Source organism: Halorubrum lipolyticum DSM 21995 (assembly GCF_000337375.1).
In the GTDB taxonomy this organism is placed as follows: Archaea; Halobacteriota; Halobacteria; order Halobacteriales; family Haloferacaceae; genus Halorubrum; species Halorubrum lipolyticum.
Map to the genome: position 1 here is coordinate 57,672 of NZ_AOJG01000028.1, position 184,714 is coordinate 242,385.

At 64.7% G+C, this 184,714-nt stretch carries 151 protein-coding genes and 5 pseudogenes (1 of these 156 running past the window's edge); 91 read left to right on the forward strand and 65 right to left on the reverse strand.

Annotated features, from left to right (window positions below):
• Both C469_RS09655 and C469_RS09660 read left to right on the forward strand, forming a co-directional pair.
• Positions 1–72: the end of a hypothetical protein gene (locus C469_RS09655; RefSeq protein WP_008006115.1), read on the forward strand. The gene continues 1,665 nt to the left of window position 1, outside the view; 72 of the gene's 1,737 nt are visible here — the last part of the coding sequence; the start codon falls outside the window, past its left edge; it ends in the stop codon at positions 70–72.
• Between the two features lie 610 nt (positions 73–682).
• Positions 683–1,456 carry a hypothetical protein gene (locus C469_RS09660; protein ID WP_147587276.1) on the forward strand — a complete coding sequence of 258 codons (774 nt, stop codon included), beginning with the start codon at positions 683–685 and terminating at the stop codon, positions 1,454–1,456.
• A 127-nt stretch (positions 1,457–1,583) separates the two neighbouring features.
• Here C469_RS09660 and C469_RS17500 read toward each other — a convergent pair.
• Both C469_RS17500 and C469_RS09665 read right to left on the reverse strand, forming a co-directional pair.
• Positions 1,584–1,906 (reverse strand): annotated as a pseudogene (locus C469_RS17500) (hypothetical protein); the annotation flags it as partial.
• 129 nt (positions 1,907–2,035) lie between these two features.
• Complete coding sequence (locus C469_RS09665; protein ID WP_049911235.1) at positions 2,036–2,863, reverse strand: hypothetical protein; 828 nt, start codon at positions 2,861–2,863, stop codon at positions 2,036–2,038.
• A 108-nt stretch (positions 2,864–2,971) separates the two neighbouring features.
• Here C469_RS09665 and C469_RS09670 point away from each other — a divergent pair, with 108 nt between their 5' ends.
• From C469_RS09670 to C469_RS17745, 3 genes and pseudogenes are all read left to right on the forward strand, one after another.
• Positions 2,972–3,367 (forward strand): CopG family ribbon-helix-helix protein, encoded by a 396-nt coding sequence (locus C469_RS09670; RefSeq protein ID WP_008006121.1) that lies wholly within the window; start codon positions 2,972–2,974, stop codon positions 3,365–3,367.
• A 314-nt stretch (positions 3,368–3,681) separates the two neighbouring features.
• Positions 3,682–4,230, forward strand: a pseudogene (locus tag C469_RS09675) (DUF7342 family protein); the annotation flags it as partial.
• A 19-nt stretch (positions 4,231–4,249) separates the two neighbouring features.
• Positions 4,250–4,636: pseudogene (locus C469_RS17745) on the forward strand (hypothetical protein); the annotation flags it as partial.
• Between the two features lie 14 nt (positions 4,637–4,650).
• Here C469_RS17745 and C469_RS09680 read toward each other — a convergent pair.
• Complete coding sequence (locus C469_RS09680; RefSeq protein WP_049911238.1) at positions 4,651–6,828, reverse strand: heavy metal translocating P-type ATPase; 2,178 nt, start codon at positions 6,826–6,828, stop codon at positions 4,651–4,653.
• A 68-nt stretch (positions 6,829–6,896) separates the two neighbouring features.
• Here C469_RS09680 and C469_RS09685 point away from each other — a divergent pair, with 68 nt between their 5' ends.
• Positions 6,897–7,856: a hypothetical protein gene (locus C469_RS09685; RefSeq protein WP_147587277.1), complete on the forward strand. Its 960-nt coding sequence runs from the start codon at positions 6,897–6,899 to the stop codon at positions 7,854–7,856.
• A gap of 77 nt (positions 7,857–7,933) precedes the next feature.
• On the opposite strand, the gene C469_RS09690 is transcribed toward C469_RS09685, so the two are convergent.
• Positions 7,934–8,824, reverse strand: a complete 891-nt coding sequence (locus C469_RS09690) for a DMT family transporter (protein ID WP_008006128.1) — start codon at positions 8,822–8,824, stop codon at positions 7,934–7,936.
• Between the two features lie 204 nt (positions 8,825–9,028).
• On the opposite strand from C469_RS09690, the gene C469_RS09695 reads away from it, so the two are divergent.
• The 8 genes from C469_RS09695 (at position 9,029) to C469_RS09730 (ending at position 16,602) form a co-directional block, all read left to right on the forward strand.
• Positions 9,029–9,391 (forward strand): BlaI/MecI/CopY family transcriptional regulator, encoded by a 363-nt coding sequence (locus tag C469_RS09695; RefSeq protein ID WP_008006130.1) that lies wholly within the window; start codon positions 9,029–9,031, stop codon positions 9,389–9,391.
• Positions 9,388–11,301 carry a TAT-dependent nitrous-oxide reductase gene (gene nosZ, locus C469_RS09700; protein ID WP_008006132.1) on the forward strand — a complete coding sequence of 638 codons (1,914 nt, stop codon included), beginning with the start codon at positions 9,388–9,390 and terminating at the stop codon, positions 11,299–11,301. The genes C469_RS09695 and nosZ overlap by 4 nt, the downstream gene beginning before the upstream one ends.
• Positions 11,302–11,305: 4 nt before the next feature.
• On the forward strand, positions 11,306–12,112 hold the full coding sequence (locus C469_RS09705) for a hypothetical protein (RefSeq protein ID WP_008006134.1): 807 nt from the start codon (positions 11,306–11,308) through the stop codon (positions 12,110–12,112).
• Positions 12,093–13,616, forward strand: coding sequence for a nitrous oxide reductase family maturation protein NosD (gene nosD / locus C469_RS09710; protein ID WP_008006136.1), 1,524 nt, complete (start codon positions 12,093–12,095; stop codon positions 13,614–13,616). The genes C469_RS09705 and nosD overlap by 20 nt, the downstream gene beginning before the upstream one ends.
• Entirely contained in the window at positions 13,613–14,410 is a 798-nt protein-coding gene (locus C469_RS09715) for an ABC transporter ATP-binding protein (RefSeq protein ID WP_008006138.1), read from the forward strand. Before nosD ends, C469_RS09715 begins: the two co-directional genes overlap by 4 nt.
• Positions 14,407–15,369: an ABC transporter permease gene (locus C469_RS09720; RefSeq protein ID WP_008006139.1), complete on the forward strand. Its 963-nt coding sequence runs from the start codon at positions 14,407–14,409 to the stop codon at positions 15,367–15,369. Before C469_RS09715 ends, C469_RS09720 begins: the two co-directional genes overlap by 4 nt.
• Positions 15,370–15,657: 288 nt before the next feature.
• A complete protein-coding gene (locus C469_RS09725) occupies positions 15,658–15,930 on the forward strand; it encodes a DUF2249 domain-containing protein (RefSeq protein ID WP_008006141.1) in 273 nt (90 codons plus the stop codon).
• Positions 15,931–16,065: 135 nt separating this feature from the next.
• Positions 16,066–16,602 (forward strand): halocyanin domain-containing protein, encoded by a 537-nt coding sequence (locus C469_RS09730; RefSeq protein WP_008006143.1) that lies wholly within the window; start codon positions 16,066–16,068, stop codon positions 16,600–16,602.
• An 84-nt stretch (positions 16,603–16,686) separates the two neighbouring features.
• On the opposite strand, the gene C469_RS09735 is transcribed toward C469_RS09730, so the two are convergent.
• The 8 genes from C469_RS09735 to C469_RS09765 form a co-directional block, all read right to left on the reverse strand.
• Positions 16,687–17,025 carry a CGCGG family putative rSAM-modified RiPP protein gene (locus C469_RS09735; RefSeq protein ID WP_008006145.1) on the reverse strand — a complete coding sequence of 113 codons (339 nt, stop codon included), beginning with the start codon at positions 17,023–17,025 and terminating at the stop codon, positions 16,687–16,689.
• 149 nt (positions 17,026–17,174) lie between these two features.
• Positions 17,175–17,846, reverse strand: a complete 672-nt coding sequence (locus C469_RS09740) for a helix-turn-helix domain-containing protein (RefSeq protein ID WP_008006147.1) — start codon at positions 17,844–17,846, stop codon at positions 17,175–17,177.
• A 128-nt stretch (positions 17,847–17,974) separates the two neighbouring features.
• Positions 17,975–18,280: a cupin domain-containing protein gene (locus C469_RS09745; protein WP_008006150.1), complete on the reverse strand. Its 306-nt coding sequence runs from the start codon at positions 18,278–18,280 to the stop codon at positions 17,975–17,977.
• Positions 18,277–18,657, reverse strand: a complete 381-nt coding sequence (locus C469_RS09750) for a cupin domain-containing protein (RefSeq protein WP_008006151.1) — start codon at positions 18,655–18,657, stop codon at positions 18,277–18,279. The genes C469_RS09745 and C469_RS09750 overlap by 4 nt, the downstream gene beginning before the upstream one ends.
• Before the next feature lie 333 nt (positions 18,658–18,990).
• Positions 18,991–20,061, reverse strand: a complete 1,071-nt coding sequence (gene nirK / locus C469_RS09755; RefSeq protein WP_187127446.1) for a copper-containing nitrite reductase — start codon at positions 20,059–20,061, stop codon at positions 18,991–18,993.
• A 273-nt stretch (positions 20,062–20,334) separates the two neighbouring features.
• A complete protein-coding gene (locus C469_RS17220; RefSeq protein WP_169330834.1) occupies positions 20,335–20,475 on the reverse strand; it encodes a hypothetical protein in 141 nt (46 codons plus the stop codon).
• 202 nt (positions 20,476–20,677) lie between these two features.
• Positions 20,678–20,920, reverse strand: coding sequence for a DUF2249 domain-containing protein (locus C469_RS09760; RefSeq protein WP_008006155.1), 243 nt, complete (start codon positions 20,918–20,920; stop codon positions 20,678–20,680).
• 71 nt (positions 20,921–20,991) lie between these two features.
• Positions 20,992–21,474 (reverse strand): metal-dependent transcriptional regulator, encoded by a 483-nt coding sequence (locus tag C469_RS09765; RefSeq protein ID WP_008006157.1) that lies wholly within the window; start codon positions 21,472–21,474, stop codon positions 20,992–20,994.
• Between the two features lie 292 nt (positions 21,475–21,766).
• On the opposite strand from C469_RS09765, the gene C469_RS09770 reads away from it, so the two are divergent.
• Positions 21,767–23,125, forward strand: a complete 1,359-nt coding sequence (locus C469_RS09770) for a hypothetical protein (protein WP_008006158.1) — start codon at positions 21,767–21,769, stop codon at positions 23,123–23,125.
• A 129-nt stretch (positions 23,126–23,254) separates the two neighbouring features.
• Complete coding sequence (locus tag C469_RS09775) at positions 23,255–23,833, forward strand: hypothetical protein (protein WP_008006161.1); 579 nt, start codon at positions 23,255–23,257, stop codon at positions 23,831–23,833.
• Here C469_RS09775 and C469_RS17750 read toward each other — a convergent pair.
• From C469_RS17750 to C469_RS09785, 3 genes and pseudogenes are all read right to left on the reverse strand, one after another.
• A pseudogene (locus C469_RS17750) lies at positions 23,805–24,122 on the reverse strand (halo transducer protein); the annotation flags it as partial. The gene C469_RS09775 and the pseudogene C469_RS17750 sit on opposite strands and share 29 nt — an antisense overlap.
• 5 nt (positions 24,123–24,127) lie before the next feature.
• Positions 24,128–24,550, reverse strand: coding sequence for an arsenate reductase/protein-tyrosine-phosphatase family protein (locus tag C469_RS09780; protein WP_261797447.1), 423 nt, complete (start codon positions 24,548–24,550; stop codon positions 24,128–24,130).
• Positions 24,551–24,747: 197 nt separating this feature from the next.
• On the reverse strand, positions 24,748–25,806 hold the full coding sequence (locus tag C469_RS09785; RefSeq protein ID WP_049911243.1) for a PAS domain-containing sensor histidine kinase: 1,059 nt from the start codon (positions 25,804–25,806) through the stop codon (positions 24,748–24,750).
• Between the two features lie 358 nt (positions 25,807–26,164).
• Between C469_RS09785 and C469_RS09790 the strand changes: the two genes are divergently transcribed.
• The 4 genes from C469_RS09790 to ppk1 all read left to right on the forward strand — a co-directional run bounded on the left by C469_RS09790 (position 26,165) and on the right by ppk1 (position 31,294).
• Positions 26,165–26,383 (forward strand): DUF7511 domain-containing protein, encoded by a 219-nt coding sequence (locus C469_RS09790; RefSeq protein ID WP_008006167.1) that lies wholly within the window; start codon positions 26,165–26,167, stop codon positions 26,381–26,383.
• Between the two features lie 217 nt (positions 26,384–26,600).
• Positions 26,601–27,473 carry a hypothetical protein gene (locus tag C469_RS09795; RefSeq protein ID WP_008006169.1) on the forward strand — a complete coding sequence of 291 codons (873 nt, stop codon included), beginning with the start codon at positions 26,601–26,603 and terminating at the stop codon, positions 27,471–27,473.
• A 941-nt stretch (positions 27,474–28,414) separates the two neighbouring features.
• Positions 28,415–28,744, forward strand: coding sequence for a hypothetical protein (locus C469_RS09805; RefSeq protein WP_008006171.1), 330 nt, complete (start codon positions 28,415–28,417; stop codon positions 28,742–28,744).
• Positions 28,745–28,912: 168 nt separating this feature from the next.
• On the forward strand, positions 28,913–31,294 hold the full coding sequence (gene ppk1, locus C469_RS09810) for a polyphosphate kinase 1 (RefSeq protein WP_008006173.1): 2,382 nt from the start codon (positions 28,913–28,915) through the stop codon (positions 31,292–31,294).
• A gap of 89 nt (positions 31,295–31,383) precedes the next feature.
• Here ppk1 and C469_RS09815 read toward each other — a convergent pair whose 3' ends face one another.
• The 5 genes and pseudogenes from C469_RS09815 to C469_RS17355 all read right to left on the reverse strand — a co-directional run.
• Entirely contained in the window at positions 31,384–32,067 is a 684-nt protein-coding gene (locus tag C469_RS09815) for a metallophosphoesterase family protein (RefSeq protein WP_008006174.1), read from the reverse strand.
• A 586-nt stretch (positions 32,068–32,653) separates the two neighbouring features.
• A complete protein-coding gene (locus C469_RS17505; RefSeq protein WP_241429998.1) occupies positions 32,654–32,884 on the reverse strand; it encodes a hypothetical protein in 231 nt (76 codons plus the stop codon).
• 6 nt (positions 32,885–32,890) lie between these two features.
• The gene (locus tag C469_RS17510) at positions 32,891–33,121 is read right to left on the reverse strand and encodes a hypothetical protein (RefSeq protein WP_241429999.1); all 231 of its coding nucleotides are present in this window, start codon (positions 33,119–33,121) and stop codon (positions 32,891–32,893) included.
• Between the two features lie 654 nt (positions 33,122–33,775).
• A complete protein-coding gene (locus tag C469_RS16775; RefSeq protein WP_394296115.1) occupies positions 33,776–33,997 on the reverse strand; it encodes a DUF2249 domain-containing protein in 222 nt (73 codons plus the stop codon).
• A pseudogene (locus C469_RS17355) lies at positions 33,983–34,291 on the reverse strand (type B DNA-directed DNA polymerase); the annotation flags it as partial. The pseudogene C469_RS17355 and the gene C469_RS16775, both read right to left, overlap by 15 nt.
• Positions 34,292–34,671: 380 nt before the next feature.
• Here C469_RS17355 and C469_RS09830 point away from each other — a divergent pair.
• A complete protein-coding gene (locus tag C469_RS09830) occupies positions 34,672–35,220 on the forward strand; it encodes a DUF7342 family protein (protein ID WP_049911287.1) in 549 nt (182 codons plus the stop codon).
• Complete coding sequence (locus tag C469_RS16370) at positions 35,217–35,699, forward strand: hypothetical protein (RefSeq protein WP_082230130.1); 483 nt, start codon at positions 35,217–35,219, stop codon at positions 35,697–35,699. The genes C469_RS09830 and C469_RS16370 overlap by 4 nt, the downstream gene beginning before the upstream one ends.
• 450 nt (positions 35,700–36,149) lie before the next feature.
• Here C469_RS16370 and C469_RS09835 read toward each other — a convergent pair whose 3' ends face one another.
• Positions 36,150–39,065, reverse strand: coding sequence for a hypothetical protein (locus C469_RS09835; RefSeq protein WP_008006179.1), 2,916 nt, complete (start codon positions 39,063–39,065; stop codon positions 36,150–36,152).
• Positions 39,066–39,350: 285 nt separating this feature from the next.
• Between C469_RS09835 and C469_RS09840 the strand changes: the two genes are divergently transcribed.
• Both C469_RS09840 and C469_RS09845 read left to right on the forward strand, forming a co-directional pair.
• Entirely contained in the window at positions 39,351–39,986 is a 636-nt protein-coding gene (locus C469_RS09840) for an SDR family oxidoreductase (protein ID WP_008006180.1), read from the forward strand.
• A gap of 908 nt (positions 39,987–40,894) precedes the next feature.
• Positions 40,895–42,448: an orc1/cdc6 family replication initiation protein gene (locus C469_RS09845; RefSeq protein ID WP_187127447.1), complete on the forward strand. Its 1,554-nt coding sequence runs from the start codon at positions 40,895–40,897 to the stop codon at positions 42,446–42,448.
• A 420-nt stretch (positions 42,449–42,868) separates the two neighbouring features.
• Here the strand turns inward: C469_RS09845 and C469_RS09850 are convergent, their stop codons facing one another.
• Together C469_RS09850 and C469_RS09855 are read right to left on the reverse strand one after the other, a co-directional pair.
• The gene (locus tag C469_RS09850; protein WP_008006184.1) at positions 42,869–43,189 is read right to left on the reverse strand and encodes a hypothetical protein; all 321 of its coding nucleotides are present in this window, start codon (positions 43,187–43,189) and stop codon (positions 42,869–42,871) included.
• 470 nt (positions 43,190–43,659) lie between these two features.
• Positions 43,660–44,535: a fumarylacetoacetate hydrolase family protein gene (locus tag C469_RS09855; RefSeq protein WP_008006187.1), complete on the reverse strand. Its 876-nt coding sequence runs from the start codon at positions 44,533–44,535 to the stop codon at positions 43,660–43,662.
• A 231-nt stretch (positions 44,536–44,766) separates the two neighbouring features.
• Here C469_RS09855 and C469_RS09860 point away from each other — a divergent pair, with 231 nt between their 5' ends.
• From C469_RS09860 to gfo6, 14 genes are all read left to right on the forward strand, one after another.
• Positions 44,767–45,738, forward strand: a complete 972-nt coding sequence (locus tag C469_RS09860) for a sugar phosphate isomerase/epimerase family protein (protein ID WP_008006189.1) — start codon at positions 44,767–44,769, stop codon at positions 45,736–45,738.
• Between the two features lie 53 nt (positions 45,739–45,791).
• Positions 45,792–46,694, forward strand: a complete 903-nt coding sequence (locus tag C469_RS09865; RefSeq protein WP_008006192.1) for a GAF domain-containing protein — start codon at positions 45,792–45,794, stop codon at positions 46,692–46,694.
• A 124-nt stretch (positions 46,695–46,818) separates the two neighbouring features.
• Positions 46,819–47,577 carry an IclR family transcriptional regulator gene (locus C469_RS09870; protein ID WP_008006194.1) on the forward strand — a complete coding sequence of 253 codons (759 nt, stop codon included), beginning with the start codon at positions 46,819–46,821 and terminating at the stop codon, positions 47,575–47,577.
• 599 nt (positions 47,578–48,176) lie between these two features.
• The gene (locus C469_RS09875) at positions 48,177–48,584 is read left to right on the forward strand and encodes a cupin domain-containing protein (RefSeq protein WP_008006196.1); all 408 of its coding nucleotides are present in this window, start codon (positions 48,177–48,179) and stop codon (positions 48,582–48,584) included.
• Between the two features lie 105 nt (positions 48,585–48,689).
• Complete coding sequence (locus C469_RS09880) at positions 48,690–49,523, forward strand: phosphoenolpyruvate hydrolase family protein (protein WP_008006198.1); 834 nt, start codon at positions 48,690–48,692, stop codon at positions 49,521–49,523.
• Positions 49,523–50,761 (forward strand): Tm-1-like ATP-binding domain-containing protein, encoded by a 1,239-nt coding sequence (locus tag C469_RS09885; protein ID WP_008006199.1) that lies wholly within the window; start codon positions 49,523–49,525, stop codon positions 50,759–50,761. The genes C469_RS09880 and C469_RS09885 overlap by 1 nt, the downstream gene beginning before the upstream one ends.
• Before the next feature lie 163 nt (positions 50,762–50,924).
• Positions 50,925–52,289 (forward strand): ABC transporter substrate-binding protein, encoded by a 1,365-nt coding sequence (locus C469_RS09890; protein WP_008006202.1) that lies wholly within the window; start codon positions 50,925–50,927, stop codon positions 52,287–52,289.
• 300 nt (positions 52,290–52,589) lie between these two features.
• Positions 52,590–53,522: a branched-chain amino acid ABC transporter permease gene (locus C469_RS09895; RefSeq protein WP_008006203.1), complete on the forward strand. Its 933-nt coding sequence runs from the start codon at positions 52,590–52,592 to the stop codon at positions 53,520–53,522.
• Positions 53,519–54,610, forward strand: a complete 1,092-nt coding sequence (locus C469_RS09900; protein WP_008006205.1) for a branched-chain amino acid ABC transporter permease — start codon at positions 53,519–53,521, stop codon at positions 54,608–54,610. Before C469_RS09895 ends, C469_RS09900 begins: the two co-directional genes overlap by 4 nt.
• On the forward strand, positions 54,610–55,368 hold the full coding sequence (locus C469_RS09905) for an ABC transporter ATP-binding protein (RefSeq protein WP_008006208.1): 759 nt from the start codon (positions 54,610–54,612) through the stop codon (positions 55,366–55,368). Before C469_RS09900 ends, C469_RS09905 begins: the two co-directional genes overlap by 1 nt.
• Positions 55,365–56,108, forward strand: a complete 744-nt coding sequence (locus C469_RS09910) for an ABC transporter ATP-binding protein (RefSeq protein WP_008006210.1) — start codon at positions 55,365–55,367, stop codon at positions 56,106–56,108. Before C469_RS09905 ends, C469_RS09910 begins: the two co-directional genes overlap by 4 nt.
• 97 nt (positions 56,109–56,205) lie before the next feature.
• The gene (locus C469_RS09915; RefSeq protein ID WP_147587280.1) at positions 56,206–57,474 is read left to right on the forward strand and encodes an outer membrane protein assembly factor BamB family protein; all 1,269 of its coding nucleotides are present in this window, start codon (positions 56,206–56,208) and stop codon (positions 57,472–57,474) included.
• 724 nt (positions 57,475–58,198) lie between these two features.
• Positions 58,199–60,976 (forward strand): sugar-binding domain-containing protein, encoded by a 2,778-nt coding sequence (locus C469_RS09920; protein ID WP_008006213.1) that lies wholly within the window; start codon positions 58,199–58,201, stop codon positions 60,974–60,976.
• Positions 60,977–61,100: 124 nt separating this feature from the next.
• A complete protein-coding gene (gene gfo6, locus C469_RS09925; protein WP_008006216.1) occupies positions 61,101–62,174 on the forward strand; it encodes a D-xylose 1-dehydrogenase Gfo6 in 1,074 nt (357 codons plus the stop codon).
• A 77-nt stretch (positions 62,175–62,251) separates the two neighbouring features.
• Here the strand turns inward: gfo6 and C469_RS09930 are convergent, their stop codons facing one another.
• On the reverse strand, positions 62,252–63,427 hold the full coding sequence (locus tag C469_RS09930) for a mandelate racemase/muconate lactonizing enzyme family protein (RefSeq protein ID WP_049911250.1): 1,176 nt from the start codon (positions 63,425–63,427) through the stop codon (positions 62,252–62,254).
• Between the two features lie 301 nt (positions 63,428–63,728).
• On the opposite strand from C469_RS09930, the gene C469_RS09935 reads away from it, so the two are divergent.
• The 5 genes from C469_RS09935 to C469_RS09955 all read left to right on the forward strand — a co-directional run bounded on the left by C469_RS09935 (position 63,729) and on the right by C469_RS09955 (position 71,072).
• The gene (locus C469_RS09935; RefSeq protein ID WP_008006219.1) at positions 63,729–64,193 is read left to right on the forward strand and encodes a universal stress protein; all 465 of its coding nucleotides are present in this window, start codon (positions 63,729–63,731) and stop codon (positions 64,191–64,193) included.
• Between the two features lie 72 nt (positions 64,194–64,265).
• Positions 64,266–65,354, forward strand: a complete 1,089-nt coding sequence (locus C469_RS09940; RefSeq protein ID WP_008006220.1) for a Gfo/Idh/MocA family protein — start codon at positions 64,266–64,268, stop codon at positions 65,352–65,354.
• A 156-nt stretch (positions 65,355–65,510) separates the two neighbouring features.
• Positions 65,511–68,654 carry a glycoside hydrolase family 2 TIM barrel-domain containing protein gene (locus C469_RS09945; protein WP_008006221.1) on the forward strand — a complete coding sequence of 1,048 codons (3,144 nt, stop codon included), beginning with the start codon at positions 65,511–65,513 and terminating at the stop codon, positions 68,652–68,654.
• Between the two features lie 620 nt (positions 68,655–69,274).
• Positions 69,275–70,294, forward strand: a complete 1,020-nt coding sequence (locus C469_RS09950) for a GDSL-type esterase/lipase family protein (protein WP_049911253.1) — start codon at positions 69,275–69,277, stop codon at positions 70,292–70,294.
• A 427-nt stretch (positions 70,295–70,721) separates the two neighbouring features.
• On the forward strand, positions 70,722–71,072 hold the full coding sequence (locus C469_RS09955; RefSeq protein ID WP_008006223.1) for a hypothetical protein: 351 nt from the start codon (positions 70,722–70,724) through the stop codon (positions 71,070–71,072).
• Positions 71,073–71,149: 77 nt separating this feature from the next.
• Here the strand turns inward: C469_RS09955 and C469_RS09960 are convergent, their stop codons facing one another.
• Together C469_RS09960 and C469_RS09965 are read right to left on the reverse strand one after the other, a co-directional pair.
• Positions 71,150–71,371: a hypothetical protein gene (locus C469_RS09960; RefSeq protein ID WP_049911255.1), complete on the reverse strand. Its 222-nt coding sequence runs from the start codon at positions 71,369–71,371 to the stop codon at positions 71,150–71,152.
• 143 nt (positions 71,372–71,514) lie between these two features.
• Entirely contained in the window at positions 71,515–71,937 is a 423-nt protein-coding gene (locus C469_RS09965) for a hypothetical protein (RefSeq protein ID WP_049911257.1), read from the reverse strand.
• A 174-nt stretch (positions 71,938–72,111) separates the two neighbouring features.
• Between C469_RS09965 and C469_RS09970 the strand changes: the two genes are divergently transcribed.
• The 6 genes from C469_RS09970 to C469_RS09995 all read left to right on the forward strand — a co-directional run bounded on the left by C469_RS09970 (position 72,112) and on the right by C469_RS09995 (position 78,544).
• Positions 72,112–72,348, forward strand: a complete 237-nt coding sequence (locus C469_RS09970) for a hypothetical protein (RefSeq protein WP_008006226.1) — start codon at positions 72,112–72,114, stop codon at positions 72,346–72,348.
• A 347-nt stretch (positions 72,349–72,695) separates the two neighbouring features.
• Positions 72,696–74,315, forward strand: a complete 1,620-nt coding sequence (locus C469_RS09975) for an ABC transporter substrate-binding protein (RefSeq protein ID WP_008006227.1) — start codon at positions 72,696–72,698, stop codon at positions 74,313–74,315.
• A gap of 71 nt (positions 74,316–74,386) precedes the next feature.
• Positions 74,387–75,406, forward strand: coding sequence for an ABC transporter permease (locus C469_RS09980; protein WP_008006228.1), 1,020 nt, complete (start codon positions 74,387–74,389; stop codon positions 75,404–75,406).
• A complete protein-coding gene (locus tag C469_RS09985; protein WP_008006229.1) occupies positions 75,403–76,425 on the forward strand; it encodes an ABC transporter permease in 1,023 nt (340 codons plus the stop codon). Before C469_RS09980 ends, C469_RS09985 begins: the two co-directional genes overlap by 4 nt.
• The gene (locus C469_RS09990) at positions 76,422–77,483 is read left to right on the forward strand and encodes an ABC transporter ATP-binding protein (protein ID WP_008006231.1); all 1,062 of its coding nucleotides are present in this window, start codon (positions 76,422–76,424) and stop codon (positions 77,481–77,483) included. The genes C469_RS09985 and C469_RS09990 overlap by 4 nt, the downstream gene beginning before the upstream one ends.
• On the forward strand, positions 77,480–78,544 hold the full coding sequence (locus C469_RS09995) for an ABC transporter ATP-binding protein (protein WP_008006233.1): 1,065 nt from the start codon (positions 77,480–77,482) through the stop codon (positions 78,542–78,544). Before C469_RS09990 ends, C469_RS09995 begins: the two co-directional genes overlap by 4 nt.
• A 70-nt stretch (positions 78,545–78,614) precedes the next feature.
• Here the strand turns inward: C469_RS09995 and C469_RS10000 are convergent, their stop codons facing one another.
• Positions 78,615–79,367 carry a hydroxypyruvate isomerase family protein gene (locus C469_RS10000; protein WP_008006235.1) on the reverse strand — a complete coding sequence of 251 codons (753 nt, stop codon included), beginning with the start codon at positions 79,365–79,367 and terminating at the stop codon, positions 78,615–78,617.
• The gene (locus tag C469_RS10005; RefSeq protein WP_049911262.1) at positions 79,368–80,480 is read right to left on the reverse strand and encodes a Gfo/Idh/MocA family protein; all 1,113 of its coding nucleotides are present in this window, start codon (positions 80,478–80,480) and stop codon (positions 79,368–79,370) included.
• A 183-nt stretch (positions 80,481–80,663) separates the two neighbouring features.
• Between C469_RS10005 and C469_RS10010 the strand changes: the two genes are divergently transcribed.
• The 3 genes from C469_RS10010 (at position 80,664) to C469_RS10020 (ending at position 84,708) form a co-directional block, all read left to right on the forward strand.
• Positions 80,664–82,157, forward strand: coding sequence for an alpha-N-arabinofuranosidase (locus C469_RS10010; protein WP_008006239.1), 1,494 nt, complete (start codon positions 80,664–80,666; stop codon positions 82,155–82,157).
• A gap of 110 nt (positions 82,158–82,267) precedes the next feature.
• Complete coding sequence (locus C469_RS10015) at positions 82,268–83,404, forward strand: mandelate racemase/muconate lactonizing enzyme family protein (RefSeq protein ID WP_008006242.1); 1,137 nt, start codon at positions 82,268–82,270, stop codon at positions 83,402–83,404.
• A 92-nt stretch (positions 83,405–83,496) separates the two neighbouring features.
• On the forward strand, positions 83,497–84,708 hold the full coding sequence (locus tag C469_RS10020; RefSeq protein ID WP_008006244.1) for an oligogalacturonate lyase family protein: 1,212 nt from the start codon (positions 83,497–83,499) through the stop codon (positions 84,706–84,708).
• A gap of 36 nt (positions 84,709–84,744) precedes the next feature.
• Here C469_RS10020 and C469_RS10025 read toward each other — a convergent pair whose 3' ends face one another.
• Positions 84,745–85,527, reverse strand: a complete 783-nt coding sequence (locus C469_RS10025; RefSeq protein ID WP_008006246.1) for an SDR family NAD(P)-dependent oxidoreductase — start codon at positions 85,525–85,527, stop codon at positions 84,745–84,747.
• A gap of 195 nt (positions 85,528–85,722) precedes the next feature.
• Entirely contained in the window at positions 85,723–87,729 is a 2,007-nt protein-coding gene (locus C469_RS10030) for a beta-galactosidase (RefSeq protein ID WP_049911265.1), read from the reverse strand.
• Positions 87,730–87,858: 129 nt separating this feature from the next.
• Here C469_RS10030 and xacF point away from each other — a divergent pair, with 129 nt between their 5' ends.
• Positions 87,859–89,310, forward strand: a complete 1,452-nt coding sequence (gene xacF, locus C469_RS10035) for a 2,5-dioxovalerate dehydrogenase (protein ID WP_008006250.1) — start codon at positions 87,859–87,861, stop codon at positions 89,308–89,310.
• Between the two features lie 21 nt (positions 89,311–89,331).
• On the opposite strand, the gene C469_RS10040 is transcribed toward xacF, so the two are convergent.
• A complete protein-coding gene (locus tag C469_RS10040) occupies positions 89,332–90,105 on the reverse strand; it encodes an IclR family transcriptional regulator (RefSeq protein WP_008006252.1) in 774 nt (257 codons plus the stop codon).
• A gap of 202 nt (positions 90,106–90,307) precedes the next feature.
• Between C469_RS10040 and C469_RS10045 the strand changes: the two genes are divergently transcribed.
• Positions 90,308–91,375, forward strand: a complete 1,068-nt coding sequence (locus tag C469_RS10045; protein ID WP_008006254.1) for a glycoside hydrolase family 88/105 protein — start codon at positions 90,308–90,310, stop codon at positions 91,373–91,375.
• A 72-nt stretch (positions 91,376–91,447) separates the two neighbouring features.
• On the forward strand, positions 91,448–92,545 hold the full coding sequence (locus tag C469_RS10050; protein ID WP_008006255.1) for a Gfo/Idh/MocA family protein: 1,098 nt from the start codon (positions 91,448–91,450) through the stop codon (positions 92,543–92,545).
• 34 nt (positions 92,546–92,579) lie between these two features.
• Here the strand turns inward: C469_RS10050 and C469_RS10055 are convergent, their stop codons facing one another.
• Complete coding sequence (locus C469_RS10055; protein ID WP_008006257.1) at positions 92,580–92,882, reverse strand: L-rhamnose mutarotase; 303 nt, start codon at positions 92,880–92,882, stop codon at positions 92,580–92,582.
• A gap of 92 nt (positions 92,883–92,974) precedes the next feature.
• On the opposite strand from C469_RS10055, the gene C469_RS10060 reads away from it, so the two are divergent.
• The 8 genes from C469_RS10060 to C469_RS10095 all read left to right on the forward strand — a co-directional run bounded on the left by C469_RS10060 (position 92,975) and on the right by C469_RS10095 (position 100,991).
• Complete coding sequence (locus C469_RS10060) at positions 92,975–93,931, forward strand: DUF7260 family protein (protein WP_008006259.1); 957 nt, start codon at positions 92,975–92,977, stop codon at positions 93,929–93,931.
• Positions 93,932–94,158: 227 nt separating this feature from the next.
• On the forward strand, positions 94,159–95,151 hold the full coding sequence (locus C469_RS10065) for a zinc-dependent alcohol dehydrogenase (protein WP_049911267.1): 993 nt from the start codon (positions 94,159–94,161) through the stop codon (positions 95,149–95,151).
• Positions 95,152–95,215: 64 nt separating this feature from the next.
• A complete protein-coding gene (gene rhcD / locus C469_RS10070; RefSeq protein WP_008006262.1) occupies positions 95,216–96,421 on the forward strand; it encodes an L-rhamnonate dehydratase in 1,206 nt (401 codons plus the stop codon).
• 2 nt (positions 96,422–96,423) lie between these two features.
• Positions 96,424–97,458 carry an LLM class flavin-dependent oxidoreductase gene (locus C469_RS10075; protein ID WP_008006265.1) on the forward strand — a complete coding sequence of 345 codons (1,035 nt, stop codon included), beginning with the start codon at positions 96,424–96,426 and terminating at the stop codon, positions 97,456–97,458.
• Positions 97,459–97,608: 150 nt separating this feature from the next.
• On the forward strand, positions 97,609–98,367 hold the full coding sequence (locus tag C469_RS10080) for an IclR family transcriptional regulator (protein ID WP_008006267.1): 759 nt from the start codon (positions 97,609–97,611) through the stop codon (positions 98,365–98,367).
• A 63-nt stretch (positions 98,368–98,430) separates the two neighbouring features.
• A complete protein-coding gene (locus C469_RS10085) occupies positions 98,431–99,273 on the forward strand; it encodes a fumarylacetoacetate hydrolase family protein (RefSeq protein WP_008006270.1) in 843 nt (280 codons plus the stop codon).
• A gap of 4 nt (positions 99,274–99,277) precedes the next feature.
• Complete coding sequence (locus C469_RS10090) at positions 99,278–100,075, forward strand: SDR family NAD(P)-dependent oxidoreductase (protein WP_008006272.1); 798 nt, start codon at positions 99,278–99,280, stop codon at positions 100,073–100,075.
• Between the two features lie 46 nt (positions 100,076–100,121).
• Positions 100,122–100,991 (forward strand): amidohydrolase family protein, encoded by an 870-nt coding sequence (locus C469_RS10095; RefSeq protein ID WP_049911295.1) that lies wholly within the window; start codon positions 100,122–100,124, stop codon positions 100,989–100,991.
• Between the two features lie 720 nt (positions 100,992–101,711).
• Here C469_RS10095 and C469_RS10100 read toward each other — a convergent pair.
• Together C469_RS10100 and C469_RS10105 are read right to left on the reverse strand one after the other, a co-directional pair.
• Positions 101,712–103,541 carry a DUF2264 domain-containing protein gene (locus C469_RS10100; RefSeq protein WP_008006277.1) on the reverse strand — a complete coding sequence of 610 codons (1,830 nt, stop codon included), beginning with the start codon at positions 103,539–103,541 and terminating at the stop codon, positions 101,712–101,714.
• Between the two features lie 115 nt (positions 103,542–103,656).
• Entirely contained in the window at positions 103,657–104,865 is a 1,209-nt protein-coding gene (locus C469_RS10105) for a glycoside hydrolase family 88 protein (protein ID WP_008006278.1), read from the reverse strand.
• Positions 104,866–105,040: 175 nt separating this feature from the next.
• On the opposite strand from C469_RS10105, the gene C469_RS10110 reads away from it, so the two are divergent.
• Positions 105,041–106,336, forward strand: coding sequence for a BNR repeat-containing protein (locus C469_RS10110; protein ID WP_008006281.1), 1,296 nt, complete (start codon positions 105,041–105,043; stop codon positions 106,334–106,336).
• 1 nt (position 106,337) lies between these two features.
• Here C469_RS10110 and C469_RS10115 read toward each other — a convergent pair whose 3' ends face one another.
• Entirely contained in the window at positions 106,338–107,762 is a 1,425-nt protein-coding gene (locus C469_RS10115) for a family 4 glycosyl hydrolase (RefSeq protein ID WP_049911270.1), read from the reverse strand.
• A gap of 151 nt (positions 107,763–107,913) precedes the next feature.
• Positions 107,914–110,715 carry a rhamnogalacturonan lyase family protein gene (locus tag C469_RS10120; protein ID WP_049911297.1) on the reverse strand — a complete coding sequence of 934 codons (2,802 nt, stop codon included), beginning with the start codon at positions 110,713–110,715 and terminating at the stop codon, positions 107,914–107,916.
• A 441-nt stretch (positions 110,716–111,156) separates the two neighbouring features.
• Here C469_RS10120 and C469_RS10125 point away from each other — a divergent pair, with 441 nt between their 5' ends.
• Positions 111,157–111,426, forward strand: coding sequence for a hypothetical protein (locus C469_RS10125; protein WP_008006285.1), 270 nt, complete (start codon positions 111,157–111,159; stop codon positions 111,424–111,426).
• A gap of 123 nt (positions 111,427–111,549) precedes the next feature.
• Here C469_RS10125 and C469_RS17755 read toward each other — a convergent pair whose 3' ends face one another.
• From C469_RS17755 to C469_RS10145, 4 genes are all read right to left on the reverse strand, one after another.
• A complete protein-coding gene (locus C469_RS17755; protein ID WP_008006286.1) occupies positions 111,550–113,736 on the reverse strand; it encodes an ABC transporter ATP-binding protein in 2,187 nt (728 codons plus the stop codon).
• A gap of 115 nt (positions 113,737–113,851) precedes the next feature.
• On the reverse strand, positions 113,852–115,021 hold the full coding sequence (locus tag C469_RS10135; protein ID WP_008006287.1) for an ABC transporter permease: 1,170 nt from the start codon (positions 115,019–115,021) through the stop codon (positions 113,852–113,854).
• Positions 114,990–115,985 (reverse strand): ABC transporter permease, encoded by a 996-nt coding sequence (locus C469_RS10140; RefSeq protein ID WP_008006288.1) that lies wholly within the window; start codon positions 115,983–115,985, stop codon positions 114,990–114,992. Before C469_RS10140 ends, C469_RS10135 begins: the two co-directional genes overlap by 32 nt.
• A 70-nt stretch (positions 115,986–116,055) precedes the next feature.
• Positions 116,056–117,918, reverse strand: coding sequence for an ABC transporter substrate-binding protein (locus tag C469_RS10145; RefSeq protein ID WP_147587281.1), 1,863 nt, complete (start codon positions 117,916–117,918; stop codon positions 116,056–116,058).
• 136 nt (positions 117,919–118,054) lie between these two features.
• On the opposite strand from C469_RS10145, the gene C469_RS10150 reads away from it, so the two are divergent.
• Entirely contained in the window at positions 118,055–118,258 is a 204-nt protein-coding gene (locus C469_RS10150) for a hypothetical protein (RefSeq protein WP_008006290.1), read from the forward strand.
• Positions 118,259–119,242: 984 nt separating this feature from the next.
• Here C469_RS10150 and C469_RS10160 read toward each other — a convergent pair.
• On the reverse strand, positions 119,243–120,181 hold the full coding sequence (locus C469_RS10160) for a dihydrodipicolinate synthase family protein (protein ID WP_082230131.1): 939 nt from the start codon (positions 120,179–120,181) through the stop codon (positions 119,243–119,245).
• A gap of 324 nt (positions 120,182–120,505) precedes the next feature.
• Between C469_RS10160 and C469_RS10165 the strand changes: the two genes are divergently transcribed.
• Together C469_RS10165 and C469_RS10170 are read left to right on the forward strand one after the other, a co-directional pair.
• Positions 120,506–121,345: an NAD-dependent epimerase/dehydratase family protein gene (locus C469_RS10165; RefSeq protein ID WP_008006292.1), complete on the forward strand. Its 840-nt coding sequence runs from the start codon at positions 120,506–120,508 to the stop codon at positions 121,343–121,345.
• A 129-nt stretch (positions 121,346–121,474) separates the two neighbouring features.
• Entirely contained in the window at positions 121,475–123,127 is a 1,653-nt protein-coding gene (locus C469_RS10170; protein ID WP_008006293.1) for a right-handed parallel beta-helix repeat-containing protein, read from the forward strand.
• A gap of 118 nt (positions 123,128–123,245) precedes the next feature.
• On the opposite strand, the gene C469_RS10175 is transcribed toward C469_RS10170, so the two are convergent.
• Positions 123,246–123,707 carry a universal stress protein gene (locus C469_RS10175; RefSeq protein ID WP_008006296.1) on the reverse strand — a complete coding sequence of 154 codons (462 nt, stop codon included), beginning with the start codon at positions 123,705–123,707 and terminating at the stop codon, positions 123,246–123,248.
• 184 nt (positions 123,708–123,891) lie between these two features.
• On the opposite strand from C469_RS10175, the gene C469_RS10180 reads away from it, so the two are divergent.
• Positions 123,892–124,308 carry a GlcG/HbpS family heme-binding protein gene (locus tag C469_RS10180; RefSeq protein WP_008006299.1) on the forward strand — a complete coding sequence of 139 codons (417 nt, stop codon included), beginning with the start codon at positions 123,892–123,894 and terminating at the stop codon, positions 124,306–124,308.
• A 313-nt stretch (positions 124,309–124,621) separates the two neighbouring features.
• On the opposite strand, the gene C469_RS10185 is transcribed toward C469_RS10180, so the two are convergent.
• Complete coding sequence (locus C469_RS10185) at positions 124,622–125,845, reverse strand: mandelate racemase/muconate lactonizing enzyme family protein (protein ID WP_008006301.1); 1,224 nt, start codon at positions 125,843–125,845, stop codon at positions 124,622–124,624.
• Positions 125,846–125,851: 6 nt separating this feature from the next.
• On the reverse strand, positions 125,852–126,898 hold the full coding sequence (locus C469_RS10190; protein WP_008006303.1) for a mannonate dehydratase: 1,047 nt from the start codon (positions 126,896–126,898) through the stop codon (positions 125,852–125,854).
• Between the two features lie 143 nt (positions 126,899–127,041).
• Between C469_RS10190 and C469_RS10195 the strand changes: the two genes are divergently transcribed.
• Complete coding sequence (locus C469_RS10195; protein ID WP_008006305.1) at positions 127,042–129,891, forward strand: glycosyl hydrolase 115 family protein; 2,850 nt, start codon at positions 127,042–127,044, stop codon at positions 129,889–129,891.
• A 145-nt stretch (positions 129,892–130,036) separates the two neighbouring features.
• On the opposite strand, the gene C469_RS10200 is transcribed toward C469_RS10195, so the two are convergent.
• From C469_RS10200 to C469_RS10210, 3 genes are all read right to left on the reverse strand, one after another.
• On the reverse strand, positions 130,037–130,702 hold the full coding sequence (locus tag C469_RS10200; protein WP_008006307.1) for a ThuA domain-containing protein: 666 nt from the start codon (positions 130,700–130,702) through the stop codon (positions 130,037–130,039).
• Between the two features lie 78 nt (positions 130,703–130,780).
• The gene (locus tag C469_RS10205; RefSeq protein ID WP_008006309.1) at positions 130,781–131,911 is read right to left on the reverse strand and encodes an enolase C-terminal domain-like protein; all 1,131 of its coding nucleotides are present in this window, start codon (positions 131,909–131,911) and stop codon (positions 130,781–130,783) included.
• Positions 131,912–132,073: 162 nt separating this feature from the next.
• A complete protein-coding gene (locus C469_RS10210) occupies positions 132,074–133,501 on the reverse strand; it encodes a sulfatase family protein (RefSeq protein ID WP_187127448.1) in 1,428 nt (475 codons plus the stop codon).
• 56 nt (positions 133,502–133,557) lie between these two features.
• On the opposite strand from C469_RS10210, the gene C469_RS10215 reads away from it, so the two are divergent.
• A complete protein-coding gene (locus C469_RS10215) occupies positions 133,558–135,174 on the forward strand; it encodes a glycosyl hydrolase family 28 protein (RefSeq protein ID WP_008006313.1) in 1,617 nt (538 codons plus the stop codon).
• A 74-nt stretch (positions 135,175–135,248) separates the two neighbouring features.
• On the opposite strand, the gene C469_RS10220 is transcribed toward C469_RS10215, so the two are convergent.
• The 4 genes from C469_RS10220 to C469_RS10235 all read right to left on the reverse strand — a co-directional run bounded on the left by C469_RS10220 (position 135,249) and on the right by C469_RS10235 (position 139,212).
• A complete protein-coding gene (locus tag C469_RS10220; RefSeq protein WP_008006315.1) occupies positions 135,249–136,112 on the reverse strand; it encodes an SMP-30/gluconolactonase/LRE family protein in 864 nt (287 codons plus the stop codon).
• Positions 136,113–136,265: 153 nt separating this feature from the next.
• A complete protein-coding gene (locus C469_RS10225) occupies positions 136,266–136,694 on the reverse strand; it encodes a hypothetical protein (protein ID WP_008006316.1) in 429 nt (142 codons plus the stop codon).
• Positions 136,694–137,572: a ParA family protein gene (locus C469_RS10230; protein ID WP_008006318.1), complete on the reverse strand. Its 879-nt coding sequence runs from the start codon at positions 137,570–137,572 to the stop codon at positions 136,694–136,696. The genes C469_RS10225 and C469_RS10230 overlap by 1 nt, the downstream gene beginning before the upstream one ends.
• A 338-nt stretch (positions 137,573–137,910) precedes the next feature.
• Positions 137,911–139,212, reverse strand: coding sequence for a hypothetical protein (locus tag C469_RS10235; RefSeq protein WP_008006320.1), 1,302 nt, complete (start codon positions 139,210–139,212; stop codon positions 137,911–137,913).
• Between the two features lie 802 nt (positions 139,213–140,014).
• On the opposite strand from C469_RS10235, the gene C469_RS10240 reads away from it, so the two are divergent.
• Positions 140,015–141,130, forward strand: coding sequence for a TrmB family transcriptional regulator sugar-binding domain-containing protein (locus C469_RS10240; RefSeq protein WP_008006323.1), 1,116 nt, complete (start codon positions 140,015–140,017; stop codon positions 141,128–141,130).
• Here the strand turns inward: C469_RS10240 and C469_RS10245 are convergent.
• On the reverse strand, positions 141,127–143,355 hold the full coding sequence (locus C469_RS10245) for a glycoside hydrolase family 3 N-terminal domain-containing protein (protein WP_008006324.1): 2,229 nt from the start codon (positions 143,353–143,355) through the stop codon (positions 141,127–141,129). The two genes, C469_RS10240 and C469_RS10245, sit on opposite strands and share 4 nt — an antisense overlap.
• Before the next feature lie 212 nt (positions 143,356–143,567).
• Here C469_RS10245 and C469_RS10250 point away from each other — a divergent pair, with 212 nt between their 5' ends.
• The 7 genes from C469_RS10250 (at position 143,568) to C469_RS10280 (ending at position 151,208) form a co-directional block, all read left to right on the forward strand.
• Complete coding sequence (locus tag C469_RS10250; RefSeq protein WP_147587282.1) at positions 143,568–145,385, forward strand: ABC transporter substrate-binding protein; 1,818 nt, start codon at positions 143,568–143,570, stop codon at positions 145,383–145,385.
• Between the two features lie 48 nt (positions 145,386–145,433).
• Complete coding sequence (locus C469_RS10255) at positions 145,434–146,435, forward strand: ABC transporter permease (RefSeq protein ID WP_008006327.1); 1,002 nt, start codon at positions 145,434–145,436, stop codon at positions 146,433–146,435.
• 120 nt (positions 146,436–146,555) lie between these two features.
• Complete coding sequence (locus C469_RS17760; RefSeq protein ID WP_008006329.1) at positions 146,556–147,500, forward strand: ABC transporter permease; 945 nt, start codon at positions 146,556–146,558, stop codon at positions 147,498–147,500.
• Positions 147,501–148,583, forward strand: a complete 1,083-nt coding sequence (locus C469_RS10265) for an ABC transporter ATP-binding protein (protein WP_008006331.1) — start codon at positions 147,501–147,503, stop codon at positions 148,581–148,583.
• Positions 148,580–149,668, forward strand: coding sequence for an ABC transporter ATP-binding protein (locus tag C469_RS10270; protein WP_008006333.1), 1,089 nt, complete (start codon positions 148,580–148,582; stop codon positions 149,666–149,668). Before C469_RS10265 ends, C469_RS10270 begins: the two co-directional genes overlap by 4 nt.
• A 61-nt stretch (positions 149,669–149,729) precedes the next feature.
• Positions 149,730–149,960, forward strand: a complete 231-nt coding sequence (locus tag C469_RS10275; protein WP_008006335.1) for a hypothetical protein — start codon at positions 149,730–149,732, stop codon at positions 149,958–149,960.
• A gap of 273 nt (positions 149,961–150,233) precedes the next feature.
• A complete protein-coding gene (locus C469_RS10280) occupies positions 150,234–151,208 on the forward strand; it encodes an aldo/keto reductase (RefSeq protein WP_008006337.1) in 975 nt (324 codons plus the stop codon).
• Positions 151,209–151,667: 459 nt separating this feature from the next.
• On the opposite strand, the gene C469_RS10285 is transcribed toward C469_RS10280, so the two are convergent.
• From C469_RS10285 to C469_RS10295, 3 genes are all read right to left on the reverse strand, one after another.
• A complete protein-coding gene (locus tag C469_RS10285; RefSeq protein ID WP_008006339.1) occupies positions 151,668–152,687 on the reverse strand; it encodes an NAD-dependent epimerase/dehydratase family protein in 1,020 nt (339 codons plus the stop codon).
• Between the two features lie 87 nt (positions 152,688–152,774).
• On the reverse strand, positions 152,775–155,192 hold the full coding sequence (locus C469_RS10290; RefSeq protein ID WP_241430003.1) for a glycosyl hydrolase: 2,418 nt from the start codon (positions 155,190–155,192) through the stop codon (positions 152,775–152,777).
• 1,397 nt (positions 155,193–156,589) lie between these two features.
• Positions 156,590–156,994: a universal stress protein gene (locus C469_RS10295; RefSeq protein ID WP_008006345.1), complete on the reverse strand. Its 405-nt coding sequence runs from the start codon at positions 156,992–156,994 to the stop codon at positions 156,590–156,592.
• 224 nt (positions 156,995–157,218) lie between these two features.
• Here C469_RS10295 and C469_RS10300 point away from each other — a divergent pair, with 224 nt between their 5' ends.
• From C469_RS10300 to C469_RS10315, 4 genes are all read left to right on the forward strand, one after another.
• A complete protein-coding gene (locus tag C469_RS10300) occupies positions 157,219–158,385 on the forward strand; it encodes a thiolase domain-containing protein (RefSeq protein WP_008006348.1) in 1,167 nt (388 codons plus the stop codon).
• Positions 158,385–158,768: a Zn-ribbon domain-containing OB-fold protein gene (locus tag C469_RS10305; protein WP_008006349.1), complete on the forward strand. Its 384-nt coding sequence runs from the start codon at positions 158,385–158,387 to the stop codon at positions 158,766–158,768. Before C469_RS10300 ends, C469_RS10305 begins: the two co-directional genes overlap by 1 nt.
• Positions 158,769–158,851: 83 nt before the next feature.
• The gene (locus tag C469_RS10310) at positions 158,852–159,352 is read left to right on the forward strand and encodes a gamma carbonic anhydrase family protein (RefSeq protein ID WP_008006350.1); all 501 of its coding nucleotides are present in this window, start codon (positions 158,852–158,854) and stop codon (positions 159,350–159,352) included.
• Between the two features lie 165 nt (positions 159,353–159,517).
• On the forward strand, positions 159,518–161,557 hold the full coding sequence (locus C469_RS10315; RefSeq protein WP_008006351.1) for an AMP-binding protein: 2,040 nt from the start codon (positions 159,518–159,520) through the stop codon (positions 161,555–161,557).
• Positions 161,558–161,748: 191 nt separating this feature from the next.
• On the opposite strand, the gene C469_RS10320 is transcribed toward C469_RS10315, so the two are convergent.
• Together C469_RS10320 and C469_RS10325 are read right to left on the reverse strand one after the other, a co-directional pair.
• Positions 161,749–162,192, reverse strand: a complete 444-nt coding sequence (locus tag C469_RS10320) for an iron-sulfur cluster assembly protein (protein WP_008006352.1) — start codon at positions 162,190–162,192, stop codon at positions 161,749–161,751.
• 2 nt (positions 162,193–162,194) lie between these two features.
• Positions 162,195–163,289, reverse strand: a complete 1,095-nt coding sequence (locus C469_RS10325) for an amidohydrolase family protein (RefSeq protein ID WP_008006353.1) — start codon at positions 163,287–163,289, stop codon at positions 162,195–162,197.
• Between the two features lie 152 nt (positions 163,290–163,441).
• Here C469_RS10325 and C469_RS10330 point away from each other — a divergent pair, with 152 nt between their 5' ends.
• Positions 163,442–164,197 (forward strand): SDR family NAD(P)-dependent oxidoreductase, encoded by a 756-nt coding sequence (locus C469_RS10330; protein ID WP_008006354.1) that lies wholly within the window; start codon positions 163,442–163,444, stop codon positions 164,195–164,197.
• 53 nt (positions 164,198–164,250) lie between these two features.
• Positions 164,251–165,927, forward strand: coding sequence for an aldehyde ferredoxin oxidoreductase family protein (locus C469_RS10335; protein ID WP_008006355.1), 1,677 nt, complete (start codon positions 164,251–164,253; stop codon positions 165,925–165,927).
• A 210-nt stretch (positions 165,928–166,137) separates the two neighbouring features.
• On the opposite strand, the gene C469_RS10340 is transcribed toward C469_RS10335, so the two are convergent.
• The 4 genes from C469_RS10340 to C469_RS10355 all read right to left on the reverse strand — a co-directional run bounded on the left by C469_RS10340 (position 166,138) and on the right by C469_RS10355 (position 170,977).
• The gene (locus C469_RS10340; protein WP_008006357.1) at positions 166,138–167,040 is read right to left on the reverse strand and encodes an ABC transporter permease; all 903 of its coding nucleotides are present in this window, start codon (positions 167,038–167,040) and stop codon (positions 166,138–166,140) included.
• A 92-nt stretch (positions 167,041–167,132) separates the two neighbouring features.
• Positions 167,133–168,707 carry a sugar ABC transporter ATP-binding protein gene (locus tag C469_RS10345; RefSeq protein ID WP_082230132.1) on the reverse strand — a complete coding sequence of 525 codons (1,575 nt, stop codon included), beginning with the start codon at positions 168,705–168,707 and terminating at the stop codon, positions 167,133–167,135.
• 18 nt (positions 168,708–168,725) lie between these two features.
• Positions 168,726–170,075 (reverse strand): sugar ABC transporter substrate-binding protein, encoded by a 1,350-nt coding sequence (locus C469_RS10350; protein WP_049911279.1) that lies wholly within the window; start codon positions 170,073–170,075, stop codon positions 168,726–168,728.
• A 125-nt stretch (positions 170,076–170,200) separates the two neighbouring features.
• Positions 170,201–170,977: an SDR family NAD(P)-dependent oxidoreductase gene (locus C469_RS10355; protein WP_187127449.1), complete on the reverse strand. Its 777-nt coding sequence runs from the start codon at positions 170,975–170,977 to the stop codon at positions 170,201–170,203.
• Positions 170,978–171,149: 172 nt separating this feature from the next.
• On the opposite strand from C469_RS10355, the gene C469_RS10360 reads away from it, so the two are divergent.
• Positions 171,150–172,004, forward strand: coding sequence for a BKACE family enzyme (locus C469_RS10360; protein WP_008006364.1), 855 nt, complete (start codon positions 171,150–171,152; stop codon positions 172,002–172,004).
• A gap of 362 nt (positions 172,005–172,366) precedes the next feature.
• Positions 172,367–173,134, forward strand: a complete 768-nt coding sequence (locus tag C469_RS10365; RefSeq protein ID WP_008006366.1) for an IclR family transcriptional regulator — start codon at positions 172,367–172,369, stop codon at positions 173,132–173,134.
• Positions 173,135–173,888: 754 nt separating this feature from the next.
• On the opposite strand, the gene C469_RS10370 is transcribed toward C469_RS10365, so the two are convergent.
• Positions 173,889–176,147 carry a PAS domain-containing protein gene (locus C469_RS10370; RefSeq protein WP_008006368.1) on the reverse strand — a complete coding sequence of 753 codons (2,259 nt, stop codon included), beginning with the start codon at positions 176,145–176,147 and terminating at the stop codon, positions 173,889–173,891.
• 571 nt (positions 176,148–176,718) lie between these two features.
• Between C469_RS10370 and C469_RS10375 the strand changes: the two genes are divergently transcribed.
• Positions 176,719–178,503, forward strand: a complete 1,785-nt coding sequence (locus C469_RS10375) for a serine hydrolase domain-containing protein (protein WP_049911303.1) — start codon at positions 176,719–176,721, stop codon at positions 178,501–178,503.
• Between the two features lie 548 nt (positions 178,504–179,051).
• Here C469_RS10375 and C469_RS10380 read toward each other — a convergent pair.
• The 3 genes from C469_RS10380 to C469_RS10385 form a co-directional block, all read right to left on the reverse strand.
• Positions 179,052–180,101 carry an RNA-guided endonuclease InsQ/TnpB family protein gene (locus tag C469_RS10380; protein WP_008006372.1) on the reverse strand — a complete coding sequence of 350 codons (1,050 nt, stop codon included), beginning with the start codon at positions 180,099–180,101 and terminating at the stop codon, positions 179,052–179,054.
• Positions 180,102–180,154: 53 nt separating this feature from the next.
• Positions 180,155–180,622 carry a hypothetical protein gene (locus tag C469_RS16790; RefSeq protein ID WP_147587283.1) on the reverse strand — a complete coding sequence of 156 codons (468 nt, stop codon included), beginning with the start codon at positions 180,620–180,622 and terminating at the stop codon, positions 180,155–180,157.
• A gap of 190 nt (positions 180,623–180,812) precedes the next feature.
• Entirely contained in the window at positions 180,813–180,992 is a 180-nt protein-coding gene (locus C469_RS10385; RefSeq protein ID WP_008006374.1) for a zinc ribbon domain-containing protein, read from the reverse strand.
• A gap of 654 nt (positions 180,993–181,646) precedes the next feature.
• On the opposite strand from C469_RS10385, the gene C469_RS10390 reads away from it, so the two are divergent.
• The 3 genes from C469_RS10390 to C469_RS10400 all read left to right on the forward strand — a co-directional run bounded on the left by C469_RS10390 (position 181,647) and on the right by C469_RS10400 (position 184,713).
• Positions 181,647–182,831 (forward strand): sodium:calcium antiporter, encoded by a 1,185-nt coding sequence (locus C469_RS10390; protein WP_008006376.1) that lies wholly within the window; start codon positions 181,647–181,649, stop codon positions 182,829–182,831.
• 152 nt (positions 182,832–182,983) lie between these two features.
• A complete protein-coding gene (locus C469_RS10395) occupies positions 182,984–184,291 on the forward strand; it encodes an ABC transporter substrate-binding protein (RefSeq protein ID WP_008006378.1) in 1,308 nt (435 codons plus the stop codon).
• A complete protein-coding gene (locus C469_RS10400; RefSeq protein ID WP_008006380.1) occupies positions 184,288–184,713 on the forward strand; it encodes an ATP-binding cassette domain-containing protein in 426 nt (141 codons plus the stop codon). The genes C469_RS10395 and C469_RS10400 overlap by 4 nt, the downstream gene beginning before the upstream one ends.
• Position 184,714: the final 1 nt, after the last annotated feature.

Here is a 184,714-nt window from a genome sequence, read left to right on the forward strand (position 1 = left end):
CCCTGTCGAACCGACGTCACCGTCTTCGGGTGGCGGGTCACGGCTGACCTCTGCCTGCTCACAGTTGGCTGAACACACGGTCAACCAACACCACGCAGCAATGCTCGTCGAACTCTTCCCCCGTTTGCACGTATGCCACTCCAGACACGCTGGTACACGTTCCGGCCCCATCGGCCACCGGAGGTGGTCGGTGTGTACGAACTCGGGCGCGGTGCTCCGACCGAGTCGGGAACCGCGATCCTCTATATCGGACAAGGAAAGATACGCGACCGGCTGCTCGCGCACGCACGGGACGATGAAAAACCCGCGTGGCAGCGTTACCGTGCGGTCCGAGTCTGTGACCGCCGGCGAGCGCGGCAGATCGAGCGCCGGGAGCTCAGACGGTTCCGGGAGCGCCACAGTCGCCTCCCTCTGTATAACCACCAACTCGGGTGAGGTTGCTCCCGATCTCGCACCGTCGTGGAGTGGCGACGCGCGACTGATCTCTCAACTAAACTGTTTCCCCCGCATTGCCGCCGGCAATCGCGGCACCATATGAAAGGGCAAATTGGCAATTACAGGGGATATAAGGCTTGTTTCTGGGTTGTGCGCCACAAGACAGCGAGACGGCATATACAAGAGCGGGCCGTTACTGTGAGTGATGCCTGGCATTGAGATGCTGTTGGCAGGAGTCGGGGTTGGAATGACTGCACCCGTGGCCGGATACGCTGCGGGCGTGTGGCCGTTCAACCGCGGCACGGAACAGGAGCAGACAACCACTGAGGAGGCGACCGAGGACGAGACGGCGGAAGCGACGAGCGAGCGCGACGAGGAACTGAACGTCCGGATCCAGAGCCGGCAGGCCGCTCGGTCACTCGATCAGGCCGAGGCGCAGCTTCAGAGCTTCCGTGAGGCGTACAAGAAGCTCATGCAGCAGGGCGCCGCCACCACCTCCGAGAGCGCTCGGAAGGTGTTCGCCATCAAGGCTCGCGCGGTCAAGTTCAAGGCTCAGGTCCAGAACCTCCAGCGGATGAAGGCGCTCAAGGAACTGTGCGCGTGGACCGTCGCCGGTGCCCAAAGCGAGATCGAGGGCATGATCGAGGAGATGGACCTCGAGTCCAACGCACTGGAGATGATCGACTCCGACCCGCAGGAGATCCAGTCGGAGATCGACCGCCTCCAGGCCAGCATCGAGCGCGACATGGAGGAACTGGACGACGTGTTCGCCGCGGGCAACGGCGTGGACGTCGGGCAGAGCAGCATGCCCACCGTGGAGGAGCAGCAGCTGATGAACGAGATCGCGGACGGCGACATGGACATCGAGGATGTCGACCTGGATGTCGATGAGGACCACTCTGAGGTGTCCCAGGCGGCGCTGGCCGCCACCGAGGCCGCGACCGTCGAAACGCCGGAGCTGGACATCGACCTCGATATGGGGTCCGACGACTTTGCCGCCGGCGCCGTTCAGTCGGACTGACTTCCGACTCGTCCCGGCTGCGGCCCTCCAGCATCTGCGGCCTTTTGATGACTGTGACCTGCCGGTCCCCGCTGCTCATATGGAGGTACTGCTTGTGCAGTGTATTCAGACAATGTGACTATACAGTGTAAGCACGGTGGCGTTCGAGCGACCCAGTTCCCTTGATGCGGAAGAACGCGGCCGCCGTGTAGGGCTTGCTCTGTGTTTCGACCTGCGGCTCGACGGATGCGGGGAGCGCAATCTGGGCGTTTCCGTGTCGATACTCGCAGCGAACTCCTTTGCCTCCTCGACTGTCGCTCGCGCATGCGCTGGTGTCCCGCCGGTGAGTACGTTCACCGCGGTTTCGGTGGCGTCGGTGAACAGGGCGTTCTCGCACGTGTGCATCCCGAGAATCTTCTCGGGAGCCAACTCGCAATCGTGGAATGGATCGTCGTCTGGTTTCTCGGGCATCCAATCACGAGCCGACGGTGGGGCTCACCGATTGTGCCCCGGAAAAGCAGACTCGTCAGTAGTCGCTAGATGTAGACGTAGCAGATTGAATGCTCGTCCCAGAGATACTGATCTTCCTACCGGGCAGGCTCAGAACAATCCGGTGATGAATCCGAGGCCCATAATAATGAGCACGGCCGCAGAGAACGCCGGCAGATACGGGGAGTACCGTTCGACCTTCTCTTCGTAGTGCTGATAGCCGGCGATCAGCAGCATCGTCAGCCCGACGATGCCGATGACGACGGTGATAGCGTAGGCGCTCATCAGTTCGAGACAGTAGTTCGATCCGGCACACAGCGCGATGATCTCGAACTCTTCCTCGTGGGCGAACCCAAGTACGAACGCGAACCATGCGATGCCGAAGAGGCCACGTTCTGCAGCCGGATCAACGTCGTCGTGTGAATGGGAGTGACCGCCCACGAACGGAACCACGCTCTTCACCCGCGCGAGAGATCCATCTGCTCCGTGGTTGTGTGAACGATCGTGGTCGTGCCCGTGCGAGTGGTCGTGACCGTGGTCGTCGTCGTGGTTATGTCCGTGATCCTCATCGTGGGTGCCGTGTGAGTGGCCGTGGACGTATTCGCGGATTCCGAGCGCGATCAGCAACGCGCCAGCGACGAGGCTAACCGGCCCGCCGATGAAGATCGTCGTCGAGAACAGATCGACTGGGACCGGTTCGTTGACCTGTGTGAGATTGAAGTATCCCTTCGCGTAGAAGAACACCGCAACCATCGCGAGACTACTGATGAGATGACCCAGGCCGAGTATGAAACTCGCAGCAAACCCGTAGACCCATTTGTTCGTCTGATCGAGGGCGTACGATGCGGCCACGGGCCAGCCATGGCCCGGCTCGATCCCGTGGACCGCACCGAGGAGAACGGCCCCGACCAGGAGCCCGAGCGCTTCACCGTGTAACATCGTAGGAGAGACTCGGCTAACGAGGTGAATAACGGTTGTTAATACCGAACCGGGGGGTTCGTCATACGGGACGGGGGACTATTGTGGACTGGCAGCGAGGGAGAACATATGCGAACGAGTTTCAACATCCCGGACGAGGTCGTCGCAGAGTTCGATCGCGTCTGGCAGGACGAGGGTCTCGAGAATCGCTCCCGAGCCGTTCGGGAGGCGATGCTCGAATATATCGAAGCCCACTCTCGGCTTGAGGACACGTCCGGCGAGATCGTCGCACTCGTCGGATTCGATTATCGACACCACGACGTTATCCAGGAACTCCACGCCGTCCAACACGACTACCAGGACGTGATTCTCAACACGAGTCACACGCACCAAGGGGAGTGGTGCCTCGAGTCGCTCTTCTGTCGCGGGTCAGCTGAGCGGGTTCGTGACCTCACTTACCGACTCCGGGATTTCGACGGCGTTCGGCGTGTGAAGGTGATGGTCATTCGAGACGAAACGGCGTAGCAGTCGGCACACGCTTCTCACGACCGTATCGCTACGTCCGCTTGCCGAGCAGTACCGCCGACACGCCGCTCGGGATGCGCAACTCTTGGCGCTTCCCGACCCACTCGCCGAGCTTCCGTTTCGGGTACTGTCTCGCCGTCGACGGCGTGAAGACGCCCTCAGATTATCGGTCGTCCATCGGTTGGCTCACAGCTGCTGTGGGTATCGAATTTCAACGTCCGGACGCCTTCGCTCGCAACGTACTCTCGATTATGCGAGAGAGTACAAACAGATATGCGAGTAACGCGCCAACATTATCGCAAGAGGCGCCAAGCATGTCCGAATCGTCGCGAGATGGAGTCCAGTCGTGGACCGAGTCGATGAGTGCCCGCGACCGCATTCGGGCGGTCGCCGAGACGCTTCGCGAACCGCGGTCGGTAAACTGGATCAGCGAGCAGGCCGACGCCGCCTGGAGCACGACCAGCGAGGAACTCCAGGATCTCGTCGACCAGGGCCAGCTGCGTCGCGTCGAGACCGGCGAGACCACGCGCTATCAGCCGGACTACACGCGCTCGCTCTTCGAGGAAATCCGGACGCTCATCGAGGAGAACACCCGCGAGGAGCTTCGCAACGAATTGGCCGCGATCACCGAGGAGATCGAGGAATGGCAGGCGACCTACGACGTCGAGACGTGGGAGGAGCTCGAACAGTCGCTCGCCGACGGCGACCTCGCAAGTGACGAACTCCGCGAGCGCCGCGACGTCATCGCGTTCTGGCGTGAGAACGAGGCGGATCGCCGCCTCATCAAGCACGCACTGGAGCTCTACTCCGACGTCGAAGCCGCCCGCGAACAGCTGACCGACGTGGCCGACCGCGCCACGAGCGAATTTTCTTTCACACAGAATGATCTTTCTCGCCGGGCGCGACCGCTATACACAGCGGACCCTTCTCCAAGACGTTCACGACCGATTGACGAATCAAGCTGGCTGTGTGGATGTACGCTATCACCCGTCTCGACGCCGCCCACGGTACGTCATCGCGGATGTCGAACCGGCAATCTTCCTGAGTGACGCCTCCGACGCGGCGACCGCACGACTGGAGATTCGCTTCTGGTACCCAGCCGGCGTCGACCACGAATACTACCGCATCAACTGGGTCGAGCCGGACCGGAACCTGATGCTCGGCGTTCATCAGGACGCCGAGCATCCGGACCTTGGGCCCTGCCACGTCCAACTCAATCACGAAGAAACGCCGGTTGATCGGTACGAGGCGGCGTTTCTCGATGCGCACCGTTCAGCGAGTGGTTATTCTCGGAATCCGAGTAACCGAAGACCGTTCAGGGAAACGAGTACTGTCGATCCCTCGTGGCCGATCACAGCCAGCGGCAAGGGAATGCCTCGCAGCAGAATCGTTCCGACCATCAGCGCGATCGCGCCAAACGCGATCGCGAGGTTGACTTTCAGCGTCCGACGCGTCCGGCGACCGAGGCCAAGCACGTACGGTATCTTTCCGAGATCGTCGCCCATCAACACGACGTCAGCCGAATCCAGGGCAACGTCGGTCCCAGCACCACCCATCGCGATACCGAGCGTCGCGGTCGCCAGCGCCGGAGCGTCGTTGACGCCGTCGCCGACCATCGCCACGTTCTCGTGCTCGTCGACCAGGTCTTCGATGGTCGCCACTTTCTCCTCCGGCAGCAGTTCCGCCTGTACCTCGTCGATGCCGACTTCGTCGGCGATCCGTTGTGCAACTCGCTCGTTATCACCCGTCAGCATCACGATGTGCTCCACGCCGAGCGAGCGGAGGTCCGTAATCATCTCGGCAGCACCGGGTCGGAGCGTGTCGGTGAACGCGAGCCACCCCAGTACGGAGACACCGTCGCCGTCCTCACGAGCGACGACGACGCTCGTTTTCCCCTCCGCTTCCAGCGACTGGAGCTGATCGAGGCCCGGTTCGAGCCCCTCGATTGCCGCGTCTCCGAGGACCGTCTCGAAGTAGCTCCGGTTCCCGATGTGGATGGTCCCGTCTTCGACATCGGCGCGGACTCCCTTCCCGGCGACTGACTGAAACCGCCGTGCATCGGGAACGTTGAGTGACCGGTCTTCGGCTGCCGTCACCGTCGCACGAGCGAGATGGTGCTCCGATCGGGCCTGTACGGCGGCCACCAGCGCGAGCAGTCCGTCGTCGGTCAGCGATTCGTCTGCCGCCTCACTGACGAGGACATCGGTCAACTGCGTATCGCCCTGGGTGAGCGTGCCCGTCTTGTCGAACGCGACCGCGTCGATAGTCGCTGCCGCCTCGACGTGTTCGCCGCCCTTGAAGAGGACACCCTGCCTGCCGCCGGAGGCGATCGCCGACAGCACCGCCGCGGGCGTCGAGATGATGACCGCACACGGCGAGGCCGCGACCATGAGCGTCATCGCTCGGTAGAACGTACCGGTGAACGCGCTTCCGAGCGCGAGCGGAATCGCGATAGCTGCGATCGTGAGGCCGAACACGCCGAGGACGTACGGCTGTTCGAGGCGGTCGATGAGCCGCTGTGTCGGCGCCTTCTCGCTTTGCGCGTTTTCGACCATATCGATGAGACGGCTGATCGCCGATTCGTGGGCCTGCCGCGTGACCTCGATCTCGAGGCTCCCGCTCTCGTTGATCGTCCCGCCGAACACCTCGTCACCGGACTCTTTCGGCACCGGGACGGACTCGCCGGTGAGCGAGGCCTGATCGACCGTTCCCTCACCCGACGTGACGATGCCATCGAGCGGGACGCGGTCGCCGGGGCGGACGACGAACACGTCGCCGACGTCGACGTCGTCGATGGGAACGGTGATTTCCTCTCCGTTGCGGAGCACCTGCGCTTCGTCCGGCCGCATCTCGATGAGGGACTTGATCGCCCGGCGCGAGCGCCCGATCGCGTAGTGTTGGAGCGTGTTCGACAGCGAGAACAGGAAGAGAAGCATCGCGCCCTCGAACGGCGCACCGATCGAGAGCGCGCCGACCGCGGCGACGATCATCAGGAGATCGATATCGACCGCGCGGTGACGAAGCGTCTCGATCGCACCTTTGAGCCCGTACCAACCGCCGAAGACGTACGCGACGCCGTAGCCGGTCCACGCGAGGAGCGACGGGCCGTCGAGCCATCCCGTCACCAGACCGGTCGTCATCCCGAGCAGCGTCAGCCCGACGAACATCGCTTCCCGTCTGAGTTCCGAACGCGTGCTCACGCCGTCCGTGTCCGTCTCAGAGCGGTCTCGGATCGAGACGTTCCGGTCGCGGACTGCGTCTCGAATCGCTTCCTCGGACGTGACTGCTCCGTCGTAGGTGATCGTGGCACTCCCCGTTCGGAAGGAGACAGCGACGTCGCGGACGCCGGAGACGCCCCGGAGGTGTCGTTCGAGTGCCCGAGCTCCCGCTTCGCCACGGCCACCTCGTCGTTCGATGCGGACAGTACACGTCGAAAGCGGGGGAGGTTCAGTAACGGCCACGTGTTCTACACTAATGGTGTACCGGGATATGACGTTTGAGGTGCGCCAGTCAGTGACCGACGGCTGTGGTGCGGCCAGTCCGTTGGTTACCGCGACTCCGGCGGTCGAGTATCGAACTCGGAGACGACCCCGGAACGCAGGGGAGCAGGGGCCATCGCCTCGGGGTCGGGTCCCGGGGCGTTCGCGCGGGCTCCCGCTCCCCGTCAGCCCGACTGGAACTCGCTCAGGTCGACGACGGGAGCTTCCCCGAGACGCTCGAGGAACTCTCCCGGATCGAGCTCCGCCGGGTGGCCTCACAGCTCCGGTTCGCGGGCTCCCGAACGGTTCACTACTACCGCGTCGACGGCCTCCGACAGGTGTCTCCCGACGGCGCGACCGGGCGAGCCGGAACCGTCAGTTCCGCGGGCGCGTACGGCCCCGAGATCCGGACGGCCGTCAGGGACCACGACCGCGTCTACGTCGTCTGCGACGTGCCCGACACCGGGTCGCAGACGCAGCTGACGCTCTCCGACGGGGACCGCACGACGACCGTGGCGACCTTCGAGCCGCGAACGCCGGTCCTCGCGGTTCGCGCGCCCGACACCGAAACCGCGGACGCGACCGCGCGGGCCGCGGTGGACTTCCTCGGACTGGACGACGCGAGCCGGATCTCGTTTCTCGACGGCGGCTTCCGCGGGCGGTTCGAGGAGGCCTGCGTCGCCGGGTACTCGTCGCTCCGACTGCGGACCGCGGGGGATCGCGGCGCGTCGACGGAGATCGTGATCCGCCCGGCTGAGTCCGGATCCGGCCGGCACGCCGATGTCCGGACCGACGCGGTCGTGAGCGACTTGCTCCGACGGAACGACACGGAACTCGAGGAGGCGACGGGGGTCGCGGCGATCGCCGGCGACGTGCGGCCGCCCTCCTCGGGCGAGCGGTTCCGCCCGCGAGTCGCGATCGGATTCCCGGACGGTCGCGTGCGATTCGAGCAGTTCGTTCCCGAACAGGTGCTGCTCGAGCTCGACGACATCGTGCGCGACTCGCTCTGAACGACCGCGCCTCGGACCGGGCGTCCCACGCCTCGTTGACGGGCGCCGCGAGCCCCTCGATCCGTGACCGCGCGCCGCTATGGCCGACGCAGCGCTCGCCACTTCGCGGCGACGAACCCGGCGAGGATGAACGCGAACCCGGCGACGGTCGCGGTCGTCACGTCCTGCCCGAGCACGAGCCAGCCCGCCAGCGCCGCGAACACGGGAATGACGTACTCGATGAAGCTCATCTCGATGGGGCCGAGGTCCTCCAGCAACGTGAAGTACAGCAGGAAGCCGCCGGCGCCGGCGACCACGGAGAGGTACGCGATGGCCCCGAGCGCGGACGGCGTCCACGTGGCGGCCGCGAACGACTGACCGGGGAGCGCGAGCACGGCGGCGTGGAGGACGACGGCGCCGACGCCCATCATCCACGCCTGCGTGGAGAGGAACGGCATCGACGGCGATCGGCTGTGGGTGACGACCGCGGCGACGGCGAACGCGAGCGCGGACGCGAGCACGAGCGCGACCCCGAGGACGCTGTCCGCGAGGTTCGCGGGGTCGGGGTCGGCGATGACGACGACGCCAACGAACCCGAGCGCGACGCCGAGCGCGGTGGCGGCGGTGAACTCCTCGTCTGTGGAGACGAGCCGCGTGAGCGCGGGGGTCACCACCGGGACGAGTCCCAACAGAACGGCGGCGACGCCGCCCGTGACGTACCGCTGGCCGGCGAAGAGGAACGCGTGATGGGCGCCGATGATGAGGGCGCCGCCGACGAGCACGTAGACGTAGTCGTCCCGAGTCCGGGGGCGGATATCCGCGCCGGAGGCGAGAACGGCGGCGAACAGCAGCGCGGCGGCGACGTCGAAGCGAACGGCCGCGAACGGCACCGCGGGGAGGTCCGCGAGGCCGACGTCCGTCGCCATGAACGCCGTCCCCCAGATCGCACACAGCAGCAGGAAGCGGCCGGCCGTCCGGTAGCGACTCATTCACGAGGAGGTCGCCGCCAACGGCGAAATAGGCGTCGAACCGTCCCCGCTGTCCGCGCGTCCGGACCGTGACGACGGCGCTCTTCTCGGAGACGTTCGGAGGTAGTATTTAAACCCCCGAACAGTTCGCCGGCAGGTATCCGGGGAGTTCGACCGTAGTGATCAGTAGCGGGGTCGAACACGGCAGTTCGGCGCCGACCAACCATGACCCAGTGGACACAGCTCGGACCGCGGGAACGTGAGCTCCTCACCGTCCTCCGACGCGCGGACGGCTCGCTCACGACGCGCGATCTGCTCGATGCGATCCGCGACCGCGGCGACGATGTCGCCTACACGACGGTCAAGCGGACGGTCGACCGCCTCGTCGAGAAGGAACTCGTCGAGCAGGAGTGCGAACCCCACCGCGGCGGGACGCGTCACCGCTACCGGTTCGACGTCGAGGCCGCGCGGCGGCGGCTGATTCCGGAGTTCGTCGCCGAACTCCGGGTCGTTCTCGGCGATCAAGCGGTCGAGCGGCTCGCGGTCCGAACAGCGTGTGACACCGACGAAATCGACGAACGCCAATGACACGACACACTCAGCGGCCGGCGAATGACGGCGAGTCAGACGAACAGCAGAGCGGGGCCGAAGACGGGTTCGATTCGCTACTCCCCGGGCTCCGTCGGCGGGACTTCATGAAGGCCGGAGCCGCAGTCGGCGGCCTCAGCGGGCTCGCCGGCTGTACCAGCCTGCTCAGCGACGAGGGCGACGGAACCGTCTCGGCGGCCCCCAGCCACTCCGTCCCGCCGGGAGAGGTGGACGAGTACTACGCGTTCCTCGGCGGGGGACAGTCGGGTGACGTCCGCGTCGTGGGCCTCCCGTCCATGCGGGAGCTCATCCGTATTCCGGTGTTCCAGCGGGACAGCGGGCGCGGCTACGGGCACGACGACGAGAGCCGAGAGATGTTGGAGGAAGCCGGCGGCTACACGTGGGGGGACACACACCACCCGCGGATCAGCCAGACCGACGGCGACTACGACGGCCGGTTCGCCTACGTCAACGACAAGGCGAACGGCCGGATGGCCCGGATCGACCTGACGTACTTCGAGACCGACGCGATCGTCGACATCCCGAACCAGCAGGGGACGCACGGGTCCTGCGCGCAGCTACCCGACACGGACCTCATCTTCGGCGTCGGCGAGTTCCGCACGCCGATCCCCAACGACGGGACGGGCGACTTGCACGACCCCGACAAGTACGGCGCCGTCCTCGCCGCGATCGACCCCGAGTCGATGAACGTCGAGTGGGAGGTCCTCGTCGACGGCAACATGGACAACGGAGACGGGAGCAAGGAGGGGCGGTACTTCTTCACCACCGGCTACAACAGCGAGGGCGCCGTCACCGAGAAGGGGATGACCCGGTCGGACCGCGACAACGTCAAAGCGTTCGACATCCCGCGGATCGAGGCGGCCGTGGAGGCGGGCGACTACGAGCGGATAAACGAGGTACCGGTCGTGGACGGCCGGAAGGACAGCCCGCTCAACCAGGGCGACGACCCCGTCGTCCGCTACATCCCGACGCCGAAGAGTCCGCACGGGATCAGCGTCACGCCGGACAACGAGTACGCGATCGCCAGCGGGAAGCTCGACCCGACCGCATCGGTCATCCAGATCGACAAGATCGACGAGGTCGACGACCCGGCGGACGCCATCGTCGGCCAGCCGAAGCTCGGGCTCGGCCCGCTTCACACCGCCTACGACGGCCGCGGACACGCGTACACGTCGCTGTTCATCGACTCGCAGGTCGTCAAGTGGGACATCGAAGAGGCGGTCGAGGCCGACGCGGGGTCCGAGAGCCCGGTCATCGAGAAGATCGACGTCCACTACAACCCCGGTCACCTGATCGCCTCGGAGTCCTACACCGAAGACCCGGCCGGCGACTGGCTCATCTCGCTCAACAAGCTGTCGAAAGACCGGTTCCTGCCGGTCGGCCCGCAGCACCCGGAGAACGACCAGCTGATCTACATCGGCGACGACGAGGCCGGCATGGAACACGTGAAGGACTCGCCCGCGCACGCGGAGCCCCACGACGCGTCGATCTGCCACCGCTCGAAGCTCGATCCCGCGAAGACGTACGACCCCGACGACCTCGACCTCGACTACACCGACGAGGGCGAGGAGACGATGGAGCGGGTCGACGACGACCGCGTCGAGATCGAGATGTACTCGACGCGGAACAAGTACGGGTTCCAGGAGATGACCGTCACAGAGGGCGACACGATCGAGATGCAGGTGACGAACATCGAGACCACGAGCGACATGCTCCACTCGGTGGCGATCCCCGACCACGACGTCCACATGCGCGTCGCCCCGCAGGAGACCCGAAAGGTGACGTTCACCGCGGACGAGCCGGGCGTCTACTGGATCTACTGCGCGCACTTCTGTAGCGCGCTGCACCTGGAGATGCGCTCGCGGCTCATCGTCGAGCCGGAGGAGTAAGCCCATGCGATCGTCGCTCGCGTGGTTGACCGAGATCCGCCGCGCGCTCCCGCTGGCGGCCGCGGTGCTGCTCGTCGGCGCGCTGCTGGTCCCGATGTGGCGGATCACGCTCACGGCGCCGCAGTACCCCGGTCAGGAGCTGCTGATCGAGCTGTACGCGTACCCGCGGCTGGGCGGCGACTTCGCCGAGGTACAGGGGCTCAACAAGTACGCCGGGTTCTACTACCCCGACCCGGTGTACGTCGACCCGAACTACGAGATCAGCGAGGCGGCGATAGACGTCCCCGAGTGGCTGCTCGGCCCGGTGGTGTTCGCGGGACTCGCGCTCACCGGCGCGTTCGTCGCGTTCGCGCCGACGGTCCGCAAGCTCAAGACCGGGCTCACCGCCCAGTTCGTCGGGACGATCGCCGTCTTCGTGGGCATGTTCGCGTTCATCCAGTACCGGCTCCACCAGGCCGGCCACTCGCTGGACCCGGACGCGCCGCTCCGCGGCATCGACTCGTTCACGCCGCCCCTCCTCGGCCCCTACGAGGTGGCCAACATCAGCGGCTTCGCGTGGTTCGGGCCGGGCGGCTACATGACCCTCGTCGCGGTCGCGCTGCTCGCCGTCGCGTACCTCGCGCGGGACGTCGACGCGACCGTCGGCGAGCTCCCGGAGCTGGCGCGCGCGCTCCCCGGAGCGGTCCGCGAGCGCACCTCGAACGGCGGCCGCCGCTCGAACCGCGGCGACCAGGCCGCGACCGACGAGTCCGAGCGGGACCGAGACGCCGACCGGAACCCGGAGATCGGTGGTGGCGACCGTGTCGGGTGACCGGTTCGACCCGTCGGGCGGGCGCCTCGAAGTCGGCTTCCTCGCGGCCGCCTGCGTCGTCGCCGTGTTCGCGCTCGCGCTGCCGCTCGCCGCCGGTGCGGGCGGGGCGACCGACAGCCCGGCGACTGCCGCCGCCGGCCCTGCGAACGCGAGCGGAGCCGGACTCCCGACGAATGACTCCGGCGCGCCCGGCCTCGACGTCGAGACCGACGTCGCGGCGACCGGGGTGACCGCGCCCGAGCGCGAGGGGACCGCCGCCGTCGACGGCGAGTCGTTCGCGTCGGCGCAGGCGGCGGTCGACGCCGCCGACCCCGGTGACACGGTCGTGCTCGACGGCCGGTTCGAGGAGCGCGTGAACGCGAGCGTCGACGGCCTCGAGCTCGTCGCGAGCGACGACGGCGCCGTGCTCGACGGCGGCGGCGAGGGGCGCGTGCTCACCGTGACCGGCGAGAACGTCACCGTCTCCGGCGTCTGGGTCCGCGGCTCGGGCAGCGACCTCGACACCGAGGACGCCGGCGTGTTCGTCGCCGGCGCGGGCGCCCGGATCGAGACGGTCCGGATCACCGACACGGCCTACGGGATCTGGGTCGACGGCGTCGACGACGCCGTGATCGAGGACGTGCGCGTCGACGGTCGCGAGGACGTGTACCCGGTGACCGACCGCGGGAACGGGATCCACCTGTTCGAGACGACCGGGACCGTCGTCCGCGACAGCGAGGTCACGAACACCCGGGACGGGATCTACTTCTCGTGGGCGACCGACGTCCTCGCCGAGAACAACACGATCCGACACGCGCGGTACGGCGTCCACTACATGTACTCGGACGACAACCGCCTCGTCGACAACGTCGCCGCCGACAACGGCGTCGGCTACGCGCTCATGGTGAGCGAGGGGCTCACGGTCCGGAACAACACCGCCCTGCGGAGCGACGACACCAGCGGTCACGGCGTCCTCGCGAAGGACATCGAGAAGTCGACGATCGCCGGGAACCACCTCGTGGCGAACCGCGACGGGCTCTACCTCTACAATGCGCAGGACAACCGGGTCCTCGACAACCTGTTGTACCGCAACGCGGTCGGGATTCACAGCGCCGCTAGCAGCGAGAACGAGGTCGTCGCGGGCAACAGCCTCGTCCGCAACGACCGCGCGGTCCAGACGCCGCGGAACACGCTCGTCGAGTGGAACGGCACCGACCGCGGCAACTACTGGTCCGGCGCCCGGGTCGCCGACCGCGACGGCGACGGGGTGAGCGAGATCCGACACCGTCCCGTCGGACTCGTCGAGAACGTCGTCGCCGAGCGGCCGCAGGCGGCGGTGTTCGCGAACAGCCCGGCGTTCGAGGCGGTGCGGCTCGCCGAGAGCTCGTTCCCCGTCATCGAGGCGCCCGGCGTCGTCGACCGCCGTCCGCTCACCGAGCCGAACCACGACTGGCGCGCGTACGAACCGACAGAGGCGGCGGGGACCGATTCGGACCGCGAGACCGACACGGAGGCCACATCATGAGAATCGACGCGAGCGACGTTCGGAAGACGTACGGAGACGTGACCGCCCTCGACGGGCTTTCGCTCTCGATCCCGAGCGGGTCGACGTTCGGGATCCTGGGCACGAACGGGGCCGGGAAATCGACCCTGTTCCGCCTGCTCGTGGGCCACGACCGCCCGGACGCGGGGACGGTCGCCGTCGGCGGGTCCGACGTGACCGAGGACGGGCGGCGGATCCGCGAACGGGTCGGCTACCTCCCCGAACACGTCGGGTTTCCCGACGGGCTCAGCGGCCGGGAGGTGCTCGCCGTCCACTCGGCGATCCGCGGCCTCCCGAGGGACGGACGGACCGCTCGCGCGGTCGAGCGCGTGGGGCTGACCCCGGACGAGGCCGACCGCCGCGTCTCGGGCTACTCGAACGGGATGCAACGCCGGCTCGGCCTGGCGACGGTCCTGCTGCCGGACCCGGACGTCCTGATCCTGGACGAGCCGACCGCGGGGCTCGACCCGCGCGGCGTCGACGAGTTCCACGCCATCGTCGAGGAGATCACCGCCGAGACGGACGCGACGGTGGTCTTCTGCTCGCACGTCCTCCCCGAGGTCGAACGGCTCTGTGACCGTGCGGCGGTGCTCCACGACGGTCGGGTGCGTGCGTCCGGCTCCATCGAGGAGCTCGCGGCCGCCGCCCCGGAGCCGGGTGACGAGACGAGGGGGGATCGCCGCGGTCGGCGCGGGCTCCGAGCGGTCTTCCGAGCGGCGGTCGCCGACGAGCCGGCGGGAGACTCACGGGTCGACGGCGTGGAGGTGACGTCATGACGGAGACGGAGTCCGCCGAGACCCGTTCGGACGCTCTCCACCCGGACGCGGCGGTGTTCAGCGCCGGAGACGAGGACCGGGCCGACGGCGGTGAGACGCCTCCGGCGGCGGCCTCCGAGGCGACCGAAAGCGCGACTCCCGAGGGGTTTCGAGGCACGCTCCGTCACGTCTTCGTCGTCGCCGTGACCGAGTACCGGCTCGCGGTCCGGAGCCACTGGGCGCTCGCGCTCACCGGTCTGTTCGTCGTCTTCGGCGCGACGATGATGACGTTCAGCGGCTCCGCGGTCGGGCCGGAGGGCGCGGAACGCGTGGTGGCGTCGCTGACGAGCCTCGCCGCGTACCTCATTCCGCTCTCGGCGCTCGCGCTCGGGTACGACGCCATCGTCGGCCGCGAGGACGAGGGGTGGCTCGCGATCGTGTTCTCGCTGCCCGTCCGCCGCAGCGAGGTCGTCGCCGGGACGTACCTCGGTCGGTTGACGGTGCTCGCGGGGGCGACGGTACTCGGGTTCGGGTTCAGCGGGGCACTGCTCGTCCGCGAGTTCGGGATCGGCGAGTGGACGTCCTTCCTCGGGTTCCTCGTCGGCGCCGTCGGCGCCGGGGGCGCGTTCCTCGCGATCGCGGTACTGTTGTCGACCGTCGCTCGCGAAAAGACGCACGCGCTCGGGGCGGCGCTGCTCGTGTGGGTCTGGTTCGTCTTAGTCCACGACCTGATCGCGCTCGGCGTCGTCGCCGCGTTCGAACTTCCCGACGCCGTGCTCTCGGCGTTCGTGTTCTCGAATCCGGTGAGCGCGTTCCGCGTACTCGTGTTGAGCGGGCTCGGAACCACGGCCGGTGGGGGATTCACGGCCGTGCTCGCCGGCAGCGACCTCTCGACGGCGTCCCTCGCGGTCGCGCTGGCCGCGTGGTGTCTCGTCCCGATCGCCGTCGCGGCGCGACTCGTCCGCCGTCGCCGGCTCTGACCGGCCCCGCAGTTCGACCTCTCGTCGATCGCCTACCGCACTCTGTCGCAGCCGACCCGTACTCTACCACCCATGTGTACTCACAGCCATCACCGTCACGAAGCGACCGCCCGAACCGACACCGAGCGAGCCGTCGAGCCGGATACGGTGACGGTCGACCCGGTCTCGTCGCTGTAGCGCGCTCCGCGCCCCCGATCGGCAGGTGCCGCGACGGACGGGAGGCACGCGACGACGGAAACGAACACGTTCGGCACAACTGACGCGCCTGTCGGACGCAGATACCCGACTATGACACGGAAGACGTCGGTCCTCGAAGAGACGGCCGCGCCAACTGACCGTCCGGTCGAAACGCTCGACGTCGCCGATCTCGGCCCGCCGGAGCCGCTTCGCCAGACGCTCGAACTGCTCGCGGACCTGCCGGATGAGACCGTCCTCGTTCAATACAACGACCGAGCTCCGCAGTTCCTGTTCCCGAAGCTCGCGGACCGCGGCTACGTGCACGACACCGTCGAGACCGACGACGGCGTGGTTACGGCGATTTGGACAGACCCGGACGACTGATGCACTCCCCGGGCGACGAGCATCGCCGCTCCCGCTGTTCCCTTTTATATATCGCACCGAATAATTCGGATATCTCCCCCGTAGTTCGGGAATGCCCGTCGAAGGTATTCCCCCACCTCCCCTTCTTCAAACCGTATGACTCGACGCACTCTCGACCGGCGATCGTTCGTTCGAACGACTGCGGCGCTCGGCGTGACCACCGCGCTCGCCGGCTGTGGCGGCAGCAGCGGCGGCGACGGGAGCGACGGTTCCGACGGGAGCAGCGGGGGTGACGGCTCCGATGGGGGGGACGGCTCCGACGGCGACAGCGGCGGCCAGGAGTTCCTCTCCGAGGAGCCGGACTACGGTGGCTTCCTCGACGACGCCAACAACTACGAGCAGACCGCCGACATGACCGACTCCGACTCGGTGACCGTCGAGGTCGGCGCCGGCGATGGGCTGGCGTTCGGCCCCGCAGCGGTCGCGGTGTCGTCCGGAACGACCGTCACCTGGGAGTGGACGGGCGAGGGCGGCGACCACAACGTGTCGGGCTCCGACGGTAACTTCGAGAGCGAGACCGTCGGCGAGGAGGGCCACACCTTCGAGCACACGTTCGAGGAATCCGGCACCCATACGTACGCCTGTACGCCGCATGAGGCGGTCGGCATGAAGGGCGCCATTCACGTGGAGTGATACGCTCTCCGCCCTGAACGGACGGGACCGAGATGCGGGCCGCTCACGAGGGAATCGGAATCACCGGGGGGCCTTTTTATTAACTCACTGCTGGACGCGATACACGTAGCCGCCGCAACCGCACTGATCGACGACGCTGGCCTCTGCGTCCGGGTAGTGGTCGTGGATCGGCGCCTCGAGATACTCCTCGGGAGTGCCGTGGTTCGGATGCGTGACGAGGTTGACGTGGTAGTCGGCGTCCGTCCGACCGATGGCCGCAAGTGCGTGCTCGATCAGCGTCTCGCGATCGTCAGCGTACCGTTCCCGTTCGAGGTTCGCGGACCACGACGCATCGTGATCCCCGTCGAGAAACGAGGGTAACGACTCGTCGGTTTCGGAGGCAGCGGTACGTTCGGTATCAGATTGCTGGTCCCGTGTAGACATGAATATACGTATGAGACGTACACACCTCCGTATCAGTGCGAACATGTTCGCTATGTCTCGCATTCTGGAGAGCCGGAAAGTCAGGTCGGCGGTCACGGGTGCGGTCCCAACCGATCCTCGGTTTGTCACGAATCGGCGATGCCGACGCTCTACGTGTCGGTGTCCGCACCGGAGTCGGATTCGATCGGATTTCGAGGGAGATCGTCGACGAACTCCCGAACGATCGTTCGTTCGACGCGTTGGAGGGTCTCGCTGCACGTGGATTTCGCGATCCCGACGTGTTCGGCGACCTCGGTCAGCGTACAGGTGCGTGGCACGTCGTAGTAACCGCGTTCGACCGCCTCGAACAACACCTCTCGCTGCCGCTCGGTAAGCGACTCACCGGGGTTCAACCGCTGTTGAACGTACTCGACGTCGAACTCCGCACCGACGCCTCGGAGCGTCTTCCCGAAGTCGGCGACGCGCTCGTGGGCGCCGGTGATATCGATTCGAGCCACTCCGTTCTCTATCTCGACGGGCATCTCGATCGGGACGCCGGCCTGGCGTGCGGCCGTCATCAACAGGGGTGCGTGCGCCTCCACTTGGACGGTGGCGACCCCGTCACCCAGCGCCATGACCGAGACCTCCTCGATCGTGTCGTGGGCCTCTATCGCGTCCAGCATTCCGTCGATGTCGTCAGCGGTGATCTTCACGAGCGCGAACCCCGCGCCGTCCCCGGGGGTCGCACTGAGTACCTGGATCCGCGCCTCCGGGAACGCCCGAGAGACCTCGCCGACCCAGGGTCCGTCTGGAAGGTCAACGTTGAGTCGGGCCTGTGCCATACCGCCTCTTAGCGGTCACGCCGGAAATCGGTTCGTCTTCGTGTCCCGATCACAAACAAAATCTGCAGTAAGTGGACTCTCAGTGCTAATCGACGTGAGCTTCGCCCGTATCGCCCGCCGGCCTCCGGCTACTCGTCGGACCGAGACGCCAAGACGATCAGTGCAGTGGCGTCCTCGACGGCGCGGGGAGCGATCTCCCGATCACCGTCGAAGCGGGCCACGTCGCCCGCCGACAGCTCGTGTGTCTCGTCGACGAGCTCCAACTCGACCGTTCCCTCGATGAGATAAAACACGATCTCCCGGTCGGGATGCGAGTGGGGTGCGACTTCACCGCCCGCATCGAGGGTGAGTCTGATCGTCTTCGGTTCCGCGTCGGGGAAGACGTTGGCGTGGGGCCGTCCGTCCAGTTCGTTGAGATTGTGTATCGTCGTCATGCGTTGGTCGGATCGAACTCGTCAGTTCGGAGTCCCCGGCGGACCGGTTCGTGTTCGGCGTCGGTCGGCGGTGGTGCGGTAACGAGCAGCGCTTCGAGCCGCGAATCGTCGTCGGCTTTGACGCCGCGATCGGTCTCCGCCTCGACGGTCACGACGTCTCCCGGTTCGACGCGGCGTTCCTCATCGCCGTCGCGGACGAGCCCGGCGCCGGAACGGACGTCGATCACCACGTCACTGGACGGGGCGTGAACCGGGATGAACTGTCCCGGTTCGAAGTAGCCGCAGACGACTTTCACCCGTTCGCTTCGGAACACATCGACCGTCGAGAACGTCTCGTCGTCGTACGTCCGTTCTGCATCGAAATCGATTGCCGTCATACTGAATCACCCAGTCGACGGGTTCCGCAATCGTTCGGCCGGACGGCGAGTCGCACCGTGATAGGCGATAACTCGATCGTCCGGACTATTTTAGGCTGGCCAAAAATCATCCGTTTCAGTGTATACCAGAGAGACACAATAGCGTTGGGACGAACATGTTCTCGTCAGATCGACCCTGTCGGTCAACTACTCGCTCTCACCTTCGTCGTCGGGAGGTCGCGGTGGAGGTCCTGTTCGACCTCGGCCATCTCCGCCTCGTAGTGAGGCCGGCCGTGTTTCGTTCCGCACGGTTCGATGACGCCCGGACGAGGTACCCCGTCGACCCATCGGACGCTACTCGTCGGATCCGGGGTCGTACACGTCCGAGTTCGGCTCGCCCTCGACGTCGACGACCGCGAGCGCGCCGCGCCGTCCGGCCCGCGAGAGCGCGTGGTCGACGATCTTGATCGGTCCCGGAATCGGTAGCTCCATCTCGCCGACCGTCGCCGTGCCGGGTGCGACCGCCGTGGTCTCGACGTACCTGCCGGGCGGGGAGACGAGGTCGCCGTCGCGGTAGAGCCGCGACCAGACGTTCCCGATCGGGTGCCACGAACTGGACTGGTTCGGGCCGCCGTTCACGAAGAACACGCGGACGCTCTCGCCGACCGCGGCGCCGATTCCGCCGCGCCGGTCCTCCGTGAAGCCGTGGTGTTCGCCGTTGAACACGACGTACGTCGGGTCCTCGTCGAGCATCGCCCCGTGGTCGAAGGCGTGGTGGCCCTTCTCGCCGAGGTCGCCCTTGGTGTAGAGTTCGTGTTGTCCGAGGTAGAGTTCACGGTCCACCGCGGGCAGTCCCGCCTCGGGCTCGACGAGGATCGCGCCGAACATCCCGGAGCTGACGTGGTGGTCCATCGCCGGCACCGCGCAGTGGTAGGTGAACAGCCCGGGGAACTCGGCGCGGAAGCTCAGTTCCGCCGCCTCGTCGCCGGGCACGAGCGTCGTGTCGACGGCCCCGCCACCGGGCCCGTACACGGCGTGGAAGTCCACGTTGTGGATGTCGCTGTTGTCGTCGGCCGGCACCTCGAACCGGAGGTTCACGGTGTCGCCCCGCCGCACTCGGATCATCGGTCCGGGGACCTGCCCCTCGAAGGTCATGTATTTGAACGTCACGCCGGGCTCGATCTCCGCGACGAGCTCCTTCGTGCGAAGGGCGATGTCGTGATCGCGAGGCTCGTCCCAGTCCACCGGCGCCGGCACGTCGGTCGGATCGGCCGCAATCCGGTCAGCGTCGACCTCGCGTGCGGGGTCCAACTCAGGGGTTACGGCCGGAGTCGTTTCGGCGGCAGGCGTCGGCTCCGCGTTCACGGGCGCGCCGATACAACCGGCGACGGCACCGACCGCTCCGATCCCGAGTGCTGCAACCATCTTCCGCCTGCTGAGGTCTTGTGACATGATTCTTCCCTACTTCATCCGAGATGCCTTACTGATATATACAGTATATACTGTTCCCTAATAGCGAGACGAAAGCGCTGCTTCCCCCAGTATGGGGGATCTTAAATACCCTACAAAATATGATATGAACAGCGGCGCATCACGACTGCTCGCGGTCGCCGTCAGATCGACTCTCCGGAGAGAGGTCGAACGATCGGTCGAACGACGGTACGGACGGTCGATCCCCGCTCGGAGACCAACGATTTGCTAGAGCCACTGCCATCCGAGACCGTGTATCACGATAACCGCCAGTACTCCGAAAACCCCCAGAGCCCCCATATAGAGAACCATGATAAGTCCCATCTGTTTTGTTGTCATCTCACCTTCAAGGATACTTGCGATTCTCATGACATTATATAACATCCGACGCGCATAAATCCTTACAATCGTGTGTCACTCTATCGACTGATTAGAAAATTGAAACGAATTGTCCGGTGACGGACGCGGCTCCCACGAGACGGGCCGAGAGTATATCCGGTCGGTCGTCCGTCATTTCGTAGTCCCCGCTGATCGGCTCTTTCAGACCGGAATCTATGTAGATGATAGGAGTTCAGCAGAGCCGTTCGTGTCGAATCTCGATATACCACACGTCGGACCCGTCAGACGTCGTTTCGTACTGGAATCCGCGCTCTTCGAGGACCTGATACAACGGCTCCGGCTCGAAGCTGTTGATCAACAGTAGCGTCTCGTCGTCGGGGAGCGCCTCGAGCTCGGCCATGATGTCTCCGAACGGTTCGCCGTCGATCTCTCGGACGTCCAGGCGTCGATCGGTCTCGTTTCGCTCAGTGGCCATATCTGTTCAAGCGTCGACGAGGAGGTGCGTGTTCCCCCGAACGTATTCGGGAACGGTCCGGCCGGTGGTTTTCAACACTCCGTCCCCGCGAACGGACACCGCTCGACTCCGGTTGGTGCAGTCGCCGCACACGCGTTCGACGCTCCGTCGACGAGCGCTCGCAGGCGTTCGATCGCTTCGTCCGGGAGGACGTATCCGATTCGGTACCCCGCTTCGAGGGGCATGTCGAACCCCGTTCGACGGCGGAAGAACGTTCGGACGGCACACTGGCGCGCTTCGAGTTCCAGCGCGACTTCTCGCCCCCGATCGGTGAGCGCGACCCCGGCTCGCTTCTCGTATCGGAGAAGCCCAGTGTCGGCGAGCCGATCAAACAGCTCCGTCACGCTCGACGGCGTGACGTCGAGGCGATCGCTCACCTCGCCGGTCCGAACCCGACCGTCGCGGTCGGTGCCGATCCGTCTGATCGCGATCAGGTACAGCCCGCCGTTCCGATCGACGCAGGCGGTGGGCCGCGCGCAGCCGCAGACGTCCGTCTGTGAGTGGTCGGTAGCCATTATCGTACGGTCGACAGGCTCTGGATATGAGGGTACCTCCGAACATGTTCCCGTCTATCGTCGATTGCAAGATGGCCCTCTCTGACCGCAGTCAGCGGAGACCGACGCGGTCGTGCAACCGGCTCGAGAGCCGCTATCCGTGACGGGTTCGCTGAGGGGTCGGGTCCCGTCAGAAGCGACCCACGCTCGTCGACGTATTGCTCCGCTCCGTCCCGGCAGGAAGGTCCGCGACCGACGGAAGGGGAACATCTTCGGTGGTACCGTCAGGTGTACGGAGACCGTACCCGACCTCATGGGCGCGATTCCGGGAAACATCGAGACGGACCAACAGCCCCCGATGACGGTCCCGTTACGACACTTCGTCGTCGGGCTCGTCTTTCTCGTCGCGGGAGTCGGAGTCGGGGTCGGCTTACATCTGAACGTCGTTCCGGGACTGGGGCGGCTCGCTCACGTCCATCTCCTGTTAGCCGGGTGGATCTGTATCACGATCATGGGTGCGATGACGCAGTTCGTCCCCGTCTGGTCGGGGGCGACCCTCCACTCGAGGCGTCTCGCGAACGTGCAGTTGGGGCTGGTCGTCGCCGGTCTCTCCGGGTTCGTCGCCGCGTTTCTCCTGGTCGAGACGGCGTGGCTCATCCCGTTCGCGACGCTCATGCTCGTCGGCTTCTGGGTCTTCGCGTACAACATCGTCCGAACGCTCGGCACGGTCGAGGAGTACGACGTCACCGAACGCCACTTCCTCGGTGCGCTCGGCTTCGTACTCCTGTTGACCGCTCTCGGCGTCCTCCTCGCGGTCGATTTCACGGTTCCGACGTTCTCGCGGGTCGGCCTCAGCCGGTCCGGGGTGGTGGGAGCCCACGCGACCCTCGCGGTGTTCGGTGCCGTGCTCACGACGGTGTACGGCGCGCTGTACCAGCTCGGGACGATGTTCACACAGACGGAACTACACGGGATCGACCACCGGCTCCGATCCGTCGAGGAGATCGCGCATCCCACCGGCGTGGTCGTGCTCGCGGTCGGTCGGCTCGCGGCTCACGCTCCCGTCGCGCGGGTCGGCGGTCTGTTGATCCTGTTCGCCGCGTCGGCGTTCTGTCTCGTTCTGGCACGCAAACTGTACGAGATGCGGGTCGAACGGACCCCGATGCACACGCGGTACATCGTGGCGGTCGGCGCACTCGCACTGTGGATCGCCGTCTCAGTACCGGCTTGGATATCCGACCCGTTGACGCGTGAGCATCTGCTCGGCGCGGCGAACGCCGGCCACCTGCTGTTGTTGGGAGCGATCGGGTTCGTCGTCGTTGGGACGCTGTATCACATCGTTCCCTTCGTCATCTGGGTCAACCGGTACAGCGACCTGCTGGGGTTAGCGGACGTGCCGATGATCGACGACCTCTACGACGACCGAATTGCCGCGCTCGACGGGGCACTCCTCGGGGGCGGAAGCGCGCTGATCGTGGGCGCGAACCAACTGGGAGTCGCCGGAACGCCGGCGCTCCTCGGCGGGCTGCTGGCGGGCGCCGGCGTCGCGGCGTTCGTGTCCAACATGGTGCTCGTGTTGGTCCGTCACAGCCCTCACTCGATCGATCGCATCGTCTTGGGCTCGTTCTCGCCGCGTCCCGCCCGCGCTCCCGGCGAGGCGAACGAGGAGTGACGACTGGCCCGAACGCACGAGGTCGACGGCTCTGCCGTCCGAGAGGGCGGTCAGTTCCCGCGCGACGAGCCACCAAACACGAACATGTACGGGACTAGGGGTACCCCTCTCGATCTCGAACGAACGCGTATGCCCAGCTTTCCGTCGCCGTTCGGGTCCGATGAGAGCGATTTGTTCGACGGGTACGACGAGTTCGTTTCGGACCACGTCCCGAGACCGGGCGAGTTCCTCGAGCCGCACGACCTGCTCACCGGTGGCGACCACGTCGCGTTTCACCGCCTCACTCGCGACTGTTTCGAGGAGCGAAAGGTGTACGATATGACGTTCAACTACAACCTCGCCCGGCTGAACCTCGACACGCGTCACACGGGTGCCGGCTACCGCTACGCCGTCGAACGCGGCGACGTCGACGACGCCGTCGACTCGGAAGACGTCGACCGCGTGCTCCGCGCGGAGTTCACGCCGACGACGCCGTTCTGTCCACAGACGCACACGCTGACGATCGGGTCGTTCCGCGCGTGGAACGGGCTCGCGGATCGGCACGAGTACGATCTCGTCCGCGTCCGTGCGGCGCCAATGCATCACCAGAGCGAGACGATTAACGAGCGGCTCGCCGACCTCGAGGAGACGTACCTCGAGACGGGAGACGTGACCGCCGACCCCGAGAGCGGTACCGAGATCGGGTCGACACGAGGTCTAGGTCTGTGACCGGGGTGGCCGTCTCTCGTGCGCTGTCTAGCTTTCTGGCCGCGAGCTCTACTCGTGTCTCGGCGGTTGTCACCACCATCGAGGCGTTCGCGACTGCGTCGTCAACGGCCGCCCGGCGGATTGTTCTGTCCTGCGCAACGATCGCGAGCGTTTCGCACACCTCGTCGGAATCTCTCTCCGTATCGACGACGATATCCGCCGCTTTTTCGACGGACAGTCCGTCGAAATCCGGCGAGTCGCCGTCGGACTCCGGTTCAATCGGCCGATCGTCGGCTGATTCCTTGGACATCCGTGTCACTCCGTGGATCCCGTTTCCGACAGTAACTCGTCGAACAGCGCGACGACACGACGCTCGATTTCGTCGCGAATCTCGCGAACCTCCTTGAGCGGACGTTCGTGTGGATCGTCAAGCCCCCAATCCCGGTTCTCACCGTTCCACGTTGCCGGGCACACGTCTGCTGCCGAACAGCCCATTGTCACGACCAGATCTACCGCCTGTAACTCCTCGGGTGTCACCTCTCGCGGCGTTCGGTCGCTGAGATCGATGTCTCGTTCACGCATTGCCTCAACGACGACATCGTGAACGTGGTCTGCGGGTCGTGTCCCGCCGGTAATTATCTCGATCTGATCACTCGCTTCACGACGGTCGCGCTCGCGCTGGGCGAACGCCGTCGCCATCTGGCTCCGCCCTGCGTTTTGGACACAGACGAACGCGATTCGGTGGTCCGGTTGACCGCTGTGGTGGCTCACGACTCGGTATGTGGGAGGAATCACTAAAATCGTTACTTGGGACTAATAGTGAGTGCTATAGAGGGGTACGTTGAAGTAGTGACTGAATTGGGGATGTATTCGTCTGACTGAGCTTCGGAGGGTAACACCTGCCGAGACGTAGGCGCCGCCGCTTCTCGACGAACTCAGTCGGTCGTCGTCGAATCCGGGAGCTGCTTCGGCGGCAACAGTAAGCAGACGGCGTTTCCTCCGGAATCCCGCGATTCGAACAACACCTCTCCACCGAGTGATTCAACGCACCACTTCATCACAAAAAGGCCGATCCCGGAGCCGTGGGACGTGCTCGTGGTGACGGTCGGCGAAGACAGCGCGGCGATCTCCTCGGGCGGGATCGGCGAATTCGCGTCTTCGATGCGGATCTCCGCGCGACCGGTGTTGGGCGATGGACCGACCGTTATCTCGACGACCGGCGCCTCGTCGTCGCTGTGGACGATCGCGTTCTCGACGGCGTGTGCGAGCGCGTACTCGAACGCGTCGTTGACGTCGATCCACATCGGTTTCCGTTCGCTGACCCGGATGTCCGCGTCGGGGTGTTCGGCACCCATTCGATTTGCGACGTCCCGCACGGCGCTCGCGGTGGAAACCCGGACAACGTTCGTCTGTGAGTCGGTCACCGCGTGTTCGATCTGCTTCACAGACGTCGCGATGTTACCGAGCTTCTCGCCTCTGGACCGAATGGTCGAGATGATCTCCTCGGATGGTTCGCTCTCGGTCCCTTCCATTGCCTGCTCCGCGCATCCGATGATGATCGCGGCCTCGTTCCGGAGGTTGTGCCGGAGGACGCGCCAGAACAGCTCCGCCCGATGATGGGCGTCGTAGTGACGCGTGATGTCTCGTACCTCGACGTGGACACAGCGGTCCGCCGTCGGGCGCTGTCGCGAAATGAACATCTGGATCCAGATGAGTTCGCCGTCCGCTCGCTTGGCCCGCCACATGAACTGTTGCGGGCTTCCGTTTGCGGCCGTGGAAAGTCGATCGTGGAACTCGGACTCGGTGTGTGGGTACGTGTTCGCCGTGTATTCGGCCACGGAGAGCTCACGCAGTTGGTCCGAAGTGTAACCGAGGATTTCCTCCAGTCGCGTGTTCGCGTCGAGAACGGCCCCTGAGACTGCGTCGTAGATCGCCACACCGGTGTGGAGCGTATCGAGTATCGGTGACAGCGTCCCGCATTCCGGCGAGGACATACGGCCGGGGATTTCACCGAGACACGGTCTTCGTTGCTATGAGTGATATATATCGCTCCGTACGAGATCAGCGGCCGAACGGGCGTTCTCTAATCAGGAGAGAATGGAATTTGTGCCAAACAGATTATGTCACGCTCGCCCACTTCCGAAGTCTCGTCCGGGGCCGCGCCATAGCCAGATTATGTTAATCTAAAATCTGCGATTTAAATGTCGGAGAGGACTCGTCTTCGCCGGGCGAGAACGGGTACAACGGACCGGTCACGACGAGTATATATCCCATCGGTCGACTTCTGACGCGTCCGTTCACCTATTATAAGCGTTCAAGCGCAGGCCGCCGAATGGCCCGATCGAGTAACAGATGACAACGGACACCAACCGGAGGCCGAGGAGCGACGAGGCGACCGGACGGAAATCGACGACTCCCGCGTGCACCGGTCTGGTACATCAGGTCGACAGGCGGTCGTCGGGTCCCGACCGGGTCACGGTGTTCCCGGGCGACGCGACCGACGACGAGCGGCTGTCGGCGTGGGTAACGGTGGACGTCGACTCCGTCGTCAAGCCCGAATGCTTCCGATAACCGCCCGAATGCACCGCGATCGCGGCGGGCGAGACGGCCGAGGAGACGGGCGCTGCCGGCCCGGGTCGAATCCGATTCCCCGGCCGACCCCGACCCGGACGCTCCGGCCGACCCCGACCCGGACGCTCCGGCCGACCCCGACTCGGACGCTCCGGCCGACCCCGACTCGGGCGGCTCCGCCGGTAACTGACGAATCCGAGGTGGTCCGTCGGTGGGTATGAAACGACGGGAGCTCCTCGACACCGCGCTGGACCGAGTCGCGCTTGGGGCCGTCGTTTCCTCGGTCGTCGAACTGTCCGATCTGCGGTCTGCGGCGCTGTCTCTTTCTGCGGGCGAGCCGGCCCGGCCGACACCAATCGACGCCGAAAGTGCGGTCTCTCGCGAACGGACCGCGGGCGGCTACGCGATGACGTACGAGTGGACGGACCGGTCCGGGAGGGAGTGGCGTCTGGAGTTCCCGCTCGAGCGGTCCGCGTACAGAGAGGCGGCCGACGAGCCGCACGGATACCTGAGCGGCTTCGAAGCGGCGAAGGCGAGCGCTCACGTCGAGCGGCTCACGGAGGCGCTCGCCGACGCGAGCACGACGGGCGAGCGTGCCCGGCGATCGCTTCCCGAGTCGGTCCGTCTCGAAGGGGCGATCGGACTCGTCCACTCGCTCGAATACACGACGGACGTGGAATCGACGGGAGCGCCGGACTACATTCGAACCGTCGAGGAGACGCTCGTCGACGGCTGCGGTGACTGCGAGGACCTCACGTATCTGCTGGTCGGGATGCTTTCGCAGTCGACGTTCGGCTACCGGACCGCGATGGTGATTCTCCCCGGTCACATGCTCGCCGGCATTCACAGGGACGACCTCCCGGCGGCGTACGCCGACGCGCCGACGCTCCCGGGGGGGACGTACGTCGGGATCGAGTGCACCACGCCCCGGCCAGTCGGCGACTTCAAAGACGAGCCCGTGTTAGCAGTGTACGGGGACGGTCTCGAGTACATCGACCAGTCGGCGATCGCCGACACGGGCGAGGATCTCCTCCGAGACCCGGCGCAGTTTCAGACGATCGCCGCCGCGTCGGCGAGCCACCCGCACTGACCGGGGTAACTACGTTGAGCATGGCTAATTTGTGCTGTTCAGGGACCAGCTATTTCTGATGATGATACGTTTAAAGAACCGAATTTCGACAAAACCGGCTCTGTTGAAGTCCTTAGAACCTGATACAAATTTCGTGCGAGATACAGAGAGTATAGCGGTCATTAATCGGTAGTACTCAGTTATGTTCTCACGCACCTTCTGATGTAGTATGGTAGCGTGGCATCAGAACACGCTGAAGGGTTGGTGGCGAGATATGAGCGCAGGGTTCGTCCTAGCGGCTGCGGCACTCGCTGTCTCCCTCCTCTACCTGCTTGTGTTGCCGAACGTCCCGTTACCGCTTTCACCAGATGCGAAGTACTGGGCCGGGTACGCGCCGCAATTCGCATTTGTCGCCGGGCTCATAATTGGTACTCTCGTGTGGCGACCGGTGTTGTCTCGGGCGTCTACCCCAAAACAGGGGGCGGTCACGGGCAGCGCGATGGCGCTCGGGGTCGTGGTACTTGTACCGATACTGGCAGCAGCGTACGTGTTACTGTTTCCACTCTTCCTGAGCGTCGTTACTGGGCAGGGGTTGGATTACGCACTTCAACTCTACCCGGCACCGCTATGGGCTGCCGTCGGTGTCTTTCAAACAGTCGCTACAGTGTGGAGCCCGATCGTCGGTGTTCTGCTCATCCCTATTGGAGCGGTAGCGGGGTGGGCGCACCAGCGTCACCGTCGCCTCAGTAGCCAGTGAGCCGTCTTGACCACTCGTAAGCGGGCAAGTACCGGTAGTCACGTCTCCTCACCTGTCTCACGATACGCGGAATGTATTCCACACGGCGATCATATCGGGACGTTGAGCCTGAGATGCGACAGCTATATTGCCGTTCTAACATCTATATATTGAAATATATCACTAATAATTGGTCTTCTTGTAGTTAGCGTATCACCGGTTACTCATGGAATCGGCTGTGCTCCTCAGGTGCCCGATCTGTAACGCCGTTCACACGCTCGAAGGCGGACGGAACGAGTACTCGAAACGGGACCTGTACTCCAGTGCGAAGACCCATCTGCGTGGTCACGACCTCAACGAACCCAAAATGGCGATTCGGAAGTACGGGATCGTTTCCGACGCCACAGAGATCGTGGTTCCCTCGGGAAAGTATCGGCAACTCCCGATCGAAGAGTGGAGGGAACGCGACGACACGTGGCTCCCGGGCGGTTCCCTGTTCGGTGGCGAGGGCTCTCTGTCAGCACCCGAATCGTCAGTTGAACTCTCGTCTCTGTAACTCGATGTCGAGGAGTAACCGACCACCATCAGGAGAATCCGAAACATGAGTGATGCTCTCTCATCTGCAGGGAGTCTTTTCCACTGACCCAGAGATGATCGGACGCTTCCAATTTCGCGGATTCAGGGGTCGACCCACGAGACCGATTCGCTCCATGCGGGTGATTCCGTGACCGAGAGAGACCTCACCGACCCGGAGTACTACCTCAACAGGGAACTCTCCGAGTTGGCGTTTCAGGAGCGAGTTCTCCGAGAGGGAATGGACGACCGGAATCCGCCGCTCGAACGGCTTCGATTTCTCGCGTTCTTTACGAAGAACACCGACGAGTTCTTCATGAAGCGCGTCGGCGGGCTCAAACAGCAGATCGACGCCGGCGTGACGAATACGACGCCGGACGGGCGGACACCGAAGGAGCAGTGGGTCGAGGTACTCGACGCTGCACGCCCGCTCTTCGGGCAGCAGTCGGCGTACTGGCAGTCCGTTCTCAAGCCGACGCTTGCCGACGAAGGGATCGAGATACGTACTCCCGACGAGCTGTCCGAAGAGAACCAAGAACAGCTGCGGACGCACTTCGAGGAGTCGATACTGCCGACACTGACGCCGCTCGCCTTTGATCCCGCTCACCCGTTCCCGTTCATCTCCAACCTCTCGCTTTCGCTCGCCGTTCTCTCATCGAACGAGGGTGACGAGCCGACGTTCACCCGGATCAAGATTCCTCCGAACCAACCCCGCTTCATCAGCGTTTCCGGAGAGACAGACAGGTACGTTCTCATCGAAGACCTCATCGAACGTAATCTCGACCTGTTGCTCCCCGATCTCGACATCCGGGACGTATCGAAATTCAAGGTGACTCGGAACGCCGAGGTACGGCGCAACGAGGAAGTCGCCGAAGACCTCGTCGATATGGTTGAGGAGGTTATCGAACAGCGACGCTTCGCGACGGTGGTTCGGCTGGAGGTCGACGCCGATATGCCCGACGGGTCGCTGGCGATTCTCAAAGATCAACTCGGGGTAGACGACCGAGAGGTGTTCCACCGCGAGGGACCGATCGACTTCGAGGACTTCTTCGAACTTATCGATCTCGATCGGCCCGACCTCAAGCCTCCGGCGTGGTCACCCAAGCCCCATCCGCGACTGGGCCCACTGACGAGCGATACCAGGGACGAGACGAGGGGTATCTTCGACGAGATCAAAAACGGAGACATCCTCGCGCATCATCCGTATCACTCGTTCGAGGGGACGGTTCAGCGGTTCCTCAACGCGGCGGCAACCGATCCCGACGTACTCGCTGTGAAAGCGGCCATCTACCGAACGGCGAGCGACTCGAAGGTCATTCAGAGCCTCATCAACGCCGCCGACAACGGTAAGCAGGTCGCGGTGATGGTCGAACTCAAGGCTCGGTTCGACGAGAAGAACAACCTCGAATGGGTCCGACAGCTCGAAGAAGAGGGAATTCACGTCGCATACGGGACTGTGGGGCTGAAGACTCACACGAAGACGGCGCTCGTCGTGCGCCAAGAGGACGACGGCGTTCAGCTCTACTCGCACGTCGGCACCGGAAACTACCACTCCGGGACCGCGAAAGGGTATTCCGACTTAGGGTTGTTGACGGCCGATCGAGACATCGGGTTCGATCTCACGAAAGTATTCAACTTCTTTACCGGACCGACGCTCGACGATCGCTTTCGAAAGCTCTTGATCGCGCCCGTAACGATGCGTGAGCGGTTCACGGAGATGGTCAGACGAGAGGCCGATCACGCTCGCGCCGGTCGACGGGCACGGATCGTGGTCAAGATAAACGGGCTCGAAGACCCGTCGATGGTCGAGGAACTCTATCGCGCTTCGACGGCCGGCGTCGAAATCGATCTGATCGTTCGGGATATCTGCCGACTCCGTCCCGGTATCGAAGGACTGAGCGAGAATATCACCGTCAACTCGATCGTCGGACGATTCCTCGAACACGCTCGGATATTCTATTTCGAGAACGGAGGCAGTCCCGAGTGGTACATCGGGTCCGCCGATTGGATGACCCGGAATCTCGACTATCGAGTAGAAGCGGTCACGCCGGTCGAAAACACGCAACTGCGCGAACAGCTCCGGTTCATTTTGGAAGCGTCGCTCACGGATAACCGCCGTCGATGGGTGATGCAGAGCGACGGAACCTACGAGCCGGTCTCCTCCGGCGACGACCCGGTTCGAGACATCCAAGAGATACTGATGACGGCTACGGAAACAGCACTCGACCGCGGCTACGGCCCGGGAATGGTCATCGATACGGATCTGATCGAGGAAACGCTTCTCGTTGAGGATGCCCCGGGGACCGAGACGGGTGCTATATCCGAGTCGTCAGACGGAGCCGCTCCCGAAACCGACGATAAACGGCCCCACTCGGACGGTGGAGACGCGTCTGTGTTCGACGTGCACTCCGATCGTTGGTACCGTCCCGATAGCGAGACGTACGACTGGGCTGTCCGAACGACGGCGGGCGAACGACGATACTTCAAAACGCGTGACGGAGCACGGAATCGTCTTCAGACCGAGTACGAGTGATCCCGGCCAGAATACCGTGTTAGCACCCCATTGATTATTCACCGCTAACAGGCCGCCGAATATCGCGAAGAAATGATAAAGTGAGTCACTCAGGCCGGATCGACGATTTTCGAGTTGGCGCGTTCTTGGTGAGTCTTCGCTTCCACGGTGAGGAATTCGTCGTTCCGGTAGTCGTACGCGGTGAGCGTTCCGCCGTAGACGCAGCCGGTATCGAGACCGACGGCGTGTTCCCGCTCTACCGGATGTTCATGAACGGTGTGGCCGAAGAAGACGCGGTACGGCCCGTCGTAGTCGTCGTACCAAAACGGTCCGTCGTACCCGTCACCGTGCGGGGAGCGCATCGTCAACAGCTCTTCGACGGTGTGGTCTGTCAGCGCCCGTCGCGGATCGACACCGCCGTGGACGACGAGCACGTCGTCGAACGAAATCGCGACCGGAAGCGATTCGAAGTACTCGCGGTCGCCGTCGCGGAGCCAGCCGGGATCCTTATCCCCGCGCACGATCTTCTGCTCGTTGTTTCCGCGGACGCTGACGAGGCGTGAGTCCTCGCGGACAATATCGATAACGCCGGGACTGTCCGGTCCTTTTCGCACGAGGTCACCGACGAAAACGACAAGATCGTCGTCCGCTAATTCGAGCTCCGTAAGGAGCCGTTCGAGAATGTTTCGGCTTCCGTGGACGTCTCCGACAATATATACCTCCCCGTAGCTGTCGGTTTCGAACCGTTCGTGTCGCGTCTCGACGTCGTTACCGAACTGAGGTTTCGTGTTCATGTGGATAGGTCCAGAGCCGAAGCAGTTTGTCCGAGAGTCGGGTTCGAACGGAGGTAGTATGCTCCCGAATTAATCAGTTTGTAATAGTGGACTATACTGCTATGTAGTTCTCGGTGGCTGAGTGTGCCCCCCGTGCTGTTTAGTATCGATTTAGGGCCGGTATGCCTTGTGAAGCGATACGAGTTCACGATATTGATGAGTGGACGAACACCGTATTGACGCTCGAGGGACAGTCGAACGCGACTGTATATTCCATCGCGTCACAATCGTCTGGATCACGATCGTGTGGACACTCCCTAGTGGAAACGCAGGGCCTTGTGTATCCGTAACAGTCCCCCGAAGCGTCGATCGATGCGCGCGTCCGTTCGATGTCGACACAAGTGGTCGCCTGCCGAACTCGTCGTCACCATCGTGCCGCCGATTTGCTATCCAGTCGTCGATAAGCCAGCATACCTCGTTCGATAACGCGATCAGTCGCTCTCCATGGGTTCCGTTCTTGATCGTCGTGCCGGTCTCAGGCCGATGGACGACAGCGATGTACTGCCCGTCTGAATCGTAGCCGTCGACGTCGAGCGAGTGGACCACATCAGTCCCGTATCATCGTGTGCCACATCAGCGTGAGCACAACGTGGGGACGTAACGCGTATTCGTACTTTGAGAGATAGCCGAGAACCTCTTCAGCACGATTGGACTCAAGCATCACGTCGCGGACGTTCTGCCCGTCTCGTAACACGGGCGACCGCATCTTCGTGTGGAGGTCGTCGACGACGGCATCGATACTTTCGAGCCACTTGATGAAGACCCGAATCCTGTCCATCTGGGTCTACTCCGTGGCGGGTGCGAGCTCTCCCTCGCGACGCCGCCACAGACGGTACTCGTGTAGCGTCCGTCCGCACAGCTCGTTCAGATTCTCCAGTTTTTCCTCGTCACACCAGCGAACGAAGTGACCGAGACAGGAGCTGTGCGAGTACAGCGTTACCTTGGCCACCTCAGCTTCGCGGTCGGCGAGGTACAGTTCTACGGCTGTTTCCGGGTTGATTGGTTCGAGGTTCACCGCGTTTACTAGCGCGAATCACGATTTGACCCCGATCTGAGTGGCCCGAAATCAGGTCATTCAGGCCTGAAAGTTCGATTCGTTACGAGCGGGAGCGCGCACCCGTCGAGTTCGTTCTGGACAAATAACGACCGTCTCGGTACCAGTCTATAGCGCTCTATCGCCGTATACCGGGCTCATAGTTCGTTTTATGCTCGTACCGTGTGTGTCCTGAGCCGATGGGAGCGACTGACAGCGTTCGGCAGCGATGTAGAGTCGCGGCGGAACCGAACCGCGATAGGGCCGTGACGCTGTGCGGTTCCGACGGACGGACGTATCAAGTTATCGACGCGAGCGAAGCGGTCCGCGAGCGGTTAACACAACTGGGTCCTGGCGACACCGTCAGGGTCGTCCTCGAACCGGTCCGGTGTCGAGGCGAGGGCTGGCGGATCACCCGACTAGACGAAATGACTCCACGCGGGTCCCTACTTAATCGACCGGTCTCCGACTCGGAAGGCCAATTCGCCACGGAACCGACCCCTCGGTAGACGCTTCGATTCCCGCGGTGCACCGAAATTCGTGAATAACGTGGTCTTCTACAACTCCTCTGTTCAGCACGGAGTTGCTATCGGCCACGAAGGAGTCAACGGCGCGTCCGTCTTCGAAACCGGCTCGTCAGAAGGGTGCGTTCGGATCCTCCGACACAGTCGGGTCATCGTCGTCCGTTTCGGCCTTCCCGATCAGCACCCTGAACTCGCCGGGGTCACGCTTGCGGTACTCCCAGCGGAACTCGGGCCCGCCCTCGGCGTCGAACTGATGGTACAGCGGCTTCGGGTCGTGGTCGTTCACGAGGGTGAATCCCTCTCCGTCGTCGAGGTCCGCGTACGCCTCGAAGATCTTCTCGTGACGCTGCGCGGGCAGAAGGTCGCGGACGGCGACGTCGACAGCGAGAGCAGACTCGTCGTCACGACGAAATTCTGGCCGCCGAGATACGCTCTCGGTCGCGACGACGTCCGGATGTCGTTCATATCGTGCGCGAAGTGGTGTGAGATCGATGTCGGTGTCAGGGTCACGTGCTGTGAGATAAAACCGGGGCGTGCAGTCGTCGCGTTCGGTCGCGGTCGCGCCGTCGTTGGTCGCCTCCCATTCGAGGACGCGACCATCGTCAAGGAAGTCGATTGTGAACGGCATTTTTGTAAGTCATCCACTTACGTGTCTCTACACCGGGGTCTCGCATAATCGCCGGCGTGCCTGTTCCGGATTTCAGGCAATGGAGATCGTCTTGACAGAAACAGCGTACTCTCGCGAATTGTCTCTGTGAACCCAGCTTCCGGAATTGTTTCGGAGTTTGAGATCCGAACCCTCGAAAACGCGTTAACCAACAGAACGACCGTCTCACAGAGATCTGTTGGTTAAGACTGCTGTGGACAGTCCTCCATCTCTTGGATTTAGCGAACAATATACTACCCCACACATTATTATACTGTTCTCTCGTTGGTTGGCACATAATGTCCGAAGAGCCGTCCCCGCCCCACCGAATGAGCCAGGATGGCGGCACCGAACACCGTGACGTGAACGACGTCGTCGAAGAGGAATGGATCGAGGAGACGACGCCCTTTGAACGAGTGTACGAAGTCATCTCTCGTGTGTACGATCCGCTGTCTGCAGCACAGATCGCCGAGCGTGCCCGCGTCTCATCGACCACGGCGCGAAAGCACCTGCGAACGCTCGAGAGCGCCGGTGAGGTAACGACGTCACAGGACGGTCAGACGACGCACTACCGACGGTCGGAAACGGCGATCGTCACCGAACACGCCGAGTCGCTCCTCGCGGAACGGACGCCCGAAGAAATTGCGTCTGGCATCGCTGATATGAAGGCACAGATACAGGCGTGGCGCGAGGAATACGGGGTTGATTCACCCGAGGAATTCGCCCGGGAACTGGATATCGACGACGCCGACAGCGACCACGGCGCGCTCCTCACAGAGTGGCAAACGACGCGACGCAACCTCGCGCTCGCACAGGCAACACTCGCGATCGGTGAAGTAAGTCAGACCGGTCACCTTACTGGCACGGACACAGACGACGATGGTAACGGCGATACATCCATCGTCGTATGACCGACGACGGAGACCCCGCTCACCAGATCCAGCCGGACGAGCAGTCTGAGGTGTTTGGTCCTATCGACGCCGGGGCACTACGGGAAATTCGAGACCTGTTCATAGACCTCGAACCGCTGGTCCAGACCGCGTCATTAGACGTCCCGCTGAATCCACAGACACTTTCGGTTGAACTATCCGACGGCGTCGGAGCGGCGTCAACCGCCCGGATAGACGTCCGGTGGAGTCTCACCGGGAACTACGCCGCACACTACACAGATGCCCGAGACCGAAACTTTCGGTTCGACTGTCATCCGAAACCCGACGCGCCGCGACGACACTTCCATTCACCTCCCGATGCTCCGAGCCGTCCCGTCGACCCATCCTGTATTGCTGTGTCTGAGACGAGCCTTGTGACGCGAGCGATTCTCCAACGGTGGCGATACGCCTACACGAATGGAACATTTGAGGGAGTCAACGACGCAGAAAATCCGCCGTAACATCCTCCTCACTGTTTAGAGGAGGGGGCTCTGTTGAAATCCTCAGCCGCTGAAAGTTTGGAGAGGCTATGCTGACTACAGGCGTGAATGTTGTACGAACCGAGGCCAATCTTCGGGGGAAGCCGATCGCTCAGTACAAGTTATAAGAATATATTCGACTGGACAGTTGACCGGAAAATCATTTCTTGGAACGTACCCAGTTCTTGGAACGTACATAGGTGGATAATGATAGATTGGCTCGGGAGAGAACAGAACATCCCGCATTTTTATTCCACTGGTTGGTATTTGTATTCTTTTGATTGCTCCAAAAATAACCGATACTAACAGTGGTCGGAGGGTACAATTCGACGATAACGTGGCTGAGGCGACGAGAACCGTTCCGGGTATCGAGCGCATCCACTGACCGGTACTTGTTCCTGCGAAGAAGTAGTACCGAGTTACGACACTCCCCTACTCGTCCTGACCAAGCGGTTCGCGGTGGAGTACCTCACCCTCGTTGAAGACGACGGCGGCCATCCTCGGTTCCGTGTCGACCGTGACGCTCGTCTCGTCGCCGGCGGTCACCTCGTCGGCGTCGGAATCCCAGGGGAGCAACCCGTCGGTCGCGGGTTCCACGACCACGTCAACGCGGTCAGCGTCAAGTGCGTCACCGGCGGTGTGTGAGAACGTCACGACGCCGCCCTCGCCGTCGTCGGCTGGTTCGTATTCGACCTCGAACCTCGCCTGCGGGGGGATAACGTGCTCCGTTACGGTTCGGGTCTCATCGCCGGCGGTCCACTCGACGGCGACCGTGGTACCGGCGGACAGATCACCGAGCGACAGCGTTTCCCCACCGGTCAGTCGGTCCGTCTCATCGGCGGGTTGGTCTGGCGCGGGCTCGCCGTCGATCAGCACCAGGAAGGCGTCGGCGTTTCGGCGCACCTCGCCGACGTAGCGGAGCGTCGTCCCCGCCCCTTCGTTGTCGCCCCCGTTACCGTCATCAACGACGAATCCACGGCGGGGTGCCGCCGAGAAGTGGGCGACGGAGCTGGTCGCCGACCCGTTCTCGAACTCGGTGTGGACGCTGACGACCACGGTGCCGTCGAGCCCGACGTCGTCGACCGTGATCGTGTCCCCTTGCGTTAGTTCGTCATGCTCGGCCGCGAAGGCCGGCTCCTGGTCGCGTTCTCGTCCCCGCGATCTGTCAGCACTGTTCACCGACACGCGCAGCCGCTCGGGATCGGCGGGCTGTTCGCCGACGTACTCGATCGTCATGGCCTCGGCGTCGACATCGTAGGTCGCCGCGACTGCGTCGCGTGCCGTGGTCGTTCCGCCGAGATGGTGTTCGCGGTCGCCGCCGGTCCACACGAGTCGGACCCGCGAGAGCGGCGGAACTGGCGCTGTGAACGAGTCGTCGGGACCGAACTCGTCGAGTTCGTCCGCGGGCTGGACATCGGTCGGGGTTCGACCGGCCTGTAGCTCCAACTCGGAAGCGGGAAGCGCCCGACCGCCTCGGTGCTGGACCGTGATCTCGCCGGCGTCCGGATCGTACTCGATCGACGCGCGCGTGTTTGGCACGACCTCTTCTTCGGCGATGACGATCGGCTCGTCCGGCTCGCGCCACTCGACTGCGACCGTACTCCCCAGTGGAAGCTCACCAAGAACCAGCTCTTCGCCGTCCGAGAGAGTGTCGTGCTCGTCGGCGAACTGCACGTCGGTGGGCTCTCCGTCGACCAGCGTCACGAACGCGTCGGCTGGACGGGACTCCTCTCCACCGTACCTGACCGTGGTCCCTTCCTCGGCTCGCGAGCGGATCCAAACGCGCGGGGGGCGGGCGCGGTAATGCATGAGGGAGCCGCCGCCCATCGGTTGCTCAACGTCGAACTCCAGTCGCACGCTGTCGCCGATCGACACGTCCTCGACGGTGACCGCGTCGTCGGGTTCGAGCGTTCCGTCGGTGAATTCCTCGCCGACCGTTTGGACGCCCCCCTCACCGCGGTGGACCAGCCGAAGGTTACTCGCGTCGGCGGAGCGCTCGGCCTCGTAGGCGAGCTCCAACGTCTCGGCCGTCATGTCGTAGTCGAAGGCGAACGCCTCGCGGTCGACCCGTTCGCGGCCGTACGTGTCGTAGGCGTTCGCGTCCGAGTCGAACCACCGCAGCGTGACGGTCGCGATCAGTCCGGTCTCGACAGTGACCTCATCGCCCGCCGCGAACTCCTCGCCGTCAAGGACCGCGTCGCTCACCTCCTCGCCGTCGTGCCACACCTCCAGCTCGTCGGCCGGCACCGCCTCGCCTTCGACGTGCTCGAACGTCACCGTTCCGGCGGCGCGGTCGAACCGCGACCGGACCTGGGCGTCCGGCGACGCCTCGCGGTCGAGTTCCGGTGGGGCCTCGACGACGGCGTCGACGAGCACGAGTCCGTCGGTTCGGGTGGTTTCCATCTCGACCGGGACGGCGGGATCGACGGTACGCACGAGTCGCTCGACGGTCTCGTCGTCGAGTTCGTCGGCGTCAGCGGCCGGGCGGATCACGTATGCATTCTCCGCGGTTCCGTCGAGGTCTCTGAGGTCTTCAGGGTCGGTCTCGAAGCCGGCGGCGAACGCGGCCACGTCGTCGGGGACCTCGGGCGGAAACGGACCGCCGGCGGCGTCCGGAACCAAAATGACCGTTTCGAATCCGCCAAGCCGAGGGAGGGCAGCCGTACCCAGCGGGGATTCCGCGAAGCGGTCGACCTCGTCGGCTGCCGCACGGCCGGCGGCGCGAGCGGCTTCGATCCGCCGGTCGCTCACGTCGGCTTCCGACGAGTCGGACCGACCGCGAGGACTCGGCGAATACCCACTCCCGGTCGCGGCGGCCGCCACGCCGTCGCCGACGACGAACGCGGTCTCACCGTCATCGGTGAGTCGCCAGTCGGCAGGGAGTTCGTCCGTCGTGTCGGCCTCCGTGGGGGCGTCGTCGTTCGACTCGTCGCCAGTATCATCGGCTCCCTCCCCCACCGCGATCGTCTCGCCGCGGTCGAGTCGGTCGAAATCGCCGGCCGCCGTCACCAGCCGGATCCCACGGTCGGCCGGAGTGACCGCGACCGTGGCAGACAACTCGTCGGCGTCGACGTCGAGTTGCTCGGTTGCGGAACGAGCGCGGTAGCTTAGTTCCGCTTCCGTATCGGCGTCGATTCGCTCCGCGATAACCGTCGTGTACGTCGTCGACAGCACGTCACCCGCCGGAACTGGGAGGAATGCGTCGGCGAACGGGGTCGAAATATCGAGGTCGAGGTCTCTCAGCCGGGCGGAAACGTGCGCGTCGGTCTCAGGCTTGAGAACACCTGTCAGCGCTGCGAGCGTCAGGGCGCTGCCTCCGAGGAAGCGCCGACGGGAGGGTCGTACCATACGCAGAGATATCGAGGCCACATATAGAAAGTCCCGATAATACAAATCATCGTTGTAGTCTCCAGGTGTCGGCCGCTCCCGTTCAATCTCCGTGTACGCGAACCCCATCCCGGAGAAATGTGTGTCTCCCGGTACGCTTTATTTAACCCAAAGTGCAAACGCGCAGTAACCCTGTCGTAATCCGTTACCGATTGTTGTGAGCCGGTTGTCGTAATCCGTTACCGATTGTCATGATCCGGTACCGGTCGACACTACCTTCTTTACGATACCGGCCATTTCTAGTGTATGAACGTACTCGTTGCCGGTTCACACGGACAGGTCGGCCAACACGCGACTCGCATCCTCGCCGAGAGTGACTACGACGTTCGGGGCATGGTTCGTGCGGAGTCGCAAGCGTCGGATATCACGGATCTAGGCGCGAAGCCGATCGTCGCGGATCTGACCGCTGACCTCTCGCACGCTGTTACAGGAATCGACGCGATCATCTTCGCCGCCGGGTCGGGTGGCAACGACGTGTGGGACGTCGACCGTGACGGCGCGATCAACCTCATTGACGAGGCCGAGGCCGAGGGTGTCGATCGGTTCGTGATGCTCAGCTCGATCAACGCCGATCAACCCGAAAACAGCCCGGAGGCGCTCCGAGAGTACCTCCGGGCGAAGGCTGAGGCCGACGAATATCTCCGAGAGAGCAGCCTGACGTACACAATCGTTCGACCTGGGCCGCTAACGAACGAGAGTGGCACCGGACGAATCAAAACCGGCGCTGATCTCGACAGAGACGATGTCGAGATTCCGCGCGAGGATGTCGCCCGGACGCTGATCGCGGCGCTTAGCTCCGAGAGCACGTACAACAAAACGTTCGAACTCGCGGCCGGTAACGAGCCGATCGAAGAAGCACTACAGGAGCCGCTCGACAACTGAACGAATGGTGCAATCTTGTGCTAACAGTACTCACCCTCGCGGAGACGCGATCGCTTTCGCGGAGACGCGATCGCTCTCAGAGCCTGAGTCTGGCGGGGGCAACGCTCGCTCGCCGTCCGGGCGAAGGTCACCTCGAGAATGACGGAGTCGATACAAAACGGTCGTCCCCCCAGACACCCCTCTATCGATGTGTTCACCCTTTATCGATGTGTTCAGCAGTAGGTGCTACGTCGAATTGTGAACGCTCGTCAGTAGCCGGTGGCATACCCCACCGATGGCGCTCGTTCATGAGCGGAGACACACACCCCTCTATCGATGTGTTTCGCTTTTCCGCAGCGGGGGAGTATGGTTGCGGAATGGTCGTAGAGTAGTCGTGAAAAAGAGATGTAGTGTCATTGTTACAGAAAAACGGTAGAAGAAGACGTAACTCGTCTGTTTAGCGGAAATATACTTACGGTGGAATAACAGATACTCACGAGCTATATGTTGTCTTGAGAGCCACAAAATTCGGCGTGGCTCAACACATCGAACACATCGATAGAGGGGTGTGTGTGTGTTGTGTGTTAGTAGAAAGAAAGAAGAGAAGAGAAGAAGAGTTCCAAATTATCACCAGAGAACTGTGGAGAATAGATTTCGCGTGATTATAGCGGTTCACGTCTGCTACACTGTTATTGACAGACTCGAGATCCCCAATTGACCCCCCACCCTCAGAAACTACCGAACACATCGATAGAGGGGTGTGTGTGTTCGACCTCGTGGAAGCAAACACATCGTCAGCCGCTGAGGGATTCGTTCTCTCCATAGCCGGCGATATCGGCATAATCAAACGCTAAAGCCGTCTAAAACCGGTAATCACACTTCGATAGAGGTGGGGAAGCTTTTTATTATCAGCCGGTATCATTCGGGCTATGGGTACTGATGACTCCGATGATCCTACCGAGGACCCGGGATCACTGGAGGATGAAACGACGGCTCAAACCGATCTCTCGGATGCGGCACGACCGGAGATGTCGGACGATTCCTCGTCGTCTCAGGGAACCCCGTCGTCTCAGGGAACCCCGTCGTCTCAGGGAACTGAAACCGAGTACCATCAATCAGTTGATGGGAACGCGGAACGCTCTTCGCAATCGATCAGTGAAAGCTCTTCGCAGTCGATCACGGAAAGCTCTCCGCAGTCGATAGAGGAGATGCTGCTCGAGTTCGACGAGCAGCAGGGACTCATTCGCGACCGGTCGCTTCTCGATCCAAACTACGTGGTCGAAGAAGACCGCATCGTGGGTCGTGACGCGCAACTCCAGGAAGTTACGAAGATGCTCCGAGTTGCGCTCGGGGACAACCGGCCGCCGAATCTGTTCCTGTATGGACCGTCTGGAACGGGAAAGTCGCTCATCACGAAGGCGGTCTGTAACAACATCAGTCGGATCTGTGACTCCCGAGATATCCGATTCGGCACGATCGAAGTCAACTGCCAAGACCTCGACACGCTCGGCGTCGCGGTGTACGAACTCGCTCAACAGGCGGCCGACGCGGCCGGCGTCGCCGTCGAGGTCCCGAAACACGGGGTTGCGACGAAAGAGAAGTGGGACGAACTCTATCGCATCGTCAACGAACACTTCGATTCGGTCGCGTTCGTCCTCGACGAACTGGACATGCTCGTCGGGCGGCGAGATAAACAGGAACCCGCGTTTTCCCGACTCCTCTATCAGCTCTCGCGGGCCGGTGCGAACGACGAACTCAACGCGTACATCTCGGTCGTCGCCATCTCGAACGACACGAAGATGATGGAGGCGGTCGGCAGTCGCGCCGTCAGTTCGTTTACGCCGGAAGACGTCCATTTCGACGATTACGACGCGGATCAGCTCAAAGCGATCCTCCGGCGACGCCAGGATGCGTTCCACGACGACGTCGTCGACGACGACGTGATCCCACTTGCGGCGGCCTTCGCAGCACAGACGCACGGCGACGCGCGGAAGGCGATCGATCTTATGCGTGTCGCCGGCGAGCTTGCCGAACGCGAGGGCGACGCTCGCGTCCGCGAGGAACACGTCCGCGCCGCACAGGCGAAGGTCGAAAAGAACCGGGTGTTAGAGGTCGTTCGGGGGATTAGTACCCAAAAGAAGCTCTGTCTCTACGCGACAGCGGCAGTCGCGTCGCAGTCGACTCACGGAACCGCGCGGAGCACAACGGGGTACCGGGTGTACCAATACCTGACCGACGCGATCGATGCCGAGCAGTACCATCAAGAAACGTACGTCAACAAAATGAAAGAGCTCACGACGTACTCGCTCGTCGACTTCGAACGGCGGAGTCACGGCCCCAGTTCGGGGATGTTTCTCGAGTTCCAGTTCGGTGAACGGCCGGAAACGATCCTCGAAACCCTCCGCGAGGACTCGCGGATCGAAATGGTCTCGGAAGACGAGGTCCACTCCGTCGTGAAAGCACAGCTCCGGAACCAGACGTAGTTCGGTCTGACACCCGGACGGAATTTGGCTTCCGGGGGACACCCCTCTATCGATGTGTACAGTCCGTCTGTTATCAGTCCGCATTTGATGAATGTTTCACCTTTTTCACCTGATATACGCCAGCCGGATCACTCGTCTGGACACCCCTCTATCGATGTGATAATCGTTCTTTGAGCGCTTGAAACGCATGATTTTGACGCATCAACGTCGCTAGTAAGGGCTGTCTTCCTCGAGGTGCGGTTCCGACAGTGGTCGATCGGATCCCTCCCAGAGACCCCTCTATCGATGTGTTGAAGGACCACTGCTCGGACACACCCCTCTATCGATGTGTTTGGAATTGACCGACCCGGACACACCCCTCTATCGAAGTGTAGCAACAGTCGTTCTCCCGAACAGTCACTCGTGTCGACTGCTCGGTCACTACCCGTCGGAATCGACCGGACCCTTATATTTGGATCTGACCCTGTCGCCATCCCTCCACTGCCAGTAGTAGTAGCGGTTGTCGTTGATCTCCTTGATCGTGATCGCCGCTTTCGCGGGAACGTCGTTCGGGAGACCGTCCAGTCGTTCCTCGATCCCGTCGCTGTCTGTCTCCTCGAGACGCGCCTCGCGTTCCTGCCGGTCGGCTAACGCTTTGGCGTACCTGGCAACGTCACGGAGGCGCTCTGGAGAGGATTCGTTCAGGGCGTCGACCAGCTCCGTCGAGAGATTCGCCGGTGGGGTTGGTGGTTCGGAAGACATCGCGTGGTATCGTGTTAACCAACATAGAACGCAAATGCATAGATTTGTTGGTTAAGACGGTCGATATCCTCGTAACGGCCGAACCCAGGGACACTCTCTCGGAGCCCACGACGAGGCTTGATCACAGCCAGTGTTATCCTTACATATATGAATAATTTATAATACTGGCATCTGATAGTATTGGTAAAAATAACTATTTTTGACACTGATGAAAATAAGGGCCGCTTTGTAATTAACAAATGAATATCAAACATTTCTAGCTACTAGGTAGTTTCTTTATTTATATACGGGCCTATTAATTTCATACTTGGAAGTTTACTGTCGATCTCGAAATTTCTGAACGGTGAACAGAATGACGGCGACTGCTGGAAAACGTAGTTACAATTATCCCTAACTATCTGTCTTCTACCAGATTTTTTATTTTTCATGTCGAACGCGCCGGAACTCCATTCGCCTCTGGGAACGACACCTCACACGACGACCGTCTCGTTAACTAGCCGGCCGATTTCCTCGATATCGATGACGATGCGGTCCCCTTCGGTGAGCGTGAACGACTCCGGAGGAACGAGAGCGGTACCGGTCAGGAGGACGGTGGTTTCCGGGAGGGGGTTGTGTCTTCGGAGATAGGTGACGAGGGTCTCACAGCTGGTCGCCATCTCGGCCGTCGACGTCGAATCCGTGTACACGGTTTCGCCGTCGCGCTCGATGGTGAGCGTCATTTCGAGGTCGTGGGGGTCGTCGACGGCCTCCGGGGTCGCCACGCACGGGCCGATCGCACAACACTTGTCGTACACCTTCGCCTGCGGCAGGTACAGCGGATTCTCTCCCTCGATGGACCGACTCGATACGTCGTTTCCGGCGGTGTATCCGACCACCTCTCCGCGATGCAGAACGACGCCGAGCTCCGGTTCCGGGACGTTCCACTCGGAATCGCCGCGGATCCCGACGGCGTCGGTGTGACCGACCGTCCGCGATGGCGTCGCTTTCAGGAACAGCTCGGGGCGGTCGCTCTCGTACACGTCGATGTACACCTCCGGTTTGCCGCTCTCGGCCTCGCGGGCCTGCTCGCTGATCCGATACGTCACGCCCGCCGCCCACACCTCGTCGGGAGTCACCGGCAGGAGCACGTCGTCGGCGTCGAACTCCGCCGGCTCCGCGTCGGGGATCCGATTGCGAGCGATGGCGTCGACGGACTCTCCGGACGCGTTCGCGGCACGAGCGAGGTCGGTGAACGAGCCGAGGTCGTCCGACGCCGTCGACAGGTCGTAGGCCCCGTTCTCCGACACGACGACGAGGGAGTCGGAGCGACCCCCGCGTTTCGTACCGGTCAGCTGGTAATATCGCATACTCGAGGATGAGCGAAGGGGACTAAAAGTGTACCGCCGCCATCCGCTCGGCGTCCTCGAGCGTCGCCGCGAGCGGTGTCTCACAGAGAACGGGGACGCACGCCTCGAGCGCCTCCTCGTCGCGACCGGAAGGAACAGACCGCAGCCGAAACGGATCGACCGGTCGGCAGGGCGGAACGAGCCGATCATCAGGGATAATTATTAGCGTTACCCCCTCGAACTGTTCGACGTATGCAACTCGGCGTACTCACCGCGCAGCCGTTGGGACACATGGACAGATCGGACGCGTTCGCGTTCCTCGAATCGCTCGGCGTCGACGCCGTGGAGCTCGGCGCGGGCGGGCTGATCGGGGCCGACCACATCGATCGGCGCGAACTGCTCGACAGCGACGAGGCCCGGGCCGCGCTCGAGGCGGATCTCGCGGACCACGACCTCGACATCTGCGGCCTCGCGGTCCACGACAACCCGCTGCATCCGGACGACGAGCGACGGGCGCGCGTCGACACCGAGACGCGCGAGACGATTCGGTTGGCGGCCGAACTGGACGTGGACCGGATCATCACCTTCTCCGGGCTCCCCGCCGGGGGGCCGGAGGACAGCGTCCCCAACTGGGTCACGTTCCCGTGGCCGCAGGAGCACTCGGACGCGCTGGAGTACCAGTGGGAGATCGCGGTCGACTACTGGAGCGAACTCGGCGCCTACGCCGACGACCACGGCGTCGACATCGCCATCGAGATGCACCCGAACATGCTCGTCTACGATCCGGTCGCCATGGTGGAACTCCGGGAGGCGACCCACGAGCGCGTGGGAGCGAACCTGGACCCGTCGCACCTCTGGTGGCAGGGAATCGACATCCCGAAGGCGATCCGCTACCTGGGCGACCACGACGCGATCAAGTACGTCCACGCGAAGGACGTTCGCGTCTACGACGCCAACGCCGAGATCGAGGGCGTGCTCGACAACAAGGGCTTCGACCGCGAGGCGGAGCGCGCGTGGCTGTTCCGCTCGGTCGGCTACGGTCACGACGAGGACGCGTGGCGAGACATCGTCAGCACGCTCCGGCTCGTCGGATACGACGACGTGCTCAGCATCGAGTGGGAGGACGGCCTCGCCGAGCCGACGGAGGGGTTGGAAAAAGCCGTGACCATGCTTCAGGAGGGTCTCCTGCGCAAGGACGCGGACGTCGACTGGGTTCCGGAGTAGCGCCGAACACGTCGTAGATAGGTTATATATGGATCGAACGTGATGTACTGCGCATGACTGCCCCCGAGTCACGGACAGACGCTGAACACGGGACCCCGGCGGCGTCCCGCCCGGCGGAGCTACTGGAGAGCGTCCAGCGGCTCACGGGGGTCGGCGTGTGGCGGTACGACGGCGACTCCGACGAAACGTGGTGGAGCGATCAGGCGAGGGACATCCTCGGCATCGACGCCGACACCCCGCCGACGTTCGAGGCGGTTGCCGAGCAGTTCGTCGACGACGACCGACGGCGCTCCCGGGAGCTGTTCGAGCGAGCGCGCGAGCGGGGCGAGGCGTTCGCGGTGGAGGTCGGCTTCATGAACGGCGGAACGACCGAGCGATACCTCCGCATCCGCGGCGCGCCGCGACCGGGTGATCCCGGAGAAAACACGCTTCACGGAACGGTTCGGAACGTCACGGACGCGAAACGGCAGGAGCAGCGCATCGAGGTGCTCCGCAAGACGAGCCAGGAGCTCCGGGAGGCGAACTCGAGACAGGCCGTCGCCGAGATTATGGCCGACACGGCCAAGAACATCCTCGGGTTGGACAACACGACGATCCGCCTCGTCGACGAGACCGAGGGGACGTTACAGGTCGTGGTCGTCACCGAGGAGTGCGTTACGAAGGCCGGAACCCGACCGGATTACCCGGCCGATAAGGACACGCCCGCCGCTCGCACGTTCAGGACCGGAGAGCCCGAACTACACACCGACCACAGTTCGACGGAGGACGACCAAGAGCGCGGGGAGCTCCGGTCGGGGCTGTACGTCCCCATCGGCGATCACGGCGTGTTGAGCGCGGGCGACATCACCATCGAAGCGTTCGACGAACGGGACGTCGAAGCGGCGAGCCTCCTCGGCCAACTCGGCGCGAAGGCGATCACCCGGATCGGATGGACGAGGCGCTCCCGGGCCATCTGATCGGGACGCTACGCGGCGACACCGGAGCGGTCGTTCCGCCGGGTTCGTTCGCACTATGTTAATCTCACTTCTTTTAGGGCGTATTATATAAACTAATTTACTACTGCGACCGAATCACACGCGTATGCTCGAAACGACAAACGGCCGCACGCTGAAAACGACGAGGACGTCGTTGCGGATACTCGAGCTCATCTTGGAACACGACGGACTCACGCTCGCCGAGATCGATCGGATCGTGGACAAGCCGAAAAGCTCCCTTCACAGCCACCTCAACACGCTGTTGGACTGCCGCTACGTCGTGAAGAACGGGCGGACGTACTCGGCCAGCTTTCGCCTCGCGGTGCTCGGCGATCGGGCGCGGCGCGGCGACCTCGAAGTCGTCGCGACCGACACGGTCGAACGGCTCGCGGAGGAAACCGGCGAGGAGGCCAACTTCACGGTGTTCGAACACGGGCGGCTCCTGCTGCTCCACGGCTCCACGAACCAGGCGGAACACGAGGGAGAGGGGGGGTTCCGAACGGAGTACTACCTCCACAACACCGCCGCCGGGAAGGCCATCCTCGCCGAGCTGGGGCGGGACCACGTCGACCGGATTCTCGACGAGTGGGGTATGCCCCGCGAGATCGAGGCCACGGTGACCGACCGCGACCGACTGTACGACCAGTTGGAGGAGATCGCCGGCAAGGGGTACGCGATCATCGACGAGGAGTTCGCTCCGGGGCTCGTCGCGGTCGGCGCGCCCGTCCACGCCGACGGAGAGATCGTCGGCGGACTGAGCATCGGCGGACCGAAGTACCGGATCAACATGACGCGCCTCCACGAGGAGCTCGCGGAGCAACTGCTCGACGCCGTCGAAGGGATGGAAGACGCGCTTCGCGCGTAGTTCATTCGCATTTCGCGAATTCTCGGTCTCAGACGGTCGAGACATCTCGGCACCCCTCCGTGATGAGGAACACCGGGATGGCGCATATAATTACACTCGTAATATTGTAATGTCGGTCTCGTCTCGTCGGATACCCCTTCGAACCCGAGATACGCGGTAACACGGCTCTAACGGCCTTTTCAATCGGATACGCCTCGCAGACGGCATCGCCGTCGAGTCGCTACCGGTTCGGCGTCCGCTCGATGGAACGGCGACCGATCCGGTCATCGACGCCGCGAGCGGAGTCCCGTCCAGTTCGTCGGGAGGAGGGGCCCCGATCGCTTTTCGTCCCGATTATGTGAATGGTTTTTCATTATAATTTCTGCGTGAGACGCGCGACTCGGGGACGGCGGAGTTCGTGATGTCATTCCATGACACACTATTCTCATTATGTGAACGCGTCGTAAAGTCCCGCGTTATGCCGTCGACACGTCGAACGGTCGCCGCACAGCAGTCGCCGCGCAACGGGTGACGGCCGCGGGCCGATCGGTGCTGTTCGAGGGGCGATTGCCCGATTCCCCCAAACACTTATAGAGAGTTGTCGCATGCGTTCCGGTGTCATGCCGAACGATCAGCGGTTTATCGACCCGAGCGATATCGAGACGCTGGAGCTGGAGTGGGGGACGATCAAGTGGCTCAGCACGCCGGAGACGACCGGCGCCGAGGCGTTCAGCTCCGGCGTCGTCGTGTTGACGCCCGGTGAGGGCCACGAGCGTCACACCCATCCGGACAGCGAGGAAGTGCTGTACTTCCTGAACGGCGAAGGCGTCCAGACCATCGGCGACGAGGAGCGGGAGGTCACCCCCGGCGACATGGTGTATATCCCGGCCGGCGTCGAACACAGCACGGAAAACACCGGGTGGGAGCCGATGCGGTTCCTCGCGATGTACGGTCCGCCGGGGCCGGAAGCCGAGATCCGCGACGCGCCCGGGTGCGAGGTTCGCCCTCCCGAGGGGCGCGACATCTGAACGGTCTGGCCCTCCCGAGGGGCGCGACACCTGAACGGTCTTCCCGGGGCGGTACCCGGCTGACCAGAACATTAATTATCCGTCTGGGTAATGTGTTGGTCGTCCATGAAGTTCACACGGGACGAGTCCCTCGAGCGGTTAGAGTCGGTCGTACAGGGCGGAGAGCCGATCATCGGCGCCGGAGCGGGAACCGGAATCTCGGCGAAGTTCGCCGAGCGGGGCGGCGTCGACCTCCTCATCATCTACAACTCGGGGCGGTACCGGATGAACGGTCGCGGCTCCCTGGCGGGCATCCTCCCCTACGGCGACGCCAACGAGATCGTCGTCGAAATGGGTCACGAGGTGATCCCGGTCGTGGAGGACACGCCCGTGCTCGCGGGCGTCAACGGAACCGACCCCTTCCGAGAGATGGACGTGTTCATCGAGGACCTCCGCCGCCGCGGCTTCTCGGGAGTGCAGAACTTCCCGACGGTCGGCCTCATCGACGAGGACAGTTCCTTCCGACAGAACCTGGAGGAGACCGGGATGGGATACGACAAGGAGGTCGAGATGATCCGCGAGGCCAGCGACCAGGGCATGTTGACGTGCCCCTACGTCTTCAACGACGAGCAGGCCCGGGCAATGGCCGAAGCGGGGGCCGACGTCGTCGTCTCGCACATGGGGCTGACGACGTCCGGCGATATCGGCGCCGAGACGGCGCTCGGTCTCGAGGAGGCGGCCGAACGGGTCCAGTCGCACCACGACGCCGCGAAGGCGGTCAACGACGACGTCATGGTCATCTGTCACGGCGGGCCGATCGCGTGGCCGGACGACGCCACGTACGTCCTCAACAACACCGAGGGCGTCGTCGGCTTCTTCGGCGCGTCCAGTATCGAACGGCTTCCGACGGAGGAGGCCATCCAGAACCAGGCCCGCGAGTTCAAGGAGATCGAGTTCTGATGAGTTCGACGGACCGCTCCGAATCGGCGCGCGCGACCGTCGTCATCGTCGGGACGCTCGACACGAAGGGCGAGGAGATCGGCTTCGCGCGCGACGTGCTCGCGGCTCAGGGCGTCGACGTCACCCTCGTCGACGTGGGCGTCATGGGCGACCCCGAAATCGACCCCGACATTTCGGCCGCGGACGTGGCCGACGCGGGCGGCGCCACCCTCGAGGGGCTCAGAGACGCCGGCGACAGGGGCAAGGCGGTCGAGGCGATGGGGGACGGCGCCGCCGCGGTCGCGACGCGTCTCCACGAGAGCGGCGAGCTCGACGGGATCCTCGGCCTCGGCGGGTCGGGGAACACCTCGATCGCGACGGCGGCCATGCGAGCGCTTCCCGTCGGAGTCCCGAAGTTCATGGTGTCGACGGTCGCGTCCGGAGACACGGAACCGTACGTCGGCACGCGCGACATCGCGATGCTGTACTCGGTCGCGGACATCGAGGGGCTCAACCAGCTCTCGCGCACGGTGATCGCGAACGCCGCCCTCGCGATGACCGGGATGGTGACCAACGACCCGGCCGTCGAGACGCCCGACAAGCCCACGATCGGTCTCACCATGTTCGGCGTCACCACGCCCTGCGTCCAGACCGCGCGCGAGTGGCTCGAGGAACGGGGCTACGAGACGATCGTCTTCCACGCGACGGGCACCGGCGGTCGCGCGATGGAGAACCTGATCGCGGAGGGCGTCATCGACGGCGTCCTCGACGCCACGACCACCGAGTGGGCGGACGAACACGTCGGCGGCGTCCTCGCCGCGGGACCGGACCGGCTCGACGCGGCGGCCGAGGCGGGCATCCCGCAGATCGTCTCGACCGGCGCGCTCGACATGGTCAATTTCGGTCCCGAAGAGACGGTGCCCGACGAGTTCGAGGGGCGAACGTTCCACGTCCATAATCCGCAGGTGACGCTGATGCGGACCACGCCGGCGGAGAACACCGAAATCGGGCGGATCATCGCGGAGAAGCTCAACGCCGCGACCGGCCCGGTGTCGCTCGCGCTTCCGCTCGCCGGCGTCTCGATGCTCGACGACGAAGGCGAGCCGTTTCACGACCCCGAGGCGGACGAGGCCCTCTTCGAATCGCTCCGGACGCACATCGACGAGGACGTACAGCTGCTGGAACTGGACGCGAACATCAACGACGAGGCCTTCGCCGTCGCGATGGCCGAACGGCTCCACGAGTACATGCAACGGTGAGCCCCGCGAAGACCAGTTATGGCGGCCGATCCCGGTCGATTTCGGCCGAGCCCGACACGAAGCGGGATCGACAGCGACGGTAGACCCGTTCCGATCACGGGAATGACCACCAAAGATTTAAATACTGTATCGTTCCATTTCTTCACGAGTTGCCTAAACAACCATGACAAACAAGCGTGATCCAGGAGACGAGTCTCGGCGTCGATACCTCAAAGGGCTCGCGGCCGGCGGTCTCACCGCCGGATTCGCCGGGTGTACTGGAGGTAACGGCGGCGGGGACGGCGGAGACGGCAGCGACGAGTACGACCCGATCGGGAACTTCCCGCCGGAGGGAGACACGGTCGCTATCGGGTTCAACGGGCCGCTGTCAGGCGCGCTCGGCCCGGACGGACAGGACCAGGAGCTCGGCTTCGACCTCGCGGTCCAACACCTGAACAACGGGGGCGGGCTGGTCGACACCTGGGACGCCCTGAGCGGGGACGGTATTCTCGGGTATCAGATCGAACCGACGAAGGCCGACACCGGCGGGGATCCCGACACGGCGAACTCCAACATCAGCGGGATGATCCAGCAGGACAACATCCAGTTCTGGACCGGCGGCATGTCCAGTACGGTGACTCTCGCGATGCAAGACGTCGCCCAGCGGGAGAAGGTCCCGTTCATGGGCGGCAACTCCACGTCGTCCGGGATCAGCGGGGAAAACTGCTCGCGGTACTACTTCCACCCGACCTTCCACGCGGAGATCATCGGCATGGCCGCCGGGAACCTGCTTCCCGAGGTGCTCGGCGAGGACCGGGAGCTGTTCCACATCTACATGGACTACTCCTACGGCCAGTCGAACCGCGACGCCATGCGCACGCACCTCACCGAGAACGGTCCGTGGGAGGACGCCGGCGGCTCGGCGATCGCCGAGGGGGAGAGCGACCACCAGACGCAGATACGGGACCTGCAGAACTCGGACGCCGACGTGGTCCACTTCGCCAGCTTCGGCGAGTTCGCGGCCAGCGGGCTCTCCCAGATGGTCGACGCCGGAGTCACCGACGAGGTCGACGTGTTCATCCCGCACGTCAGCGCGTTCACCCTCGATCCCATGGGGTCCGACGCGGAAGGGGTGTACGGCATGGAGCCGTGGAACCCGAACTACGACAACGAGGGGTCGAACACCTTCGTCGAGGCGTACCAGGACGAGTACGACGAGATCCCCAACCAGAGCTCGATCCACACCTACGAGTCGATGCTGGTGTACGCCGCCGCCGTCGAGGAGGCGGGCACGTTCCACCCGCCGACGGTCGTGCGGACCCTCGAGGAGTTCGAGTGGGAGCAGGCGTGGGGGCCGTCCCAGTTCCGAGGGTGCGACCACCAGGTCGAGCGACCGTGGCACCTCGTGCAGGGCGTCGACGACGCCACGGCCGAGGAGATCGGCATCCGGACCGAGGTGATGGAGACGACCGACCCGCTCGTGTACGAGTGCGACGCCTACCCGGCCAACGAGTGCGCGATGGACGAGAACGAGTACGGTGACGAGTAGCGTGTCTCCCGACCGGTCGGCTTCGGAGCCACGCGCGACACCCGACACGTTTCGCGACGGTATCCCTCGCGATGACGGCTCCCGCGATGACACCTTTCGCGATGACGGCTCCCGCGATGACGTCCCGGCCGCCACGAACGGAGCCGCCGACCGACACGAGACGACGCGTCCCGGCGTGTCACGCCGAGGGACCGCCGTCTACCAGCCTCGGGTGCGGTGACCGACCGGTGCGACGCAGCTTCAAACGCGATCGAGATACAGTCAAGCCATGGTACCAGTAGACAAGAGGTGGCCGCTCGGATGAGTCTCGTCGAATCGTCCGTCCAGTTCCTGTTCGTCGCGCTGAGCGTGGCGTCGGTGTACCTCCTCGTGGCGTTGGGGTTGTCGATCGTCTTCGGCTCCCTGCAGTTCGTCAACATGGCGCATGGGGCGCTGTACCTGATCGGGGCGTACGTCGGACTGATCGTCGGGTTCGACGTCGGGTTCGGCGGGCTGATCGACCGGTACGGGCTCGCGCCGCTGGGGCTCGACCTCGGCTTCCTCGCCGCCCTCGTCGTGACGCCGATCGTCGTCTTCGTGGCCGGGATCGCGATGGAACGACTCCTCGCGAACCCGCTGTACGACCGCCCGCTGCTCGATCAGCTGTTGGTGACGTTCGGCGTTTTGCTGATCTTCCAAGAGGGATTCAACCTCGTCTTCGGCCGAACCGGATTCAACTACGCCCGGCCCGGCTGGGCGTCCGGGCCGGTGCTCATCCCCGGTATCGGGTCGGTGTCGCGGTGGCGGATCTACGTCGTGCTCCTCGCGCTCGTCTTCCTCGGGGTCCTCTTCGCCTTCTACAAGTACACGGATTACGGCCTCGCGGTCAGGGCCGGCACCGAGGACACCGAAATGACCGAGCTGCTCGGCATCCGCATCGGTCGCCCGTTCCTGTTGATCTTCGCCATCGGTGCGGCCTACGCCGGCCTCGCCGGCATGCTCGGCGGCTCGCTGTTCGGCGTGAACGCCGGCATGGGGTTCGGGAACATCATCCCCGCGCTGGTCATCGTGATCATGGGCGGAGTCGGCTCGATCAAGGGGACCACGATCGGGGCGTTGCTCGCCGGTTTCGTCTTCGCTGCGGTGACGCAGGTCTGGCCGAGCATGGCGACGGCGAGCATCTACGCGCTGGCGATCGTGGTGTTGACGATCCGACCGAGCGGCATCTACCCGACGGGGGAGATCGGCCAATGAGCGCCGAGCCATCGGCGGAGGGCGACGACGACGAACCGGCGTCGGGTGCGCTCGAGACGTGGGACCGGATCAAGCACACGGAGCGGTTCGTGCTGGTCAGCGCCCTCGTCTTCGTCGCCGTGTTCCCGTGGGCGTTCACGAGCCTGCCGCTGGTCCCGAACAACCTGCTCGCGTACGACCAGCTCGCTCGCCTGGTGCTCATCTGGGGGATCTTCGCGCTGGGGTTCAACCACCTGCTGGGCCAGACCGGGCTGCTGTCGTTCGGCCACGCGATGTTCTTCGGCGGCTCGGCGTACGCGACGGCCCTGTTCGCGAACCACGTCGTCGCCGACCCGCTCCTCTCGGTCGTCGTCGGCGTGTGCTTCGCGCTCCTGTTGGCGGTCGTGACGCCGTTCGTCCTGCTCCGGCTCCACACGGTCTACTTCGCGATCGTGACGCTCGCGATCGCACAGATGCTGTACTACATGGCCAGAGAGCCCTTCGAGGGGATCACCGGCGGTATCAACGGCCTCGGGGTCGATCGAAGCCCGCTCTTCGGCCTTCTCGAACTGGGGGCCGATATCCCGGGGATCTTCGGCGCGCTCTGGGGGACGTACATGTACCTCTTCATCGCCGCGTTCTTCGTCGGCGTCGTCGTGTTCATTACGCGCGTCCGGAAGTCTCCGTACGGGCTGATATTCAAGGCGGTCCGGGAAAACGAGACCCGGGCGTCGTTCGTCGGGCTCGACGTCTGGCGGTACAAGTTCGCGGCGTTCGTCATCTCGGGATTCGTCGCCGGGATCGCCGGGGGACTCCTGCCGATGGAGACATACTTCACCGGCGTCGAACGCCTCCACTGGACGCTCAGCGGCGACGTGGTCATGATGACCGTGCTGGGCGGGTTGGGGACGGTCGCGGGCCCGATACTCGGCGTGATCGTCTTCCTCTACTTCGAGGGCGTCGTCAACGGGCTCGACGTGATCGGCGGCTACTGGCTACTGTCGCTCGCGCTCGCGTTCACGGCCGTCGTCTGGAAGTACCCCGACGGACTCTGGGGAATGATCACGAGTGTCAGCTCGCGGCTTCGGTCTCGGAGAGGTGATCAGTGATGCCACTACTCGAAACGCGCAATCTCACGAAGACGTTCGGTGGTCTGAAAGCGCTCGACGACGTGACCGTCTCGGTCGACCAGGGCGAGCTCGTCTCGCTCATCGGACCGAACGGCGCCGGGAAATCGACGCTGATCAACACCATCACGGGGATGCTGGAGCCGACCTCCGGCGAGATCACCTACGCGGGGACCGATCTCATCGGGCTCGACCCGTTCGAGATCGCCCAGCTCGGCGTCGGCCGGTCGTTCCAGACCGCGTCGATCTTCCCCGAACTCACCGTCAGGGAGAACATCCAGGTGGCGGCGTTCGCGACCGAACACGGCTCGTTCACCGTCAACTTCCTCAGCCGGCGCGACAGCTACGACGCGGTCCGGGACCGCACGGACCACATCCTCGAAACCATCGAACTGGAGGACAACGCCGGGGCGGTCGCGGAATCGCTCCCCTACGGCGACAAGCGACGGCTGGAGGTCGCCATCGGGTTGGCCACGGATCCGGACCTGATGTTCATGGACGAGCCCACGGCGGGGATGTCGCCGGGCGAAACCGAGATGACGGTGTCGCTCATCCGCGAACTCCTCGCCGACTGGAACATGACGATCTTCCTCGTGGAGCACGATATGGACGTCATCTTCGACGTCTCCGACCGGATCTTCACGCTCAACGACGGCGCGATCATCGCGAAGGGGACGCCCGACGAGATCAAGAGCGACCCCGCGGTCCGCGAGGCGTACCTCGGAGGTGAGGCGGAATGACGCTGCTCGAACTCGACGACGTCCACGCCTACTACGGCGCGAGCCACATCCTGCGCGGCGTGTCGATGGCCGTCGACGAAGGAGAGGTCATCTCGCTGCTGGGTCGCAACGGCGCCGGCAAGACCACGACCGTCAGAAGCATCACCGGGACGGAGCCGCCCGAAGTCCGCTCCGGAACCGTTCGCTTCGACGGGGCCGACATCACCGACTGGCCGACCGACGACATCACGCGGGCCGGCATCGGCGTGGTCCCCGAGGGGCGGCGGCTGTTCACCGAGCTGACGGTCGAAGAGAACCTCAAGATGTCGGAGATCGCCAGCGCCTCGTGGAACACGGTCCGTCGGCGCGCGTCCGGAAGCGGACCGCCCACGATGGAGATCGACGAGCTGTACGAGCTGTTCCCGCGACTCGAAGAGCGCCGCTCACAGCGGTCCGGGACGCTCTCCGGCGGCGAACAGCAGATGCTCTCGATCGCCAGAACCCTGCGGCTCCCCGACCTCGACCTCCTGCTGCTCGACGAGCCCACGGAGGGGCTCGCCCCGCAGATCATCCGATCCGTCTCGGAGTCGATCCGCGAGATCTCGGACCAGGGCCTGACCGTCCTCCTGATCGAACAGAACGTCCGCGAGGCGCTGAAGCTCGCCGATCGCGGGTACGTCTTGGATCAGGGCGAGATGGTCTACGAGGGGACGGTCGAGGAGCTCGAAAACGAGGACTTAGACGAGTACCTCGTGGTGTGAGGCGCCCGTCTCCGCAGCCGGACCGGGCGTCTCCCCGCACGGTCGACCGGTCCGCGAAGCCCAAAGCGTTATTACGTGACGACAGGAGAGTCGAGACGTGATGAATAGTGACAGACGGAGCTTCCTCGCCGCCGCGTCGACGGCCTCGTTCGGTCTTCTCGGCGGCTGCGTCGGTCCGCGGGGCGACGACTCGGGGTCGCACCCCGTCTCGGAGCCGGTGACCGAGTGGCCGTCGTTCCGGGGCGACCGCTACAACACCGGCTTCGCGAGGGGCGTCTCACCGACGAGCGCGGACCCGTCGGTCGAGTGGACCTACGACGCCGACGGGCCGTTCTGGGGGAGCCCGGTCGTCGCCGACGGCGCCGTGTTCGTCGGCAACGCGGACGGGACGGTGTACGCGTTCGACGCGGCGACGGGCGAGGAGCGGTGGACGTTCGCGACGGATAACCGGATCGAGGGGTCGCCCGCGTACGCCGACGGGACGGTGTACGTCGGATCCTACGACACGCGCGTGTACGCGATCGACGCCGACAGCGGCGAAGCGACGTGGCGACGCGACCTCGGGGGGCTGATCCGCGGGAGCCCGACGGTGGTCGGTGAGACGGCGTACATCGGCGTGGGCTGTCACAACCTCGCGTGTGCGGTGTACGCGGAAGAGTCGGATGCGCCCAGCGCGACCGACGACGGCTGGGTCTACGCGCTGGACACGGTCACGGGGGAGACCGACTGGCGGTACGGGGTCGGCGACGAGGTCGTGAGCACGCCGGCAGTGGACGACGACACGGTGTACGTCGGGGCCTCGGACGACACGTTCTACGCGCTCGACGCCGGATCGGGGGAGGAAGTCTGGACCTACGACGTGGGGGACATGGTGTGGTCGAGCCCGACCCTCGCGTTCGACACCGTGTACTTCGGGGACTGGAACGGGATCGTCCACGCGGTCGACGCCGCCTCGGGCGAGGCCGAGTGGACTGCGGACCCGTTCGCCCGCTACATCTCCGGCTCCGTCGCCGTCGACGACTCGGGGGTCTACGTGGGGGATACGCCCTACAACACGCTGGACGACCCCAACACGCACTACGGCGAGATGCACAAGTTCGACCGCCGCTCCGGCGAGGAGCTGTGGAGCTTCGAGACGGACGCGCTGGAGGTGGGCAGCAGCCCCGTCGTCACCGACGACCGCCTCTACTTCGGGACGCACGGGCAGACGGATCGGGACGGGCTCGGCGTCTACGGACTCACGACCGACGGCGACGAGGCGTGGTTCATCGAGGTGGGCGGCCGCGGCGTCGGGTCGAGTCCAGCGCTCGTCGACGGGACCCTGTACGTCAGCGGAACCGACGGCCGGATGTACGCCATCGAGTGAGGGCGGCCGTCAGTACTTCCCGTCCCTTATTCTCACCCCGAAACCACTGAACGGATCCGCCCGACGACCGCGAACCCAGCGGGGACGCCCCGCGAGATTATGAAAACCGAACTCGACGCCGTTCCGCAGATATGTCACTTTTAAACACAGTTAAAATACCTGTAAAGTCGGCAGCAAGGCGGAGCCGAGTAGCCGTTCGCAATCGGGTACAGAAGATCGGCTTTCGGCCGGTTCGCGGTGAACGCGCGGATCGCGTCGCCGTCGATCGAAAGCCGTCGCGGTTGCCACTGAAAGCGGACAGAAACGCTATTAACGGGCCTATTAGCCGCATCTGTTCACATCGAACGGGTTTTTCCTCCGAGTTCGCCGAGAAGCGCGGTGTCGAGGGCGTCGCGATATCGTCGATGCCGCGGCCGATCTCACTGCCGATCTCCGACGAGAACGCCTCGACGACCGCGTTCGACGACGCGGGTTCGGGACCTTCGTCGAACATATAAGTTATAAAGAAGAAAAAATAATATTTTTGTTTTTAAATATTTTCGATCACGTCGACCTTTCGACCGCGGAACACACCGCACGGGAGACTCTCTCGGCGTGATACCGTATTTATAATACGTGAATAGAAGCGTCTCTTTGCTCGCCTCGCGAGTGCTATTTGAGAGAAGGGGTTTATATAATTGACAAAACGCCAGCGTCTATATATCACCCCTGAGAGGGTCCGGATATGCGAACGATTTCACTGTCGGGGCCCTGGCGACTCAGCCTCGATCCGGAGCGGGACGACGACGTCGACGAGTGGACCGAGGGCGCGACTGACGGAACGATCCACCTCCCGGGGACGACCGACGAGTACGGCTACGGCGAGACGACCGACGACCGGTCGCGGGAGCACCTCGCGCGGACCCACCGCTACGAGGGCCCGGCGTGGTATCGGCGAACCGTCTCGGTGCCCGACTCCTGGAACGGCAAACGCGTGCTGGCCGTCTTCGAGCGCGCGCGACCGACCGCGCTGTGGGTCGACGGGCAGCGTCTCGGCTCTCGGGAGTGTCTGAGCACGCCGCACGTCTACGACGTCACCGACGCGGTCACGCCCGGCGAGTGCGAACTCGTCCTTCGGGTCGACAACGACGACGAGTCGATGGACCGCCCCGGCGTGAACCGCTCGCACGCGAAGACCGAACACACCCAGACCAACTGGAACGGCGCCGTCGGGGACCTCCGCCTCGAGGCGACGGACCCGGTCTGGATCGAGGACGTCCGGACGGTCCCCGACCCCGCCGCGGGTGCGGTCGACCTCGAGATAACGCTCGGCAACGCGACGGGCGACGAGATCGAGGGGACGGTGAGGGCGGCCGCTCGGAGCGTGAACACCGACGAGGCGCACGTCGCCCCCGCGAGTGAACGGGCGGTCACCGTCGAACCGGACGACGGAACGACCGGCGAGCGAACGGTCGTCGAGTTCACGTACGACCTCGGTCCGGAGTCGCTCACCTGGGACGAGTTCTCGCCGGCGGTGTACGAGCTGACCGCCTCGCTCGAGACCGAAGCGCACGCCCACGAGTTCGAAACCGCCTTCGGGCTTCGGGAGTTCGCCGCCGACGGCACGCAGTTTTCGATCAACGGAACGACGGTCTTCCTCCGGGGACGAACCGACTGCGCCGTCTTCCCCGACACCGGCTACCCGCCGACGACCGCCGCCGAGTGGATCGAGCACATGGAGGCCGCGAAAGCCCACGGCATCAACCACTACCGCTTCCACAGCTGGTGTCCGCCCCGGGCCGCGTTCGAGGCGGCGGACCGGGTCGGGATCTACCTCCAACCGGAGCTCTCCCAGTGGGACGCCCGCGAATCGCTCGTCGCGGACGACGACTACGAGTACTACCTGTCTCTTATACACATCNACGAGAATCAGGGCGACGAGGAGCGCATGACCGCTCTCGTCGAACACTGTCGCGAACGGGACGACCGTCGCCTGTACGCTTACGGCGCGAACAACTTCCTCTCCTCGCCGCACCCCGGCGCGGCGGACGACTTCTTCGTCACCGCGAACGTCCCGAACGACCCCGCGGCCAGCCACTGGGACGTCGAGCGGACGCCCGTTCGCGGCACGGGACACATCAACGACCAGCCGCCGTCGACGACCACCGAGTACGGCGAGAAGCTCGCACCGTACGACCTCCCCGTGATCACCCACGAGATCGGGCAGTTCCAGGTCTACCCCGACTTCGACGAGGCGAGAAAGTACACCGGCGTCCTCGAAGCGCGTAACCTCGAGCGGTTCGAGCGGTCGCTCGCCGACCGGTACATGGAGGGACGAGACGACGCGTTTCAGGCGGCGTCCGGCGCGCTCGCGGTCTCCTGCTATCGCGAGGAGATCGAGGCGGCGTTCCGCACGCCGGAGCTCGGTGGGTTCCAGCTGCTGGGCTTGGACGACTTTCCGGGGCAGGGGACCGCTCTCGTCGGAGTCCTCGACGCGTTCATGGAATCGAAGGGGCTGATCGCGCCGCACGAGTGGCGGCGGTTCTGCGCGGCGCGGGTACCGCTCGTCCTCATGGACGGCTACACTTGGACGGCCGACGAGACGTTCGAGGCGGAGGTGCAACTCGCCAACTACGGCCCCGATACGCTCACCGACGCGACGCCCACCTGGTCGATCGTCGACCCCGACCGGGGGGCTGACGCGGAGCCGCTCGCGGCGGGAGCGCTCGCCACTCGGCACGTCCCCCAGGGCGAACTGGCGACGCTCGGAGCTATCGAGGCCCCCCTGGAAGCGGTGCGCTCCCCGGCGAAACTCGAGGTCGAGGTCGTCGTCGAGACCGACGAGGCGGACGACCTCCGAACGTCCTATCCGATCTGGGTGTATCCGGACCCGGACGAGGTGCGGGATCCGGACGCCGCCGCTCTCGACGGCGTCACCGTCCGCACGCGGTTCGACGAGGGGACGCGGGCGCTCCTCGATGACGGCGAGCGGGTCCTCCTGCTCCCTGAGTCGGGCGCCCTCCGGTACTCTCTCGAGGGATCGTTCCAGCCGGATTTCTGGAACTACGAGGTGTTCAAGCGAAACGGGAAACCCGGGACGCTCGGGATGCTGTGCGACCCCGACCATCCGCTGTTCGACGCGTTCCCGACCGACGGGCACAGCGACTGGCAGTGGTGGCCGCTGCTGCGCCGGTCGCGGCCGGTCGTCCTGGACGACGCACCGGCAGAGTTCGAACCGACCGTACAGGTCATCGACACGCTCTACCGCAACCACAAGCTGGGCGTCTACTTCGAGACCGCCGTCGGCGACGGGAGGCTGGCCGTCTGCACGCTCGACCTCTCGCGGACGAGCGCGCCGGTAGTCCGCCAGTTCCGCCGCAGTCTCGCCTCCTACCTCGCCTCCGAGGCCTTCGATCCGGAGCCCGACATCTCGACCGGCGTGCTCGAGAGCCTCCTCGCCGCCGGAGGCGACGAAAGCCGACGATACGGCGACGACGCCGGCGCCTGGGTCGAACACGAGTGACGCCGAGTGTGAACGCCCCACAACCGTTTCAGACAGCTCTCGCCGACCGTCGCCCCGTGTCCCGGCTGACAACGGTCCCGGGCACACCCGACGATTTTAATACTCGATAACCGACAGCAGACGTATGCGAGATTGGATACGAACGTACGAGGAGCGCGACTGGCAAACGGCGACGGACGGGACGCTCCGCTACGCCCTGCTCGGACTCGGGTGGTGGACGCTCGACGTGGCGCTGCCGGCCATCGCGGACTCCGACCTGGGCGAAGTGACGGTGTTGGTCAGCAGTTCCACGGAGAAGGCCGAACGCGCGGCGGCCGACAACGACGTGGACCGCGGCATCAGCTACGACGAGTTCCACGACTCCGTGGCGAGCGACGAGTACGACGCCCTCTACGTCGGGACGCCGAACGCGCTCCACCTCGACTACGTCGAGACGGCGGCGGACCTCGGAACGCCGGTTCTCTGCGAGAAGCCGATGGAGTCGACCGTCGAACGCGCCGAGCGAATGGTCGAGGCCTGCGAGGCCGCCGACGTACCGCTGATGATCGCCTACCGGATGCACACCGATCCGGCCGTGAGACGCGCGCGGGAACTGATCGCGGACGGGTTCCTCGGCGAACCGGTGTCGGTCTACGGGCACAACACGCAGCCGATCCTCGAGATGAACCCGGACCCCGACCAGTGGCGCCTCGATCCCGACCTCTCGGGGTACGGCACGTCGGTGATGGACCTGGGCATCTATTCGCTCAACACCGCGCGCTTCCTGCTCCGGAAAGAGCCGGTCGCGGTCTCCAGCGAGATGCACTCGGGCCACGAGGCGTTCGACGACGTGCCGGACGAGCGCTCCTCCTCGCTCCTGCGCCTCGAGGACGACGTCACCATGGTCACGACGGCGAGTCAGAACGCGCACGCCGACACGCACCTCAAGATCACCGGGACCGAGGGCCAAATCGAACTCCACCCGGCGTTCCACGGCGAGGTGGCGCTCCGTCTCAGGCGAGACGACCTCTCGGTCGAAGTCACACACGAGAGCTTCGACGCCCAGCGCGAGATGCGCGAGGAGTTCGACTACTTCGCCGACCGTGTGCTCACCGACGGCGACATCTATCCCGACGGCCGCCACGGGTTACGAGACATGCGGATCGTCCGGGCGATCCACGAGGCCGGCGAATCGGGCGAGCGCGTCGACATCCGGTAGGACGGTCGCCCCCTCGCTCCGACTCGTTCGGCCCGGGTGTGGAGGCTCCGTCGGCGTCGGCGCGCTCGGTACCGCTCTCAGCGCTTTTCCTGCGCGCGATCTTCCCAGCCGGACTCCCAGAGGTCGATGGTGTGCACCTTCTCCTCGGTGTACTCGTGCTCCTCGATGACGTCGTGCTCGAGCTCGATACCGTATCCGGGGCCGTCCGGGATCTGCATATAGCCGTCCTCGACGACGAGCGGCTCTTTCAGCAGGTCGTCGATCCAGTCCACGTCGTACGTCTGGAACATCTCTTGGATGCGGAAGTTCGGGACGGACGTACAGAAGTGACCGTAGATGGCTCCTGCGACGGGACCCTGCGGATTGTGCGGGGCGATGTCGACGTGGTCGGCCTCCGCGAGGCCGGCGATCTTCTTGCCCTCAGTGATGCCACCGGTGTTCATCAGGTCGGGCTGGAGGACGTCGACGTCGGTGCGCGTGACCAGCTCGTAGAAGTCGTGTTTGGTCATGTGCCGCTCGCCCGTCGCGACCGGGATCGGCGACTTCCGCGACACCTCCGCGAGGCTGTTGATGGAGTCCGGCGGGCACGGCTCTTCGAGCCAGGTCGGGTCGAACTCCGCGAGCTCGCGGGCGATCTCGACCGCCTGCCCCGCGGAGAAGCGGCCGTGACACTCGACGAGGAGGTCGACGTCGGGGCCGACGGCCTCGCGGACCGCACCGACGATGTCGACCGCCCTGTTCTGCTCTTTGCGCGACATGGACTGCCACGCGGTGCCGAACGGGTCGAACTTCATCGCGTCGTAGCCGTCGTCGACGACGCGTTCGGCGGCCTCGGCGAAGCCCTCGGGGCTGCCCCCGGTGTCTTGGTACCAGCCGTTCGCGTACGCACGCAGCTCGGTGCCGTGAACCGGGCCGCCGAGCAGGTCGTACACGGGTTTGTCGAGTATCTTGCCCTTGATGTCCCAACACGCCATATCGACGGCGGAGACGACGGTGGTGTTAATGACGTTCTTGGAGAACCACTCGTCGCGGTACATCTCTAACCACAACGATTCGGTGTCGAACGGGTCTCGTCCGACGAAGAAATTGGACATCTCCTCGATGGCCGTCGCGACCGTGCGGGGTTTGTCGTGCGTGGTCGCCTCGGCGATCCCGGTGACGCCCGCGTCCGTCTCGAGTTCGACGAACACCCAAGGCTTCCACGGATTCGCGACCAGATATGTGTCTACGCCGGTGATGCTAACGCCTGACATTACACTCGGGCAGTCTGGCACCGAACTATTATATTTATCCATCTATTTCCCGTCCCGTTCTCGGCACGACATCACGGGAGCGCGGCCGGTCACCCCTGCCGACCGGAGTGCGGTTTGAGACCGGAGTGCGGTTTGAGACCGGAGCGCAGTTTGAGGACCCGACGCACGAGACGCCCGCTCCCGACCGCTCGCAACCCCTCCGGGACCACGGCCTCGGAGGACGGCCGGCCGTCGGTCGCTCCGTACCGCTCTCTGTGCGACTGCAATACACTTATTTGCTTGAGGCAAACACCTAGTTACCATGGAGCACGCACTCGTCGTCATTAACGACACCGACGCGCACAGAGCACTGCTCGCGGAATCCGGCCAGCTGGCTCACGACAACGGCGCGAAACTAACCGTGCTCTCGTGGATAACGCCGAGTGAAATCGACGAGGCCGCGAAGAACCTCGAAGTGATCGAACACACCGAGGGAACGTCGTACAGCAGCCCCGATTCGTCCTCCGTCGCGGAGCGGTTCGCGAAGGAGTTCGCGACGGACGTGTTCGCTTCCCTCGACGATCGGATCGAGTTCACCCCCGATGGGATCGTCACCGAGGGGGACGAACGCGCCGAGAAGATCATCGAGACCGCGGAGCGACTCGGCTGTGACCACCTCTTCATCGTCGGCCGCCGACGCTCACCGACCGGAAAGGCGCTCTTCGGCGACTTCGCACAGCAAGTCCTGCTCAACTTCACGGGGACCGTGACGCTCAAAATGGACTGAACGGCGCGGGAGACGGAGTACCGCAACCGCTCGGCTGATACCGGCTCTCTCACATCCCCAAAAGCGATCTCGATGACGTACCACGGCATACAGGTCGGCACGGGCGGACAGGGCGCGAACTGGTGTGAGGAGTACCTCCCGCCTCACGTCGCCGAGGACCGGATCGAAATCGTCGCCGCAGTCGACATCGACGAGACGAACCACGGGAACGCGATCGAACACCTAGACGTGCCGCCCGAGCGGTGTTACACGGACGTCGAGACGGCGTTCCGGGAGGCGGACGCCGACTTCTGTACGATCGTCGTCCCGCCGTGGGTCCACGAGGAGGTGGTCGACGCCGCCGTCGAGCACGACCTCGACATCCTCTCCGAGAAGCCGATCGCGGACACGCTCGAGGCGTCGGTTCGCATCGCGGAGAAGGTCGAACGGGCGGGGCTCAAGATGGGTGTCACGATGAGCCACCGGTACGACCGGGACAAGACGACCATGCGGCGACGGCTTCGTTCCGGGGAACCGGGCCCGATCGACCACGTCGTCGGTCGCTTCGCCTGCAACGCTCGGTCGCACGGGGCGTGGGGCGCGTTCCGTCACGAGATGGCGGACGTGCTCCTGGTGGAAGGGGCGGTCCACCAGCTCGATTTCATCGACGACATGGTCGGGAGCCCCTGCGAGACGATCTACGCGGACACGTGGCTCCCGGACTGGGCCGAGTACGAAGGCGACGTGCAGGCGCTGGTCCAACTCCGCTTCGCGAACGGTGTCCGCGCCTCGTGGGAGGGGGCCAAAGCCAACGCGACCACGCTCAACGGGTGGGGGAGCGACTACCTCCGCGCCGAGTGCCGCGAGGAGACGCTCGTCCTCGACGACCGCGAGCTGACGCGATACCCGTACGACGCCGACCGCGAAGGGGTCGTCGGGAGCCTCGACGAGGACCTCGGCGAGCCGATTCGCCTCGACGAACGGGACCGGTGGATGAACGCCTGGCTCGTCGGGCAGTTCGTGGCGTGGCTCGACGGCGGCGAGCCGATGGCGACCAACGTCCGCGACAACCTCCAGTCGATGGCGTTGATCGAAGCCGCGATAGAGAGCAGCCGGACCGGAGCACCCGTCTCCGTCCAGACTCTACTCGAAGCGACCCGAGACGCCGTCTCGATCGACTGACCGCCCGGTCCGCCGTCTCCGCTCCGTCGCGTCTCTCCCCGTCGACGCGGCCTCGCATCGGTACTCCTCCCCGTGCGCTCTGCTGACAGCAAACTTTCGAGAGTTGGAGCGGTACCCGAAAGAATAATCACCGTTGGTTCAGTCGCACTGACGCGTATGGAAGACTGGTGCGACCCCGAAACGATCGGACGGAACCGACTCGATCCGCACGTCGACGTACTCCCGTATCCGGACGCCGCGACGGCGCTGGCCGGCGACAGAACGGGGTCGCCGTGGGTCCGATCGCTCAACGGCGAGTGGCGGTTCGACCTGGCAGAGACGCCGAGAGACGCACCGAGCGGGTTCGCGGATCCGGCGTTCGACGCGAGCGATTGGGACGGCATCGAGGTCCCGATCAACTGGCAGGCGGCGGGACACGGACGACCGCACTACACGAACGTCGTCTATCCGTTCCCCGCGGACCCGCCGAACGTTCCGCGAGAGAACCCGACGGCGTCGTACCGGCGGACGTTCCGCGTCGACGAGGACTGGGACGGGCGGCAGATCCGTCTCCACTTCGAGGGCGTCGACTCGGCGTTTCACCTGTGGGTGAACGGCGAGCGCGTCGGATACAGCGAGGGGGCCCGGCTCCCCGCCGAGTTCGACGTCAGCGAGCACGTCGAACCCGGGGCGAACACCGTGGCCGTCCGCGTGTACAAGTGGACGAACGGGAGCTACATCGAAGACCAGGACATGTGGTGGCTCAGCGGTATCTTCCGGGAGGTGTACGCCTACGCAGCCCCGGAGGTCCACGTCGCGGACGTCGACGTGCGAACGGAGCTCGACGACGACTACGAGGACGCCCGCCTGACGGCCGAGGTCGATGTCGCAAACGCCGGGGCGACCGAGGCGACGCGCCGGGTGGAAGCGACCCTCCGCGACGAGGACGGGGCAGCCGTCGCCGACGCCGGGGCGACCGAGGCGGTCGACGTCGGACCGGACCAGACCGCGACGGTCGCGCTGGAGACCGACGTTGCCGACCCCGACAAGTGGACCGCGGAGACGCCGACCCGGTACGCGCTCGAACTCGCGCTCGCGGACGCTGAGGCGACGGAAGGCGACGCGGTGACTGAAGTCATCGCGCAGACGGTCGGCTTCCGGGACGTCGAGATAACGGACGGGCTGTTCCTCGTCAACGGCGAAGCCGTGACGATCCGCGGCGTGAACCGCCACGACTTCCACCCGGACCGGGGGCGCAACGTCCCCGTCGAGACGATGCGCGAGGACGTCGAGCTGATGAAACGGCACAACATCAACGCCGTCCGGACGGCCCACTACCCCAACGACTCGCGGTTCTACGACCTCTGTGACGAGTACGGTCTCTACGTCGTCGACGAGACTGACATCGAGTGCCACGGCATGGAGTTCGCACCGGAGACGCCCCACATCAGCGACGCGACGGAGTGGGAGAGCGCCTACGTGGACCGGATGGTTCGGATGATCGAACGCGACAAGAACCACCCGAGCGTCGTCGTCTGGTCGCTCGGCAACGAGTCGGATCTCGGTTCGAACCACGTCGCGATGGCCGACGAAACCCGCCGGCGCGACCCGACGCGGCCGATCCACTACGAACCGGACGAGGAACAGACCGTCTCGGACATCGTCGGCCCGATGTACCCGCCGTGGGATCAGCTATCGGCCTGGGCCGCCGAAGACGAGTACGAGCATCCGGTCATCCTCTGCGAGTACGCCCACGCGATGGGAAACGGTCCCGGAAACCTCCAAGAGTACTGGGACGCGTTCTACGAACACGACCGCTTGCAGGGCGGCTTCGTCTGGGACTGGGTCGACCAGGGGCTTCGCCGCACAACCGCAGACGGCGAGGAGTGGTTCGCCTACGGGGGCGACTTCGGTGACGAACCCAACGACGCGAATTTCAACATCAACGGGCTCGTGTTCCCGGACCGGACGCCCTCTCCCGGTCTGACCGAGCTCAAGAAGGTCATCGAACCGGTGACGCTGGCAGACGCCGACCTCGAACGCGGTGAGATAACCGTCGAGAACCGATACGACTTCCGTGACGTCGACCACCTCGTGGCCACCTGGCGCGTCGAACGCGACGGCGAGTTGACGCAGAGCGGCACCGTCGACCTCCCCGACATCGACGCCGGCGAGGCCGAGACCGTGACCGTGCCCGTCGAGTCGGACGCCCTCGACGGCGAGGGCGAGCACCTGCTGACCGTCGAACTCTCGCTGGCCAGCGAGGCGGCGTGGGCGCCCGCCGGACACACCGTCTCGACCGGGCAGTTCACGCTCGCCGGCGGCGGGGGACAGCCAACTTCGACTGTCGGGTCCTCGCCGCTCTCCTGTGAAACGACCGCCGACGGGATCGTCGTCTCGAACGCGCAGTTCGAACTGGTGTTCGACGACGGCCGCGGCGTCGTCGACTCGCTGACCTACCACGGGAAGGAGCTCCTCTCGGCGGGCCCCCGCGTCGGCCTCTGGCGGGCCCCGACCGACAACGACCGGGGGCTGCCCCTCTCGCGGACGCTTCTCTCGCGACTGACGGAGAAGGCCGAACGGGGCGAGTCCCTCGATCGAGGCGACCTCTGGACGGTCGGATTCTCCCAGCTCTGGCGCGAGCACGGACTCGATCGCCTCCGGTTCCGGACGGACGACGTGACTCACCAAGTACACGGCGCGGAACGCGTCGACATCACCGTCACGGGGCGTCTCGCCCCGCCCATTTTCGACCACGGGTTCGCGACGGAACAGGTCTACACGATACGCGACGACTGCACCGTCGGCGTCGAGACGCGGCTCGAACCGGAGGGGGACCTCTCGGCGCTGCCCTCGCTCCCCCGCGTCGGTCTCGACCTGACGCTCCCCGGCGATCTCGAGCGTGTGAGTTGGTACGGGCGCGGCCCCGGCGAGTCGTACGCCGACAGCAAGCAGTCGTCGCTCGTGGGTCGGTACGAGCGACCGGTCGGAGAGCTACACACGCCCTACGTCAGGCCCCAGGCCAACGGCAATCGGACCGACGTCCGATGGGCGACGTTCACCGACGGGCGCGGCGTCGGCCTGTTCGTGTCTGGCGACTCCCCGCTCGACGTCACCGCCCACGACTACGAGCGATCCGACTTGGAGGCCGCGGACCACGGACACGAACTCCCGCGCCGTGACGAGATCTCGGTGTCGCTGGACCACGCCCACTGCGGGCTCGGTACGGGCAGTTGCGGCCCGACGACGCTCGAACGGTATCGCGTCGAGCCCGACGCGTTCGAGTTCGGCGTCGAACTCCGTCCGTTCGTCGCCGACTGAGCGCCGGGAAGCGACCGATTCGATCGCTCTCGACCGCTGACGAACGGCGTGCCGAGGAACCGTACGCGGAGCTGGTCGACGGCGTCGCCCGCGTTATCGGGTGACGCCTGTAACGCGTCGGCGTCGACACGGAACCGACGCGACTGAACCCGACCTCACCGCGCGATCAGACGATCGAACCGCTCCGATTCGACCCGATTCCGACGCCCGGGTCCGGCCAGGAGGTGAGCGAAACTCCGTCCAGTGCCAACGACTCCCGCAACATCGGTATCCGAAGATAGTTCCCCAGAAGGGAACAGAGGCGGTGGGAACGACCTTCGGCCACCGTCGCTGATCGACTTCCCGCTTTTCGCGCGCACGTCGTATTTCGAACCAGAGAAGGAGCGTGTACGGTATTTTCGGCGGAATATTCCGCTGTTCGGACTCTCAGATCGGGCTCTGAACGTGCGGCTCCGAGTGTCTCTCCGAGAATTGTATTACACTAGTATGCCTGTAACGTTCTTCTCTCGGGAACTCTGGTGTGAAACCCGCTGTGGCATCGGTGAACGGCCTCTCGAGATCGCGCGACCGTACCGGAAGACAGGTATAAGTGAGTCGAGCGAGAGCGTCGATCTGACTGTATGCAACGGGATAATATTGAGTTTCACAACGTCGAGGCGCTCCAACGGGTGGACTCACACGACGGAGTTCGCCTCCTCCGCGTTTCGGAGGCCGTCAGAAGCGAGTTGAACGACGGCGCACAGACGCGAATGCCGCATCCGGCGGGGAGCGAGATCCGCTTCGTTCCGGAGGGACCGGTCCGCGTCACGCTCTCCTCGGAAGAGCGGGAGAGCCTGGTCCGGCCGTTCTGGGGCGACTTCCAGGCGACCGGAGAGGAGTTCGTGCTCGGCCCGGAGCCGAAGACCGTCGAACTGTCCTTCCCGGACCGGCTTTCGAACCTCGATTCCGAAGCGACGGGCGACATGCGGTACGCCCCGGAAGTCTGCCGGCTCGTCCTCGCCGGCGACCACCGCGGCGGCCACATCTACTACCACGACGTCGAAGGCGAGCGCCGCCCGCCCGCGGCCGACGAGGTGCCGCAACTCCGATACCTCGCGTACGGCACGTCTATCACGGAGGGCGAGGCGCCGACCGCAGAGATGCAGACCTACGTCAATCAGGCCGCTCGTCGGCTCGGTGCGGACCCGATAAACCTCGGCTCGTGCGGGACCGCCTTCTGCGATTCCGCGATGGCCGAGCATATCGCCGACCGCGGGGACTGGGACGTGGCGACGCTGTCGCTGTCGGTGAACATGGTCAACCGGTTCACGCCCGACGAGTTCCGAGAGCGGGCGGCCGCGATGATCGAGACGGTCGCCGAGGCGAATCCGACGAAGCCCGTCGCCTGTATCACGCTCTTCCCGCACGTGCGCGAGTACAAGCGGGACCACGAGGAGGCGGCGCTCTCCGAGACGTTCCGCGAGAAACTCCGGGAGGCGGTCGCCGAGTGCGGCCACGAGAACGTCCACCTCGTCGAGGGGCCCGACCTCCTGCCGACGGCGAGCGGACTGACGACCGACCTCGTCCATCCCGGGGACGAAGCGATGATCCGGATCGGCGAGAACCTCGCCCGCGAGATCGAACCGCTCGTGAGCAACTGATCGGCGTTCGCGGGACTGCGCTGCTCGCGGTCGACTCTCCGAACGGAAACCGCTACGTGAGCGGAAAAATCGGAATGCCACGGTCGTCGGGGCGTTCCTTCGACGCGTGCGGCGACGTGTCTCACCGGTCTGCAGCGGCGCCAGGCTGTTCCCGACTGGGGAACGACGCTGTGCTCAGACGCGAGACGATCGGGTCGCTAGCCGACCGGGATTCCCTGTCGGGGAGCGCCGTCGTGAGCCGCGTTTTTGTATTCGATCGTGTACATATGATTCTCATATTCATGTCACGTGAGAGCCGTCTACCGGTTTGACGGCGTGTCGCGGCTCACCTCCGATCGGAGCAGGAGCGATCGCCTCCGGGGTCGACCGCTCTCGACGGGGCGGGGACCGCACCAACATTATTACTCGAGCGGCAGTATCGGTTCGTATGAGTCGGTACACACCGGACACCGTCGATGGGACGCTGTTTCTCGTCGGAGCGGACGACCGCGTCGAGATCGGGGCCGTCGACGACGTCGTCGCTGCGGTCGGCGGCGAGACGTATACGATCGAATACGATCAGCGACAGCGGAAGCAGCCGTGGTTGCGAACCGATGAGGGGGAACTCGAGATAGACGTTCGCGAGGCGGTGACGACGCTGTCTCACGGCGGCGAAACGGTCTCCGAGATCCGCGCGTCCGACTTGGAAACCGACCGGTACGGGCTTCCAACGCGAACGGTCGAGTTCGCGGACACCGTCGTCGAGATTCTCGAACGACAGGGCTCCCGAGACGCGTGACGACCGGACCGAGTCGTTCCCGGATCGATCCGCGGCGGCCGGTCCCTACACGACAGTTCCCGTCCGCCGTTCCCGAGCTAGTTGGCACCGGACGACCACAACCGCAACGCGCCGTAGCCGAGAACGGTCCCGAGCACGAGGGAGACTCCCCAGATTCCGAACATCCCCGCGAGGACGCCCTCAGACAAGATCACACCGCCGATTACAGACAGAACACCCATCGCGATGAGCATCCAGAACAGGCGGCTTTTCGGAACGAACGACGTCCCACCGGCCGAACTGGACTGTTGCGTGGCCATACAATGCGAGTGGTAATCACTCATATATAAACGTTTTCCCACTCCGGTTCGTCACGGGCCGCCGACACGGCCATCGGCGCGTGTCGTATCTCCCGGAGGGAGAACGCGTCGCCTGACACGCCATGACGAACGGGTGACACGTCTCAGAACTCGTCGGTGTATATTATGTTATTCATCTGCGTTCGGGCGGCTCCCGCCACGCAGAGCAGCCCGATAGCGAGCGCGCCGATCGGGACCTTCCCCCGCCAGCTGGACCAGTGGTACCGCTCTTCCAAGGTGACGATATAAACGGTGTCGTCACGCTCGTATAGCAACGGGAGATAGTCCGGCGCCGATTCGCGGGAGCGGTACCACTGCCCCTCCCCGTCACGGGCGGCATCGACGGTCGACTGCCGCTCGGGACCGAGTTCCTCGTACGCCGAGACGTCGTCGTCGCTCGTCGACTGGAGCGTCGATTCGGTGACGTGGTAATCGATGGCGTACACCGCGGAGACTGGAACCAAGACGAACAGAAACACCGATCCGACGATACCCACGATGAAGAGACGGGTGTCAGAAATTGGCATGTCCAGCGGTTTCACGCGGCGGATCAAAGGTATTGTGGTCCGTTCGTTGTCCGAGAGACCGGCGGAATCAACACGGATCGAGATGAGCCGATCGCTTGAACGTCGAGTGGCAGCAGTCGTCGAGTGGCAGTTGTCGTCGAACCTTTTTTGCTCTCCGACAGCGACACTCGACGCATGGCCTCGAAAACGTATATGGACCATCTCTGCGAGCGTGAGACGGGTATTCGGTACGTGTTCATCATCTCTCTGCTGTCGATCGTCCTGTTGATGGGGTCTTTGACGGTCGTCACACCCGGGACGGGGACGTACTACATCGCGGTTATACAGGTGGTCACGTTCGGATTCTTGGTCGTGTTCTCGTTCGGACTGATGACGCTTTGCCACCGTCGCGAAACGCAGCGGGAGCTGTGAGATCCGATGGAAAGGCGACCGGCTCGACGCCGCTGTTATATCATACTATTTTGAGAAATATTCCCATTCGAGAAACACTAACAGTTATATATGATGGCCAGTAACGCGTTATCGTAGCAAAAACCATGAAGGATAACAGCCCTTGGACTCGACGCAAATTTGTCGAAATCGGTGCGGTCGCCGGCACCGGTCTACTTGCTGGTTGTACGGGTGGAAGTGACTCGAGCGGCGACGGTGAGGACGGAAACGGTTCGAGCGGCGACGGTGAGGACGGAAACGGTTCGAGCGGCGACGGTGAGGACGGAACGAACCGGTTTAACGCCGTCATCGGACGCCCGCTTCCGGAGGTGCAGTTCAACCCCTTCAACATCCAGAACTACGGCCAGACCATCAGCATGTACCTCAACGTGTCGCTCGCTGACGGGCATGCCGACGGAACCGTTCAATCGCGGTTCTTAGAGGACATCTCGACGGACGGCAGAGAGATGACGATGTCGATCCCGGAGGGATGGACCTACTGGAACGGCGACGAGATCACGGCAGAGGATTTATATACTGGGTTCGAAATCCAGCGGTACCAGAACTACGACTCGACGAACTACGAGAGCCACGAAATCGTCGACGACTACACCGTGAAGCGGACGTTCAAGAGCCGCGTCACGCCGACACTGATGCAGGCCTCGCTCGTCGGCGATTCCTTCGTCCATCCCGAGCTGTTCTCGGAGTACCTCGAGCAGTACGAAGACGCGGGCTCCGCGGACGAGCGGGACAGCGTCACCGAAGAGCTCATCCAGTACACGATCAGCGCGGAAGACTACATCGACGGCGGATACGGAACGGGCGTGTATCGGCCCACCGAGTGGAACAACGCGCGACTCGATGCGGAACTGGTCGAGGACCACCCGATGGCGGAGTCGACGGACGTGCCCGGGGTCCGCATCTACGCCGTCGGCGGTGAGAGCGAGGCGATGGCGAGGAACAACACGCTCGACCGAGCGTACGCGCACCCCAACGACACGTGGATGGAAGGCACGGACCTGGAGATTGAGAGCACGATCAACTGGTTCCGCGCCCAGAAGTTCATCCTCAACTGGAACAACGAGCACCTCGCGAACCTGAACGTCCGCCGGGCGGTCATGGCCATCATGCCGCTCGATGCCATGAGCGCGGCCGCGAACGAGGCCGGGTACAACGCGGAACCGACCCAGTTGCAGACCGGTCTCCGAGAGTCGATTCACGAGGAGTACCTCGGGGAGGACTTCACTGACCAGCTCATCGAGTACCCGGTCGCGTCTGATTCGGAAGCCGCCGCGGAGTACATGCGTGCGGCCGACTACACCCAGGAGGGCGGAAGCTGGGTCAGTCCCGAGGGCGAGCAGGTCTCGTTCAACATCCTCTCGCGAAGTAACACCGGGCAGGCGCTCCCGACGACGGCCTTCTCGGACGCGCTCAACCGCTTCGGGATCGAGACGGAGGTGAACGCCATCGGCGAGGACTACTACACGACGCTGCAGAACTGGGAGTTCGACATGGGGTGGGTCTGGCACGTCGCGTCCGCGCTGTGGCACCCGACCTCCTACTTCTCGAACGACTTCTACGGCGTCCGTGTCGGCGACCCGGAGGAGACGGAAGGGACCGGTGAGACCGGCATTCCGCTTACCACGACCATCCCGAGCGAGGTCGGTTCCGAGGAGATCAGCGGGAGCGGCCAAGAGATCCGTCCGGCTCAGTTGAGCAACGATCTCCCGGCGTCCGAGTCGACCGAGGAGGTCCGAGAGACGACCCGAACGCTGGCGTGGTGGTTCAACTACAGCCTCCCGGCGATCGCCTACATCCAGGAGAATCAGACCCGCGCGATGGACACGACGAACTACGAGGTCGTCCCGGATACCCAACCGCCGCTGGACGTGAGCGAACCGATCATGAAAGGGCTGTTCAACGGTCACATCCGGGAAAATAGCTCGTGAGAACTCGGCGCTCACTCACCCGACAACAAATGGTAACAAAGAAACGGTAACGGAATAACGAAGACACACGCATGAATCTAAACTATCTCACACGGCGGCTCGGGCAGGCCGTCATCACGTTCTGGGCGACGGTGACGCTCACGTTTGCGCTCTATCACATGATGCCCGGTGGCCCGGTGGAGTCGATGCAGAACATCATCCTCCAGCAGGTCACGACGTCCGGCGGGTCAGTCGACCTCGAACAGATCGAACAGATGGTCGCGCTGTACGCGAACATCCAGCCCAACGATCCGGTGTACGTCCAGTATATCGACTACTGGCGCCAGCTGCTGTTCGAGTTCAGCATGGGACAGTCGTTCTCACACCAGGAGCCGGTCACGACGCTCATCGCCGAGCGCGTTCCGTGGTCGATGTTCGTCTCGGTGTACTCGCTCGTCATCGGGTACACGGCGAGCATTCTGCTCGGGTCCGCGATGGCGTTCAAAGAGAAGAGCCGCTTCGACTCGATCATGTCCAGCATCATGGTCGCGCTGCAGTCGACGCCGTACTACATCGTCGCGCTCCTGCTGATCTACTCGGTCGCGTTACGGCTCGGCTGGTTCCCGACCGGCGGTCGCGTCGGCACGGGAGTCGAGGCCGGGTTCAACCTGGAGTTCATGACGAGCGTCGTTCACCACGCGGCCCTGCCGATCCTCTCGACGAGCATTCTCGGGATCGCCGGCGCGATCTCGCTGCGAGGAAACGCGATCCGCGTCCTCGGCGAAGACTACCTCCGAGTGGCGGAGCTCCGCGGGCTTCGCCCGACTCGGATCGCGACCGAGTACGTCGGCCGGAACGCGATCTTGCCGATGTACACGCGGTTCATGATCGGGATCGCGGGGGTGCTCAGCAGCTCGGTCATCCTCGAGCAGATCTTCTCGTACCCGGGAATGGGACTGCTCATGTACAACGCGATCAACATCAGGGACTACCCGTTGCTGATGGGGACGCTGATCATCTTCACGTCGATCACCATCATCGGGATCCTGATCGCCGACTTGACCTACGGATACATCGATCCGCGGGCGAGCGGCGGAGGTGGTACTGAATGAGTGACTCAGAAGGCGATACACAGTCGGAACTGGAAGCACTGTTCGAGCCCCAGGGCACCGTCGAGTCGCTGACACGCTGGGAGCGGGTGAAACAGCAGTACGACCTGTACGTTCGGGCGCCGCTGAAGGTGGCGATCAACGACTGGCGGACGGTCGTCGGCCTTGGGCTGCTCATCCTGTTCGGCCTGGCGGGAACCGTCGGCGTCTGGTTCACGGCGGCCCCGTCGTCCGGTCAGGCGCCGTTCCTGCTCGGTCCGTTCGAGAACTGGGCGTATCCGCTCGGAACCGACGTGCTCGGGCGACCGATCCACACGCAGCTCATCCACGCGACGCCCGCCATGTTCCAGATGATCCTCGGCGGCGCCGGACTCGCGATCGGTCTCGCGACGGTCGTCGGCCTGCTTTCGGGGTTCCTTCGGGACACGGTGGTCGACAGGGTGCTCATGACGATCGCCGACGTCGTTATCACGATCCCGGGGCTCCCGTTGGTGATGGTGCTTGTCGCCGTCTTCCAGCCGCGGAACCCGTACGTCGTCGGGGTTCTCCTGGGTCTCGACGCGTGGCCCGCCTTGGCGCGACAGATCCGTTCGCAGGTGCTCAGCATCCGCGAGGAACACTACGTCGAGGCCTCGCGGATAATGGGACTGAGAATCTGGACGATCCTCCGGCGGGACCTGTTGGGACAGCTCACGCCGTACATCGCCATCAACGCCGCGTTGGCGGCCCGCGGGATCATCTTCGGGTCGGTCGGGCTGTACTTCATCGGCGTGCTCCCGTTCAACGCGTTGAACTGGGGAGTGATGATGAACATGGCGTACGCCTCGGGGGCGCTGAACGAGACCGCGAAGCTCCACTGGCTCCTCTGGCCGATGCTAACGATCTTCCTGCTGTCGGTCTCGTTCGTCCTGCTGTCGCAGGGCCTCGATAGCGTTTTCAACGTCCGGCTTCGAGCGCGACACGCGCAAACGGCCGGCGAAGGCGACACATCCGCTTCAAAAGGAGAACACGATAACGCATGAAATCCGAACCGATAGCCGAAGTCGAGAATCTCAACGTGGCCTTTCCCATGGATCGGGGCGAGTCGCGGGTCGTCCGCGACGCCGATATCGACATTTATCAGGACGAAATTCTCGGCGTCGTGGGCGAGAGCGGCAGCGGCAAATCGATGTTCGCCGCGTCGCTGCTCGACGGCGTCGTCGAACCGGGCGTGAGCCGCGGCGAGATCACGTTCAATCCGCCCGACGGCGGCGATCCGATCTCCGTCTTAGACCTCACCGAGGAGGAGCTTCGGCGGTTCCGCTGGGACCGGGTCGCCATGGTGTTCCAGGGGGCGATGAGCTCGTTCAACCCCGTCAAAACGATCGGGGCGCACTTCAAGGAGACGCTCCAGGACCACAACAAGAACGTCGAAGAGGGCCTGGAGCGCGGTCGACAGCTGCTCGAAGACCTGTACCTCGATCCCGACCGCGTCATGGACTCGTATCCGCACGAGCTGAGCGGGGGCATGAAACAGCGCGGGCTGATCGCGTTGAGCCTGCTTCTCGACCCGGACCTGTTGATCCTCGACGAGCCGACGGCGGCGCTGGACCTGCTGATGCAGCGGTCGATCATCTCGCTCCTTCGAGAGGTGCAGACCAACTACGACGCGACGTTCGTGATGATCACTCACGACCTGGCGCTGCTGTCGAAGCTGGCGGACCGAATGGTGATCATGTACGCCTTCCAGTTCATCGAGATGGGCGAAACCGACGAGATCATCTGGAACGCCTCGCACCCTTACACCAGGGCGCTGCTCGCGTCGACGCCGAGCCTGGCCTCGGACATCGACGAGATGAAGCCGATCCCCGGTGACAAGCCGGACCCGGTCGAGCAGTTCCACGGCTGCTCGTACAGCTCGCGCTGCCCGCTCGCGGACGAGCGGTGTCGCGAGGAGGAACCGCCGTTGAGGGCGGTAGAGGGGTCGACCACGCAACAGACGGCGTGCTTCCACTACGAGGACGCGGCCGAGGCGATCCACCTGCCGTCCTCGCCGCAGGAGGCCGCCGAGTCCGCCGCCGCCGACGGGGAGGGACAATGAGCGGAGCCGACCCGGTCGTCTCGATGCAGGACATCACCGTCGAGTTCGGTGAGAGCGGTTTCGGCCCGTTCGGCGACTCCGAGGTCGTGCGCGCCGTCGACGAGGTGGACCTCGACATCGGCGAAGGCGAGGTGATCGCCTTAGTCGGCGAGTCCGGCTGCGGGAAGACCACGCTCGGCAAGACCGCGATCGGCTTCCAGCGTCCGACCGGCGGCACGATCCGCTACCGCGGCCAGGACATCGGGGAAGCGCGCGACAGCCGCAACCCCGACATCCCGTTCAGCGAGATCCGGCGGTCGCTTCAGATCATCCACCAGGACCCCGGAAGCGCGCTCAACCCGAATCAGCGCGTGATCACCTCGCTGCTGTTACCGCTGAAGAAGAACACGGACCTGGGTCGCGGCGAGTGCAAGGAGCGCATCTACGCGCTCGCCGAGCGCGTCGGACTCACTCCCGTCGACGACTTCATGAACCGCTACCCGCATCAGCTCTCGGGCGGCGAGCAGCAGCGGACGGTCCTGATCCGGGCGATGATGATGAATCCGGACCTGATCTTGGCCGACGAGGCGATCAGCGCGCTCGACGTCTCGCTGCGGATCGAGATGATGGACCTGATGCTGGAGCTGCGAGAGCTGTTCAACACCTCGTTCCTCTTCGTGTCCCACGACCTCTCGAACGCGAGGTACCTGACGAAAAAATCCGGCGGACGCATCGCCGTGATGTACCTGGGTGAGATCGTCGAGATCGGGACCGTCGAGGAGATCATCGAGAACCCCCAGCATCCCTACACGCAGGCGTTGAAGTGGGCGACGCCGAACCTCTTCGTCGAGGACGAGGAGGACTCGCCGCTCCGCGGGCTCGACATCCCGGACCCCACGGAGAAGCCCGAAGGGTGTTCGTTCCACCCCCGCTGTCCGGAGGCCCGTACCGTCTGCGAGACGACGCGGCCGGGAGCGTACGAGAGCGACGACAGCGAGTACCGGTGTAAGTGCTTCCGCGCGACGGACGAACACGAGTACTGGAACAGCGAGGAGCTGGCGGGTTCCGAACTCGTCGAGTAGCGCCCGCCCGCAGACGTCTTTTGGTCGGAGCGCGTCGATAGCGCGGAAACGGTCGCCTGGTGCGGCCGGTCTACCGCCAGTCGAGGACTGTTTCGACCGCCTCGTCGGCGTCGCCCGTCGGCGAGAACTCGCACCCGACGTACCCGTCGTACTCGGTGTCGTCGATCGCCTCGAGGATGGCTTCGTAGTTGAGCTCTCCCGTTCCCGGCTCGTGGCGCCCGGGCACGTCGGCGACGTGGAAGTGGCCGATCCGGTCGACGTTGTCGGTGATCGTCTGAATGAGGTTCCCTTCGGTGACCTGCTGGTGGTAGATGTCGTACAGCAGCTTGACGCGTGACGATCCGACGGCGTCGACGATGTCGAACCCCTCCGCCGACGTCTCGAGGAAGTAGTCGGGGTGATCGACGGCGGTGTTCAGCGGTTCGACGACGAGGGTCACCCCCGCGTCTTCGGCGTCGGGCGCGACGGCGGAGAGCGTCTCGATGACGGCCTCGCGCTGCGTGGGTCGGTCCAGCCCGTCCTGGTCCGGGCCGGTCGTCACGATCAGGACGGGCACGCCGTGGTCGGCCGCGACTGCGATCGACTCGCGGATCGTCTTCGCCGCCTCCTCGGTTCCCTCGGGATCGGTCAGCGTGCCGCCGGCGACGAAGCCCGCGACCGGAATGTCGACATCGGCGGCGGTGTCGGCGATCGCCTGGAGGTCCCTCGCGCGCCAGTCCCAGAACTCGACGGCGTCGGCGCCCGCTTCGGCGGCCCGCGACACGCGGTCGACGAACGGGTCGTCGTCGTACACCATCTCCAGGCAGATGGAGATGTCTGGCATCTACTCGTCCCCCGCGTCGTCCGCCGGTTCCGGGTTCAGCGCACCGTCCTCGACCATCGCGTCGAGCGGGTTGTCGTCGACCGCGAGCGGGAAGTCGACCCGACCGCGTTTCCGAGCGGACTCCCACGCCCCGAAGATGAGTTCGGTCGCGTTCAGGGCGTTGTGCGCGCCCAGCTCCGGCGTCTCGTCCTCCTCGAGACAGCGGACGTTCTCGGCGATCGCGCGGTCGATGAACGCCCAGTCGTGGAGGCCGTCCTCGGTCTCGACGGTCGTCCACCCGTCGTCGCCGGGGCGACGGATACGCAGGGCGGGGAGCTCTTCGTCGTCGTCTCCGGACGGGCCGAGTTCGATCGTGCCGTCGCTGCCGATCAGGCGGTTGTGACACCGAACGGCGCCGGCCGGTCCGCCGTCGCCGGCGGCGTCGCTCGTGCCGAGGCCGTGGACGCCGTTCTCGTACTCCCACATGAGAACGGCCTGGTTCTCGTTGTGCGAGCCGAAGACGAGGTTCTCCTCGCGGTAGTCGACCTGTGCGAGGACCCAGTCGGCCGGCGTCTCGTCGTTGAAGTAGTTACACAGATCCAGCGAGTGGCTCCCGTAATCGAAGATGCCGACCGGCGCCGAGAACTCGACGCGCTCCAGCTCGCCGATCTCGCCGTCGTCGAGGAGTCGCTTCGCGGTGCGGACGGCGTCGCTGAACCGACGCTGATGGTTGAACGTGAGCTGAACGCCGTGTCGGGCGGCCTCTTGCGCCATCAGACGCGCGCCGCCGTACGTCTGCGCCATCGGCTTCTCGCAGTGGATCGCGTCGACGCCGGCCCGGCAGCAGTCGATCGCGATCGACGCGTGAACCGCCGGCGGCACGCAGAGCGAGACGATGTCGGGCCGGACCGCCTCGAGCATCGCCTCGTACTCCTCGAAGACGCGGTCCTCGGCGATGTCGTACTGGGCGGCGAACGCCGCCGCGTTCTCGGGGACGATGTCGGCGCAGGCGACGAGGTCGCACGCGTCGTGTTTCTCGTAGCCCTCGGCGTGGTGATACGCCATCGCGTACCCGTCTCGCCCGGGGTCGTCCGGTTCCGCACCAGTACCGATCACTGCCACTTGGTAGGACATGTCACCTCATCCGTAGCGAACTGTCTAATAAGTACCCGATGCCGTCCGCTCAGAACAACCGCACGAACCAGAGACGCGTGCCGTCATCTCCACCGCCCCCGCCGTCTGGAAACCCGCTCTCTGCTCCGGCGCTGGCGTGGGACATATCTTTTTGAACACCCGCCGCAAACCGGCGAGACGGACATGACTGACGCGAAGCTCACGGTGCATACGGACGCGGTCGTCGGACACGTCGACCCGGAGATTCACGGTCACTTCGCCGAGCACCTCGGTCGGTGTATCTACGACGGGATCTGGCGGAGCGACGGCGACAACGAGACCGGCCGCCGTGAGGGGGTCTTCGAACTGCTCGCGGACCTCGAGGTCCCGGTCCTCCGGTGGCCGGGCGGCTGTTTCGCCGACGACTACCACTGGGAGGACGGCGTCGGTCCCCGCGAGGAACGGCCGCGTCGCCGGAACCTCTTCTGGGCGCAGGGGCCCGAAGAGCGCCCCGAGGAATCGAACGCGTTCGGCACCGACGAGTTCCTCCGGTTCTGTGAAGCGATCGGGACGGAGCCGTACCTGGCGGCGAACGTGGGGTCGGGAGACCCGCGGGAGGCGGCCGACTGGGTCGAGTACTGTAACTACGGGGGCGACACGGCGCTCGCGGATCGGCGCCGCGAGAACGGCCGCGAGGACCCGTACGGCGTTCGGTACTGGGGGCTCGGGAACGAGAACTGGGGCTGTGGCGGCCGGATGAGTCCGGAGCAGTACGCCCGGGAGTACCGCCGGTTCGCGACCTACGTCGGCACGCAGTCGAACCAGATGCTCGATCACGACCTCGAGCTCATCGCCTGCGGCTACGAGCGGCACGAGTGGAACCGTCGGTTCCTCGAGGAGGTCGGGAACTCGCCGTGGGGGCCGGAGTTCCCGCTCGACCACCTCACGTTTCACCACTACTACGGTCGAACGATGAGCGTCTCCGAGGCCGACGAGGACGACTTCGACGCGTTCCTCGCCGACGCGCTCGTGATGAGCGAGCACCTCGAGACGATCGCGGGGGCGATCGACGCCGTCGCGACGACCCGCGATATCGGGGTCATCGTCGACGAGTGGGGCGCCTGGCACCCCGAGGCCGTCGCGGGCAACGGCCTCGAACAGCCGGGGACGGTCCTCGACGCGCTCTCCGCCGCGGCCGTCCTCGACATCTTCAACCGCCACAGCGACGTCGTCACGATGACGAACATCGCCCAGACGGTCAACGTGTTGCAGTGCCTGGTCGAGACCGACGGCGACGACGCGTGGGCGCGGCCGACGTATCGCGTGTACGACGCCTACGCGCCGCACAAAGACAACGAGGCGATCCGGACGACGATCGACACGCCGACCCGCGAACGCTCCGACGGCGACGACCTGCCGCTGGTCCGCGGCTCGGCGTCGACCGACGGCGAGGGCGCGTTCGTCTCGGTGACGAACCTCGACTGCCGCGACTCGCGCGCGGTCGAGGTGGCTGTCGAGGGGAAGCCGATCGAATCGGCCGAGGCGCGCGTCCTGTTCGCCGACCACGACCCGAAGGCGACGGTCACGGCCGACAACGCGGGGGAGTTCGCGTCCGAGTCGCTCGACGTCGAGGTCGACGGGAGCACGGTCAGCATGGAGCTGCCGCCCGCGACGGTCGCGACGGTGGACCTCTCGTAGACCGGGACGCTTCCGCGGTGAGCCGCCGGCGGATCGCCTGCTGCCGGCGGATCGCCTGCTGCGGGCGAGTCTACCCGAAGCTATATTGGACGGGCAGCCACGCCCTAGGTATGCAGATCTCCAGCGTCGAGGCGATTCCGCTCGAACACTCGCTTCCCGACGGGCACGGACTCGGCGACGCGCGCAACTTCGGTCACGCGAGACAGACGACGCTCCTGCGTCTCGAGACCGACACCGGTCTCGTCGGCTGGGGCGAGGCGTTCGCGCCCGGTCGGATCGTGGCGGCGACCGTCGAGGAGCTGCTCGTCGACGACGTGGTCGGGATGGACCCCTTCGCGGTCGAGTCGCTCGCGACCGACTCCTACACGAGCCAGTACCACTTCGGGGGCGACGTCTTCCTCCAGAGCGCGGTCAGCGGCATCGACATCGCGTGCTGGGACATCGTCGGGAAGGCCGTCGACCGGCCGATCTATCGGCTCCTCGGCGGCACCGACTGCGAGTCGCTCGACGCGTACGCGTCGACGATGTACTACACGGAGGCCGAGAGGCCGCCGGCGGCGCCGATACGGGACGCGGTCGACGCGGGATTCGACGCGGTGAAGATCAAGATCGGCGCGGGTACCGACGGCGACGTCGAGCGCGTTCGCACCGCGCGCGAGATCCTCGGAGACGGCGGCCGTCTCATGGTCGACATGAACGGGAACTATCGCCCCCACCAGGCGATCGAGACGGCGCGTGCGATCGCCGAGTACGGCGTCGACTGGATCGAAGAGCCCGTCCCGCCGGAGAACGCGAGCGGCTACCGGGACGTGACGGACGCGATCGACGTCCCCGTCGCGGCCGGCGAGGCTCACTACGGGCGGTTCGCGTTCAAGGACCTCGTCGACGAGCGCGCGGTCGACATCGTCCAGCCGAACCTCGGTCGCTGCGGCGGGCTCTCGGAGGCGCGGCTCATCGCCGGCATGGCGACGACGGAAAACGTCGCCGTCAGGCCCCACGTCTGGAACAGCGCCGTCGGCGTGGCGGCGGCGGTCCAGTTCGCCGCGAGCGTCCCCGACTACCCCCACAGCCGCAACGTGCCGGAGCCGATGCTGGTCGAGTTCGATCGCAGCGAGAACCCGCTCCGAGAGGACCTCCTCGAGACGCCGATCGACCCGACGGGAGGCGAGGTCGACGTTCCCCAGGGCCCCGGGCTCGGCGTCTCGATCGACGAGGACGCGCTCGATCGGTACCGGCTCGACGAGTGACCGGCCCGCCCCCCGGCGGTTCGATCGCGACCCCTTCTCTGCGAGACATAAGGGTTAATTACCTTCACTGCGTCGGGTTTTGACAGTCACTAATGACAGCACACGATGCGATCACGCAGGGACCGAGAGCGGGGAGCAACTGGCCCGCCGAGCGCGAGACGTACGACGACCCGCACACGGGCGCTCGGGTGACCCGCCTGACGAGCTATCCGAACGCGGACGATTACCACCTCTACTTTACCGAGGACGGCTGGTACGACGACGGCCGACGGCTGCTCTTCCGCAGCGACCGAACGGGAAGCCGACAGCTGTTCTCGATCGACCTCCAGTCGGGGCTCATCACGCAAGTTACCGACATGGACGACTTCCAGGGCCAGACCACGATCGACCACGAGTCGTCGGTCGCGTACTTCTGGGTCGACGAGAAGCTGGTCCGCTTCGACCTCGATCGCCTCCGCGCGACGGGCGTGATCTACGAGGTTCCCGAGGGGTACGACCCCGGTTCGATGGACGTCAACGCCGACGGGAGCGTCGTCTACGCGTCCATCGTCGAGGCGGACGTGGAGCTCCCCGGGGAGGAACCCATGATGGACGAGATGATGGCCGCGCGGCCGCACGTACAGCTGCTCTCCGTTCCGACCGACGGGGGGGACCCCGAACGGCTCTACGAGGAGGACCGCTGGATCAACAGCCACATCAACGCCTCTCCGACCGCGCCCGAGCGGTTCATGTTCTGTCAGGAGGGCCCGTGGGACGCCGTCGAGCACCGCATCTGGGTGTTCGACGCCTCGTCGGGTGACACGTGGAAGGTGCGCGAGGTGCCCGAGGCGGCCGGTATCGGTCACGAGTACTGGATGGCCGACGGCGAGCGGATCGGCTACCACGGCTCGATGCGCGATCCGCAGGGACGGGCCAAAGCGGAGACCCCGGAGCCGTTCGCCGGCAGCGCCCGGTACGACGACACCGACTACCGCGAGGCCGACCTCCCCGACTCGGTGTACGCGCTGACCCACACGCACGCGAACTCGCCCGAGCTGTTGGTCTGTGACGGCTCCTTCACTAACGTACCGTACAACATCGCCTACCGCTGGAACGACGCGTCCGAGGAGTACGAGGGACCGCGTTGCCTCGCGACGGTCGACTGGAACGAGGGCAGTCCGCACCCCCACTCTCGGTTCAGTCCGGACGGCTCGCAGGTCCTGTTCGACTCCGACCGGTACGACGGATCGAGCAACCTGTATCTGGTCGACGTGCCGGCGTTCGAGTCGCTCCCCGAATACGAGCCGTCTGAGTGGGACCGGTAGACGGAACGGGGCCGCGACGATGTCGCCCCGCGGCCGTCAGTAGATCGCGTGTCCGCCGTCGGCGTACAGCATGTGTCCCGTAATAAACGAGGCGTCGTCGCTCGCGAGAAAGAGGTACGCGCCGGCGATCTCTTCCGGCGACGCCCGTCGTCCCATCGGGTTCGGTTTCTTCAGGCCCGAGTCGTCGACGCCGCTCTGCGACTCGGTCTCCGCGTTGATCTGGGTCTCGATCGGGCCCGGGGCGACCGCGTTCACCCGGATGTCGTGCCGCGTGCACTCGAGGGCGGCGACGCGAGTGAGCATCATGATCGCCGCCTTCGAGGGGTCGTACGCCGCGTGGTTGACCTGCGCGTATTCCGAGCTGATCGACGCCGTGTTGATGACGGAGCCGGCGACGCCGCGGTCGACCATGTCCGCGGCGGCCGCCTGCGACCCCGCGAAGACGCCGCGGGCGTTCGTCTCGTACACCGTATCGAACGTCTCGGCGTCGATGTCGAGAAACGGGCCGCCCCGGAAGACGCCGGCGTTGTTCACCATGACGTCGACGCCGCCGAACTCGCGGGCCGCCTCGACGACGGCGTCGAGCGCGGCGGGGTCGGAGACGTCGGTCTCGACGAACGCCGCGCTCCCGCCGTCGCGCTCGATGCGTTCGTGCGTCGGCGGTCGATCGGCGTCGCCTTTCGGCGACTCGCGGATGTCGGCGACGAGAACCGTCGCGCCGGCGTCGCCGAAGCGCCGCGCGACGGCGCGGCCGATCCCGGAACTGCCGCCCGTGACGATCACCGTCTCGTTGGCGAAGTCGTAGCTGCTCGAACCCATACCGCACCGCACGTGGACGGTTCGTTTATGAGTATCGACGGCGCCCGCCCGCGACGTCTCGCGACGATTCGCACTGACAAGGCGGCCGCCTCGGCGACTCGGTCATAAGTGGGTACCAGCACCGCCGCTCTTCCGTTTATAAACGGACGCCGACACCGCTCTCTCACTTATAAATAACCGATCGCCCGAACCGAGTCACCGACTCCCGGTGTCGATCGACAGCGCCGTCCCGGGGGCGTCGACGACGGCGCAGTCGAACGCGCCGACGGTCTCGTCTCCGAGAAGTCGGTCCGCCGCTCCGGGGGCAGTCACCGACACCGGCTCGCTTCCGAAGTTCACCACCCACGCGGCGTCGCCGCGACTCGAGACGCGAACGGTCGACGGCAGCGGCTCGTCCAGGCGCGGCGTCTCGGCGCGGTCCAGCAGGTCCGCGACGAGCCGGCGCGCGAGGTCGTCGCTCGGCCAGACGCCGCAGTACGTCACCGCGCCCGCGCCGACCTCGTTCCTGACGATCGCCGGGTACCCCGCCGGCTCGCCCGCGTCGTACTCGCCGATTACCGTCGCTTCGGACGCGTCTAGGCGCTCGTTCCACGTGTGATACGCGTGCGTCTCGCCCTCGTACGTGACGGACTGCGCCTGTGACGGGTGTCGGCTCTCGTGTTCCTCGACCGTCGCGCCGACGAGCTCGGCGAACGGTCCGGGCGGGCGCGATTCGAGCAGCTTGTTGGCCCGGTCTTTGACGCCGGACCGGATCGAGACGCACAGCTGTCCCCCCGCCGCGACGTACGCCTCGAGCCGCTCGGCCAGCTCGTCGTCGACGAGGTAGAGGGTCGGCGCGACGACGGCGGAATACTCGGACAGATCCGTGCTCGGGTGGACCACGTCGACGTCGACGCCGTGGCTCCGGAGCGCTTCGTAGTACGTCCGCTGGTGGTCGAAGTAGTCGAAGTCGGGCGAGTTCGGCTGGATACCGGTCGCCCACAGGTTCTCGTAGTCGTGAAGCAGCGCCACGTCGGCGTCGACGGCCCCGTCGGTCGGGAGCGTCGAGAGCTCCGACGCGGCGGCCCCCGCCTCGTCGTGGCCGCGTCCCGGCGAGTCGTCGCGTTCGAGCAGGCCGGAGTGATACTGCTCCTGTCCCTCGAGACACCGCCGCCAGCGGAAGTACACGACGTTGTCCGCGCCGTGACCGACGGCGTGGTGCGCCCAGAGACGCACGCTTCCCTCGGCGGGCTGGGGGGAGTACGGCGGCCAGTTGATGTCGCCGGGCTGCTGTTCCATCACCCAGAAGGGACCGTCGCCGGCCGAGCGGTACAGGTCGTGGTTGAACCCGATCTGGTCGGGATTTCCGGCGACGAGCTCGTCAGAGGACGGGTCGTCGAGTTCCTGGGCGAATCCCGTCGGATACGAGTCCCACGAGGCGAACTCCAGCGACTCGCTCACGTCGTAGGCGTCGAGCGCCTCGTAGTGGCCCATGAAGTTGTGCGTGACGAACCACTCGTCGTTGGCGGCGCGGAGGCGGTCGGCCTGTAGCTCGTTGTACGAGACCGCGCTGTCGCTCGAGAAGCGGTAGTAGTCGAGGAGCTGTCCGGGGTGGTGGTCGGCGGCGGTGTGGCGCGGCGGCAACACCGCGTCGAACGAGTCGTAGCGCTGGCTCCAGAAGTCCGTTCCCCACGCCTCGTTGAGCTCGTCCGGGTCCTCGTACCGCTCGGCGAGCCAGTCGCTGAAGGCGTCGGCGCAGTCGTCGCAGTAGCAGCGGAGCGTCCCGTGGCACCCGAACTCGTTGTCCACCTGCCACCCGGCGACCGAGGGGTGGTCCGCGAACCGGTCGGCGAGCGCGTCGACGATCCGCCTCGTCTCGAGCCGGTACGCCTCCGAGTTGAAACAGTAGTGGCGTCGGCTGCCGAACTCCCGCGTCGTTCCGTCCGCCTCCTCCTGTAAGATGCTCGGGTGATCGTCGACGAGCCACCGGGGCGGCGTCGCCGTCGGCGTACAGAGGACGGCGTTCAGCCCGTGGTCGTCGATCAGGTCGAGCACGGTCTCGAGCCAGTCGAACCGGAACGCGCCGCGTTCGGGCTCGAGCTGCGCCCACGCGAACTCGCCCATCCTGACGTACTCGACCCCGACCTCCGCCATGCGTTCGATATCGCGCTCCCAACGGGTACGCGGCCAGTGCTCCGGGAAGTAGCAGACGCCGATTGCCATACGAGTACGTGCGACCGTCCCGATTTAGTTCAACCGATCACCGCGGTCGATCTCCCGGCAGCGACTCGGCGGCGATCGCCGTTCGGCATGAGAAGCTTACTTACTGATGGGCCCACAACGTCGAGTCGAATGTCGAGAACCCACGGTAACTTCATCGACGGCGAATGGACGGACTCTCAGTCGGGAGAGACCTTCGAAGTGACGAACCCGGCGGCGGCCGACGAGGTCGTCGGCGTCTATCAGGCGTCCACCGAGGCGGACGTCGAGGCGGCGCTCGACGCGGCCGTCGCCGCACAGGACGAGTGGGCGTCGACGCCCGGCCCGTCCCGCGGCGCGGTGCTCCGCGAGGCCGGAAACAACCTCGAAGCGCGGAAGGAGGAGGCGACCGAGGTCCTCGTCCGGGAGGAGGGCAAGACGCGCTCCGAGGCTGGCGGCGAGGTGCAGCGCGCCATCGACATCTTCCACTACTACGGCGCGAAGGCGCGGGACGTCGGCGGCAGCGTCAAGTCCGCGAGCGCCCCCGGGAAGGACCTCTACACGAAGCACGAACCCCTCGGGACGGTCGCGCTCGTCACGCCGTGGAACTACCCCATCGCCATCCCGGTCTGGAAGCTCGCCCCGGCGCTCGCCGCCGGCAACACCGCCGTCCTGAAGCCGGCGTCCGAGGCCCCGGGCGTCGTCACCGTCGTCCTCGAGTGCCTCGACGACGCGGGACTGCCGGACGGCGCGGCGAACGTCGTCACCGGCTCCGGCGGCGACGTCGGCACCCCGCTCATCGAGAGCGAGCGCGTCGACGGGGTCTCCTTCACCGGCAGCACCGCCGTGGGGACGATGGTCGCCGAGACCGCCGCGGTCGACCTCAAGCGCGTCCAGTGCGAGATGGGCGGTAAGAACCCGACCGTCGTGATGCCCAGCGCGGACATCGAGGAGGCCGCCGAGACCGTCGGCGTCGGCGCGTTCGGCACGACCGGCCAGTCGTGTACGGCCACCTCGCGCGCCATCGTCCACGAGGACGTGTACGACGAGTTCGTCGCGGCGATCTCCGACTACGCCGAGTCGCTCGTCGTCGGAGACGGACTCGACGATCCCGACGTGGGGCCGCACGTCTCCGAGGACGAGCTGTCCTCGACGCTCGAGTACGTCGACATCGGCTCCGAAGCGGGCGCGACGCTCGAGACCGGCGGGAGCAGACTCTCCGGCGGCGACTACGACGACGGCCACTTCGTCGAGCCGACCGTCTTCTCGGGCGTCGACAACGACTCCCGGATCGCCCAAGAGGAGATCTTCGGTCCCGTGCTCGCGGTCGTCGAGGCCGGCTCCTTCGAGGAGGCGCTCGACCTCGCGAACGACGTGGACTACGGCCTGTCGGCCAGCATCGTCACGCAGGACCTCAGCGAGGGCAAGCGCTTCGTCAACGAGGTCGAAGCGGGCGTCGCGAAGATCAACGAGAAGACGACCGGCCTCGAGCTGCACGTCCCCTTCGGCGGCTACAAGGACTCGTCGACCAACACGTACCGCGAGCAGGGCGACGCCGGCCTCGACTTCTTCTCCTCGGTGAAGACGATCTACGAGAACTACTGAGCGGCGCGCCGCTCCGCCCGCTCAGGAGAACTTCGTGTTGAGCTCGATGACGTTCGCGGCGGACTGGACGCGGTCCGCGAGCTCGCCGTGGAGGCGGTCCTTCGTGAACCGGCTGGACGGACCGGTGATGCTGATCGCGCCGAGGACGGTCTCGTCGTTTTTCACGGGCGCGGAGACGCATCGCAGGCCGTTGATGTTCTCTTCGTCGTCGATACCGTACCCCTGCTCGCGGATCGTTTCGAGCTCCTCGAACAGCTCTTCGGGGCCGGTGATGGTGTTCTCCGTCTTGGGTTCGTACTCCATTGCGGCCGCGATCTCCTCGATGCGTTCGGGGGGCAGATACGCGAGGATCGTCTTGCCGAGCGACGTGGAGTACATCGGCTGCTGTGTTCCCACGCGCGAGAGCGTCTCGACCGCGTTCTCGCCCTGCGTCTTGTGCAGGTACGAGACCTTCCCGTACTCCTCGACGCCGAACTGGACGATCTCCCCGGTCTCCTCGGCCAGCGAGTCGACTTCCTTCTGGACGATGTCGAAATTGCCTATCTGGTCGCGGACGTGCGAGGCGACGTCGAGAAAGCACAGGCCGAGCCGGTAGCCGTCGCCCTCGCGCACGATGATACGTCGCTCCTCGAGCGTTCGCAGGTGGCTGTGGACGGTGCTCTTCGAGTGACCGAGTTCGTCGGCGATCCTCGTCACGCCGATGCCTGCCTCCTCCTGGAGCAGGTCGACGATGTTGAAGGCGATCTGGACCGAGCGGATGGTCCGACCGGGGCGTTCGTTCGGTTGCGGGCTCATAGCGTATCAGTCGAACCAGAGTCATAAATAGTTGTTCCCTCCTGGGGAACGTTTCTGTCGGAACGAGCGAGCGCCTCCGAGGAGCCCGAACCGACGACCGGCCCGAACCGACGACCGGCGCGACCGGCCGCCGTCCCGCGACGGCGCGCCGGGATGGGATACATTTTTCATCCCCACGCGTTTTTAGATTCGTACTCTACTCATGCCAGCAGACCAGCCGACACCAGTCCAGCGCGCCGCGTCCCGTCTCCGGTCGCTGGACATCGACGGGCAGTCGTGGATCACCGGCGTCGCCATCAACGGCCTCCTCGCCGAGGGGGGAGACGAGTCGATCGAGCGCGCGAAACACCTCGTCGACACCGCGGTGGCGACCCAAGACGACGCCGGTCAGTTGAGCTACGGTCCCAGCTATCCGATCGAGGTCTTCAGCCACGGCCGCGAGTACGACGCGAGCTGGGAGCTGACCGTCAAGAAGTGTATGAACACGAACAACAGCACCGCCATCGGTCACGGCGTCCTCGACTTCTACGACCGCACCGGCGAGCCGCGCTACCTCGACGCGGCCGAACGCGCCTACGAGTCGCTTCTCTCCTTCGAGCGAACCGAGGACGGCGGTATTCCTCACCACGACCCCGAGCTCGCGGGCATCAAGTCGCTGTGGATCGACTCCGTCTACATGATGTGTCCGTTCTTCGCCCGCTACGCCGAGGCCTCGGGCGACGCCGACGCCTTCGACGAGGCGGTCGATCAGATCCTGGTCCACGCGAAGCACCTCCGCGACGGCCACACGGGCCTGTTCCGACACATCTGGGTCGAACAGCCCAACCACTACCCGCAGGGCGCGTTCTGGGCGCGCGGGAACGGCTGGGTCGCGGCCGCGTCGGCCGACGTGCTCGAACGGCTCCCCGAGGACCACCCGAAGCGCGACGAGCTCGTCGACCTGTTCCGCTCGCACTGCGAGGCGCTGCTCCCGTTACAGGACGGCAGCGGCTTCTGGCCCAACCTCGTCGACGACCCGGACACGCCGCTGGAGTCGTCGGGGACGCTCATGTTCGCCTACGCCTTCGCCCGCGGTATCGATCTCGGCATACTCGACGAGGCGACCTACCGGCAACCCGCGGAAGACGGGCTCGCGGCCGTCTCCCGCGTCGTCGGCGAGGACGGCGCGGTCAACCGCGTCGCCGGGCCGCCGGGCGGTCCCGAGGCGCCCCTGACGAACACGCCCTACGGAGGGGGCTGGTTCCTGATGGCCGCGGCCGCGCTCGACTGAGGCTTCGGACCGGCACCACAGTTATCAGCTCCGACGCACATCAGCGAACGGAGTCCGGCGACAGCAGACACCATGACCTACCACGCAGGCATCATCGGCACGGGCGGCATCGCGGGAATGGGCATTCTCGGCATGCACGACGAGGACGCCATCGGCAGCGAGAAGATCGACGCGAGCCACGCGGGCGGCTACGCGTCGACCGACGACATCGAGCTCGTCGCTATCGCCGACGTGGACGAGTCGAAGCTGGACACCTTCGGCGAGGCGTGGGACATCCCCGCCGACCGTCGATACGTCGGCCACGAGGCGATGCTCGAGGCCGAGGACCTCGACGCCGTGTCGGTCTGTACCCCGTCGTTCCTCCACCGCGACCACGTCGTCGACGCCGCGCGCTCCGCGGCCGACCCGTCCGTCATCTGGTGTGAGAAACCCATCGCGTCGGCCGTCAGCGACGCCGAAGAGATGGTCGACACCTGCGACGCGACCGACACGGAGCTCGTCGTCAACCACTCGTTCCGGTTCACGGACAAGCTTCGTCGGCTCCGCGACCTCGTCCGCGAGGAGGACCTCCTCGGCGACGTGAAGTCCGTGAGCGCGCAGTATCGCATGGAGCTCATGCGGAACTCGACGCACGTGCTCGACACGCTGGTCTACCTCCTCGACGCCCGAGCGTCGCGGGTGAGCGGGTACATCACCGGCGAAAACGAGGCGATCGACGCGCTGGACGCCACGGAGTCGGTCGTCGACGCCGGCGGCGGCGGCCACGTCGTCATGGACGACGGCACCTTCGTCACCGTGGACTGCACGATCCCGCGAGACGTCTCCTCGATGACGCTGAGTTTCATCGGGACCGAGGGGAAACTCTACATGAACAACGACGACGGCGAGTGGCGCTACTGGTCGCTCGAGGACGGCGAGCACGTGGAGCGACCCCTCCCCGGCATCGAGGGCGCGTGGACGTGGGAGTCCGACTACGAGGGGTCGTTCGCGAACGCGGCGGCCCACGTGCGGGACCTGCTCGACGGGACCGCGGAGAACCACTCGCCCGGCGTCGCGGCGGCTCGCTCGCTCGAGATCATCGTCGGCTTCTACCTCTCGCACTACACCGACTCGACGATCGACGTCCCGCTTCCGGGGCCGCTCCGCGAGGTCCCCGTCACGTCGTGGTGAGCCGCGGGCTGGCCGTCCGCTCTGCCCGAGGCCGTCAGACCATTCGGTAGACTTCGTCCATCCAACTGTCGTCGGTCTCGACGGTCACGCCGCTCATGACCTCCGCCCACTCGGCCTGCGCCTCGCTGCCGTCCATCACCTCGCGGATGGCCTCGGGGTCGTCGACCTCCATGAAGCCGAAGACGTGACCGTCCTTCTCGAAGACGCTGTAGGTCTGTAACCCGGCGTCGGAGTCCACGTACGCGGATTCGAGCGCCTCGGGGACGTTCTCGTGTTTCGCTCGGTACTCCTCTCGCTTCCCGTCTCTGATCTCTAGGTGGAACGCGATTCGCGCCATCGACTCCCGATTCGCCGGCGTCCCTTTTAGCTCTTCGGCGGAGGGGGCGGCGGGCGCAAGCACTTTGTACGTGGTCCGTGTTATTGAGGCTCATGAGCGTCCGGAGCGGAGCAACAGCGGTGTTCGGGGTGAGAGACGCGGAGTCAGCGACGGGTGACTGCGGGGGCCTCGCGTGTGAGTTCGCCGGGATCGCGACCGATCCGAGCGTGGTCACCGGTCTCGTCTTCGTCGGGATGGGGGTGCTGGTGGCGTGTGCGTACGTGCGAACCGCGAGCGAGGAGTGCCGGTGTGAGCGGCGCCGTCTGCTGAACGAACGCGACGCGTTCGACGCGTTCGCCGATCGCGTGGCGGCCCTGGACACCGTCTCTGCGGAGTCGTCGACCGCGGTGGCGGGCGGCGCGTCCACGAGACTCCACCAGTCGATCGGCGCGCGGAACGCGACGGACGTCACGCTGCGGCAGGTGGTGTCGATATATAAAGAGACGGTGATGTCGGTGTCGCACTACGAGGCGGAGTACGACGAGACGGTCACCGAAAACATGGCGGCCGAGTTGGGACAGGATACGACGGCGTCGCTGGCGACGAACGGGACGCTCTTCTCGCCCGCCCAGCGTGCGCTCGTGGACCGTGCCCACGAGGCGGCCGCCGCCCGCACCTCGCTGGCGGACGCGGTCGAGACGGAGCTGGACGCGCTGTCCGACGCCGAGACGAGGCTGACCGCGATCGACCGACGGCGTCGCCGGCTGGTCGAACACGTCGCGGAAGTGAACGGCGATAAGACGGACGCCGCGCTCGACGTGTGGAACCGGCTCGACGACCTCGAGACCGAGATCGAAGCGGTGACGACCGAGCGTCAGCAGAGCTTGCGCGAACTCCCGCTGCGGGTCGACCGGGCGAGGTTCGACGCCGGAGGAATGGGGTTCTATGACTATCTGTACGGCGCCACCGAGGGTCCTCGACACCCCGTGCTGTCGCAGGCCGCCGAGTTGGCCGCTACGGTTCGCGAGGATCGCGACGGAATCGCGAGTCGGATCGCCGACGGCGGATGACACGACGAGGAATCCGAGGGACCTCGATCGGCGTCGTTCGCTTCACACTGATGCCGTCCAACGTCGCACGGAATCACAGCCGTCGCCCAACGTCGCACGGAATCACAGCCGTCGCCCAACGTCGCACGGAACGGTCCACCCCGCACCACGGCGCGTTTTTGCACAACCATTATATATCGCTCAACGTAACCGTTCTTTATCAGGGTTAGCCTGAGCACTCATCACATATGAAGGCAATCGTGCAAACCGGTGCCAGAGAGGTCGAGGTACAGGAACGTGAACAGCCGACGCCGGGACCCGACGAGGTGCTCGTCGAGGTCCACTCCGCGGGGCTCTGCGGGAGCGACGCCGGAGCGTTCGATTACGAGGGCGGCTACGAGTGGATCCCCGTGCCGCGGATCATGGGCCACGAGTATTCGGGCCGGGTCGCCGAGGTCGGCGAGAACGTCGAGACGTTCGACGTCGGGCAGAAGGTGATCGAGGAGCCGATCCACGACTGCGGTCACTGCTTCCAGTGCAAGAACGGCCAGGAGAACGTCTGTCAGAACTTCTCGATCACGGGCATGCACAACGACGGCGCGTACGCCGACTACACCGTCGTCGGAGAGCGACACCTCCACGCGGTGCCGGAGGGGGTTCCGCTCCGAGAGGCCGCGATCACCGAGCCGACCAGCATCGCGACGCGGGCCGTCTTCGATCAGTCCCGGCTCACCCCCGGTGACGACGTGCTCGTCGAGGGGCCGGGACCGATCGGCGTGTTGACCGCCATCGTCGCCGACTCCGTCGGCGCGAACGTCGTGGTTTCGGGACTCGGGAAGGACGCCGAGTACCGGCTCCCGCTTCTCGACGACCAGGGTATCGAGACGGTGAACGTCCAGTCCACGACGATGGGCGACGTGATCGACGAGCGCACGGACGGTCGCGGCTTCGATCTGATCTTCGACACGACCGGTCACCGGTCGGGCGTCGAGGAAGCGGTCGAGCACGTCCGGAAGGGCGGTCAGATCGTCGTCGTCGGGATCCCNTTGCCAGCCCGCTCAGAGATGTGTATAAGAGACAGGTGGAAGAACTTCGAGCAGGCGCTGCGCCTGATGGAGAGCGGCGAGATCGACGTGGAAGCGATCCAGGACACCTCCTACGGCATCGACGACGCGGCCGGGGCGTTCGAGGCGTTCCTCAACTCGGAGACCTGCAAGCCCGTCTTCAGCTTCGCCGAATGACGCCGGCAGCACGCTCGCAAAGATTTAACCCGGTCTTACACGCATTGTCGGTCACACGGTAACTATGGAAATCACAGACGTCTCAGCCACGAAGGTCAGTAACGAATCGTGGGGCGAATTCATCGAGTTCCCCCTCGTCACGATCATGTCGAAGTACGACGAGTACCGCAACACCGACGGCGGGAACCCGCAGGCCCGACGGAAGTGGATGGGCCCGGTGGGCGACGTGGTCGTCGAAGTCGAGACGGACGCCGGCATCACCGGCGTCGGCGTCGGCAACTGGGGGACCGGCGCCATCGCCACCGTCGTCGAGGAGACGCTCTCGAAGATCGTGACCGGCGAGGACCCGGCACAGCGCGAGCGCCTCTGGGAGCAGATGTACCGAGCGACGCTTCCGTTCGGCCGGAAAGGGGTCGCCGTCATGGCGATCAGCGCGGTCGATCAGGCGCTGTGGGACATCGCGGGCAAGGACGCCGGTAAGCCGGTGTACGAGCTGCTCGGCGGGCCGACCACCGACGAGATCCCCGCCTACGCCTCGAACCTCCACCCGGTCGACATGGAGACGCTCGAGCGCGAGGCCATCGAGTACGCCGAGGCGGGGTTCGACGCGGTGAAGCTCCGCTTCCTCCACGGTCCCGAGGCCGGTCGCTCGGGGATGGAAAAGAACGAGGAGATCGTCAGAACGGTTCGCGATGCGGTCGGCGACGAGCTCGAGATCGCGGGCGACGCCTACATGGGCTGGTCGGTCACGTACGCCAAGAAGATGACCAAGCGCCTCTCGAAGTACGACATGGCGTGGGTCGAAGAGCCGGTCATCGCCGACGACATCTCCGGCTACGCCGAGGTCCGCGAGGCCGCGCCCATGCCGATCTCCGGCGGCGAGCACGAGTTCACCCGCTGGGGCCACGAGGACCTCCTCGAGGAGGGCGCCGTCGACATCCTTCAGCCCGACGTGGGGCGCGTCGGCGGCATCACGGAGCTCCGGAAGGTCGCGGACATGGCCGAAGTCCACGACGTGCCCGTGATCCCCCACGCCGGGACGAACCCGACGCTCCACTCGATCGCCGGCCACACCAACATGCCGATGGCGGAGTACTTCCCGACGCCCGAGTGGTTCCAGGAGCAACAGGAGGAACAGGAGTCGACCTACGCCGACGCCATCTTCGAGAACCCGCCCTCGCCCGAAGGCGGCTCGATCCCGCTGCCCGACGAGCCGGGGATCAGCACCCAGCTGAACCACGAGGCCCTCGAGCACTTCGCGGTCGAGTGAGCATGACCCGGGACATCAGCTTCGAGTACAACGTGCCCGTGTTCGCCGGCGCGCCCGACGCCGGCGCCGCCGAGCCCGAGCACCGCGACACGCCGGAGTACGAGGCGCTCGACTGGGAGAGTACGAAAGCGGGGATCCTGCTGGCCGAGGAGCTCGGCTTCGACGCCGCGTGGGCCCCGGACCACCTGATGCTCGGACGCGACCACGCCGAGTACGAGTGCTGGACGCTCCTTTCGGCGATGGCGGGGTTCACCGACGACATCAACCTCGGCTCGCTCGTCCTCTGTAACGACTACCGGAACCCGGCGCTGGTCGGCAAGATGGCCGCCACCCTCGACGTTATCTCCGAGGGCCGACTCGAACTCGGCTTAGGCGCCGGCTGGCACGAACCGGAGTACGACGCCTACGGTTGGGAGTACCGCGACGGCTTCGAGCGCCTGATGCGCCTCGACGAGTCGATCCGACTGATGAAGCGGATGTGGGAGGCCGGCGGCGACGGCGCGAGCTTCGACGGCGACCACTACCAGATCGACGGCGCCACGTGCGCTCCCCAGCCGGTACAGGACCCGCACCCGCCGATCCTCGTGGGCGGGCAGGGAGAGCAAGTGACGCTCAAGCTCGTCGCCAAGCACGCGGACGTGTGGAACACGGACGTGTTCAACGGCGACGTGGACACGCTCGAACACAAGATCGACGTCATCGAGGATCACTGCGACACCGTCGACCGCGATCCCGACGAGATCGAGTACTCGTGGGACGGCCACGTGATCTGTACGCGCGACGAGGAGAAGCTCGACCGCCTGCTCGATCTGATGCTCCCGATCCAGTTCGAGGAGGAGTACCAGGACCAGGCGCCGATCGAAACCGAGGAAGACGCCCGCGAGTACTTCGTCATGGGGACTCCGGAGGAGTGCGCCGAGGCGATCGAACGCCGGATAGACGCCGGCGTCACGAAGTTCCAAGGCTGGTTCATCGACTTCCCCGACACGGACGGGATGGAGCTGTTCGCGGACGAAGTGATGCCGCAGTTCTCCTGAGGCCCGTTCGGGCCGCTTCGCGGCCGCTCGTTTTCGCCGACATCGACGGCGACCACACGATTTTCGCCCGGGCACCGACCGGTGTCGTGCAGCCGTCTCTGTCGCGGTCTACCCCAAACGCCTAAGTTCCGACTCCCCTTTCATCCGGCTATGACGGATAGCGTTCCGGTGAAAGCGGCAAAGACCTCTTTCGAGATCATCCATGCGCTCCGGGAGCTGGAGGGGGCCGGCGTCTCGGAGCTTGCGGACGAGCTGGACAAGCCCACGAGCACGATCCACGACCACCTTCGAACGCTGGAAAGCGAAGAGTACCTGGTCAAATCTGACGGGAAGTACTACGTCGGAACGCGGTTTCTGGGTATCGGCGAACAGGCGCGAGCGCGCCAGAAAGTGTATCGGGTCGCCCGGCAGGAGGTCGACGAGCTCGCCGACGAGACTGGCGGACACACCAACCTGATGATCGAGGAACACGGCCGCGGCATCTTCCTCCACAAGTCCCGCGCTCCCGACGCCGTGCAGCTCGACACCCACGCCGGGATGCGCGTTCCGCTCCAGACGACCGCGATGGGCAAGGCGATCCTGGCGTTCCGCCCCAGAGAGGAGGTCGAGTCGATCATCGACCGCCACGGCCTCCCCCGGGTCACCGAGAAGACGATCACCGACCGCGGCGAGCTGTTCGACGAGCTCGCCGCGATCGCGGACCGAGGCCACGCCTACGACGACGAGGAACGCGTCAAGGGGATGCGCTGTGTCGCGGCGCCGATCACGAACGAAGACGGACGGGCCATCGCCGCGATCAGCGTCTCGAGCCCCAAGAGCCGGCTTCGCGGCGAGGAGTTCCGCGAGGAAGTCCCGGACCTGATCCTCAGCAAGGCCAACATCATCGAGGTCAACCTGACCTACTCGTAGCACCCCCCGGGGCCCGGATCCGAAGGGAAACAATTAGGGTGATCCCGTGAGCACACTGGTTTGATGCAATTTGTTCGATACGCGGCCGACAGTACCCCGCAGTGGGGCGTTCGCCGCGACGAGGAGATCGTTCCGCTGAACGGGCTCCGGGAAGACGTGACGTACCAGCAGCTGACCGACTCCGGCTTCCTGAACGTCGTCGAGGACGCCGTCGAGGCGGCCGCCGATCGGGCGGTTCCCGTCGACGAGACGCGCCTTCTCGCGCCCGTTCCGCGGCCCGGCAAGATCGTGTGCGTCGGGCTGAACTACCACGACCACGCCGAGGAGCAGGACGAGGAGGTCCCCGAGCGCCCGCTCCTGTTCGGGAAGGCCGGAACGAGCGTCACCAATCCCGACGACCCGATCGTCAACCCCTCCGACATCGACGAGTTGGATTACGAGGTCGAACTCGGCGTCGTTATCGGTCGGACCGCGAAGGACGTCGAGGCCGCCGACGCGCGTGACTACATCGCCGGGTACACCGCGATCAACGACGTGAGCGCCCGCGACGCCCAGTTCGAGGACGAGCAGTTCCTCCGGGGGAAAAGCTACGACACGTTCGCCCCGATGGGCCCGACGCTCGTCCCCGACGAGCACCTCGACCCGGGCAACCTCGACGTGGCCTGCCGCGTGAACGGCGAGACGCGCCAGGAGTCGAACACCGATCAGTTCATTTTCGGCGTCGAGGAAGTCGTCGAGTACATCAGCGACGTCATGACGCTGCGTCCGGGCGACGTGATCTCGACCGGAACGCCCGGCGGCGTCGGCATCTTCCGCGACCCGCCGGAACTGCTCGACGACGGCGACGTCGTCGACGTGGAAATCGAGGGGATCGGAACGCTGACCAACCACGTCGCCGACGAGTGAGTCCATGAGCTCACGAACGGACGACCGCTTGGACGGCGCCCACGTCGTGGTGACCGGCGGCGCCCGAGGTATCGGCCGCGGTATCGCGGTCCGCTGCGCCCGCTCCGGAGCGGACGTGTCCCTGTTCGACCTGCGACCGGACGTGGCTGCAGAGACGGCCGAACGGGTCCGCGAGATCGGCCGCGACGCCGCGGTGTTCGAGGTCGACGTGACCGACGAGGCCGCCGTGTCGGAGGCGGTCGACGACGCTCGCGAGGGGCTGGGCGCAATCGACGGGCTGGTGAACAACGCGGGGATCCAGCAGGCGATCCCGCTCTTGGAGACGAGCGAAGCGGAGTGGGACCGCCACTTCGACGTGAACGCGAAGGGGTCGTTCCTCGTCGCCAAACACGTCGCGAAGCGGATGATCGCGGACGAGGTCGCCGGGAGCATCGTCAACGTCTCGTCGGTCGGCGCGGAGCGCCCCTTCCCGGGACAGGGAGCGTACGGGGCCTCGAAGGCGGCCGTGCTCGCGTTTACGACGGTGCTCGCGAAGGAGCTGGCCGAACACGACATCACGGTCAACGCGGTCAAGCCCGGCACGGTCGACACGCCGATGGTACAGCAGTGGCTCACGGAACGCGCCGAACAGCACGACACCAGCGAGGACCGGCTCCTCGCGGAGGCGCTCGACGACCACATCCTCGATCGGATCGGGCAGCCGGAGGAGGTCGGCCACGCCGTCGTGTTGTTGCTCTCGGAGGAGGGCGACTGGATCACCGGCGAATCGATCGCGGTCGACGGCGGGTATTTAAAAGCCTGAGCGCTGGGGAACCTTTAGTAGTCGAGCCGTCGATGTCGCTTCCATGATCGTCGATTCGCACACACACGCGTGGGCGGCGCCGAGCGAAGATCACCCGTGGGTCAACGGACCGTTGCTGGACGTCGTCGACGAGTTCGACGTGCACACGGTGTACACCGCGGAGCGGCTGCTCGACGACATGGACCGGAACGGGGTCGACGAGGCGGTCATCGTGGGGTATCCGATCTGCGACTGGCGAGACAACCGGTACACCGTCGAAGCCGCCCGCGAACACGACCGGCTGTACGGGATCGTCATGGTCGACCAGTTCGCGGACGACGCGGCCGACCGGCTGCGCGAGTACATGGCCGTCGACGGGGTGCTCGGGTTCCGCCTCGGCGCGGCCTGTCCGTACGACGAGATGTGGAAGCGGTTCGACCCGAACGTCGACTGGCTCCGCCGCGCGATCGGCGAAGCGGAGTTCTGGGAGGCGGCCCGCGAGACGGACGCGACCGTGCAGATACTCTGTGACCACTCCCAGTTGGATCAGGCGCTGGAGCTCGTGGAGCGCTACCCCGACCTCACGTACCTGTTCGACCACTTCTCGCACGCCGGTCCGCAGACGCCGATCGAGGACGGTACGTTCGCGCGGTACGCCGAGCTGGCCGAGTACGACTCCGTCGCGGTCAAGGTCTCGGAGATCCCCCACATGTCGGAGGAGGCGTTCCCCTACGCGGACATGCACGACCACGTGCGGTGGTTCGTCGACACGTTCGGCCGCGAGCGCGTGGTCTGGGGGTCGGACTACCCCAACGTCAGCGACGCCGCGGGATACGGCGACGCCCGCCACTGGCTCGACCGCGTGGAAGGGATCTCCGAAACCGATCGAGAGTGGATCACCGGGCGCGCGTTCCGAGAACACGTCCTCAGCGGGTGACGGTCGAGCCGACGGCGGCGGTGCTGACGGCGATAATAAAAGCGTGACGCCGGCCCCATCCGCTGTCGGCGACGACGGTTCGGTACCGAACGAAGCGCTGCGGCGTACGGGGTGAAGCACGCCGGGGAACACACGGTGCCAGTGAGATCCGTCGAAAAATCAGTATGTCCGGTATTACCGGAAGAAACGACCGTGATGATTCAATTAACGATATCGGTGAACCGCGATCTCCCACATTACGCTAATTCGACCGGACCACCGTCCGAGACGCCTCGGATTCGTGAACAGCCACTCGAATCTCAACGTGTCTGGAAGCGCCTCGATAAGACTTATCCGGTATAGCCGGATAAATAGATACGCTCCGAGCGGCGCTTGTGAAACAGTCGAAGAGACCGTGAACCGACGTTCTCGCCACTATTTTCGGTATACACTGTTCCAATAGCGGAGATCACCGACACTCATGAGAGTGCATTGATCAGTTAGCGGGGGAGGAAATTACAACCATACGCGCGTAATTGCTCTCTGAAACCGTCGGTAGATGTCCGGCATTATCGGAAATTTGGCGAGTTGCGCGTCGTAGTCCGTTGCTACTATCACGAGGTCAGCAGTCGTGAACACGCGATTCGGAGTCCCGAAGCGCAGAACATAAGCCAGACGGGATGACACCGCGCCGATCGATGCAATAGAACGGCATCACGTAATCGACGCTGACCACGGTCGTCAGAGCGCGTCGGGCACGCACTCGAGCAGCGTCTCTCCGCCGGGCGTCTCGACCGTGAGGGCGTCGTCGTCGACCCCGCCCAGTTCCGGACGACCGTCCCACGTCGCCTCCGAGTCGGGGGCGGCCTTCACCGCCGAGACGAGCCACTGCTCGCCGGGGTCGTGGCTCGCCCGGAGCGTCGGGACCACGGTCCGTGGGTGGTTGAGGTTCGTGTTCGGCTCCTCGGCCAGGACGACCGGCGATCGTTCGCCGAGCGGGTCCGCGATTCCGCTCATACCGGACGGATACCTGGCGAGCGCAGTTCCGTCGCTCGCGTCGTGTGAAAACTGCGCGCGGTCGTCGTCGCCCGTTCGGTCGAGCGCGAATCCGCCTTCCTCGCTGTGTATCGGTCGACGCGTCTCGACGCGGTGAACGCGGACGTGCCACGGCAGCGCCGGTGCGAGCCACGTTTCGACGCTCACGCCGTCCCAGGGCTCCCAGCGGGAGCGGAGCGTCGTTCCCCTCACTTCGGTCGCCGTCGCCGACGCGGGGATCTTGTACTGGTCGCCGTCGAGACTGAGCGCGAGGGCGCTGTCGTGACCCGCCTTCCCGGGTCCGGGTCGTCGGCTCGCGACCGAGAAGGCGAACTCCGTCGAGTACGCGAACTTGGTGTACTTCTCGCGCCCGTGAACGCTGTCTTGCGGTAGCGACAGCGCGAACAGGTGGTCGTCGCCCCGACAGACGACCTTCCTCGCTTCGGGCTGTGCCCTCGTCGCGGGCAGGTCCGGGAGCGGCGCCTCGTCGGCCCGCCAGAACGGGTGGTCCGCGTCGAGTGCCAGCGGGAAGAACGCCTTCATCGCCCAGTACGGGGAGTTAGGCGAGTTGTAGCTCTCGGAGACCTTCAGCGACGGATAGCGGTAGCCGACCGACAGGAGCCCGCCGTCCGTGAATATCGGCTGGTCGAGCCACCACCTGACGTTTCGCGCCCAGACCCCGCGGATCTCCTCCCAGGGGAGGGGGTTCACGCCCGCGTACGCGAGGGCGCCCCAGAACGCCGCCTGCGCGAAGCGGTACGTCAGGCTCCGGCCGTGGGGAATGGCCCGTCCCTCGTCGTCGAACCAGTGCGCGTGGTGACTGGCGAACGCCGCGGCGCGGTCCCGAAATCGCTCCGCTCGCTCCGGGTCGTCGTCGACGACCGTCGCGTAGACGAGCCCGTAGAAGTGCATCGCCCACGGGAGGTAGTAGTCGGTCGGGCTCGCGTCCCCCGCCGGCCCGTCCGTGTACCACCCGTCGCCGCGGTAGAAGGACTCGAGGCGATCCAGCGAGGACTGGGTCCGTTCCCAGTCGTGGCGCGCCCCGACGGACCGCAGCCCCGCGTTCACCATGACCCTGAAGAACAGCCAGTTGCAGTCGTAGAGTTCGGCCTCGTTGATCTGGTTCAGCCACTCGACGAGGCGCTCGCGCTCGCCTTCGGAAAGCGGCTCCCAGACGTGCTCCGGGGTCAGGGCGAGACCGACGCCGATCGCGGCCATCTCGACGTGTTTCTGGGCGTAATCGCCCGCGCGCCCCCAGTACTCCTCGTGTGACGGGTCCGTGCCGTTGACGAGTCCCGTCCGGAGACGGGGCCAGCCGTCGAACTCATCGCCGACGGCCAACGGAACGATCCCCCACAGGGGCCTCGAAAACCCCTCCAGTTCGGCGGCGACGTCCGGGAAGTGCGCCCCGCCCGCCGTCGGACGGACCCTGGCGTTGCCCGGGCTGTAATGGCGCTGTAGCGGCTCGAAGAGCTGTTCGACCGCCCGTCCGAAATCCGCTCGCGTCTGGAGCGGGTTGTCTGCGACTGGGTTCACACTCGTACTCCGTCGATATCCGAGTTAAAAGTGTGCCCTCTCGACCTTGCGTGCGCCCGGAGCGGGACGCGGTCAACGGAGAGTGAAAAGCGACGGGAGTTCCGGACGGGTTCGGCTACCAGTACCGCGACCAGGGTCGGGTCGCCCGGACGAGACCCTCGACGTAGAAGTAGTCGCCCCAGATGCAGCACTCGTCGTAGTCGCCTTCGGACGGGTCGTACGCCCCCTCTGTCAGCAGGCCGTTCGACTCCGTGCCCTCGGTCGTGTAGCTCGTCGCCAAGCTCTCGAGAGTGGCGAGCGCGGCGTTTTGGTAGGCCCGAGCGCGCTCGTCCGCGAGGGGGAGTCGCCTCGCGAGCTCGTCGAGACCGCACACCGCGATCGCGGCGGCCGAGGAGTCGCGGATCTCCGGGTCGGCGGGCGCGTCGAAGTCCCAGCGGGGGACCATATCGTCTTCCACGTTCGAGAGGTAGTAGTTCGCCAGCTTGGCCGACAGCCCGGCGTAGGCGGCTTCGTCGGCGTACTCCGCCGCGAGGGCGTAGCCGTATATCGCCCACGTCTGACCCCGTGACCAGGTCGAGTCGTCGTCGTGCCCTTGGACCGTCTCGCCGCCGATCGGAGCCCCGTTCCGAACGTCGCAGGTGAACGTGTGGAAGGTCGAGCCGTCCTCCCTGACCACGTGCTGGCCGTTCGTGCGCGCGTGGGTCTCGGCGATCGAGGCGTAGGTCGGATCGCCCGTCGTCTCGGTCGCCCAGAACAACAGCGGGAGGTTCATCATGGTATCGACGATCATCCGCCCCCGATTCCCGGTTTCGTCGTCGCTCTCGAGGTCGCCCCAGGCCTGGATGAGCCCCGGCGCCTCCCAGAATCGGTCGACCAGCAGGTCGGCGGCGGCGAGCGCCGCGGAGCGGTATCGGTCGTTCCCGGTGAGTCGATGCCCGGCGACCGCGGACAGCGTGTAGAGGAACCCGAGGTCGTGCGTCTCGACGTTTCCCTCGTCGAGTCGGCGTTCGAAGGTCTCGAGTTGCGCTTCGGCGGCCGACCGGTACCGGTCTTCGCCCGTGACTTCGTAGGCGAGCCAGCAGAGCCCGGTCCAGAACGAGGCCGTCCATCCGTCCGTGTTGTCGGTCGGCGCGTACTGCAGGTCCTCGCTCGACGGGCCGGGGAACCTGTCGTAGAACTCCTCGATACCGGCGTCGATACGGCCGATAGCGACCGAGAGAGCCCGGTCGAGTTCGTCCCGATCGACGCCGGGCGATTCAACGTGTCGCGCCGGGAGCCCCCGGTCCGAGACGCTCCCGAGTAACGCCGCTGGTTCGCGTGGCATCTCGACTCAAGTTGGTCACCCGCACGTCATAAACCCACCGTCGGCCGTTCTCGGACGAACGCGACGCGGCACTCGAAACGGCGTCGACGGCGTCTTTCGCACCGGAGACGCGTCTCTGAGACGCTCCGCCCCCGAACGGGGAAGTATTAGTACGTCCCCCGCGCAGTGTCGGTCCGTGACGGATCGAACAACGAGCGGAGCGATCGACGTCGCCGCGGTCTGGTCGGGGACGCCGGCCGAGTTCGAGCTGTACACCTGTCGCGAGCGCGGCCGGCAGGTCGTCGCCTTCTACGACGCCGATCGATGGCCCACCGTCGGCGTTCGATCGCTCGGGGAATCGACGTGGACGACCGTCCGTCTCCCGGCTCTCGGTCGGATCGGCTGGGACGCCCACAACGACCTGGCGTTGACCGTCGACGACGACGGCCGGATTCACGTCGCGGGAAACGTTCACGGCGACCCGCTCGCGTACGTTCGGACGGCTGACCCGGGAGACGTGACCACCTTCGAACGGGTCCCGGAGATGGTCGGATCGAGGGAGCGGCGGGTGACCTATCCCCGGTTCTTCCGGGGCCCCGCGGACGAACTGGTCTTCGAGTACCGCGACGGGCGGAGCGGCGGCGGCGACTGGCTCTACAACGTCTACGACCACGACGCGAGGAGCTGGCGACGGCTGCTCGCGGACCCCCTCACCGCCGGCCGCGACCGGATGAACGCGTATCCGCACGGGCCGATACCGGGGCCCGACGGGTACTACCACTGCTGTTGGGTGTGGCGGGACTCCCCCGACGCCGCGACGAACCACGACCTCTCGTACGCGCGGAGCGCGGATCTGCAGCAGTGGGAGACGAGCCGCGGAGACCCCCTTGAGTTGCCGATTACCATTGAGACGGGAGAGATCGTCGATCCGGTCCCGCCGGGATCGGGGCTGATCAACGGGAACACGCCGATCGGGTTCGACGATCGAGGTCGCGCGGTCGTCAGCTACCACAAGTACGATCCGGACGGACACACGCAGGTCTACAACGCCCGCTCGGACGGCGACGGCTGGACCGTCTCTCGGGTCAGCGACTGGGAGTACCGGTGGGAGTTCGGCGGTACCGGATCGATCCCCTTCGATATCGAGATCGGTCCGGTGACGGTCGGCGACACCGGCCGACTCGAGCAGTCGTATACGCACGCCGAGTACGGTTCGGGGACGTGGGTCCTCGACCCGGAGACGCTCGAACGGGTCGATCACGTCGCGCGATCGCGGCGTCCGGAGGGACTCGACGAGGCGCGGACGGCGTATCCGGGAATGCGGGTCAACTGGGTCGACGACTCCGGGGTCGCTCCGGACGGCGTCGAGTACGCCCTTCGCTGGGAGACGCTCGGTCCGAACCGCGACCGCGAACGCGACCGCGACCCGCCGGCCACGACGTTGCGATGTCACGCGTTCGAGACTGGTTCGTCGACGCGGAGCCGCGACTGATTCATACGAGCGCGTCGGCGTCGAGGTCGTACGCTTCGAAGTAGTCGCGCTCGGTCTCGACGAGCCTGGCGAACAGCTCTCGAGCGTCCTCCGGCGGGACGGCGACGAGCGGGTCGTTGCGGAACGCCCGGAACGCCAGATCGAGATCGCCCGCGAAGCCGGCCTCGACGAGCGTCTCCTGGTTGGTCACGGCCCGCTGGACCAGCGTGCGAACCGCCGGGGGGAGTTCGCCGGCGGTGACCGGTGACACGCCGCTACCGGTGATCACCACGTTCGTCTCGACGACGGCGCCGTCGGTGAGGTCCGGCGTCTGGCCGACGTTCGGGCAGTTGACGTTCGTCTTGATCGGTTCGATGCCGAGCAGGGCGCGCATGATGTCGACGGCCTCCTCGCCGGACTCCCTGAACTCGAACGTCTCGTCGCCGTCGAGGTAGCGCTCCATCTTCGCCGGTCCCTCGCCGTCGCTGACCCGAGCCGAACTCGGCGTCATTCTGATACCCCATCGGTGGATCTCCTCGGGGTCGTCGATCGCGAGATACCACGGGACGAACTCCGCGAGGTGGCGGTCGCCGGCCGCCGCCAGGATGCCGAACGTGTCGTAGAGGTCGAAGGCGATCTGGTGATCGTTGATCCAGTACCCCGCGTCGGAGAAGTCTCCCGGCTCGTTGCTCGGGAGCGGCTTTCGTTCCGCGAGTTCCGCGTCGAGGTACTGGAAGATGTCGCGGTCGCGCCAGTGGGCCTCGTCGATCCACGTGAAGTGGTTGACGCCCTTGACGTTGACGTCGATGTCGTTCGCGTCGACGTCCTCGGCCTCCTCGACGTATTTCTCGGCGATATCGGCCAGCAGTTCCTGCATGTGGAACACCTCGTGGCAGAGGCCGATCGCGTTGATCTCCGGAAACTCCTCGTAGAGCGCTCGCGTACAGACGGTCATCGGGTTCGTGTAGTTGAGCACCCACGCGTCGGGACATCGTTCGCGGACCGTCGCAGCGATCTCGCGGTACTGCGGAATCGCCCGCAGCGACCGTATCGTGCCGCCCGGACCGACGGTATCGGCGACCGGCTGGTAGATGCCGTACTCCTTCGGAAGGTCGATGTCGTGGACGAACGTCTCCTCGGGGGGATCCTGGATCGAACAGATCACGAAATCCGCGTCGTCGAGCGCGTCTCCGATCGACCGGTGGGCCTCGAACGTCCAGTCGCTCGCGGCCTCCTCGCGCGCGGCGAGGCGGTTGCCCAGTTCGGCGTTGGCCGCCGCCGGTTCGTAGTTGACGTCGTACAGTGCGACCCGCCCTGACACGTCCGCACACTGAAGGAGGTCGTTGATGAGCGTGTGTGCCCATCCCCGGCTACCGCCACCGATATATCCGATCTTCACGTCCGACCTCGACGCTTCGCCCGGTGCTGTCGGCTCGAGTGAGTGCACGTTGTGCGACTCGTTGTCAGGCCTTAAAAACGGTTACCATACCGACCCGCGGAGACTCCCCGAGCCTTCAGCCGCCGACTGCAGCCGGGACGACCGGTCGCGAGCCCGCGGGCTGTGCGACCGGCTCCGGCGTCCCCGTGTTTGTCGGGAGTCAGGCCGACGGATCGAGGAAGGCGAACTGCTGGTTGTCGCCGTTGCTCACGGTCCAGATCCCGAGGGTGGCACCGTCCTCGGTGCTCACGCCGAAGACGTCGGCCGCGAAGTCGCCGGCACCGTCCAGCGGCCGGAGGCTGGAGTACCCGTCGCCCACGGGCACGATCTCCCACTTCTGGCGGTCCGCGTCCTCCCAGGTGCCCTGCACGACGTTCCCGCCCTCCGAGGCGCCGCCGTCGGCTTCCATCACGAGCCCGCTGTTGACGTTCTCGATCCGGTACACCTCGTCGTCGAGCTCCGTCACCTCCCAGCGCTGGGAGTCCGCGCCCTCCCAGACGCCCTGCTGGACGTTCGTCCCGTCCTCCGCGGAGCCGTCGACGACCTCGACGACCTTGTCGTCGGCGGTGTGTCTCGCGGTTAGTCGATAGGTGCCCGCCGCGACGTCGACCGTGACCGTCACCGTGTACGACGCCGTGCAACCGCTTTCGGCGGTGGCGTTCAGCGTGACGGTGTACTCGCCGGGCACGTCGTAGCTGTGGGTGGCTGACCAGCCCGTCGCGGTCGTGCCGTCGCCGAACTCCCACGTCAGGGAGTCGACCGAGTTCTCGTCGCCCGAGATGTCCTCCGCCTCGAAGTCGACTGACTCGCCCATGTCGACGCGGGTCGCACTCGGCACGGCCCGCGCGATCGGGTCCAGCTCGTCGATCGTGATCGTCTCGAAGTCGGTCGTCGTCTCCCCGTTCTTGCCCGTCGCGGTCAGCTTGACGGGGTACACCCCCAGCTCCTCGTAGGTGTGGGTGACCGACGACCCCGTCGCGGTCGTGCCGTCGCCGAGCTCCCACGAGAGCGAGCGGATCTTCCGGCCGTTCCCCGTCAGGTCCTCCGCGTCGAACTCGATGTCGTCGCAGAGGGTCGCGTCTGTCTCACTGGCGGAGATCTCGGCGAGCCGGTCGTGTCCGGCGGGTTCGAACGAGGTCTTGATGTCGGGTTCCGGCGGGGCGTCCATCCCGTGGCCCAGGAAGAAGCTCGGCCACGGCGGCTGGTTGTAGCCGACGTTCTGGCGCGCGATGCCGGTCCGGTACTGCGGGTCGTGTAACAGCGTGTACAGCCGGTGGTCGGTCTCGTGGGGCGTCGCGTACAGGCGTAACGCCTCGCTGTCGTCGGTCCGCCAGATCACCTCTTCGCGCCAGTCCCCGAGGAAATCGCCCGACAGACACGGGTTCCCCTTCGACGAGTTGTTCGAGCGCGTTCCCTCGAAGGACTGCAACAGGTCGAGCTCCTCCGTTTCCGGGTTCCACTTCTTGATCCAGCCGACGCCGTACCCCGCGTCCCAGCCTTGGAACTCGTGGTCTAACAGCTCTCGGTGCAGGTCGCCGGTCCACCAGATCCCCGAGTTCACCGAATTGATGCCGGTCTCGCTGATCGGCTCACCGTCGGCGGTGAACGTGCCGGCGATGTCGCTCTCACTCTCCAGGGGCACGCCCGCCCACGCTTCCGCTCCGGCGTAGTTCGGATCCACGTCGGCGATCATCGCTCTGCCGATGTCCGCGCCGTTCCTGACGGCCCAGATGTACTCGCCCGTCTCGGCGTCGCGCATCGACAGGCTCGGTGCCCCCTCGGCCGGGTACTCGGCGGGGACGAAGATCTCCAGGCCCTCCCGGTCGGGGAGGAAGTCACCGCAGTGCTGAGCGTCGGGGTTCGACATCGTCGTCGCGTGCAGGCCGGTGCCGTCGTGGTCGATGACCGCTCCGCCGAAGACGATCTCGTCTTTGCCGTCGCCGTCGACGTCCGCGGTGCCCAGGGTGTGTGCGCCCACGCCCTCGTACTCCTCGTTCCCGTCCTCGCTGTCGAAGATCCAGCGCACGTCGAGCTCGCCCTGCCGGAAGTCCCACGCGGCGAGCATCGTCTTCTCGTAGTAGCCACGCGTGAACACGATACTCGGTCGCTCGCCGTCGATGTAGGCGGTCCCCGCGAGGAACCGGTCGACGCGGTTGCCGTAGCAGTCGCCCCAGTCACAGGCGTCTCCGCGCGCGGGCTGGAAATCCTCCGTCGCGAGCTCCTCGCCCGTTTCCCCGTCGAAGACGGTGAGGTACTCCGGTCCCTCGAGGACGTATCCGGACGGGTTCGTCCAGTCGGCGTCCGGATCGCCGATGACGTTCCCGGCCGCGTCTTCGGTCCCGTCGGCCGTCCGCACCACCAGCTCCGCCTTGCCGTCACCGTCGAAGTCGTACACCAGGAACGGCGTGTAGTGCGCGCCGGCCCGGACGTTCTGGCCGAGGTTGATCCGCCAGAGGCGCTCCCCGTCCATCGTGTACCCGTCGATCAGGACGTCGCTCGTCTGCCCCGACTGGGAGTTGTCCTTCGCGTTCGACGGCGTCCACTTCTGGACGATGTCGAGCGTCCCGTCGCCGGTGAGATCGGCCGCACTCGCGTCGTTCGCGTGGTACGTGACCGTCTCGCCGTCCTCGCCCTCGACGGGATCGGGCTTGTCCAGCGGGATCTCCTTGTACTGGTCGTCCCACACCTCGACCGACTTCGACATCCCGGGCTTTCGGTCGCTGTCGCGGCGCTCACCGCCGGCCCGCCCGTTGCCGACCGCTCGAACGGCGTAGGTCGAGTCGGTGGTCCCGTCGGGGTCGAGGTAGTTCGTGCTGTCGGTGATCGGCTCGTTGTTCACCCGGTCGCCGTCGCGATAGACGTGAAAACCGAGATCGGCGGGTTCGGTCCCGAACAGTCGCCATCGGAGCAACACCCCGTCCCCCGTCGGAACCGCTACCAGCCCCCGATCGAGGGACTCCATCTGGCGCGTCCCGTCGCCGTCGTTTCCGTTCCGCTCCCCGCCCTCGGCGGCCGCCGCGCTGAAACCGCCGGTCCCCAGCAACGCCGTCCCGGCGGTGATCCCCCCGAGGAAGGTTCGCCGATGCTGTTCGTACCGTCCCGTACCCTTGTCAAAACCTGGCAATGTCTCTTCTGTCACGAACTTTCGTTCAAAGCCAGGTAATATAAATGTTTGGGGGGTGTCACTAAGTGTAATGATTCCTTTATCGCATTCGACGACGGCGTCACTGTTTGAGAGCCCGCTCGAGGTCGTCGCCGGCGGCGGTCACCGAATGCGATCTCGATGGCTCCGTGCCAGCTCGGAATCGAGTCACACCTCGCATTCGGGGACTACACCCAGTCACGACGAGATTCGCATCCACCTCTCCGAAACAAATAACTGGGTTCGCGATGACGGGAGAGTATGTCAACTGATACCGACGACAACAGTCCGGAGCGTCCTCGAGACCAGTCCGGATCCGCCGGATCGTCGCTGGCATCGATCCTCGGTCCGCTCCGGGGTTCGTACGCGCTCCAGACCGCCGCCGTCGGAGCGGTCGTCACCGTTATCGCGTTTATCGTCAACACCGGGATCTGGCCCGCGATCTTGGGCGTCTGGGGAATCGCACTCGCTCTCGTCGGTGTGACCATTCACGTGGTCGTGACGATCTCGCAGCGAGGCAATCTCGGCTAACTCGGGACAGGGGGCGGATTCAGTTCTCGCGGTCTCTCGGCGTTACGTAACGGTATTCGGGACGCTCAGTAGGCGTCACGGGGTTCGTCCGCGAGTCTCCACCCGCCGAACCGCCGCCGACGCTCAGTCGGCGCTCCCCGTCTCCTCGGCGGCCGGCGGCTCTTCCGCGATCGGCTCGCTGTCCCAGTACTCGTGGTCCTCGAGCGCGCGGAAGCAGGCGGTGTGTTGGACGCCGTCCTCGTCGGAGCGGTCGATCAGCTCCGGTTTCTGGGTCCGACAGACCTCCCGCGCCTTCGGACAGCGCGTGTGGTAGCGACAGCCCGAGGGCATGTTCGTCTGGTCGGGGACGTCGATCGTTCGCATCGGGTTGTCGTCGATGTCCTCGTCGCGGTCGAGCTCCGGAGTCGCCCAGCGCAGCGCCTGCGTGTAGGGATGCTTCGGGTCGTGGATGATCTGCTCGGGCGAACCGATCTCGACGAGTTCGCCGAGGTACATGACGCCGATCCGGCCGCCGGTCTTCTCGGCGAAGTACCGAGCGTTCGAGAGGTCGTGGGAGATCGCGAGGTACGACGTGTTGAACACGTCTTGGAGCTCGATCATCAGGTCCATCGTGCTGACCCGCAGGGAGACGTCCAGCGCCGACACCGCCTCGTCGGCGAGGATGAGGTCCGGATTGATCAGCATCGCGCGGATGAGCGCGACCCGCTGTTTCTCGCCGCCCGACAGCTGGTGCGGGTACCGATCGATGTAGTCCTCCGGCGGACTGATCCCGACGTACTCGAGCATTCCCAGGATCCGCTCTCGCCGGTCGTTCCCGTCGAGGTCGGAATGCCACCGCTTGAGCGGCGTCTCGAGGATCGTCCGGACGCGGTGGTGGGAGTTGAGCGAACTGCCGGGGTCTTGGTGGACGATCTGGAGCGCCCGACGGATCTCCTTGTCGGCGAGCGTGCTGCTGTTGCCGCTGCCCTCCCAGATGTCCCGTCCCTTGTATTCGATCGTTCCGTCCGTCGGTTGCTGTAGCCCGACGGCGGTCTTGCCGAGCGTCGTCTTGCCACAGCCCGATTCGCCGACGAGGACGACCACGTCGTTCTGATAGATGTCGAGCGAGATCCCGTCGACGGCCGTGACGATCTCGGAGTCGCCGAAGTCGAGCAGGCCGTCGTTCTCGGAGCCGAACTCCACCTCGATGTCGTCCAGCGACACCACCGGCTCTTCGTCCGCCGACCGGTCGGCGGCCGTCCGCCTGGACCGATCCATCGAGCCGGAACTCGCCAACGCGTTATCGATGTTTTCGATGGAGTCCTCCCAGTGGTGGCAGTGCACGTCGTGGTCCGCTCCGGCGTCGTACGCGTCGGGATCGTGAGACCGACACATCTCGTCAGCGATCGGGCACCGCGGATGGTACGAACACCCCTCCGGGATGTTGACCGGATCCGGACTCTCGCCCTCGATCGGTCGCATCTCCTCGAGCGGCGCCGAGAGGTTCGGCGTCGCGTTCAGCAACGCCCGCGTGTAGGGGTGGGCGGGATCCTCGAGGATGTCGTCGGCGGGGCCGACCTCCGCGAACTCGAACGCGTACAGCACGGCGAGTCGGTCCGCGAGGTTGGCGACCAGCGGCAGGTCGTGCGTGATGAAGACGATCGTCAGGTCGTGTTTGTCCTGAATGTCGTGCAACAGCGAGATGATCGACCGCTGCATCAGCAGGTCCAACGCCGCCGTCGGTTCGTCCATCACCAGCATCTCCGGATCGAGAACCAGACTCAGCGCGATCAACACGCGCTGTTTCATCCCGCCGGAGAGCTCGTGGGGATACGACTCCAGCATGCGCTCGGGTTCGAGGTAGAGGTCCTCGAGGAGTTCTCTCACGCGTTCGAGGCCCCGTTCGACGTTGTAGTCGTGGGCGCTTAGCGTCTCGACGAAGTGGGTCCGGATCTTCAGAACCGGATTGAAGGAGCTCATCGCCCCCTGGAACACCATCGAGACCTCCTCCCAGCGGAACCGCCGCAGCTCCTCTTTCGAGAGGTCGGTGACCGACACCGGGTCGTCGTCCTCCGGGTAGTAGGTCACGTCGCCGGTCGTGACGCCCGGTTCGGGCACGGCGTCGAGCATCGCCGAGGCGAACATCGACTTTCCGGAGCCCGACTCGCCGATAACGCCGACGATCTCGTCGCGGGAGACCTCGAAGTCCACGCCGTTGAGGACGCGCGACCGCCCGCGGCTCATGCCGAACTCGACGGACGTGTCGTCGAGCTCCATGATGACGTCCCCGTTCGGCCGATCGGCTTGCGCCGCCGACTGCGAGATCGTCATGACGCCACCTCCGGTGCGGTTCGTCGGTCGCCGCTCTGCTCGGCGGCCGCGTGCGCGTGCGGTCGTCGAACCGGTCGCCCCGGTCGCGTCACGGTCGTGTTCGTCGTCGTCGAGATCATACGTTCATCATGTCCTTGGTGTCGGTTTCCGAGTCCGGTTCTATCTGGTCGTCGTCACCCAGGTCCTGGTGGCGCGCCCTGATCCGGGGGTTGAACACCTGGTCCAGCGACTGCGCGAGCAGGATGAGCCCGATCGCGATCCCCGTGATGGCGATCATCGGGACGAGCAGCCAGTGGATGGCACTGGTGCGGTAGAGCGCTCCGGCGTTGTACGCGTTGTTCAGCATGACGCCCCAGTTGGCGTCGGAGAACGGCAGCACGCCGAGGAAGTACAGCGCGACCGCCGCGAAGATGACCCGGCGAGCCGCGTTCATCATGTTCACCACGATGTACGGCAACAGGTGCGGAATTATCTCTCGCAGGAGGATCCACCGCGTCGGCAGGTCCATCGCTCGCGCCGCCTCGATGAACGACTCGCTGCGAATCGTTAGCACCTGCGATCGGATCGAACGAGCCAGGCCCGCCCACGCCGCGACGGCTAGCAGCACGCCGAGCGCCACGGGATTGTTGATCCACTCCTCTAACAGCATGGCCAGGACGATGACGAGCGGGAGTCCGGGAATGTTGATGAACACGTCCGTGATCGTACTGAGCACGGTGTCGACCATCCCGCCCTTGTAGCCGGCGACGACGCCGAAGAACGAGCCGATGACGACGGTGAAGACGGCGCCCGACGCCATCATGACCAGGATCGACGGCGTCGAGTGGACGGCCAGGGCGAGCACGTCCTTGCCCGACGAGGTGGTTCCGAGCGGGAACTCCCAGGTCTCGAACACGCCCAGCAACTGCGGTCCGTGGGCCGACTCGGTCGGTTCGATCAAGTACACCCCGACAGTCGCGATGAGGATGTAGGTGCCGAGGATCGCGAAGGCGGCGAGCGCCCGCCAGTCGGTGCGCAGGATCGACCACGGCGTTCGGATGTACTCCTCGAAGAAGCGGTCGACCCGGTCGGTGCGCGTTTCCGCGACAGACGCGGTGGTCTCGAACGGCGAATCCGCGTCGACCGTTCCGCCGTCGCTCCGGACCGCCGTCGCGGAGTCGGCGGCGCCGTCCGTCGCGTCGTCGGGCCGGTCGGGGACGAACTCGTCGATCGACGCGCCCGCTCGCGGATCCGTCGCGTCGTCGGACGGATCTTCAGAAGGCTTCACGGTTCTCACCTCCCGCACGCGGGTCGATCTTCCCGTAGGTCAAGTCCGCGATCAACAGCGCGATGACGACCGCGATCGTGATGACGGTGAACGCGCCCATCATCAGCGGGTAGTCACGCATTCGGACGGCCTGAATCATGTAGTACCCCATCCCCCGGTACGTGTAGATCTCCTCGAGCACGACGGCGCCGCCGAACATCGTCCCGATGGCGATCATCAGCCCGGTGTACATCGGCAGGATGGCGTTCCGGGCGACGTACCGGACGGCGATCGTTCGGTCTGCCAGTCCGCGAAGGCGGGCGACGCGCAGGTAGTCCTCGCCGAGGATGCGAACGCTGTTTCCGCGCATCGTCAGCGAGGCCGCGCCCGACGCGACCAACATCGAGAAGACGGGTAACGCCGCGTGATGGATCATTCCCAACATGAACGGCAGGTTGAACCCGGCTTCCACCCCCGACGGCTGGCGTCCTCCCGTCGGGAACCAGCCGAGCTGGTACCCGAAGACCATCAACAGCAACAGCGCGAGGACGTAGAAGGGGATCGACGTGACAGTCGTCGCGTAGCCGGTGACCGCGGTGTCGAACGTGCTCCCCTCCCAGTACGCCATGATCGCCCCGAGCGAGATGCCGACGACGAAACTGATGGCGATCGCCCAGCTCATGACGAACAGCGTCCAGGGGACCGCTTCGGCCATGAGCTCGGTGACCTCCGCGTTCTGACTCATCGAGCGCCCCAGATCGCCCTGGACCATCGAGATCATGTAGTCCCGATAGGCGACGTGAAGCGGGGCCTCCGGATTGATGTTCATATAGGTCTCTGCGAGCTCGTAGGCCTCTTGCGGATTCTCCAGTTCCGGGCCGATCTGCGCGACGAACGCGTCGACCGGGTTCCCGGGCATCATCCGCGTGATGAAGAACGTCAGGGAAACCACTGCCCAGACGGTGAACAGGCCCTGGCCGAATCGTCGTATTTTCCAGTCCATTGTGTGAGTGCGTCGTAATCTTATGTCATAACCATTTGTGCGTAATGCGTAGGTGTGGGTCCCGGGATAATTACTCCTCGTACGGGATCAGTTCGGCGTCCGACACCTTCGTCAGGTAGAACTCGGCGGTACGGTTGTCGATCAGCGCCTCGGACGCGTCGACGTGCCAGTCGGTAGCGTTGATCGCGCCGTAATCGGCGGCGATAACGCAGTTGTACATCGGCAACACCTGATTGTACCACCAGGTCAGGTTCTGAATGTACTCGTTGTCACCGGTGAGGTGCAGCTGCTCGATCTGGTTCCAGACGTTGAGCTCCATGGTGCTGCTCGCGTCGGAGTTCCCGATCTCCGCGGGGATCTCCCAGTTCGTGTTCTCGTAATCGGCGTGGTTCAGTTGGCTGAACCACGCCCAGACGAAGTCGACCCACGTGAGCCCCCGGATGGAAAACACCGGGTGGTTGTCGAAGATGATGTCGTGGTCTCCGTTGAGGCGCGCTTCACCGTACGTCGCCTGGTCGACCGCTTCGAGGCTCACGTCGAACCCGAAGTCCTCCATCTCGCTTTGGACTGCATCGAGCGCGTCCACCTGCACGCTGGTGTCCGACTGGGCGTACAGCACGAGCTGGGCCTCTTCGTCGTCTTCGTCGTACCACTGACCGTCGTCGCGCTGGTACCCCGCCTCTTCCATCAGCGACGCGGCCTTGTCTCGGTCCAGCGCGTACTCGTCGTACCCCTCGACGTCGACGATGCCTTCGTCGACCGCGGTCTCGTTGAGGAACGTCGACGGCAGTTCGTAGAGGTCGTATACCTGGGGGACCGACGACCAGAGCCGCTCCTTGTCGATGGCGTACGCGATCGCGTGTCGAACCCGCCTGTCGGCGGTGATCGGCTGGTTGCTCGGATTCTCGGTCGGCGAGTCGGGGAAGTCGTAGTTCCCGAAGTTGAACAGGACCGACCACGCGTGATTGTAGTCCCGGTTTATCTCGTGGTGGGGCGGTAGCTGGTCCATGACGTCGGGCGACGCGGGCAGGTTCAACGCGATCGCGTCGACCGACTCTTCCATGAACGCGAGCACCTGATCGTCGTGCTGTTCGATGGCGAACTCGGTGAAGTAGAGGTTGTCCGCGTTGGGGTGGTCTTCGTAGATTTCCCCGACGAAGACGGAGTCGGTGACGTCTTTGATCTGGAACGGCCCGTTCCCGACCACCTCGTCGAGTTCCGGCGACCACTCCTGGAAGTCCGAAACGACCTGTGACGCCTCGTCGCTCTCCGGGTCGACGTCCACGAGGTCGTCGCGCCACTCCCCGAAGGAGGGGTTCCCCGTGTCCTCTTTCACGCTGACCATCGCGGGGAGCGCGTTCGCGAGGACGGACTTCATGGTGAAGTCGTCGTGCAGGTGGTATCGGATGGCGTAATCGTCGACCGCCTCGTAGTCCTGGATGTACGTGTTCGCGTTCGAGTCCGGGGACGTGATGTCGGAGATCGCGAACTCGATGTCCCGTCTGGTCGTCAGGTCGTGAGCGGTCACCGGATCGCCGTTGTGCCACGTCCACTCGTCGCTGAGCTCGACGAGGATGGAGCCGTCCTCCTCCTCCCAGTCGTTCGCGATCACGCCTTGGAGCTCGTCGTGGCTCTCGTGGTAGATGATCGGCGGATCGAATATCAGTCCGGGCGGATCGAAGTTATTCATCGAATTCGCCGGATCGAAGGGGTTCCACGACGCGTTGTCCATGTCGTAGGTCCCGCGGTGGAGCGCCTTGGTGAACCGTCTGTCGACGCGTTCCTCGACCGGTTCGCGGTCGTCCGCGGCGCCCTCGTTCCCGTTACCGCCCGACGAACATCCAGCGAGTGCCGCGACACCCCCGGCAACACCGCTCTTCAGCGCGGTTCGACGAGTAATTCCGCTCCACTGACTATTGTCGTTCGTTGGCATCATACAGGCCGTCATTATCGAACCTTATATAATTTGCCCATTCAATTGCTAAAGAGAGTACTAGAACCAGTGCGTCGCGCGTCACGACGTTCACTGCAGAAATTTTATACTCCGATAGCCCACCACTACTGCAACGATGGACCGCACTCGATCGGTGCTCAAGTTCGTGTTCGGAATCAACGTCCTCTTTCTGATTCTGTTGGCCTTCTCCTACCCTTACCTCCAACCCGGTACCGGATCGTACGTCGCGGCGACGCTGACGGCGGCCATCTGTCTGTTCATGCTGGCGCTCGTCGGGATCCTGTCGTACTTCCGGATCGACGTGTTCGGTCAGTTCTAACTCTGTTCCGACCGGAGCGACCGCCCTCGATCTCGCCACCGATATCGCCGACGCCGGTCGGCAGTGTTCCCGTGAGGTTCCCGATGCGCGAACGACCGAGCGGGTCGTCGACCGATCGCAGCGGTCGCGGTGCGGCCGAGTCCACGACTCAGGCCGGTGCGTAAACTGTCGAAGGGTCTCGCGGGGGGTACTTCGAGCCCGGCGAGTCGTGCTCGCGGCCGGCAGCGTTCGGCGTCGCGGCCCGTCCGCGATCGGTCCACCTCGGATCGCCATCTCGTTCCCGACGGGGGAACAAGTATGTTGCTTGTGACCAATCACCACGGTATTTCACACTCGTCGAACGAAGTTCCGGTCGGACCGTCCGTTTCCGACCCGTCGAATTGATTCACTGAGAGCCCCTTCTTGACGTTTCTCGCGGGACATCTCTCGCGGGACATCTCCGAGACGGTCACCTCTGCGACGATCGCCTTCTCGCAGTCCGGCTCGTTATTCACGCACGTGCGAGAAGAGAGCGGTGCGGTCGACGGGAGTCGTCAAATTCTCTCCGGTGCCCCGATCGACCGTGTTCATCGACGACCGAAGGGAATCGCGGTGTGGGTTCCTGACTGGGGAACGTTACGCTCATACTAGTGTAATGGGCTCTGTGGAGGGACGGACGGAGGGACGGATTCAGCGGTGGCTCGGAGAGTCAGATCGGCGGTTGGTGCCGCCGAGATGGCGTATACTACCGTCAGTCGGTCCCGAATTCGATGTGCACAGGCGGCGTACGAATCCGATCGGTGTCGGTGAGTGAGTCTCATTCGTCGGATATCTGTTCCCATCCGGGGAACGAATACCGGGGTAGCGGTGGGACGGGAATCGGCGACACCGGAGCGCGTTTTTCAGTGGGCCACTCTGAAAACTGGGCGCGAAGAGCTTCGAAGAGACGGGGGAGGTCGGTTTCGGTCGTACCGGTTCCGCGTCGACGCCGACGCGTCACACGCGTCACCCGATAACGCGGGCGACGCCGTCGGTCAGTTCCTCGTACAGTTCCTCGGCATGTCGCTCGTCGGCGGTCGAGAGCGGCCGAATCGGCTCGCGGACCGCTCCGCCGTGGAGGCCCGCGAGTTCGAGGCCCTTCTTTACCGCGGGGACGCTCACCGCGCCGGGGAGGTCGTTGCGTTCGCCGGTCTCGCCGCGGAAGTTCTGGTAGGGGAGGGTGAGGTTTCGGACCCGCCGGGCGCGCTCCCAGTCCTCCTCGGTGAGCGCGTCGAAGAGCTCGAGGCCGATCTCCGGTCGGAAATTGCTGACTCCGGCGGAGAAGCCTTCGACGCCCTCGTTCCAGAGCGAGACGGCGTGGGGTTCGGCGAGGCCGTCGACCCAGACCACGTCGTCGTCCGCGGCGGAGACCGCCGCGCCGAGTTTGACCGGGTCTTCGATCGCGTATTTGACGCCGACGACGCGGTCGATCCGCGAGAGGTCCCGAAGGAAACCGACGGAGGGGTCGAAGCCGCGGATGTACGGGACGAGCGGGGTGTCAGTCGCGTCGGCGAGTTTCTCGTAATAGCGCAGCAGGCCGCGTTCGTGGACGTAGGTGTGGTCCGGCGGCATGACCATCATGGCGTCGACGCCGACGCGGTCGTAGCCCTCGATGAGCTGCGTCGCGGCCTTCGTCGCCCCGCCGACGCCGGCCAGGACGCACGCGTCGTCTGGGAGCGCTTCCACGCTCGTCTGAGCGATCTCGACGCGTTCCTGGTGCGTGAGCGAGTGGTACTCGCTGATGTTCGCGGCCGCGAGGAACGAGGAGATCCCGGCGTCGGAGAGCGACGCGGCGTTCGCTTCGAGCTTGTCGTGTTGGATCTCCAGGCTGTCGTCGAACGGCGTGAGCAAGCCGACGGCGACGCCACGGAGACGACTACGTACCCGATCGTCTGCTAATGGCATAATACAAACGGACCGAGTCAACCAATATAAATCCATCGTCATCCTTGACCTCGAGTGTCCTCGAAAAGCCGATCTGCGTCGCGTATCGCTTATCAATTCGGAATTTATGCCAATTAAACTATTAATTTGAACTACAGAATTTTCAACAGACACCCCCACTTACTGTGGGGGAAGCGATCGATTCGGCGGCTGCCATCGTCGGTCCGAATCGTCTCGTCGGTCCGAATCGTCTCGTCGCTCGAATCGTCCCGTCGCCCGAATCGTCCCGTCGGTCCGCTTCCTATCACCCATTCATTTATTACGATCAGTACGGATCGTTGCCGTATGGACGTGTTAATGACCGGCGTCTACGGTCGGTGTGGCACCGCCGTCATCGATCACTTACACGATGACGAAGCGTACGACTTCACGTACTTCAACCGCTCAGACAGGCCGGACGACCACGAGTACGGCGGCTATGACACCGTCGTCGGCGACGTGGCCGACTACGACGCGCTCGACGCCGCGGCCGAGGGACAGGACGCCATGGTCCACATGGCGGCGTACCCGTACACCGACGGGACCTGGGAGGACATCTTCGAGCCGAACATCATCGGAATGTACAACGCGCTCGAAGTCGCCCGCGAGAACGAGATCGAGTCGATGGTCTTCCTCTCGACGAACCACGTCATGGGCGGCTACGAGGACGAGTTCGCCCCCGAGATCTACGAGCCGGGCCACGGCCTCGTCATCGGCCACGAGGACCCCGTTCGACCGGACTCGTTCTACGGCGCGTCGAAGGCCTACGGCGAGGACATGGGTCGGTACTACGTCGAGAACTACGAGTACCCCAAGCAGTTCTACGCGATCCGGGTGTGCAGCGTCCGGATGCCCGAGTACGACCACCCCTACGGCGACGCCGAGAAGGCCGTCGACGACGGCGAGATCGAGCGCGGGAGCGCCGAGTACGAGGAGACGGTCGGCCGCATGAAGGCGATGTGGCAGTCGCGCCGCGACTTCGCACACGAGATCGACTGCTGTCTCCAGGACGACGGCGTCGAGTTCGGCATCTTCAGCGGCGTGAGCAACAACCAGCGTCGGTGGTACGAGCTCGAACACGCCCGCTCACAGATCGGCTACCACCCGCAGGACGACGGCGAGGAGTGGGATAGCCCGCCGGAGTAGTCGGAGCGTCCGAGCGGCGTCCCCCGTCTGTCCCCTTTCGCTTTCTCCGACTACTGATAATCTTTGATATAAACAAATTTGATCTAACAATTACTTTTATATACATTCATTAAGGATATGGCCGTGGGTATGAAAAACACACCCACAGCCAGCGACTCGAATCGAGCCCCGCTCGCCCGACGGACCGCGCTCGCGTTGCTCGGCGGCGCCGGCGTCGCGGCGCTCTCCGGCACCGCGGCCGCCCAATCCGACGACGAGGACGGCGGTGACGACGACCCGGGGAACGGCCGCGGAACGGACGGGAAGCCGTGGAACCGAGACGTCGACGCGAACGGGAACGACCTGTATAACCTCGCGTCGCTCGACGTGGACCACGTCTATACCTCGGCGCGCGACGCCGACGTCGTCGTCTGGAAGGACGGCGACGACACGTTCCACGCGGACGGCGCGGACGGCGAAGTCGCGTCCGGCGACAGCGTCCTCCCGGTCGCGCAGGCGGCCGTCGACAGCCTCACCGAGGACCGGACGTGGAACGAGAAGGTGCTCATCGCCTCGCCCGGCGAGATCACCGAGGGGGACGGTGACCTCGAACTCCCGAGTCACACGACCCTCGACGCGCCGGTGACGCTCTCGATCCCCGACGGGGAGTCGGTTCCGCCGGTCGTCAGGGCGGTCGACGCGGAGCACGTCGAGGTGGAGTCGCTCGTCGTCGAGGGGCCGGCTGCGATGGGCGTCCGGCTCACGAGCTGTTCGAACGTCCGCCTCGGCGATATCCGCGTCGCGGGCGTCACGAGCGACGGCATCCGTATCGACGGCCGGGGCGACGCGCCCCGGTCGACCGACATCCAGATGGGTCAGGTGTACGTCGAGGGGAACGACCATCACGCCGTCGAGACCTACGGCGTCGACCGCATCCAGATCGAGCAGGTCGTCGGGAACGACCCCGCGAGCTGTGTCGTCCTCCTCAACGACACCGTTGACGCGACGGTGAACAGCGTCGTCGGCCTCGAGCCGGGCGACCCGGCGGGCTACGCGACGTTCCGCGTCGCCAACGGCGCGCACGACGTGACGGTCGGCGAGGTCGTCAGCCGCGGCGGCGCGCGCGGGGTCTTCGGCGTTTCCGAGTGCTACGACGTCACTATCGGCCACGTCAACATCGAGGGCGCGGAGGACCAGGGCATCCTCGTACAGAACTGCCAGGACTTCACGGTGCAGGGCGGCGTCGTCAAGAACACGAACGGCGACGGCGTCCGCGTCGACTCGCGGAACGACGGCCAGCAGATCCCGGCGGAGGGCGTTTCGATCAGCAACCTCCGTATCTACGACGACCGCGACGAGCCGAAACAGACGTGGGGCATCCTCGAGACCGGCCCGGCGTGTAACCACAACCGCTTCGTCAACAACGACGTGCGGGACGGCGGGACGACCCGTAACATCGGGATCTTCTCGAACACGACGGTCGTGCGGGACAACGTCGGCGGCGGCTTCGCCGACGGCGAGGTGACGCTCTCGGCCGGCGAGTCGCCCGCGGCCCGCGTCGAGGGAGTCAGCGAGTTCCCCGAGGTGACCATCCCGGGGAGCGTCGACGAGCCGGAGGACTTCGAGGCGTCGGCGCTCGAGGTCCGCGCGAAGCCCGCGACGACGGGGTCTTCGGAGACGTACGCGTGGGAGAGATACGTGGAGTACGACGGCTCCGCCGGCAGTTGGGACCTCGTCTTCGAGTGGCGCACCGACCCCGGAGTCGACGTGGCGCTCGACTACGTCGTGGACAAGACGCGCTGAACGAGTCGACAAGACGCGCTGAACGCTGTCGGTACGAACCGACGGCCGAGAGCGACGACCGCCGACCGCCGGGACGACGAGTTCGAAAAACGAGGGTGTCAGACCGCCGCGGCGACGCTCACTCGGTCTGAAGCGTCACGTAGCCGTCGAAGTTGAGAACCACGTACTGCGCGAGGTCGCCGAAGAGCGCCTTTCCGGTCGGGGACCGCTTCTGACCGAGAGTGAACACGTGGTCCGCGTCCATCTCTTCCGCGACTTCGATGACGGTCTCTCCGCGTTCTTTCTCGGAAGAGATACGCGGAACGATCTCGTATGTCACCTCGTCATCGTCGTCGAACACCGCTCGCGAGACCTCCTCGGCGTCGTTCATCGCCGCCTGGTAGGCGTCCTGATCCGTGTACGACGTCTGTTCGATGTTTCCGATCGTGTCCAGGACCTCCTGCGTCTCCTCGAACTCGTCTTCGGTGAGCGTGACGAGGAGGACGAGATCGGCGCCGGCGCCGAGCGCGTGTTCTTTCGCTTCTCGTAGGAGTTCCGCGTGGGACTCGGAGTTCTCGATGAGTACTAATCCTCTGTCCATGCTACTGCATTTATCTCACGTTATCTAAGTCTGTCGCAGCGGCCGACGGCGTCGAACTCGCTCGACTCGCCCGGCCGAGCGCGGAGTCACCCCGTTCGAGCTCCGTCAGACGGGACCCCTCGGCGAACCGCACGGCCCCTCGCGAACGGTAGTTTTTTCACCGTGCTCTCGACTTTCTTCTTTTATGGTCCAAGAGTTGACGCTCGCGGAATCGAAGACAGTTCTCGACGCGGCGGAAGAGAAAGCCGAGGAACTCGGCGTCCCGCTGAATCTCGCGGTGACGAACAGCGAGGGGAACCTCCTCGGCTTCCGCCGGATGGACGGCGCGAAGCTCGTCGCGAGCAACATCGCACGGAACAAGGCCTACACGGCGGCCGCGGTGAAGAAGCCGACCCACGAGCTGAAGGAGGGCGCCGAGCCCGGCGGCGACGTGTACGGCCTCCACACGACCGACGAGGGACGCGTCGTCGTCTTCGGAGGCGGGTTCCCGGTCGAACACGACGGCGTCGTCGTCGGTGCGGTCGGCGCGAGCGGCGGTGACGTCTCCGAGGACATGGAAGCGTCGCAGGCGGGGCTCGAAGCGTTCGAATCGCTCCGCTGAGAGGCTCGCGTCGGAATCGATGAGTTCATTCGGCGAATCCCCCCCGGTGCCTCCGTCTTCACCCTTTTTAAACGGGAAGATATAGCGGCGACCGCTCGCGGGAGGTGGGTGTCGCAGTTCGTCGGCAGCGGTGCGGCTCACCGTACCACCGGCACACACGTATAAGCCGCCGACGGAAACACCGGAATCCCGCTTATAACTACCCACTCGACCAACCCGATACGCCCACTCGCTACCGATCAAGAGCACCGGTCGTCGTTCGGCCGTTTCGAACGAATGAATAGCCGGCGAGGCGGGGCCCGACGGCGCCCGCTCAGTCGAATCCAGCGGTTCCCTCGAGGAGGTGTTCCGCCACGGCGTCGTCGTCGAGTTCGATACCGAGCCCGGGACCGGTCGGCACGTCGATGTAGCCGTCCTCGATGATCGGCTCCTCCCGCGACAGCAGGTCTCCCCACCAGTCGACCTCGAGCGCGTGGTACTCGAGCACGTCCGCGTTCGGGATCGCCGCACAGAGGTGCACGCACGCCATCGTCCCGACCGGGCTACAGACGTTGTGCGGGGAGAACGGGATGTACCGTTCCTCTGCGCGCTGGGCGACGCGCTTCGACTCCGCGAGCCCGCCGAGCGTCGTCGGGTCCGGCGTCGCGATGTCGACCGCGTACTCGTCGAGCAGCTCCGTGAGCTCGTGCACTCGGAACCGGTTCTCGCCGGTCGCCAGCGGCGTCGCCGTCGCCCGAGCCACGTGCTTCTGCGCCTCCGTCTCCTCCGGCGGGACGGGGTCCTCGAGCCACATCAAGTCGTACGGCTCGAGCTTCCTGGCGAGGCGCTTGGCGCTCTCGACCGTGTAATCCCAGTGGCAGTCGAACGCGAGGTCGACGTCGTCGCCGATCGCGTCGCGCACCGCCTCGACGACGGCGACCTTGCGACGGATAGCCGCGTTCGACAGCCGGCCGTTGTGCGGGTCGGGATCGTTGTCGGTCTCCATGTCGAGGTCGAACTTGATCGCGTCGAACCCCATGTCGACGACGCGTTCGGCCTCGGCGGCGTACGCCTCGGGCGTGTAGGCGTCGGCGTCGGCGTACTCGGTGAACCCCCCCTCGTCGACGGCGTACGCCTCGCCCGCGTGACAGTCGCAGTAGATCCGCATGCGGTCCCGGTACTTCGAGCCGAGCAGCTGGTAGACGGGGAGATCGAGGATCTTTCCGGCGGCGTCCCACAGCGCGATCTCGATGCCGGACGCGGCGGTGACGACCTTCCCGGTCGTCCCGCCGTGGCCGGACATCTCCTGGACGATGTACCGGAAGAGCCGCTCGACGTCCAGGGGGTTCTCCCCGACGAGAAACCGGTTGGTGTACTCGACGAGTTCCGGGACGCCGCCGCCGCGGTACGCCTCGCCGACGCCGGTGACGCCGGCGTCCGTGTGGACCTTCACGAGGTTCCACTCGAAGTTCCCGTCGACCACCGCCGACTCCACCTCGGTGATCTCGACTTCGTGCCCCTCGGGTCGGTCCGCGGCGTGGTTCGTGTGGTCTCTCATCTGTTTTCACTCGGATCGAACCGCGTCGATGACGCCGCGCAGGTAGCCGACGGTAAACCCGCGGCTGCGGTGTCGCCAGTCGTCGTCGCCGACCATCTCCGGAACGTGGTCCGGGATCACGGCGCCCTCGTAGCCGACGTCCCGCAGCGTTCGAACCGCCTCGACGGTGTCGAAGTTCCCGTCGTCGACGAACGTCTCGTGGAAGCTCGGCACCGTTCCGACGACGTCGCGGAAGTGAATGAACACGATCTGATCGCGTTCTCCGAAGCGCTCGATGACGTCGACGACGTCTTCGCCCATCTGCGAGAAACAACCGAGACACAGCTTCAGCCCGTGGTTGTCGCTCGGAACGAGCTCCATCCCCTTCTCGAAGTTCTCGACGCTCCGGAACAGGCGCGGGATCCCCCCCAGCGACTCGAGGACGGGCGGGTCGACCGGGTGTAACGCGAGTTTGACGCCGGCCTCCTCCGCGACCGGGAGCACGGTCTCCAAGAAGTACCGGTAGTTCTCCCAGAACTCCGCTTCCGTGTACGCTCGGTCCAGCCCGGGCGCGAGCTCGTGGGGGTCGTCGAGCTCCTCGAGGTCGAACGCGGTCGCCGTCGCCCCGCCGCGGGTCTCGGTCGGCGTCGTCCGCATCGGAACGACGCTGCGGGGGTTCCACTGGTAGCCCATGACGGGGATGTCGGCCTCCCCGAGGTTCCGAATGAGCGTGGTGATCTGGTCGAGCGCCTCGTCCGCGCCGCCTCGGTCGAACATGATGTCCCCGTAGAGTGAGTACGGGAGCGACTGGATACCGGTCAACGACAGCCCGGCGGCCTCGACGCGTTCCCGCGCGGATTCGAGCTCGGAGACGGACGGGATCGAGTCCGGGCCGACCGCGATCGTGTCGCTCCCGTCTCGGTCGTTGAACTCGTCCGGCTCCTCCTCGGTGTCGGCGTGGTCGATGAAGAGGTCTGTCGCCCCGATCTGGCGGACGTACCGGAGCCGGTCGTCCGACAGCGAGCGCGTTCTCACTCCGACGCGGATATCCGCCTCGTTCGCATTTTCACCCATGCGACACGGTTAGAATCTGGATTTATAAAGCGTAGTGGTATAGTTATATTCGAACAGACATTTCGAGCGGTCTCTGAGCCCGGACCGCTACCGTACGAGCGGAACACCTATGTGTACGTCCGTCGCACGCCGAACCAAATCGAATGATAACGGAGTCACCGCGAGCGGCGGACGTTCCGCTCGTCCAAGGCAGGACCGTCGCAGACGTCTACGTCGACGAGGCCGACGCGGCCGTCGCCGGTGTCGCGGCGTCCGACCTCAGGGACGACATCGAGCGCGTCACGGGCGAACGACCGGCTCTCAGGCACTCACTGGAGGACTGCTCTGACACCGCCGTCGTCGTCGGGACGGTCGGCCGCTCGGCGGGCGTCGACGCCTGTGCCGCGGCCGGTGACTCCGCGGCCGACCGGCTCAGAGGCCAGCGCGAGAGCTACCGCATCGAGACGCTTCGGGACCCGACGCCGGAGCTCGACCGGTGCGTGCTCGTTACCGGGAGCGATCGCCGCGGGACTGCGTACGGCGCGTACGAGCTCTCGAAACGCGTCGGGGTCTCGCCGTGGTACTGGTGGGCCGATGTCGCACCGACTGAGCGCGAGACGGTCGCCGTCGAGGCGGGATCTTACGCCGACGGACCGCCGTCGGTGACCTATCGAGGGATCTTCCTCAACGACGAGGACTGGGGGCTCCGGCCGTGGGCGAGCGAGACGTTCGCGCCCGAGGACGCCGAGGACCGTCCCGGCATCGGACCGAAGACGTACGAACGCGTCTTCGAGCTACTGCTTCGGCTGAAGGCCAACACGATCTGGCCGGCGATGCACCCGGGGACGAAGGCGTTCTACCGCTACGCCGACCACGCGGAGCTGGCCGACAGGTACGCCGTCGTCGTCGGGACCTCCCACTGCGAGCCGATGCACCGGAACAACGTCGACGAGTGGGACGCTCCCGCCGAGGCGTGGAACTACGAGACGAACCGGGAACGAATCGTCGAGTACTGGCGCTCTCGCGTCGAGTCGGTCGCCGATTACGAGAACGTCTTCACCGTGGGAATGCGCGGGATCCACGACTCCGGGATGCCCGGTGGAGAGACGCGCGGGGAGACGATCGACCTGCTACAGCGGGCGATCGACGACCAGCGGCGGCTCTTGGGCGAGGCACACGACGTCCCCGTCGACGACGTTCCACAGGTGTTCTGCCCGTACAAGGAGGTCCTCGACCGCTATCGCGAGGGGGTGGACGTGCCCGACGACGTCTGTCTCATGTGGCCCGACGACAGCCACGGCTACGTTCGAGAGCTACCGACGGAGGCCGAACGGGAACGACCGGGCGGATCGGGCGTCTACTACCACCTCTCGTACTGGGGGCGCCCCCACGACTACCTCTGGCTGTCGAGCGTCCCGCCGGCGCTCGTGAAACACGAGATGACGAGGGCGTACGACGCCGGCGCTCGGGAGTGTTGGGTCGTCAACGTCGGCGACATCAAGCCCACCGAAAAGGAGATGGAGTACTTCCTCGATCTGGCGTGGGACGTCGAGCGCGTCCGTGACACCTCGACCGACTCGTGGCTGACGGCCTGGGCCGACCGCGAGTTCGACGGGGGCCACGCGAGCGAGATCGCCGCCATCCTCCGAGAGTACTATCGGCTCGCCCGGTCGCGCAAGCCAGAGCACATGGGCTGGTCGACGGTGTACCCGGACACGCCGCCCGACGAGCCGGCGTACAGCGTCGTCGACGACGGCGACGAGGCCCGGCGCCGAGTCGAGTCGTTCGACCGACTCGTCGAGCGAGCGGAGGCCGTCGCCGACGACCTCGATCCGAATCACTGGCCGAGCTTCTACGAACTGGTCCTCTATCCGGTCCGCTGCGCCGCGGCGATGAGCGAGAAACACCTCCACGCGGCTCGGAGCCGCCGATACGCGGGACAGGGCCGCGTCTCCGCGAACCGGTACGCTGACCGCGCCGTCGCGGCCCACGAACGCATCGCGGCCGAGGCCCGGTACTACAACGAGGACCTACGCGACGGGAAGTGGGACGGGATGGCCTCGCGGAACCCGCGAGAGCTGCCGGTGTTCGCCTCTCCGAGCACCGCGAGCGTCACGCCCTACGACGGGTCCGCGCTCGGAGTCGTCCCGGAGGGCCACGAGCGACCGGTCCGCGGCGACGAGAGTGTCCCGCCGACGCTCCCGACCGTCCACGAGCGCGTGGACCGCGACCGCTTTATCGACCTCTTCTCCCGCGGCACCGATCCCGTCGAATGGACGGCGGAGACCAGCGACGACTGGATCACCGTCAGCGAGTCCGGCGGAACGGTCGGCGACGAACGGCGGGTCTGGATCGGCGTCGACTGGGCGGTCGCACCGGCCGGTCGCGTGACCGGGACGGTGACGATCGCGGCCGAGGGCGCCCGCAAACCGGTCCGCGTCGAGGGCGTTGCGCCCGCGGTCGATCCCGGCGCGGACTTCGCCGTTGTCGACGGCGCGGCGGCCGTCGAGGCCGAGCATTTCAGCCGGGCGGCCCCCGGCGCGGACGGCGACGGCTGGGCGGAGAGCGACGTTCCGGGGCGCGTCTCGGGGGCGACCATGGCCGTCGACCTCCCGCCGGACGCTCCGACCGACCGTTCGGTCGCGGACGCGCCGCGGCTCGACTACGAGGTCGACGTTCCCTCGACCAGGACGGTCGCGGTCGAGGTTCACTGCGTCCCGACACAGGCGCTCAACGAGGGGCGGGACCTACGGTACGCGGTCGGCGTCGGCGACGCCGGTCCCGCGATCGTTTCGATCGATCCGGACGGCGGGGAACACGACCCCGAGTGGCAACGGAACGTCCTCCGCGGGGCGGCTATCGGGACGACGACGCACCGGATCGAACGGACCGGGAGGCAGACGCTCCGGCTCTGGGGCCTCGATCCCGGTCTGGTCGTCGACCGGATCGTCCTCGTCGCGGACGGCGAGCGGTCGACGTATCTCGGACCCCGCGAGACGGCCGTCGGCGATTGAGACGTTCCCGTCGGCGATTGACGCGGTCGGCGGCCGGGAGACGATAGGGGGCGGCGGCGTCGAAGTCGACCGGAGCGCTCGGGCGTTTCGTACTGTGGTACTCCGGTTAACCTAAAAATCGTCTGGGCAAGGGGCCGCTCGCCGCTCAGTCGTCGCCGGCGGCCCATCGGGTGCCGTCCCTGATGAGCCGTCGCACGCCGTCGTGGGTCAGCGACGGCGTGCCGTGGCCCAGCGAGCTGTAGAACACCCGGCCGTCGCCGTGGGACTTGGTCCACACCACGGGCGTATCTGCGTGTTCGGGATGGTCCATCCGCGCCAGGACCCGCACGGAGTCGTCCACGTCGACGACGTACGGCTCGTCCCACACCGTGAGCGGGCCCATCGAGGCGGTGACGGGGTGGTGGTGGTCGACGATATTGACGTCAAGGGCGGCTCGTTCCGGGTGCGTGAGGAAGTGGCCGCCGATGAGCTCCCGCAGTTCCGGGAAGGGGTCGTCACGGGAGTCGATGACGTCGTCCGGGTCGTCGGGCTCCGTGCTGGTGAGATCGGAGGCGCAGTGAACGCCCGCGTATCCCCCTCCGTCCTCGACGAACGAGAGGAGCCCCCGGAGCTGCCCGTCGGTCAGCGAGCTGTCCGTGAGGTAATCGACGACGGCGTCGTACCCCGACAGGTCGGCCAGGTCGTCCTTGTCGGTCGTGAGCGTCACGTCGGTCCGATCGCCGAACGCGGCGGCGATCTCCGGGCCGCGCGCCTCGAAGCGATGGAACGGGAAGCGGTTGCCGCCGATCGCGAGTACCGATCGTAGTGCCATACCACTACGACTAATCAGAACCGCTAAGAAAGCTCGGGTGTCCGCGCTCGATCGAGTCGGCTCCGCGCCCCGGAGCGGTCACTCGACGCGGTTGGCGTCGATGTAGTCCCAGTCGAACGCGTAGCCGAGCCCGGGCGTCTGGGACAGCGCCACCGCGCCGTTCTCGTCGATCTCGTCAGGCGGATGTTCGAGGCCGGGGAAGTACGTCTCGTAGTCGTGTTTCGGGTGGAGGAGACCGCGCTCGTAGTACCGACCGGGGGACGCCATCGTCCCGAGCAGGTGGAGGTTCGGGGCGCCGCGGCCGTGGATCTCGCACTCGATGTTGAACGACTCGCAGAGGCCGACCGCCTTCAGTGCCGGCGTGATACCGCCAACGTCGTAGACGCCGACGCGGATGATGTCGGCGATGTCCCGCTTTATCCACTCGGCGCGGGTGTGCATCCGGCCCTCGGCGGTCTCTGGGCCGACGACGGCGATGTCGAGCTCGTTCGAGAGCCACTCGTAGGAGGACATCGAGTGTTCGTCCATCGGCTCCTCGATCCAACGGAAGTCGAGGTCCTCGAGCGCCCTCCCGATCGTCTTCGCCTCGCTTCGGCTGTAGAAGTGGTGGGCGTCGAGCATGAGGTCGACGTCGTCGCCGACGCGCTCGCGGACCGCCCGACAGGCGGCGATGTCCCGCTCCGGGTCGTCGCCGAACGGCGGCATCCACGTGTGGAGCTTGACGGCCTCGTACCCCTCGTCGACGAGCTCCGCGGCGAAATCGGCGTACGCCTCGGGCGAGCCGAGTCCGTCGGGGTCGTCGTCGCCGACCATCGTGCTCCCGTAGGCCGGGACCGAGTCGCGCGCCGCGCCGACGAGTTGGTAGACCGGGAGCCCGGCCTGCTTGCCGGCGGCGTCCCAGAGCGCGCAGTCGATGGCCGCGACGCGCTTGTCGGTGAGCGTGCCCTTGTTCAGCCGCTCGGCCCGGCAGAGCAGTTGCCAGAGCTTCTCGCGGTACAGCGGGTTCTCGCCGACGAGGTGCTTCTTGGCGAACTCGTTGGCCGCCTCGTGGCCGCCGCGGCAGTAGCCGTCGGGGCCGCCGTCGACGACGACGCGAGTGACGGTCCGTGTCGACTCCCTCGGCTCGCCGGGGTGGCCGTGGCCCTTCTCGTCGGGGTCGACGTGGGACGCACAGCGGAACCGGATCGTCCGGATGTCGGTGATCTCCATGCTTGGGTGTCGGATACGCGCATACCCCATAAAAGCGCGACGGACCGGAGATTTCGGGACCGGACGACGGTGCAACGATCGCGCTCGCGGTGACGGCGTCGCCGCCGGCTCGTCAGTCCAGCACGTCGACCGGCTCGTCAGTCCAGCACGTCGACCGGCTCGTCAGTCCAGCACGTCGGCCGGCTCGTCGGGGTAGGGTTCGCGGACGAGCCGGCCCATGTCGATCTCCTGGTACGGGGCGCGCCGGAGCGTCCCGTTCTCGACGAACTCGTCCGCGCCCGCCTCGGTCAGTTTCGCAGCCAGCGCGTCGCGGAGTTCGGCGACGACCTCGGGGTTGTCGGCGGCGCAGTCGTCGAGTTCGTTCGGGTCGGCGGCGAGGTCGAACAGCTGTTCGCGGCCGCCGTTGCGCATGAACACGTACTTCCAGCGCCCCTCGCGCACCATCCCGGTGAAATTCGGCGGGAGCCGCGGCGTCCGGTGGTAGCCGAACAGCCGCTCCCGCGGCTCCACGTCGCCCCGGATCGCCCCGAGCACGTCGACGCCGTCGCGGAGTTCCTGGTCGCCGGCGGCCGTCGTCGCGATGCCGAACAGATCGGTCAGCGCCACGAGGTCGTCGCGGCGGACGCCGGCCGGGAGCTCCGCGGGCCAGCTCACGAGGAACGGGACGCGACAGGACGACTCGAAGAACGACGTCTTCTCCCAGCCCCGGTGGTCACCGAGCAGTTCGCCGTGGTCGGAGAAGAAGCAGACGAGCGTGTCGTCGGCGTCGTCTCGAGCCTCGACCGCGTCGAGCAGGCGACCGATGCGCCGGTCGAGCTCGGAGATCATCCCGTAGTAGTGCGCCTTTATCAGTCGGACGGTGGTGTCGTCGACGCCACCCTCGCGAGTCGTCCAGAAGTGGTGGTTCTGCGCCGGGATCTTCTCGTCCGCGTGGTCGGTCTCGAGGTCCCCTTTGATCGGATTGCCGAGACGGTCGGGGTCGTACATCCGGTCGAAGGGCGGCGACGGCGCGAACGGCGGATGGGGCGGTTCGTACGAGACGACGCCGAAGAACGGCTCGTCCGTGTCGCGGCCGACGAGGTCGACCGCGCGGTCGGTCGTCCACGCCTCGTAGTTGTCGTCCGGCGGGAGCCGGTTCTGTTGCGGGAGGTGCACCATCGCGCCCTGCCGGGCGGTCGTCTTGACCTCGTGGCCCGTGTCGTCGCGGAACGCCTCGAAGCTCAGGCGCCGGTCGTAGCCGAGGTCGATATCGCGGGGGTGCGCGTGGTACTTCCCGACGAGGAACGTCCGGTAGCCCCGCTCGCCCATGCTCCGGGCGAGGAAGGGACCGAACCGCTCTTCGAGGTGACTCGCGTCGCGCTTCTCGTTGCCGAGATACCCCGTCGAGACGGCCTCACAGCCGGTTCGAATCGTGTGTCGCGCCGGAATGCAGATGGGGTCCGGCGAGTAGGCGTTGGTGAAGGAGACGCCGCGGTCGACGAGCCGGTCGACGTTCGGGGTGCGGATTCGGCTGTTTCCGAGCGCGTGGATCGTGTCCGCCCGCTGCTGATCGGTCACCACGAACAGGACGTTGGGGCGAGTATCGCTCACGACCGACTTCCGACCACCAGTAGTATAAAGATACGTCACCGCGAGAGTACGCGTATATGCCCCCTACAGCGAGTGCCTTCGACGTATCGGCCTACGTCGACGCGTCGGACGACCTCCAGACCGAGGCGTTCCAGACGGCGATCGACGAGTGCTCGGAGTCCGGCGGCGGAACCGTCACCGTCCCCAGCGGGACGTACACCGTCGGCACCGTTCGCCTCCGAAGTGACGTGAGACTCTATCTGGAGGCCGGGGCCGTCGTCACCCCCGCGAAAGACGAGTCCGAGTACACGGACGAGTATATCGGTCCCGACAACGAGCGGATCTTCTTCCTCGCCGAGGACGCGGAGAACGTCACCATCGCCGGCGAGGGCGAGTTCGACGGCCTCGGGACCGAGTTCATGCGAATGGACACGCCCATTCAGGGCCATTCCAACGAGACGGCGTCGCACCCGCTCATCTCGAACGGCCCCCACGAGGCGAGACAGGGCCACGCCTACCTCTCGCGGACGAAGGGGACCGACGGCTGGCCCGTCGCGAAGCCCGACTTCCGCCCCGGACCGATGTTCCAGTTCAACGACTGCACGAACGTCCGCGTCCGGGACGTGACCATCCGCGACATGCCCGCGTGGACGCTGTCGTTCCACGGGACTGAGGAGGTAGACATCCGCGGCGTCGACATCTACAACCACCTGCTCATCCCGAACTGCGACGGTATCGCGCTCGGCGACACGCGGAACGTTCACATCTCCGACTGCACCATTCGCTCGTGCGACGACAGCATCACTCTCGGCGCGCGCCGCGACGAGCCGACGACCTGTGAGGGCATCGTCGTGACGAACTGCACGCTCCAGTCGAGCGCCTGCGCCATCAAGTTCGGCTCGGGCACCGACGACGCGATCCGCGACTGCCTGTTCCAGAACATCGTCGTCCAGGAGTCCAACCGCGGCCTCGGCATCCAGCACCGCGACTCGGGCGTCGTGGAGAACGTGCTCTTCACCGACATCGTCGTCGACTCCAACCTGCTGCCCGGCCCGTGGTGGGGGAAGGGCGAACCCATCTACGTCACGTCGGTCCCGCGGGACGGCGACACCGACCTCGGCGGGATCCGGAACGTCCGGTTCTCGAACATCCTCGCGCGCAGCGAGAACGGCGCGCTCGTCTACGGCTCCGAGGAGTCCGACATCGAGACCGTCGAGTTCGACGACGTCCGCATCGAGCTCTCCGGGAGCGAACACGCAGACGAGGTGGGCGGCAACTTCGACCTCCAGCCGACCTCTGTCGTGACGCCCATCTTCGCCAACGACATCGCCGCCGTCCACGTCGAGAACGCAAGCGGGGTAACGATGCGGGACGTGACCGTCGAGTGGGACGAGAGCGACGACCTGCCCGGGTACTACCGGAGCGGACTGGCCTGCGAGGGCGTGGACGGCCTGCTCGTCGACGGCTTCGTCGGCAGACAGGCCCACCGCGACGACGACGCGGCGGCGGTTTCGCTCGCCGACACCGCGGACGTCACGATCCGGAACTCGCGGGCGACCGAGGGAACGGGGACGTTCCTCTCGCTGTCGGACACGACCGGCGAGCGCCTGTTCGCGAACAACGACCTCGTCGACGGCGCCGACGCCGGCGACGTGGAGCCCTTCGAGCGGTCGGGGAACGCTTTCCCGCAGTAACTCGACGTTCAGGCCGGCGAGCGTTCGACGTTCAGGTCGACAAGGGTCCGATATTTAAACCGGCGAGGTTCCGGTCAGTATCGGACGTACCCGGAGTGGTCGGTCTCCGCAGCGTGGAGACTGCCCGTCAGGTCCGTGACGTAGAGCGTCGAGCCGTCCGGGCCCCCGAACGTGCAGTTCGTCGGGCGGTTCTCGGGGAACGGGTGGCGGTCGAGCACCTCGCCCGACGGGGCGAACACGTATATCGACGGCCCCGGGCCGCTCTTCTCCCACCCGGCACAGGCGACGATCTCGCCCGACTCCGTGAGCGTCATGCCGTCGATGCCGCGGTGGTCGCCGAAGTCGTGGAGCACCTCCCGGGATCCGAGCGACCCGTCGTCGCGGATCGGGTAGGCCCGCAGATCGGTCTCTTGGTCCGGTCCGTAGGTGCACTCGGCGACGTAGAGCCGCCTCTCGTCCGGCGAGAGGAGGATCCCGTTCGGGCGGTCCATCTCGTCGGTGAGGCGGACGAGACGCGGGTCGTCTCCCACGGTTCCTCGCTCGATGCGGTAAACGGAGTCGTGACCGAGCAGCCCCCGGTCCTTGTCGTCGGGGTCCGTGAACCAGATGTCGCCGTCGCGGTCGATTTCGAGGTCGTTCGGCCCGTTGAGCGGGGTCCCTTCGAACTCGTCGACGACGACCGAGGCGGGCTCATCGGGTGCCAGCGCGGCGATTCGGTGTCCCTCGGCCTCGCAGGCGTACAGTTCTCCGTCCGGACCCTCGTGGAGCCCGACCGCGCCGGCGGTCGAGTCGAGATGGACGCTCGTCTCCCCCGTCTCCGGGTCGTACTCGAGGACCTGGTGCTGTTTTATCTCCGTGAATCGAACCGCGTCGTCGACCCAAATCGGACCTTCGGTGGCCCGAAACGGTCCCGCGACCCGCTCGAATTCCCATGCCATCGAGTGGCCGTTCTTCCCAAGAGAACTTAAATATCGTCCGCCGACCGCGGGGCGAATACAGTCGGCGACTGAAGCGGACGATAGCCGCCACGGAATCCAACGTCCGTAGGCGGTTCAGAACGCACCTCGACCGGAAATGCCCTCAAGAGCTCCTCACTCGAGGTCGTATCCCCACTCCCGCAGCGTCGCGGCGATCTCGTCCGTGTGTCGAAGTCCGACGAGGAGCGCGGCCTCACGGAGGTCGGCCTTCTTGACCTGTTCCCCGAGCTCCGACTCGAGCGTCCGTGTCGCCTCGCGCTGTGTGTCGACGGTCGACTGCTGGAGGTGGAGCTGTACGGTCTGTTCGCGGCCGTCAGTGATGCTGTTCCGCGTGAGCACCCACGGGAGGTCTCGCTGCGATGATCGGGCCGCGGCGTCTGTCGAAGATTGTATCGCGGTATCCGGTGTATCATCGGGTGCCGGTTCGGCCGTGTCGTCGGCCGCGTCGGCCTCGGTCTCCGTCTCTGCCGTCGACTCACTCCCCTCGTTCGCCGTCGTACTCCCCCAGTCGTCGTCGGCGGCGCCGCTCTTGAAGCCGCCCATCACGCCGTCACCCCCTCTTCCTCGAGCGCCCCGGGTTCAGGCGGGTTCGGCGCCTCGATTCCGCCCTGCGTTTCGATGAATCGGGCGATGCGGTCAAACTGGGCGAGCGTCTCGACCTCGTAATCTCGGCGACGATCGCGGTGAGTCTGGACGTACTTGAACGCGGAACACTGCTGACGCCAACACCCCTCCATCAGCGACGTTCGGTCCCCGATGACCTCGGGGACCTCGTACGGGATCGTCTCGAGCGTCTCTTCCTGGTCGCGCGTGCCTTTGAATCCGATCGGCACTGCACCCAGGACGCCGACGTCGATGTTGAGCTGGTCCGCGAAGTTCGTCGCGAGCTCTTCGAGCCCCTCGACGGCGGCCTGTCCCTTCGCCGACGGTTCGATCGGGAGCAGCAGGTTCCGGGTGGCGTAAATCGCGTTGTAGAGGTGCGAACCCTCGGTCGCCGGTGGATCGCAGATGAGGATGTCGTATTTGTCGGGCACGCCCGCTTCCCCGAGAACCCGCCGCAACTGCGCGTGGACGTTGTACGCGTCACCGAAGTCCTCGGCTTTCTGCTGTTCTCTGTCGAGGTGTTGGGTGAGATCAGACAGCGAGTTGTGTTCCGGGATGATGTCGATCCCCTCGGCCGTCTCGATGAGGTCCTCGAACGGACCGCGCGGACTCCCGACCATGTGACGGACTAAGCTGTCCGCGTTGGCGTCCGCGCGATCGGTGTCAACGCCGAGGAGGCGGCTCAAGTCGCCGTCCTGTGGATCGAGCGGGACGACGAGGACGTCGAGGCCGGCCCGCCGGTGAGCGACGGCCGCATTCGCTGCGAGCGAGGTCTTCCCGACGCCCCCCGCCTCACTGTATACCGTGTACGCAAGCATAGGAGTATGATCAGGCTCTTGGCTAATGAATGTATGTCAGACACTCATCTGCGTCACCTGGATATCTATCTTAGGCACCTGTCTTAGTCATCTATCTTAGATAACTGTCTTAGGTATCTTATTCATGCCTCTAACTCACGTGTCTGCCCCGTCTTTCTAAGACATCTAGGAAATGTTTATTAGGTATTCATCTTATGTTCCTATCTTAGTTCTCTATCTTATATTCTCACCTTAGATATCCTCCTTAGGCGTCTACATACGGCGGAAACGAACGATATCGAAGTCACAAACAGCAGTTCTCCGTCCGAGACCGGGACCGGCCAGTGCACCGGAGGCCGTCATCTGTCGTTCACCCGCCGATCCGTCTTCGAGAACGCTTCGGTCGCCATGTCCGCGCGTTCGGCCGCCTCGATGTGCTGGTACGCCGCTCGGACCTGTTCCTCGCTGTTATCGAGGTACCGAGCGGCCGCGGCGTAGCCGAACTGGCGGACGAGCACCTCCCCGACACCTCGGCGACCCCCGTGCAGTTCGAGGTAGTCGCCGTCGAGCGAGAGGTCCAGCTCGTCACGGCGCTCGGCGAGGGCGTCGTGCGTCCAGAGGCGTTTCATGATCGACCGGGCGCCGCCAGTGGTGAGCGGCTTCGGGGCGTCGAGGTCGTGCTCGGCGGCGACGATCAAGTCGGGGACTCCGTCGCGGACGGTCTCGATCGCGTCCTCGTCGAGCCCGGCGTCGGCGAGTCCATCGGTAACGTGAGCCGCGAGCGACGGCCGGTGCAGCGTCGTGAACACCGGCCACGACTCCGGAACGTCCAGTATCTCGGCGTAGCGCTCCAACGGCGTACTGACGGGATCCGGGAGCGAGGCCTCCTTCCACTCGCGACTCTTCCGGAACACCGTGACGCTGCTGTCCGCGAGGGACACGTCCCGCCAGCGGATCCCGTTTCGACCCTCGCGGTCCTCCTTCGGAGCCGAGAGGAACTCCGAACCGCGTAGTCCGGTGTAGGCGATGACGTACACGAGCGCCTGCTCGCGACACCGCTGGTACGCTTCGAAGCGCGCCTGTTGTTTGGTCCGCCACAGCTCGCTCTCCGGATCGCCCCGGTCGGCGTGCGGAACCTCGATCGCGCCGAGCGCGTCGAACGCTTCGGAGACGCGACGATCGACGAACTGCGTGATCAGGTCGCGGTGAATCGGCCCCCACGCCTGCTGGTCGCCTGGACGGCGGCCGTCGTTCTCCGGCAGCGGATCTTCGGCGTCCGACTCGCGGGCGTAGTGCCGCGAGATGTATCCCTGCGCGTGGGCCCACCCGCACCACGACGCGACGTGTGCGTAGTAGGTGAGCACCGTCCCGGCGGCGTGTCCATCTGCCGAGAGATACCGCGCGTAGTCCGAGAAGACCGTCGTGTCGAGGTCTGCGAACCGCACCGTGTCGCCGTCGACGACGCCCGCCCACGACTCCGGCGGCGACGCGTTCGCCGGATCGCTCTTCCCGCCGAGACACCACTCCCTGAATCGGGTGAGCTCGCGCTCGGCGTCGACGCGGTATGCGCCCTGCCTGCCGAGGTCGCCTTTCCCCTTGTCGGCGTAGTATTTCGAGAACGTGTCGCCGATCGGCGTCTCGACGGAGCGGCGACCCGTCATCGCCACTCCGGACCGGGGAGGTCGTGACGTCGCAATACCGCGACAGCAGTGGCGATCCGGCGGGAGCGCCAGTGTGTGGAAGCGTCGGCCATAGTTCTGAATCTGTCTCGTTTGGGGCCACGGGTGGGGGTCACTAAGAACTTACTCTGTCTTACTCAGCTAAGACAACGTAAATCATATTCCCGTCTGTTCGCGATCCCACGCGCTAACTGCCTGATTTCGGCCGCAAGAGCGAGTTTACTCGGGATAGGCAATGTATAAACTTCATATCGATATACGAAACTATCGCGCCCGGCGCGTGCTGTACGAACCTATGTATGAGACATCCAACGCAGACGGTGGGTCGCGTCCCGCTTGTGCAATTCGAAAGAGTCGGGAGACGGACCCGTCTTCCTTCTGTTCTGGAGGGCTTCCTGGGCCGTTACACGTGTATGCTTGTAATTACAACAGGACGGAATGGCGGACACCACACCTGAGCCCGGAGTTTCCGCATAGACTGACAGGGATGACGGACTGAGATCGAGTTCGTGACGCCGCGATTCTCACGCTCTCGATGGCGTCCGTGGAAACAATTATCAGTAAAATAGGACGATCACCGATCAGGCGAATAGAAAAAAAGACAGGTAATTGTGGTATATATTCTATCATAACTAATATCGGAAGCAGCGGTGCTGAACAGTCATAACGCTCTCTTGTAAACGATACTGTGAGAAAGTATGTACGAGCATAATATAAAAGATATGACTTATTTAAAATATTATAATGCCCATAGATTTTTCTCCAGCGGCTCTCACAGTGGTGTATGGACGTAGATGCACTCCGTCGGGCTCTCGAGAACACGGACCTCAAGAAGTACGAGGCGGCTGCGTATCTGACGCTGATCGAGCACGGTGAGTTGGCCGCGGTCGACGTTTCGAGTAAGTCGGAGATCCCGACGTCACAGGTGTACGATACGCTCCGTTCGCTGGAAGATCGCGGGCTCGTCGAAACGATAGACGGGGAGCGGCTCCGCGCGAAGCCGAGGGATCCGGACGCCATGCTGGAGGAGCTCCGATCGAGGGGATCGCTTCTGACGAACGCGGCAGACGCGCTCGAGGACCGATGGGAGGAACCGGAGTACGACGAACACCGGGTCGGCGTCGTGAAACGTCCCGAGACGGTGTACGAACACACCCGTGACCAGCTCAACAAGGCCAATCTCACGGCCGAGTTCACGATGTCGTTCGACCAGTTAGAGCTGCTGCTTCCGGAGCTCGAAGACGCCGCAGACCGCGGCGTCTTCGTCCGAATACACCTCTACGCCGAACCGGGTCTCCGTGAGAAGGCCGCCGCGGTGGGACTCGAAGACACCGACCTCCATATTCGGGTCGGAACGATCCCGGGGCCGTTTCTCTCGATCATCGACCGTCACTGGCTGTTCTTCACGCCGAACACGCGGGCGGACGAGGATTACGGCGTCCTCATCAACGACTACATTCTCTCTTTTATCACCCACTGGTACTTCGTCAGCTGTCAGTGGCACATGTGGGAGCCGCTGTTCGACGCCGATGCGTCGTGGACCCAGTACGATTCGCTCGAGGAGTTCATGCGGGACACCGTCCCGCTGTTCGACGACGGCGCGGAAATCGAAGTCGAGATCCACGGGAACTACATCCGGAGCCGGGAGGACTGCGTCGTCAGCGGGCGTCTCACGGGCGCGTTCTACCCGTCCAGGTTCGGGGGCGGTCGCAACCAACTGGCACTGGAGGACCTCTCGAGTTACGCTACGGTGTATCTCGACACCGGCGACGAGACCCTCTCCGTCGGCTCGTGGGGCGCGGTCTACGAGGACGTCGAAGCCCACCGCATCAAGATCAAATCCATCGAGTTTCCGCTCGACGCCGCCGCGACCGAGACCGACGCGACGGGTCGGCCCTAGTCGTCGGCCCGCGTGACGGTTACCGCCGCCTCTCGATCGGCCAGCTCGACGGTGTAGGTGCCCGGCTCCACGCTCCGGGTACCGTCCCGGTTCGCGAGGCCGAGCGACGCCGCGGAGAGAGTGATCTCGACGGTGTCCGACTCGCCGGCCGCGAGCGACACGCGGTCGGAGCCGCGGAGCTCTCGAACCGGCCGTACCCGCGAACTCACGTTCGGCCGGACGTATACGTCCACGACTGCGGTCCCGACGCGGTCGCTCGTGTTCGTCACCGGGAGCGTCACCGTCGTCGACTCGTCGGGCCCGATCGTCGACTCGCTCAGGTCGATATCGCCGTATTCGAAGGTCGCGTAGCTCTCCCCGTGACCGAACGGGAACAGCGGGTCGTACGAATCGAGGTGTTCGTCTGGACCGATCGGCGTCGGATGGGGGTGGTAATTGAACCGGGTCGGGAGGTGTCCGGCGGACCGCGGCATCGAGATCGGAAGCCGGCCGCTCGGATCGTTCTCGCCGTAGAGCGTCTCCGCGACCGCCCGTCCGCCCATCGTTCCCGGGTAGTACGCCATGAGAAGGCCCGCGGCGCGGTCCGCCAGCCCGGTGACGGCGAGCGGGCGGCCCGTGACGAGCACCCCCACGACGGGGGTCCCGGTCTCGGCGATGGCTTCGACGAGGTCGCGCTGAGCCTCGGGGAGTTCGAGCTCCGTCCGGTTAGGGAACTCGTCGGTACCGGTCCCGCTGACCTCGTTCGGTCCGAACTCGTGGAGGTACCAGTTCTCTCCGAGCGCGACGACGGCGACGTCGGCGTCCTCCGCGGCGGCCGCCGCGGCGTCGATGTCCTCCGGGCGGGCGGTCTTCGCCCCGCGCTCGTAGGTGACCGTTCCCGTCGACATCGACTCGATGGCGTCCCGAATCGTGACGATATCGGTTCCCTCCGGGTCGGGCACGCTCCAGCCGCCCAGTTGGCTGATCGGGTCGTCGGCGTTCGGGCCCGTCACGAGCACGTCGTCGTCCGCGTCGAGCGGGAGGCGGCCGTCGTTCGAGAGGAGCGTCATCGACTGACGGGCCGCGTCGAGCGACCGGCGTCTGTGCTCGTCCGTGCCGACCGTCGCGTCGGCGGTCTCCGGATCGACGAACGGGTCCTCGAACAGGCCGAGCTTGAACTTCTGGGTCAGGACGCGCCGAACGCTCTCGTCGACGAGCGACTCGGGCAGGTCGCCGGCCTCGACGAGCGACCGATACCGCTCGGCGTGGTCGACGGCGTCGACGGAGGCGAGATCGAGCCCGGCCTCGCGCGTCCGCCGTACCGACCCGCGGTGGTCGGCCGTCACGCGATGGTCGTCGTGTAACATTCGGACGCCGTTCCAGTCGGAGACGACCGTCCCGTCGAAGCCCAACTCGTCGCGGAGATACCCCGTGAGGAGCGACTTCGATCCGTGGGCGGGTTCGCCGTTGGTCGCGTTGTACGCCGGCATCACCGATTCGACGCCTTCCCGTAACGCCTCCACGAACGGGGGAACGAACACGTTGCGGAGCGCGTACTCCGACACCTCGGCCGGCGAGGCGTCCTCCCCGCGGACGGGCTCGCCGTACGCGGGGAAGTGCTTCGCGGTGGCGATCACCGACGAGTCGTCGATGTCGTCGCCTTGGTACCCGCGGACCTTCGCCGCGGCGAGGGTCCCGCAGAGGGACGGGCTCTCGCCGAACGTCTCGAACGTCCGGCCCCACCTCGGATCGCGGGCGACGTCGCAGGTCGGCGAGTAGTTCTGGTGTGCGCCGGTGGCTCTGACTTCGTCGGCGGTGATCGCCGCCGTTGACTCCGCGAGCGATTCGTTCCGCGTCGCGGCCATGCCGAGCCCGTTCGGGAACGCGGTCCCCTCCGACACGTACGCGTGCCCGTGGACCGCGTCGACGTTGAACAGAAGCGGGATACCGAGGCGCGTCTCCGACCGAGCGACTTCCTGGAGCCGGTTTACGGTTTCAACGACGTCGTCGAGGCGCGTGTCGTGTGCGCCGGCCCAGCCGAACGACGCCACGGCGCCGACGCCGTGGCCGACGATCTCCGCTTCGACGTCCTCGAGGTCCTTCGTCTCGTCGAGGTCTCCGGCCCAGGTACCGACGAGCTGTCCGACTTTCTCGTCGAGCGTCATCCGGTCGAGGAGGTCCTCGACGCGCTGCGTTATCGGTAGGGACTCGTCGCGATACGCTAACGGCTCCGCTGTGCCTGCCATGCAATAGCCGTCTCTGTAACCCAATATAAATCTTCGGTGGCCTCGATGAACTCGCCCCGAGATGCACGGACCCCACCGCTCCGAGCGCGCACTGCGTCGTCGTCCGACGCCGGATCCAGCACGACACGTCTGAGAATCTACTATTGATGGAATATACATAAACTATTGTATAGAATAATTTATTAACCGATACCCGAACGGTTCCAACGGATATGACACGAGATGGCAGCAGTGGTAACACCTACGTCGACCGTCGTCGATTACTCCAGGCGGCGGGAGCAGTGGGGGTCTCGGCGCTCGCCGGGTGCTCCGATAACAGCGCGTCCGACGACGGCTCCGGAAACGATGGCTCCGACGACGGGGGATCGGGAGACGACTCAGGGAGCGATGACGGGTCGTCCGGGCCCGAAGTCCGCGAGACCACGATGGTCTCTGCGACGAACAACGGCGTTCCGACGAACATGCACCTCAACCCCATCGCGACGCAGAACTACGACGACATCGTCGGGGCACACGTGTTCGAGCGGTTCGTCGCGTACAACTTCGAGACGCAGGAGTTCGAGATGGCCGGACTCGAAGACTGGTCCGTCGACGGCGAGACGTTCACCCTCACCATCAGGGAGGACCTCAACTGGGAGAACGGCGAACCGGTCACCGCCCGCGACCTCGTGACGCAGTTCCGACTCGAGAAGAAGACCTCGGGGGCGATATGGGACTTCGCGGAGAGCGTCGAAGAGGGAGACGACGAGAAAACGGTCGTGTTCCAACTCGCCGAGGAGACGAACCCACGGCTGTTGAGATTCGCCATCGGCTCCCAGTCGGACCGGATATACGCGTACCACCCAGTCTACGAGGAGTTCCTCGACCAGGAGGCGTCCGCCGTCCAACAGTTCGAATGGGAGGACGACGTCGTCGCCAACGGGTCGTTTAGCCTCGAATCCAAGAGCGAGCAGGCGTGGACGCTCGCCCGGAACGAGGAGTACTACAACGCCGACAACGTGAATTTCACCGAGCTGCAGGTTCTGCAGCGAGCTGATAACACCGCCCTGCAACAGGGCATGCGCGGCGGCGAGCTCGACGCGATGTCCAGTATGTTCGCGCCGCCGAACATCGCGAACAGCATGCCCGATCAGGTCCAAGAGATCAACACGCCCGCGAAGTGGGGGTACGGGATCGTGTTCAACCACGAGCACGAGCACTTCGGGGACCAGAACGTGCGGCAGGCGATCGCCCACGTGTTGAACCGCGAGCTGATCGCCCAGAACGCCGGCCCGCGGACGAAGGCGGTTCCGGAGGTGGCGACGGCGATCGCCGTCGACGACCAGGAGCGCTGGCTGGGTGATCAGATCGACCAGTACGAGACCTACGGTCCCGGAACGGCGCAGACGGACACCGCGGCCGAACTGCTTCGCGACGCCGGATACAGCAAGAGCGACGGCGTCTGGGAGGACGGAGAGGGCGACTCGATCAGCGCGCAGTTCGCGACCCCGAGCGGCTGGACCGACTGGACCACCGCCACGGACACGGTCGCCGATCAGCTCAACTCGTTCGGGATCGAGGTCGAGATCGACTCGAAACCGATCGGCGACTTCTACGGCGATTACATCGAGGGCAACTTCGGGATGGGCGCGTTCTACTGGCTGCCGGGCGGCGCGCGCTCGTCGTTCCCGTTCTACCCGCTCCGGTGGGAGATGCTCTGTCCCGACATCGACGGCGGCCACGGGTTCCCCACGGGCGAGAAGACGCTGCCGGCCATCGACGGCTCGGGTGAGATGACGATCAGCCCGCTCGAAGAGATCAAGGAGATCACCTCGATGACGAGCGACGAGGAGGCCACCGAGGTCATCCGACGGGTCGCCTGGCACCACAACCAGACGCTCCCGTTCATCCCGGTGACCGAAAAGCAGGAACAGACGTGGATCAGCGGCCAGAAGTTCAACACGCCCGAGTCTGACGCTCAGGTCCTCGGCGTGAAATGGGCGAGCCAGTGGCTCCCGCGCGTCGGTGAGTTCACGGCGGCCGGGAACTAACCGATGACCGACGCAGTTACGTACACGAGCTAACCATACGCACCACAGATGGGACATTACTATTTACGGCGGACCGCTCGGGCGTTCGTTACCGTCTTCCTCGTCACCAGCCTGTCGTTCGGGCTGATCCGACTGCTCCCCGGCGGCCCGTTCACGCTGCTTCGCGCGAACCTCCTCAGACAGGGGGTCCCCGCGTCGGAGGTCAACTCGCGGATCGCGAGTTTGCAGAACATCCAGCCGGACGCGCCGCTCTGGCGACAGTATCTCGACTACATGGGTGCGGCCGCGCAGGGCGACTTTGGCACGTCGATCTCGCTCGACGAGCCGGTCGCACAGATCATCGCAGAGGCGGTGCCATGGACGGTGTTCATCGTGCTCGTCTCGACGGTCCTGATCTTCGTATTCGGTATCCTGCTCGGGGCGATCCAAGCGTACTGGGAGGGGTCCCGGTTCGACCAACTCGTCTCGGGCGCGTCGATCACGTTGATGTCCGTGCCGTTCTACGTCGTCGCCGTGCTCGCGCTGTTCGTCTTCGCGTACCAGTTCGGATGGTTCCCGACCGCGGGGACCGTCGGGCCGACCGTCGAACCGGGACTGACGGCGGAGTTCGTGATCAGCGCGCTCAACCACGCGGCGCTGCCGATCTTCTCGTACACGATCACGGGGATCGGCGGACAGGCGCTCGCGATGCGAGGGAACAGCATCCAGGTCCTCGGGAACGACTACGTCGAAGTCGCTCGCCTTCGGGGCCTCTCAGACCGGCGAATCGCGACGCGGTACGTCGCGAGAAACGCCATCTTGCCTCTGTACACCGGATTTCTCCTCCTATTGGGCTTCCGGCTCGGCGGCACGGTGATCCTCGAGCAGATCTTCTCGTATCCGGGTCTCGGCTACTACATGTGGTCGGCGCTGGAGTCGAACGACTATCCGCTGATGATGGGGACGTTCCTCGTCATCACCGTCGCGTTGGTGGTCGGCGTCTACATCGCGGACCTCACCTACGGGATAATCGATCCGCGTATCAGCAGGGGTGAGACCGATGCCTACTGAGACCGAAGACGCCGAGACCGTCAGCTGGCAGAGCGACGGCGGCGCGTCGGCCGACGTGACCCGAGGCGAGCGTCTCGCGGAGTTGTTCGAAGAGCGGGTTCGCAAGCCGGCGATCGTCGCGTGGGCCGANGCGAGCGTCTCGCGGAGTTGTTCGAAGAGCGGGTTCGCAAGCCGGCGATCGTCGCGTGGGCCGACCGGCGCACGCGCGTCGGGCTGTCGATCCTCTCCGTTTACGTCGGCATGGCCGTCGTCGCCGTGTTCGACCTGTACCGCGCCCCGTCGACGAACCAGGCGCCGCAGCTCGTCGGGCCGTTCGAGAGCTGGGGACACCCGCTCGGGACGACGATGTCCGGCGTGGACCTCCTGTCGCTGATCGTTCACTCCACGCCCGACATCTTGCTCATGATCGTCGCCGGGAGCGTCTGGGCGACGGGCGTCGCCGTGCTCGTCGGCACCCTCGCCGGCTACAAGGGAGGGATGGTCGATCGCGTGCTCATGTCCATCTCGGACGTGGTCATGGCGATTCCCGGGCTCCCGCTGGTTATCATCCTCGCCGTCACGTTCAACCCGCAGAACCCAATCGTCCTCGGGATCCTCATCAACATCAACTACTGGGCCGGCCTGGGTCGGTCGCTGCGCTCGCAGGTGCTCACGATCCGCGAGGACAGCTACGTCGAGGCGTCTCGGACGATGGGCGTCGGAACGCCCCGGATCATCGCGAAAGACATCGTCCCGAACCTGATGCCGTACGTGACGGTGAACTTCGTCTTCGCGGCCCGGTACGTCGTGTTCGCGTCGATCGGGCTGTTCTTCCTCGGCGTGTTGCCGTACTCGGTACAGAACTGGGGCGTCACCCTGAACTACGCGTACAGCGGCGGAGCGCTGTTCACGTGGGAAGCCGCTCACTGGCTGATCTTCCCGATGATCGCTATCATGGGGCTGTCGCTGGCGCTGATCCTGCTCGGACAGGGGATGGACAGGGTGTTCAACCCCCGCGTCCGCACACGCCTCGCGGAGAGTTCCGAATCGACGAGAGACGCGGACGACGCTACGGAGGGATTCTAAATGACGACCACATCCGAACGGTTGCACCGCGCGGGAGACGGCGTTTCCGACCCGATCGTCGAGGTCAGGAACGCGAGCGTCACGTACGACGACGGAGACACGCACGTGCTCGACGACGTGACGTTCTCGATCGAGCGCAACGAGATCCTCGGCGTGGTCGGCGAGAGCGGGAGCGGGAAGTCGATGCTCGCGTCGGCGCTGCTCGACGCGGTCCCCGCGCCGGGCCACCTCTCCGGCGAAGTGCTCTATCACCCGGACCGGGACGCGACCGTCGACATTCTGGAGTTCTCGGACGCGGAACTGAACGAGTACCGATGGGCGGAGGTCTCGATGGTGTTCCAGGGGGCGATGAGCTCGTTCAACCCCACGATGAAGGTGGGCGCTCACTTCAGCGACACGCTGAAAGCCCACGACCGAGCGGTCTCCGAGGGGTTGGAGTTCGCGCGCGAAATCCTCTCGGACCTGTATCTCGAGCCCGAGCGCGTCCTCGATTCGTACCCGCACGAGCTCAGCGGGGGGATGCAACAGCGCGCGCTCATCGCGCTCAGCCTCATCCTCGAACCCGAGGTGCTCGTCATGGACGAGCCGACGGCCGCGCTCGACCTCCTGATGCAGCGGTCGATCCTGCTGTTGCTCGAGGAGATCAAAGAGAAGTACGACGTCACGATGGTGTTCATCACCCACGACCTGCCGCTCGTCGCGTCGCTGGCCGACCGCATGGCGGTCATGTACGCGTTCGAACTCGTCGAGGCCGGTCCCCGCGATCAGATCATCGGCGACTCGGCGCACCCGTACACGCGGGCGTTGCTCAACTCGACGCCGAACATCGACGCGCCGCTCGAAGACATGCAACCGATTCCGGGCAAGAGCCCGGCGCCGGTGAACGTCCCGACCGGCTGTTCGTACGCGGACCGCTGCCCGTTGGCGTCCGACACCTGCAGACGGCAGGATCCGACGTTCGAAGCGGTCAGAGAAGGTCACGCGGTCGCCTGCCACCACTGGGAACGGGCCTCGGAGGAAATCAAACTGACGTTCGGTGAGGCAGCTGCGACAGGCGGAGACGCCGGGGGTGATCCGCGATGAGTCGCGCCCGTGACACCGCCGCAGACAGCGACGGGGACGCTCCGCTGATCTCCGTTAACGACCTCGAGGTGCACTTCGAAACGGAACAGGGGCTCCTCGAAATGTTCGACGATCCGGACGTCGTGAGGGCCGTCGACGGCGTGTCAGTCGACATCGGGGAAAACGACGTGCTCGCGCTCGTCGGGGAGAGCGGCTGCGGGAAGACGACGCTCGGCAAGACGATTATCGGGCTCCAGGAGCCGACCGGGGGGTCGATCGCTTACCGGGGGAGAGACATCTGGGAAACGAAGGCCGGGAACACCGACCTCTCGTTCGACGACATCCGGTCGTCGCTGCAGATCATCCACCAGGACCCGGGGAGCTCGCTGAATCCGAATCGTCGGATCGTCGAAACGCTCTCGGAACCGATCAGGCTCACGCACCCGGACATCTCAGCCGGCGAGCGTCGGAGTCGGATCTACTCGCTGCTCGAACGGGTCGGGATGACGCCGCCGCGCGATTTCGCGAGCCGGTATCCCCACCAGCTGTCGGGCGGCGAGAAACAGCGCGTGGCCCTGGCGCGCGCGCTGCTGATGAACCCCGACGTGATTCTGGCCGACGAGGCGATCAGCGCGCTCGACGTCTCGCTGCGGGTGGAGATGATGGACCTGATGCTCGACTTGCAAGAGGAGTTCGACACCTCGTTCGTCTTCATCTCGCACGACCTCTCGAACGCTCGGTACTTCGCGGCGCACGGGAACGGCCGCATCGGCGTGATGTACCTCGGAAACCTGGTCGAGGTCGGTCCGCCGGACCGGCTCATCTCCGACCCGAAGCACCCGTACACTGAGGTGTTGCGGTGGGCCACCCCGAACCTTGCGTTAGACGCGTCCGAGGCCGGGGATCCGCCGATGCGGAAGATCGATATCCCCGACCCGGTCAATCCGCCCAGCGGCTGTCGGTTCCACACCCGCTGTCCGGAGGCGAGAACGGCGTGTACACGGGAGCAACCGGAGCTACGAACGCTCGAGGACGGTCACCGAGCCGCCTGTTTCCGGTCGGAATCCGACCATCGGTACTGGGAGAGCGACCCGATAGAGGACTGACAGCGGTGGCCCGGGAGGTCCGATCACGAACCTCTTTGGGTGTCGCTTCTCACTACTCGGTATGACTCCTCGCGAAACCGTCGTCGACGCGGTGTGTGGCCAGCGCGATCAGATCCCGCTCGTCCTCGCGGTCTGTCTCGTGATGGGGCTGCTCCTCGTGTTCCCGCTTCTCCTCTTAGAGCCCGGTACGGTCGGATACACCATCGCGGTGCTCGACGGAATTCTCGTGGTGAGTCTCCTCGCGGTTCTCGGACCGACGTACTGGTACTGCGTGAGACGGCGGATGGAGTGAGCCGCCCGACGGATGGGGTGAGTCGCTCTATCGCGGGGAGCGATCCGTCCCCCGTCCGAATCGCGCGGTCCGTCTCGACGCCGAGGAAGTGTCCAGACCGAACGCGTTGAACACCTCGTGGTCGGCGTCGGTGACCCATCGCCGACGCCGCCGAGGGCGCCGGTGACGAGGATGTCTGTCGGCATACACGGTCTCGACTCGCGAACCACATAGTCGTTTTTCCGAGCGAGACCGATGACCCACCTTTTTCGTCCCCTTCGACGATCGTATCGTATGGAGTACACGACGCTGGGTTCGACGGGCATGGAAGTCTCCAAAATCTGTCTCGGCTGCATGAGTTTCGGCGACGAAGAGCCGTGGATGCTCGACCGGGAGGAGAGCGAGGCGCTCATCGAACGCGCGATCGATCTCGGAGTCAACTTCTTCGACACCGCTAACGCGTACTCGGACGGTCGATCGGAGGAGCTGCTCGGTGACACGCTCGCGGACTACGACCGCGACCGGCAGGTCGTGGCGACGAAGGTTCGGTTCCCCGCCGGGACAGAACACCCGAACGCGGCCGGCCTCTCCAGGAAGACGATCGAGCAGGAACTCGACGCGAGCCTCGAGCGGCTGGGGATGGAGACGATCGATCTGTATCAGACCCACCGTGTCGATCCGTCGACGCCGCCGGAAGTGACGTTGCGAGCACTCGACGACGCGGTCCGCCGCGGGAAGGTCCGGCACGTCGGCACCTCCTCGATGTGGGCGCACCAACTCGCCGAGCGACTGCGGACGAGCGAGCGCGAGGGCCTCGTCCGGTTCGAGACGATGCAGAACCACTACCACCTCGCGTACCGCGAGGAGGAACGCGAGATGTTGCCGCTGTGTGACCGAGAGGACATGGGCGTCATCCCGTGGGGGCCGCTCGGTCAGGGTTTCCTGACGCGGCCGTTCGATGAACTGGAACGCACCGATCGGGGCGACCCCGAGAACTTCCACAACCCGACGGCAGACTACGACCGCGGTGGCGGCAGAGAAATCAATGAGCGCGTCTCGGAGCTCGCGGACGAGAACGGCGTCACGATGGCGCAGATCGCGCTCGCGTGGCAGTTCCAGAACGAGTCCGTCGACGCCCCGATCGTCGGGACGACCTCTATCGGCCACCTGGAAGAGGCGGTCGAGGCGTTGGAGATCGACCTGTCCGACTCGGACGTCGCCTACCTCGAAGAGCCGTACGAGGCCCAACCGATCATCGGCCACGAGTGACGGCTCGGACGGCGCCCGCGACCGAATCCGGTGTCCGCGACGAAGCGGTCTGATACATACGCTATCGTACCATTTATTAGAAGTACACCATTTCTGGTATCCGCTCGATTTATTTTCTGCGTGCCGTGACGCTCGACCCGGTATCGACGCGACTCGATATCGAGGGTCGTCGAGCACCGATCGATAAGCTGCTCGTCTGTTTATATTCTCGTGGACACTGAACCTAATTCACCACTCTAGTCGGAATAACTCGGATATCTCTCTGAGAACGTGCAGGGAAGTCGGGCTTCGATGCGGTGGAGTGATCGCGGCAACGGCTGTCCTGATCGGGTCTGTCCGTTCCGACATCTCTCCAAAGTACGTGTATTCTTATATGTATTCTTATATATGTATTTATAATATATTCGCGCCCACCGGGCGGAGCGTCCGCGGTCGACGCCCGGACCGCACCGCGGGCCGTCACCGGTCGATCCGGTCGGAAACCCCGCTCGCGAAGTCGTCGGTCGCCTCGCGCCAGGCGTCGATTACGGCGTCGTCGGACTCGCTGTCCCAGGGCTCGATGCGGTCTTCGGCCTCCAAGCGCTCGACCGTCCGGCGAACGCCGGTCTCGAACGGGACCGTGTAGGCGAAGTCCAGATCCCGGCGAGCCTTCGCGTTGTCGAACACCGTGCTGTACTGGAAGTGATCGACCAGCATCTCGGTTCGATCGGGAAGCGCGGTCCGGAGCTGATCGGTCGGGACGTGGACCAGCTCCGGCTCCGGTGCGTCGAGCGCGCGAGCGACCCGGAGGTGGTACTGGTTCCACGTCATCGTCTCCTCGCTGGTGACGTGATACGCCTCGCCGAACGCGTCCGTGTTGCCGACCGCGTTCACGAAGGCGCGAGCGACGTCGTCTCGGTGGCACGGCCCCCACAGCGAGGTCCCGTCGCCGTGAACGAGGACGGGCTTCCCCTTCCGGATGCGGTCGATGTAGTACGTCCCCGTCCCCAGCGTGTGTAACACCGGTCCGCCCTCGCCGTACGTACTCCACGGGCGGACGATCGTCGTCGCGAACGCGTCGCCGTCTGCGGCTCGGAAGACGTCCTCCGCGGCGGCCTTGCCGGCCGCGTACTCGCTAACCGGAGGCTCCCGCGAGGCGTCTTCACGCACCGGATTCCGCTCGGGCGGTCGGTGATAAACGTCCACGGTGGAGCAGAACACGTACTGGTCGGTCCGGTCGGCGAACACCGCGACTGCCTCCCGCGCGGTCTCCGCGTCGAAACACACCATGTCGATGACGCAGTCGAAGTCGTCGTCTGAGACCGCATCGGCCAGCGCCGCACGGTCGGTCCGGTCGGCACGGCGAAACGACACCGACGACGGGAGGTCGGCGTCGGTTTCCCCGCGCGTGAGACAAGTCACGTCGTGGCCGTCCGCGGCGAGCAGCCGCGTGATAGCCGTACTGATTAACCCCGTACCGCCGATGATGAGAACGGACATACCTCCGTATCGACACAGCGTGGTATAAGGACCGATGCTTCTCGCGCCACGTGAGCCGGCCGCCGGTGCGAGCGGCGACCGAGAGTCTCAGTCGGTCTTCTCCCCCTTCCTGCCGCTCTCGCCGCCCGTTCGGGCGTCGCCGTTCGAACCCTCAACGCGCGGGAACGCGCCGTCCATCGACGGCAGCGACTCGAACGACCGAGTCGTCGTGGCCATCTCGTTCGGTTCGACGGTCAGTTCCGCGCCGTCGGAAAACGACGCCTCGACCCGCTCGTCGCCGGCGTTGTACGCGACGTAGGTGCGCGTCGACCCGTCCCGAAACACGCCGTAGAACGGCGTGTCCGCTGACACGGTCGCGTCCGGCGTCCCCACGGCGTCGAGCGTGTGAATCCAGTGGGCGGTGTGGGCGCGGGATTCCGCGAAGTCGGCGGTCGCGTAGTCGGCGTCGTACCAGGCGCGCGCTTCGTCCGGATCCGAGAGCGCCCGGAACTCCCAGAGGACGTCCGTGTACCACCCGAGGTCGAACGACCCGTCGCCGCCGTCGTTCTCGAGCAGCTCCGACCAGTTCGCCGCGGCGGCGTCCCGGTTCCACCCGAGATACAGCGAGTGGCCGCCGACCGGGAGGTAGTTGATCGCGTGGATCGACTCCGGGTCCTGATCGAACCACGTGGCGTACTTGTATCCGCGTCCCCAGACGATGCCGGCGTAGTCGTACGGCCACGCGTCGGGGAGATTCTCGTCGGCGACGTCGAACCAGTACTCGAGGGCCGCGTGGATCTCATGGGTGTAGAGGTAGATGCCCGCGTCACGGATCGCGTCGTCGCCCGTCTGTTCCCCCCAGAGTATCATGGCGGCGTAGGCGTTGATCGCCTCCGACGACGACTCCTGGTTACAGCCGGCCGGCAGCTCGCCGCTCCCGGACGCCCACGAGTGGCCCGCGTACGGACTGAAGTTCCGAAAGAACGGGTATCGGGAGTCGTCACGGTCGGGATTCGCATAGTCCCGGACGAGGTGGTCGACAACTCCTCCGTACGCGTCCTCGCGTGCCCACTGCGGGTCGGCCCGTGCGATCTCCGCCGCCGCCTTGACCCAGTAGCCGTAATGGAAGTGGTGGTCGTTCAGCTCGGCGTCGGCACCGAACCCCATCGGCGCTCCGTTCAACGTCCCCCAGACGCCGTCGTACCAGAACAGATCTCTCTCGTCGACGTCACCCTCGCTTCCCGCGGAGAACCACGTCTCTAACTCGTCGCGAATCGCGTCTCGGAACCGCTCCGCGGCGTCGTCGTCGTCGACCTGCTCGGCGATCGGAGCGAGCTGGAGGAGCCGTTCGAAGTTCTTCCCGGTCCAGTAGGTCCCGTCGCCCTGCCAGTCGCGAATGAGCGTGTCTTCGGCCTCGACTGCGTCGACGGCGTCCGCCAGGTTTGGAACGTCAGCCGCGTCGGGGAGGAAGGGAACGAGCCCGCGATACGGGAGTTCGGTCGCGAATCTCGAGCCGGCGTAGACCGGCATGTCGCCCCGCGGCGAGACGTAGGACCAGTCGCTCAGCTCGTTCGCGGTTCGCTTCGCTTGGTGGGGGTAGAGCGCGGTCAGCGTCTCGTCTGCCCGGCCGTGCTTCGCTTCGAGGTCGAACTCGTAGTCGGTGACGACCGCGGAGCGGTCCGCGTCGTACTCCCACGTCACCGTGGTGTCCGTGACGAACGCGTACGCGTGGCGTCGGTAGGCGTTCAACGCCTTCGGCGTGGCCTCGGGGAGCACCGCGAGAGAGGCGTACCCCTCCTCACCGAGCCCGGACGAGGTTGCGTCGTCGTCGACACCGTCCCAGGTTGCCCCCGGCGGCGCGAACAGCCCGTAGTGACTGCCCGCGACCGACACTCCCAACACGTGGTCTCGCTCGTGCCAGACCGACACGTCGTCTTCGAACGCCACGTCGATGCCGGCTCCGGCCGTCTCGAAGTAGACGAACGGTGACCCCTGCGTGAGCGTCACCTCCAGGCTGGCCTCGCCGTCGGTCTGTCGATAGGTGACGGACCAGTCACCGTAGTCGGCGACCTCGGCCGGCACGTCGGCGTCGATGCGTGGGTGAGAGACGGTCAGGTCGGGGGCGATGGGACCGGTACTCGCGTCCGGTGAGGACGTCAGCTCTGCGAAGTCGTCGGTCCGCTCGCCCCACGTGAACGGTGCGTCGCCGACCTGCCACTCGTCCGGATACGTGATCGCGAGTCCAGACTCGGTCACGCGCGCCGCCAGCGGATGGATCCAGAGGTTTTCAGAGCGCGGTCGCCAGAGGAGCGTCGTCCACCAGTCGTTCGTTGGATACGGTGCCGAGAGGTCGTCTACCGCGTAGACGGTCCGAGGCGGTGCACCCGCTGCGTCCGGTCGTCTGTGCGCGATGCTGCCCGCTCCGACCGCTTCGATGTCGGCGTCCGCCGCGCTCGCGTTGAAACTCCCCGTTGCCGTGAGTACGCCGCCCGCGAGCAGCCCTCCGAGCCACGTTCGCCTGGTCACGTTCGAATTCGATCCGTCGATCGGGGTGTGTGCGTTGTCTTCCATAGCTGTCGCTCACTGTTGTTCGGCGGTCACACACCGCCGTACAGGCTCAATAACCTGTTCTTTCATTAAAAAAGTTTATAGAAATAAATTATAGATGTCTTGTAGCCAATACAAAAAACTTTATTGACATTATCTCCGTCTCACCGATTCTCCGACTCTTCGGCCGAACGCGTACGGCGGCGACGGCTCCCGCGTCGCTTCCGATGCCACATTCCAACGCGCTCTCTGCAACTGATTTCGGGACGAAACCGTCCTCCCCGCGACTCTCGTCGAAAGGGGATCCGACGAGTAGCCGAGACCATTAAAAAGCGGCGTCGCCTCCGACACGGCGAGACCACGTCGAAACCGCACTTCGCTCTTGAGCAGACACGCGGACAGCCCGGGTCTGTGGGAAGTATAATAATTTTATAGACACTATCTCGGTGCAGTCAATCAACACAAATTTATCATAATTATTATTTATATGATATCGGATAGATATATTTGGAATTCGTGAAGCGAGAGCGGACACTCCATGAGATTATTAAAATAGATACTCGCTTCTGTTTTTCTGATTTATCACTTATAAATACTGTAATTTTTCTTTAGAATTCGGATTCAATCGAAGTCGTGTCGCTGTTCACCATTGGGTGCAGAAAGTCAGTCTACGGCCAGTGGGCGGTGGGGGTTCGGGTCGCGTTGCGATCGGTCCGAAAGCGATCCGGATCCACGACGAGCGGCACTGGCTGTACGCTGCCGTCGTTCCGCAGACGGACTAAATCCTTCATTTACAGCCGCTTCCGACGTACACGATGCCGATCACACGAGAATTTCTCACTGATTAGCTGAGAAACTCGGCGTCGAAGATGCGCTGTTTCTCGTCGATGACACAGACGATCTGATCGCTGATATCCGCCGCGAAAACCACAGCTACCGCGTCGAACCACACGGCTTCAGAGATTCCGTCACACGTATCGTATAAGTAGTAGAAACATAGGAACCTCTGTTTTCAAATATTTTAATTATGTCGATTCACCGACCGCAGAGGCGTGGTTGCAAGCTCACGCTGTCTGGTGGTACCGTAGTCATGTTAACACGTTCTCGCTGGCTGGTAATCGATTTATGTATTAAGTTACAAACGTTCGATTGAACGCGATCATTACTAATATATAAAATTACATTAATAAGTGAACTAGATAACTCGAGCAAAGAGAACGTAACACCGAGAATCACCAGCAGCCACGGTGTTTCTTTTCGCTCCCCGAACGCCACCGTGCTTGTACCCGTCGCGAACCGCTCCGACGCGGGTGAGAGGGGTCACCCACAGCAGTGAGAACGATTGTCAGGAAGTCAGGTCACCGATTCGATAGTGTTCACTCAACCGGGACGATGGTCACCGGAACCGATGACTCGAGCGCAACCGACTGAGTAACGCTCCCGAAGAGCGCCTTCCCGGCCGGTGAGCGTTTTCGTCCGCACAGCACGACCTCGTCTGCGTCTAACTCGTCAGACATGTCCACGATTGACCCCGCAACCGGAACGTACAGTTCCCTCTGTTCGACCGCGATGCCGGCGGCAGAGAGGATGTCCGTCGCCTCGATCACGCCCGGGCTCTCCTCGTCAAAGCTGTCGTCGCCTGCATTGCTCGAATCGTCGTGATAGGCGTGAGCAACTGTCACGGTGAGCTCGTCCGTGTCGCCGGGAAGCCCCAAGACGTACCGAGCCTGAGAAGCTGCCCGATCGGTGTCGTCGTCTACCGGGAGTAGTATCTCGTACATCGCATGAGTGAGAATAGCGCGTGTCGATAAATACGTTCCCCCGGACGGCAGTCGGAAACGCCGATCCGCCGCGGCCGATGAGGCCACCCCGCGGCGTGTGGGAGACACGGTCCCGGGGTGCTGGGTACCGACGTCGCACCGAGGACAACACTGGCCGGGCGCACTCGAAATTCGGTGTCCGGGGACCGTAACACCTACAATCGGAACGGGAATAATCGGTGTGTATGCAAGCAGTTCGCATAGCCGGTGCTGGTTCGACAGCGTTCGGCGCATCTCCCGAACGGACCGGGCGCGACCTCTTCGGAGAGGCGGCCCGTATCGCCATCGACGACTCGGGCGTCCCGAGGGCGGCCATCGACCGTCTCTGTTACGGGAACTTCGTCGGAACGGTCACCGAACGTCAGGGTCATCAGGCACCGCTGATGGCGAAAGCGGCGGGCGTGACCGCACCGGCGACGCGGTACGAGAGCGCGTGTGCGTCGGGCGGCGTCGCGCTGAAGAGCGCGGTCGAGGCGGTTCGGTCGGGAGCGGCCGACGTCGTCCTCGTCGGCGGGATGGAGCGGATGCACAACGTCACGACGGAGCGGGCGACGGAGGGTCTGGCGATGGCGGCGGACCACCTCTACGAGAGTCGTGCCGGCGTGACGTTCCCCGGTGCGTACGCGCTCATGGCGCGCGCGTACTTCGAGGAGTTCGGCGGGACGCGAGCGGATCTCGCCGCGGTCGCGGTGAAGAATCACCGGAACGCCCTCGGAAACGACAAGGCTCAGTTCCAGACGGAGATATCCACGAGTGACGTCCTCGAAGCGCCCACGGTCGCCGACCCGCTCGGACTGTACGACGCCTGTCCGATCACCGACGGGGCGAGTGCCTGCGTCCTCGTCAGCGAGGCGTACGCAGAGGAGAACAACCTGGACGCACCGATTGCCGTCACTGGCGCCGGACAGGGGACCGACTCGCTGGCCTTACAGCAGCGCGACTCGCTCACGCGGACCCCGGCAACGACGACGGCGGCGACGGCCGCCTACGACGAGGCCGAGATCGCTCCGAGCGACATCGATCTGCTCGAAGTCCACGACTGCTTCACTATCGCCGAGGTACTGGCGCTGGAGGGGTTGGGAGTGTACGACCGCGGAGCGGCCATCGACGCCGCGAGGTCCGGCGAGACGACGCGAGACGGCGATCTCCCCGTCAATCTCTCTGGCGGGCTGAAAGCGAAGGGGCACCCGGTCGGCGCGACCGGCGTGAGTCAGGTCGTCGAGCTGACGAAGCTGCTCCGCGGCGACCACGTCAACAGCGCCGCGGTTCCCGACGCCTCCCTCGCCGTCGCTCACAACGCCGGCGGCACGGTCGCGAGTGCGACCGTCCACGTCCTCGAGGTGCGTTCCTGATGCGCGACCAGAGAGCGGACGGCTACGACGACCTGCTCGACGCGCTCGAATCCGACGCCGGCTACTACCTCTCCTGTCCGGCGGGCCACGGGTCGCTCCCGCCTCGACAGGTGTGCCCGACCTGTGGCGACGACGAGCTGTCGACGGAGCCACTGCCCGACACGGGGACGGTCGTCACGTTCACCGAGGTCGCCGTTCCGGCCCCGGCGTTCGCCGGCCAGACGCCAGTGGTGGTCATCGCCGACTTCGGACCGGTCCGGCTCACCGGACGGCTCCTAGACGACCCGGACGCACTCGAGGTGGGAAGTGAGGTGGTACCGACCGTCGCGTCGTCTCCGGACGGCAGCCGTCACGTCGGTGCTCGGCTGGCGTCCAAGCGGTGATCGCGGCTCGCTCACCGCACCGTACTGCGTCGTTTCCGCAGCGTCCCGGTAGCACTATACTGTCTCATTCTCATGGGGTCAGTATGCAACGCACTCTCGAGGAGGAGACGCCGAGCGTCGCCGAGTCGGCGTTCGTCTCGGAACAGTCGTACCTGATCGGCGACGTCGTGGTCGGTGACCGTGCGAGCCTCTGGCCGTTCACCTGTCTTCGGGGAGACGGCGGCTCCACGGTCGTCGGCAAGGAGACGAACGTCCAGGAGTTCACGATGCTCCACGGCGCGATCCTCGGCGACGAGGTCACCGTTGGTCACAACGCCGTCGTCGATTACGCGACCGTCGAGGATCACTCCCTCGTGGGGATGGGGAGCCGCGTCCTCCGGGACGCGACGGTCGAATCCGACTGCATCGTCGCCGCCGGTGCGGTGGTCCTCCAAGACCAGACGATTCCGGAAGGACACCTCGCCTACGGCGCCCCGGCCGAGACGAAACCCCTCACGGACGACCAGCGCGACGAGATCGACCGCGTCCACCGGCACTACGTCGACCTCGGCCGTCGGTACAAAACGGCCGGCGGCTTCGAGTAGTCGGAGCGGCCGGACGATTGACTCCGCCGTCCACCACGGCGGGTCGACTTCACCGTCCACCGCGGCGGGTCGACTCCGCCGTCCACCGCGACGTATCGACGAGTTCGCCCGCGGAGACCCCGAGATTTTATATCTAATGCTGCAGCAACCTTGAGGTACGCAACCATGACAGAGGACATCCAGCAAGAGTCATCGATCATCCACGAGCCGAGCCGGGAGTTCGTCGAGTCGACGAACGTCTACGAGTTCATGCAGACGTACGATATCGAGGACTACGACGAGCTCATCCGTCGAACGACGGAGGAGGTCGACGGCGTCGAGGCGTCGGGCGTCGAGTGGTTCTGGGACACCATGCCCGACTACCTCGACATCGACTTTTACGAGCCGTACGACACGGTTCGCGACAGCGCGGAGCGGAGCTCCGCTGGCAACCGGACGCAGTCCGGTGACAACAGCGACGGCCCGCAGTTCTCCGAGTGGTATCCCGGCGGCGAGATCAACCTCGCGCACAACGTCGTCGATCGCCACGCCGCCGTCGACTCGGAGGAGAGAAACAGCGTCGCGTGTCTCTTCGAGGGCGAACCGGGCGACGTGAGGGAAGTGACGTACCACGAACTCGCTCGCCAGTCGAACAAGGTGGCGAACTACCTCGAATCGGTCGGCGTCGAGACCGGCGACACCGTGGGGATGTATATGCCGATGGTCCCGGAAGTCATCTCGATCCTGTACGGCTGTTTCAAGGTCGGCGCCATCGCGGTCCCGATATTCTCCGGGTTCGGTGTCGAGGCCACGGCCACGCGCATCGATGATTCGGAGTGCTCGGTGCTGTTCACCGGTGACGGGTTCTACCGGCGCGGGAAGTCGCTCACGCTCAAAGAGGCGGCCGACGACGCCATCGCGGCGGCGGGACACGTCGAACACACCGTCGTCTACGACCGCCTCGGCGACGACGCCGAAGTCCCGATGGGGGAGCGCGACGAGTGGTGGGACGACGCGATCGAAGGTCGTGACGACGAGTACGACACCAAATCGCTTCCCTCCTCACAGGAGTCATTGCTGTTGTACTCGTCGGGGACGACCGGCAAACCGAAGGGGATCGTCCACACCCACGCCGGCGTGCAGCTGCAGTGTGCGAAGGAGATCTACTTCGGCTTCGACCACAAGCCCTCGGACCGGTTCTTCTGGGTCTCCGACATCGGCTGGATGATGGGTCCGTGGACGCTCATCGGCAACCACACGTTCGGTGGGACGGTGTTCATGTACGAGGGTGCGCCGGATCACCCCGAGCCCGACCGGTTCTGGGAGATGATCGATCGACACTCGCTGTCGACGTTCGGCATTTCTCCGACGGCTATCAGAGCGCTGCGCAAACACGGAGACGAGTGGGTCGAGGGGCACGACCTCTCCTCGATACGCCTGCTGGGTTCGACCGGAGAGCCGTGGGACCCCGAGTCGTGGCAGTGGTTCTACGAACACGTCGGGGGAAGCGAGGCGCCGATAATCAACATCTCCGGCGGCACCGAGATCTGCGGCTGTTTCCTGATGCCGATGCCGACCCAGCCGTTGAAGCCCACGTCGCTCGGCGGTCCGGGACTCGGCATGAACATCGACATCGTCGACGACTCCGGGACCTCCATCGCCGACGATCACGAGCGCGGCTTCCTCGTCGCGCGCGACTCCTGCCCGTCGATGACGAAGTCGCTGTGGTCCGGCGACGAGCGCTACCTCGAGGAGTACTGGTCGACGTGGGACGATCTGTGGGATCACGGCGACTGGGCACAGAAGGACGAAGACGGCTTCTGGTTCCTCCACGGACGGGCCGACGACGCGCTCAACGTCGCGGGTCGGAAGGTCGGCCCGGCCGAGATAGAGGGCGTCCTCACCGAACACGAGGCCGTGAACCAGGCCGCCGCCGTCGGCGTCCCCGACGAGACCACCGGCACCGCGGTCGTGACGTACGTCGTCCTCGAAGACGGCTCGGACGGGAGCGACGACCTCCGCGCCGAACTGTCGGCGCTCGTCGGCGAGGAGCACGGGAAACCGTTCCGCCCGCGCGAGATCCTCTTCGTCTCCGACTTCCCGAAGACGCAGTCGGGGAAGGTGATCCGCCGGGCCATCTCGTCGCTCTACCAGGGCGAGGAGCTGGGCGACATGTCGAGCATCGAGAATCCCGAGGCGCTCGACGAGATCGACGCGGCGTCGTAGCGAGTCGGCAGGGAGTGCGGGCGGCGAGGCTGTTTTATAAGCAGCGTGGCGGCGTGGCACGGTCCGGGTCGCTCGTCAAACGCGGCGAGAAGTGAGAGCGGGAACGAGGGGTCCGATCGGTTGCGTCGGGTGGTCGAGCAGGTGGATTGAGTCGGGTGAGCGGGCTGAGTCGGCTACAGCTGCCGCCGCACTCAGTCGGACCGCTCGGCGTAAGGCGTAACGCCCGCGGCGTCCATCTGATCGTGGAAGCGCTTCCGTCGGGCCTTCCGCTGCTCGGTCGCCATCCGGTCGTTGGTCCAGATCTGGCCGCTGGTGTCCTGGTGGACCTCACAGCTGTCGAACTCGTCGAGCGCCTCGACGCGCTCGCGCACCTCGTCGTTGATATCGAGGAAGTACGTGCACCGCTGTGAGGTCAAGAGGAGGGTTACCTCCACGTCGCGGTCGTCGATGGAGATGGACTCGACGAGACCCAGATCGAGGATGCTGATCGGATGGTCGCTCATACAGCTACACGGGTCAAGCACCTCGTCGAGTTCGGCTTTGACGCGCGTTTTGCGGTCGTCGTCGAACTCCGTGTCCGGAGTGACGTGCGTGGCTTCCTCCGTTCGCTCGTAGGGGTCGGTGTGTGCGGACATGGTCAGTCGTCGGACGCGAGCGCCGAGTCGGCCTCGTAGGTCGACCACGGGTCGGCGGGGTAGTCGCCGCTCTCTTCGCGCTCTCGCCGGAGCTGGTCCCACTTGTCGCCCTCGATGTCCTTTTTAATCTGCTCGGGGTCCTTATCGAGGAGCCGGAGCGCGTTCTTGCCCAGGATCTTCTCTTTCATGTCCTGGGTGACTTCGGGGTAGTCGTAGTCCTCGATGAGGTCTTCGGGCATCTCGAAGTTCCGGATGCCCTCGATCGGGGGCTGCGGGTGCAGCGCCGTCGCGCCGCCGGCGTAGACGATGCGGTCCGGTCCGGCCCAGTAGAGCATCTCGCCGAGCGCCTTCGCGAACTTCCGCGGGCGGGTGTTGACGAGACAGGCCGTGTTCTCGAGATTGGCGTAGACGTTGTCGTGGCTCGCCATCGCGAGGACCGTCTCCTCGACGAACGAGAAGCCCGCGTGGATGATCTCGAAGTTGACGTCGGGGAACGAGTTGGCCGCGTCCTCGATGTCGTCCGGTTTGAAGTAGCGGACGGGCGCCGTCGCGAACGGGATGAACTTGTGGATCGCCAGCGTGTCCACCTCCGAGTCGGCCACCCGCTGGAGGAGGGGCCAGACGGCGTCTTCGGTCAGCTGGAGCGAGAGGTCGTTGCCGTTCTGGTAGCGCGCGGGGTAGAACTTGATGCCCTCGACCCCGTCTTTCGCGGCGAACTCCTCTATCTGGTCGCCCGCGTCGTCTTCGAGGGGGTTGACGTCGACGTACATCGAGACGCGCTCTGGGTTCTGCTCCATGAACTCGAACCCCTTCTCACGGGAGACGTAGCCGTCGTGGAAGTAGTCGTCGAGCGGCAGCGAGTGGTACACCGAGTAGTCGATCTGACTCTCCAAAAAGAGGAGCCGAGCGAGTTCTTCGGGCTGGTGATCGCGGTAGAACACCTCTTCGGACGGCACGTAACCGTCGGGGAGAATCTTCGCCCCCATCTCGTACGTCTCATCGTCCCAGACCTGTGCGTGCGGGTGTTTGTGGTTCTCCGGCGTGTGGTTAAAGCAGTGTGACACGGAATCCACTACCAGCGAGTCGCTGTCTAGCATCTCGTTTGAGAGAACAGATGAATCATTAATAAACATTTGGGTTAGTGGCGGGAAGCGTGTACGTCGACCGCGCGCGACCCAGCCGGGATACGGCCAACTGGGCCGGTGCCCGAGAAACACTTATCTGAACGGCAGTAGCACCTTCGTTCGTTATGTCTGAGCGCTTGCAGGGGAAGACGGCACTGGTCACCGGTGGCTCCTCCGGCAACGGACGGGCGATCGCTCGACGGTTCGCCGAGGAAGGTGCGAACGTGACGGTCGCCGACGTCCGCGAGGACCCGCGGATGGGCGGTGAACCGACACACAACCTCATCGAGGGAGAGGGCGGAAACGCGCAGTTCGTCCGCTGCGACGTCAGCTCGGTCGACGATCTCCACGCGGCGGTCGACGCCACCGTCGAGGCGTTCGGCTCGCTAGACGTGATGGTCAACAACGCCGGGGTCGAGCGTCAAAAGCCATTAGAAGACGTCACGGAGGACGACTACGAGTGGCTCATGGACATCAATCTCAAAGGCGTGTTCTTCGGGAGCCAAGCGGCCGTCGAGGTAATGCGCGACCAGGACGAGGGGGGCAGCATCATCAATATGTCCTCGATCGGCGGTATCCGCGGCTTGGAGAACTCCTCGCTGTACTGTACCTCGAAAGGCGGGGTGACGAACTTGACACGGGAGCTAGCCGTCGAACACGGTGAACACGACGTCCGCGTCAACGCCCTCAATCCGGGGTTCATCGAGACGGCGATGACGATGGAGGACGGTGACACGGCCGGCGGCATTCTCGATCAGACGCCGCTGGGGCGGGCGGGCCAACCCGATGAGGTCGCGGACGCGGCGCTGTTCCTCGCGAGCGACGAGTCGTCGTTCGTCACGGGGCACAACCTCGTCATGGACGGCGGCTTCACCGCCTGACTCGGGACGGGGTGAGCAACACTTATTGTTTCGTGCCCGCGACATCCGTGCGTATGCTTCACGCAGAGGGACCTCTCTTGACGGTCGACATCGGTGACCGCTCGACGGAAACGACCGATATCGGCGAGATTAACGAGACGTTCATCGGCGGGCGCGGCGTCGCGACGCGGCTCGCTCACGACCGACTCCCGTTCGACGCCGACGCGCTGGGCGCGGAGAACCGACTCTACTTCGCGACGGGACCGATGCAGTCGTCGACCATGTCGTTCACCGGCCGGATGAACTGCACGGGTATCTCGCCGCTCACGGGCGGACTGCTCTCGTCGAACGCCGGCGGATTCATGTCGCGCAACTTCGCTGCGACGGGTTACAGCGCCGTCGAACTCGTGGGGGCGAGCGACGAACTCGTCGTCGTTCACGTCACCGACACCGGCGTCGAGTTCGAACCCGTCCCGGATCTCGCGGGCGCGACGGTGCCGGAGACGGTCGAGTACATCGAGACGGAACACGGCATGGAGAGCGAGCACGTCGCCTGTATCGGCCCCGGCGGGGAGAATCGAGTCCGCTTCGCCTCCATCATCACCTCGGAGTCGAGGGCGTTCGGCCGCGGAGGGCTGGGTGCCGTTCTCGGGGCCAAAGGGGTCAAGGCGATCACGTTCGACGGCGATTCGAGCCCGGAGATCGAGATCCCCCCGATCCAGATGGACGTCCACCGCGACGCGGCCACCTCCGACCACATCATGAAACGGCAGGGGACGACGTCGGTGACCGAACTGGCCAACGAGGTGTCGGCCCTGCCGACGAGGTACTTCTCCGAGTTGCAGTTCGAGGGGGTCGAGGGCATCAACGGGGACAGAGTCGAGGAGAAGAAGTTCAAGAAGGCGACCTGCTCGTCGTGTGCGTTCGCCTGTAAACTCCCGACGAAAGACGAGGCGCGCGGCGTCGAGACGGAGGGACCGGAGTTCGAGACGGTGATGTCGTTCGGGTCGAATGCCGGCGTCGACGACATCGTCGACGTGATGCAGTCGAACGAGCTGTGCGATCGGTACGGACTGGACAGCATCACCTGCGGGAACGTCGTCTCCGCGTACTTGGCGAGCGAAGAGGAGTTCGGGAACACGGAGCTGATCTTCGAGACGGTCGAGAAGATCGCTCATCGAGAGGGCGTCGGCGACCTCCTCGCGGAGGGGATCGACCGCTTCCACGAGGAGCTGGACGTCGAGAATTGGACCGTCAAGGGGCTCGACTTCGCCGCTCACGACGGCCGCACCCTGAACGGTCAGGGGCTGTCGTACGCGACGGCCACCAGGGGTGCAGACCACATGTTTACCACGATGTACGCGTGGGAGTACCCCCTCGTCGACGGCGAGGAGGCGTACGATCCCACCGGGCTCGAGGGGAAACCCGAGATGGTCATCGAGCAAGAGAACGCCCGTGCACTGGAGGACTGCGGCATCATCTGTCGGTTCTCGCGGAGCTTCATGACGCCAGAACGGCTCGAGGGGCTGTTCTCGACCGACTACGAGGCGCTTCTGAACGTGGGGTCGGCGGTCGTCGACCTCGAACGGCACTTCAACAATCAGCGCGGTGTCGACCGTGAAGACGACACGCTCCCCTACTCGCTTCCGGACTTCGAGGCGGCGCTCGACGAGTACTACGACCGCCGGGGCTGGACCGAGGAAGGCACCGTGCCGAGCGGTCACGTCGACGCCGTCGCGAGCGCCGACTGACCGCTCTTCGCTCTTTTTGCGGGCAGCACACGATGAACCGTCGTCGGGACCGGTGACGGACTCGCCGGAACCGATAGCGCGGATGCAAACGGACCCGTCGTACGCGACGAGCGTGCGTCCCGTACCGTGTCGTACGGGACTGAGAGAGACGAACCTGCGGGTCACGCGGGGATACGAATGCGAAGGAACGAAGAATCGGGACGCGCCGCGCTACTTCACCACGTCGATCTTTTCACGGTCGATCGACAGGGCCACCGCCCCGACCACCACGAGTCCAAGGATAATTTCCTGGATGAACGAGTCGATCCCGGTCAGGTTCATGCCGTTGTTGAGGACCGCGATAACGAGCACCCCCAGAATGGTCCGGTGCGGCCCGCCGACGCCGCCGGTCAGCGCCGTCCCGCCCATGACGATGGCGGCGATGCTGGGGAGCATGAGCCCGCTTCCGATGTTCGGGGAGGCCGACGAAATGCGCAGCGTCAACAGCACGCCGGCGGTCCCACAGAGCAGTCCCGACAGTACGAACGGGTAGATCTTGTACCGGTCGACCTTCGCACCGGCCAGCTCCACGACGCGCTCGTTCTCGCCCAGCGCGAAGCAGTACCGACCGAACTTCGTCCGGAAGGCTAACACGATGGTGCCGACGTAGATGAGCAGCCCCCAGAGCACGAGGTTGGGAATCCCGAGGACTTCGCCGTTCGAGATGGTCCGGATGGCGGGGTTCCGGAACGTGATGGTCGACCCGCCGGTAATGATCTTCCCGACCCCGGCCATCACCGAGAGCGTCCCGAGCGTGACGAGGAACGAGGGCACCTTGAGCTTCGTGAAGATGATGCCGTTGAACAGGCCGGCGAGCATCCCGACGCCGATGGCGATCGGGATGGCCAACAGGCCCAAGCCGAACTCCGAAATCAGGACGACGGTCACGACGCCCGTCAGTAGCACCATCGACTCGACGGAGAGGTCGATGCTCTGCTGGAGGATGGGGAAGGTCCCCGCGAGCGCGACCAGCAGCAGCGTGACGGCGTTTTTCGCGACGTTGTCGATCAGGTTGCCCTCGGTCAAAAAGCGATCCGACGCGAACGAGAATGTGATTATCAACCCGAACAGCATGACGAACGGGCCCAGATCCTGTATCCAGTCCTTAAGCGTGCGCTGTTCTCGTTGGTCGGTGATCCACTCGCTGATGCTGCTTGTACTCATTGTCAGATCATCTCCTGTATCAGGTCTTGTTCGGTCGGTTTGTTCCCCGGCGAGGCGTCTATGGCATCGCCGACGAACTCCCCGTTCGCCATCACGGCGATGCGGTTGGACATACCGATGACCTCGGGCAGCTCGTCGCCGATGAAAACGATCGAGACGCCTTTGTCGGTCAACTCACGGCAGAGACGATACACCTCCTCTTTGGCACCGACGTCGATGCCTCGGGTCACGTTGTCCATCACGAGTATCGGCGTCTCTTGGGCCAGCCAGCGGGCGATAACGACCTTCTGCTGGTTCCCGCCGCTCAGGCCGTGGACCAGCGCGTTGGGACCCGGCGTCTTGATCGACAGCTCCTCGATGGCGTCAATGGTCGCCTCCTTCTCGGCGTCGAGGTCGAGTAACGGTACGTTGCCGTTCATGTCTCGAACCATCGCGAGAGAGGTGTTGACTAACACCGACTGGTAGAGTAACAGACCCTCGGACTTCCGGTCTTTCGGGATGTAGCCGACGCCCGCGTCGACCATCTCGGAAACCGTCGGACTCTCCAGGGTTGTGCCGTCGACTGAGACCGAGCCCTGCGTTATGACGAGGTCGCCCGCGAGCAGGCGACCCAGCTGCTGTTTTCCGGAGCCCTCGACGCCGACGATCCCGAATATCTCGCCCTCGCGGACGGAAAACGAGACCGGCCCGACGGTATCACCGTAGACCGCGCCGTCGACGGTCAGGGCCGTCTCGCCGAGGTCGGTTTCGCGCTGCTGGTCGGGGACCTGGTAGTACTCGTCGGCGGTCTCTCGGCCCACCATCGCCTTCTGCAGCGAGTCAGTGGTGGCGTCGGCCGTGGCCATGTCCGCCACGCGCTCGCCGTCTTTGAGAACGTAGATCCGGTCGGATATCTCCAGCACCTCGTCGAGCTCGTGGGAGACGAAGACGAACGTCGCCCGGTCCCGCAGGTCGTTCACGAGGTCGAAGAGGATCTGGCGGCCGCTCTCTTCGAGCGCGGCCGTCGGTTCGTCGAGAAGGATGACAGGATTCTCGGACTTCTGTGAGACGTGAAACGCCTTCGCGATTTCGAGCATCTGGCGCTCGTTGAACGAGTAGTTTCGGACGCGCTCGTCCACGTCGATGTTGATGCCCAAGTCGTCGACGAATGCCTGCGCCTCCTTGCGCATCGTCTCTTTCTCGAGCACTCCAAGGCGTTCGATCTCCCGCCCGAGATAGAGGTTTTCGTACCCCCGCATGGTCTTGATGATGTCCTGCTCTTGATGGACGAGCGAGACGCCGTAGTCCGCCGCCTCACGTGGGTTCGTGAACGTGACGGCTTCCCCGTCGACGAACAGCTGTCCCTCGTCGGCCTGCAACACCCCGGTCAGGATGTTCAGGAGCGTGCTCTTGCCCGCGCCGTTCTCTCCGACGAGACCGATAACCTCGCCGTGGTCGACTGCCAGCGATACGTCCTTGAGGGCCTGTACGTGGCGGAACGACTTCGAGATACCCTCGACGCGGAAGCTGTGGTCGTCGCCGCCGGCCGGGTCGGATTGGTCCACGTTCGTCGCATTGGTGTGAGTCTGTGATGCCATGGGGGAATGTGACACGGATTATTTGAGCGGGTTCGATTGGAACCGGTCCTGGTACAGCTGGGCGGTCTCCTCTTGGACCGCACTATCGGTGTAGGCGCCCGGCAAGGAATAGCCGCTCGGTTTGTCCTCATCCTTCCAGTCGAGGACCTCTTTCATGTCGTCGAGGTTCATGGGCTGCATGTCGATCTGGGGGTCCCAGGCGTCCTCGCCGGACTCGACGACGGACATCTTCTCCCAGTCGTAGGGCGTCTCGCCCGAGAAGATCGCCTCGTTGTAGTCGGCGGCGTCGACGACCGGAAGCCGGTCGATCGTGTCGGTCCAGTCGTCGGGGTTCTTGACGCAGACCGGCGCGTTGAACGACATCATCTTTTCGGCGTCGCTGAGCCTGTGGCCGTTGAGGTAGTCGTGGCACTTCGCGACCGACCAGCCGGCCTGCCACGGACCCATGCCCGAGACGGTCCCGGTCATCCGGTCCTCGGCGACGGCCGCGAGCCCGGGCTCGCTGGCGTCGATGCCGACGACGGGCACGTCGATGTCGTTCTCCTCGAGGACGGTGATCCCACCGAGCGCGACGGCGTCGTTCTGGCCGAAGAAGCCGTCGATGTCGTCGCCGTACTGGGAGACCTTGTCGTTCATGACATCGCGGGCGTCCGAGCGGATGAAGTTGCCCGGCTGGCGGGACCCAGCCATCTCGATGTCGGGGTACTCTTCTAACGCCAGGTCGACGCCCTTGTTCCGACCGATGTTCGGGGCCGTGCCGCGGTTCCCCTCGATGTGGACGAAGGTCCCGCTGCCCCCCATCGCCTCGAACAGCATCTTCGCGCCGCTGTACGCGTGGTTGACGAAGTGCGGCGTGAAGAACGTCGCGTACTCCTCACCGGCGTCCTGCGGGACGTACCAGTCGGCGATGGTGACGGCGAGGACACCGGGGGTGCCCGCCTCGACCAGCGTCTCCGCCAGCGTAATCGCGGCGGCGTTGGTGTACGTCTGGCCGACGATGAAGTCGGCGTCGTTAGACACTGCCGAGTCAAACTGCTGTTGCTGTGTCTGTACCTCGCCGTTGTTCGTCTGGACGTTCGTGTCGTAGCCGAAGGCCTCGCACGCCTCGAGGTAGCCTTTCTCCCAGCTGAGCCAGTAGGAGTTCTGTCGGTTCGCGATGGACGCCATCGAGGTCATCGAGCCGCCGGACCCGCCCGAGTCGTCGGAGGATGACGACGAGCCGCCGCCCGACGAGCCGTCACCGCCCGAATCGCCACCGTCAGAGTCGCCCGTACACCCCGCCAAGCCGCCCAGTGCGACCGCGGATCCGCCCATAGTGGTTTTCTTCATGAACCGGCGCCTCGTCTGATTGGTGCTATCTTGTGCCATGTTTGCGTCAATACCCTGTGTAGAGCCCCCGGATATATAATTTATGATCGATCATGCGATACGTTTCCGCGGTCGTCACTTTTGCCGGGCGGGCTTCGTTCCTCCGGCTCACGTGTCGAGTCTCTTCAGTACATCACTTTGCCCGCCGAGACGTTGAGGTCCTGCCCGGTCATCCGGTCGGCGTCGGACGAGCAGAGGAACGCGACCGCGTTCGCGACGTCTTCTCTGTTGACCAGTTCCTGCCGAGGGCTCTGATCCTCGGCGTCCGACCGGACCTCCTCGTAGGACCGGCCGGTCGCCTCCGCCTTCTCCTCGAAAACCCGCTGGATGCGGGGACCGTCGACCGACCCCGGACAGATGGAGTTGACGTTGATATCGTGTCCACCGACCTCGGCGGCGAGCGTTCGCGTGAATCCGATGAGCCCCATCTTCGAGGCCGCGTACGGTGTCCGCTGCGTGAGCGGCCGCTTCCCCGTCACCGAGGCGATGTTGACGATGCGGCCGTACGACTGTCCTTTCATCGAGGGAAGCAGCGTCCGGCAGGTGTAAAACGCTCCCCGAAGGTTCACGTCGAGCGTGGCGTCCCACTCGTCTGAGTCGATGGACTCACACGACGCGGTCGGTCCCGCGATGCCGGCGTTGTTGACGAGCCACTCCACGCTGCCGAACTCCTCGAGTGCGGTCTCAACCGTCGATTCGACGGAGTCGAGATCGGTGACGTCCGTCTCGAGCGCGCGGGCACGCCCGTTCTCGGCTTCGACGAGTTCGACGGTCTCCTGCATCTCGTCGGGGTTGAGGTCGGCGATGACGATGTCCGCCCCGTGTCGTGCCAGCTCGACGCAGATGGCTTGGCCGATACCACGGCCGCCACCGGTAACCAAAGCTGTGCTATCTTGCTGCATGCCCTCCCATCTCGAACAATGATTAATAAATATTAGGATCCCACGGTGGGTCGAGCCCATCGCACCCGTACGTCCCACTCGGAAATCGCCGTGGAAACGAGTGGCGTCACCGAACGGCCGTCTCGGATTCGCCCCCGGAAGAATTATCACGATAAAACGGCTGGGTTGGGGTATGCCATACAGTGGCTACGAAGATTACTTCGACCGAAAGCTCATCATCTCCGTCGCGACGACTGGGGGACACCAAGGAAAGGAAGCGAACCCGAACCTCCCGACTCAGCCCGTCGAGGTGGCACAGGACGTCGCCGCCTGCGAGGAGGCGGGGGCGTCGATCGTCCACCTCCACGCCCGTGACGAACGCGGTGAGAAGACGAAGTCGGTCGCGAGGTACCAGGAGCTCAGGGACGAGATCGACGAGCACTGCGACGACATCATTGTCAACTTCACCACGGGCGGTGGTGGTATCTACCCGCGAGAAGAGCGCATCGCTCCGGTGCTGGAGACGGATCCGGGGCCGGAGATGGCGACCGTCGACCTCGGTCCCATCAACTTCGGCCAGACGCGGACCGCCGAGAACACGCGCGAACAGAGCGAGGAATACGCCGAGCGAATGCGTGAGGCCGGGGTCAAACCCGAACTCGAACTGTTCAATCCGGGGCATATCCCGGAGGCGGAACACCTCATCGACGAGGGCCTCCTCGCGGAACCGTACTGGGCGACGGTCATCTTCGGGATGCAAAACGGAATGCCACCCGGTCCCCACAATCTGAAGGCGTTCGTCGACAACTTGCCCGACCCCGTCGAGTGGCAGTGCCTCGCAGTCGGCAAACATCAACTCCCGATGACGACAGCGGCCATCACGATGGGCGGTCACGTCCGCGTCGGGATGGAAGATAACGTCTACTACCGGAAAGGAGAACTCGCCGAGAGTAACGCACAGCTCGTCCGGCGGACCGCCCGCATCGCAGACGAACTCGAACGGCCCGTTGCGTCCCCCGCGGAGGCTCGCGAGATGCTCGGGATCTGAATCACGAACGCTCCGTGGCACCTGAAAAGCGCTCGAATTTTCCATAGATATTCGGGAGGCGCGAATCGGGGGGTAATCCCTACCACGGGCCGAATCCTCCGGCGCCCGTACCCGAGGTCGCCGCATCCTGCCCGAAAATGAGAGAGATACCAACTTTCGTTCGCTTACTATTGTGGATTCCGACAGTCGCCGGATATCTGCCGTTCGCTCGTCGCCGGATATCGTTTTGGCAGACGCGAATAATATATACTATGCTACTTTGTCTCAGGGTTGTGCAGATTTCAATTCTCAAACGTTACGTAGAAAATATCCATATATTCGGTAGACCCGAACTTTATATACTATCCAGAGAATACGGTACCATGAACAAGGAAAGCGGCGGTCGGCGGGTACAGGCCACGATGACCTCGCTCGAGATCGTAGAGATGCTGCGCGAACTGGACGGCGCTCGGGTAACGGAGCTCGCGGAGGCACTCGACCTCTCGCCGAGCACCGTTCACACCCACCTCTCGACCCTCGTCGATGCGGATTACGTCGTCAAGTCCGGGGACATCTACCACCTCAGTCTCCATTTCCTCGGATTGGCTAACTACGTTCGCAACAGGCGAAACGCCTACGCGATCGCCGACTCGTACACCGACCAGCTCGCACGGGAGACGGAGTGTCGGGCCGTCTTCGTCGTCGAAGAGAACGGTCGGGGCGTCTACATGTACACTTATTCCGGGAAACACGCCGTCTGGAAGTACTCCACCGTTGGCAAACGGTTCCACCTCCACCAGACCGCTGCCGGAAAGGCGATCCTCTCCCAGCTCCCTCGGGAGCGAGTCATCGACATTGTCGAGGAGTGGGGCCTTCCAGCGGGCACGGAGAACACCACCACCGACCAGTCCGTGCTGCTCGAAGAACTGGAAGCCGTCGAGGAGCGGGGTGTCGCGTTCAACGACGAGGAGCAACTGGAGGGAGTGAAGGCCGTCGGCGTCCCCGTCGACGGCTCCGACGGTCGCGTCGTCGGTGCCTTCAGCGTCGCCAGTCCCGCGAATCGGATGACCGAAGACCGGTTCAAAAAGGAAATTCCGAAAACTCTCCTCGGCGTCGCAAACGAGTTCGAACTCGAGAACTCGATGTCCTGATGCCGAGCAAACCAAGTATACTCCCATCACAATCATAAAGCTGTAATGGGACAGGCGGTCCGAATTGCTATCATCTCCGATAGCATTACACTCGTAATATTGTAATTGGGGCAGCCCTCACTGCTGATCTAGGCTTCGGACCGGAGATGGTAGCTCAATCGCGCGATCCTCAGTGTCTCGAACAATCTGCGTCCGAACCCGACCGACTCGATCTCCCGATTAAATACTCTACTACAGTTTGAGGAGTAAGAGCGAACGTCCACCGAGAGTATTGAAGTCGAGATTCGATTCCACCTCAGACTATCACTCATAAATATAATATACTGTTTTGATACGTTACCATCTACAAAATCGAATGCAGTTCACAATTGGATTCAAAAACCTGATTCCAGCCAGCTAGCAGTGCGAGTCTGAATCGCGATGCAGTCGATGAAAATTCCATTCAGATCGACTCAGACCAATTCTGGCTGGATACTGTCGTAGACCGTGGTACAAGCGATGCTCCAATATAATGACAATTTATTAAATAAACAATCTATTCCCATATTTCTTTATAATATCTAATAATATTAGAAGATAGCGTCTTTTAGTGGTTTATATAGACATTTATCACCAGATTCGCATAACACAAGCTGATTGAATTTAGGCCTTAGAAATCGGGATGCCAATACATATTAATAGAAAGATAAAACAGCAAAATTATCTATTTTCGTATGCTTAAAACACGTGGCGACGACCGCTAAAGCGGTTGACGTCAGCGATCGCTCGTTTCGATCGAATCCGTTGTTCGGAATTCAAACCGCGCCCCGCCTTCCGGACTGTCCGTGAGGGTGATGTCCCAGTTGTGGGCCTGGGCGATGCGTGAGACGATCGTGAGTCCGACGCCGCTCCCGCCGTAGCCGGTCGTGTAGCCGTGATCGAACACGGAATCACGGTCGGCAGGCGGGATTCCGTCACCGGTGTCTTCGACGTAGAAGCCGCCTTCGAGTGGGCCGACGCGAACGGTGACGTCGTCACCGCCGTGTCCGACCGCGTTCCGGAACACGTTCTCGAAGAGCGCCATGAACTGGCCGGGGTCACCGGTCACCGTACACGGCTCCGTCGACAGCGTTGCCGACCGCGTCTCGATCGACTCCCACGCGTCGCGGGCCACCTCGTGTACCGACACCGGTTCGTGTGTTTCCGTAAGTGTGTCGTGACGTGCGAGGGCGGTGAGGTCGGTTACGAGGTCTTGGATCCGAGTGAGAGACGTTTCGACCGTGTCAAGGCGTGATTCGTCCCCGGCCTCTCGATATAACTCGAGGTTCCCGATCGCAACTGATAACGGGTTACGGAGGTCGTGTGAGACCATACTGGCGAACTGTTCGAGTCGCTCGTTTTGCGCTTCTAACTCCGTTTCTCGCTCGCGCAACATCTGTTCGGTTGTGACCTGAGAGAGCGCGGTGGTGATGTGGCTGGCCAGTATCTCTCCGACCGTCACATCCTGCGTATCGAAATTTGAGGGGGTCGGCGATCCGGCCATCAAAATACCGTACTCACCCAGCGGGAGATGTAACTCGCTGCGGATCGGTGACTCCGGGTTATAGATATCTGCGTCGGCCTGGACATCACCGATCGCCGTCGCGGCCCCCTCTTCGAAGACTCGCCAAGCGATGCTCTCTCCCTCACGGAACGTCGGCGGCTCACCGATGAGCTCTCGAACTCCGTCAGTGTACGCGACCGGATCCAACGTCCCGGTTTCCGCGTCGTACAGATGAATTGCGTTTGCTTGGAGGTCTAAAATCTCGCGTGCGGCGATAACGCCACGTTCGGCGACGTCTTCGACCGTCTCCGCTGACAGTAGCCGCGGAATGGCTCGATTGAGTCCTTCGAGCTGTTGTTCTCGTTTCTTGCGTTCAGTAATCTCCGTGGACACGCCGAACACGCCCTCGACTTCGCCGGCAGCGTCCAACGCCGGAACTTTCAATGAGAGATACGTCCGGTCGTCGCCGTCAACCGTGATCTGCTCTTCGGCTTCGAGCGGTTCGCCCGTCTCAAGCACGCGGCGATCGTTCGCTTGGACAGCCTCGGCCACGTCGGGCGGGTGGATGTCCTCGTCGTACCGCCCGACGATGTCCTCGGTGTCGACATCGAACAAGCGCTCGTACTCGGTATTCACGAACACGTACCGCCCCTCCGTATCTTTCAGATACATCACTGCGGTCGTGTTCTCGAGGATGAGGTTGAGACGATGGTCCGCCGCTTGTAGATCCGAGAGCACGCGTCGCCGGTCGAGGTACGCCGTGACGAGCTGCAGAATAGTGGTGAGTAACTCCCGTTCTTCCGGGAGAAACACATCGCCGTCCGCCTCGGTCACAGTGGTGGCCGTGTAACCGATCGTGAGCGCGACTTCGGTGCCGGCGGCGGTCACGTCGTGGACCGTTAGCTGATCGACTGGCGGTTCGTACTCCGGGGAGGTGAACTCCGTTTCACCGATGGTGAGCGACGCGACGGCTTCCTCGGGGAACTGCAGCGACCGTGGAAGGTGTGTGACCACCTGTCGGAGGTGTCCGCCGGACTGGCCGTCACCCTCGATGAGGAGATCGCTGATCGTCTGAATCGCAGTGAGCTCCTTGACGCGTTCTCGCAGTTCGTGCTCCGTTTGGTACTCGGCAACTGCGTGACGGATGCGCGTGGCCAGCCGGTCGTACTGTTCCGGGCCTCGTTTCTGTAGGTAATCGGTCACGCCCGCAGAGATGGCTTCGCTGGCGATTTCCTCTGAGCCCTTTCCGGTAAAAAGGATAAACGGCAACTCCGGGTGGGTTTCACGAACCGTGTGTAAGAGTTCAAGCCCGTTCTGATCCGGCATCTCGTAGTCGCTCACGATACACGCGATCGGCTCGGCTTCGATGATTTCGCGCGCGTCGTCGACACGCGTCGCAGTATGAATCGTCGCCGCGGGGAGCTTCCGTCGTAAACACGTGGCCGTGAGATCTAAGAAATTCGCCTCGTCATCGACGCAGAGAAGATGCATAGGCGAGTGTATATCACCTTGTTAGATATTCTTTTTGCGAACGGACCGTCTCACGTCTCTCCACATCACCGTCGGCAGTTGCCACCGTGCGTGACTCCTGACTCGGTTTCTGGAGCAGAGCGAACGCGGCCAGCGCGCTCGATCGCTTCGTGGCGGCGATAGGGATACGGCCGTACTCGGCTTTCTCACCCTCGTCGGGTTGATACGGGCGATCCGGCGGGATAAGATTCATATGGGATAAATAACGTGTGTTTGACACCATCGCACCCAAGACAGAGAAGCCGAGGTGAGCCGGCCGTGGACTACCGGGTCGCGTACGCCATTGCGGCCGTCTCGACCCAGGCTATCCGGTTAATCGCCTTCACCGCACTCGACTCCGGCACGAACTCGACCGGACGACTCGCCCCGCCCTCCACGGCGTGAACTCTCTCTCTCAGACACACCGCCACCGATGCCCTCCACACTCTCACGACGCCGATTCCTCTCGCGGTCCGCTGCCGTCGGCGCCGGCACCGCCGTCGCGGCCAGTGGTCTCGCGAGCGGCTCGACCGAACCGACACGGACGACCGACGTGGATACGCTCGTCGACGACGCGGCCACCCGCGCGTTGGCGGAACACGACGCGGGCGGACTGACAGTCGCCGTCGTCGACGGCGACGAGGTCCACACGAGCGGCTACGGCCACGCCTTTCGGAGCGAAGACGTCCCGGTTCGAGCGGACGAGACGCTCTTTCGCATCGGCTCCGTCTCGAAAGTGCTCACGTGGACGGCCGCGATGCAGATCGTCGATCGCGGTCGGGTCGCACCGGACGACTCGGTCGACGACCACCTCGAGGCCGTCGACATCCCCGAAACGTACGACGAAGCGATCACGCTCGAACACCTCGCCACCCACACGCCGGGATTCGAGGTTCGAGGGCGAGGCGATTCGGTGAGCGATCCTCGGCACGTCCGTCCGCTCGCCGAGTCGGTGTCGACAGACGTCCCGGCGCGTGTCCGCCCGCCGGGTGAACTCTACCAGTACACCAACTACGCCGCCGCACTGACCGGACAGCTGATCGCGGACGTCTCCGGGCAGCAATTCGACTCGTTCGTCACGGAGAACGTGTTCGCGCCGCTCGGGATGTCGAACAGCACGTTCCGAGCGGCTCCGTCCGGACTCGTGCCTGCCGACGGAACGGCCGTCGACGATGTCGTGAGCTTCTACTCCGACGTGTCGCCGGCCTCCGGCCTCCACACGACCGGCGCGGATATGGCGCAACTGCTGCAGGCACATCTCCACGACGGCGTCGTCGACGGCGAACGGATCCTCTCGGAGAGCGCGGTCGACGCGATGCACCGACAGTGGTTCACACCTCACGAACGGATCGACGGCATGGCGTTCGGTCTCTTTGAGAGAACCCGTGGCGATACTCGGATCGTTCGTCACGACGGTGGAGTTCCACAGTTTTCGACCGAGTTCGCCCTGCTCCCGGAGGAGGGAGTCGGCCTGTTCGTCGTCGCCCACGGTAGCGAAGCATACAATGCGAAACAGGAGGTCGCAGATGCGCTCTACGACCGGTACGCACCCGTTGATTCGAGTGGCCAACGGCGGTCTCCTGACGGGACACCCGAACGTGCTGACGAACTCGGCGGTCGATACCGATCGGTGAACGCGACTGACACGGTCAGTTCCGAGAGAATTGTCTTCGGACTTTTTACCGGCCAACCGATCGACGCCCGAGTCGCCGACGACGGTCGGCTCATTACGGAGCAAGGAGACAGCACGGACGAATGGGTGGAAGTCGAGCCGCTCGTCTTCGAACACGTTGAGAAGGAATCGACGCTGGTGTTCCGCGAGACGGACGGTGAGGTGACCCACCTGTTAGACGGACTCAGCGCGTACGAACAGATCGGCTACCGCGAGCGGCTCTCGGTACAGGGATGGCTAACAATGGCCGCTTCGGTGGTCGCGCTCACCGGTCTCGTGGGGTGGCCGGCGGCCCGGGGGTGGCGTCGATACCGCGGCGGGGAGTCACCGCCGGAATCTGCCGCTCACGCTCGGTGGGTCGCCGGCGCGGGCGTCGCCGGGCTCTTGGTGTTCGTCCTCGCCTTCGTCGCCGTTTCCGTTGCCGTGGTGTCGATGGGCAGGCCGACACTGTTCGACCGCCCGCCAGCGTGGTTCGAGCTCGTGTTCGTCGTGCCGACGTTCGGAGCCGTTGCGACCGCCGGTGCGGTCGCCTACGCGGTTCGTGCGTGGGTCCGAGAGGACTGGTCACTCGCCAGTCGCGTCCACTACTCGCTCGTCGTCGTCGCGGCGACCGTCCTGTACTGGCTCCTGCAGTATTGGAACCTGCTGTGGGTACGGATGGGCTAACGGACCACGCGACGAACTACGCGATCGTTTCTGACCGGCGCGATCCGCTCGATAGCGTGGAGTGTTCCCGTCGACGGCGCGGACTGTCTCGGATTCATTCCTGCTGAAGATGACCATCGATCTCGAGTCATTCAACGTGGAACTCGGAGTGCTACCGAAAGTGTAGGTTAAGAGATAGAACGACAAACATCATCGTTTTCAGATAGTTTTGATAGTGTCTCGCTAGAGACCGCTCAAAACTGGCTCGAAGCCGTCGCCGTCGACCACAATTCACGCCAAACTCTACGAGATCTCGTTCAGTCTATTGACATCCTCCCCGCGCTAAAGCGCGAGGATTCCACGAAGTGGATATTCAGGTTGCGCGTTTCCTCGGTTCTCAAGGACGCTTTCGCGTGGAACGTCGAAGGTCGCCACCGAGTTGTGACCAACGGCGTGCGTTACAGCGCGTACAGCCCTGTCAAGGGGGCCTTCCTCCCCGCATACAGCGAGCATCAAAGATGGCTGGCTATTCAACCAGCGAGGTAGCACGGTTCGCGTCAGCCGAACTGTTACGCCGTGCATGGTTCACCCTCCCGTTGTGCGATGTTCTCCGAAGCGTTCAGATCGGCGTGTCGTCCACGACCACACTCCGAACACCAAAACTTGTCGCCATCACGGGTTCCCATCGAATCACACGCCGAACATCGCTGACTGGTGTGGTACGCATCGACTTTCTCCACACGAATTCCAGCGCGTTCGGCCTTGTACGTGATGAGCTGTTGGAGTTGGTGGAAGTACCACGAGTGGACACCTGACCACGAGCTGTTCTCGCGGATACCTTCGAGATCTTCCATCCGGATGACGGGATTCTCGAACTGTTCCGCGAACGTGATGAGGCGACGGGAGAGTTTGTGGTTCAGGTCTTTGATCCGACGCTGTTCTTTGTCACCTACACGGTTGCGTGCGCGAAGCGCACCCGCTTGTGAAAGCGAATCGCGTAGGGAACGATATTTGCGCCGAACGTACTTCGCCTCACCACCCGACACTAGCATCGACTCGTCTTCGCCGTAGGCGGTCACAGCGAGGATGTGCCGTTCACCAATATCGACACCAATGGGCGTCTCGCCCGACGTATCGGCGTCGTACTCGATATTGAACGTACAGTACCAGTTGTCCCCACGACGGTAGATCTGGAGACGAGTCTTGTCGGCGTCAGCTTCAAGCAGTCGGTCTACGGAGTCGGCAATGTCGTCGTACACCTCTATGGGGGTGTACCACCATTGGGAGACACACGGGAAGCCGACGACGACTGTACCGTTCTCGGTCGTGTCGAGTTCCCAGTTCTGGTTGTTGACGGCGAACGGTTGACTCTCTCGGTAGCGAACCTCTCCATCCTTGTTATGGTCGGATTTCGCCTCTCGAATGGCTTGGTTCTGGATCGCCGAGTAGAGCTCGTTGTCGATGCTGGCCGTGGTCACAGACTTCCCGAAGTCGCCGTTCTCCCATCCGTTGATACAGAACTGTTTGGTATCACGGTAGAGATGAGAGGCGCGTTGCCACTCTTTTCGCCGCGAGAGAGATGGGTTGTGGAACTTCGCGGTGACAGCCACCGTGACCATTACAAATGTAATTAGATACTTGGCTTAAGTAATTGTTGGAATATCAGGCTGTGCTATCGTCGGTGGTTTGTGTCATCGACTGTCGGATTCATCCCCGCCCTGAAGGGCGGGGCTTTCTCCTTGATTTTCCGTAACACATACGCAATAGTGGCTGTTATCATCCCTATTGGTACACCATACATAATTGCTGCCCCCACGCCGGTTAAAAGCCCATAGTCAGGTTGGGGGTGATTAAGCGAGATGACACCATGCAGGGTATAACCGTTGATGATGATGACGGCGACAGCGTTACTCACCAGTATTCCGTCGTTTCGATACGTGTGTATCCCCGCCAGAATGATCGCTACTACCGTGACTCTAAGTGGACTCATAAATAAACTAGATGATTTTCCCATCTCGAAATTCCCAGCAAGAGAGAGTTGACCGAAGAACAAGACCATGAGAATGACCGAGTACCCGAGATACCGAAGCGATCGTTTCAACGACTTCCCTAGGAGAAACGATTCTAACCGCGGGTCCATACATATTGATAGTTTACGGGTTGTATAAGCATTTCATCTAGAGGCTTTGCGGGAAATCAGATATATATATATCGTAGAGCTCTGTTGAAATCCTCACCAGTTGATGGTTTCACGCTCTCAATCACTCAGTACAGGTGAAGGATGACTCATCAGTAGCGATGGCAGTTCGCAACACCGGCGACGCCGGTAGTCACTCTCCTGCCCTCGTCGAGACGATCTCCTTCGAACCGCATTCCGGGCACTGGTCGTCGTTGGCATTGAACCGCGCGTTGCACGACTGACACTGGTAGTCCGCGTTGTCGTCGGCTACTTCCTTCGCAGTCTGTTTGAATTTCTCGACCTGTCGCCCGGCTCTTTCGAAGAATCCCATCCGTCCTTTCCTACTAGCCGGTCGAACGGGATAAGCGTTCATCGAGTGTAGGCTGTTAGATTCGCATCTCTCAGCGATCGGCTGTTTCGGGGGAGAATACGTCTGAAGATGAACATTGTATTAGGACCAGACGTAGAGAGAGGGACTCGTCACAGGATCCGCGGTAGCGTACGGCCGGTATCGACTGTTGTTGAGCCGCATCACCGTTCCGAGGGGTCGATCCGAGTTTGAGTCCTCGATCGAACGTCGATGACCACCTTCTGGTCCAGCGATGAATGCTGGACCGGCACTGATTGATCCCGAATACCTCGAGAGTTAATATTGTATCTAAAAGTGGTAATACGGTCGGAGACCGAGCCTAGTCTCGATCGCCGTTTTCACACGGTCGACTAGTCGAGGACAACGGTGATACCGCGTACATTCTCTCGACACATGACCGCCCAATAGTTGTGAAAATGAGGCGCGTATCAAACACACTCCTCGAGATTGTGGAGTCGCCCGGAGTTTCGGAGGAGAGACCTTTTTGAAACAGTCTGGGGTCGTCGCGATCGCGGCGTCCACACCGGAACCAAGCGCGACGGTATGTACAGTAGTTCAATGGAATTCGGTACATGACTCCGTATTTTCATAAGGAACTCCGACGTGTCGGCGGGTATGAACGTCTCACGGCTGGTCGTCGCGTCGCTCGTCGTCGTGATGCTCGTGTCGCTCCCGGTCGCTCCCGCGGCCGCACAGGACGGCGGAGGAGACGCGGGGGCGTCGGACGAAGGCGGTATCGAGGGACAGATCGAGGGCTTCGTCGAGGGGCTCGGACTGGCCGGCGCCGTGGCCGTGCTCGTCGCCGGTGCCGTCATCCTGACCGTCTGCGCCGAGAAGCTGATAAGCTACCTCACACGGGCGGCGCTGGGGTTGCGGGTCTCGCTGTTCACCCTCGCGATCCTCTTTACTGGGATCGAGTTCGACGACACGATCCTCGCGCTCGTGTTGTCCGCGGGCGACCTCGAGGGGGCCGCGCTCGGGACGGCGCTCGGCACCGGGCTGGCGATCGTCGGCGTCACGCTGGCGCTCGCCGCGATCATCAGGCCCTTCCCGGTCGATCTCCCGGCCGACTACGTCGTGCTCTTCGCGCTGGGACCGATACTGCTGATCCCGTTCGTGCTCGCGGGGACCCTGACGACCGTTCACGGGCTGGTGCTTCTCGGCTTCTTCCTCCTGACGTTCGGGTACATCATCGCCCGCGAGCGGCAGCGCGACACGCCGGTGTTTCGCGACACCGAGCTCGGCGAGACGCTCCGGTCCGACGGCGGAGTCGCCGCGCCGCAGTCGCTCTCGGAGATCCCGGAGGACCGGCTCATCGGGGGCCGGTCGGCGTCCGGGTGGCCGTGGATGGCGCTCGCGGTCCTCGCGCTTGCCGGGATCGTGTTCGCGTCGATGCTGCTCGAGGCCGGCTCGGAGGTCGTCATGGAGGGGTTCGGCCTCGAACAGACCGTCTTCGGCGCAACCGTGCTGACGGTGATCCTCACGTTCGAGGACATCATGCTCACGATCGAGCCGGTGCGTCGGGGGGTCCCCGAGATCGGGGTCGGAAACGTCATCGGGAGCGTTCTCTTCTCGGTGACGGGCAACGTCGGCGTCATCATGCTACTCAGCGACCTCGAGATATCCCGGTCGGTGCTGACGTTCCACCTCCCGTCGGTGATCATCGTCACGACGCTTGCGGCGTACTTCCTCTATTCGGGCGAACTCAAGCGCTGGCACGGGTTCCTTCTCGGCGGGCTCTACGTCGTCTACTGGGTGGCCGCGATCCTCGTCTTCGGCGGCGTTCCGATCGGTGGCTGATCGACGGCGTTCCGAGCGGTGGTTGATCGACGGCGTTCCGATCGGCGGTCGGTCGGCGGCGTTCCGATCGGTCCCGCGACGCGCCGGCGGGAGGGTCGCCTGCCGGTCGCCGAGGCGAGCATTTTTACCTCGGTTCGACTCATACGTGAACGATGGACACGGTTGAACACTGGGTACTCGACGACGACGACCGCGTGCTCGTCGAGCGGTTGGCGGCCGGGCTCGGCCGCGACGCGGCGCGGGTGCTCGCGTACCTCCTCTTGCGCCGCGATCACGAGCGGATCGACCGGTCGCGGGCGACGTCGATGGCGATCCGCATCGGGACGGGACTGAACGGGAAGGCCGTCGACGACGCGGTCTCGAAGCTCGAAGCGCGGGACCTGATCGAGCGAGCCGTCGTCGAGTCGTCCGGGGGCGGACGACCGCCGAACGCGTGGCGCCCGGCACGGGACCACCGCGAGACCCTCGACCGCGTGTACCACACCCATTCGATCGCCCTCCTCGAACGGGCGGCCGCGGTCGCGGACGCCGATCGGGAGCCGGCAGCGGGGGCAGAGCCGCTCAACGAACCGGGAGACGAGTCCGCACCCGAGCGCAGAGCCGAGGTCGTCGTCGCGCTCAACTGGCGGCCGAACGCGCTCCATCTCCCGCTGTACGCCGCCGTCGACGAGGGGGCGTACGAGCGACGAGGGCTCGACGTGAGCGTCACCAACCACCGCGGCTCGCACCAGGCGCTCGAAGCGGTACTCGACGGGAGCGCGGACGTCGGGCTCGTCGGGGCGGGGTCGGTCGTCCGGGCGCTGGCCGCGGATCGCCCGGTCGTCCCGCTCGCCGTACTCCACCAGCGGACCGCGACGGTGCTGTACGCGATCCGCGACCGCTTCGGCGAGCCGTTCGAGAGTGTGAACCAGCTGCGCGGGCGGCGGATCCTCACGACGACGGGGTCCGAGACGTGTCTGCTTGCGAGACTGTTCCTCTCTCAGACCGACCTGCTCAGCGAGGTAGAGCTCGTCGACGCCGACGGCGAGGAGCGCGACGCGCTGATCGCCGGCGACGCCGACGTGGCGACGGGATCGTTCGCTGATCCGCTCGAACTGGAGACGGACGGCCGGACGGTCGACGTCCTCTCGATCGGCGACCACTTCCCGATCTACGGGCTCACGCTCGTGGGCTCGGCGGCCGCGTTCGAGCGGGGAGGCGAGCCCTGGCGGCGGTTCCTCGCGGGGACCGCGTCGGGCTGGGCGACGGCGCGGACCGATCCCGTCTCGGGGGCCGCGGCGGTGGCCGCGGAGACTGACGAGCCCGCGGGCGCCGTGAGCGAGCGCTTCGCGCGGGCGGTCGAGTCGTTCGGGGCGCGGGACGTGGTGCGGGACGAGGGGTGGGGGTGGCACGGGCCGGCGAGGTGGGACCGGATGGAGGCCGCGCTGGAGCAGGGAGATCTGCTCGGTGAGGCCCCGTGATCGAAATCGACGGCGTGACCGTCGCGTTCGACGACGTTCGGGCGGTCGAGGACGTCGATCTGACGGTCGAAGACGGGGAGTTCCTCACGGTGGTCGGCCCGTCCGGCTGCGGAAAGACCACGCTGTTGCGAACCGTCGGCGGGCTCCAGGAGCCGACCGCGGGCCGCGTCCGCGTGAACGGACGGACCACGGACGCGGCGCGGACGAACGCGGAGCTCGGGTACGTGTTCCAACAGTACACGCTGCTGCCGTGGAAGTCGGCCGTGGAGAACGTCGCCTTCCTCCGAGAGATGGCCGGAAAGCCGCCCGACAGGGAGGGGGCGAGACGGCTCCTGCGCGAGGTCGGCCTGGAGGAGTTCGAAGACGCTCGCCCGGAGACGCTCTCGGGAGGGATGAAACCTGTCTCTTATACACATCTCTGAG

Excerpts from the sequence above, each read along its gene's own strand:
- C469_RS09660 (WP_147587276.1), top strand. The coding sequence starts at position 683 with ATGACTGCACCCGTGGCCGGATACGCTGCGGGCGTGTGGCCGTTCAAC.
- C469_RS09665 (WP_049911235.1), bottom strand. The coding sequence starts at position 2,863 with ATGTTACACGGTGAAGCGCTCGGGCTCCTGGTCGGGGCCGTTCTCCTC.
- C469_RS09670 (WP_008006121.1), top strand. The coding sequence starts at position 2,972 with ATGCGAACGAGTTTCAACATCCCGGACGAGGTCGTCGCAGAGTTCGAT.
- C469_RS09690 (WP_008006128.1), bottom strand. The coding sequence starts at position 8,824 with ATGAGTCGCTACCGGACGGCCGGCCGCTTCCTGCTGCTGTGTGCGATC.
- C469_RS09695 (WP_008006130.1), top strand. The coding sequence starts at position 9,029 with ATGACCCAGTGGACACAGCTCGGACCGCGGGAACGTGAGCTCCTCACC.
- nosZ (WP_008006132.1), top strand. The coding sequence starts at position 9,388 with ATGACACGACACACTCAGCGGCCGGCGAATGACGGCGAGTCAGACGAA.
- C469_RS09705 (WP_008006134.1), top strand. The coding sequence starts at position 11,306 with ATGCGATCGTCGCTCGCGTGGTTGACCGAGATCCGCCGCGCGCTCCCG.
- C469_RS09715 (WP_008006138.1), top strand. The coding sequence starts at position 13,613 with ATGAGAATCGACGCGAGCGACGTTCGGAAGACGTACGGAGACGTGACC.
- C469_RS09720 (WP_008006139.1), top strand. The coding sequence starts at position 14,407 with ATGACGGAGACGGAGTCCGCCGAGACCCGTTCGGACGCTCTCCACCCG.
- C469_RS09725 (WP_008006141.1), top strand. The coding sequence starts at position 15,658 with ATGACACGGAAGACGTCGGTCCTCGAAGAGACGGCCGCGCCAACTGAC.
- C469_RS09730 (WP_008006143.1), top strand. The coding sequence starts at position 16,066 with ATGACTCGACGCACTCTCGACCGGCGATCGTTCGTTCGAACGACTGCG.
- C469_RS09735 (WP_008006145.1), bottom strand. The coding sequence starts at position 17,025 with ATGTCTACACGGGACCAGCAATCTGATACCGAACGTACCGCTGCCTCC.
- C469_RS09740 (WP_008006147.1), bottom strand. The coding sequence starts at position 17,846 with ATGGCACAGGCCCGACTCAACGTTGACCTTCCAGACGGACCCTGGGTC.
- C469_RS09745 (WP_008006150.1), bottom strand. The coding sequence starts at position 18,280 with ATGACGACGATACACAATCTCAACGAACTGGACGGACGGCCCCACGCC.
- C469_RS09750 (WP_008006151.1), bottom strand. The coding sequence starts at position 18,657 with ATGACGGCAATCGATTTCGATGCAGAACGGACGTACGACGACGAGACG.
- nirK (WP_187127446.1), bottom strand. The coding sequence starts at position 20,061 with ATGGTTGCAGCACTCGGGATCGGAGCGGTCGGTGCCGTCGCCGGTTGT.
- C469_RS17220 (WP_169330834.1), bottom strand. The coding sequence starts at position 20,475 with ATGAGAATCGCAAGTATCCTTGAAGGTGAGATGACAACAAAACAGATG.
- C469_RS09760 (WP_008006155.1), bottom strand. The coding sequence starts at position 20,920 with ATGGCCACTGAGCGAAACGAGACCGATCGACGCCTGGACGTCCGAGAG.
- C469_RS09765 (WP_008006157.1), bottom strand. The coding sequence starts at position 21,474 with ATGGCTACCGACCACTCACAGACGGACGTCTGCGGCTGCGCGCGGCCC.
- C469_RS09770 (WP_008006158.1), top strand. The coding sequence starts at position 21,767 with ATGGGCGCGATTCCGGGAAACATCGAGACGGACCAACAGCCCCCGATG.
- C469_RS09775 (WP_008006161.1), top strand. The coding sequence starts at position 23,255 with ATGCCCAGCTTTCCGTCGCCGTTCGGGTCCGATGAGAGCGATTTGTTC.
- C469_RS09785 (WP_049911243.1), bottom strand. The coding sequence starts at position 25,806 with ATGTCCTCGCCGGAATGCGGGACGCTGTCACCGATACTCGATACGCTC.
- C469_RS09790 (WP_008006167.1), top strand. The coding sequence starts at position 26,165 with ATGACAACGGACACCAACCGGAGGCCGAGGAGCGACGAGGCGACCGGA.
- C469_RS09795 (WP_008006169.1), top strand. The coding sequence starts at position 26,601 with ATGAAACGACGGGAGCTCCTCGACACCGCGCTGGACCGAGTCGCGCTT.
- C469_RS09805 (WP_008006171.1), top strand. The coding sequence starts at position 28,415 with ATGGAATCGGCTGTGCTCCTCAGGTGCCCGATCTGTAACGCCGTTCAC.
- C469_RS09815 (WP_008006174.1), bottom strand. The coding sequence starts at position 32,067 with ATGAACACGAAACCTCAGTTCGGTAACGACGTCGAGACGCGACACGAA.
- C469_RS17505 (WP_241429998.1), bottom strand. The coding sequence starts at position 32,884 with ATGGACAGGATTCGGGTCTTCATCAAGTGGCTCGAAAGTATCGATGCC.
- C469_RS16370 (WP_082230130.1), top strand. The coding sequence starts at position 35,217 with ATGACCGACGACGGAGACCCCGCTCACCAGATCCAGCCGGACGAGCAG.
- C469_RS09835 (WP_008006179.1), bottom strand. The coding sequence starts at position 39,065 with ATGGTACGACCCTCCCGTCGGCGCTTCCTCGGAGGCAGCGCCCTGACG.
- C469_RS09840 (WP_008006180.1), top strand. The coding sequence starts at position 39,351 with ATGAACGTACTCGTTGCCGGTTCACACGGACAGGTCGGCCAACACGCG.
- C469_RS09845 (WP_187127447.1), top strand. The coding sequence starts at position 40,895 with ATGGGTACTGATGACTCCGATGATCCTACCGAGGACCCGGGATCACTG.
- C469_RS09850 (WP_008006184.1), bottom strand. The coding sequence starts at position 43,189 with ATGTCTTCCGAACCACCAACCCCACCGGCGAATCTCTCGACGGAGCTG.
- C469_RS09855 (WP_008006187.1), bottom strand. The coding sequence starts at position 44,535 with ATGCGATATTACCAGCTGACCGGTACGAAACGCGGGGGTCGCTCCGAC.
- C469_RS09860 (WP_008006189.1), top strand. The coding sequence starts at position 44,767 with ATGCAACTCGGCGTACTCACCGCGCAGCCGTTGGGACACATGGACAGA.
- C469_RS09865 (WP_008006192.1), top strand. The coding sequence starts at position 45,792 with ATGACTGCCCCCGAGTCACGGACAGACGCTGAACACGGGACCCCGGCG.
- C469_RS09870 (WP_008006194.1), top strand. The coding sequence starts at position 46,819 with ATGCTCGAAACGACAAACGGCCGCACGCTGAAAACGACGAGGACGTCG.
- C469_RS09875 (WP_008006196.1), top strand. The coding sequence starts at position 48,177 with ATGCCGAACGATCAGCGGTTTATCGACCCGAGCGATATCGAGACGCTG.
- C469_RS09880 (WP_008006198.1), top strand. The coding sequence starts at position 48,690 with ATGAAGTTCACACGGGACGAGTCCCTCGAGCGGTTAGAGTCGGTCGTA.
- C469_RS09885 (WP_008006199.1), top strand. The coding sequence starts at position 49,523 with ATGAGTTCGACGGACCGCTCCGAATCGGCGCGCGCGACCGTCGTCATC.
- C469_RS09890 (WP_008006202.1), top strand. The coding sequence starts at position 50,925 with ATGACAAACAAGCGTGATCCAGGAGACGAGTCTCGGCGTCGATACCTC.
- C469_RS09895 (WP_008006203.1), top strand. The coding sequence starts at position 52,590 with ATGAGTCTCGTCGAATCGTCCGTCCAGTTCCTGTTCGTCGCGCTGAGC.
- C469_RS09900 (WP_008006205.1), top strand. The coding sequence starts at position 53,519 with ATGAGCGCCGAGCCATCGGCGGAGGGCGACGACGACGAACCGGCGTCG.
- C469_RS09905 (WP_008006208.1), top strand. The coding sequence starts at position 54,610 with ATGCCACTACTCGAAACGCGCAATCTCACGAAGACGTTCGGTGGTCTG.
- C469_RS09910 (WP_008006210.1), top strand. The coding sequence starts at position 55,365 with ATGACGCTGCTCGAACTCGACGACGTCCACGCCTACTACGGCGCGAGC.
- gfo6 (WP_008006216.1), top strand. The coding sequence starts at position 61,101 with ATGCGAGATTGGATACGAACGTACGAGGAGCGCGACTGGCAAACGGCG.
- C469_RS09930 (WP_049911250.1), bottom strand. The coding sequence starts at position 63,427 with ATGTCAGGCGTTAGCATCACCGGCGTAGACACATATCTGGTCGCGAAT.
- C469_RS09935 (WP_008006219.1), top strand. The coding sequence starts at position 63,729 with ATGGAGCACGCACTCGTCGTCATTAACGACACCGACGCGCACAGAGCA.
- C469_RS09940 (WP_008006220.1), top strand. The coding sequence starts at position 64,266 with ATGACGTACCACGGCATACAGGTCGGCACGGGCGGACAGGGCGCGAAC.
- C469_RS09945 (WP_008006221.1), top strand. The coding sequence starts at position 65,511 with ATGGAAGACTGGTGCGACCCCGAAACGATCGGACGGAACCGACTCGAT.
- C469_RS09950 (WP_049911253.1), top strand. The coding sequence starts at position 69,275 with ATGCAACGGGATAATATTGAGTTTCACAACGTCGAGGCGCTCCAACGG.
- C469_RS09955 (WP_008006223.1), top strand. The coding sequence starts at position 70,722 with ATGAGTCGGTACACACCGGACACCGTCGATGGGACGCTGTTTCTCGTC.
- C469_RS09960 (WP_049911255.1), bottom strand. The coding sequence starts at position 71,371 with ATGGCCACGCAACAGTCCAGTTCGGCCGGTGGGACGTCGTTCGTTCCG.
- C469_RS09965 (WP_049911257.1), bottom strand. The coding sequence starts at position 71,937 with ATGCCAATTTCTGACACCCGTCTCTTCATCGTGGGTATCGTCGGATCG.
- C469_RS09970 (WP_008006226.1), top strand. The coding sequence starts at position 72,112 with ATGGCCTCGAAAACGTATATGGACCATCTCTGCGAGCGTGAGACGGGT.
- C469_RS09980 (WP_008006228.1), top strand. The coding sequence starts at position 74,387 with ATGAATCTAAACTATCTCACACGGCGGCTCGGGCAGGCCGTCATCACG.
- C469_RS09985 (WP_008006229.1), top strand. The coding sequence starts at position 75,403 with ATGAGTGACTCAGAAGGCGATACACAGTCGGAACTGGAAGCACTGTTC.
- C469_RS09990 (WP_008006231.1), top strand. The coding sequence starts at position 76,422 with ATGAAATCCGAACCGATAGCCGAAGTCGAGAATCTCAACGTGGCCTTT.
- C469_RS09995 (WP_008006233.1), top strand. The coding sequence starts at position 77,480 with ATGAGCGGAGCCGACCCGGTCGTCTCGATGCAGGACATCACCGTCGAG.
- C469_RS10000 (WP_008006235.1), bottom strand. The coding sequence starts at position 79,367 with ATGCCAGACATCTCCATCTGCCTGGAGATGGTGTACGACGACGACCCG.
- C469_RS10005 (WP_049911262.1), bottom strand. The coding sequence starts at position 80,480 with ATGTCCTACCAAGTGGCAGTGATCGGTACTGGTGCGGAACCGGACGAC.
- C469_RS10010 (WP_008006239.1), top strand. The coding sequence starts at position 80,664 with ATGACTGACGCGAAGCTCACGGTGCATACGGACGCGGTCGTCGGACAC.
- C469_RS10015 (WP_008006242.1), top strand. The coding sequence starts at position 82,268 with ATGCAGATCTCCAGCGTCGAGGCGATTCCGCTCGAACACTCGCTTCCC.
- C469_RS10020 (WP_008006244.1), top strand. The coding sequence starts at position 83,497 with ATGACAGCACACGATGCGATCACGCAGGGACCGAGAGCGGGGAGCAAC.
- C469_RS10025 (WP_008006246.1), bottom strand. The coding sequence starts at position 85,527 with ATGGGTTCGAGCAGCTACGACTTCGCCAACGAGACGGTGATCGTCACG.
- C469_RS10030 (WP_049911265.1), bottom strand. The coding sequence starts at position 87,729 with ATGGCAATCGGCGTCTGCTACTTCCCGGAGCACTGGCCGCGTACCCGT.
- xacF (WP_008006250.1), top strand. The coding sequence starts at position 87,859 with ATGTCGAGAACCCACGGTAACTTCATCGACGGCGAATGGACGGACTCT.
- C469_RS10040 (WP_008006252.1), bottom strand. The coding sequence starts at position 90,105 with ATGAGCCCGCAACCGAACGAACGCCCCGGTCGGACCATCCGCTCGGTC.
- C469_RS10045 (WP_008006254.1), top strand. The coding sequence starts at position 90,308 with ATGCCAGCAGACCAGCCGACACCAGTCCAGCGCGCCGCGTCCCGTCTC.
- C469_RS10050 (WP_008006255.1), top strand. The coding sequence starts at position 91,448 with ATGACCTACCACGCAGGCATCATCGGCACGGGCGGCATCGCGGGAATG.
- C469_RS10055 (WP_008006257.1), bottom strand. The coding sequence starts at position 92,882 with ATGGCGCGAATCGCGTTCCACCTAGAGATCAGAGACGGGAAGCGAGAG.
- C469_RS10060 (WP_008006259.1), top strand. The coding sequence starts at position 92,975 with ATGAGCGTCCGGAGCGGAGCAACAGCGGTGTTCGGGGTGAGAGACGCG.
- rhcD (WP_008006262.1), top strand. The coding sequence starts at position 95,216 with ATGGAAATCACAGACGTCTCAGCCACGAAGGTCAGTAACGAATCGTGG.
- C469_RS10075 (WP_008006265.1), top strand. The coding sequence starts at position 96,424 with ATGACCCGGGACATCAGCTTCGAGTACAACGTGCCCGTGTTCGCCGGC.
- C469_RS10080 (WP_008006267.1), top strand. The coding sequence starts at position 97,609 with ATGACGGATAGCGTTCCGGTGAAAGCGGCAAAGACCTCTTTCGAGATC.
- C469_RS10085 (WP_008006270.1), top strand. The coding sequence starts at position 98,431 with ATGCAATTTGTTCGATACGCGGCCGACAGTACCCCGCAGTGGGGCGTT.
- C469_RS10090 (WP_008006272.1), top strand. The coding sequence starts at position 99,278 with ATGAGCTCACGAACGGACGACCGCTTGGACGGCGCCCACGTCGTGGTG.
- C469_RS10105 (WP_008006278.1), bottom strand. The coding sequence starts at position 104,865 with ATGCCACGCGAACCAGCGGCGTTACTCGGGAGCGTCTCGGACCGGGGG.
- C469_RS10120 (WP_049911297.1), bottom strand. The coding sequence starts at position 110,715 with ATGGAGTCCCTCGATCGGGGGCTGGTAGCGGTTCCGACGGGGGACGGG.
- C469_RS10125 (WP_008006285.1), top strand. The coding sequence starts at position 111,157 with ATGTCAACTGATACCGACGACAACAGTCCGGAGCGTCCTCGAGACCAG.
- C469_RS17755 (WP_008006286.1), bottom strand. The coding sequence starts at position 113,736 with ATGACGATCTCGCAGTCGGCGGCGCAAGCCGATCGGCCGAACGGGGAC.
- C469_RS10140 (WP_008006288.1), bottom strand. The coding sequence starts at position 115,985 with ATGGACTGGAAAATACGACGATTCGGCCAGGGCCTGTTCACCGTCTGG.
- C469_RS10145 (WP_147587281.1), bottom strand. The coding sequence starts at position 117,918 with ATGCCAACGAACGACAATAGTCAGTGGAGCGGAATTACTCGTCGAACC.
- C469_RS10150 (WP_008006290.1), top strand. The coding sequence starts at position 118,055 with ATGGACCGCACTCGATCGGTGCTCAAGTTCGTGTTCGGAATCAACGTC.
- C469_RS10160 (WP_082230131.1), bottom strand. The coding sequence starts at position 120,181 with ATGCCATTAGCAGACGATCGGGTACGTAGTCGTCTCCGTGGCGTCGCC.
- C469_RS10165 (WP_008006292.1), top strand. The coding sequence starts at position 120,506 with ATGGACGTGTTAATGACCGGCGTCTACGGTCGGTGTGGCACCGCCGTC.
- C469_RS10170 (WP_008006293.1), top strand. The coding sequence starts at position 121,475 with ATGAAAAACACACCCACAGCCAGCGACTCGAATCGAGCCCCGCTCGCC.
- C469_RS10175 (WP_008006296.1), bottom strand. The coding sequence starts at position 123,707 with ATGGACAGAGGATTAGTACTCATCGAGAACTCCGAGTCCCACGCGGAA.
- C469_RS10180 (WP_008006299.1), top strand. The coding sequence starts at position 123,892 with ATGGTCCAAGAGTTGACGCTCGCGGAATCGAAGACAGTTCTCGACGCG.
- C469_RS10185 (WP_008006301.1), bottom strand. The coding sequence starts at position 125,845 with ATGAGAGACCACACGAACCACGCCGCGGACCGACCCGAGGGGCACGAA.
- C469_RS10190 (WP_008006303.1), bottom strand. The coding sequence starts at position 126,898 with ATGGGTGAAAATGCGAACGAGGCGGATATCCGCGTCGGAGTGAGAACG.
- C469_RS10195 (WP_008006305.1), top strand. The coding sequence starts at position 127,042 with ATGATAACGGAGTCACCGCGAGCGGCGGACGTTCCGCTCGTCCAAGGC.
- C469_RS10200 (WP_008006307.1), bottom strand. The coding sequence starts at position 130,702 with ATGGCACTACGATCGGTACTCGCGATCGGCGGCAACCGCTTCCCGTTC.
- C469_RS10205 (WP_008006309.1), bottom strand. The coding sequence starts at position 131,911 with ATGGAGATCACCGACATCCGGACGATCCGGTTCCGCTGTGCGTCCCAC.
- C469_RS10215 (WP_008006313.1), top strand. The coding sequence starts at position 133,558 with ATGCCCCCTACAGCGAGTGCCTTCGACGTATCGGCCTACGTCGACGCG.
- C469_RS10220 (WP_008006315.1), bottom strand. The coding sequence starts at position 136,112 with ATGGCATGGGAATTCGAGCGGGTCGCGGGACCGTTTCGGGCCACCGAA.
- C469_RS10225 (WP_008006316.1), bottom strand. The coding sequence starts at position 136,694 with ATGGGCGGCTTCAAGAGCGGCGCCGCCGACGACGACTGGGGGAGTACG.
- C469_RS10230 (WP_008006318.1), bottom strand. The coding sequence starts at position 137,572 with ATGCTTGCGTACACGGTATACAGTGAGGCGGGGGGCGTCGGGAAGACC.
- C469_RS10235 (WP_008006320.1), bottom strand. The coding sequence starts at position 139,212 with ATGACGGGTCGCCGCTCCGTCGAGACGCCGATCGGCGACACGTTCTCG.
- C469_RS10240 (WP_008006323.1), top strand. The coding sequence starts at position 140,015 with ATGGACGTAGATGCACTCCGTCGGGCTCTCGAGAACACGGACCTCAAG.
- C469_RS10245 (WP_008006324.1), bottom strand. The coding sequence starts at position 143,355 with ATGGCAGGCACAGCGGAGCCGTTAGCGTATCGCGACGAGTCCCTACCG.
- C469_RS10250 (WP_147587282.1), top strand. The coding sequence starts at position 143,568 with ATGACACGAGATGGCAGCAGTGGTAACACCTACGTCGACCGTCGTCGA.
- C469_RS10255 (WP_008006327.1), top strand. The coding sequence starts at position 145,434 with ATGGGACATTACTATTTACGGCGGACCGCTCGGGCGTTCGTTACCGTC.
- C469_RS10265 (WP_008006331.1), top strand. The coding sequence starts at position 147,501 with ATGACGACCACATCCGAACGGTTGCACCGCGCGGGAGACGGCGTTTCC.
- C469_RS10270 (WP_008006333.1), top strand. The coding sequence starts at position 148,580 with ATGAGTCGCGCCCGTGACACCGCCGCAGACAGCGACGGGGACGCTCCG.
- C469_RS10275 (WP_008006335.1), top strand. The coding sequence starts at position 149,730 with ATGACTCCTCGCGAAACCGTCGTCGACGCGGTGTGTGGCCAGCGCGAT.
- C469_RS10280 (WP_008006337.1), top strand. The coding sequence starts at position 150,234 with ATGGAGTACACGACGCTGGGTTCGACGGGCATGGAAGTCTCCAAAATC.
- C469_RS10285 (WP_008006339.1), bottom strand. The coding sequence starts at position 152,687 with ATGTCCGTTCTCATCATCGGCGGTACGGGGTTAATCAGTACGGCTATC.
- C469_RS10295 (WP_008006345.1), bottom strand. The coding sequence starts at position 156,994 with ATGTACGAGATACTACTCCCGGTAGACGACGACACCGATCGGGCAGCT.
- C469_RS10300 (WP_008006348.1), top strand. The coding sequence starts at position 157,219 with ATGCAAGCAGTTCGCATAGCCGGTGCTGGTTCGACAGCGTTCGGCGCA.
- C469_RS10305 (WP_008006349.1), top strand. The coding sequence starts at position 158,385 with ATGCGCGACCAGAGAGCGGACGGCTACGACGACCTGCTCGACGCGCTC.
- C469_RS10310 (WP_008006350.1), top strand. The coding sequence starts at position 158,852 with ATGCAACGCACTCTCGAGGAGGAGACGCCGAGCGTCGCCGAGTCGGCG.
- C469_RS10315 (WP_008006351.1), top strand. The coding sequence starts at position 159,518 with ATGACAGAGGACATCCAGCAAGAGTCATCGATCATCCACGAGCCGAGC.
- C469_RS10320 (WP_008006352.1), bottom strand. The coding sequence starts at position 162,192 with ATGTCCGCACACACCGACCCCTACGAGCGAACGGAGGAAGCCACGCAC.
- C469_RS10325 (WP_008006353.1), bottom strand. The coding sequence starts at position 163,289 with ATGCTAGACAGCGACTCGCTGGTAGTGGATTCCGTGTCACACTGCTTT.
- C469_RS10330 (WP_008006354.1), top strand. The coding sequence starts at position 163,442 with ATGTCTGAGCGCTTGCAGGGGAAGACGGCACTGGTCACCGGTGGCTCC.
- C469_RS10335 (WP_008006355.1), top strand. The coding sequence starts at position 164,251 with ATGCTTCACGCAGAGGGACCTCTCTTGACGGTCGACATCGGTGACCGC.
- C469_RS10340 (WP_008006357.1), bottom strand. The coding sequence starts at position 167,040 with ATGCTGTTCGGGTTGATAATCACATTCTCGTTCGCGTCGGATCGCTTT.
- C469_RS10345 (WP_082230132.1), bottom strand. The coding sequence starts at position 168,707 with ATGGCATCACAGACTCACACCAATGCGACGAACGTGGACCAATCCGAC.
- C469_RS10350 (WP_049911279.1), bottom strand. The coding sequence starts at position 170,075 with ATGGCACAAGATAGCACCAATCAGACGAGGCGCCGGTTCATGAAGAAA.
- C469_RS10355 (WP_187127449.1), bottom strand. The coding sequence starts at position 170,977 with ATGCAGCAAGATAGCACAGCTTTGGTTACCGGTGGCGGCCGTGGTATC.
- C469_RS10360 (WP_008006364.1), top strand. The coding sequence starts at position 171,150 with ATGCCATACAGTGGCTACGAAGATTACTTCGACCGAAAGCTCATCATC.
- C469_RS10365 (WP_008006366.1), top strand. The coding sequence starts at position 172,367 with ATGAACAAGGAAAGCGGCGGTCGGCGGGTACAGGCCACGATGACCTCG.
- C469_RS10370 (WP_008006368.1), bottom strand. The coding sequence starts at position 176,147 with ATGCATCTTCTCTGCGTCGATGACGAGGCGAATTTCTTAGATCTCACG.
- C469_RS10380 (WP_008006372.1), bottom strand. The coding sequence starts at position 180,101 with ATGGTCACGGTGGCTGTCACCGCGAAGTTCCACAACCCATCTCTCTCG.
- C469_RS16790 (WP_147587283.1), bottom strand. The coding sequence starts at position 180,622 with ATGGACCCGCGGTTAGAATCGTTTCTCCTAGGGAAGTCGTTGAAACGA.
- C469_RS10385 (WP_008006374.1), bottom strand. The coding sequence starts at position 180,992 with ATGGGATTCTTCGAAAGAGCCGGGCGACAGGTCGAGAAATTCAAACAG.
- C469_RS10390 (WP_008006376.1), top strand. The coding sequence starts at position 181,647 with ATGAACGTCTCACGGCTGGTCGTCGCGTCGCTCGTCGTCGTGATGCTC.
- C469_RS10395 (WP_008006378.1), top strand. The coding sequence starts at position 182,984 with ATGGACACGGTTGAACACTGGGTACTCGACGACGACGACCGCGTGCTC.